Genomic DNA, 227,121 nt, shown 5'->3' with positions numbered 1-227,121 from the left:
CGGATGCCGCCGGAGGTGACGTCAATGACCGTAACGCTGATGTCCTCGCTGTCGGTGCTGGCGTTCGGCATTGCCACCTCTGCCGCGGTGGAGTGGCAGCCGATGGGCGCGGGTGAGCTTCTGATCCTGGGCGGTGCGGCCCTGTTCATCTTTGCGGGCTACCTGTGCTCGGTGATGACCATGCGGGTGGGGGAGATCACGGTGATTGCGCCCCTGCGTTACAGCGGATTGCTGTGGGCGCTGCTGCTGGGGTGGCTGGTGTTCGGCGAATGGCCGGATGCGGTGACCCTGCTGGGCGCAGCCATCGTAGCCGGGGCCGGGGTCTTCACCTTCTACCGGGAGCGCCAGGCCGCCCGCAAACGCCGCCCGGTCATGCGCTGAACGCCGCACGCACGCGGTCGGCCCTGATGCCGAACACGCTTGCAAATTCGCGTTCCTGCTTCGGTGTCAGCGGCGTTACTTCAACCGGCTTGGCCCGGTCCTGGCGGGAATCGTTGAACCGGTTGTGGCTGCGCACCCACATCGGCACATCGGTCACGGTCACCGTGGGCATGTGGTGGTGGATGCGGTTATGGGCGAAGTTCATGATCGTCTTGCGGCAGCCGCCCGCCGCATACATCGCCAGCGCCGCGGTGAAATAGGGCCGCACGGCGGGTTCCGAGGCGGCGATCCCATCGGCGCTGAATTCGGCGATAAAGCCGCGGTTGAAATCAATCGCGGCGGTGTCCGTCTTGGCCAGCAGCGGCGCGCAGTCCGCCGCGGTTTCCCGCAGCCGCTCGATGAATTCACCCGCCACCGCGTCGTCGTCGTCGAAACGGAACTGCAGGCAGGGCTGGTCCGGATCCTTGCGGGCGCGGTTCAGCAACTCCTTCATCACCTCGCGATGGCGGCGCGGCGGCTCCGCCGTGATCCGCACCTGCGGCATGTCTGCGGTCAGGTCCCGCAGCCGGTCGCGGTGCTGCCGGGGCAGGCTGTCGCCGGTCATCAGCAGCAGGTCGAATTCCTGGTCCGTCTGCTGGCGCAGAGAGGGCAGGGCGACGGTTTCAAACAGCCGGAACCGCTCCTCCATCCGCGCGTCAGAGTAGAGATAGGCGATCCGCTCCGCCATTGTCTCATGCTCGACCTGGAACCCGCCGATGGCCGGGTAGGAGAACCGGCACAGCCCGATGACCTGCATAGTGAAATCCGTGTGTTGCAAACGCCTGCGCCGGCGACTATGGCGGCCGGGCAGCCCGCTGGCAACCGCCGCGCCGGTGCCGCCCGGCCCGCATCGCCCGGCTGCTGTTGACAACCCCCGCGACTCCCCATATACGCGCGCCTATCCGGCACCCGGAGTGTATGCTTCGAAAGCCGAATTCAAAATTGCAGTGGCTCAAGGTCCGGGCACTTTTATCACCCGGATCCTCTGTAAACACACCGCGTCGTCTCACCTCGGAATGGGAGCGATTGCGGTTTTTGCGCTTGTGGACGCACAGGTGCAGCGAAATCACCCGCACGCGCCGGCGTGCATGACAAGTTGCTAAACGGGGAATACCTGAATGCCAACGATCCAGCAGCTGATCCGCAAGCCGCGTCAGCCGAAGCGTAAAGTTTCGAAGTCCCAGCACCTCGAGCAGTGCCCGCAAAAGCGCGGCGTCTGCACCCGCGTGTACACCACCACTCCGAAGAAACCGAACTCCGCTATGCGGAAAGTTGCGAAGGTCCGCCTGACCAACGGTTACGAAGTGATCTCCTACATCCCCGGTGAAAGCCACAACCTTCAGGAACACTCCGTGGTTCTGATCCGCGGCGGCCGGGTGAAAGACCTTCCGGGTGTCCGTTACCACATCCTGCGCGGTGTTCTGGATACCCAGGGCGTCAAAGACCGTAAGCAGCGCCGCTCGAAGTACGGCGCGAAGCGTCCTAAGTAAGAAGGAGAGAGCGAGATGTCCCGTCGTCACGCCGCAGAGAAGCGCGAAGTCCTGCCCGACGCCAAGTTCGGCGACCGCGTTCTGACCAAATTCATGAACAACCTGATGATCGACGGCAAGAAGTCGGTCGCAGAGCGCATCGTCTACAACGCCTTCGACCGCGTTGAGACCAAGATCAAGCGCGCTCCGGTTGAAGTCTTCCACGAAGCGCTGGACAACATCAAACCGTCCGTCGAGGTCCGCTCCCGCCGTGTTGGCGGCGCGACCTATCAGGTTCCGGTTGAAGTCCGCCCCGAGCGCCGCGAAGCGCTGGCCATCCGCTGGCTGATCGCTGCTGCCCGCAACCGCAACGAAAACACCATGGAAGAGCGCCTTGCAGGCGAGCTGCTGGACGCCGTCCAGTCCCGTGGCACCGCGGTCAAGAAGCGCGAAGACACCCACAAGATGGCAGAGGCCAACAAAGCCTTCTCCCATTATCGCTGGTAAGCTAGAGGACATAGACCTATGGCACGCGAATATCCCCTCGAACTGTACCGTAACTTCGGTATCATGGCGCACATCGATGCAGGTAAAACCACCTGCTCCGAGCGCATCCTGTATTACACCGGCAAATCCCACAACATCGGTGAGGTGCACGACGGTGCAGCCACCATGGACTGGATGGAGCAGGAGCAGGAACGCGGCATCACCATCACCTCGGCTGCGACCACCACCTTCTGGGAACGCACCGAAGACGGCAAAACCGCTGACTCTCCGAAGCACCGCCTGAACATCATCGACACCCCCGGCCACGTTGACTTCACCATCGAAGTTGAGCGTTCGCTGGCGGTTCTCGACGGTGCTGTCTGTGTTCTGGACGCCAACGCCGGCGTTGAGCCGCAGACCGAAACCGTGTGGCGTCAGGCTGACCGCTACAAGGTTCCGCGCATGGTGTTCGTCAACAAGATGGACAAGATCGGCGCTGACTTCTTTAACTGCGTCAACATGATCGAAGACCGTACCGGCGCCCGCGCGGTTCCGGTTGGTGTGCCGATCGGCGCCGAGAACGAGCTGGAAGGCCTGGTTGACCTGGTCAACATGGAAGAATGGCTGTGGCAGGGCGAAGACCTGGGCGCATCCTGGGTCAAGGCACCGATCCGCGAAAGCCTTCAGGACATGGCTGAAGAATGGCGCGGCAAAATGATCGAAGCGGCCGTCGAAATGGACGACGACGCGATGGAAGCCTACCTGGAAGGCGAAGAGCCCGACGTTCCGACCCTGCGCAAACTGCTGCGCAAGGGCACCCTGGAACTGGCCTTCGTTCCGGTCCTTGGCGGCTCCGCGTTCAAGAACAAAGGCGTTCAGCCGCTGCTCAACGCTGTGATCGACTACCTGCCCAGCCCGCTGGACGTTGTTGATTACATGGGCTTCAAACCCGGCGACGAGACTGAAACCCGTGACATCGCCCGCCGCGCGGACGACGACATGGCGTTCTCCGGCCTGGCGTTCAAGATCATGAACGACCCGTTCGTCGGTTCCCTGACCTTCACCCGGATCTACTCCGGCGTGCTGAACAAGGGCGACACCCTGCTGAACTCGACCAAAGGCAAGAAAGAGCGCGTTGGCCGGATGATGATGATGCACTCGAACAACCGTGAGGAAATCACGGAAGCGTTCGCGGGCGACATCATCGCGCTGGCAGGCCTGAAGGACACCACCACCGGTGACACCCTCTGCGCCGTCAACGATCCCGTCGTTCTGGAAACCATGACCTTCCCCGACCCGGTGATCGAGATCGCGGTTGAGCCGAAAACCAAGGCCGACCAGGAGAAGATGTCCCAGGGTCTGGCCCGTCTGGCCGCCGAAGACCCGTCCTTCCGCGTCGAGACCGACATCGAGTCCGGTCAGACCATCATGAAGGGCATGGGCGAACTTCATCTGGACATCCTGGTGGACCGTCTCAAGCGCGAGTTCAAGGTCGAGGCGAACATCGGTGCGCCGCAGGTGGCCTACCGCGAGACCATCTCCAAAGAGGTCGAGCACTCCTACACCCACAAGAAACAGTCGGGTGGTTCGGGCCAGTTCGCCGAGGTGAAACTGATCATCTCGCCGACAGAAGCAGGCGAAGGCTACTCCTTCGAATCCCGTATCGTCGGCGGTGCGGTTCCGAAGGAATACATCCCGGGCGTCGAAAAAGGCATCCAGTCCGTCATGGACAGCGGCCCGCTGGCTGGCTTCCCCGTGATCGACTTCAAGGTTGCCCTGATCGACGGTAAGTTCCACGACGTGGACTCCTCGGTTCTGGCCTTTGAAATCGCCGCCCGCATGGGCATGCGTGAAGGCATGCGCAAAGCTGGTGCGAAACTGCTCGAGCCGGTGATGAAGGTTGAGGTGATCACCCCGGAAGAATACACCGGCGGCATCATCGGCGACCTGACCTCCCGCCGCGGCCAGGTGTCCGGCCAGGAGAACCGCGGCAACGCAATCGCGATCGACGCGTTTGTGCCGCTGGCGAACATGTTCGGCTACATCAACACCCTGCGTTCGATGAGCTCGGGCCGCGCCCAGTTCACCATGCAGTTCGATCACTACGAGCCGGTTCCGCAGAACATCTCGGAAGAGATCCAGGCGAAATACGCGTAAGCGTCAGAAAATACGGGGGCTCGCAGGCATTGCGGGCCTCCCTCGAAGCAAAAGGAGGCCATCATGGCTAAGGAAAAGTTTGAACGTAATAAACCGCACGTCAACATCGGCACCATCGGCCACGTTGACCACGGCAAGACCACTCTGACCGCGGCTATCACCAAATACTTCGGTGACTTCAAAGCCTACGACCAGATCGACGGCGCCCCGGAAGAAAAAGCCCGCGGCATCACCATCTCGACCGCGCACGTCGAGTATGAGACCGAGAACCGCCACTACGCGCACGTCGACTGCCCCGGCCACGCCGACTACGTCAAGAACATGATCACCGGCGCGGCCCAGATGGACGGCGCGATCCTGGTTGTGAACGCAGCTGACGGCCCGATGCCGCAGACCCGCGAGCACATCCTGCTGGGCCGCCAGGTTGGCATCCCGAAGATGGTCGTGTTCATGAACAAGGTTGACCAGGTCGACGACGAAGAGCTGCTGGAGCTCGTCGAAATGGAAATCCGCGAGCTGCTGTCCTCCTACGACTACCCGGGCGACGATATCCCGATCGTTGCAGGCTCCGCTCTGGCGGCGATGGAAGGCAACAAGCCGGAAATCGGCGAAGAGAAGATCAAAGAGCTGATGGCGGCCGTGGACGAGTACATCGACACCCCGGCGCGTGCGGTTGACCAGCCGTTCCTGATGCCGATCGAAGACGTGTTCTCGATCTCCGGCCGCGGCACCGTTGTGACCGGCCGTGTCGAGCGCGGCGTGATCAACGTCGGCGACTCGATCGAAATCGTCGGCATCCGCGACACCACCACCACCACCTGCACCGGTGTGGAAATGTTCCGCAAGCTGCTGGACCGCGGTGAAGCCGGCGACAACATCGGCGCCCTGCTGCGCGGTGTGGACCGTGACGGTGTTGAGCGCGGCCAGGTGCTGTGCAAGCCGGGTTCCGTGACCCCGCACACCAAGTTCGAAGCCGAAGCCTACATCCTGACCAAGGAAGAAGGCGGCCGCCACACCCCGTTCTTCGCGAACTACCGTCCGCAGTTCTACTTCCGCACCACCGACGTGACCGGCACCGTGACCCTGCCGGAAGGCACCGAGATGGTGATGCCGGGCGACAACCTGAAGTTCGGCGTTGAGCTGATCGCGCCGATCGCGATGGAAGACGGCCTGCGCTTCGCCATCCGCGAAGGCGGCCGCACCGTCGGCGCCGGCGTCGTGTCGAAGATCGTCGAGTAATCAGGTCTCCTGATTGATCTAAGAGAGGGCCTCCTTCGGGAGGCCCTTTTCTGTTGCGCCGTACGCCCCCGTAGGGTAGGCAATCTGCCCACCATTCCGGAACACCGGACGCCCCCAACCTCCGCATTTTTTAAAGCCGGCCTCCGAACAGGGCAGGGACCGGCCTGGGGCCGAAGGCCGTCTTGCAAAAGCTCCGGTGGAGCTTTTGAGGCCGCAGGGAGCGCCAGCTCCGGGGGCGATGTAAATCGCGCCCGCCCTCCGGGCAGGCCGGGCGCGGCCCGAACGCGGGGCGCCCGGGCGGGGATGAACAGCAATTATATGCGAGAAAGGTTATGCTCTGGCTGATAGGCGAGCTTCAGCTTGGCTTGGCTTTTTTCCCGGTTAACGACTCGATTAGTCTCTTGGAGTGGGAGGCTATCTGGCTGCTGTTGCGTGCAGCATACTCGTTGACTTCTCGGATATGGGAAGGCGCCTCAACCACCCGGTCTGGAATTCGATTGGCTTTGTCGCGAGTAAGTACCATCGAGATTTTTGGAGAAATCGGCAGCCAAATCTCCATGTTGGGATTGATTAACCCATTTGGGCCACCGTTTCCTATGTGGTATGCCATCATACTTGACAGGATAAAGGAGTGGTGAGTTTCGCTCACTGCCCATCGAACCTTGAAATCCTTCAACGCCTCTGCTGTCTTTTCAGATCGTTTGACAGTGGCTCTGACACGCACGTCGCGCCCATACTGCCTGAGTAGCGCAGGGTCGTTAAGTATTTCGAGGTAGTGAGAACGTTTCTCGAAATCGGTTTCATCCTCAAGCCCTGCCAAAACGCTCTCCACTAGCGATTGCCCGATTTCTTGGTCGCTTTCGTACTGCTTGACGAACTCTGGAGTCCGCTTGGCCATTTCCATTGCTACAGTTCGCGCGCTTTCCAGAGGGGTTTCTGACAGCCGTGGAACTTTGCCGGCGTCAAATATCCCCAAGACCTCTGGTAGGAAGTCGCCTAGAAAGTTGTCTATTTCTCCATAGAAAAGACGTTCAATCGCATCAGATGGTTGCCCATTCTCGAGGACAGTGTAGTAGTTTCTAATTCGAAAGGTCTTTTCAATGTTTCGAAGTTCAGGCTGAGAGAAACGCCCGTCAGTCCCGCGCTCGGAATACCAGATGCGATTGTCTTCGGTTCGAAATCTCTTCTGAAGGACTTTCGGGACAAAGTGGTGGTTCTTAATCCTTTTAGACACAGCGCCCTCTAGCTTCGTTCCTCTTAGGGTTGTTGTAGGGGCGGGTAGTTGTCCTGACAACCCACCGACCTTAACCTCCCCTAACAAACCCCAAACGCACCGTGCGCCGCAAACGCAACCGTTTCGCGGCGAAACCCCTTGCCACATGGGGCCATAGGGCGTATAGGGCGCGAGTTCGCCGAGTGCGAATAGGGGCGGGATGATTCCCGCCTTTTGGGTTCGATGAGGGGTTGCGGTGGTCGCAGGCCCTCCTCTCAACCCCAACGCCTGAATAAAAGGCTGTACGATGCAAAGCCAAAACATCCGTATCCGGCTGAAGGCATTTGACTATCGCGTGCTGGATGCGTCCACGCAAGAGATCGTCAACACTGCCAAGCGGACCGGCGCGCAAGTGCGCGGCCCGATCCCGATGCCGAACAAAATCGAGAAATTCACTGTTCTGCGTGGCCCCCACGTGGACAAGAAATCCCGCGACCAGTTCGAGATCCGCACCCACAAGCGCCTTCTCGACATCGTCGACCCGACCCCGCAGACCGTGGACGCGCTGATGAAGCTCGACCTGGCTGCCGGCGTTGACGTCGAAATCAAGCTGCAGTCGTAAGTTCGGAGGGTATAGATTATGCGTTCCGGAATTATCGCTAAGAAAGTGGGCATGACCCGCCTGTTCATGGAAGACGGCAAGCAGATCCCTGTGACCGTTCTGTCCCTGGACGGCCTGCAGGTCGTTGCTCAGCGCACCGAGGAAAAAGACGGCTACACCGCCGTTCAGCTGGGTGCAGGCTCCGCCAAGGCAAAGCGCACCTCGCAAGCCATGCGCGGCGTGTTTGCAGCTGCCAAGGTTGAACCCAAGCGCAAGCTGGTCGAATTCCGCGTTCCCGCGGACGGCCTGATCGAAGTCGGCGCCGAGATCTCGGCCGAACACTTCCTGGCTGGCCAGAAAGTGGACGTCACCGGCACCTCGATCGGTAAAGGTTTCGCCGGTGCCATGAAGCGGCACAACTTCGGCGGCCTGCGCGCCTCGCACGGTGTGTCGATCTCGCACCGTTCGCACGGTTCGACCGGTCAGTGTCAGGACCCGGGCAAGGTCTTCAAAGGCAAGAAAATGGCCGGCCACATGGGCGCAGCCCGCGTGACCACCCAGAACCTGGAAGTGGTGAAAACCGACGCCGAGCGCGGCCTGGTCTTCATCAAGGGCGCCGTACCGGGCCCGAAATCCGGCTGGGTTACCGTCAAGGACGCCGTGAAGAAGAAAGCCCCCGAGGGTCTGCCTTTCCCGGCCGCTCTGAAAACTGCGGAAGCATCCGCGGAAGGTGGTGAAGCATGAAACTTGACGTGATCAAACTGGACGGCGGCAAAGCGGGCGACATCGAACTGTCCGAAGACCTGTTCGGCCTGGAGCCGCGTGCGGACATCCTGCACCGCGTGGTCCGCTGGCAGCGCAACAACGCGCAGGCCGGCACCCACAAGGTGAAGACCCGCTCCGAGACCTCCTACTCGACCAAGAAGATCTACCGCCAGAAGGGCACCGGCGGCGCACGCCACGGTGACCGCAACGCGCCGATCTTCCGCAAGGGTGGTATCTACAAGGGTCCGACCCCGCGTTCGCACGGCCACGAGCTGACCAAGAAGTTCCGCAAGCTGGGCCTGCGCCATGCGCTGTCCGCAAAGGCGAAAGCGGGCGAGCTGGTCATCATCGAGGACGCTGCTTCCGAAGGCAAGACCGCAGCTCTGGCCAAGCAGGTGAAAAACCTGGGCTGGAAGCGCGCGCTGATCATCGACGGCGCAGCGGTCAACGAAGGCTTCCTGCAAGCGTCGCGCAACATCGAAGGTCTGGACATCCTGCCGACCATCGGTGCCAACGTCTATGACATCCTGAAGCGTGACACCCTGGTGATCACCAAAGCGGGTGTCGAAGCACTGGAGGCTCGTCTGAAATGAGCGTGAAGGCAGAACACTACGACGTGATCCGCAAGCCGATCATCACCGAGAAATCCACCATGGCGTCCGAGAACGGCGCAGTGGTGTTCGAAGTGGCAATCGACTCCAACAAGCCGATGATCAAAGAAGCCGTCGAGGCGCTCTTTGGCGTCAAGGTGAAAGCGGTCAACACCACCGTCACCAAGGGTAAGGTCAAGCGTTTCCGCGGCCAGCTGGGCAAGCGTAAAGACGTGAAAAAAGCCTATGTGACCCTGGAAGAAGGCAACACCATCGACGTGTCCACCGGACTTTGAGATTTGCCTCTCTGACACTTTGGAAGGCCCTCGCGCAAGCGGGGGCCTTTTTCGTTGGGACGGCGCGCCCATTCCCGATTGGAATGGTGTTCCCCACACAGTTTCATTTTCGCGGCCGCACCTGGCTGCATATTCTGGGCGCAAAGGTAATTTGAACCAGGATGCATGATGAATTCCCACGCTGATCTCTTTGAAGCCGTGCAGATGTATTTCGACGGGCTGTTTTACTGCGACAAGGAAAAGCTGGACGCGGTGTTCCACCCGGCAGCAAGCTTGTTTGATGCCGAAAAGGGCGCGATTTTTGCCGAGCCAGTGGCGAGCTTCAATGAAGATGTAGGCGGCAATGCGGCCAACTCGCCCCATGCGCTGGGGCAGCAGATGGACGCCGAGATTCTGATGGTGGACCGCATGTCGCCGGTAAGCGCGCTGGTGAAGATCCGGTTCCGGGCGCGCAGGAACGTGTATCAGGACCACCTGTCGATGCTGAAAGGCGAGAACGGCTGGCAGATCGTGGCCAAGGTCTGGTGCCTGGAAAAGGTCGTGGATCAGATTTGAACCGGTTTTGCCGGGGCTGCGAAAGGTTTTGACTTTGGTCAGCGGAGGCTGGCATGGCGGGGTCCTTTTCGAAGGTCTCCGTTAAGGTATAGCTGCTGGCGGTTAAGATCCGGGAAGCGGGGCGTACGGTGGGGGCGCAACGGGCTAGCAGGTAGTAGTAGCACCCTGGAAACGTGGTAACGCACTGTGAAAGAAATTAACTTGCGGGTTGAAAAAATTAACCCGCGAGGTTGACAAATGGTGCCCATTTGGTAAATGTGGTTAACAACCCGTGAGGAGTCCATGCAATGACGACAGAACTCGGAAAGGAGCTGCGTAAACTTCGGATTGATCAAGATGAACGACTTTTTGATATGTCGAAAAGACTCGAAAAGTCATCTGCGTTCATCTCCGCTGTTGAGCGAGGTTCAAAGAAGCCGCCGGCAGGATTTGAGGAGCTAGTTATTGCTTCCTACAAGCTTGCCGGAGCCGCGGCAGACTTAATCCGTCAGGCAGCTGACAGGTCGCGAGAAGCTTTCACAATTGAGGCGAAGACGCCTTTAGAAAGGGACATAGCTGGTCTTATGGCGCGAAGAATGAGCTCTAAAATGGAGGCTCTCCCGCCTGAAGACCTTGAAAAGATCCTTGCAATTTTGAGGAAAGGAGACAGTGAGTAATGGGTGATGTCTACGACTTTAGGGCCGCTGGCATGAGTTGGGCGCAAGTGGATGCATCGGCAGACAGCTTGCGCGCTAGCTTGAAGCTGTCAGAGGTACCCTATTTTCCTATTGTGGAGGTCGTGGAAAAGCTATTGGGCAACGTCCTTGGTGCTATAGACTTTATGGTACTTTCACCGCGTGAAATGGGTGATGCGGAAGGGTTAACGTGTCCGAGAGGGGAGTTTATCAGTATTCGTGAAGACGTGTATGACCAAGCGTGCAGCGGTGGCGCAAGAGCGCGGTTTACATTCGCGCACGAGCTAGGGCACCTCCTTCTGCACGCAGACCCAGATAAACCCTTGGCGCGTGCCACACCTAGTGATCGGTTGCGCCCTTTTGAGTCCGCTGAGAAGCAAGCCAACAGGTACGCCAGCGCACTGCTTATGCCCGAGCAGCACATTACATACTGGGACGAAGAGAGCGATTTGGTCCAGAGATTTGGAGTTTCAAGCTCTGCTGCCAAATACCGCTTGAAAGACATAAAAAAGAGGAAAGGTTTCTACTAAAGGACGAAGGCTCAGGAAAAACCTGAGCCCCCATTCGAATTCTGTATCGTGCTCACCGGGGCTAGACGATGCAGAGCCGCCAGACGCTTGATACCAGTTCCGTAGCAAGACTGGATGTTAGAGCAGTTTGGTTCTTAAGGCAAGATACGCCCCGACGTTGGATGCTCGAATGACCAAGAGATCATTCACTCCACCGCCCGGCTATCGGTATGTGTTTCGCCCTTGGCGCACATGCCCGAGTACTGGGCAGCGGCTCTACGCGAAGGCGTTTGGGTTGCGGGCTTGGCCAATTCTGGTTCCAGAATGAGCCAACTTAAAAAATGAAAGGGCACACAAGTGCCCTTTCTAATAACTCTAGTCAATAAGGAATAGCCAAATGGCTCGTAAAACAATCAAGATCGGCCGTAGCGCCAAAACAGGTCGCTTTACTACTGTGAAAGTGGCCAAAACCAAGAAGTCGACGCACGTAGTGGAAACTATCCGGCGGAAGTGAGCATTGACCTGGTGTCATGGGTTAGGGGGCAATGAACCCGCTAACCTTCTCAAGGCTAATACTTAATGTCCTCCGTTCCAAAGGCCCCGGATCACCTCCGGGGCCTTAGCCTTTGTCAGGACAGCTTCCGCCTCAATTCAGCGCGCACCCCTCCCGCAGATCCTCCGGCAGCAGGGCGGCGGGGATGTTCTGGTAGCAGACCGGGCGCAGGAAGCGGCGGATGGACAATGTGCCCACCGACGTCGCGCCGAAGTTGGTGGAGGCCGGGTAGGGGCCGCCGTGGACCATGGTGCCGGAGACCTCAACCCCGGTGGGGAAGCCGTTGGCCAGCACCCGGCCCGCCTTGCGCTCCAGCACCGGCAGCAGGGTCTGGCCCTGGGCGGTGTCATCCTCATCCAGATGCAGGGTGCAGGTCAGCTGGCCCTGCAGCGCGCGGGCGATCTCCAGCATCTCGGCGTCGCTCTCAGCGGTGATCACCAGACCCAGCGGGCCAAAGACCTCCTCGGCCAGGATCTCGTTATCGAGCCAGGTGCGGACCTCCGTCACATAGAGGTAGGGCGCGGCGGTGCGGGTGTTGCAGCTGGTGGTCAGCAGCTCGCGCACGCCGGCGGTGGCGGCGACGCGGCGCTGGCCGTCCTGGTAGGCGCTGGCGATGCCCTCGGTCAGCATGGTCTGGGGGGCGACCGCTGACAGGGCGGCGGTGGCGGTGTCGATGAAACGCTCGGCCTCGGGGCCTGCGCGCAGCACGGCGATGCCGGGGTTGGTGCAGAACTGGCCCGCGCCCATGGTCAGCGAGGCGGCCCAGCCGGTGGCGATTTCCGTGCCGCGATTGGCGAGGGCGGCGGTGAGGATGAACATCGGGTTCACGGACCCCAGCTCGCCGAAGAAGGGGATCGGCTCGGGGCGCGCAGCGCAGAGGTCAAAGAGTGCGCGGCCGCCGGCAAGGGAGCCGGTGAAGCCCACGGCCTTGATCAGCGGGTGCTGCACCAGCGCCGCGCCGACCGCGCGGTTGCCGCCCTGGATCAGGCTGAAGACGCCGGGGTGGAGGTCGCATTTGGTGATCGCGGCAAGGACGGCTTCGGCGACGATCTCGCCGGTACCGGGGTGGGCGCTGTGGCCCTTGACCACCACCGGGCAGCCGGCCGCCAGAGCTGCGGCGGTGTCGCCGCCGGCGGTGGAGAAGGCGAGCGGGAAGTTGGAGGCGCCGAAGACCGCAATCGGCCCCAGCGGGCGCTGCATCATGCGCATATCGGGCCGGGGCAGGGGCGCGCGGTCCGGCAGCGCGGCGTCATAGCGGCGGTCGAGGTAGTCGCCCTTCAGGATATGCTCGGCAAAGGTGCGCAGCTGGCCCGTGGTGCGGCCGCGCTCGCCCTGCAGGCGGGCCTCCGGCAGGCCGGTTTCCCGGGTGCCGATGGCGGTGATGTCCTCGGCGCGGGCTTCGATCTCGTCAGCGATGGCGTTGAGGAAGGCGACGCGCTCCGCCCGGCTGGTGGCGCTGTAGCTGGCAAATGCATCCTCCGCCGCCTCTGCCGCAGCTGTCACGTCGCTGACGCGGCCTACGGAGAACTGATGGCTGGGGCCGGTGGCGGGGGCGGAGGGGAAGCGGGTGTCGCCGGCGGTCCAGGCGCCTGCGATCAGGTGGTTTCCGTGCGGTGTGAACATGGGCGGGCCTCTGTCTGGTGCTGCCGGGCAGCGGATGAATCTTGATACAGGATAATGGATACAAAATGCGAGTCGTGCAAGGTGCCGGCCGGAAAAATCCGGATGTCAGCAGCCAGGTGAGCGGGAAAGGCGGCGGCTCAGCCGTCCGTGGCGGCGCGGTGCTCTGCGACCAGCGACAGCAGTTCTTCCTTGGTGCGGGAGATGTGATGGGTCAGCGCGGCGCAGGCGCCCTCCACATCGCGGGCCTGGGCCAGGTCCAGGAGGTCGTGGTGCTCCTTCTTGGCCGGTTCGCGCTGTTTCATCACGCTGAGGTGCATCCGGATGAAGCGGTCGCAATGCAGGCTGATGCCCTGCAGTACCTCGTTGGTCAGCTTGCGGTCGGCGGCGGCATAGAGGGCCGAGTGGTATTTGTGGTTGAGCGCGCCCCATTTGGCCACGTCATTGGCATCATAAGACGCATCCATGTCATCGAGGATCTGGGTGCAGCGGGTGAAATCCTCGGTGGTCATGGCAGGGATCGCGCGGCGGAACAGGTCCACCTCCAGCAGGGTGCGCAGGTCGAAGATCTCGGCGATTTCACGCAGGGAATGCTTGGTGACAGAGGCGCCACGGTTGTTGGTGAATTGCACCAGCCCTTCGGCGTCCAGCCGCTTCAGCGCCTCGCGGATCGGCATGCGGGAGACGGCGTATTCCTCTGCCAGCGCCTCTTGCCGGATGGTTTCTCCTTCTGCCAGCTCACCGCTGAGGATACGCTCGCGCAGGTCGTCGGCAATCACTTCCGGGAGGGAGTTGCGGGTAACGGCGCGTTTGCCTGCCATGGGGGCCTCGTCGGGTCTGCTGTTCGTATTTTGGATACGCTAGTGGGTCCGTCCCGTTTCTTCAAGCAATTGGCCCGGTTTTACACCGGCGGCGGGCGCTGCGACCCCGCAGCCGGTTTTTTGTATCCAAAAGCCGGACCCGTCAGGCGCCCCAGGTGTCGCTGAGACGGTAGCCGCCGGGCCAAGGGTCGTCCGGGTCCAGCATGTGCTGGTGAATGCCGGTGATCCAGCCGCGGCCGCTGAGTTCGGGGACGATGGCCGGACGGGTGCCCACCGTGGTCTGCTCCACGATGCGCCCGGTGAAACACGAGCCGATGATCGATACGGCCTCAAAGGTCTGCCCCAGTTCAATCTGCCCCTTGGCCAGCATCAGCGCCATGCGGGCAGAGACCGCGGTACCGGTGGGGGAACGGTCCACCTTGCCCGGCTGGATGGCCACGGCCGAGCGGCTGCTCAGGCCGGTTTCCGTCTGTTCCAGCGGGCCGCAGAAGGCGCAGAAGGAGATGTGGTTCCAGTCCGGGTTCTCCGGGTGGGTGAAGCCGAGCTGCGCGTTGGCGGCCCCGAGGATGCGGGTGCCCAGCTGGGCGATCTGCTTGGCGTTTGCCTCTGTGATCTCCACGCCCAGATCGGCGGCCTGCACCACCACGAAACTGTCGCCGCCATAGGCGGTGTCCACGGTCAGCGTGCCGACACCCGGCACATCGAGGGAGGCGTCCAGCTCACCGGCAAAGCTCGGCACGTTCTGCACGAAGATCCGCTCTGCCTTGCCGTTCCGGCATTCGGCGCGCACCCGAACCAGCCCGCCGGGGGCCTCCAGCACCAGGTGGGTTTCCGGCTCCTGCATCGGCAGGATGCCCCCGTCCAAGAGCACGGTGGAGACGCAGATGGAATTGGAGCCGGACATTGGCGGGGTGTATTCCGGCTCCATGATGATGAAGCCCATGTCGGCCTCCGGGTGCTTGGGCGGCACCAGCAGGTTCACATGGCGGAACACGCCGCCGCGGGGCTCGTTCAGGACGAAATTCCGCAGGGTCTGGTCGCGGTCGATGAAGGCGCGCTGGTCCCACAGGGTTTCGCCCGGCGGCGGTGCGACGCCACCGACAATCACGTCGCCCACCTCGCCCTCCGCATGGGCGGAGATCACATGGATGGTCTTACTGCTGCGCATCCGCAGGCCTCCTCAGGAATAGCGGGCAACCGGTTCGCCCAGGGCATCGAAGATCGGAGTGATCCCCAGGCCGGGCGTATCCGGGGCGGTCATCCGCCCGTTCACACGCTTGGGCGCGCCGCGGGCAATGTCAACGGTGCCATAGCTGTTGAAGTCGGTGGCGGAGAAGGTGAACTCCGCCGGGGTGGAGCGGGCCAGATGGGCGATGGCGGCGGTGGTGATGTCGCCGCCCCAGGTGTCTTCGATGGTCATCGGGATGCCGTGCGCCACACAGAGATCGCGCATTTGCCGCGCCCGGGTCAGCCCGCCGACCTTGGAGATCTTGAGGTTGATCACGTCCATCGCGTCCTCGGCAATGCCGCGCACCAGCGTGTTCGGGGTGTCGATCACCTCGTCCATCACAAAGGGCAGTGCGGTGCGGCGGCGGATTGAGACGCTTTCCTCATAGGTCAGGCAGGGCTGCTCCACATAGACGTCGAGGCCCGCGATGGCACCAACCACCCGCGCCGCCTCGTGCCGGGTCCAGCCGGTGTTGGCGTCGGCCACCAGCAGGTCGGATTTCTTCAGCACCGCGCGGGTGGCATGAATGCGGTCGATGTCGTCGTTGGCCTCGCCGCCGACCTTGAGCTGGAACTTGGTGTAGCCCTCGGCGGCATAGCCCTCGATCTTGCGGGCCATGGTGTCCGGGTCCTCCTGGCTGATGGCGCGGTAGAGCACAACATCCTCCTGCGCGGCGCCGCCCAGCAGGGTATAGACCGGCTGGCCGGTGGCCTTGCCCAGAAGGTCCCAGCAGGCGATGTCGACCGGTGCCTTGGCATAGGGGTGGCCGCGCAGAGCCGCGTCCATGGTGCGGTTGATCTGGCCGATGTTCAGCGGATCCTGCCCAATGAGATGCGGCGCCAGTTCCGCCAGCCCGGCGCGCACGCCGCGTGCGAAGGAGGGCAGGTAGGCGGAGCCCAGCGGGCAGCACTCGGCATAGCCGGTCAGCCCCTCATCGGTGGTGATTTCCAGAACGGTGCTGTCGAAGACATCGACATAATTGCCGTTCGACCAGCTGTAACGGCCTTCCTTCAGCGGCAGGTCGACCTGATAGACGGTGAGCTGGGTAATCTTCATGGTGCGGCTCCTTTCAGGGGCAGGTCAAAAACGGGTGGCGGAATAGGGCTGCATCGGCACCGGCGGTTCGGTGTTTGCGGCGAGCGCCGCAACCAGCTCGGCGGTGCCGGCAGCCTGGGTCAGGCCCAGGTGGCCGTGGCCGAAGGCATAGATCACCCCCGGCGCGCGGGCGGAACGGCTGATCACCGGCAGGCTGTCGGGCATCGAGGGGCGGAAGCCCATCCACTGGCTGCCGCCGGAGGTGTCGAGGTCCGGCAGGAAGCGTTTCGCCTTCTGCAAGAGGATCTCGGCACGGCGGTAATTCGGCGGCAGTTTCAGCCCACCCAGCTCGACCGCGCCGCCCACCCGCACGCCGCCGCTGATTTTGGTGACGACAAAGCCATGCGCCGGGAAGGTCAGATGGGTATTCAGGCCAAAGGCACCGGGGGGCAGGGTGGTGTTGTAGCCGCGCTCGGTCTCCAGCGGGATGTTTTCGCCCAGGGTGCGGGCCAGGTGATGCGACCAGGCCCCGCAGGCCACCACGATTTGGGCGGCAGGGACAGGGCCGTCTTTGGTTTGGGCCACAGATTGCCGGCCTTCGCTGCGCAGCGCTGTCACCTCGGCGGTTCCGATGCTGCCGCCGCGGGCCAAAAAAGCCTGCGCCAGATGTTCGGCCCAGGTCTTGGGGTTCACCGTGTTCATCCAGTCGGGGGTGAAGGCAGCATGGGTAAAGCGCGGCGCCAGGCCGGGCTGAACCTCGGCAATCGCCGCGGGGCTGCGCAGCAACTCGAAGCGGATGCCATGTTCACGCCGCAGCTGCCAGTCGGGCAGGGCGGCGCGGAAGGCACTCTCGCCCTCGTAGAGCTGCAGCTGCCCCTCGCGCTGCATCAGCGGCTCGCCCTCCACATCCGCGATCTGTCGCTCCAGCGCGGCGCGGGAATGCGCCATCAGCTGCACCTGCGCCGCCAGCGCCGCCTGGTAGCGGCTGCGCCAGCTGGCGCGCCAGAACCGCAGCATCCAGGGGGCGATCCGCAGCGCATAGGCGGGCGGCACCGACAGCGGCCCCAAAGGGTCCAGCAGCCACTTGGGGGCCTTGCGCATGATGCCCGGCGTGGCGAGCGGCACGATGTCGGTGAAGGCAAAGGCGCCGGCGCTGGCCGCCGAGGCCTCCGCCGCCACGCCGGTGCGGTCGAGCACGCGCACCTGATGCCCCTGTTTCTGCAGCTCCAGCGCGGCGCTGAGGCCGATGATGCCGGCGCCGATGACGAGGATGCCGTGTGCCTGTTCTTTGGTCATCTCAGATCCTTCACAAGCCGACCAGGATGGAGGGCAGCCAGGTTGCCAGTTCCGGCACCGCCAGCAGCGCCGCCAGCACCAGGCCTTGTGCGGCCACAAAGGGCAGAACCCCGCGGTACATATGGCCGTAGGTCATGTCCTTGGGCGCGATGGAGCGCAGGTAGAAGATCGAGGGGGCCATCGGCGGCGTCAGATAGGAGGTCTGGATCACCACCAGCACCAGCATCGCGAACCAGATCGGGTCGATGCCGGCACTGCGCACCAGCGGCGCGAAGATTGGCACGAAGATCAGCACGATCGACACCCAGTCCAGCACGAAGCCGGCAAAGAACACCACCAGCAGCAGGAAGGTGATCAGCCCTGCGTTGCCGTAGCCGATCACCTCCACCGTGTCGCGCACCAGCCCGCCGCCGCCGGTGACGGCAAAGATCGAGGTGAACATGGTGCCGCCCGCCACGATCAGCATGATCATCGCGGTGATCCGCAGGGTGACACCCAGGGCCGCGCGCAGCATGGAGTAGCTGAGCTCGCGGAACATGCAGGTCAGCACCAGCGTGCCGGCAGCCCCCACGGCGGCGGCTTCTGTGGCAGAGGCGGCCCCAGCCAGCAGCGAACCCAGCACCATGGCAATCAGCAGCAAGGGCGGCACCAGCGCGGTCACGGTGATTTTCAGCTTCTGCCCCACCGGCATGGCGCGGCCCTCAGGCGGCAATACCGGCGCGTCCTCAGGGCGGCGCAGGCTGCGCAGCAGAACATAGCCCACGAAGAACATCACCATCAGCACGCCGGGCAGGATGGAGGCGGCAAACAGCTGGCCGATCGACAGCTGCGCAATGGAGGCATAGACCACCACGATCACGGAGGGCGGAATGATGGTGCCGAGCGAGCCGCCCGCACAGATGGTGCCTGCAATCAGGTCGTTCTTGTAGCCCGCCGCGCGCATTGCGGGGATCGCCATCAGGCCCACCACGATCTCCACCGCGCCGACAACGCCGGAGGCGGCGGCAAAGATCGCGCACATGGCAATGGTCGACAGTGCCAGCCCGCCGGGCAGACCGCCGAGCCAGATCTGCAGCGCATAGAACAGCCGCTTGGCAATGCCGGAGCGTTCCAGCACCGCGCCCATGAAAATGAACAGCGGGATTGCCGCCAGAACGAAGTTGGAGGCTGTGTGCAGGAGCGGGCCGTAGAGCTGCAAAAACAGCATGTCGCCAAAGACGGAATAGCCAAAGGCGACGGCCACGATCATCATCGAAAACGCCACCGGAATGCCGGCAAAGACCAGCGCGAAAAGCGCCGCAAACATCAGAAGGGGGATCATAAATCAGCTCTCCGGCGCAGCGTGCGGGTCATCGGGGGTCTGCCCCGGTGTCTTCTCGCCGCGTAAGTAAAGGAGCGCCTCCAGCAGGAACTGCAGGCAGAAGGCAAAGAGGCCGAGCGCAATCACCGAATAAAAGGGCCACATCAAGGGCGCCCAGGGGCTGACGGTCTCCACCTCGCCGGTCTGAAACGCCTTCAGCGCCTTGGAGGCGGCCACCCAAGTCAGCGCGCCGGTGATCGGCGCCATCAAGAGCGAATAGACCGCCGCGTTCAGCAGCTGCTGGACGCGCAGCGGGAATTTCTGCGACAGGAAGTCGATCCGCACATGCGCTTCTTTGCGCAGCGAATAGGCGGCGCCCAGGAACACGATGGAGCCGTTCAGCATATAGGAAATGTCAAAGGCCCAGAGTGTTGGGGCGCCAAAGACGTAGCGGGCGGCGACCTCGTAAAGCATGGCCGCAATCATGGCGAGGATGGTCAGCTGGCCAACCGCGCCCAAGAGGGCTGACAGCCCTTCAACGCCGGTTCTGAAAAAATGCATGGAAACCTCGGGGCAGGGAGGGCGCGGGCCGGAGATCCCGGCCCGCGCAAAGGGTCATTCAGCAGCGTCACGCACCAGGTAGACGGAGTTTTCGGCCCAGCTGGACTGGTAGGAGAGGTAGCTGTCCAGAACCTCCTGCATCCGGGCATTGCCGCCCTCGGACAGTTCCGCAGCACGGGCGCGCGCCCAGTTGCGGCCGGCCTCGCGCAGCTTCTCGGACTCGGCGTGCTCCATCTGGACCATCTGCACCTTGGTCTTGCGGTAATCGGCCATCGCCTTGATGTCAGCATCGCCAAAGCGGGTGTAGCCCTCATAGGTCGACAGGCGCGCAGACGCCTCAATCAGCCCCTGCAGGTCTGCGGGCAGCGCGTCCCAGGTCTCAGCCTTGACGAAAACCTCCCACAGGAAGGAGGGCTGATGCACGCCGGGCATGATCATGTAGGGCGCAACCTCGTGGAAGCCTTCGGAGAAGTTGGCGCCGGGGGTTGACCATTCGATGGCATCAACGCCCTTGCGCTGAAGCAGGGTGTAGATCTCGTTGCCCGGCACCACGGTGGGCACGCCGCCGAAGTCGTCCTTCATGACCGCGGCAAAGGCGCCGGAGGTGCGGTATTTCACGCCCTTCAGGTCCTCGACGGTTTTGATCTCGACATTGGAATGGGCCATGACTTCTGAGGTGCCGATGCCGACGACCAGGCTGTGCAGCCCCATCTCCTCGCGGCGGAAGTCCTGCAGCATTTTCTCGCCGCCGCCTTCGTAGATCCAGTGCAGGGTGGCCTCGGGCGACATGCCGCCGGGGAAGGAGGCAAAGATCGCGTTGGTCGGGTCCTGGTTGACCAGGTAGGAGGGGGTGGAGTGGCCGGCCTCGACGATGCCTTCCTGCACCGCTTCATGCGCCTTGAAGGCAGGTACCAGAACACCGGCGCCAAACGGCTGGATCTCCACCCGGCCTTGGGTAAGGGTTTCGACGTTGCCGGCAAAGCGTTCCATGAAGTTCTGGTAGAGGAAGGAGCCTTCGCCGACGGCGGCGGTCATCTTCCATTCGACCTCTGCCGCGGTGGCGGCAGACGCCAGGGCCAGGCTGAAGCCTGCGGCGATTGCGGATGTGAATTTCATAGTATGGACCTCTCTTCTGCTGGAATGCGGCCCGGGTTATCGTCCCGGGCCTTGGTTGAAATGGTTCAGGCGGCGGCCTCCCCGCTGCTGGAAATGCCGCCGCGGAAGGGATCATCGGGGCTGAAGAACAGCTTGCCCTCGCCCATCACAAAGGCCTGCCCGCTGAGGGTGGGGATCACCCCGCCACCCGGCCCCGGCTGGTAGGACAGCCGGTAGGGGGAGCCGATGATGCTTTCCTGGATAATCTCCTCGCCCGGCTGCAGCCGCCCCGCTGCCGCCAGGCACGCCAGGCGGGCAGAGCTGCCGGTGCCGCAGGGGGAGCGGTCATAGGTGTCGTCCGGGCACAGCACGAAGTTGCGGCTGTGGATGCCCGCGCGGGGGGAGGGGCCTTGGAAGATCACATGGTCGATCGGCTCACCCTTCTCGCCGCCAATCCCTTGGGCATTGGCGGCGGTGCGGATGGAGATGGCGTGATCGGTGAGGGCGCGGATGTTCTCTGTCCGCAAGGGCAGCGGGCTGGGTTCGACGATGAAGAACCAGTTGCCGCCATAGGCGATATCGCCGGTCACTGTGCTGCCATCGGGCAGGGTGACATTGGCCGCAGCGGTGACGCGGCGGCTTTCGATGTTGGTGACGGTCACCGTGTTGGCATCCTCCAGCAGCACCGTCACCACGCCAACGGGAGTTTCGATGCGGTGGCTGCCGGGGGTGATCAGGCCCAGATGGGCCAGCGTCACCGCCAGCCCGATGGTGCCGTGGCCGCACATGCCCAGCACCGCATCGGCGTCAAAATAGATGACGCCGGCGGCGCAGCTGGGATCGGTGGGCTGCACCAGCAGCGTGCCGACCATGGCGGGCTGGCCGCGCGGCTCGCGCATGACCGCGTGGCAGAAACCCATGTGATCCTCTGCCAGCCGCCGCGCGCGTTCCGCCAGCGGGCCGGTCCCCAGATCGGGACCGCCCTCCAGGATCACCCGCGTCGGCTCGCCGCCGGTATGGCTGTCGACTACATGCATTCGGCGATGATCCCGCCCTGCGCCGACCAGTCCGCAAACCAGGTGCGGAACAGTTTGTACTGCTGTTCGCAATAGTTGCGCTGCGTGTCCGACAGCTCGTCGGTCTCGTTGAAATGCAGGCGGTAGTCGTCCTCGCCGTTCAGCACCAGGAGGTGCTTGTAATAGAGGATCAGGTCCGGGCCTTCGTCGAAGGTGGACAGGACGTGGATCGCGTCGGTCAGCTCCTGCGCGCGCAGGCGGGCTTCGGCGCTGCCCTCAGCCGCCAGTTTGGACAGGCGCGCCAGCAGCAGCGCCTCCTTGGGCAACGCACAGCCGATGCCGGTGATTGAGCCGGTGGCGCCGCAGTTCACGAAGCCGTGGTAGACCTCGGTGTCGACGCCGACCATCAGCGTCACCTGATCGTCCTGGCTGGTGATATGCTCCGCCGCATAGCGCAGGTCGTCCTTGCCGCCGAACTCCTTGAAGCCGATCAGGTTCTTGTGCTCGGCGCGCAGGGCAAAGAACAGCTCGGCGCGGGTGGCAAAGCCGTAGTAGGGGCTGTTGTAGATGATCGCGGGCACGTCCGGTGCCGCATCCAGAATGGCCTTGAAGTGGTTCTTCTGCGCCGCGGGCGATGTGCCGCGGGACAGCACGCGCGGGATCACCATCAGGCCGGCCGCGCCGACCTCTTGCGCATGGCGGGCGTGATCGACGGCGGATTTGGTGTTGATCGCACCGGTGCCGACGACGACCGGCAGACTGGCGGCGGCGAGGCGGGCGACGCCTTCCATCCGCTGTTCATCTGTCAGCAGCGGCCAGTCGCCCATCGAGCCGCAGTAGACCACCGCCGACATGCCCGCGGCGATCATCTCCTCGCCTTTTTTCACCAGCGCGTCGAAGTTCGGCGTGCGGTCCGGGTTGCAGGGGGTCATCAGGGCCGGCATGGTGCCGGTGAAGACGTTTGTAGACATTATCCAATTTCTCCAGGTAGGGGCAGGCCGCCGCTGGGAGGCACGGCAGCCTGCGGGGGAAGGGGTCAGCGCACGTTGGCGAGGAACTTGCGGGTGTGTTCGGACTGGGCGTCGCCGAAGATCTGCGCGGGCGGGCCGATCTCCTCCATCACGCCCTGATGGAAGAAGGCCACCCGGTCGGAGACATCGCGGGCAAAACCCATCTCGTGAGTGACGCAGATCATCGTCATGCCCTCGTCGGCCAGCAGGCGCATGGTATCCAGCACCTCGCCCACCAGTTCGGGGTCGAGCGCTGAGGTTGCCTCGTCAAACAGCATGTATTCGGGCTCCATCGCCAGGGCGCGGGCAATCGCAAGCCGCTGCTGCTGGCCGCCCGACAAGGCGCTGGGGTAGACGTTCAGCTTCTCGCCCAGCCCCACATGCTGCAGCTGATTGGCAGCAATTTCGCGGGCCTCAGCCTTGGACTTGTCTTTGACGATGCGGGGCGCCAGCGCCACGTTTTCCAGCGCCGTCAGATGCGGGAAGGAATTCCACTGCTGGAAAACCATGCCGAGCTTCTGGCGCAGCTTGTTGATGTCGGTACCCTTGGCATGCACATCGGTGCCGTCGACGGTGACAGCGCCGTCCTGGATCGCTTCCAGCCCGTTGATGCAGTAGAGCAGCGTTGATTTGCCGGAGCCGGAGGCGCCGATGACAGAGAGCACCTCGCCCTTCTGCACATCCAGGTCGATGCCTTTCAGAACGTGCAGAGCGCCGAAATACTTGTGAAGGTCGCGGATGGAAATCATTGGGCCCACCTGTTTTCGAGATGTGTGGCGTAGCGGGAAACCGGATAGGACAGCGCGAAATAGAAGGCGCCGGCCAGGGCAAGGATAAGGAACGGCTCCTGGGTGCGGGTGATCAGGATCTGACTGGCTTTCAAGAGCTCGACATAGCCAAGGACTGAGACCAGCGCGCTGTCCTTCATCACCCCCAGCGCAACGCCGACCCAGGATGGGAACACCGCCCGCCCGCCGATCGGCAGCACCACATGGCGCAGATCCTGCCAGTAGCTAAGCCCAAGGCTGCGCGCGGCGCGGCGCATCGGGGCGCCCACCGCCTCGATCCCGCCGCGGGCCACATTGGCCACCAGCGCCGCGGTGTAAACGGTCAGGATCACGGTGCCGGAGGCAAAGGGATCCAGGTTCAGCCCCACGATCGGGGCAAAGTTGTAAAACAGCACCAGCTGGATGATCAGCGGCACCGAGCGGAACACGTCCAGCACCGGCGCCAATGTCAGGGTGGCGGCGCGCCGGCCCTCGTACAGCATCCAGCCGAACAGGGTGCCCAGCACCGTGCCAAGCGAGATCGACAGGACGGAAATCCACAGCGTGCGCAGCGCCGCCTCGCCCATGAACCACAGGTCATTGGGGGCAAAGCCGCTGAAAAACTTGAGTGTCGGTTCCATCGGTTCCCCCTCAGTACCGGAACAGCCGGGCGGCCATCAGCCGCGAGCTGAGCAGGATCACCTTGACGATGGCGTAGTAGATCACCGCCGTGACCGCGAAATATTCAAAGATGCGGAAGGTGCGGGAGGCGAAGAACTGGGTCTCGCCCGACAGTTCGCGGAAGCCCACCAGCATCCCCAGCGAGGACATCAGAACCGCCCAGACCATCTGATTGGTGATCGGGTGGTAGACAATGCGGAACACCTGCGGGATCACCACGCGGCTGTAGGCCTGCCAGGGTGTCATCCCAAGGCTGCGGGAGGCACGGATTTGGGTCTCCGGCACCGCCTTGAAGCCGCCGCGGAAGTTTTCCGCCAGATAGCCCGCGCAGTTGAACGTGAGCCCCGCCAGCACGATCAGATAGGGCGACAGATGCAGGCCGAATGCGCCGAGGCCGAAGCCGAAGAAGAACAGCTGGAACAGAGCGGGCGTGTTGCGGGCCAGCTCCACCCAGGCGGTGGCAAACCAGTAGACCAGCCCCCGAAGGTGCAGCCGCGCCAGCGCCAGACAGAGACCGATCACGATGCCAAGCACCATCGCCAGAACCGCGACCTGCAGCGTCAGGGAGGCCGCCTCCAGCAGGTCGGGCAGGCTTTTCATCACCGGCCGCCAGTGAAAATTATAGTCGAACATGTGGGGTTATGCTCCCTAGCTCCTGCCAGCCGCCGGGAGAGCGCGGCAGGCAGGGGCGGGTTTCACCGTTGGATCAGTACAGCACGCCGGGGATGCGCAGCTCGGGCGCGTCGCCGCCGACGTATTTGCCCCACAGCTCGGCATAACGGCCCGAGCGCACCTGATGGGTAACAAACAGGTTCAGGAAGTTGATCCAGGTGACATCCTCGCGCTTCCCTACGACCGAGGTGTAATCGGTGGTCCAGGGCATCCGCGGGCCGGCTGCCAGGGTCTCATACTGCTGGGTTACCGGCAGCACCGCGGTATTGGTGGTCAGGCCGATGTCCGCCTTGCCCTGCGCCACCGCCAGGAACACCTCGTTCTCGGACTGATAGCCTTGATAGTTGCCTTCTTCGCCCCATTCGGCGGCAATCTTCAGCCATTCCTGCTCCGGCACGGTGCCGATGGCGCCGGCTACCCGCTTGCCCTTGATGTCCTCAAAGCTCTCGATGCCGCTTTCTGTGTTGATCACCCCTTGGGCGAAATAGATCGCATAGGGAATGGTGAAGCCGACGGTGCGCGCCCGCGCCAGGCTGTCGGAGGTGGCACCAAAGACCACATCGGCGCGGCCTGTCACGATGGCCGGCAGGCGCTCGGCCCAGGTGACCGGCAGGATCTCGGCCTCAACCTCCAGCGCCGCCGCCAGATCGTTACAGTAATCGACGTCAAAGCCCGCCGGTTCGTTGTTGGCGTCGCGGTAGCCGATCGGCGGGAAATCCAGCACCACGCCGCAGCGCAGGGTGCCGCGGTCCACCACATCATCGAGCGTATCCGCAAGGGCAGGTGCCAAGGGCACGAGGGCAAGCGCCGCAGCCGCGGCCAGCGATTTGAACATGAGATCCTCCTGTCGGTTCGTTGTTGTGGAGAATCAGATACAGGATAATGGATACAAAATCCACACGTATATGAAGACGCCGATTCTGCGGCGCGGTTCCCTGCGCATCTGTTGCGGCAGGCAAAGCTCGAACTGCGGGCCTTTGCGGCCGAACCAGCAGGGCGCAAAGCGGCCCGGAGGCGCCGCAAACCGATTAGGCTGCGGCATTTTGCGCGCAGGCTGCGCAGCCGTAGCGGTCATTTAACACGTTGATATTATTCAAGTGTACCTGAAGTCCCGTTGTGGGCTCTGCTTCCCTGCTGCATCTGGGCGGCTGCAATCGCTTCCGGGCTAGGAAATTCTTAGGAGCAGGTCTCTAGGGAGGAAGGCTTAGGCCTGTAACTAAGGGACCAAATCACTATGCCTGCTTTTCTCTACCGTCTGCCTGTCCGGATCTACGCTCTGGCTGCCCTGGCGATTCTCCTGTTTGCGATGCTGACCGTCTTCCTGCTGGTCCGCTCGAATAACGATGAATACGCCAGCCGCGAACGCGAGCTGCATCAGATCACCGATCTGGCTTTCAGCCAGCTGGATGCGCTGCAAAGCCAGGTCGAGGCCGGACAGCTGGACGAGGCCGCGGCCCGCCAGATGGGGCGCACGGCGCTGGAGACCTTCAGGTTCGGCACCGCCGGCGATTTCCACGCCTTTGATTTCGATCTGGTGATTACCGCGAATGCCTTCCTGCCGGAGTGGGTCGGCACCCGCCAGCCCGGCCTGACGGATGAAAACGGGGTCAAGATCTACCAGGAGATGCTCAAGATCGCCAAGGCCGACGGCCAGGGCTCGCTGATCTACCATTTCACAAACGCCGGCTCCGGCGTGATTGAGGCCAAGATGGGCTATATCCGGGTTTACGAACCCTGGGGCTGGATCATCGGCACCGGTGCCTATGTGTCCGATATCCAGGCTAAGGTGCAGCAGAACATCATCACAACCGTGACCGGGCTGCTTGTGACCCTGGCGGTCCTGATGATTGGCGCAACCCTGATCACCCGCAGTGTCACCGGTCCGGTCAGCGCCCTGCGCGGGCGGATGCAGTCGATGGCGGACGGCGACACCGCTAGCGCCATTCCGGCCACCGCCAACAAAAGCGAAATCGGCGACATGGCCCGCACCCTGGACGTGTTCCGCCAAGCGCTGATCCGCCAGCAGGAGCTGGAGGACGCCGAGCACGCGCTGAACGAGAAGCGCAGCAGGGTTGTGGCCGCGCTCAGCGCCAAGCTGGCTGACCTGTCGCAGGGCGACCTGACCGCGCAGATCACCGAGGTGTTCCCGGAGGACTACGAGCAGCTGCGCCGGGATTTCAACACCACCGCACAGAACCTCAGCGGCACGGTGGAGCAGGTGATCGCCGCGGCGAACAGCATCCGCAACGGCGCCGCCGAGATCAGCCAGGCCTCCGACGACCTGTCGCACCGCACCGAAAGCCAGGCGGCGACGCTGGAGCAGACCGCCGCGGCGCTGGATGAGCTGACCGCCAGCGTCAAATCCGCCGCCGACGGCGCCCGCAGCGTCGAGGCCACCATGGACGAGGCCAAGGAAGAGGCCCGCAACAGCGGCGAAGTGGTGCAGAGCGCGGTGTCGGCGATGACCGAGATCGAGGAAAGCTCCAACAAGATCAGCCAGATCATCAGCGTCATCGACGACATCGCCTTCCAGACCAACCTCCTGGCGCTGAATGCCGGCGTCGAGGCCGCGCGGGCTGGCGAGGCGGGCCGCGGCTTTGCGGTGGTGGCGTCCGAGGTGCGGGCGCTGGCGCAGCGCTCTTCGGATGCAGCGATGGAGATCAAGACGCTGATCTCCGACAGCTCCGGCCAGGTGGCGCGCGGCGTCGATCTGGTGGGCAAAGCCGGCGATGCGCTGCAAAGCATCGTCAGCCAGGTCACCCATATCTCGCAGCTGGTCTCCGGCATTGCCGAGGGCGCGGCGGAGCAGGCGACCGGCCTCAACGAGATCAACACCGGCGTGACGCAGCTGGATCAGGTGACCCAGCAGAACGCGGCGATGGTGGAGGAGGCTACCGCGGCGGGCCACATGCTGAAGACCGACGCCTCCAAGCTGAGCGACCTGGTGGCCCACTTCAGGATCGCAGGCGGCAGCCAGCTGGCCGCCCCGGCGAAACCGGTCGCCGCCCCGGCCGCGGCGCCGGCCCCGACCGCCCATGGCAGCGATGACTGGGACATGCAGCCCGCGCCGCAGCCCGCCGCGGTGGCGACCACCAGCGGCAACGCCGCCCGCGATCTGTGGCAGGATTTCTGATCCAAGGGAAACGCTTGCGGAGAAAACGCCCGGGAAATCCCTCGGGCGTTTTCTGTCTTTGCATAGGATTTCAAAGCATTGGGCGCAGGGTTTTGCGGCATTCCAATCAAAATGCGGCAAAAACCTGACGGGATGCGGCGCGTATGCTTTGGCGGCGCCTTGCGGAGTAGGGTTTTGTTAGACACTGCGGCCTAAACAGACAGGCAATAGACCTGTCATGAAGGCTCTGAATTTATGTCCACAATACCCGCTTTTCTCTACCGTCTGCCCGTCCGGATCTACGCACTGGGCGCCCTTGCGCTGTCGCTGATGGCGGTGCTGACTTTCCTGCTGCTCTCGCAATCCGTCAAAAACGCTTATGAGATGCGCTATACGGAGCTGCACAACGTGACCGACACGGCGGTCAGCCTGCTGCGCGACCTGGAGGAAGGCGTCCAATCCGGCCGCTTCACGGTGGAGGAAGCCCGCGATATCGGCCGTGAAAGGCTGACCGCGCTGCGGTTCGGAGACTCGGGCTATGTCTTTGTCTTCGACCATGACCTGGTGGTGCAGGCGCACCCCATTGTGCCGGACTGGGTCGGCACCAATCAGGGTGCCTTTGAGGATGTGACCGGCATCAAGGTGTTCCAGGAACTGGAGAAGATCGCCGCCGCCAAGAGCGCGGGGGAGCTGACCTATTATTTCAAGAAACCCGATTCGGAGGTGATGGAGGCCAAGATCGGCTATGTGCAGGCCTATGAGCCCTGGGGCTGGATCATCGGCACCGGCGCTTATGTGTCCGATATTGAGGCCGATGTTGCGATGATGCGCAACGAGGCGCTGATCGTGCTGGGCATCAGCCTGGTGGCGCTGATGGTTGCCGCCTATTTCATCACCCGCAGCGTGACCGGCCCGCTGAACGGTTTGAAAAACCGGATGCAGACAATGGCGGATGGCGACACCAGCAGCGAAATCCCTTCGGCAAATGCGCGCAGCGAACTGGGGGAAATCGCCCAAAGCGTCGATGTCTTCCGCCAGGCGCTGATCCGGCAGCAGGAGCTGGAGGACGCCGAACATGCGCTGAACGAGAAGCGCAGCAAGGTTGTGGCGGCGCTCAGCAGCAAGCTGTCGGCACTGTCGCAGGGCGACCTGACGGCGCAGATCACCGAGACCTTCCCGCAGGATTACGAACAGCTGCGCCAGGACTTCAACACCACCGCGCGGAACCTCAGCTCCACCGTGGAGCAGGTGATTGCCGCCGCCGCCAGCATCCGCAACGGTGCCACCGAGATCAGCCAGGCCTCTGACGACCTGTCGCACCGCACCGAAAGCCAGGCTGCGACGCTGGAGCAGACCGCCGCGGCGCTGGATGAGCTGACCGCCAGCGTCAAATCCGCCGCCGACGGCGCCCGCAGCGTCGAGGCGACGATGGACGAGGCCAAGGAAGAGGCCCGCACCAGCGGCGAGGTGGTGCAGAGCGCGGTCTCGGCAATGACCGAGATCGAGGAAAGCTCCAACAAAATCAGCCAGATCATCTCCGTGATCGACGACATCGCCTTCCAGACCAACCTTCTGGCACTGAACGCGGGCGTCGAGGCCGCGCGGGCCGGCGAGGCGGGCCGCGGCTTTGCGGTGGTTGCGTCCGAGGTGCGGGCGCTGGCGCAGCGCTCCTCCGATGCGGCGATGGAGATCAAGACGCTGATTTCCGACAGCTCCGGCCAGGTGGCCCGCGGGGTGGACCTGGTGGGCAAGGCGGGTGACGCGCTGCAAAGCATCGTCAGCCAGGTCACCCATATCTCGCAGCTGGTCTCCGGTATCGCCGAGGGCGCGGCGGAGCAGTCGACCGGCCTCAATGAGATCAACACCGGCGTGACGCAGCTGGATCAGGTGACCCAGCAGAACGCGGCGATGGTCGAGGAGGCCACCGCAGCGGGCCACATGCTGAAGACCGATGCTGGCAAGCTGGCCGATCTGGTGGCCCACTTCAAGATCGCGGGCGGCAGCCGGCTGGCCGCCCCGGCCAAGGCCCCCAGCGCCCCGGCAGCAGCGCCGGCGCCAACCGCCCATGGCGGCGATGACTGGGACATGCAGCCCGCGCCCCAGCCCGCCGCGGTGGCCGCTAGCGGCAACGCCGCCCGCGATCTGTGGCAGGATTTCTGATCCGCCGGACGGAACCCGCGCGGTCCTGAGAATCTGAGGCGCCCGGGCTGCAAACCCGGGCGCTGTTCATTCAGGCGGGGCGGACGCCAGCAGGCGGTTCCAGGCGCGGTCCGCGAAGTCCGGTTTTTGCGGCTCCAGCATGTGCAGCCCCAGGAACCAGTAGAAATAGCGCTCGAACGGAAACCCGCCAAAGGCATCCGCCGCCCGCTTCAGGTTTTCCTGCAGCTCCGCCCCAGTGCGGCAGACCAGCGTTCCGTGATGATAGTCGGTTGCCGCGCAGGTCAGCACGGGCTTGCGGTGCATCAGCGCCTCAAACCCGACCGCGGAGTTCTGCGACACAACCGCGGCTGAGGCCTCGAGCAGGTCATGCACGCTGGCGCTGCTCAGCTCGGCATTGGCGATCCCGGCACACAGCTCTTCCAGCCCGCGCAGCGCGGCGGCATCCTGCAGCGGGTGCGGCTTGACATAGACCCTGCCGGGCACCGCCGCGCAGGTGGCCGTGATGATCTCTGCAGTGGTGAGGTAATGCACCGGGTCGCGGTATTTCTCGATGTCCTGCACGAAAATGGCGGCATCCGCCGGCGCCAGCCCGCCGGGCGCGCGGTCGCTTTGCGCCCTTTTGGAGACATTGCGCCGCAGCGCATGGCCGCGCACCCCGTTGAAGAAATGCTCTGCCGCGGCGCCATCCACCCTCTCAGGGTCAAAGCTCTGCCCGGCGAGGCTGGAGTTCCAGTAATAGCCCTGCGGGTCAAGATACCAGAAGCCGCGCACATAGCTGGGCTGGGCATGGAAGATACGCGGTCCCTGCGTGCGCTTCGGGCCGATGACGATTTGCAGATGCTCTGACCCCAGCAGCCCGAAGGACAGCACATCCTCGGTGTGGATCAGCAGCGGCTTGCAGCCCTGCGCGTGGGCGCTGGCGCCGATCTTCTCGAAGAACTCGCAGCCGCCCTCCAGGATGTGCCGGAACCAGGCATCCTCCGCATGAACGATCAGCGGCTGCTTGCGGCTGTCCAGCTGGCGCAAGTGATTGAGCTTCTTGAAGCTGCCCCGTTTTTGCATGGGATGTGAATTCTCTGCCTGCTTGCCTGCCTGTGCCGCGGTGTCGGGCCGCAGGCTCAATTTCTGGGCAGTGCAGGCGGTCCGGTCAAGCCGGCCGGCTGCGGCAGGAAAAAGAAAATGCCCGGGGCTTGCCCCGGGCATCTGTGTTTTGCAATCCGCCGGGATCAGCCGATGATGGCGTTCAGCGTTGCGCTGGGGCGCATCACCTTGGCCTTCAGCTCGACGCTCGGGCGGAAGTAGCCGCCAATGTCGGCAGGCGCGCCCTGGGCCGCGGCCAGCTCGCTGATGATCTGCTCTTCCTTGGCGCCCAGCTCCTCGGCGATGGGGGCGAAATGCGCCGCCAGGGCTGCATCCTCGGTCTGCGCCGCCAGTGCCTCGGCCCAATAGCGGGCGAACCAGTAGTGGCTGTCGCGGTTGTCGGGCTGGCCGACCTTGCGCGAGGGGGAGCGGTTGTGGTCCAGGATGCCTTGGGTCGCGTCCTCAGCCGCGCGGCCCAGCACGCCGGCCTTGGCGTTGCCTTTGACGTCGGCCAGGAAGTTCAGCGACTCGCCGAGGGCGCAGAATTCACCCATCGAATCCCAGCGCAGGTGGTTTTCCTCGACCAGCTGCTGCACGTGTTTGGGAGCAGAGCCGCCAGCGCCGGTTTCAAACAACCCGCCGCCCTGCATCAGCTTGACGATCGACAGCATCTTGGCCGAGGTGCCCAGCTCCAAGATCGGGAACAGGTCGGTCAGGTAGTCGCGCAGCACGTTGCCGGTGATGGCGATGCTGTCCCTGCCTGCGGTGATGGTTTCCAGCGACTGGCGGGTCGCTTCGCGCGGCGCCATGATCTGGAACTTGTCCGCAACACCTGCCTTTTCCAGCGCGGGCTGAACGTATTTGATCAGCTCGGCGTCATGGGCACGGTTTGCGTCCAGCCAGAAGATCGCCTCGGAGCCGGTCAGGCGCTGGCGGTCCATCGCCAGCAGGATCCAGTTCTCGATCGGCGCCTGCTTGACGGTGCAGGCGCGCCAGATGTCGCCGGTTTCCACGTCGTGCGAATGCAGCGTGTCGCCATTGGCCAGCACGATGCGGATGGTGCCGTCGGCGGGGGCCTCGAAGGTGGTCGGGTGGGAGCCGTATTCCTCAGCCTTCTGCGCCATCAGGCCGACGTTGGCGACCGCGCCCGCGGTGGTCACGTCCAGCGCGCCGTTGGCTTTGAAGAAATTGATGGTCTCGTCATAGACGGAGGCATAGCAGCGGTCGGGAATCACGCAGTTGGTGTCGCCCTTGTTGCCGTCCTGGTCCCAGCCCTTGCCGCCGGCGCGGATCACCGCGGGCATGGAGGCGTCGATGATCACGTCAGAGGGCACATGCAGGTTGGTGATGCCCTTGTCGCTGTCCACCATGTACATGTCGGGGCGCTCCGCGCGTACTGCTTCGATGGCGGCGGTGATTTCGGCGTTGCCCTTGACGCGTTCCAGCAGGTCGCCCATGCCGGAGTTCGGATTCACACCCAGCGCGTCCAGCTCGGCGCCGTATTTCTCGAACACCGGCGCCAGCCAGGCTTTGACGGCGTGGCCGAAGATGATCGGGTCGGAGACCTTCATCATGGTGGCCTTCATGTGCAGCGAGAACATGGTGCCGTCAGCCTTGGTGCCGGCAATCGCTTCGCCCAGGAAGGACGACAGCGCCTTGACCGACATGAAGGTGGCGTCGGCCACGGTGCCTTCTTCCAGCGGCCAGCCGTCTTTCAGCACGGTGACGGCGCCGTCCTTGGCCACGAACTCTATCTTTGCGTTACCTGCCTGCGCGGCGGTGATGGTGGCGGATTTCTCGTTGGCATAGAAATCGTTGCCGGGCATCGAGGACACTTTGGTCTTGCTGTCAGCGGACCATGCACCCATCGAATGCGGGTTCTTCTGGGCGAAGTTCTTCACCGCCTTGGCGGCGCGGCGGTCGGAGTTGCCTTCGCGCAGGACCGGGTTCACTGCCGAGCCCTTGATGGCGTCATAGCGGGCGCGCGCCTCTTTTTCGGCGTCTGTCTGCGGCTCTTCGGGATAGTCCGGGAGAGCATAGCCCTGGGCCTGCAGTTCCTTGATGGCGGCGGTCAGCTGCGGCACCGAAGCGGAGATGTTCGGCAACTTGATCACGTTGGCGTCCGGGGTCTTCACCAGCTGGCCCAGCTCCGCCAGGTCATCGCTCTGGCGCTGCGCCTCGGTCAGGTTCTCCGGGAAGGTGGCGATGATGCGGCCGGCCAGCGAAATGTCCTTGGTGCCGACGGTGACACCGGCGGCAGACGCGAACTTGCGGATGATCGGCAGGAAGGATGCCGAGGCCAGTTCGGGCGCTTCGTCTACAATGGTATACAATATGTCCGGGGTTTGATTTTCTGCCATGTTCCACAACCTTTCAGCGATCTCGGAGGCTTATAGGGCATCAGCGCGGTCGGGCCGCGCCGGTTTCGGGTAGTCCGGTGCTGCTGCGGCGGCGCCCGGATATCGGGCGGGTCCGGCCGGAACAGCCATGTGTGTGGCCCCCATGTAGAACACGATTGCTGCGGGTGCAATGGTTTGGCGCCTCCGCGCCCCCGCGCGGATTGCCGCGGCAGGCGTGAGGGGCGCTGCCCCTCTTGGCCTGGCGGCCAATTCACCCCGGAGTATTTGCCGCAAAGAAGAAAGGGCGGGGAGGAGGTTACTCGCGCAGCTCGTCCGGAGCGACGCCCCAGAGCTTTTTCTTCGGCGCCCAGCCGCTGTAGCCGCCGGCTGATATCTCGCACCAGTCGCTAGCGCATTCGCCAAGCCGCGCGACCACGCCCAGTTCAAAGGCGGCAGTCACGGGCGCGCGGGTATCCGGGCGGGCGTGCACGGTCAGCATGTCCTCCTCCACCAGCACGGTGCGCACGCCGGACAAGAGCGCGTAATGCACCCAGCCGCCGGCGCCGTCGCGGTCCTGCACCCGGCGCCAGTGGCCGTATTCGGCGGTGATCTCCAGCGGCATGCCGCGGCGCTTGAACACCCAGTCGATCTTATGCGTCAGCGAGGGGCCGCGGCGCACATTGCCGGTGGCGGCTTTCATCGAGACATAGCGGGGCAGGGGCAGGTTGGTGACCGGGCCGCGGGACTCGGCCGCACAAACCGTAGCGGTCAGCACTGTCATTGCTGCTGCCGCTGCCAGATGGCGGAGTGCCTTTGCCGCGTTTCTCACTGCCTGCTCGCCTCTTCGTTGCCCAGCCGGGTTGTGCCCAGCCTCTTGTTCCGGTCTTCTGCCCGTCTTGTTATGCCCCCGCCGCGCCCGGGAAAATTCCGGTCTCGCGGGCAGGGAATGCGGTTGGGTTCTTGTGCCTCTGCGCATCCTGCGCCACGATGCCATGGAGGCGTGCGGATTGAAAAGCCCAAGGGAGAGCACAAGTGCCAAGAGACCGACTGAGTGTTGTCGTTACGCGACGGTTGCCGGAACCTGTGGAAACCCGGCTGAGAGAGCTGTTCAATGTGCGCCTGCGCGAGGACGACACGCCGATGACCCGCAGCGAGCTGGCCGCGGCGCTGAAGGATGCCGATGTGCTGGTGCCGACCGTCACCGATACCATTGATGCGGGCCTGCTGGGCCAGGCCGGCGAGCGGCTGAAGCTGATCGCCAACTATGGCGCCGGCGTGGACCACATCGACGTCGCCACCGCCCGCCAGCGCGGCATTCTGGTGTCCAACACGCCCGGCGTGCTGACCGATGATACTGCGGATATGACCATGGCGCTGATCATGGCCGTGGTACGCCGGATGCCCGAGGGCCTGGCTGTGATGCAGAAGGGCGACTGGCAGGGCTGGGCGCCGACCGCGTTCCTCGGCGGGCGCATCGCCGGGCGGCGTCTGGGGATCCTCGGCATGGGCCGGATCGGCCAGGCGGTGGCCAAGCGCGCCGCCGCTTTCGGGATGCAGATCCATTACCATAACCGCCGCCGCCTGCGCCCGGAGGTCGAGGAAAAGCTGGAGGCCACCTATTGGGAGAGCCTCGACCAGATGGTGGCGCGGATGGATGTGATTTCGGTCAACTGCCCCTCGACGCCTTCCACCTTCCACCTGATGAACGCGCGGCGGCTGAAGCTGATGAAACCCTCCGCGGTGATCGTCAACACCTCGCGCGGCGAGGTGATCGACGAGCATGCGCTGACCCGGATGCTGCGGTCGGATGAGATCGCGGGCGCCGGCCTCGATGTCTATGAGCACGGCACCGACATCAACCCGCGCCTGCGCGAGCTGCCCAATGTGGTGCTGCTGCCGCATATGGGATCCGCCACCATCGAGGGCCGCATCGAAATGGGCGAGAAGGTGCTTTTAAATATCAAGACCTTCGAAGACGGTCACCGCCCGCCGGATCAGGTGGTGCCGTCAATGCTGTAAGCGCACGGGCTGCGTGGCCGGAGTTTTTAGGGAGGACTTTTCATGAAGTATCTGATTCTGGCCGGTGCCGCGCTCGCTGCAGGTCCTGCCGTTGCGCAGGAGGCCGCAGATGCGGTGGCCCCCGAGGCCGCAACCACCGGCGCCTTTGAGGCGATTTCCCCCGAAGTGGCCGCCGCGCTGGAGGCCAAGGCAAGCGGCGAAGCGGTTGAAGCCGATAACTGGATGGTCGCCGCCGCCAACCCACATGCGGTGGAGGCCGGCGCTGCGGTCTTGCGCGCAGGCGGCAGTGCGGCGGATGCGATGGTGGCGGTGCAGACCGTGCTGGGGCTGGTGGAGCCGCAGTCCTCGGGTCTCGGCGGCGGCGCCTTTCTGGTCTGGTATGACGCCGCAACGGGCGATCTGATCACGCTGGACGGGCGCGAAACCGCGCCGCTGGCTGCCACGCCGACCCTGTTTCAGGATGAAAACGGCGAGCCGCTGAAGTTCTTCGACGCGGTGGTTGGCGGCCGTTCCGTCGGCACGCCCGGCACGCCCGCACTGCTGGAGGCGGCGCACCGCCGCTGGGGCCGCGCCAACTGGCCGTCTCTGTTTGAACCGGCGATCAAGCTGGCAGAGGAGGGGTTTGCCGTCTCGCCGCGTCTGGCCGCGCTGGTGGAGGCCGATGCCGAGCGGCTGGCGCGCGCGCCCGCGACAGCCGCCTATTTCCTGCCGGAGGGCGAGCCGATTGCCGAGGGCGCAACGCTGCTGAACCCCGGCTATGCCGCCACTCTGCACGCGCTGGCAGAGGGCGGGGCGGGGGCGTTCTATTCCGGCCCCATCGCAGCAGAGATCGTGCGCGCCGTGACTGGCGCCGAGGGCAACCCCGGTGTGCTGTCCGCCACCGATCTTGCGCTCTATCAGGTCAAGGAACGCCCGGCGGTCTGCGCCGCCTACCGCGATTTCGAGGCCTGCGGCATGGGGCCGCCGTCCTCCGGCGCGCTGACCGTGGGGCAGATCCTTGGGATGCTGGGCAACTACGATCTGGCGGCGCTGGGGGCGGAAAGCGCAGAGGCCTGGCGGCTGATCGGCGACGCCTCCCGCCTCGCCTTTGCCGACCGGGGCCGCTACATGGCCGACAGTGACTATGTGCCGGTGCCCAGCAGCGGGCTGGTGGCGGCGGATTACCTGGCTGCGCGGGCAGAGCTCTTGCAGGGGGACGACGCGCTGCCCGAGGTGGCGCCGGGTGCGCCCGAGTTCGACCATGCGCTGATGCTGGCGGATGACGAGTCGATCGAGCTACCCTCGACCTCCCACATCTCCATCGTCGACCAGTACGGCAACGTGCTGTCGATGACCACGACCATCGAGAACGCCTTTGGCTCGCGGCTGATGGCGGGCGGGTTCCTGTTGAATAATGAGCTGACGGATTTCTCCTTCCGCACCCATGCGGACGGCGTGCCGATTGCCAACCGGCTGGAGCCGGGCAAGCGGCCGCGGTCCTCTATGGCGCCGACCATTGTGCTGAAGGACGGCAAGCCGGTGCTGGCCATCGGCTCCCCCGGCGGCAGCCGCATCATCGGTTATGTGGCGAAGTCGATCATCGCCTGGGCCGACTGGGGGATGGATATCCAAGCGGCGCTGGCGATGCCGCATCTGGTGAACCGCTTTGGCACCTATGATGTGGAAGCAGGCAGCAGCGCAGAGGACCTGTCGGAGGCGCTGACGGAGATGGGCTATGAGGTGGAGGCCCGCGACCTGACCTCCGGCCTGCATGCGATTGAGATCGGCGAAGGGCTGAAGGGGGCCGCCGACCCGAGGCGCGAGGGGATTGCGCTGGGCGGCTAAGGGTTCCGCCCGGTCTGCCGGCCGGGCGCTGCCCGCAGTGCAATGCGGGAGAGCTACGGGGTTCTGGGTATTGCTTGCCCTCGAGCCACGCGCGTAGGTTAACAGGTGAATTGTCCAGGGGCCGGCGCCCCGCTGCCAGGGGAGGCCGCCATGGTCCAAGCCACATCACTGCCGCGCAACGAGGCCGGGATTGCCGCCGCCATCGAGGCGCTGTCCGGGCAGTTCGGCGACCGGCTGCAAACCGGCCAGGCGATCTGCGAGCAGCACGGCCACACCACCACCTGGATCACCAACCAGGCCCCGGACGCGGTGGTGTTCCCGACCTCCACCGAAGAGGTGGCGGAGATCGTCAAGGTCTGCGCCGAACACGGCGTGCCGGTCATTCCCTTCGGCACCGGCACCTCGCTGGAGGGGCATGTGAACGCGCCCGCCGGCGGCATCTGCGTCGACATGATGCGGATGGACAAGATCCTGGCGGTCCATGCCGAGGACCTCGACGTGGTGGTGCAGCCCGGCGTTACCCGCGAGCAGCTGAACACCTATCTGCGCGACCAGGGCCTGTTCTTCCCCATCGATCCCGGCGCCAACGCCTCGCTCGGCGGCATGGCTGCGACCCGCGCCTCGGGCACCAACGCAGTGCGGTACGGCACCATGAAGGACAATGTGCTGGGTTTGGAGGCGGTGATGGCCGACGGCGCCGTGATCCGCACCGCGCAAAGGGCCAAGAAGTCCTCCGCCGGATACGATCTCACACGCCTGCTGGTCGGCAGCGAGGGGACGCTGGGCCTGATCACCGAACTCACCCTCAAATTGCAGGGCATCCCGGAGGCGATCCGCTCCGCCCGCTGTTCCTTCCGCAGCGTGGATGACGCCTGCCGCGCGGTGATGATGACCATCCAGTACGGCATCCCTGTCGCCCGGATCGAGCTGCTGGATGCGCTCAGCGTGCGAGCCGCCAATGCCTATTCCGGGCTCGACCTGCCGGAAACGCCGCTCTTGCTGCTGGAATTCCACGGCTCCGACGCGGGCGTGGTGGAGCAATCGGACATGTTCGCCTCCATCGCCGGGGAATTCGGCGGTTTCGACATCGCCGCCACCTCGACGCCCGAGGAGCGCAGCAAGCTCTGGCAGGCGCGCCATGACATGTACTGGGCCTGCCTGCAGCTGCGCCCAAGCGCCAAGGGGATCTCCACCGATGTCTGCGTGCCGATCTCCAAGCTGGCGGAATGCGTTGCCGCTGCACGGGAAAAGGCCGAAAACATGGGGCTGCTGGCGCCGATGGTCGGCCATGTGGGCGACGGCAACTTCCACGCGCTGCTGCTCATCGACATGGAGAGCGGCGCGGAACGCCAGAAGGCGGACGAGTACATCGGCTGGCTGAACGAGATGGCGATCGGGATGGACGGCACCTGCACCGGTGAGCACGGCATCGGCCAGGGCAAGCGCCCCTACCTGCAGCAGGAACTGGGCGAGGCCACCCGTTACATGGCGGCGATCAAGGCGGCGCTGGATCCGGAGAACATCATGAACCCCGGGAAGATCGTCGAGATGTAGGCAACCTGCCCGCCGCGGCTGCAAAACAGCAAGAATTGTGTGTTCTGATTGCGCTCTGCAATGCCTAGATCAAGGTCAGGCACAACAAGGGGGCAGGCCTTCATGACCATCGGGCATTTCATCTGGACGGATCTTTCCACCTTCGACATGGCGCTGGCGCGCAAGACCTATGCGGATCTGTTCGGCTGGTCTTTCGGCGGCGATGGCGGCTACGACTTCGCCCGGGACAAGGCGCAGGCTGCCGCGGCGGTGTTTCCGATGCCGGAGTATCTGGCCAGGATAAACATGCCCTCCTTCTGGATGTCCTATGTGCATGTCGAGGATCTGGACGCCAGGGTCGAAGCCGCCCGCCGCCACGAGGGCGCGATCATCGAGATCGAGCCGCAGCCGTTTGACGAACACAGCCGCATCGCGCTGGTGCGCGATCCCTCCGGCGCCGGTTTCACCATGGTGGAGGGCAGCAGCCTTGCGCCGCCTCAAGGGCCGCCGCAGCCCGGCCATGTGCTCCGCCGCTGCCACCACCTGCCGGACGTGGGGCTGATCGAGGGGTTCTATAAAGACCTGTTCGGCTGGACCTTCCATAAGACCGCGGAGGCGCCCTGGCCGGTCTACGATATCCGCCACCCGGACGGCAGCCTGGTGGCCATCGCCGAGGAGGTGCCGGAAGAAATCCGCGGCAAGTTCCGCTACTGGATGCCCTGTTTTGCCGTCCGCTCGCTGGATGAGGCAAGGCAGACGCTGTCCGCGCTGGGCGGCGAGGTCACGGTGGAGCTGCCGGACGGCCGCCTGATGGGGGCCGATCCGCAGGGCGCGGCTTTCATGATCCGGGCGCCGGAGGCTGAAGACGGCACCGGTGCCAAGGCCCGGCAGGGCGCCAGGTTGCCGTGGAAGGCCACGCTGGGCCTGCTGTGCATCTGGCTGGCGGTGGTGCTGGATATCCCGCTGTTCTGGGGCGTGCTCTTCCTGCTCTGGAGCTGGCCCGCGCTGCGCACGGGGCGCGCCGATTTCATTGAACCCGTCCGCCGCAGCACCCATCCGCTGCTGTTCTGGGGGCTGACCGGCACTTGGATCGGGCTGAGCCTCTGGGTGATTGCCGGGGCGCTGGCCGCGTTGTAGCCCGCGCCCGCAGCAGCGGGCGGGAATTTGAGTATTTGGGCAAAGAAGAAGCCCAGCCCCGTCTCTTCTTCTTTGCAGAAATAATCCCTGCGGCACAGCCGCCGCAAAGACAACGGCCCAAGGTGTTGCGCACCTGGCGTACGCTGGCCTCACCTGATCTTAAGTTGCCAATGTCACACTCTCCCCTGATCGCGATCATTGCCGGGCCTGACACCCCCGGCACCCAGGAACAGGGCCCTTTGGCAAGGGCGCGCAGAGACAACGTTCAGCGTGCGGGAGGAACCTCCCGTCCCGCCTCCGCCGCTTGGCGGCGCCGCCACTCCTAACCGCTGGCCACAGTATATGAGGCACAGACCAGACAGCAGCAGGCAGCAACCGGCAGGGCAGGGCCCCTGGCCGGGTAGTCGCAATTGCACCGGCTTTTCCCCGAAATGCCGGAATACTGCCGCAATTCTGCGCCAGGTTCGAACCTGAGGTGAACAGCAAGGCACATGCGGACCCGGAGGGCAGAGATGGGACTGAAGAAAGCGATGGGCATTCTGGTGTTCAGCATCCAGGGCGTGGTCGGCTATGACTACTATATCCAGACCCGCGATGCCGGCCTCAGTTGGGGCGATCTCAGCGCCACTGATTACGGCACCATCGTGCAGGAGCGCATCGCCCGCACCCGTGCCGCCAGGGACCGCGCCGGCCTTGACGGCCAGGATGACGGCCAGTCGGTCTGGAGCGAGGCCGCCAGCTATGGCAAGAGCCTGCTTGGCGACGGCGAGCAGGTGGCACAGGCCGGGGCGGAGGAGGCCGTGCAGCCCGTCTGCATCCGGCGCGGAAATGTTGCCGACTGCTGAACCGGCCAAGACAGCCTGAAACCGAACAGCAGGGGGCCGCGGCCCCCTTTTGCTTGCGCAGAAAAACGCCATTCCCGGCAAAACCGGCGCCAGAATCCGGTATGCTGTGGCGCGCAAGGTCGGTTTTGGGTGTTTTTGCGTCGGCCTGATTTTGCGCGGATTTCAATGCGCGGGCATAACCACTGCCAAGAATCTCATTAAGCTGGAGAGCGGGAGAATGAAAACCCAAGTCAAAGCACTTGTTGTTGGCGGCGGCGCCGTCGGCACCTCGATTGCCTATCACCTGGCCAAAGCCGGCTGGGAAGACGTCATGCTGATCGAGCGTGACGAGCTGACCTCCGGCTCGACCTGGCACGCGGCCGGCCTGCTGCCGCTGTTCAACATGTCCTATGCGACCACCCACATCCACAAGTACTCGGTCGATTTCTACAAGACCCTGGAAGAGGAAACCGGCCTGAACGCAGGTTTCGCCGTGGTGGGCAACCTGCGCATGGCGCAGACCCAGGAGCGCATGGACGAATACATGCTCTATGCCTCCACCGCAGAGACCTGCGACGTGGATTATGAGTGGCTGACCCCGGATCAGATCAAGGAGCGCTGGCCGCTGATCGAGACCGGCGACCTGAAAGGTGCGATCTACCACACCGAGGACGGCTACATTAACCCCGCCGACGTGACCCAGGCGATGGCCAAGGGCGCCCGTCAGCGCGGCGTCGATATCGTCCGCAAGATGCAGGCCGATGCTTTCCATTGGAATGGCACCCACTGGGAAGTCACCTGCACCAAGATGGTCGAGAAGGGCGGCAACCTGGTCCCCTCCGATGAGCAGGTGGTGATCACCGCCGAGCACGTCGTGACCGCATCCGGCAACCACGCGCAGCGCACCGCCAAGATGCTGGGCATCAAGATGCCGGCGATCCCGGTCGAGCACACCTTCATCGTCATGGACAAGGACCCCGAGCTGGTCAAATGGCGTGAAGCGGGCAACCCCGAGCACCCCGTTGTGCGCGACGCCGACAACGAATCCTATGCCCGCGAAGAGCGCGGCGGCTGGATCCTGGGCATCTACGAGCGCGGCGCACCGGCACAGTTCGAGCACGGCGTGCCGGACAGCTTCCGCGCTGACCTGTTCCCGCTGGACCTGGACCGGATCGCCGAGCAGTACATGGCGATGGCAGAGCGCGTTCCGTCCTGTGCCGAAAGCGGCCTCAAGGACGACTTCAACGGCCCGATCTGCTACACCCCCGACGGCAACCCGCTGGTCGGCCCGGCGCCGGGCCTGCGCAACATGTGGCTGGCAGAGGGCTTCTCCTTCGGCATCACCGCCGCAGGCGGCACCGGCTACTACCTGGCGCAGATGATGGTGAACGGCGAGGCCGAGATCGACATGGCGTCGCTCGACCCGAAACGCTACTCCTCCAACTGGATGACCACCGAGTTCGCGGCCCGCAAGAACGAAGAGTGCTATGAGCACGTCTACATCCTGCACCACCCGGACGAAGAGCGCGAAGCCTGCCGTCCGCTGCGCACCGCACCGGCCTACGACCGCCAGAAGGCCCGCGGCGCACAGTTCGGCTGGGTCAACGGCTGGGAACGCCCGAACTACTTCGGCCCCGTCGATGCGCCTGACAACTACGACCACGACGCCCGCTCCTTCCGCCGCGGCGGCTGGTGGCAGCATGCCGTGGACGAAGCCAAAGCCGTGCGTGAAGGCGTTGGCCTGATCGACGCGACCGCCTTCACCAAGCATGTCGTCAAGGGCCCCGGTGCCACCCAGTTCCTGGACTGGTTCACCTGCAACAAGCTGCCGAAGGTCGGCCGCATCAACCTGACCTACGCGCTGACCGCATTCGGCACCACCCGGACCGAATACACCATCGTGCGCAACGGCGAGAACAACTACTACCTGGTCTCCGCCGGTGCCTGGTCCGAGTATGACGCCGACTTCCTGCGCAAGGCGGCCGAGGACAAGATGGAGGAGTTCGGCTACATCGAGATCCAGGACGTGACCACCCAGTGGGGCGTGTTCGCCATTGCAGGCCCCAAGTCCCGCGATGTGCTGAAAGAGGTGATCGTCGACGCAGATCCGGAAACCGCGCTGTCGAACAAGCGCTTCCCCTGGCTGTCGGCCAAGCAGATCGAACTGGGCATGTGCCCGGTCAACGCGATCCGCGTTGCCTACACCGGTGAACTGGGCTGGGAACTGCATCACCCGATCGAGATGCAGAACTACCTGTTCGACCTGCTGGAGAAGGCTGGCGAGAAGCACGGCATGAAGCTGGTCGGCGCCCGCGCCCAGAACTGGCTGCGCCAGGAGAAATCCTACCGCGCCTTCGGCAACGAACTGGGCCGCGACGCGACCCCGCTGGAAGCCGACCTGCCGCGCTTTGTCGACCTGGAGAAGGACTTCCACGGCAAGGACAAACTGGTCGAGACCGGCGTCCGCGTGAAGTGCTGCACCCTGCTGATCGACGGCCCGGCGGACGCCGATCCCTGGGGCCGCGAGGCGCTTTATGCCGAAGACGGCACCCGTGTGGGCCGCCTGACCTCCGGCGGCTACTCGGTGGCCTTCGAGAAATCCATCGGCATGGGCTACGTGAAGCCCGACTACGCGGTGGAAGGCACCAAGCTGCAGGTCAAGATCCAGGACAAGCTGTGGGATGCGGTCGTTACCTGCGACAGCCCCTACGATCCGAAGAACGAGACCATCCGTCAGAACGGCTAAGGTCTGACGGATTAGATGAGAAAGCCCCGGCCGGAGTGCCGGGGCTTTTTTTGTTGGGTATGGCTAGGCGAACGTAGGGAAAAGGGCGGTTTAGAGACTATTCACCTGTCTAGCGCGCCCCGGTGGATGGCATTTTCTACCCGCCCTATCCGTCGCGCCCCGGCTCGTTCGGATCGCTGGAGAGCAGCGCGATCTTGTTGCCCTGCGGGTCGCGCAGGTAGCCGGCATAGAAGCGAGGCCCGTAAGAGGCGCGGAAGCCCGGCCGGCCTTCGTCCGATCCGCCTGCGGCAAGCGCGGCGGCGTGCAGGTCGCGCACCTGCTGTTGATTGCGGGCCTGGAAAGCGACCATCGACCCGTTTCCAGCCGAGGCCGGGCTGCCGTCGAAGGCTGGTTTGACATAGAAATCCGGCAGAACCGGTGACTGGCCCGGCGCAACGGGCAGCGTGAAACTCAATCCATCAGGCCCTTCCTCCAGCGCGTAACCAAGCGCGGGCGGGAGCGCGGAATAGAACCGTTTTGCCTGTGCAATATCATTCGCGCCGACCGTGACATAAGCAATCATGCTGCGGCTCCTTTCCGGAAGTCCGGGCGTTGCGGCAACATTACCGCATTCGGGCGGCCCGGCAACCGCTCACATCTTCTGCCGCCGCGCGTTCGAAAGCGTCAGCCCGGCGGGGCAAGCAGGCGCGCTCCCGGCGGTTTTGTCTCGATTCCAGGTGAAACTGGCGCGGCTCCCCAGCCCCTGTTGACGACGCCCGCGTACCGCTTCACTGTCCCGGGTCTGAGACACCGAAACAGGGCACGCAGGCAGATGAGCGACGACTGGAACGATTACGCGGACGGATGGGACGGCAACAGCGATGTCCGCCATTATGCCACCCGGGCCTTTGCCGCGCTCGACGCCTTGGCCGGCATCACCGGCGGCGGCTGGCACGACAAGCGGGTGCTGGACTTCGGCTGTGGCACCGGGCTGTTGAGCGGGAAACTGGCGCCGCATGTGCAGGAGGTGGTGGCCACCGACACCTCGGAGCGGATGATTGCGGTGCTGGAGGAGAAGGCGCTGCCCAATGTGCGGGCGCTGCATACGGACATTCTCGACGGCAGCGCCGCCGCAGACGGGTTAACCGGCTTTGACCTGATCTGCGCCTCCTCCGTCTGCAGCTTCCTGCCGGACTACGCGGGCGCCGTGGCGGCGCTGGCGGGCCTTTTGAACCGCGGCGGGATGTTCGTGCAGTGGGACTGGCTGGCCCGGGAGGAAGGCTCCTCCGGGCTGACCGTGCAGCAGGTGCGGGAGGCGCTCCGCGATGCCGGCCTTGGTGCGATCCGCGTGGAGCAGGCCTTCGGGATGGAGAGCGGCGGCCAGGCAATGCCGGTGCTGATGGGATCGGGCGTCCGCCAGAACGGCTGACAGGCAGCCGAAGGGCGCAGGCCCCCGTGGCGCCGCGCTGCACGCGGCGCAACCATTCCGGCTGCGGGTGCTGGTGCGTCCCGGCACGGGCGCGTGCCCCGCAAGCGGAGTGTAATGTTGAACAGTGTTTCGGGAGGGGGTTGATTGAGGCGGATTTTACCACAATCAAAGAATTCCGCCAGTGGGAAATTCCGGTCAGTTTCCCTGCGAAAACATGCATCTAACCATTCGCAATCCGGAATGCCTCTGGCTAAGATCATGTGATGGGCAAGAATGGCTTCAGACCGCGGAAACAGGGCCCCGCCGCTGCGGGGCAGGTGTTGCGCCGGCCGCCCGGCAGCCCTTCAGCACCGCAGGCGCAGGGCCTAGTCCCGGCGCGCATCCTGCGGCGGGTAGCTGTCCAAGGCGATCCCGATCCAGCGCAGGGCCGCGGCCAGGGCCGCTTCGGCGGTGTCGCGCGCGGCAGGGTCCGCGCCGGCCGCGAAATAGACCTCCTTGAGACGGGTGAGGTCGGCGGCGGCTTTGTCGAAATCTGCGGGGACGAACTGGCGCATTCTGCAACTGCCATTGACAGGGAAAGGAAATAACGACGGCTAGCGGGTGAGCGCGGAGACAGCTTCCTTTGTGCGGCAATACAAGGAAAGAAGCCATCTCCGGCCACTCATCAACAGACAACCTGATAACGGAGGGGCTGATAGGTTTGGGGACGATCAAGGACAATCTCCAAAGCCGCGAAATGCAGCTTTTTGACATGTTCGGTGAGCCGCCGCAGTTCACGGTACATGAAATGACGCTGGTTTTACGCAGCGGAGTGTTTCTGAAATACGCCGCGGCAGTGGCCGTTCTGCTGACGGCGTTCGACACGCATGGCTACCGGGAGGCAGGGATGCCGCTGGCCGCCAACATGCTGCTTTGGGCGGTCTGCGTCGTGGCATTCATTTCGGTCTATGTGGCGGTGGTGCTGGCCTGGTTCGCGCTGGCACCGGGCGGGCGGCAGCTGCGGATGCTGCGGCTGGTGCCCAATGCGACCGCCATGGCGCTGGTCTCGGTGCTGGTTCTGGCCATGGCGTCGCGCCTTACAGATCTGGAGTTCGGCAGGCGGGTCTTGCTGCAGCATCTGCCCTACAACATTATCCTGAGCTATATCTTCGAAACCCTGATGTTTGTGTTCATCCTGCCGCAGGCCGACGCGGCGCTGGGGCTGGACCTGTACCGGCAGCAGGCCGCAAGCAGCGCGGCGCCCGCGGAAAGGCCGCCCGGGCAAGAGCCGGCGGAGCAGCAGGCCGGCGATGCTGCGGCCGGGTTCAATGGCGCTGCGGTCGTGGTGCTGGGCGGGCAGTCCTTCCGGCTGGATCAGCTGCGCTATGTGAAGTCGGAGGAGCACTATCTGCGGATCTCTGCCGGGGGCAGCGAGCTGACGCTGCGCGGGCGGCTGGCCGATCTTTTGGCGCAGGTGCCGCAGGAGGCGGGTCTGCAGCCGCACCGCTCCTGGTGGGTGGCCCGTGATGCGGTGGCGGGGCTGAAGCGGGGCGGGCAGAGCGATCTGCTGCTGCTGGCGGACGGCAGCGAGGTTCCGGTGGCCCGCGGGCGGCGCATGCATGTGCGGGAGACCGTGCAGGCCTGGCTGGCTGAAGAGAGGTAGGCGGGTGCGCCTGCAGCCCTGACCAGGTACCGGGGATCCTACAGGCGCGAAAGGAAAGCCCCTCCGGCCGGGGGAGCCGGGAGGGGCGCAGCCTGGCTCATGCCAGGGAAAGGGACGCGGAGAGAGGGCGTCCCGAAGTGTCAGTCCTCAGCGGTTTCCGCCAGCTCCATGTGGCCCCAGCCGCGCGACAGCACCTTGCGCAGGATCGGCTCGAAGAATTCCAGCGGCTTGGTCGGATACTCCGGGTCAAAGGCGCATTGGTCGTATTTCTCGCAGAAATACCGGCAGTCCTCCCAATAGGGGCTGTCGCGATACTTGTCGCGCGCGTTGCGGTCGCCGCCGAAGTGGTGGTTGTAGTAGAAGCCCTGGAACACGCAGTGATGCTTGAGGATCCAATGGGTTTTCTCGCTGACATAGGGCTTCATCATCGCCGCCGACAGCTCGCCGTGGTTATAGGGCGACAGGATGTCGCCGACGTCATGCACCAGCGCCGCCACGATGATCTCGTCATCGGCGCCGTCCTCATAGGCGCGGGTCGCGGCCTGCAGGCTGTGCTGGTACCGGTTCACCGGGTAGGGGGTCCAGTCCTCGTCCAGCGAGCGGATGGCGTCGAGGATCCGCTCCGGCAGGGCGGCGTTGTATTCTTCCTCGTATTTCTCCACCGCGGCCCAGTCCTCGGGGGTGGCTTCGGTGAAACTGGTCCAGGTTGGCTTGTGGCTTTTGTCCAGCATCGGCGCGAGTCCTTTGGTTGATCTGCGGACAGCGTAGCGCCTTCGGGCTGGTTAGGGATAACGAATTGATTTGCTCGGACTGATCGGAAAAATAGTTCGCTGTTCAGATCGGCGCCGATGCACCCTTTCCGGCGGTTGAGGCCGCCGGCAGTTTTCACCGCGGGGCGCTGATTTTCGCCCCGGACCGCCGTCAGCGACCGGACCGGGGCGCGGCAGAGCAGCGCGCCGCAGCCGGTGCTTCAGGCTGTCAGTTCGTCAAATCGGTCCATCGCCCGGGCGGCCCCCATCATGGCAAGCGGCCCGGCGGCATCGATGGATTTCTGCAGCGCTTCGCAAAACGCGGCGCGGGGTGTTCCGCTGTTCACCAGAACGTCTGTCTGGATGCTGATGCAGCCGGGGCAGCCCAGGGCGACGGCCAGCTCCAGCACCGCCAGTTCTGCCTTTCTGGAGGCCGCGCTGCCATCCGGGACCGGGTCCGGCTCAGCCCCGGCGGGGAGAGGCGGGCTGGCCAGCGGCGCCTCGGGATCACCATGCAACATCACTTTCAGGTCCTGCTTTACGTAAGGTCAGCAGGAGCTGTAGCGGAGCCGGGCGCAGCCGCCTTGATCCAGGTCAGGCAGCTGGAAATTCCGCAACCGGCGCCGCTTGAGAGCGGCGGCTGATCAGCGGGTCAGCTGGTCGTAGCACTCCATCGCCTTGGCGGCGTACATCATCGCCGGGCCGCCGCCCATCTGGATCGACATCGCCAGCACGTCGCCGACCTCGGCGCGGCTGGCGCCGGATTTGACCAGCGCCTCGACATGCAGGCCGATGCAATCATTGCAGCGCAGCGCCACCGCGATCCCCAGGGCGACGAATTCCTTCTGCTTGAACTCCAGCACGCCGCCCTGCTTCACCGCCTTGCCAAGAGCACCGAAGGCCTGCGCGGTTTCCGGGATCGCGCCGTTCAGATTGCGCAGGCCCTTGCGGGTTTCACCGAGTTTCTCGTGCCAGTCCATGTGCTGTTCCCTCAATAATATATTCGGTTTACTGAAGGTGTATGAGCGGAAATTCTGTGCGGCCTTGATCCAGGTCAGGCGGGTGGTTTTTCCGCAACGAGGGCCAGGTTGCTGGCGGGCATCTCCACCGCTTGCAGCAGCTTCAGCCCGGCGCCGTGCAGCCAATCGATCACGTCGAAGTCATCCTTGTAACCGGTCTCCGGGTCGTGGGCGGTGAGGGCGGCATGGAAGGCGCGGTCGCCGTCGCTGATGAGCTCACCGCCGCGCATGAAGGGGCCGTAGATCACGAAGCGCCCGCCGGGGGCGAGGGCGGCGGCGGCCTCCTGGATCAGGGTGCGGGCTTCCTCTTCGCTGATCAGATGCAGCAGGTTCACCAGCACGATCAGGTTCTGACCCGTATGATCCGCACCCCAGCCGGGCGCGGTGGCGTCCAGGGCTAAGGGCGGAGCGATATTGGTCAGGCCGGCCTCATCTGCATAGGCCTGAATGCTGGCGCGGCGGGCGGCGTCCACTTCCGTCGGCTGCCACATCAGGCCGGGCAGGCGGGCGGCATAGGCTGCCGCATGCTGGCCGGTGCCGCTGGCGATTTCCAGGGCGCGGCCCTGCGGCGGGGCCACTTGCTCCAGCAGATCGCAGATGGCGCCGCTGTTGCGTGCGGCGGAGGGGGCAAACAGCTTGCCGTCCTGCGGTGCCGCGACCGAGGCCATGCCGGGAACCGAGCGTACCGGCATCAGCGCAGCCGTGCAGGCGACAGGGAAGCGACCGTGGCAGTATCCAGTACCGGTGCGCGGCCTGCTACCAGATCGGCAATCAGCTGCGAGGCGGCGGGCGCCGTCATGATGCCATAGCCGCCCTGGCCCGCGCACCAGATGAAATCCGGCTGGTCCGGGTCCGGGCCCAGCACCAGGGTGCCGTCGCGGACAAAGCTGCGCAGCCCGGCAAAGTTGCTTTCGACGCGGGTGACCGGCTCTGTCACCATTTCCTCGTAGCGCGCCAGCCCCTCGGCCAGCACCATGTCGTCGGCATAGGCGTCATGCGGCTCCACTGGGTCGGCATCGGCGGGGGAGACCAGCAGCTTCCCGGCATCGGGCTTGGCGTACCAGGTCTCGCCCACGCCCAGCAGCATCGGCCAGCCGCTGACGTCATGGCCGCCGGGCGCAGGCAGCCGCGCCATCGATCGGCGCTTGGGCTGCAGGCCGATGGCGGCAACCCCGGCGAGTGCCGCGATATGATCGGCCCAGGCGCCACCCGCGTTGACCAGATTGCGGGCCTCGTAGGTTTCACCGCCCGCGGTGACCTGCCAGCCGCCGCTGATGCGGCTGATGGCGGTCACCGGCGCCTTGGTCACGATATGGCCGCCCGCGGCGCGCAAGGATTTGGCGAAGTCCTGCAGCATCCGGTCGGTGTCGATATCCTCAGCCGCGCCGCTGATGGCGGTATAGCCCACGGTCTCCGGGTTCAGGATCGGCACCATGGCGCGGGCCTCGTCCAGCTCCAGCGTGGCCATGCCCAGCTCATCCACGTCGCGGGCAAAGCCGTCGGCGTCACCCTTGGCCCCTACCAGCATCAGCCCGCGCGGCGACAGGTAGCCGTTGCCGCGCAGGTGCGCGGCGCTGGCGCGGTTCAGGTCGATGGTGGGGCCGTGGCCGTAGTTTTCCTCAAACAGCGCGGCGGAGCGGCCGGAGGAATGGTAGCCGAGCGCGTCCTCCATCTCGAGCAGGGTGACGCTGCCGAGGGCGGCCAGCCGGGCGGCGGCGCTGGTGCCGGCCATGCCGCCGCCGATGACGATGAAATCCTGCATGGGTCTAGTCCTTTTGGTCTTCTTGTTCTTCCAGCCGGTCTGTGGCCGGTGCGGGCCGCGGGCTGAGCGCCTCGATCGCGCGGTAGAGGTCTGCGTCCATCGGGAAATCCAGCGCTGCCAGCGAGGGCTGCAGCTGCTCTGCGTTGCGGGCAGAGATGATCGGCACCGGCGCGGACGCGTGGGCAGCGGCCCAGGCCACGGCAAGGGTGGCGGGATGGGTGCCGCGCCGGGCAGCCAGCTCAGTCAGCGCGGCGGCAGTCTGATGCATCGCGGCGGGGCTGTAGCGGATGCCATAGCCCTCGTCCTCGGTGATGCGGCCGCTGCCGCCGGCGGCGTATTTGCCGGTGAGAAGGCCGCCGCCAAGGGGGGAGTAGGGCACCGCGGTGATGCCCTGGTCGGCGCACATCGGCAGGATCTCCACCTCTGCCTGGCGCTTTACCAGCGAATACATCGGTTGCAGCACGTCCACGGAAATGTTTGAGGCAAGACCCGCCATCTGCGCCTTCATCACCTGCCAGGCGGCAAAGTTCGACAGCGCCGCATAGCGGATGACGCCTTCCGCCTTCAGTGCCGCGAAACAGTCCATGGTTTCGCGCAGGTCGGTGTCCGGATCGAAGCGGTGCAGGTAGAAGACATCGACCATGTCCAGATCCAGCCGGCGGCGGCTTTCGTCCAGCTGGGCGCGCAGGTTGGCGGCCCCGGCGCCGCCCTCGTAGCCGGCCTTGGTGGCGATCAGCAGCCGGTCGCGCTCATCCCTGATCAGGCGGCCGAGGATCTGTTCCGAGCGGCCATCGGTATAGACCCAGGCGGTGTCGAAATGGGTGATGCCGGCGGCGCGGCAGGCGGTGTACATCTCTGCCGATTGCGCCTCTGAGGCGCGGCCGCCGAACTGCATGCAGCCAAAGGCAAAGCGGCTGGCGGGGGTACCGTCGGGGCTGGTGAGGGGCGTGCGCGGGGTCTGTGTCATGGCGGCAGAGTGGCACGCAAGGCCGGGCAGGCAAAGGGCAATTCCGGCGCCAGCCTGACAAAAAGCTTGGTCAAATGGCGGTACAGTGCAACTATCGGATGCAGTTAATAAGTTCACTGATGACGGGGGAAAGACAATGTCGGCATCCAACGCCCATCCGATGGCTTCCGGGCATGTGCCCGCCTATCTGCCGGGGCCCGACGGCAGCGACCCGCTGTTCACCTTCATGGCGGTGACCACAATCCTGCTGATCCTCGGCATCGGCGCACTGTATCTGACGCTGCACGCCATTCCCGAGAAGATGGCGCATACCGACAACCACACGCAGTTCCAGGTGATCGGCATCCTGGCTCTGCTGGCGCTGTTCACCCACAACAACCTGTTCTGGGTCGCGGCGCTGCTGCTGGCGGCCTTCCGGGTGCCGGATTTCCTGACACCGATACAGTCGATCGCGGCGTCGCTGGAAGAGCTGAAGCAGCGCGACCGGGAGGAGTGATCCATGCTGGAACTGATGATCTGCTCCCTGCTGACGGTGCTGCCGGATTTCCTGTTCCGCCGGTACGTCCAGGGCAAGCGCCTTGGCAAGGAAATCAACTTTTTCTCGGTCTGGTACGAATTGCGCTGGGGCATCACCGCCTGCGCGGTGCTGACCATCTCGCTGATCACGGCGATTTTCTACTATCATCCGGCCACCACCAGCGTGGCCTCTTACTTCCGCACCGTGACGATCCTGCCCGAGACCGGCGGGCGGGTGTCGGAGGTGCTCGTCGAGAACAACCAGAAAGTGGAGACCGGCGACGTTCTGTTCCGTCTGGATGACTCCAGCCAGCAGGCCGCGGTGGAGACCGCGAGGAAGCGCATTGCCGAAATCGAAGCGTCTCTGGCGGTTGCCGGCGCGGAGCTGGCGGCAGCCGAAGCGGGCATCGAACAGGCGGCCGCAGCCCTGGCCCAGGCGCAGGATGACCTGGACCGCAATCTGGAACTGCGCGACCGCGGATCAACCGCCGTGCGCGAGGCGGAGATCGAGCGGCTGCAGAACCTGGTTGCCCGCCGCGAGGGGGAGCTGGATGCAGCCGAGGCCGGCAAGACGTCGGTGGAGGAGAATATCGGCGTTCTGATCCCGGCCCAGCGGGCCAGCGCGCAGGCGGCACTGGAGCAGGCGGAGGTCGAACTGGCCAAGACCGTTGTGTTTGCCGGTGTCACCGGGCGAGTTGAGCAATTCGCCCTGCAGCCCGGGGATTACGTGAATCCGATTCTGCGCCCGGCCGGCATTCTGGTGCCGTCGGAGTTTGTCGAGCGCGACCGCTTTGCCGCCGGGTTCGGGCAGCTGACTGCGGGGGTGATCAAGCCCGGCATGTTTGCCGAAATGGGCTGCCTGTCGAAGCCTTTCACCGTCATACCGATGGTTATCGTGGAAGTGCAGGACGTGATCCCCTCGGGCCAGGTGCGGCCCAGCGATAACCTGCGCGACCCGCAGGACAACCGGCGCCCCGGCACGCTGACGGTCTTCATGGAGCCGCTCTATGAAGGGCAGACGGATGATATCCCGCCGGGCAGCAATTGCATCGCCAACGCCTATACCAGCAATCACGACATTCTGGATGATCCCGGGCTTGGCTTTGGCAGATGGCTGTTCCTGCATGCGGTGGATACAGTCGGGCTGGTGCACGCCCTGCTGCTGCGCATTCAGATGCTGCTGCTGCCGGTGCAGACGCTGGTGTTCTCAGGCGGCCATTAACGGGATGCCGGATCTCAGCAAACGGGGCGGCAGAGGCCATATTGCCGCCCCGTTTGCTTGCTATCAGGCTCTCAAGCGGATTGGAGGTTTATGGTGAGACAGTTTCTGATGATCGGGGTCGCGGCCCTGCTGGCGGCCTGCGCGGCACCGGAAAAACCGGATTACTGGACAGCGACACGGACGGGCTACGGCACCCAGCCCGCTGCGGCGGCAGCTGCTTCAGGCGGGCCGGATTACCGGACCGCGGCGCTGGCCGAAGCCGGGCAGTACACCAGCGTCATGCGGCCCGGTCTGCACAAGACCCGCACCGGCGCGCCCTGGCTGGTGTTTCACTCCTCCAGCTACCGCAGCAGCGGCACGCCCGAGTCCGCGCCTACCGCCGCCCGGTCGGCGATGGCCTACATGAGTTCGAAATGGAAGGCGCCCTATGCGGCGCAGGCGCGTCAGGGAGATGCAAATGCCCGGTTCCGCATCGTGACCGTGGATGGCCGCAGTTTTGCAGTGCTGAACCGGATCCGGCTGCCGCTGAAGCATCTCTTCGTGTCCGACCGGGAGGCCCTGAAACAGCTGTACGGGCATGCGGCGCAGCTGTCCGGCTGCACGGTGACCGGCCCGGCGCTGATCCGGCGCGTTGACGGCGCCGCCCAGAAGCTTGCGGCACCGGTGGTCTGCTCCTGAACTGACGGGGCCGGGCGGCGGCACTAGCCGCCGCTGCCTTTCAGTCCGCAAAGCAAAGCTTGTTTCCGTCCGGATCCCGCACATAGGCCGAAAACCGCGGTCCGCGCTGGCCCGGCCCGCCCTCGCAAGTGCCGCCCAGCTCAATCGCCTTCGTGTGCAGCCTGGTGACTTCGGCTGCGGAGCCAAAGCTGAACCCCACCATGGTTCCGTTCCCATTGGTGGCCGGTGCGCCGTCAAAGGGGAGGGCTGCGGCAAAGGCAAAATCGTCCCGCAGCCAATAGGTCATTCGTTCGCTTGGCCGGACTTGTGACAGCCCCAGGTTCTCAAAAAGGGCGTCATAGAATTCGACCGATGCGTCCATGTCGTTGGTTCCAACAACGAAGTAATTCATCTTCAAAGGCAATCTCCAATGTGCTTTGGGGTTTCCCGGGCAGTGCCCCGCCGGTGCAAAAGCCGGGCCAGAGATACCGCCTGCCGGCTTGTGGAGCGGGGTGTACATCAGGGCAGTGACAGGGCGTGTCAGCAGGCTTCGGGAAAATCAGGGGCCTGCCCGCAAATGAACCCGCAAAAGAAAAGGCCCGCCGGATGGCGGGCCTTTGGTTTGTCCGGAAGGGGCCGCTTACTGCGGGATGTCGCCTTCGATGCCTTCGACATAGAAGTTCATGCCGGCCAGGGTGCCGTCATCGGCGACCTCGCCCTCGGCCAGCCAGGCGGAGCCGTCCTGCTTGTTCAGCGGGCCGGTGAAGGCGTGGTAGGTGCCGTTGGCCTGGGCGTCCTTGATGGCCAGTGCTGCGGCTTTGACGTCCGCCGGCACCACATCCGAGATTTCGCCGATGCCAACCATGCCGGCGCCGATGCCGTCCCAGGTGTCAACCGACTCCCAGGTGCCGTCGATCACGGCTTTGGTGCGGGCGATGTAGTAGGGGGCCCAGTCGTCGATGATCGAGGAGACGCGCGGTTTCGGCGCGTATTCAGACATGTCCGACGCCTGGCCGAAGGTGATCACGTTGCCGGCCGCTTGTGCTGCTGCCTGCGGCGCGGTGGAGTCGGTGTGCTGCAGGATCACGTCGGCACCCTGTTCGATCAGCACCTTGGCGGCGTCAGCCTCTTTCGCGGGATCGAACCAGGTGAAGGCCCAGACGATCTTGAACTGGACGTCGGGGTTCACCTTCTTGGCGTGGATGTAGGCGGAGTTGATGCCGCGGATCACTTCCGGGATCGGGTAGGAGCCGATGTAGCCGATGATGTTGCTCTCGGTCATGTGGCCCGCGATGGTGCCCTGCACCGCGCGGCCCTCGTAGAAGCGGGCGGAATAGGTCGAGACGTTCTCGGCGCGCTTGTAGCCGGTGGCGTGCTCGAACTTCACGTTCGGGAATTTCTTGGCGACGTTGATGGTCGGGTCCATGTAGCCGAAGGAGGTGGTGAAGATCAGATCAGCACCCTCCAGCGCCATCTGGGTCATCACGCGCTCGGCGTCCGGGCCTTCGGCGACGTTTTCCACATAGACGGTTTCGACCTGATCGCCGAATTCAGCCTCAACCGCCTTGCGGCCTTGGTCGTGCTCATAGGTCCAGCCGCCGTCGCCGACGGGGCCGACATAGACAAAGCCCACTTTGGTTTTGTCTTCGGCCCAGGCCGCGCCTGCGGCCAGGCCAAGCGCCACGGCGGCGCTGGTCAGAAGATTGGTCAGTTTCATCAGGTTCTCCCCAGTTTGATCTATTGGCCCCGGCAGGTGGGGCAGTGAAAAGCCCCCCGTCTAACGGGAGGCGTGGAAGTTGCGGCCAAGCGAGGCAGGTGCGCTGCTTTTGTCTGCAGAAAGGATAACAAGCACAAGGATCGTAATCAGATAGGGCGACATTGCCAGATACTCGACCGGGATGGCAACGCCTGCCGCCTGCAGATTGAGCTGCACCACGGTGACGCCGCCGAACAGATAGGCACCCAGCAATGCGCGCCAGGGCTTCCAGCTGGCGAACACCACCAGGGCGAGCGCAATCCAGCCGATGCCGGCGGTCATGCCCTCGGTCCACTGCGGCACCCGGATCAGGCTGATGTAGGCGCCGCCGAGGCCGGCGCAGGCGCCGCCGAACATGATCGCCATCAGGCGGATCTTCAGCACCTTGTATCCCAGCGCGTGGGCGGCGTCGTGGTTTTCGCCCACCGCCCGCAGCACCAGGCCGATGCGGGAATACTTCAGCACCCACCAGACCGCGGCGGTCAGCGCGATGCCGAAATAGAGGATGATGTCATGGCCGAACAGGATCGGGCCGACAACGGGCAGGTCGCTCAGGATCGGGATGTGGATGTCGCCCATCTGCGGCGGCTTGATGCCGACATAAGACTGCCCCATCAGCGCCGACAGGCCCAGCCCGAACAGCGTCAGCGACAGGCCGGAGGCGACCTGGTTTGCCTGGGCAAACTGGGTGAGGATCGCGAACAGGATCGACAGCGCCGCGCCTGCAATGGCGGCGGCGATGAAGCCGAGGAAGGGCGAGCCGCTTTCCACCGCGGTGGCAAAGCCCGCGATGGCGCCGACGATCATCATCCCCTCGACCCCGAGGTTCAGCACGCCCGCCTTTTCGACCACCAGCTCGCCGATGGCGGCCAGCAGGAGCGGGGTTGCCGCCACCATCAGCGAGGCGATGAGCAGGACCGGGTTGATTGCAGAAAGATCCATGTTACGCCACCTCCGGCTTGCCGATTGCGATGCGGAAATTGGTGAGCAGGTCGAAGGCCAAGAGGAAGAACAGCAGCATCCCCTGGAAGACCTGGATCGCTGCGGCCGGCAGCTGCAGGTTCGACTGGGCGATGTCGCCGCCGATGTAGGTCAGCGCCATCAGCCCGCCTGCCAGCAGGATGCCGACCGGGTGCAGGCGGCCCAGGAAGGCGACGATGATCGCGGTGAAGCCATAGCCCACGTTGAAGTCGATGGAGATCTGGCCGGAGGGGCCGGAGACCTCGAACAGGCCGGCAAGCCCGGCCAAAGCACCGGAGGTGCCTAGGCAGAACAGCACCAGGCGGGTGGGGTTCACGCCGGCGAATTTCGCGGCGCGCGGCGCCTCGCCGGTGAGGCGGATGTGGTAGCCGGTCATGTGGCGGTTCAACAGCACATAGGCAAAGATCACCGCAATCAGCGCCGCCACCACGCCCCAGTGCATGCCGGTGCCTGCGATCAGCTCAGCATTATGGGCGGCGTCCCAGGACTGCAGGTTGCGGGAGCCGGGGAAGCCGAAGCCCTCCGGGTTCTTCAGCAGGCCCAGCGAGACCGAGGCGAGGAACTGTTCGGCCACATAGACCAGCATCAGCGAGACCAGGATTTCGTTGGTGCCGAAGCGGGTTTTCAGCACCGCCGGGATCATTGCCCAGATCCAGCCGCCGAATGCGCCGGCGATGACCATGAAGGGGAAGATCAGGAAGGATTCGGAGGGGTAGAAGGCAAGGCCGGCCCCGGCGCCGAAGATGGCGCCCATGATGTACTGGCCCTCGGCGCCGATGTTCCAGATGCCCGCGCGGAAGCCGAGGCTGAGGCCGATGGCGATCAGCACCAGCGGCGCGCCTTTGACCAGCAGCTGCGGACGGTAGTAGAAGGCAAACTCGCCGAACAGCGGCTCCCAGAAAATGGTGCGGATCGCCTCAACCGGCGGTTTGCCAAGCGCGGCAAACAGCAGGCCGCCGACGATCATGGTGGCAATCACCGCCACCAGCGGCGTGGCCATCGACCAGGCGCGCGACGGCTGCGGTCTTTTCTCAAGCCGGATCATTCAGACGGCTCCCTGTTTCAAAATATTTGTTTCTTCAGTTTTCAGACTGTGCAGAATGGAGTCCCCTGCCTGGCCGTAGGCCGGGCTGCGCCCGTTGCGCCCCCCACGCGGCGGGCGCCTCGCTTCCACCCCGCCGGGCCGGGTGCTGCCCTTGGCGTGAGCCGGCGGGTTAGACATGCGCCACCTCCATGCCGTGGGCGCCGCCCATCATCAGGCCGATCTCGTCCACCGTCAGGCCCGCGGCCTCGCGCGGAGCGCTGAGGCGGCCTTCGTTCAGGGCGGCAAAGCTGTCGGAGATTTCCATCAGCTCATCCAGGTCCTGGCTGATGCAGATCACCGCGGCGCCCTTGGCGGCCAGGTCCAGCAGCGATTGGCGGATGGCGGCGGCGGCGGCGGCATCGACGCCCCAGGTCGGCTGGTTCACCACCAGCACGTCGGGGTCCTGCAGCACTTCCCGCCCGATCACGAATTTCTGCAGGTTGCCGCCGGACAGCGACCGCGCTGCATTGCCGGGCCCGGGGGTGCGGACGTCAAACGCCTTGATGATGCGCTCGGCAAAGTCCTTGGTGGCGCCCCAATCCAGAAAACCGTTCTTCTCCAGCCCCTCGCGCACCGAGCCGGTGAGCATGGCGTTTTCGGTCAGGCTCATGTCCGGGGCGGCGGCGTGGCCGAGGCGTTCTTCCGGCGCGGCCAGCACGCCGAGCTTGCGCCGCGCGGTGGGGCCCAGCTTGCCGATTGGCTCGCCGTGCAGCTTCACCGCGTCGGCCTCGGTCAGGGTTTCGCCCGACAGCACACCAAGCAGTTCGTCCTGGCCGTTGCCGGCAACGCCGCCGATGCCGAGGATCTCGCCCTTGCGCACGGTCAGATGCACGTTCTTGAGCGCGGTGCCAAAGGCCGAGGGCGCCGGCACCGACAGGCCGGAGATGTCCATCGCCACGGCGCCGAACTCGCGGCTGCCGCGTTCGGGGGTCTGCAGGGTGCTGCCGACCATCATCTCCGCCATGTCGCGGGCGGAGGTATCGGCGGGGGTGCATTCGCCGACGTTCTTGCCCAGGCGCAGGATAGTGGCGTGGTCGCACAGCGTGCGGATTTCCTCCAGCTTGTGGGAGATATAGAGGATCGAGGTGCCCTCGGACTGCAGTTTCTGCAGGGTCTTGAACAGGATCTCCACCTCCTGCGGGGTGAGGACCGAGGTCGGCTCATCCATGATCAGCAGTTTCGGGTCCTGCAGCAGGCAGCGGATGATCTCGACCCGCTGGCGCTCCCCTGCTGACAGGTCGCCGACGGTGCGGAACGGATCCAGCGGCAGGCCGTAAGTTTCCGACACCTCGCGGATGCGGGCGGCGAGATCGCGCATTTCCGGCGGGTTTTCCATGCCGAGCGCGATGTTTTCGGCCACGTTGAGCGCGTCGAACAGCGAGAAATGCTGGAACACCATGGCGATGCCGTCGGCGCGCGCCTGGCGCGGCTCGGCGGGTTCAAAGGGCTGTCCGCGCAACAGCATCTTGCCGCTGTCGGGCTTCACCAGCCCGTAGATCATCTTGACCAGTGTCGACTTGCCGGCGCCGTTTTCGCCCAGCAGGGCATGCACCTCGCCCTCGCCGATGTCAAAGGAGACGGAGTCGTTTGCCACCACTCCGGGGTAGGCCTTGGTCAGGCCCTGCAGGCTCAACAGTGGTACAGTCACGCGCGTGCGCCCTCTCTCTGTTCGTCTTCTTTTCCGTGCCGCAGCAGCTGCGCCGCCACGCCGACCGCAATCATCTGCGGATGTTTTCCAAGGTCCGGATCGCCGATCGGGCAGGTGATCCGGGAGATCTGTTCCGGGCTGTGGCCCAGGGCCGCCAGGCGCGATCGGAACCGCGCCCATTTGGTTCTTGAGCCGATCAGCCCGGCGAAGGCAAAGCCGCGGCCCAACAAAGCGTGGCATAGCGCCAGATCCAGCGCGTGGGAATAGGTCAGCACCAAATGCGCAGCGTTTTCAGGTGCATGCGGCACAAGGAGCGCAACGTCAGCTGCCGGAACCGCGGTGACGCCTGCCGGGATGTCTGCCGGGAACCGCTCTGGCGCGGTGTCGGCCCAGGTGATCTGCAGGTCCGGGAGCGGCGCCAGCACGTTCACCAGCGCGCGGCCGACATGGCCCGCGCCCCAGATCCAGACCGGGCGGTCGGGGCGGTGGACCGGTTCGATCATCCAGCCGTCCACCAGCTGCGGCTCGGGGGGGACGCCCTGGCTGCGGGCGGTGGCGAGAATGCGTTTCACCGCCATCGGCACCGGCGCGGGGGAGGCCGGGCGGGCGATGACTTCGCTGTCCAATCCGTCCAGGTCCGCGGCCTCGTAAACTTCGCTCAGCAGGGTGACGGCACCGCCGCAGCACTGGCCCAGGTCCGGCCCCAGCGCGTGGGTGCTGAAGTGCTTGGGCACCATCTGCTCCCGCGCGGCTTCTGCGGCCTCATATTCCAATGTGCCGCCGCCGATGGTGCCGCTCTGGCCGTCCTGCCAGACCAGCATGGCGGCGCCGGGTTCGCGCGGGGAGGAGCCGCGGACGGCGGCGATCACCACCCGGGTTACGCGGCCGTGCGCGGCGACCGCCTCGCGCAATGCCTGAACGTCAAATCCCATCGCGCACCCTCCGGATCGCGCGCCAGATTTCCTCTGCCGTGGCGGGGGCGTTCAGCGCCGGGTAGGCATCGCCAAAGGCGGAGACCGCATCGCTGAGCGCCAGCCAGGCGGAGATGCCCAGCATGAAGGGCGGTTCGCCCACCGCCTTGGAGCGGTAGATGGTGTCCTCGCGGTTCTGCCCGTCCCAGAGTTTCACGTTGAACACGTCGGGCCGGTCTGAGCAGGCGGGGATTTTGTAAGTGGAGGGCGCGTGGGTGCGCAGGCGGCCGGCGTCGTCCCAGACCAGCTCCTCGGTGGTCAGCCAGCCGGCGCCCTGGACATAGCCGCCCTCGATCTGGCCCACGTCCAGCGCAGGGTTCAGCGAGGCGCCGGCGTCATGCAGGATATCGCAGCGCAGGATGCGGTTCTCGCCGGTCAGGGCATCCACCGCCACTTCTGTCACTGCGGCGCCATAGGCGAAGTAGTAGAACGGGCGGCCCTGGCCCCTGATCCGGTCCCATTCCACCTTGGGCGTCTTGTAGAAACCGGTGGCGGACAGGCTGACGCGGCCCTGGTAGCAGAGCGCGGCGGCCTGATCGAAGGTCATCTCATCCTGGCCGATGCGGACCTGGCCGTTTTCGAACACCACGTCGCCGGGGCGGGCCTGGTGGTGCAGCGCCAGATGCTCGGCCATGCGGTCGCGGACGGTGTCGCAGGCGGCCTTCACCGCCATGCCGTTGAGGTCGGAGCCGGACGAGGCGGCGGTGGCGGAGGTGTTGGGCACCTTGCCGGTGTCGGTGGCGGTGATCTGGACCTTCTCCAGCGGGATGCCGAAGCGGCTGGCGGCGACCTGCGCCACCTTCTGGAACAGGCCCTGGCCCATCTCGGTGCCGCCGTGGTTCAGATGCACCGAGCCGTCCTGGTAGACATGCACCAGTGCGCCGGCCTGGTTGAGGTGGGTGAGGGTGAAGGAAATGCCGAATTTCACCGGCGAGAACGCGATGCCGCGCTTCAGGTGGGTCCGGGTCTTGTTCCATTCGGCAATCTCCGCCTTGCGGGCGGCGTAGCCGGAGGAGCGCAGCAGATCCGCGGTCATCCCGTGCAGCTCGAAATCCGTGACTTCCATGCCGTAGGGTGTGGTGTTGTCCGCCTTCGCCTCTGCCGGTGCCGCATAGTAGTTCCGCTGCCGCAACTCTGCCGGGTCGATTCCGAGGTCATGGGCGATGTGGTCCATCACCCGCTCGATCCCGACCATGCCCTGCGGGCCGCCGAAGCCGCGGTAGGCGGTGGCGCTTTGCCGGTTGGTGCGCAGGCGGTGGCTTTCGATGCGGATATTGGGGACCAGATAGGCGTTGTCGCTGTGCAGCATGGCGCGGTCGGCCACCGGCAGCGACAGGTCCTGGGCCCAGCCGCAATCGGCCAGATGCAGGAACTCGATGCCCTGCAGTTTGCCGTCGCTGTCGAACCCGGCGCGGTAGGAAATGCGGAAGGCGTGGCGCTTGCCGGTGATGACCATGTCGTCGTCGCGGTCATAGCGCATCTTGCAGGGCTTGCCGGTCAGCCGCGCGGCGACGGCGCAGGCCACTGCCAAAGCGTTGCCCTGGCTTTCCTTGCCGCCGAAGCCGCCGCCCATGCGGCGGGTCTCGACCCGGATGGCGTGCATCGGCAGGCCGATGGCATCGGCCACCTTGTGCTGGATCTCGGTCGGGTGCTGGGTGGAGGAGAAGACAAGCATGCCGCCGTCTTCCTGCGGCCAGGCCATGGCCGCCTGGCCTTCGAGGTAAAAATGCTCCTGGCCGCCGAGCTCAAACGTGCCTTCGACGGTGCGCGGGGCGGCGCCGATTGCAGCGGCGGCATCGCCTTTCTGATAGATGCGCGGGCCTTCCTCGAACCGGCTGTCGGCGGCCAGGGCCGCGTCGAGGGTCAGGAGAGCGGGTTCTTCCTTGTAGTCGACCTTGCCCTTGCGGGCGGCAATGCGGGCGTTGCGGTGGCTGTCGGCCACCACCAGGAACACCGGCTGGCCGACGTAGTTGACGGTGCCTGCCGCCAGCAGCGGCTCGTCATGGATCGACGGGGAGACGTCATTGGAGAACGGCAGCCCCTTAGCGGTCATCACCGCCGCCACGCCGGGGCTGTGCTGCACATCGGTCAGGTGCATGCCGGTGATGTGGCCGCGGGCGATGGGGGAGGTGCCGAAGGCCAGATGCAGGGTGCCGGCGGGGGAGGGGATGTCATCGACGTAGCGGGCGGCACCGGTCACATGCAGTTCGGCGGCGTCGTGGGGGAGGGGTTTGGAGACGCTCATGATCTCACCTCCAGAACCGAGATCGGGGTGCCGTTCAGCTCGTCGAAGTAGCGCAGCAGCAGGTTCTTGGCGGTCACCATCCGGTATTCGGCAGAGGCGCGCATGTCATCCATCGGGGTGAAGTCGCGCTCAAATGCGGCGCAGGCGGCGGAGACAGTGGCCCGGGTCCAGGGGCGGCCGGTCAGGGCAGCCTCCACATGGGCGGCGCGTTTCGGGATGCCGGCCATACCGCCGAACGCTATGCGGGCGGCGGTGACGGTGCCGTCCACCACGGTCACGTTGAAGGCGCCGAGCACGGCGGAGATGTCCTGGTCGAACCGCTTGGAGAGCTTGTAGACCTTGAGCGTGTCGGGGTGGCGCGGGAAGCTGACGGCCTCGACGAACTCACCCGGCTGGCGGTCCTGCTTGCCGTAGTCGAGGAAGAAGTCCTCCAGCGGCAGTTCGCGGCGGCTGTTGCCCTTGCGCAGGTGCAGGGTGGCATCCAGCGCGATCAGGGCGGGCGGGGTGTCGCCGATGGGGGAGCCGTTGGCGATATTGCCGCCGACGGTGGCCGCAGCCCGCACCTGCTGGGAGGCAAAGCGGCGCAGCATCCCGGCAAAGGAGGGGTGCAGCGGTTCAACCGCCATGCGCAGCCGGTTCAGGTCCGCCATGGCACCGATGCGGACGGTGCTGTCCGTGACTTCGATGTCTTTCAGGTCCGTGCAGCCGTCAAGGAAGATCATCTGCGGCAGGTGGCGCAGCTGCTTGGTGACCCAGAGGCCGACGTCGGTGGCGCCGGCAATCAGCGTTGCGTCCGGGTTGGCGGCGTAAAGCTCTGCCAGTTCATCCGCTGATTGCGGCATCAGCGGCAGCGGGCCGGGCCCATCCGGGCGGTCGCCGCTGATCCAGTCCGGCACCGGGGCGTCTGCGGCGGCCTGCGCTGCGCGGATGATCGGGGCGTAACCGGTGCAGCGGCAGAGGTTGCCGGCCAGCTGGTCGTCGAAATCCGTGGCGCCGTTGGTATGGGCGGTCACCATCGACATGATGAAACCCGGGGTGCAGAAGCCGCATTGGCTGCCGTGATGGTCCACCATCGCCTGCTGGACGGGATGCAGGGTTCCGCCGGGGCCTGCGGCGCCCTCGACGGTGCGGACGGATTTGCCGTTGAGCTGCGGCAGGAACAGGATGCAGGCGTTCAGCGCCTTGGCGCCGCGCTCGTCGGTGACCATGACTGTGCAGGCGCCGCAATCGCCCTCGTTGCAGCCTTCCTTGGTGCCGGTAAGCCCTTTTTCCTCCCGCAGCCAGTCCAGCAATGTTGCCGACGGGTCTGCGTCCGGAATGCGGACTTCTTCACCATTCAGACGAAAGGTGAGTGCCATCTTCCCGATACCGCCGCTTTACCCTGTTGACCCGATGTGCCGCCCCCTCGATGCGGCGCAGAGGGGGAAGCGGGCTGTTTTTTTGCTTGCTGACAACAGCCTAGGGAGCAGGCCGTTGTCAAAGCAAGGAAAACCCGTGCTGCGGTGCAGTATTCTGCGGAGCAAGAATATTGCGGGCGATGCGGGTAGGGCATTAATATTTATGCGTTTTATCCGCATCTTTGTGCTGGCTTTACGCGCCTGCGGCGAAAGAGTTTCAACAAAATGGATAAAATGCGGGGTTCACCGCACCGGTTTTGGCGGGTGTTCGGCGCGCAGATCGCCCTTTCACCCCTGCGTGTCAATAAGATAGCGTGGCGGCATGACAAGCTCTCCCCGATTCATTCACCTGCGCACCCATACCGAATACTCGCTGCTGGAAGGCGCCGTGCGGCTGAAGAAGCTGCCGGACCTGTGCAAGAAGCACGAGATGCCCGCGATTGCGGTGACGGACACCAACAACCTGTTCTCGGCGCTGGAGTTTTCGGTGTCCGCAAGCGGCGCCGGGGTGCAGCCGATCATCGGCTGCCAGGTGGATCTGCGGTTCACCGAGCCGGCGCCGGGGGAACGGCCCAAGCCGCCCGCGCCGCTGGTGCTGCTGGCGCAGAGCGAGGCGGGCTATGAGCATCTGATGAAGCTGAACTCCTGCCTGTATCTGCGGCAGGGGGGCGAGCTGCCGCATGTGACGCTGGAAGAACTGGAAGAGAACGCGGGCGATGTGATCTGCCTGAGCGGCGGGCCGGACGGGCCGGTGGGGCGGCTCTTGCGGATGGGACAGCGGCCCGCAGCGGAAGCGCTGATGCAGCGGCTGAAAGAGATCTTCCCGGACCGCCTGTATGTGGAGCTGCAGCGCCATCCGGGCGAGCACGGCCAGCCGGAGGCGGAGAAGCAGACCGAGCGCGGCCATGTGGAGATGGCCTATGCCATGGACCTGCCGCTGGTCGCCACCAATGACATCTATTTCCCCAGCACGGAAATGTTCGAGGCCCATGACGCGATGATCTGTATCGCCGAAGGCGCCTATGTCGACCAGGTGGAGCCGCGCCGGCGGCTGACCGCGCAGCATTACTTCAAGAGCCAGGAGGAGATGGTTGCGCTGTTTGCCGACCTGCCCGAGGCGATTGAAAACACCGTTGAGATCGCCAGGCGCTGCGCCTTCATGGCGTACCGGCGCGACCCGATCCTGCCGAAATTCGCCGATGACGAGGTGGCCGAACTGCGCCGCATCGCCAACGAGGGCCTGCAGCAGCGTCTGGCGGTGATCCCGCATGCGGTGAGCGTCGAGGAATACCAGGAACGGCTCGATTTCGAGCTGGGCATCATCGAGGGGATGGGGTTCCCCGGCTACTTCCTGATCGTTGCCGACTTTATCCAATGGGCCAAGGACCACGACATCCCGGTGGGGCCGGGGCGGGGCTCCGGTGCGGGCTCGCTGGTGGCCTATGCGCTGACGATTACCGACCTCGATCCGCTGCGCTACAGCCTGCTGTTCGAACGCTTCCTGAACCCGGAACGGGTGTCGATGCCTGACTTCGACATCGACTTCTGCATGGACCGCCGGGAAGAGGTGATCAAATACGTGCAGGAGAAGTATGGCCGCGACAAGGTGGGGCAGATCATCACCTTCGGCGCGCTTCTGTCCAAGGCGGCGGTGCGCGACATGGGGCGGGTGCTGCAGATGCCCTATGGCCAGGTGGACCGGCTGTCCAAGCTGATCCCGGTCGAGGGCGTGAAGCCGATGTCGATCGCCGACGCGCTGAAGGAAGAGCCGCGCCTGAGCGAGGAGGCCCGCAACGAGCCGGTGGTGGACCGGCTTTTGACCTATGGCCAGCAGGTGGAGGGGCTGTTGCGCTCCGCGGGCACCCACGCGGCGGGCGTGGTGATCGGCGACCGGCCGCTGGATGCGCTGGTGCCGCTCTACCGCGATCCGCGCTCTGATATGCCCGCAACCCAGTTCAATATGAAATGGGTGGAACAGGCAGGACTGGTGAAGTTCGACTTCCTCGGCCTGAAGACGCTGACCGTCATCCAGAACGCGATGGACCTGATCTTCCAGTCGGGCCGCGACCTGCATATCGCCGAGGACGGCACCCAGCTTTATGAGCCGCCGGAGGGGGCGGAGAACCAGATCAACGCCATTCCGCTGGACGACAAGGTCACTTACGACCTCTACTCCCGGGCCAAGACGGTGGCGGTGTTCCAGGTGGAATCCACCGGCATGATGGATGCGCTGAAGCGCATGAAACCCACCTGCATCGAGGACATCGTGGCGCTGGTGGCGCTGTACCGCCCCGGCCCGATGGAGAACATCCCGGTCTATTGCGAGGTGAAGAACGGCCAGCGCGAGATCACCTCTGTCCACCCGCTGATCGACCATATCCTGGAGGAAACCCAGGGCATCATCGTCTATCAGGAGCAGGTGATGCAGATCGCCCAGGTGATGGCGAACTACACGCTGGGCGGTGCTGACCTGCTGCGCCGGGCGATGGGTAAGAAGATCAAGGAGGCGATGGACGCCGAACGCCCGAAGTTCGAGAAGGGCGCGGCGGAGAACGGCGTCGACAAGAAGAAGGCCTCCGAGGTTTTCGACCTTCTGGAGAAATTCGCCAACTATGGCTTCAACAAATCGCACGCGGCAGCCTATGCGGTGGTGTCGTACCAGACCGGCTGGCTGAAGGCGAACCACCCGGTGGAGTTCATGGCCGGCGTCATGAACTGCGATATTCACCTCACCGACAAACTGGCGATCTACTTCGAGGAGGTGAAGAAGGGGCTGGGGCTGAAATACGTGCCGCCCTGCATCAACCGCTCGCTGGCGACTTTCAACGTGGTGAACGGGGAGCTGGTTTATGCGCTGGGTGCGCTGAAAAACGTCGGCCTGGACGTGATGCGGCTGGTGGCAGAGGCGCGGAAGGAGGGCGAGTACGAGAAGCCCTTTGTCAATGTCTACGACTTTGCCCGCCGGGTGAATCTGAAGAAGGTCGGCAAGCGTCCCTTGGAAATGCTGGCCCGCGCCGGCGCCTTTGACCAGCTGGACAGCAACCGCCGCCGGGTGTTCGAGAGCCTGGGCGCGCTGGTGGATTACTCCGCCGCCGTGCATGACCAGAGGAATTCCAGCCAGGTGTCGCTGTTCGGCGAGGCGGGCGAGGACCTGCCGGAGCCGCGGCTGCCCAATGTGCCGGACTGGCTGCCGGCGGAACGGTTGAGCGAGGAATTCAAGGCGATCGGGTTCTACCTGTCGGGCCACCCGTTGGACGACTACATGCCCGCGCTGAAGCGCAAGGAGGTGATGACGCTGGACGAGGTGACGGCGAAGGCCGAGCGCGGGCCGTTCATGGCCAAGATGGCCGGTGTCGTCGCCGGGCGGCAGGAGCGCAAGTCGGCGCGCGGCAACCGCTTTGCCTTTGCCCAGCTGTCGGATCCTTCGGGCGCCTTCGAGGTGACGCTGTTCTCCGAGGTGCTGGAGAAGTCCCGCGAGTTCCTGGAGACCGGCGCCAAGGTCGTGATCACCGCCGAGGCCACGATGGAGAGCGACCAGCTGAAGCTGCTGGTGCGCTCGGTCGGGCCGGTGGACAGCGCCATTGCCGATGCCGGGCGCAGCAGCTTGCGGGTCTACCTGAGCGATGCGGCCGCTGTGGGCACCGTGGCGCAGGTGCTGGAGGACGCCAAGGCGGCGGCCCGCAATGCGTCGCGCGGCGAGGTGTTCATGTATCTGCAGGATCCCGGCCTGCCCGGCGACGTGGAGATGGACCTGGGCCAGCCCTTCCCGATCAACCCGCAGATCAAGGGCGCGCTGAAGTCGCTCGACGGGGTGATGGATGTGGAGGAGATTTGAGGAGGCTCACTTCTGATTGAAGCCAGACGGCCCGGAACAACGGCGCGGAGCGCCCAGGGCCTGCGGCAGCCCGTTCGGGCGGGCTGGCGCAATGGTGAGGTTATGCGCTCCGCTGGAGAGGTCGTACGGATGTGGCCGGGATAAACTGCCCCGCACCACCGTTGAGACGCCATCCCACGGGCCGCCGCAGGCCCGTTCGCAACTGGCCTCAGTAATGCGGCGGGCGTTCGTCGGCGAAGACCACGCCGCCGGTGCCTTCCTGCTCGCGGGTGGCTTCGCGCTGCATCAGCATGGCGACGCGGCGGGTCAGCACGTCGATCTCCTGCTGCTGGCGGGCGATCACGTCGCTCATCTCCTCCACGCTGCGGGTCAGATGGGCGATTTGCTCTTCCAGATGCTGCATGGTTCAGGCCTTTGATTGCGGATGTGCCTAGATAGGCGCTTTGGCGCGGCGCGTCCATCATCAAGCCGCACGCATATTGAACTTGAGAATTTCGGGCAAAAGGAAGCAGGCGCCAGGCCCTGCGCAGCCTTGCCGCGCGGGGCGGCATCCGTTAGACCGCCGGGCGAGTGAAACCGCTACCCGTGAGGAGGCCGCAGATGGCCAAAGTGAAGAAACAGCCCCGCCCCAAGGCGCAGACGCCGAAGGGGTTCCGTGACTATTTCGGTGCGGAGGTGACCCAGCGCAGCGAGATGCTGCGGGCCATCGCGGGTGTGTATCATCATTACGGGTTCGAGGCGCTGGAGTCCTCGGCGGTGGAAACCGTTGAGGCGCTGGGCAAATTCCTGCCCGACGTGGACCGGCCGAACGAGGGCGTGTTTGCCTGGCAGGAGACCGAGGACGACGGCAACGGCGACTGGATGGCGCTGCGCTATGACCTGACGGCGCCGCTGGCGCGGGTCTATGCGCAGCACCGCAACGACCTGCCGACCCCCTACCGCCGCTATGCGATGGGGCCGGTCTGGCGCAACGAGAAGCCGGGGCCGGGCCGCTTCCGCCAGTTCTACCAGTGCGATGCGGACACCGTGGGCACCGCCTCGATGGCGGCGGACGCGGAAATCTGCGCGATGCTGTCCGACACGCTGGAGACCGTCGGCATTCCGCGCGGCGACTATCTGGTGCGGGTGAACAACCGCAAGGTTCTGAACGGTGTGCTGGAGGCCATGGGCCTCGGCGCGGAAGACAGCAAGCGCGACGACGTGCTGCGCACCATCGACAAGTTCGATAAGGTGGGCGAGGCCGGCGTGCGCGAGCTGCTGACCAAGGGGCGGCTGGATGCCTCCGGTGCTTTCATCGACGGGGTTGGCCTGTCGGACGATCAGGCCGCGCCGGTGCTGGCGTTCCTGACCTCCAAGGCGGCGGAGGCTGCGGGCACCATCGCCAACTTGCGTGCCGCGGTGGGCGACAGCAAGGTCGGCCAGGACGGTATCGCCGAGCTGGAGCAGATCGGCGAGCTGCTGGCTGCGGGCGGTTACGGCAAGGACCGGATCGAGATCGACCCCTCGGTGGTGCGCGGCCTCGGCTACTACACCGGGCCGGTGTTCGAGGCGGAGCTGACTTTTGAAATCCTCGACGAGAAGGGCCGCAAGCGGCAGTTCGGCTCGGTCTCGGGCGGCGGGCGTTATGACGGGCTGGTCAAGCGGTTCACCGGGCAGGAAGTGCCTGCAGTGGGCGTTTCGGTAGGTGTTGACCGGCTGCTGGCGGCGCTGCATGCCAAAGGGCGGCTGTCGGCGGAGGCCACAGGACCTGTGGTGGTCACCGTGATGGACCGCGACCGGATGGCGGATTACCAGGCGATGGTGGCGGAGCTGCGCAACGCGGGCATCCGGGCCGAGGTCTATCTGGGCAATCCCAAGAACTTCGGCAACCAGCTGAAATACGCGGACAAGCGGAACTCGCCTGTCGCCGTTATCGAAGGCGGCGACGAGAAGGCCAATGGCGTGGTGCAGATCAAGGACCTGATCCTGGGCGCCAAGATCGCCGAAAGCGCCACCTTGGAAGAGTGGAAGGAACGCCCGAGCCAGTTTGAGGTGCCGCGCACTGAGCTGGTCGCCAAGGTGCGTGAAATCCTGGACGGGCAGGGCTGATCATGACGCTCCGTTCTGACATTCAGGCCCGCGCCGCGCAGCTGCGGGTCCGCTTCGAGGCCGCTGGCGCGCAGGTGGTGGACACTCCGCTGCTGCAGCCTGCGGGCACCTTGCTGGATCTTTACGGCGAAGACGTCCGCGCCCGCGCCTATGTGACCTCGGACGCCCTGCGCGGCGAGCAGATGCTGCGCCCGGACTTCACCGTGCCGGTGGTGGAGGCGCATATGCGCCACGGCGCCGAGCCTGCGCGCTATACCTATTCCGGCGAGGTGTTCCGGCGCCAGGAGATCGACCCGGACCGGCCCAACGAATACCTGCAGGTCGGCTATGAGGTGTTCGAGCGCGATGATGCCGCGGCGGCGGATGCGGAGGTGTTCTCGCTGTTCGCGCTGCAGGTGCGCGGGCTGCCCTTGCGGGCAGCGACCGGTGACATCGGCATTCTGATGGCCGCGGTGCAGGGGCTGAACACCACCGGCAAACGCAAGGCGGCGCTGATGCGCCACATCTGGCGGCCGCGCCGGTTCCGCTCCTTGCTGGACCGGTTTGCGGGGCGCACCCCGGTGCCGGAGAGCCGCAAGAAGCTGCTGTCGACCGAGGGCGACCTGAGCGGCTCTGCGGTGGAGATCGGCAAGCGCCGCGCGGCAGAGGTGCAGGTGCGGGTGGAGGCACTGCGGGAAGACGCCAAGGAACCGCCGGTTTCCGAAAACGAATTGCTGGCGCTGGAGGCGCTGATGGCAGTGCGGGAAACCGTGCCGTTTGCCACCGAGCAGATGCGCGACATCGCGGTGGACCTGCCGCAGATCATTCCGGCGCTGGACCGGCTGGATGCGCGCACCGCGGCGATGAAGGCGCGCGGCGTGGATGTGGAGAACCTCGACTTCGAAGCCTCCTACGGGCGCACTTCGATGGAGTATTACGACGGGTTTGTCTTTGGCTTCTACGCCGAGGCGCGGCCCGATCTGCCGCCGGTCGCCAGCGGCGGGCGCTATGACGCGCTGACCCGGCAGCTGGGCGAGGGCGAGGAGATCCCGGCCGTGGGCGGCGTCATCCGCCCCGACCTGATGCTGCAGCTTGAGGAGACCCGCAAATGACCCTGAAGCTGGGTGTGCCGTCCAAGGGGCGGCTGATGGAAAAGACCTTTGACTGGTTTGCCAAGCGCGGCGTGACGCTGTCGCGCACCGGGTCGGACCGGGAATATGCCGGTGCTGTCGAGGGCGTGTCGAACATGGAGCTGGTGCTGCTGTCGGCGGGCGAGATCCCGCGCGAGCTGGCGGCGGGGCGCATCCACCTGGGCGTCACCGGCACCGATCTGGTGCATGAGAAGCTGCCGCGGTTCGAGCAGCAGGTCGAGGAACTGGCGGAGCTGGGGTTCGGCCATGCCGATCTGGTGCTGGCGGTGCCGCAGTTCTGGATAGACGTGGACACTCTGGATGACCTGGATGCGGCGGCCTCGGCGTTCCGCGCAGTGCACGGCCACCGGCTGCGGATCGCCACCAAATACCACCGGCTGGTGCGCGAGTTCCTGACCGACGCCGGGGTGGCGGATTACCAGCTGGTCGACAGCCAGGGCGCCACCGAAGGCACGGTGAAGAACGAGACCGCCGAGATGGTGGCCGACATAACCTCCACCGGCGAGACGCTGCGCGCCAACCACCTGAAGCTCTTGAGCGACGGGCTGGTGCTGAAATCGCAGGCGACCCTGTGGCGCAGCCGGGTGGCGAAATACGGCACTGACGAGAAGGCGGCGCTGAACACGCTGCTGGATCTGCTGGAACACCGCAAATAGCCGCGGCGGCTGGCACCTGCCGCATCCGGTGATTTTGAGTATTTGAGCAAAGAAGAAGTACAGGTTCTGTGCTTTCTTCTTTGTCACAAATACTCACTGCGCTGCGTTCGCCCCAAAGCAGCAGGCGAGGGGCCACGCAACTTCTGCAGGCAATTCCCGGCGTTTCTTGAATGCCGCGTGGGGGCTCCCGCCCTAAGCAGGAAGCATCACAGATACTTCCGCTCCGGTTGGGCCGGGCGCCGGGCTGATGCCCGGCGCTGGCGAAGCATGCCGTGGGGGGAGTGCGGACAGCCTCAGATAACGCCGATTTCCGCCAGTGCCTGTGACAGTTCCGGCGGCAGCGGCTCCTCCTGTTTTTTGCCTTGGGGCAGGTCAGCGGGCGATTCCTCCGGTTTGAGGTAGCGCCAGCCCTGGAACGGGCGTTTCGGCGCCGTGTGGGTGCGGTGCAGTTCCGGGTCCAGGATGATGGCGCAGCGGCGGATGCCGTCCTCGCCCGTGACCTCATCCAGCCGCAGCACGCGCTGGCGGCATTGGATCAGCCCCTTGATCACCCAGTAGATCGAGCCGCCGTTCAGGATCTCCGCCTCGCGCTTGGGCCACATGCGGGTGACGTGGCGGGGCAGGCCCTCCGGCAGTTCCCGGTGGCGCATCTCCTGCCAGGCCATCAGGCTTTCGACGCTTTCGGTGCCCACCGAGAGCTTTACGAGATTCACGCGCTTATCCACAGGTTCCCCACAGAGTCGTCCAGAGCTTTGACAGTATATAGTAGTTTACGGGCTGCCGACTTCAAGGTATTGTGTTCCCCCACGCTTTTGCTGCAAGAAAGCATTCACAATTCGCGGATTCGCTGCCGGGGTCATTTCCGGTGCCGGTGCCGCTTTTCCGACGCTAAGACGCCACACGACTCAAAGGACCGACACATGAGCCGCTTTGCCGCCCCCATCGCCGAGCAGATCTGGGATATGAAATACCGTTTCAAGCAGGCCGATGGCGCGCCGATCGACGTGACCGTCGAGGATACCTGGCGGCGCATCGCGCGCGACCTGGCGCGGGCGGAAAAGAAACCGGAAGTGTGGGAAGAGAAGTTCTTTGGCGCGCTGGAGGATTTCAAATACCTGCCCGCGGGCCGGATCACCGCAGGCGCCGGCACCGCGCGCCAGGTGACCCTGTTCAACTGCTTTGTGATGGGCACGGTGCCGGACAGCATGTCGGGAATCTTCGATATGCTGAAAGAGGCGGCGCTGACCATGCAGCAGGGCGGCGGCATCGGTTATGACTTCTCCACCATCCGGCCGCGCGGCGCCGATGTGAAGGGCGTGGCGGCGGATGCCTCCGGCCCGCTGTCGTTCATGGATGTGTGGGACGCGATGTGCCGCACCATCATGTCGGCCGGTTCGCGCCGCGGCGCGATGATGGCGACCATGCGCTGCGACCACCCGGATATCGAAGCCTTCATCACCGCCAAGTCCGACCCGGCCCGCCTGCGCATGTTCAACATGTCGGTGCTGGTCACTGACGACTTCATGGAAGCGGTCAAAGCCGACGGCTCCTGGGAGCTGCAGTTCGACAGCAAGGTCTATCACACCGTCGAGGCGCGCGACCTGTGGAACAAGATCATGCAGGCGACCTATGATTATGCCGAGCCGGGCGTGATCTTCATCGACCGCATCAACAAGGCCAACAACCTCAGCTATATCGAGAACATCTGCGCCACCAACCCCTGCGGCGAGCAGCCGCTGCCGCCCTACGGCGCCTGCCTGCTGGGTTCGATCAACATGGCGCGGCTGGTGGCCAGCCCGTTCGAGAAAGACGCGCATCTGGATCAGGCGGCGATGCAGGAACTGGTCGCCACCGCGGTCCGCATGATGGACAACGTGGTCGACGTCTCCAAATTCCCGCTGGAAGCACAGGCGCAGGAAGCGAAGAACAAGCGCCGGATCGGCCTGGGCGTCACCGGCCTGGCGGATGCGCTGCTGATGCTGGGGCTGGAATACGGCTCCGACGAGGCGGCGCGTCAGACCGATGAATGGTTGCACGCGATCGCCCGCGCCGCCTATCTGGCGTCGGTGGACCTAGCCAAGGAAAAGGGCGCCTTCCCGCTGTTTGACGCCGAGGCGTACCTGAATTCCGGCAACATGCTGAACATGGACGACGATGTGCGCGACGCCATCCGCGAGCACGGCATCCGCAACGCGCTGCTGACCTCCATCGCGCCGACCGGCACCATCTCGCTTTATGCAGGCAACGTGTCCTCGGGCATCGAACCGGTGTTTGCCTACGCCTATACCCGCAAGGTGCTGCAGAAGGACGGCTCCCGCACCGAGGAGGAAGTGGTCGATTACGCGGTGCAGATGTACCGCGAGAAATTTGGCGCCGACGCCAAGCTGCCGGAGTACTTCGTCAACGCCCAGACGCTGAGCCCCGCAGCCCACGTCAAAATGCAGGCGGCGGCGCAGAAGTGGATCGACAGCTCGATCTCCAAGACCATCAACTGCCCGGAAGACATCTCCTTTGATGACTTCAAGGACGTCTACATGCAGGCCTGGGACCAGGGCTGCAAGGGCTGCACCACCTACCGCCCGAATGACGTGACCGGCTCGGTCCTGTCGGTGAGCGAGAGCGCTGACACGGCGCCGGGCGAGACCGCGCAGGCGCCGCATGAAAGCGACAGCGCGGAAGTGGTCTACATGTCGGAGCCGCTGGACCGCCCGCAGTCGCTGGAGGGCCATACCTACAAGCTGAAGTGGCCGGACAGCGAGCACGCGATCTACCTGACCATCAACGACATCATCATCAACGGCCACCGCCGCCCGTTCGAGGTGTTCATCAACTCCAAGAACATGGAGCATTACGCCTGGACGCTAGCGCTGACCCGGATGATCTCGGCCGTGTTCCGCCGCGGCGGCGACGTGTCCTTTGTCGTCGAGGAGCTGAAAGCGGTGTTCGACCCGCGCGGCGGCGCCTGGGTGCAGGGCAAGTACATCCCTTCGATCCTGGCGGCGATCGGCGGCGTGATCGAAACGCATATGGTCAAGACCGGTTTCCTGGAGGGCGAGGGCATGGGGCTGAAATCCGACCCGCAGGCGCAGGTGGTGAACCTGAACCAGCCGCGCGGCAAGGCCTGCCCCAGCTGCGGCCAGTTCGACATGCAGATGGTCGAAGGCTGCATGACCTGCCGGAGCTGCGGCCATTCCAAATGCGGGTGATTGGGGCAGTGTAACTTGTTCGGATGTGTAATTGGCGTTAGATCGCTGCCAAAACGCCCTAATCGGCTGCCAATTGTAGGCCCTCAAATTTCCACCGGTCCAGAAATGGGCCGGTTTTTATTTTATTTCAATGCCTTGGGCGGGCCGCGGTTTCGGCTATCTGTTTCGTGATGACACACTCGCTCCGACTAGTTCGCTCAGTTGACTTAAGCGTCCTTGTTCAGCAGGACTGAAGCACAAACCTGGCCAGGTTCTTTCCTTCAATTCCCCGAACGCAAGATGTGCAATCGGGAGCCAAACGGCGCGGCGCGCCGGGAAAGGACCAGTTATGTCCAAGATCAAGTTCATCGAAGCAGAGTTCCACAATGCCGACAAAGACCGGCGTGCAATACGGCAGCGCCTGGAACGTTTCCTGAAAACGCGCCGCGCCCTCGAGCGCGGCATTGTGCCTCCGGACCCGGAGGATCCTGAGGACCGCCTTCGGTGGGAAACCGAATTGATGCAGGTTGGTTTCGGGCGCGAAGGCCAGGACCGCGTAGACCGCCGGGTGGGCAGGCTGGCGGAGCGGCGGGCAGCGGCCGCAGGTCTCTCCCATCTCAAACTCGACGACCGGAGAGCCTTGGAGGTCCTGCGTAACGGTGTGGAACTGATCCGGATCCGGACAGAGCATCAGGCGGATGAAATCGCCGCCGGGATTCATGCCGGCATGCCCTGGATGGCGCCCGCGACAGATCTTCTTTGGAAATCCATGCGGCGCTCGGTCCGCAATGGGGATGCGGGCTTCCGCCTGCCTCCGGTTCTTCTCGACGGACCGCCGGGGATCGGCAAAAGTATGTGGGCCCGCCAGCTAAGCACCGCCCTTGGTGTACCCCGGTGTGGCGTGGACCCGGATGCAGATGAAGCAGCACTGCGCGCCGTCAAAAGATTGCACGGGGCCCGGAGCCTCCATGATCTTTCGACCGAAATCGGCATGCAGAGCCGAGGGTACCGTGCTTTGCTCCGGTTTCTGCGCCGAGATATTTTTCGGCTTTTGTCACACGAGGGGATCACGCCAGGCTCATTTGTTGCTTTGGCTTCGGTAAAGGCGTGACCTGCTCGGCTCGCGGGTAGGGTAACGGAAGCTGCATCAAATGGATTGGTCGACGTGATCGAAGCCGCGGAGAGATCACGGTGGCCGGTAGTCGATATCGTCAATGGGGTCTTGGGGGGACACTTTTCCGCTGTTGAGATCGTTGATTCCACGCTGAAATTTAAGGCTGTCCTTGTTCATCCTTTGGAAGTTAGGGCGGTGTTGTCCAAACAGGCCTCTACCGGAAGCATCAGTATTGAGGAGGCGAGCACTCGGCTTGGAATGAAAACCTTCGCAGTAAGCGCTTTGACGAAGATCTTGAACGTGAACGATGAGCCGTTGCTGCCGCAATCTTATGTGTCGAACTCCAAAGGGAAAAAGGTTCGCGTGTTCGATCCCGGTCACGTAGCGGAATTTTCTAAACGATACGTTTCACTTGCGGAGCACTGCCGTATGATCCGGCTCATCCCAAAAATCGCGAAGGGAAGGCTGGATGGGTATGGAATCTTACCGATTGCCCCCCGGCAGGCGCTCAACGGTTTCTACTATCGAAGGGATCAGTTGGCTGGCCTGAGGTTAAAAGGCGACTAGTGAAAGCAGCTTCAGGAAATGTAGCCGCCCTTTCTGGGCGGCTTTTTTAGTTTTGAGGAAGATTTTGTGGCAACGAAAGGGCCGACAGAATGGCAGCGCTCCTCGCCGAAGGTTTGAAAAAAGTGAATAAAAACAGTATGGGTGGATGGCGGTGTGGCAGAGAATTGGCGCCTTTTACAGGATGGCCATAAATAACCCATATGGGCGAATTTTTCGCCCATATGACAGTTGATTAATGCCCGTAATTGGGTAAGGCTATGAATTTAAATAAAAAATTTCACGCTCTCAGGCGGTGTGTGCTTGGCGCGTGAAAAGTGGTACCTGACCTTAGCGTTCTACCTCCTATACAGCGGTCAGCACTATGGGCTGCGGGGTGCAGATAGCCAGCTTTGCAAAGTTGTGGTGTGAGCGACGGGTCAGCTAGCATATGCGGCAGGCCGGAGGTCCGCCTCGGGCTTGCTGCCGTCATGTCAGGGGTAACCAAGATCCGCTCTGGTCTTCCAGGGTGGTTGCCTGGTCGCCGCGACGCCGCAAGGCGGCAGTGAGCCCACAGCCGACCTTGTCCTAGCCGGTTGTTCTCGCCACCGCAGCACGTCGTTCACAGCCCATTGCTGCCGTCGCCGCCTGGCTTGGACGCGGCAGGCGCATCTGACTGCTCGCAGTTTAAAGCGGGCGTCGGGAAGGAAAGTTGGGTAAACCGCTCAATATAGGACTCTTTGCCGTTCTCTCCTTATTGCAGCAGGCGGCAGCGCTTCAGGCTGCTTTCACTGCCGGGTTTGCGGTTTGGGGGCCGCGACGCAGAAAACGAGATTTGTTGCCAGCTCGCGCTCTTCGATATCCGGGATTGTGTTACGGACCCGGCTGAGGATTTCTGGTGTCAGGCGCTGCAGCGTGGAGGGGGAAGATCCGATCTCCTCCCAGGTTTCGATGTCGAAGTACCTTTCGGTGATGGCGCGGATATCGTTGAGCCGGACCCGGTTCAGATGGGTTTTGACGTAGTTGTCCTCGGGGGCGCTGGCGGCAAATTCGATATGGTTCCAGTCGTACAGCCGCAGATGCTCCGGGTTGCTGGTGTCAAGTTGCTCCGGCCAGGCCGGGTTTCCATGATGCCCGTTCCAGCAATAGTAATTGTGGTGGGTGTAGATGAGCCTGGCCCCTTCTTTGCACAGAAGGGCCAGCTCGCTGAAGACCTGCTCAAGCTGCATTAGGTGTTCGGTCACATTGTGCAGGGAAATGGCGTCGAACGTGTTGTCAATGGTCAGGTCTTCCAGTTTGCCCTGGATCAGGTTGATCGCCGGGAGGGAGGTGCTGATTTCGCGCGGTGTCACCCCAAGGTCTGCAATGCTCCGGGTGCGTTTGTTACGTGTGCGGGTGCTGTCGAGCTGCATCACGGGATCCAGGCCGGTATAGGACTTGGCGCCGGCAATCAGAAACCCCATGCCATAGCCGCCGAAGCCGCAGCCGACATCGAGCACCGCTCCGCCGCGGATGTGAGCCTGAATACGTTTGGGCCAGGTGATGTAGTCGAATTCAACCGACGCGCTGATCAGATGCGGATCGTAGCTCCGCAGCGCAGCCGGCAGGTCGTTTGCATGGTTGAAATATGCGATTGCCGCTGCTGCTGGATCGTCGTTCCAGCGGCCGCCGGGGGGGAGGCCTGCCAGTGTCTCCGCTGCGGCAAGCAGACTGTCGTCCGGACCGATTTTCCGCGCTTCGAGATATCCGGAGTTCAAAGTCTCCAGCGCCAGAGCAGCCGCCTTTGCGTTTAAGGCGCCGTCGACCTGGGCCCGCACGCGCAAGGCGCCCTCATGCTCCGCGTCGTTGGCAAGCGCCTTGTCCACAAGCGTTGCCGCCTTCCCGGTATCACCGCTAAGCAAGGCGAGCCGCGCCTTCAGCGCCAGGGCGCCAGGGTGAAAGGGGCAGGCTTCCATGAACGCTTCCAGGTGGGTTTCTGCCGCAGCGGTATCGCCGGTTTCCAGTTCGATCCGGGCCAGATGAAACGAGGCGACGCTCCTTGGCTTGCCGGCGGCAAGCGGTGCCAGGATGCAACGTGCCGCTTCCCAGTCACGGCGCTGCATGGCTTTCTTTGCCTCGGCCATATCCACGGATGGGGCGTCCTTGTGGCCTGCTGTCTGGGCATTTTCTAGTTGCATTGGTTATCGGCCTCTTCAACGAAAATGTTGCGAACGGCCTGCCGGAATAGCGGAGGCCGCCTCTTTTTGCTGGATCAAGAACGTCCTGTGCCTGCCGGTCGCAGCCGGAGCTGCTGCTCATGCAATTTCACCAGACAGGTCATCCCGTTCGCCCGTCGTCGCTTCCCAGAGCTTGCAGCATCCGTCGTGCGCGGGTCATCCAGGGGCGGCTCTCCGCAGTCTGGGCTTTGGAACCGCCGGCGGGTTGCAGGTCGCCTTTGACCGGCACAAGTGCGCGTGATGCCGTGCCGCCCGGGGCAAGCTGCCCGTTGCGGACAAGGTCCCCCGTTTCCAGAATTCGCAGCGATACACCTCCGTTGCCGGAAGACAGAAATGCGGGCAGCACGGGGATGCGGAACGCATGCCGTTCGAGCCCGGGTGTGCGGTGGTCCAAGGACGGGTCCCGGTAATCTGCCGGGCAGGCATATACGGGTTCGGTGTCGCGCATGACGACTATATGAAGCGTTTTTTCCGGGCGTGCCCGGTCCCAGGCCCAGCCTTGCAGCCAATCGTTCTCCTGCCAGCAGCCGCTGGGGGGCAGGGCAAGGAACGAACGCGCATCGCTCAGAAGCTGGGAAGGCCTTTCGTCCAGATGCAGCGGTGCCGCTTCTGCCAGTAGCAATTCACTGCGGGTCTGCATGGCGAGGCGTTCCAGTTCAGGCCGGCCGGTTTCCTGGGCAAGCCGCATCAGTTCGTCAACAGACTGCGCAGAGGCTTCGCCGGCGGCGCCCGGTGCCGCTGTGTGCAAGTACTGCTGAGCTTCGTATGGCAGGCTGTGCGCCATGCTCTCCGGCACGCCGTCGCGTTGCTGGATATGACCGGGCCCGGCATTGCTATCCAGCCTGGCTGCAGCAGAAGCGCCTTCGGTCTGCCGCTGGAAAACCTGGCACAGGGCCTCCTTTGTCAGGACCGGCTTTCGCGAGGAAAGCGCGTAGGTGTTTTCAGCCAGCTTGCTTATGCGCAGAAACTGATTGCCTGCCTTCTCTTCCCCGTCAAAAAGGCACCAGTTCAAAGCATAGGTCGAGCCGGCTTCCCAGCTGTCCGGGATCCTGTAGCAGGACAGGGTAACGAGGTCGCCAGCGTCAGAACCCTGGTGTTCTTCCACAAGGTCTGCCTGTTGGGCGGAATCCCGGGCCAGCAGACGCCGGTTGCCTGCGCCGCGCGCAAAGAGCCAAAGCGTGTTCGTCTCCTCGTCAAGTCCGGCAACCAGCTTGCGTTTCAGCGCGCCGCTGATGTCGGCCCGGTTCCAATCGGCCGGTGTCAGCCACAGCGGGACCTCCAGCGGCCGTCCGCCGTCGCGTAGGGACTTGCTGCCTATGGCCCGGTTGCTGCCGTTCACCAGATGCAGTGCGCTCAGCAGAATTTTCCGCTGGGCCAGCCCGGACCCGTCAATGAGCGGTTTCGCCTTGAGGTAGGCGTATACGGTGTCGTCGGTGATCGCTTGCGTTTCTTCCTGCGCCCGGGGCCAGTCCAGCAACGGTTCGGGGCAAACCATCAGATCTTCATTGAACGCGACAGCGGCCCGGGTGACGAACTCGTGAAGGATCCCCCTCTGAACATCATAGGGCTCGAACGGCCCGATCTTTTCATAGGTCGCGTGGCGTATGGCGAACAGCTCCGGGCCATAGGCGCGCGGCGACAGGAACTGCGAGGCAACATCACTGCCTGCGGGCATTCCCTGCACCGATTCACTGGCGCTGAAGAAGCTGGTGAACAAGCAGTCCGGGCGCTGCTCCAGCGCGGTTCGGGCTGCTGCAAAGAAGCCCGGAGCCGGCTGCACCGAGGTGCCGTGTGCGATCACGATGGCATCCGCCCCCGGCAAATCCGCCAGCGCGTTGAGCGTGCTGCCGGCCGCTTGGCCGATACAGGCAAGCTCTGTCACGTCCAGCCCTGCCTCCAGCAGCAAGGCCTTGGCTTCGGCCGCAGCGTCTTGCAGGTTCGCATCATTGTAGGCGAGGGCAACGCTGTCGGGACGGTCGTGCAGCAAGGCCTGGGTCAGCGCCTCCACGTCATCACCGCTGCGCAGCAGCACGGCATAGCGGAGCGCCTTAACCGGGAGGCCGGGTTTGTCGACGTCTTCTGTAATGGCAGCAATGGCTTGCCGGGCACCGAGCTGCTCGATCAGTTCCCCGAGGTAGGCATGGAAGCCATACCACACCTGCAGGTTCTCCTCATTGGAGAACCCCGGCCGCGCGATCCGCTGCCCGTGTTCGAGCACCGTCTCCAGCCGGTCGGCGAGCGCTGTGGAAGTCGGTTCGACTAGGCAGTCTCGGTGATCCCTCTGGTCAATCAGTTCGGCAGTGCCGCCGACATCTGTGGCAATGAACGGAATATTGCATTCCAGTGTTTCATAGACTGCCATGGTTGAGTTTTCGATCAGCGACGGCATCACCGCGATCATGTCGCGCGAACACATGTGGCTCAATGCTTCCGGCTGGTTCTTGTCGGTGATGAAGCGCACCGGGAAATCCCAGCCGCGGGCCTTTTCCTCGATGTAATCCTGCACCTTCCTGCCGCCTTGTGTGGCAAGCGCCCCTCCCCATTTGCCCATGAAGGTCACGCTGGACGGGGCGACCCGGCGTTCGCGCAGAATATCGAGCGCGTTGCACATCAGTTCGACACCCTTGCGGCCTTCCAGGCGGCCAAAGAAGATCAGTTCACGTGTCTTAACAACATCGCCCGGCTGGCGCGGCGGGCGCTGATCGGTCACCGGCACCTTGGAAAAATCCACGATGTTGGGCTGCACAAAGACATTGGCATCCGGTACTTTGTAGCCGATTTGCTCCATGAAGGTGATCAGATGGGCGGAACCGCCGATAACCGCATCCGCCAGTTCCACGCATTTCTGTTCGGCGTAGGCGGCCAGAACCAGGTCGCGCCGCTCGATCGGCTGCATCTGGTAGTGGCGGTTCCAGATATGCGGGGAAGACGTCTTGACCAGGAAAAGCGTGTCCTGAAAGCCTAGCCCGAGGCGTTTGGCCATCAGCGCATAGAACATGCCGCCGCGCCATTCTGACGTGTGTACGACGTCAAACCGCTCCTGCTCCCGCAGCCATTGGTAGGCGGCGCTGTAGCGGGACTGCCAATTCAGGGCGCTGCCCCAGCCGGTGCTGCCGGGAATGTCGAGATAGTGCAGCGTGACCCCGAAGGCCGCGAAATGCTCCACCCAGTGCTCAGGGGTTTCATCCTGAACCACAGGCCCCTTCAGGAACAGAACATGCACATCATGCCCGTGTGCGGCCAGCCCTTTGGACAGATGGTAATATGTCGAGGCGATGCCGCCGTTGCGGACGGGGCCGATAATTTCCTCGGTGACAATACAAACCCTGAGCCTGTGGTTTGAACTGCTGAGGCCGAGGGACGAAATAGCAGGGAAATTCTTTACATTGAAATTGTCGATCTGCATGAAATCTCCGTGTGTTTCGATGCCTGTCCGGGCGGCCGCTGCCGTCTCCTCAGGAGCGCCCGCCCGAACAGGCGTGGTACAGTTTCAGCATTGGAATTTTCAGAATTGGAATGTGCTCTGCGGTTTTGCGGCCGGCCTGGACCAGCAAGGGCCACAACGAACGCTTGCGGCGGCGGCTGCTTCCCGACATGCCGCTTACAACCTCGCCGTAGAACGGCGTGCGGATCAGCGCCTGCCAATAGTGCTGCGCCTCGGGAACTGCATGGCCCAGCCAGGGTTTGAAGTCCCGGTCGGCATAGTGAATGATCCAGGGGTCGCGGCGGGCCGCCAACGCTTCCCGGCGGTTGTTCCGCGGCACCCGGCCATAGGCCTGCACAGGTGCATTGAAGGCATTCCATCGCGCGTCCAGAAGACAAACGCTGTTCTTGAAGTGGACGTTCAGGATGTCCTGATCCCGAAAAAAGTACCGCCGCTCACCAGCCATACGGCGCAGCGTGCGGCCGGTTGCTTCGGGATCTTTCATTGCGGCGAAGTTGAACAGCAGCACCCCGGCGTTGAAGTAGCGCCCGATTTCACCCTCTGAAAGACCGAGCGTCTCGCGCTGGTATCTGGCCAGATCCGGCACTTCGGGATCAATTGTTCTGGTGGGGCCGGCCAGGGTGCGCGTCATGATCCAGTCGGGCACCGCACCGATTTCCGCGGCGCCAAGGTCTGAATCATACAGTTTGCCGATGTCGGCTCTGACGATGACGTCGGCATCCAGGTAAAGCATGCGGTCCAGCGCGGGAAACAGGGATGGCAGCAGGAACCGGTTGTAGGTGGCGTTGGAAGGAGCGCGTGATGCCGATCGGTAGCAGCCGTTAAAAATCCCATTGGCATTGATCGGATGAAAACTGTCATCCGGCCGCTCTCCCATCATGTCTTGCAGGAGTGCCAGATCCGGTTCATCGATATCTGAGTGCAGGAAAAAGAAATTCAGCGGCCGGGCGGGATCAGCGTGATCGAGCACGGAGCGCAGCATGGCGGCCGCATGAGGGAGAAATTTACGGTCGCTGGAGCAGGCAAAATTGATCGCGCCGCGCTCCGGGCGGTCTGCGGCTGCGAGGTATGGGGACACCGCTGCGCGGCTGAGATTCAGGATCGGCACTTCCTTGATGCGCAGTGACGGGTTTGTCCGGCTTTCGTGATGCACAAAGACGGTCAGCAGCCGCTCCGACAGAAACCCCGGATAACGCGCCTGGTAGTCGCTGTAGGTGTCGCGATTGAGTGGCGCCTGTTCGACCTTGAACAGAATGTCGAACAGCCAGCGGCAATACCGGTCGAAGACAGGTTTTGCCATGATCGCGAGATTGCCCAGCCGCACCTCGTACCCGGATGCCACGGTGTCCAGGCTGGCGGCATATTCCGGGTGGTCGCGCCGGATGATGCTGCACATCGCTTCCCAGTCTTGTGCCTGGTGGCCGGACCGGTAGTTCTCCTCGACTGTTCTGCCCATGCGGTGCAGCCGCGGCAGCACGATGTCCCAGTCCGCGCCTTCCCGTTCCAGCCACTGTTCAGCTTCGCGGCACCAGGTGCGGGTGTCGAACTCTGCTGGAAAAATCTCTGCCGGGCCGGACAGGGCACGGCCGGAGAGATCCAGCAGCCGACGGTAGTGCATAAGCCCGGTCAGATCATTTGCTGATCCATTTTTCCAGGCCCAATACAGTACGGTCAGCTCGCACCAGGTTTCGTTTTTCTCCGAGATGTTCACGCCAGTATCGTCGCCGCTCATCTGCTGAACCGGAGTCCGGGCGAGCGCCCGGCCTGCCTGGACAGGAAACACGCTGGTGCTCTGAAGGCGCGGCGCAGATTTATGGTACGCGACGTAGAGGGCAGTGTTCATAACACCCCTTCACCAGCATTCCGGCTTGCATAGTACGCTTGTGTGTTTCGTATTCCCTCTTCCAGCGAGGTAAGCTCGCCGCCAAGCAGAACCTCTGCATCCTCGCGGGAGGCAATCACATCGCGAGGTTCGGTTCTGAGCAGATCTTCTGCTGGGATTTTAGTATAGCGCAGCACCTTGCCGGTCGCCGCTTCAACCGCGCGGACCACATCCAGCAATGAGCTCGAAACACCTGCGCCCAGTGTATTCACACGGGCCGTTTCTGGACCGTTTTGTACTCGCAGTGCCTGGGTGGCGATGCCACGGCCAACATCCCCCGCGTAGATGAAATCGCGCCGCTGCAAGCCATCGCCGTTGATGAAGACTTCCACCCCTTCCAGGGCTGCGCGCGTAAAGGCGTGAATAGCGCTTTTCTTGTTTTCGGAATAGCGGCCATACACGTTTGTCATGCGGATGACTGAGAATGTGCCGCCGCGCATTTCTACCAGCTTTTCCAGAATCATTTCTTCTGCTGCCTTAGTCGCGCCGTAGAAGTTCTTCGGGCAGTAGGCTGAGGTGTTACGGACCTCGAAGGTTCCGTCAAACAGCGCACCGGCCGTTGAAATCAGAATGAAATGATCCCCAGGCCGTACCGTTGCCAAGACAAAGCTGGAAGGCTGGCTGATGTTTGCCTCAATGAAATCAAGGGGTCTGTCCTTGGACTCGGCTACCCGGGTCTCGCCGGCCAGAAATACGAAAATGCGGCTGCCGAATTCATGGCTATCCAGTTCATTCAGAAATTCCTGCGCGCCTGGCTCTTCGTAGCCGCCGCAGTAGGCGGGAACGTCAAGAGCTTCATGACCGGGTGCTGCGTTGGACAGGTTGTCGATCACTGCCGGAGATAGCCCGGCGAAAGCGGAGTTGTTCTGAACTGTTTCAAGGATGTTGCGGCCTACGAAACCATAGCCGCCGATGAGGATGAAGGCGGAGCAGTTCTTCATAAAAATTCCTTTCATCTATGGGTTGCGTACCTCTAATTTGCGCGTGATAAAAGCGAAAAAATCGCAATGGTTTGCTTCTACCGGCGGATGCGGCTGAAAGGCTGTTGCGCCCATGAGCAACCGTTTCAGTTGATTCGCGCAGGGTGAGGCGGGGCAGTGCCGGGCTTAAGCTATGACTTGTCTGTTATTCTCACAGCGCACGATGAATCGCTGGTATGCGGGCCAACGATCAGGGCTGCCGACGATGCTATCCGTGCAGCGGAGGCAAAGGGATACACTGTTGAGCGCCTAGTTGCACTGGACAGTGCCACCAAAGAGACACAGGAGTGGTTCTCGCAGCCACGGCTGGAGAACTGGCGGACAGTCAGCTTTAGCGAGCGCGATCTAGGCCGGGCACGAAACGCTGCCCTGCGTTTGGCCAAGGGGCGCTGCATAGCCTTCCTGGATGCCGATGATCTGTTTTCGGAAAACTGGCTCAGCGCCGGGATGGACCGCTTGCGGCAAGCCGAGCAGGCGGGACAGCGTGTGATTGTGCACCCTGAGCTCAACTGGCTCTTTGACGGGACGCATTCGGTCTTCTTGAAGCCGGATCAGACGGATCCCTTGTTTTCGCCCTATCACTTCTATTGCATGAACTACTACGACAGCCTGTGCCTGGCCCCGCGCGAGGCACATATGGAGCACCCCTACTCGACGCGCAACATTCCGGCGGGCCTGTCGTTTCAGGACTGGCAGTTTTCCATCGAAACGATGGCGGGGGGCTGGTTGCACCTGAACGCTCCGGACACAATCATCTTTAAGCGCCGGCGCGGAGCTTCGCTGGTCACGGAAAGCCGCGCACGAAAGGCCGTTGTGCGGCAACTGGAGCCGATGGCCGTGGATCGGATTGCAGAGCTTGGCGCATGCAGCCAAGCTGTAACTCGGCCGGAAAGTCCACAGGCGCTCCTTCCACCGCAACCTGACCAAGTTCCGCACTACGGGAATGTATTTGCTGCGCGGGTGGAGCGCGCCCGGGCGCGCAAGGGGAGAGTCGCTTGGCGCGACCGGCGGGCGTGCAAGGTCATACGGCCCGAGTTCGACCATGCATTTTACCTTGCTTCATACCCGGACATTGCCGCTCTCGAGAACTTTGACCCGGTGGCGCACTATGTGCGGGCGGGCTGGAAAGAAGGCCGTAACCCGGCACCCTGGTTTTCCACCAAGGCCTATTTGAAAACCTATCCGGATGTGGCCAGCAGCGGGGTGAACCCCTTTTTTCACTGGCTGGAGAGGGGCCGAGCCGCGGGGTACGTGCCCCGCCCGGTGGCTGAGTTCGACACTATGGCCAAAATGCTCGGTTGTTCTGCTGGTGATGCATTCACATTATGGAAATCCCGGTATGATGGCCTGAGACAGCGGCTGGAGCGGGGAGAACTCGGTGCTCAGGTGGCGCGTGCCGCCCGGCACGAGCCGTTGGTAGAGCAAGGGTGGATGCAAGCTCTGCAGGTCAAGATCCCGCCGTTCAACTCAGACGCCGTCTCAGAGCGCACAGCGGCGATTTGGCGCCTGAATGGTGCTACCGGGAACCGGCGCGCACGCTATGTGATCTGCGTGAACCGGCCCCGTTTCGGTACCGCACCGCGGTTTGAAGGTCATATCGCTCGGGCTCTGGCGGGTGAAAAGGCGAGCGAAGTACTGGTCGTTCTGACGGATCAGTCCGGAGCCATGCCGGAAGGCAAGCTGCCGAAGGATGTTCGCGTGGTGGACTTTGCTGCGCTGACCGCCTGTCTGAAGAAGGATGCCCGCCTGCGGCTCCTGGCAGAATTCTTGCGTGCTTTGCATCCAGAATGTGTCTTCAACGTGAATTCCCGTCTGCTGTGGGACGCGATGACACCTTACGGAACTGCGCTTGCGTCGTCGGCGCAAATCTTTGCCTGCCTGTTTTGCAACGAGCAAACCTCGCATGGCTATTGGACCGGTTACCCGCTTCGCCGTGTCTATCCGCATTTCCAGCAACTTGCGGGAATTCTCACGGACAGCCAGTTCCTTGCGGACGAGCTATGTGAACGCCATATGCTGCCGCGCCGGCTGGCGGAGCGGGTGCACGTCCTGCCGAGTCCTGCAGACAGCACGATCCCGGCCGCACCAACACCGCAAGCTGGTGTGGCCCGCCGGCCCCAGATCTTTTGGGGCGGACGGATGGATCCACAGAAGCGGGCCGGATTGGTCTATGAGATTGCCCGCAGCCTGCCGGAAGCGGACTTCCGGATGTGGGGAGCCAGCGTGCTGGAAGGAGGGCCGCCTCTTCCGGACCGCCCCGGCAATGTATGCTTGGAAGGCGAGTATGAGCACTTTGCCAGCCTGCCGCTGGGGGAGGCCGACGTTTGGCTATACACCTCAGCTTGGGACGGGGTGCCTGTGCAGTTGCTGGAGGCTGGCATGACGGGGATTCCGCTCGTGGGGGCGGACGCTGGCGGGACGCGGGAAGTGCTGCGTCCTGGGCTGGCTCATTGCCTGCCCGCGGATGCGCCCGCCGATCAATGGGCCGCTGTCATCCGCATGGTCCTGGCTGATCCCGCTACGGCGCGCGCAAAAGCACTGGAATTGCGCGAGACTCTTTTGCGGGAACGCACAGAAGCGTTGCACGCCTCGGCACTTGCCAAAGCGATGTCAGCGCCGCTTTCAGCTGCGCACGGGGTGACGGCTGCAGCTGATTTGAAGGAACAGGGCGGCAAAGCGGCCGCATTACTGAGGAGTGCATCCAGCCGCTTGCAGCAGTGAAGCATGCTCCAGTTTCACGGGCGTTTTTCTACTTGCGAAAGCAATCTTTGCGGTATTAATCTTTACTAAAAGCAATCAAAAGGCGAATTTTTAATGAAAATTCTCATTCTTGGAGGGGACGGGTTCTGCGGATGGCCGACGAGTCTCTACCTTTCCAATCGCGGGCATGACGTTGTTATTGTGGATAATCTCTCCCGCCGGAAAATCGACGTGGAGCTTGAGGTTGAAAGCCTCACGCCAATACGGCCCATCGGGGAGCGGCTGCGTGTCTGGAAGGAGCTGACCGGTAACGCAATCCGCTTTGAAAATCTCACGGTGGGACAAGACTATGAGCGTCTGCTCACTCTGATCCGTGAGGAGCGGCCCGATGCAATCGTCCATTTTGCGGAACAGCGGGCCGCGCCTTACTCTATGAAAAGCGCTGCGCACAAGCGCTACACGGTTTCAAACAATCTCAATGCGACCAATGATGTGCTGGCGGCAATTGTCGACTCCGGTTTGGACACGCACCTGATCCATCTCGGAACCATGGGAGTCTATGGATACGGGACTGCCGGGATCGAAATTCCAGAGGGCTATTTGAATGTAAAAATCCCAACACCATCGGGTGACGTTGAGCAGGACATCCTGTACCCGCCGAACCCGGGATCGATCTATCATATGACCAAATGCCAGGATCAGCTCCTGTTTGCCTTCTATAATAAGAACGACGGTGTCAGGGTCACGGATTTGCATCAGGGCATCGTGTGGGGCACGCAGACGCCGGAAACCAAGCTGGACGAAAGGCTGATCAACCGTTTCGACTACGACGGCGACTATGGCACGGTTCTGAACCGCTTTATCATGCAGGCGGCGGTCAATTACCCTGTCACCGTGCATGGCACAGGCGGCCAGACGCGGGCTTTCATCCATATTCAAGACACCTGCCGCTGTATTGAAATGGTGCTGCAAAACCCGCCGCAAGACGGCGACCGGGTCCGCATTCTGAACCAGATGACGGAGACACACCGGATCCGCGACTTGGCTCAAATGCTTCACACGATGATGGGTGCCGAGATCTCCTATCTCGACAACCCGCGGAACGAAATGGCCGAGAATGAACTGAAGGTGAACAACGAAGGGTTCATGTACCTCGGTCTTGAGCCAGTCAGACTGAAGGCAATCCTGATGGAAGAAGTTCGGGAAATTGCTCAGAAGTACGCTGCACGCTGCGACACCTCCAAGATCCCCTGTGTATCGCTTTGGAAATAGCGCGAAAGGAGCGGCGGGAATGCGTATCCCTGGAATTGTGCGCTGCCTAAAACCCGCCGCCTGATACCTCACCGACATTTTTTTTCGCTGGGCAGGTTGCTGCGCCCGGCTTTCAGGCGGTGCTCCGCGCCGCAAACCGCTCTCTGCACCCGTTAGGACAGGAAAAGGCCTCACATCATGTACTTTGAAATCGCCAGAGGCGCCGTCGGCAGCCCGTTTATCGAAAGCCTTAACCTTCCCGGATTAGTGCTTACTCAGCGTCAGAGCGGCGCTCCCGGGATGCTCTCCTATATGGAACGGGCGATGCTAGCCGCGCTTGCCAGCAAATATTATCGCGGTGATGGTGCCATCATCGACGGCGGCAGCTTTTTTGGCTCCTCCCTGGTGGCCAGCGCTTCAGGAATCCAGGCCAACCCGAACTTGGCCAGCATGGATTTCTCGGGTTTTCCCGATGCCAGGCCTCTTCACGGTTACGAACTGGGGTTCCTGCCTGCGCCTGCCAGCGATAAGATCGACAGAAACAGGGTCTTCCATGGCACACCCTATGTTCTGGGTGAGAGCTTCGTTCCCATTCTGGAAAAGAACGTAGCCCCCTACAGAGACCTGATCTCGCTTCACATTGGTGACTTGAACGAAGAAGTATGGGAGGGCGCTCCTATTGAGATAGCGTTTATCGATGTTTGCAAAACCATGCGCTTGAACGCCCACGTGTCGAAGCAGTTTTACCCCTCGATGATCGGTGGGAACTCTGTATTGATCAATCAGGACTTCTTCTTTGACCGGCTGCCCTGGATCAAGGTCACAATGGGCTATCTCAAGGACTATTTCCGCTGGGAGGGCCAGGTTTTCACTTCCTCGATCTATACCAGCATCAAGGACGTGCCGCAGGACGTGGCGGATTATGATCCCTTCACCCAGGGCAGCTACGAAGAATGCCTAGCCTATCACGACGCTATCGCCTTCCCCGGTATCGACCGCAAATATGAGTATTTCCTGGAATTGTCGCGCGGCTACCTGATGGCGCTCAAGGACCGTCAGAACGACGCCCTGGAGCATCTGCGTGCGGTGGCCGACCGCTATCAGGATCTGATGGCGGATGAACACACCGACCGCGGCAACCAGTTCCGCATGGAGCGAGCGGTGCGCCAGATTACCAATGGCAACATCTTTAAGGTGTCCTGACGGCTGCCGCGAAGCCTGATCAAGCTGATAGGCTGCTTTCCAGGTAGCGGACGTGCATATGCCGCCTCCAAGCGGCTTGCCGTGCGTGCACGGCGATAGATTTCAACTGATCCTGCAAACGCCTTGTGCCGCTAGAGCCCGATCTGAAGCAGCCGCCAGCGGCGGTCGAGGGCCCGTTTTTCCTCACCACCGCGGGGTTTGACGAAATAGAGCCTGCTGCGGATCTCTTGCGGCAGAGACAGCGCGGGAATTTCGTATCTGGGATCGCGGATCTCTGCACGGGAGGCCGGCACGCTACTGGTGGCATTGTTGGAAAGTGTCGCCCGTGCCATCTCTGCAGGTTGCAGTACATGGTTTACTAGCTGGTTCGACGCCTCCAGATTGCCGGCGTCGTTTGGGATCACAAAAAGGTCTGCCCACAAATTGGTGCCTTCCTTCGGTATCACATACTGATACCGGTCGCTTTGTTTTTCCAGCAGCGGCGCCAGCCCTTCGGTGCTCCAAGCGACGGCCAGGCAAACTTCGCCGTCCATCAGTGCATCATACTGGTAAGAGTCAAACGACCGGACATAAGGCGCGATCGCCGACAGCACGCCAAAAGCGGCCTCCAGATTCTGCTCCGATTGTGATTGCGGGTCCATGCCAAGATAGGCAAGCGCGGCGGCTACGAGTTCCTCGACGGAGTTGACAATTGTTATGCCGCAGTCCTCTAGCTTGCTGGCATTTTCAGGGTCGAACACAAGCGCCCAGCTGTCGAGCGGCGCATCCGGCAGGCGCTCCTGTATCGCAATGCGGTCATAGGCGATGCCGGTTGTCCCCCAGAGGTACGGTAAAGCGTAGCCTTCGGCCGAAGGCATGGATGCCAGGAAAGCCTGCATCAGTTGAGAGTCTAACCCCACCGCGTTCGGAATATCTGACAAGCGGAATTTTCGGATCGCTCCGGCCGCTGCCAGGCGACCGACCGTCTCAGACGCCACGATTGCCAGGTCATAGCCTGTGCCGCGGGCAATCAGCCGCGCTTCGGCTTCATCAGAATCGCCATAGGTGTCCAGAACAACTTCATTGCCCGTAGCGTCCTGGTAGTTCTGTAGAGTATCCTGGTCGATGTAGCCGCTCCAGTTGTACAGCCACACCTGGCCAGGCTCAGCCGTGGTCGGCCCCGCCAGCGCGGCTACAGCTGCAAGGGCTGTGGCAATTGTGGCTCTCAGGCGCATATCGTACCCCCTTCGCTGGCTTTGCCAGCTTCCTCTGGCCACAGGCGGGTTAATGCAGCGGCAAGCGCTGCCTTGTTGACGGGCTTTGCGATGTAGTCGTTCATTCCCGCGGACAGACCTTCGGAGCGCTGCTCGTTCATCGCATTGGCGGAGAGACCGATAACCGGCACCGGGTTCAGGCCCAGCTCTTGCTCTCTCGCGCGGATTGCCTGGGTGGCGCCGAGCCCGTCCAGTTCCGGCATCCGGACGTCCATCAGCACTAGATCGGGCTGCCAGCTGTGCGCCAGCTCAACTGCCTCGAACCCGTTGCCTGCCGTGATGACGGTGCATCCCAACCGCTCCAGCATCTTGCCCGCGACCATCTGGTTGACCCTGTTGTCATCAACAACAAGCACCTTCTTGCGGAAAGAGGCATTGACCGGTTCAGGCTCGGCAACCGCAGCAGGGTGCGGGACATGTCCGGCCGGGAATTCAATTGTGAACTCTGCACCTTTGCCTACCGCGCTTTGCAGCGAAACCCTGCCGCCGATCGCCTGGGTGAGGTTTTTTACGATCGCAAGGCCCAGCCCTGTTCCGCCAAACCGTGTGGTTGTGGTTGCATCGGCCTGCGCGAATTGCTCAAAGATCCGTTCCTGCGCTTCTGGCGGTATACCGATCCCGGTGTCGCGCACGGCAATTCGGATCATCCGTGCCCCACCCGTGGTAGACTCCAGCTCCTGCAGCTTCACTCCGACGGATCCCTTCTCGGTGAATTTCAATGCATTGCTGATCAGGTTGACGACAATCTGGCGGATCGCGGTGCTGTATCCCAGCACGTGCCAGTTGCTGACCTTCGGACACACGCTCAGATGCAGACCGATCTTGGCGCTTTGGGCCCGCGCGGAAAATAGGTCGATGACCTCCAGGCAGGTCGCGCGGACGTTAAACGCCTCGGCTTCCATCTCCAGCTTTCCGGCTTCGGCCTTGGACAAGTCCAAGACATCGTTGATGATGCTGAGCAGAGAATTGCCGCTGATGATCATCATGCGGATCATGTGCCGCTGGTTGTCATCAAGCTTAGTATCGTTCAGCAGCTCTGCCAGACCCAGAACACCATTCAGCGGGGTCCGGATTTCGTGGCTCATAGTTGCCAGAAACACCGATTTCGCTTCCGACGCGGCCTCTGCCTTGCGCTGACTCGCCTCGATCTCGGACTGTGCGCTGATGATGAAGCGCTCCATTGGAAGATGCACAAACCGGGCAGCGACAAAAATACCGATGGCGCCGATGATCACAGCCGCCGCCGCATACAGAAGCTGGGTTTCCGCAGCAATGCGGCCGGTCTGGGCCTCGGCCTCTTTTGCCCGCATGAATACCGGCAGCAGCCGCCTCGACAGGTCCGATGCTAGTGCCGCAGCTTTTACATCAGCGACGGCTTTCCGGCTTGTAACGGGATCGGTTAGAACTCCGCTCAGCAACAGGATGTCCTCAAGTTCGGAGACCGGGTTCAATGTTGGCTGGGTCAGGATTTCCTGCGCTTGCGGTGAAAAGGCGGCAAGTGCGCTGTCGCCGGTGAGCTCCGCAATGGAATCTGCCACGGTTCTTGCGCTGCGCCGGATGCGCCCGCGCGCAATCAGTGCCTTCTGGCTGCCCGGATCGTTCTTCAATTCTTCAAATGCCAGTGACAGTTCCGCCAAGGAGACCAGAATCTGGTCAAGCACCATGGTGTTTCCCGCCCGCCGCGCGACGCTCCTTTGGCCAGACAGGGTGACACAGAAAGCGGCCACAGCGGCGGCCAGCAAGATCGCCAAGGCGATACCGCTGCGAAACCTGAGATATTTTCGAGTGACACGCTGCTTCGTCATTTAGCGCCTGGAGTTTTGTTGTTTTGGTAAGTTATTGCGGCGGTTCACGGCAGACTAGAACTGAAATTCTATTCTGAAAAGCAGGCATCTAGAATCAATGAATCGTCTTAAATGAAAAGTTTAACCCGCACTCATCTTGCAATTGCTAGGGGCCGCCTCTGAACAGGCCCGTGCCGGGGCGGCTGTATCCAATTATCAATTTGAAAAATAACGGCACGAAGAAGCCGAGACTCAAGCCCATGGAAAGATAAGACCGCGGAGGCAGCTTGCTCTTCTCTGGGGACTTAAATAAGGGCCTGAATACCGGGCAGCGCAGGGCTGGTCGGCTGATGCGGCAACATGGAATATCCGCGGTCAAAACCTGCAAGCACGAGGCTGCACCCGGGAGAGGTCGCAGGTTTTTTCAACGCAACTATCCGGCAAAAAGGCTCAGTGAAGGATACCTCGACCGGGCCAAGGTGAAGTTCGCGTTGGCCTTCGACGGCAACTCGCTTTAGGCAAAGGCCTTCCCTTCGGGAGTGGGGGCCAGCAGATAGCATTTGGCGTCCGGGTGATCGTGGAAACGAAATGGCGTGAACAGCACATTGCCCGCCACCCGGCCGTCCCGGCTGGCGCTGATTGAGATGGTGTCCGGCAGGGCGAGCAGACCTTCCGCAAGTTCTGCGATTTCAGGCCCTTCCTCGGCGCCGAATGCCAGGCGGTGAATGTTTTTTATGGTTTCTATTTCCTTAGGGTCCATTTCAGGTCTCCTCGTGATGAATTGCTTTGGCCGCACCGGGCAAGGGGCTTGCCCTGGCCGGCGCGGCATCGGGTGCCCGCCCCCCTTGCTGAGGGGCGGTCCGGGCGGAAAGAGCCTGCCATTGGCATGGCCGTTCCTACCGCTGGTTCATTTGCGCGCGCACCGATCTGATCCCCAGCGGCGATGCGCGGTAGGGGCCGCCGTTGCGCGAACGGATGAAGCGCCGTTTCAGAAGGCGCTGGAACACGGCCAGGGTGCAGTCGGACAGCACATGGCCTTCGCGCGTGTAGCAGGTGACGCCGTGGATCTTGCCGTTTGCAAGCCGCTCATGGCGGATGGATCCGCCAAGGGCGAGTTCAAGCAAAACACGCTGCTCGTGCTTTGAGATATTCAAGGGAGTGTCTCGATTTATGAAAGTGCAAGAATAGGGTCACTCAGCGTCACGCGTGAGTGGTCCTGTTGTTGCGGGTGTTCCCGAAGGTTTCGCCGGGAACGGGCGTCAGGCCCGGGTCTCTTTCATAAAATCTCCATCACGAGAGGAGTCATGCCTCAGGCAAACCGCGTAGGGAGCCGTGTATCCGGGAAAGGTTAAGTCGGGCGGGGAAGATGTCCGGGCACTATGAGCGCGCAAACGGGTCAGGAGTGCTGAATGTGATGACCAACAGGCCGCATTAGCTGCCTGGTAGTACCACCCCCCCGGCAGCGTCCTTTGCCGCCTGGATACCTTTGGCAAAGTCCATGAAGGCGCGGATCACCCGGACGTCGCGGCGCTGGGTGAGGTAGATGATGCTTTCGCTCATCGTGAGCTCTGCATCGCGCAAGCTGTATCTGACCAGGCGGTCGTCGTGGCCAAACTCGGCCTCGGAGACGAAGCCGATGCCCGCGCCGGAGGCAACAAGCTCGCGCACGGCCTCCCGGCCCTCGGCGACAATCGCGGGCTTCAGCCGGATGCCCTGCTCGCGGGCGGCCGTCTCCACCTTCTCGCGGGTCTTGGAGCCTTCCTCGCGGAACACCAGCGGCAGCTGTGACAGTTCCCGGAACGACAGAGTCTTCTGAGAGGCCATCAGCAACCCGCGCGCGGCGAAGGCAACAATGCCGGTGGCGCCGAGGTTCAGCACGCTCATGTCCTTGCCGGGAGACAAGCTGCCCGCCACGCCGATTTCGGCGTTATAGTCGCGCAGCTCATCGATGATTTCGCCGGTGTTTCCCGCGCGCAGCGAGATGACGACATTCGGATAGCGTTTCTGGAACGGCCCCAGGAAACCGGTCATGTGCTGGGCCGAATCCGCGATGATGCGCAATTCGCCCTCAATCGCGGCGCGGGTTGCCGACAGGAAGTCCCCGATCTGGGTTTCCACCTCGAAATACTGCTTGGTCAGATGCAGCAGTTCCTCACCCGCCTCTGTCAGGAACACCCGTTTCTTCTCCCGCCGGAACAGCAGCACGTCGTGGTCCTGCTCCAGTTTGCGCACCTGCTCGGAGATCGCGGGCTGGGTCAGATGCAGGGCTTCTGCGGCGCGGGAAAAGCCGCCCAGAAGAGCCACATGGTGAAAGGCCTTAAGCTGCGAATGGCGCATGATCAGTCCCCCGCGGATTTGTATAGGTCTGACCTATCATTGAATTGTTTTTTGCAATTTTACATATGATTGAGGCTGGCGCAATCATGCTCTCGAACCATGCTTTGGAGACAGGCAATGACCGCTTCCGCACCGCAGATTGACCCGCCTTTTCTAGGCGAACCTTACCTCCTTACCCCTGGGCCGCTGACCACATCCTATGAGGTGAAACAAGCCATGCTGCGGGACTGGGGCAGCTGGGACGATGACTTCCGCGCCATGACACGCGACATGCGCAGCCGCCTTCTGGCGCTCTTGGGTGAGGGGGCTGGCGAATATGACTGCGTGCCGATGCAGGGCTCCGGCAGCTTTGCGGTGGAGGCGATGCTGGCGTCCTTTGTGCCGCGGGACGGTAAGGCGTTGGTGCTGGCCAATGGCGCCTACGGCCTGCGCTCGGCGCAGACGCTGCAATACCTGGGCCGCGACTATCAGCTGCTGGACAAGGGCGATTACCTGCCGCCGCGCGGGGATGAGGTGGCGCAGATCCTGGCAAATGATCCGTCGATCACCCATGTGGTGGCGATCCACTGCGAAACCTCTTCGGGCATTCTAAACCCGGTGGAGGAGATTTCCGAGGCTGTTTACGCCGCGGGTCGCAAGCTGCTGATCGACTCGATGTCGGCCTTTGGCGCGATCGAATTGAAGCCCTCGCAGATTCGCTATGAAGCGATGGTGTCCTCGGCCAATAAATGCATCGAGGGCGTGCCAGGTTTTGGCTTTGTCATCGCCCGCAAGGATGAGCTGGAGGCAGCCAAAGGCAACAGCCATTCTCTGTCCTTGGATGTGCATGCGCAGTGGGCGCATATGGAAAAGACCGGCCAGTGGCGGTTCACGCCGCCGACCCATGTGGTGGCGGCCTTTCTGGAAGCGCTGAAGGCGCATGAGGCCGAAGGTGGCGTCGAGGGGCGCGGCGGCCGCTACACCCGCAACCGCGACGTGATGGTTGCAGGCATGCGCGATCTGGGGTTCGAGACCCTGCTGCAGAACCGCTGGCTGTCACCCATCATCGTCACATTCTTTTGCCCTGCGGATGCGAATTTCGTCTTCGATCGCTTCTACGATTTGATGAAGGAAAAGGGCTTTATCATCTACCCGGGCAAACTGACGGTTGTGGACAGTTTTCGCGTCGGCTGCATCGGGCAGATGGATGAACATGTGATGCGGCAGGTCGTGACTGCCGCCAAGGAAACGCTTGCCGAAATGGGCGTCGCCAGCGCGGCCCCGCCCGCCGCGGCGCTGGAAGAACGCGCCAAACTGGCTGCCTGAGACACAAAGGACTTCGACATATGACCATTCAATCCCCCGTCGTGGCAAACGGCCGCGCCTATGATGTGCCCAAGACCTGCGCGATTGCCATCTGCCTGGACGGCTGCGAGCCGGAGTATCTGGATAAGGCAATTGCCGACGGTCTGATGCCCACGCTCAAGCGGATGCGCGCGGAAGGCACCGACCGGCTGGCGCATTCGGTGGTGCCCTCCTTCACCAATCCCAACAACCTGTCGATTGCGACAGGCCGTCCGCCGGTGGTGCACGGGATCTGCGGCAACTACCTGATCGACCCGGATACCGGCGAAGAGGTGATGATGAATGACGTGCGCTTCCTGCGCGCGCCGACGGTGTTCAAGGCGTTCTATGACGCTGGCGCGCGGGTGGCGGTGGTCACTGCCAAGGACAAGCTGCGGGCGCTTCTGGGTGCAGGTCTGGCATTCGATGAGGACCGTGCCAAATGCTTCTCGGCGGAGAAATCCGACAGCTCCACCGCGGCTGAGCATGGTCAGGAGAAGGCATCCGAGTGGCTGGGCATGGCGCAGCCCGAGGTCTACTCGGCTGAACTCAGCGAGTTTGTCTTTGCCGCCGGGGTGAAGCTGCTGAAGGAATGGGCGCCGGATGTGATGTATCTGACCACCACCGACTATGTGCAGCACAAGTACAGCCCTGACCAGGCGGAGGCCAAGGCCTTCTATGAGATGTTCGACAAGTACCTGACGGAGCTGGACGCGCTGGGCGCCGCCATCGTGGTGACCGCCGACCACGGCATGAAGCCCAAGCATCACGCCGACGGCTCCCCCAGCGTGATCTATGTGCAGGACCTGATGGATGACTGGCTGGGCGAGGGTCAGGCGCGGGTGATCCTGCCGATCACAGACCCCTATGTGGTCCATCACGGCGCGCTCGGCTCCTTTGCCACCTGCTACTTGCCTGAGGGCGCGGACCGGGCGGAGATCATGGAGCGGCTCGCGGGTTATGACGCGATTACCGATGTGCTGACCCGCGAGGAGGCGGTGGCCCGGTTCGAACTGCCCGCCGACCGGATTGGCGATATCATCCTGGTTTCGGGCGAGAACATTTGCATCGGCACGTCTGAGCACCGTCACGATCTGGCGGCGCTTAATGAGCCGCTGCGCAGCCATGGCGGGCTGACCGAACAGGAGGTACCCTTCATTTGCAACCGCGTCCTGCCGCTGCCGGAGCGCCCGGTGCTGCGCAACTTTGATGCGTTTTTCTATGCCGCGCAGGCGGCGGCGTTGTAACCATGAAGGATCAGGCGATGAGCGATACCGAAATCCGCAACGAGGGCATGCGCATCGGCGGCGAGGTGGTCTTTACCGAAGAAACCGTGCCGGTTCTCTACCCCTATTCCAACGAGGTGGTTGGCCATGTGCCGGCAGGTCAGGCCGAGCACGCCCGCAAGGCGTTTGAGATTGCCGCGAACTACACGCCCAAGCTGACCCGCTACGAGCGCAGTCAGATCCTGCAGCGGGCAGGGGAACTGATCGGCGAGAAGCGCGAGTGGCTGGCCAAATGGCTGACGCTGGAGCTGGGCATCTGCCACCAGCACGCGATCTATGAAACCAAGCGCGCCCAGGACGTCTATCAGTTTGCCGCTGCCGAGGCGCTGAAGGACGATGGCGAGATCTTCTCTTGCGATCTGACGCACAACGGCAAGGCGCGCAAGATCTTCACCAAGCGCGAGCCGGTCAAGGCGATCTCGGCGATCACCCCGTTCAACCATCCTTTGAACATGGTCAGCCACAAGATCGCGCCCGCGATTGCCACCAACAACTGCATGGTCTGCAAACCGACCGAGCTGACACCGCTGACCTGCATCGCGCTGGCCGATATCCTGTACGAAGCGGGCCTGCCGCCGGAGATGTTCCAGGTGGTCACCGGCTGGCCCAAGGACATTGGCGACGAGATGATCACCAATGAAAACATCGACATCATCACCTTCACTGGCGGCGTACCAGTGGGCAAGATGATTGCCGAGAAGGGCGTCTACAAGCGGCAGGCGCTGGAGCTGGGCGGCAACGACCCGCTGATCGTGCTGAATGATCTCTCCGACGCCGATCTTGAGAAGGCGGCAACCATCGCCGTAGCCGGCGCCACCGGCAACTCCGGTCAGCGCTGCACTGCGATCAAGCGCATCCTGGTGCAGGAAAGCGTCGCGGACAAATTCGTGCCGCTGGTTCTGGCGAAGGCTCGAGCGATCAAATTCGGCGACCCGCAGGACCCGGAAACCGAGCTGGGCTGCGTGATCCACGACAAGGCGGCGGAGCTGTTCGAAAACCGCGTCTATATGGCTGAGGCCGAGGGTGCCGAGATCCTGTATCACCCTGGCCGTCAGGGGGCACTGCTGCCACCCATCGTGGTCGACAAGGTGCCACACAACAGCGAGTTGGTGATGGAGGAGACCTTTGGCCCGATCGTGCCCATCGTCCGGGTGCCGGATGATGATGCCGAAGTAATGCGGATCTCCAACTCGACCGAGTTCGGCCTGTCCTCGGGTGTCTGCACCAACGACCTGAACCGCGCGATTGCCTATATCAACGGGCTGGACGTGGGCACCTGCAACATCTGGGAACAGCCCGGCTACCGGATCGAGATGTCCCCCTTCGGCGGCATCAAGGACTCGGGCAACGGCGTCAAGGAAGGCGTTATTGAGGCGATGAAATTCTTCACCAACGTGAAGACCTATTCACTCCCCTGGCCGGAATAACTCCGGCCCGCCGGGGCTGGCTCCACCCGGCCCCGGCCTTTTTCAGCTTTCTCTTTTGACCCCCTCGAACGGAGGCAGCACATGCTCGTCCATACGGAAGGTGAATCCAACACCTCTGAGGCCCGCAAGGCCTGGCTGAAGACATCCATCGGCCCCAATTCCGCACCGCTGCTGGAACGGGACGCGGATGCCTTCCTGCACCAGAGCTTGTCCAGCCCCTGCGTCAGCACCATCGCCAAGGCAGAAGGCATTTGGGTCGAGGACATGGACGGCCGCCGCTACATGGATTTCCACGGCAACTCGGTGCATCACCTGGGCTATGGCCATCCCAAACTGGTCGCCGCGATCAAGCAGCAGCTGGACGACCTGCCGTTTGCACCGCGCCGCTTCACCAATGAACCCGCGGTGGAACTTGCAGAGAAACTGGCGGCAATCACCCCCGGCGATCTGGGCAAGACCCTGTTCACCACTGGCGGCTCCGACGCCAACGAGGTGGCGCTGAAGATCGCCCGCGCCGCCACCGGGCGGTTCAAGACCCTCAGCTTCTGGGATGCGTTTCACGGCGCCGGTTTCGGCGCCGCCTCGGTCGGGGGCGAGGCCACCTTCCGCAGCCATATCGCCGGGCCGCTGCTGCCGGGAACGGAGCATGTGGCACCCTTCAGCCCCTCGAATTGCGCCTACGGCCACAAGTCTCTGGAGGCCAGCGCCGAGGCCTGCGCGCGGATGATCGATTATGTGCTGGGCCGCGACGGCGACTATTGCGCCTTCATTGCGGAAGCGATGCGCGCAGTCCCCAACGTGCCGCCGCCGGGGTTCTGGAAATCGGTTCGTGAGATCTGCGACCGCCACGGCGTGCTGCTGATCCTGGATGAGATCCCCACCGGGCTGGGCAAGACCGGGCAGATGTTCTCCTTCCAGCATGACGGGATCGTGCCTGACATCGTGACACTGGGCAAATCGCTGGGTGGCGGCATCCTGCCCATCGCCGCCTGCGTGGCGCGGCACGATCTGGATGTCTGCGGCGATTTTGCCATCGGCCATTACACGCATGAGAAAAACCCGGTCACCGCCCGCGCTGCCCTGACCACGCTGCAGATCATTGAAGAGGAAGGGCTGGTTGAGCGTTCTGCGGAATTGGGCCGCCACGCGCTGGAACGGCTGCGCGACGCTCTGGGCCAGGTGTCCATCGTCGGTGACATCCGCGGCCGCGGGCTGATGTTCGGGGTGGAGATTGTCGAGGACCGCCAGACAATGGCGCCCGGCATCGCCAGGGCTGAGCAGATCTACTACGCCTGCCTTGAGGGTGGCCTCAGCTACAAGATCAGCCAGGGCAGCGTGCTGACCCTGTCGCCGCCGCTGACGATCTCCCGCGAAGACCTGGACCGGGCGCTGGATATCGTGATTGCTGCGGTCAAGGCCGCTGCCTGATCCGGCACTCCAGCGCACATGAAAAGCCCCGCCGCTGGCGGGGCTTTCCTTTGAAAATGTATACCGGCGATCAGTCCAGGAAACGCTTGGCGGCGGGCAGGTGCTGCATCAGCAGGTAGTAGGACAGACCAGCGGGCAGCAGGCTGGCGTACCAGGAGATGCCGGAGAAGATCAGCGCTGCTGCAACCCCGATGCCCATGGCAATCACCGCGGCCCAGTTCACGCCCTGATAGGGGCCGGTCTCGTCATAGAGTTTGCCCAGATCCAGCTCCTGCTTGCGCAGAATAAAGTAGTCCACCACCAGGATCGCGAAGATCGGGCCCAGAAAGGCGGAGTAGGTCTGGATGAACAGGCTGAGGCCGGCAGCGGATTCATCCTTGACCAGCTCCCACGGGAAGGTGGCGAAGGCCAGCAGGCCAACGATGACAGCCGAGGTCTTGAACTTGATCTTGAAGATATCCATCAGCGCATAGGCCGGCGGCACCACGTTGTTCAGGATGTTGGTGGTGACCTGCGCGAATGCGATGAACAGCAGGGTGATAACCAGCAGCGGCTTGTTGTCGACAGCGCTGGAGAACACCTTGATCGGGTCGACCTCGCCGGTGGCGCCGGAGACCATCAGACCGATCAGACCCATGAACAGCGTCGCAGGCAGGATCGAGTTGGCATAGATCGCCACCTGGCGGAACGGGCCGACGTTGCGGCGCAGCTCGCGCGAGTAGTCGGAGACGTTCAGCATCATGGTGCTGTAGATGCCCAAGAACAGCATGGTGGCTCCCCAGAAGGGCGCGCCCCAAGTGCCTTCGACATTGACCAGATTGGCGGAGATCTCGTCGCCGTATTTGCTGATCACGCTGAAGAACATGTAGATCAGCGAGCCGATGATGAAGACGGAGCCGATGTTCTCCAGCCATTTGATGCCGTGGAAGCCTAGAACCGACAGGCCGATCTGCAAGAGCTGGAAGCCGATGAAGAACGCCACCATGTTGTCATAGCCGAACAGGGTGTCGGAGACGAGGTTCAGCGCCCCGGCGCCGATCCAGCTCTGGAAGCCGAACCAGACGATGGCCGGGACTGAGCGCACCAGCGCAGGCAGACGGGTGCCGGCAAAGCCGAAGGCGGAACGCGCCTGCACCATGAAGGGGATGCCGTATTTGTGGCCGGCCTGGCCGTTGATCATCAGCGCGATGCCGATCACGGTGCAGCCGATGGCGATGGCGACAAAGGTCTGCAGCAGGTTCAGCGTGCCCACCAGGCCGGAGCCGATAGTGAAGGTGCCGATCGACACACAGCCGCCCAGCCAGGCAAACAGGTAGGACCACGGGTCCATGATCCGGGTTTCCTGCGGTGCAAGGCTCTCCTCCCCGATCCCCTTGCTGCTGTGGTCCTCTATGCCGCCGCCTTCGACGACGGCTTCCAGTTCTGCGTTCATGGTCATGTCTTCCTCCCTGACGATACCACTATTTCCGGTTGGGGTGCGCATAGGCGTTGATCTTGCTGGTCTTCAGGCCGCAGCCCGCCAGCGCCTCGATCATCCGCGTTGCCGCACTGACCCCGTCGATGACGGGAATGCCTGTCTCCTTGCTCAGCCATGCTGTGAGGTCGGCCATACCGGCACAGCCCAGCACCATTGCTTCGCACTGGTCTTCCTCGATGGCGCGCAGGATCTCAGCGCGGATCTTCTGGTGCGCATCCGATCCTTCCTCTTCCAGCGCCAGCACCGGAATCGCGGCAGAGCGCACCCGGCGGCACTGGTGGCTGAGGCCGTAGCCATGGACCAGGTGCTCGATCACCGGCACTGCGCGGGGCAGGGTGGTGACCACGGTGAAGGAGGTAGCCAGCATGCTGGCGGCTTTCACCGCCGCTTCGCAAATGCCCAGCACCGGTCCGGACGCCAGCTCTCGGCAGGCGCCGATGCCGGGATCGTCGAAACAGGCGACAACGATGCCGTCCACGCCCTGCTCCTCGCCCGCCGCCACCTGGGCCAGCAGACCGGGCAGCGACATCGCCTCGTCGAAATGGCCTTCGATGCTGGCGGGCGCGCCTGCCGCGGTGGCTCCCAAAATGGTGACACCGGGGCTGGCAGCGGCCTCCGCGGCCGCGACGATCTTCCGCGTCATCGACTCGGTCGAGTTGGGATTGACGACCAGGATTTTCATATGCTCCTCCTTTGTTGTCATTTATTGTTAACAATATTTGGTAACACGTCAAGCCGGCCGCGCCTCGGCGCCATTGCCAAGCGTCCTGACGGCCCTTAAGTTGCGGCGGCGCAGGAAAACTTTTTTGAGGCTTCATGAAGGATTCTCCCGAAGATCAGATCGTGAATGCGATTCTCGACGCGATTGCCGAACAGCGGCTGCCCGCGGGCACCAAGCTGGGCGAGCAGGCGCTGAGCGATCTGTTTTCCTGTAACCGCGCCAATGTGCGCCGGGCCCTGGCCTCGCTGGCGGCGCAGCAGGTGGTGGAGCTGCGCCCGAACCGCGGCGCCTTTGTGATGACGCCTTCGCCCAAGGAGGCGCGCGACATTTTCCAGGCCCGCCGAGCGATCGAGCGGACCATTGCGCGCCACGCCTCCGGTCGGGCCTCGGCGGACGACATTGCCTTTCTGCGGGGCAACATCCTGGAGGAAGCCACGGCGCGTAAAGCGGGCGACAAACCGGCAGAGCTGCGCGCCTCGCGCCAGTTCCACATGCGGATTGCGCAGATTGCCGGCAATCTGGTGCTGGAGCGGTTCCTGTCGGAGCTGACCATGCGCAGCACGCTGATCCTGGGGCTTTATTCGCCTACCGGCAGTTCCTCCTGCGCCGAGGATGAGCATGACCGGATCGTCGATGTGCTGGAGTCCGGCGACACTGACGAGCTGGTCCGGCTGGCGGACGAGCACTTGCGCCATCTGGAGGCGGGGTTGAATTTCGACGAGCCGCCTGCCGCGCCGATGAGCCTGAAGGAACAGCTGATGGCACCACGCAGCAGGCCTCAGGCCAAGTAAGGCAGGCGCTGCAGCACGCCAAACGGCCTCCTCCTCCCTGACCTAACCTTTGTAGCCCGTTCGCGGGAATAAACACATCCCTGACGTGTGTTTCTGGCCTTTCGGGCCGATGCGCCGCGCATCCGGCACCCGGTAGAGTCAATGCAGGCCGGTGCCATTCGGCGCCGCGTCCGCATGACCCGCCGGGGTGCCGGCGTTTAACTGATGGGAGACTGAAATGACTGCATATCTGAAAATGATGCTGTCCACGCTGCGCCGCGACGAGCGCGGGGTGACGCTGGTGGAATACGGTATAGCCATTGCCCTGGCTGTGGGTGTTGGCACAGCTGCGCTGACTGCTCTGGGCGGGGATATCACAACCGCCATGGGGCTGGCGGGCGATGCGATGCCAGACTGAACTTTGGATGGGCCGTTTAAAGGGCCCGCGGCACAGGCTTTTGCAATGGGGGAGCGGAGCCTGTGCCGCCTGAAAGCCGCACCAGTCCATGGCGGCAGCAAGCATGGCAGGAAGCAGAAGCCTGCGGACTCTTCAGTCAACGAAAAGCCGGGACCGTCCTTCTGCTGCGCACGCCAGCGACGAAAGGAGACCTGGCATGAATATCTCATCACTTCTCAGCATGATTTTCGGGCTGGCCCTGGCCGGCGGCTCCGCCTATGTCGCCAAGGATTACATCGACGGGCAGGCCAACGCGGGCAATTCCGAGGGCCCAGCTCTGGTCGAGGTTGTGGTCGCCGCGCAGGATATCGCTTTCGGGACGGCGCTGACGGCGCAATCCCTGACCACCATAACCTGGCCGGCCGACGCGCAGCCTGCAGGCACATTCACCAGCTATGACGTGCTGCTGCCGGAGCCCGGCAAGCCGCCGCGCCGCGCCCGCCGCGCGATTGCGCAGGGGGAGCCGATCCGCGCCTCGAAGATTTCCAACTTTGGCGAGAAGGTGACCATCATGCAGACGCTCAGCCCGGATCACCGGGCGATGGCCATCAAGGTCAGCGCAGAGACTGCAGTGGGCGGATTCGTGACACCCGGCGACAGCGTTGATGTCCTGCTGACCCAGGGCCGCGATGCCAGCCTGAAAACCGTGACCATTCTGCAGAACGCCCGCGTGATCGGGGTGGATCAGGATGCCAACCAGGAAACCGACACGCCGGGGGTGGCCCGCACCGTGACGGTGGAAGTGACACCGGAAGAAGGCCAGCGCCTGGCGCTGGCGCAACGGGCGGGCACGCTGAGCCTGACCTTGCGCAACGTGGACACACCCGAAGAAGAGGTGCCGCTGAACTCGATCAGCCTGAACGACGTGCTGCGCAATCTGCAGCCGCAGCAGGAGGAGACCGTGCAGCGGGTCCGGAAGACCGTCCTGATCCGCCGCGGCACCGAAGTGTCGGAAACTGAAATCCGCTGACCGCATCTGCCCCGGGGAGATTAGACAGCTATGCGCCTGACCGCCTGCATAAGACAGTTCGCACAAGAGGACCGCGGCACCATGCTGGTCACCTGGGGGCTGACTTTCGTGGTGCTGCTGGGGATTGCAGCGATGTCCTTTGACCTGGGCCGCACCGGCATCACCCGCAGCGAGCTGCAGGCGTTTACCGACAATGTGGCGCTGGCAGCCGCAGGGGAACTGGACGGCAAGGATGATGCCATCACCCGCGCCCGCGCCGCAGCGGCCAATCTGATCAGCGACCGCAAGACCTTCGGCACCGGCGGAAGCCTGCTGAGCGGTGATACAGATTACACGCTGACTTTCTTTTCCGAACTGCCCGATGACGACACCGCTTCCCTGACCGCCGTCACCGCAGACCCGGCAGAGGCGGTTTTTGTCCGTGCCGAGGCGGCGCCCAGCACGGTCGGGGCCACCTATGGTGCCGCTTTTGCCGCACTGACCGGGAATGCCCGCCCGAATGAACTGGCGCGGGCGTCTTCGGTGGCCGGCTTCACCCAGTATGCCTGCGACATCACCCCGCTGATGTTCTGCATCCCTCCCGGTTTTTCGGCAGATGCCAGCATCGGCGAGATGATCCTTCTGCGCTCCGGCGGCAATGGGGCCGCCTGGGGGCCGGGGGATTTCGGCTTTCTCGATCCGGGTAAGGCGCTGGTCGATGCGGACGGTCCCTGTGCCGGATTGAACGGCGCGCAGCTGGATGCCTGCCTGCTGGGTGCTGAGGGCAGCATCACCCAGTGCTTCAATCAGCGCGGCGTCGATATCGAGCCGGGCCAGAAGGTCGGTATCCGCGACGCGGTCTTCAACGTGCGCTTTGACATCTACAAGGCGATCATGAACGGCAAGCGCAACAACCCCGACTACCCGCCCGCGCCCAATGTCATCAAGGGCATCGTGCCAAAGGGCAAAGGCAAAGGGAAAGGGAAGGGCGGCGGCAGCTGCATCGGCAACTCCGAGGAGCAGTCCCAAGACACTGTGGGCCTGCCGCGCGACGACTGTTTCGTCAGCGGCAGCTGCGGCCGTTTCGGCGACGGCGACTGGAGCGCCGGGCGGGCCACCTATGTCGAGACCAACTACGGCGGTGTGGATCCGCATCCGGGTGCCACGACCCGGTTCGAATACTACATAGCGGAAATCAATGCGGCAGGCGGCCCGGGCGGCAATGGCGACATTCTGTCCGGCCTGTCGGAGACCGGCCGTCCGGTCTGCTCACCCAATCAGAGCGTTGACGTGAACCGGCGCGTTGTGATCGCTGCCGGCATCGATTGCACAGTAAATCCGGTGCAGGGCTCGGCTACAGATGTGCCGGTCGAGGAGTTCGTCAGGGTGTTCCTGACCGAGCCGGTGGGTGACGACGGCACTTCCCCGCCAACCCTGGACATCTGGGGCGAGGTGGTCGGCAGCGCCGGCGGCGGCGCCGGGGGCACTGGCGATGCGGGTATCTTCCGCGACGTTGTGCAGCTGTACAGGTGAGCGGGATGGCTGAAAGGGCACATACCGCAGACGGTTGGGCTGCCTTCCGCAGGGGGGAAGAGGGCGCGGTACTGGTGGAATTCGCCCTGATGCTGCCGCTGATGCTGCTGGTCTTTGCGGTGATCATCGAGGGCGGGCGGATGATGTGGTCTTATCAGGCCGCAATCTCCGGCGTGCGCGATGCGGCCCGCTATCTGGCGCGGGTGGCACCGCAGGACATCTGTTCTTCCGGCGGCTCGGTCATCGCGCATCAGCCGCAGCTGCTGGATATCGTGCGCGAAAGCATTGATGGCGACGCGCTGTTTCCGGCGAGCCTGAACGTGACCTCGGTCACCCCCAGCCTGAGCTGCCATGCGGGCAGCTACCGGATTTCGCCGGCGCCGGTGGTGCAGGTGCAGGCCAATCTGACCATGACCTTCCCGTTTGCCGGTGTCTTTGCGCTGAACGGTGGCAGCCTTGGTACCATCAGTACCATCGTCACCGATCAAAGCCGGGTGTTCGGGACATGACGGGGCTGTGGCGGGCATATGCAGCCCTGCGCCGGTTCCGCCGGACCCAGGATGGCGCTGCGCTGGTGGAGCTGGGCCTTACCATCCCGCTGTTCCTGCTGCTGTTCATGGGGATCATCGATTTCGGCCGCATGGCGTTTCACTATGTGGTGGCGGAACGGGCAATGAATGTGGCCGCTCGGGTTGCCGCGGTGCGCCCGCCGGCCTGTGCCGGGGTGCCGGAGATCCACCGGCGCGACCCCTCGGCCAGCGGCCCGCCGCCCGGTTATGGCACGTCCTGCCGGGCCGGGCCGGACATCTGCGTGAATGCGGGCACCGTGACCTGCGCGGGTTCCGCCGCCAACGCAACCGCCAATGAAATCTGGGCCCTGGTGCGCGGCTCCATGCCACCCGATGCCACCATCGCAGCACTATCGTTCAGCTACAGCTACGACGGCAGCCTCGGCTTTCTGGGCGGGCCTTATGTGCCCGTGGTCACGGTGGAGCTGCGGAACCAGACGTTTGAATTCGTATCGCCGCTGGGGCGGCTGGCGGCACTGGCCGGCGCTGCGGGGGGATCAGCCCTGGGGGCCGCGGTGCCGTTCCCGCCGATGAGCGTCTCATTGCCGGGCGAGGACCTGGCGCTGGGCCAGAGCGGCTGAAGCGATAGTGAAAGGAGAGGCCGATGCAGGCTGAAACACAATCCATCGTGGTAATCTCCAAGGATCCGGCTGTCAGCGCGCTGGTCGCCAGCGTGGCACAGTTCCAGCCCGGCACCGGGGTGCAAAAATGCGCTTCTGCGCTGGGGGAAATCAACGGCGCTGCGCTGCAACTGGCCAAGGAAAATGATCTTGTGATTTTCCGTACCGAAGGGGAAACAGAGCGCGACGCCGCCGCGGTGCGGGAAATCCTGCGCGACACCGGCGGTGCGGCGCGGATCCTGGCTCTGGCGGATACCAGCATGCCCTTTGCCGAGTTGCGGCTTTTGACAGAGGCAGGGGTGCAGGATGTGCTGCCCGACACCGCCTCCGCCGATGAGCTGTCGGCGGCGATCCGCAACTGCCTGAAAACAAAGGAGCCGCAGCAAGGCGCGGCCGGCGCCCGCGGCAGCCGCGAGGGGATGGTGATTGCGGTCAGCCAGTCCTGCGGCGGCGCCGGGGCGACGACGCTGGCGGTGAACCTGGCCGATTGCCTGACCTGCCGCCGCGGCCTGCGGCGGCAGGAGGCGGAGTTCCGGGTCGCGCTCCTGGACCTTGACCTGCAGCTCGGGGCCATCGGCAGCTTTCTCGACATGCCGCCGAACCGCTGCCTCTATGAGCTGGCAAGCGAGGGGTTTGTGCCTGACCATGTGTTTGCCGAACAATCGCTGAGCGAGGCCGCGCCCGGCCTGTGGGTGCTGGCCGCCCCGGCCGAGATCGCACCGCTGCATGCGCTGAAACCGGAACAGGTGCAGGCGCTGATCGCGCATCTGCGTCTGCAGTTCGACTTCGTGGTGATCGGCCTGCCGCGGGCCCTGGCCGAGTGGCTGACACCGGTTCTGGAGGCCAGCGAGCGGCTGCTGATGGTGACCGGCAGTTCGGTGCCTGCGATCTGCCAGGCGCGGCGGCTGCTGGATTTCTATGCCGAGACCAGCATGAGCCTGCAGACTGACATCGTGATCAGCCGCGAACGCAAGCCGCTGATCGCTGCCGGCCATTACAAGGAGGCCGCCAAGCTGCTGCAGAGACCGTTCAAATACTGGCTGCCCAATGACCCTTCAGCGGCGGCAGCCGCCGCGGACCAGGGGGTGCCGCTGTCGGCGGCGGCCGGGCGCTCAGGCCTGGCCAAGGCAATCCGGCGGCTGTCTGGTGATCTGATCGAAACAAGAAATGCCCGCGCCGTCGCGGCGCAGCCTCAGCACGGAAAGGCGGTTTGAGATGTTCAGGAATTTTGGCAAGCGAACAGAAAACGCGGCCGCCGCGGACACGGTCGTGCCGATGTGGCCGGAGGCCGGTGGCGATGCCCCCAGGGCAGAGCCGGACATCAGTGAGGAAACCCGCAAGCTGACGGCCTTTCTGGAGCTGAAAAGCCGGATGCATGAGGCGGTGATCGACCGTCTGAACCTGGCGGTGATCGACAAGGTCGAACCGGAGGAGCTGCGCCGCGAGGTGGCGGCGCTGGTCAGCGATGTGCTGGCCGAGGAGAACAACCCGCTGCGCGCCGATGAATTCCGCCGCCTGGTGGATGAGCTGATCGACGAGGTGCTGGGGCTTGGCCCGCTAGAGCCGCTGCTGGCCGATCCCGGCATCAACGACATTCTCGTGAACGGCCACAAGACGGTTTTTGTCGAACGCAGCGGTGTGCTGGAGCAGACTGGCGTGCGGTTCCGCGACGAAAAGCACCTGTTGCGGATCATCGACAAGGTGGTCTCGCGCGTCGGCCGCCGGGTGGATGAGAGCAACCCCTGGGTGGATGCGCGGCTGGAGGACGGCAGCCGGGTCAACGCGATTATCCGGCCCTGCGCTATCGACGGCCCGTCATTGTCGATCCGCAAGTTTGCCCGCGATGCGCTGACGCTGGAGAAGCTGGTGGCGGGCAATGCGCTGAACGGCCGCGCCGCCGCCTTCCTGCAGGCGCTGGTCGAGGCGCGGATGAACATCCTGATCTCCGGCGGCACCGGCTCCGGCAAGACCACAATGCTGAACGCGATTTCCGCCAGCATCGACCCGCGCGCGCGGATCGTCACCATCGAGGATGCGGCGGAGCTTCAGCTGCAGCAGGCCCATGTGGTGCGGCTGGAAACCCGGCCGCCCAACCCCTCCGGCGGCGGCGCCGTCAGCCAGCGCGACCTGGTGCGCAACGCCCTGCGGATGCGCCCGGACCGGATCATCGTCGGCGAGGTGCGCGGTGCCGAGACCTTTGACATGCTGCAGGCGATGAACACCGGCCACGACGGCTCGATGACCACGGTGCACGCCAATTCCGCCCGCGACGCGCTGGGCCGGATTGAGCAGATGGTCTCGATGATGGGGATGGAGCTGCCCTTGCAGGCAATCCGGGCGCAGATCGCCTCGGGCCTGCAGATCATCGTGCAACTGGCCCGCCTGTCGGACGGGCAGCGGCGGGTGATCAGCATTTCGGAACTCACTGGCCTGGAGGGCGAGGTGATCACCATGCAGGACATCTTCGTGTTCCGCCGGATGGGCAAGACCGCCGATGGCGGCATCGCCGGCGAATTCATCCCGACCGGCATCCGGCCGCAATGCGCCGCCCTGCTGGAAGCGGCGGGCGTGGGGTTCGACCAGGGCCTGTTCCAGCCGGAGGGCGCGTGATGCTGGATGATCTGCTGAAGGAACTGCATGGCTGGAACGGCCAGCTGGGCGGATATGCGGTGTACTGCGGCCTTGCGGTCGGCGTGCTGCTGCTGCTGTCCGGTGTGCGGCAGCTGACCAGCCGCAAGAGCCGCTCCGCGGTTTTCCGCAGCCGCCGGATGCGGATGATCAGCAAGGGGCGCAGCGGCAGCGAACGGCTTGCTATCCTGAAACCGCCGCCGCGCCGCACCGGCTGGCAGCGCATTCCCGTGGCCGGCGCGCTGCCGCAGACCCTGCGCCGCGCGGATGTGCCGCTGAGCGCGGGCATGTTCTGGACCGGCTGCTGCGCGCTGGCCGCGCTGATCTTCATTGCCGCGGCGGGATTTGCGGGGGTGTCGCAGGCCGCTGTATTCGGACTCCTGGGCGGCTTTGGCTTGCCAATCGTCCTGCTGCTTGGCCGCCAGCGCAAACAGATGGACAAGCTGGTGCAGCAGCTGCCGGATGCGCTGGAAATGCTGGCCCGCGGCCTCAAGGTGGGCCATCCTCTGATCAACTCCCTCGACATCGCGGCGCGTGAGATACCGGACCCGGCGGGCACCCAATTGGGCATCATCTGTGATCAGGTGACCTATGGCGACGATCTGCCGGATGCCGTGCAGGAATTCGCGGACAGGACCGGCCTGGAAGACGCGCAGTATCTGGCCGCCAGCATCAGCATCCAGCATGGCACCGGCAGCGACCTGTCGGTGATGCTGGAAACCCTGGCGCGGGTCATTCGCAACCGGATATCCATGCGCCGCAAAGTGCACGCGCTGGCCTCCGAAGGGCGGCTGACCGCCTGGCTGCTGTCAGCGCTGCCGCTGGTGATCTTTGCCACCGTGTCGGTTCTGACGCCGAGTTACTACGCCGGGGTGGCGGATGATCCGATGTTCCGGCCGATGATGGGCGCGATCATCCTGCTCACGGTGCTGAATGCGCTGACGCTGCGCAAGCTTGTCAATTTCCGGATCTGATCAGGGAGCTTCGCCATGGAAGAGATCGTCACCCGCCTCCTGACCCAAACCGGGCTGCCGCCCGGTGCATTGGCCGCTGCAGGCGCTGCTGCCGCCGTGCTGCTCATTTACTTCGGCGCTGCCGCTAGCCTTATGCGGAAATCGCCCGCCGCGGCGCGGCTGTCGTCGCTGGGAGAGGCCCGCCGCCGCCAGTCCAGCGACCTGGCGCTGCTGAAGGCGCCCGCGGCCCAGCCCGGCGGGCTGATGAAGGCCTTTGTGCCGGCCAGCCTGACGGAGCGCTCGGAGCTGGAGAACAAGCTGTCCCAGGCAGGGTTTTCCCAAGCCGGGGCGCTGCGCAGCTTCACCCTGATCCGGGTGTTCCTGGGGCTGTTGGTGCCGGGGCTGCTGCTGCTGGTCATTGCCGCCGCCAAAACACCGGGTCTGTTGCCGCCCAATCCGTTTGCGGCGCAGGTGGCAGGCTGGACCAATCTGCAGGTCTTTCAGGCCCTGAGCGGGCTGGTGGGGGCGGGTTTCTTCGGCCCGGTCTATGTGCTGAACGCCCGCGCCGCTGCCCGCCGCCGCCGGATCGAGGAGGCCTTTCCCAACGCACTGGACCTGATGCGTATTTCCGTCGACTCCGGGCTGGGGTTTGACGCCGCGATGACCCGCGTCGGCAATGAGCTGGCACAGGTCTCGCCGGATTTGGCCTTTGAATTGCTCAGCGTGCAGCGGCAAATCCAGGCCGGGCGCGCCCGCGGCGATGCGCTGCAGGACATGGCCGGGCGCACAGGTGTGGAGACCGTCGGGTCCTTTGCCAATGTCGCTCTGCAGTCGATGCAATTCGGCACCAGCATGGCCTCGGCGCTGGCCACCTATTCCGAGGATCTGCGCAGCCAGCGGGAAATGCGGGCGCAGGAAATGGCCAGCAAGCTGCCGGTCAAGATGTCGGCGGTTCTGGCCTCGCTGATGCTGCCTGCATTGATCATGATTACCATCGGCCCGGTGGTAATCCGCTACATACGCTTTATCGCAAGCTGATTCGAAATCCGCTTGGACAATTACTGCAATCGGCGGCAATTGGTTCGGTGGAACAGTGCCGGAACACTGAAAAAATCGCCCTGTGATTGTAAATTTGCGCGGCTGCCTGCATTTTTCGTCAAATTCTTGACGCAATTGAATGAACCGGCCAGCATGGGGAGACGCAATAGGGAGTTGATTGGTATGGGCGCTTGCTAAGTTACTAAAAGCGCTATGTTAAAAGTTAATACTGCTGTGGGGGGACGCGCGTTATGGGGACCAATGCGCTTTTTGACACCCACACCATTCGGGCTGCTGAAGCCGGAATGATTGCGCCAATTGCGCGCTGGTGTGAGTGTTTGCACGGCTGTGCGCCTTTCAGGGACGCGTTGAGCGGACTGGCGGCGGCCATTAAGGGGGAAGCAGCTGCAATTTGCAGAGTATCGGCTGGCAAGGGCCGGGCTTCAGGATCAGTTATCTTTGACAGGGGTGCGGGCAGCGGAAACAGCCCGCCGTTGGAACGCTCCTTTGCCCGCTCGGTGCTGGGCAGCTATCTGGACAAGGCCAAGCCGGGGGCGATCTGGTATAAATCCATGAGCGGAGGGGCGGCGGATCCGGCATTGGACCGGTTCCACAGCGATCGCAAACTGGTGGAGCTGGCGGTGATCCCGCTGTGCTCGGGCAAGCAGCACACAGATTTCCTGGAGGTTCATTTTGCAACCCGGCCCGGTGCTGTTCAGCAGGCGCTTTTGAACATCATTTCCGGCACCCTGGTGCGGACCTGGACCAACCGCTCTCCCGGGCTTTACGCCGAGGCTTGCCTGAAGGACCGGCGCGCGGCGCGTGACGACGGGGTGCAGGCGCATCTGCTGAGCATGGAAAACCCGGCCCAGCTGAGCCGCGCCGAATACCGGGTCTGCGTGCTCTTGAGCAAGGGGCAGCCTGCCAAGCGGGTGCAGTCGGACCTGGGAATCTCGAAATCGACGCTGCGCACTCATCTGCGCAACATCTACGCCAAGACACACACCCGCAACATGAGCGAGCTGGTCTATCAGCTGGTCTCGGTTGACACCTTCGCCGGGCAGACGCCGCGGCGGAATTCAGCCGCATGACGGGTGTCGCGGATCTGCTGCCGCTGGCTGCGGCCAGTCCGCTGCTGATCTATGCCGGGCTGGGCGACCTGCGGCACCTGCGGCTGTCCAACAGGACAATGCTGGGGCTGGCGGCAGTCTTCCTGCTGACCGCGACGCTGCTGCCGCTGGTGGAAACCGGGCTGCGGCTGCTGGCGGCTGGCATCGTCTTCGCGCTGTGCTTTGCGCTGTTCTGCGGGCGGGTGCTGGCAGGCGGAGACGTCAAGATGATGGCGCTGGCCATGCTGTTTGTGCCGTCCTCTGCGCTGGCTTCATTCGGCTGGAGCTTCAGCGCCGCAATGCTCACCGTGCCCGTAGCATTGACGCTGCTGGGCCGGACAGAGGCCGCCGCCGGCTGGCGGCATTGGGCCTCGCTTCAGACGCCGGGGAGAATGCCGATGGGGGCGGCAATTTCCCTGGCGCTGATGCTCTTGCTGATTGTCCAGACTGTCAGGGCCTGATTCTGAAAGGCGGCCGGCAACTTAGCGGGCAGGCGGAAACACCGCCGTCCGCTTGACCGTTCCATAGACAAAACTGGTGTCGATGGAAGCAATGCCGCCGACCGGGTGGATGCGGGTGCGGATGAACTCTTCATAGGCTTCCAGATCCGGCACCAGCACCCGCAGCTGATAATCCATCGCGCCGGTCAGGACGTGGCACTCCAGCACCTCGTCGATCAACTGCATCTTGCGCTCGAAATTCTTTACATCCGCCTCGCCGTGCCGCTCCAGCTTAATGCGGACGAAAACGGTGATCGGCAGCCCGTAGGATTTGGCATCAACCACCGCGCTGTAACCCTGGATAACGCCTTGGGCCTCCAGATTGCGCACCCGCCGGAGGCAGGGAGAGGGGGAGAGACTCACTGCCTCCGCCAGGTCCTGGTTGGTCATCCGGCCGTCCCGCTGCAGGGCGCGAATGATCTGGCGGTCCTTGCTGTCCATTTTGAGGTCCTGTTTGGCAGAATCTGCCAATATCTATATCTGATCGGAAATAATTTGCAATCCATTGCCGCTGAAGCAGGCGGATGATGCCTGTAACAACAGACAGGAGTATCCCATGAAAACCTCCGGCGGCTTTGCCACCCGTGCCATCCACCACGCCTATGATCCGCAACAGAACGATGGCGCACTGACGCCGCCGCTCCACCTGACCTCCACCTTCACCTTTGAGACCGCAGAGGCCGGCGGCGAGATGTTCGCAGGCGAGCGGCAGGGCCATATCTACAGCCGCATTTCCAACCCGACCTGTGACCTGCTGGAGCAGCGGATCGCCACGCTGGAAGGCGCCGAGGCCGGCCTCGCGCTCAGCAGCGGCATGGGCGCCATCACCGCGGTTCTGTGGACCCTGCTGTCGCCCGGTGATGAGGTGATCGTGGACAAGACGCTTTATGGCTGCACTTTTGCCTTCATGCGCCACGGGCTGGCGAAATGGGGCGTTACTATCACCCATGTGGACATGACCGACATGGAGAACCTGCGCGCGGCTGTCTCGGACAAGACCCGCGTGGTCTATTTCGAGACCCCGGCCAACCCGAACATGCGGCTGGTGGACATCGCCGCGGCCGCCGAAATCGCCCATGCCGCAGGCGCGCAGGTGGTGGTCGACAACACCTATGCCACCCCCTACCTGACCCGCCCGATCGAGCTGGGCGCCGACATCGTGCTGCATTCCGCCACCAAATACCTGGGCGGCCACGGCGATGTGGTGGCGGGCCTGGTCGTGGGCACCGCCGAGCAGATCGGTGAAATCCGTCTGGTCGGTATGAAGGACATGACTGGCGCTGTGATGGCGCCCTTCAACGCCATGCTGATCCTGCGCGGCCTCAAGACTCTGGCGCTGCGGATGGACCGCCACTGCGCCTCCGCCGTCACCGTGGCCGATTATCTGGCTGCCCACCCGGCGGTGAAATCGGTGTCCTTCCCGGGGCACGAGAGTTTTGCCCAGGCATATGTCGCCAAGCGCCAGATGGCGCAGCCCGGCGCTATGATCGCCTTTGAGGTCGAGGGTGGGCTGCAGGGCGGCATCGCCTTCATGAACGGGTTGCAGATGATCCGGCGGGCGGTGTCGCTGGGCGATGCGGAAACCCTGATCCAGCATCCGGCTTCGATGACGCATTCGACCTATACTCCGGAAGAGCGCGCCGAACACGGCATCAGCGACGGGCTGATCCGCCTGTCAGTGGGGCTGGAGGAGGTGGAGGATATCCTCGCCGACCTGGGGCAGGCGCTGCCGCGCGCGGACACCTCGGAAGCGGCCTGATGCCTCCGGGCCGCGCCCTGTCAGTACAGGCGCGCGGCCTGATCCTTGACCCGGCGGATCGGGATCGAGGATTCCAGCGACGCCACGCCGGGGATCTTGGTCAGGCGACCGGTCAGTAAGTGCTCGAATTCGTGCAAATCCCGCACCACAACCCGCAGCAGGTAGTCGAAGTTACCGGTCATCAGCCAGCAGTCCACCACCTCAGGGCAGAGCTTCACCTGGCTTTCGAAAGTGACCAGCCTGTCGTCGACCTGCTGGTCCAGCCGCACCGAGACAAAGACGCTGAAAGTGAAACCCAGTTTGGCCTCGTCGATGCGGGCGCTGTAGCCGGTGATGAAACCCTCAGCCTCAAGCTTTCTGATGCGGCGGGCGCAGGGGGATGGCGACAGGCCGACACGCTCGCTCAATTCCTGATGCGACAGGCGGCCGTCGGCCTGAAGCGCGGCAAGGATGCGGCGGTCGGTTTCATCAAGGGTATCGCTCATTTGAGGTGGAATCCTTCATTGATCGTAAGGTTTGCGCTGGATATCGGCGCAGATAACGCAAATTCGCAGAGAGTTTAGCGCCTTTTGCTGCAGATGGCAGCTTATTCTCGCGCAAACGGAGAGTGACATGACTGCAAACCTTCAGCACCTCAAGACCATCGAACAGCGGCTCCTGTGGCTGTCGCATTGGATGATCCACAACGCGAACCACATCCGCCCCAAGGCGGACGGGATCAAGATCGGGGGGCATCAGGCCTCTTCGGCGTCGATGGTGTCGATCATGACGGCGCTGTATTTTTCTGCACTGAAGCCCGGCGACCGGGTGGCGGTGAAACCGCATGCCTCACCGGTGTTCCACGCGATGCAGTACCTGATGGGCAATCAGACGCGCGAGAAGATGGAGAACTTCCGCGGTTTCGGCGGGGTGCAGAGCTACCCCAGCCGCACCAAGGATGTAGATGATGTGGATTTCTCCACCGGCTCTGTCGGCCTTGGCGTCGGGATCACCGCGCTGGCCTCCTTGGTGCAGGATTTCATCACCGCCAAGGACTGGGGCAAGGACGCCCGAACCGGCCGCATGGTGGCGCTGGCAGGCGACGCCGAACTGGACGAGGGCAACATCTACGAGGTGCTGCAGGAAGGCTGGAAGAACGATCTGCGCAACACCTGGTGGATCATCGACTACAACCGCCAGTCGCTGGACGGCATCGTCCGGGAGGGGCTGTTCGAGCGGATCGAGAAGATCTTTGACGCCTTCGGCTGGGACGTGGTGCGGGTAAAATACGGCGCCCTGCAGAGGGCCGCATTTGAGGAGCCGGGCGGTGAAGCCCTGCGCGCCTGGATCGACGCCTGCCCGAACCAGGAGTATTCCGCGCTCACCTACATGGGCGGCGCGGTCTGGCGGCAGCGGCTGATGGACGACGTCGGCGACCAGGGCGAGGTCAGCGCGCTGATTGAGAAGCGCAGCGATGAAGAACTGGCCCAGTTGATGGAAAACCTCGGCGGCAACTGCGTCGAGACGATGGCAGACGTGTTTGCCGCCATCGACCACGACCGCCCGGTCTGCTTCCTGGCCTATACGGTCAAGGGCTGGGGCACCCCGATTGCCGGCCACAAGGACAACCACGGCGGCCTGATGACCAAGGCGCAGATGGCGGAGTGGCAGGCCAATATGGGCGTCGCGGAAGGCGAGGAGTGGGAGCCCTTCGCCACCGTCTACGACCCCGCCGCACTGCAGGGTTTCCTGCGTCAGGTGCCGTTTTTTGCCGAAGGCCCGCGCCGCCATTTCGACGCGCCGCTGCCGGTGCCGGCGATTGCCATCGGCACTTCCCGCGAAATCTCCACCCAGATGGCGTTTGGCAAGATCCTCGATGATCTCTCCAAGGGGGACAGCGAACTGGCGGCGCGGATCCTGACCACCTCGCCCGATGTGACCGGCACCACCGGCCTGGGGCCCTGGGTCAACCGGCGCAAGCTGTTTGCCCGCGAGGTGCAGCAGGATGCCTTCATCGAGCACCGCATCCCGTCGACTGCGAAATGGAACTTCGTCCCCGAGGGCCAGCACCTGGAGCTGGGCATCGCCGAGATGAACCTGTTCCTGCTCTTGGGCGCTGCGGGCCTGTCGCATTCGCTGTTCGGCAAGCGGGTGATCCCCATCGGGACCGTCTACGATCCCTTTGTTTGCCGCGGTCTCGATGCGCTGAACTACGCCTGCTATCAGGACGCGCGCTTCATGATCGTCGGCACGCCCTCCGGGGTGACGTTGGCGCCTGAGGGCGGCGCGCATCAGTCCATCGGCACGCCGCTCATCGGCATGTCGCAGGACGGGCTGGCAGCCTTTGAGCCGGCCTTTGCCGATGAGCTGGCGGTGATCATGGAATGGGCCTTCGACTACCTCCAGCGCGACGGCGAGGGCAACCCGGATGAGCGCACCTGGCTGCGCGACGAGACCGGCGGCTCGGTCTATTTGCGCCTGACCACCAGCCCGATGGAGCAACCCGGCAAGCGCGCCGATGAGGACTTCCGCCAGGGGGCCATCGACGGCGGCTACTGGCTGCGCAAACCGGGGCCAAACTGCGATGTGGTGATCGCCTATCAGGGCGCAGTGGCGCCGGAGGCGATCAAGGCCGCGGGCATCATCGGTGAAAGCCGCCGCGACGTGGGGGTGCTAGCGGTGACCTCCGCTGACCGGCTGAACGCGGGCTGGACCGCGGCGCAGCGGGCGCGCTCGCGCGGCAATGCCGCAGCCAGGTCCCACATCGAGACGCTGATGGGCGGCTTGCCGCCCCATTGCAAGGTGATCACCGTGATCGACGGCCACCCTGCGACGCTTGCCTGGCTGGGCGGGGTTGCGGGCCACCAGACCATTCCGCTGGGGGTGGAGCATTTCGGCCAGACCGGCACCATCGGCGATCTCTACCGCCACCACGGTCTGGACGCTGCCACCATTGTGGCCAAGGTGAACGGGCTGACTGCTGGCAAACGGGTCAGCAACGCGGTGCCGGCCAGGTAATCACCCGGCAGAGCTTGCAAGATCTGATTGAAGTACAGAGGCGGCCGCGCGGACACGCGGCCGCCCTTCCTGAGTCACTCCGCCACGCAATCCGCGAAGTAATGGGTCAACCCATCAGGGCCGGTCTCCTGGACCAGCCCGTGAATGTCGGTCTCAAACCCCGGGCATTCCCGCCCGAAGGCGCGGTTGAACTTCAGGTATTCCACGATCTTCTTGTTGAACACCTCGCCGGGGATCAGCAGCGGAATGCCGGGCGGGTAGGGGGTCACCAGGCTGGTGGTGATGCGCCCCTCCAGCTCGTCGATCGGCACCCGCTGGGTGGTGCGCCGGGCAATATGGCTGAAGGCATCGCTCGGCTTCATCGCCGGGGTCAGGTCGCTCAGGTACATCTCTGTCGACAGCCGCGCCACGTTGTTCTTGGCATAAAGCGCATGCACATGTTCGCACAGGTCGCGCAGCCCCATCTGTTCATAGCGCGGCTGGCTGGCGCAGAACTCCGGCATCGCGCGCGGCACGGCCAAGTTGCGGGCAAAGTCGTCCTTGAACTGCTGCAGCGCGCTCAGCAGCGAGTTCCAGCGGCCCTTGGTGATGCCGATAGTGAACATGATGAAGAAGGAATAGAGCCCGGTCTTCTCCACCACCACGCCATGCTCGGCCAGGTATTTGGTCACGATCGAGGCCGGGATGCCCCAGTCCTCGAACCTGCCGTCGAGGTTGAGGCCCGGGGTGATGATGGTGGCCTTGATCGGGTCCAGCATGTTGAAGCCGGGCGCCATGTCGCCAAATCCGTGCCAGCTGTCCTCGCCGCCTGCCTGCACGCCGTCGGCATCGGTTTTCCTCAGCACCCAATCCTTGGTGCTGCCGATGCCGTCCTCGGCCAGATCCTCCGGCCCCCAGACCTGGAACCACCAGTCATCGGCGCCGTATTCCTCGTCGACCTTGCGCATGGCGCGGCGGAAATCCAGCGCCTCCATGATGCTTTCCTCGACCAGCGCGGTGCCGCCCGGCGGCTCCATCATCGCCGCCGCCACATCGCAGCTGGCGATGATCGAATACTGCGGGCTGGTGGAGGTGTGCATCAGGTAGGCTTCGTTGAACAGATGCCGGTCCAGCTTGGTCTCCTCGCTGTCCTGCACCAGCACATGGCTGGCCTGACTGATGCCTGCCAGCAGCTTGTGGATCGACTGGGTGGCATAGGTCACCGAATGCTTGGTGCGCGCCCTTTTGCGGCCCATCGCGTGGTAGCTGCCGTAGAACGGGTGGAAGGCCGCGTGCGGCAGCCAGGCTTCGTCGAAATGCAGGTTCTCCGTATAGCCGTCCAGCTGCCCCTTGATCACTTCGGTGTTGTAGAGCACCCCGTCATAGGTCGACTGGGTCAGCGTCAGGATCCGCGGTTTCACCGCATCGGCATCCACATCCTCCAGCAGCGGATTGGCGCGGATCTTGGCCTTGATGCTGTCGATTTCGAACTCCGAATGCGGGATCGGCCCGATGATGCCCCAGTGGTTGCGGGTCGGTTTCAGGAACACCGGGATGGCGCCGGTCATGATGATCGAATGCAGGATCGACTTGTGGCAGTTGCGGTCCACCACCACCACATCGCCCGGCGCCACCGTGTGATGCCAGACCATCTTGTTGGAGGTCGAGGTGCCATTTGTCACGAAATAGCAGTGATCGGCGTTGAAAATCCGCGCCGCATTGCGCTCTGACGCGCCGATGGCGCCGTTGTGGTCCAGAAGCTGCCCCAGCTCCTCCACCGCGTTGCAGACATCGGCGCGCAGCATGTTCTCACCGTAGAACTGGTGGTACATCTGCCCGACCGGGCTTTTCAGGAACGCCACACCGCCGGAATGCCCCGGGCAATGCCAGGAGTAGGAGCCGTCCTCGGCATAATCCAACAGCTTCCTGAAGAACGGCGGCTGGATGCTTTCCAGGTAACTCTTCGCCTCGCGGATGATGTGTCGGGCGACAAATTCCGGCGTGTCCTCGAACATATGGATGAAGCCGTGCAGCTCGCGCAGGATGTCATTGGGCAGGTGGCGGCTGGTCTTGGTTTCGCCGTAGATATAAATCGGCACATCGGCGTTCTTCCAGCGCACCTCCTCTATAAACGTGCGCAGGGCGACCACCGCGGGGTCCAGATCCGGGCCGGGGGTGAACTCCTCGTCGTCGATCGACAGCACAAAGGCGCTGGCGCGGGACTGCTGCTGCGCATATTGCGAAAGATCGCCATAGCCGGTGACGCCCTGCACTTCGAATCCTTCGTCTTCGATGGCCTGGGCCAGCGCCCGGATACCGGAGCCTGAGGAGTTCTCGGAGCGGAAATCTTCGTCAATGATGACAATGGGAAAGCGGAATTTCATGCTGTTCTCCTAGCGGGTGTCCAGCCCTGTTTTCGAGGATACAGGCTGCCCGCATTGATGCAACGCCCGCGGCAGGGCGCAGTTCGCGTTACGCCTATCCGTAAAGGCCGCCAAGAGGGCATGTGCAGAATCTGCTGGCTTTTGCGGGGCATATAGTTGACATTGTCAATTATCGTGACTCAGCACCGCTTCAACCTGCACCAATCCCTTGGCTATCAGATCACCATGCTGGCGCGCGTGAACGAGCGCCGCTTTGAACAGCGCATCGCCAAATACGGGCTGAGCCGCGTCACCTGGTGCGTGCTGCTGGCGGCGGGGGAGGAAGGTCTGGCGACCCCGTCGGAGATCGCGGACTTCATCGGCATCGACCGCACCGCCATCTCCCGCGCCCTGCGGCAGATGGAGGCACGCGGCCTGATCACCCGCAGCAGCGGCAGCGGCGACGGCCGTTCGATCCGGGTCGAACTGGCCGCACCGGGGCAGGCGGCGCTGCAGGCAGTGCTGCCCATCGCGAAAGAAAACGCCGCCTATTTTGAGGCCAAGCTGACCGGCGAAGAACTGGTAGAGTTGCGCCGGTCCATCGCCAAGCTGCTTCAGGGCGAGCCGCGCATCGTCGCCAAGCTGTAAATCACCGGGGGCCATACTTCATGGGCAAACTGTTTTCCTACCGCAACCGGCCTGTGCATCTGGGGCCGTATCCGATGGAGACGCTGGCGCGGCAGGCAGAGCCGGACAGGATGGCCGCGCTGCCGCCGTTGGCGAAGGTCAGTTTCCGGCGCCCCGACGCGCCGCTCTCCATCGTCAACGCGATGCGAGAGTATCAAGCGATGCTGGATGCCACCCGCGAGGGGCTGGTGAAGAAGGAACGCGCCGAGATCCCCGCCAGCCCGCAGGAGCGTACGGATCACCTGAAGGCCTTCGGCTACTTCTGCGACGCCTCGCTGGCGGGCGCCTGCGCGGTGCCCTCCGGCGCCTGGCTGGATGCGCCGCTGGTGAACCCGGATGTGGCGGCGCTGGCGGACACCCTGCGCAGCAAGCAGACCAAGACCTTTGCCTCCGGTATCGACGTGGTGATGGCAAACTTGCGCGAGGCGATGCAGGCCCCGCCCGCGGACTGCCGCCACCACACGCACGCGCTGGTCTATGTCTACGAATTCCCCCGCGACCCCGAAGCCGGGGAAAGTGGCACCGATTGGCTTTCGGACGCCCAGGACCAGCGCGCCTGCCTGCGGGCAGCGGAAACCGTGGTGACGCTGGCCAACTACATCCGTCTTCTGGGCTGGGAGGCTCGCGCCCACACCGGCGCCGCCACGGATGCGCACTTGGGCAAGCTGGCGGTGCAGGCAGGGCTTGCCACCTATGAGGACGGCGTGCTGACAAACCCCTTTCTTGGCGCCCGCTTCGGCATCGCCGCCGTCACCACCACGCTGGAACTGGCACCTGATTTGTCGCTGGTGCCGGGGCAGGCGCCTGGCCTCAAGTACCGGCTGGGCCTGGGCGCCCACGCCAAAAGCGCCGCCACCCGCGACCCCTACGCCAAGCGCCGCTTCATGGACGGCCCGCACCCGTTTGAGACCCTGAAACGGGTTGACGATCCGACAACCTATATCGACGAAAGGAACGTCGCCCGGGTACCGAAACGCGCCGACATGTTCGCGCGCGCCCTGTTCGGTGACCTCGGCAAAGGCCCGCAGGAGGCGGCAAAGAACGGCAACTACGTCCGCAAATCCTCCTCCGCCTTTGCCTTCCGCTCCTCCCTCGCGGCCTTCGTGCTGCTGCAGGACGGCGAAGCCACGCCACAGGTGGACCCCAGCGCCGCAGACGCCGCCCGCAACGCCGCGGATATCAAGGCCGCAGCCTATTTCCTCGGCTGCGATGCGGTGGGAATTTCACGTTGCCCGGACTGGGCCTATTACTCCCACGATGCCGCGGGCGAACCCTTGGCGCCCTACCACGAAAACGCCATCAGCATCATCATCGACCAGGGCCACGAAACCATGGAGGGCGCCTCCGGTGATGACTGGATCGCCTGCGCCCAGTCGATGCGGGCTTATCTGCGGTTCTCTCTGCTGGGCGGGGTGATCGCGCAGCAGATCCGCAACCTCGGCTATACTGCCCGGTGCATTCGGTGATGGACGGCGAGGTGCTGCAGCCGCCGCTCTTGCTGCTGTCCGGCCTCGGCGAGGTCTCCCGCATCGGCGAGGTGATTCTGAACCCCTTCCTCGGCCCCCGCCTGAAATCCGGCGCGGTGACCACCAACCTGCCGATGACACACGACAAACCGGTCGACTTTGGCCTGCAGCGGTTCTGCGAGGCCTGCAACAAATGCGCCCGCGAATGCCCCTCCGGCGCCATCACTGCAGGCCCGAAGCTGATGTTCAACGGCTACGAGATCTGGAAGTCCGACAGCCAGAAATGCACCACCTACCGGGTCACCGTGCCCGGCGGCGCCATGTGCGGCCGCTGCATGAAGACCTGCCCCTGGAACCTGGAGGGGCTGTTTGGCGAGGCACCGTTCCGCTGGGCTGCGATGAACCTGCCGGGCAGCGCGCCGCTGCTTGCAAAACTCGACGACGCGCTGGGCAATGGCGAGGTGAACGGCACTAAAAAATGGTGGTGGGACCTGGAGATGGTGGCGGAGGGGCCGTATGCTCTCTCCCAGCATCCTGTGAACGCCCGCAAGCTGTCCAAGGACCTGGACCTGAAGTTCGAAGACCAGACCCTGGCGGTCTACCCGGCGCCACTGGCACCGCCGCCCTATGCCTGGCCTGCGCCGATGGACCGCGAGGCCGGGATTGCCGCCTATCAGGCCATGATCCCGGCGACGGAGCACAAGCGCCGCCGCGCCGCGAGCCTGCCGCCGGAGCATGTCTATTCAGCCGGTCAGGGCGACGCTCCGGTGATGCGGGTGCGTCTGTCGAAGGTTGAGCACATGACGGACGCGGTCTCCAAGTACGAGTTCTCCCTGCCGGATGGTGCTCCGCTGCCCCCGGCCTCTGCAGGCGCCCATATCGACGTGGTGGTGGCCCCGGAGTTTTTCCGCCAATACTCGCTGTCCGGCGACCCGGCAGACCGCTCGAAATACCAGATCGCGGTGCTGCGCGAGGACGAGGGCCGCGGCGGTTCCAAGCTGATGCACCGCATCTTCGAAGAGGGGCGCATGGTCTTCATCTCCAAGCCCATCAACCACTTCCCTCTGGTCGAGGATGCTGCCAAATCCTACTTGATGGGCGGCGGCATCGGGGTGACGCCGATGATTGCCATGGCCCACCGTCTGCACGCGCTGGGCCGGGACTTTGAGTTCCGCTACTCTTGCTCGAAACAGGCAAATGCGGGTTTCCTGCAAGACCTGCAGAACGTCCCTTGGTCAGACAAAGTGCACCTGCATTTTTCCGACCAGGGCACCCGCGCAGACCTGGACGAAGTGCTGCAATACGCGCCGGGCAGCCATGTCTACACCTGCGGGCCGGAGATCTACATGCAGGCGGTTTTGGATGCGGCCGAAACCAATGGCTTCCCCGAAGAAGCGCGGCATATGGAATATTTCTCAGTACCGGAGCAGCCAGAGTATGAGGACCATCCCTTCACCCTGAAGCTGGCTAAAACGGGCGGCGAGATCCGGGTGCCAGCAGAGCAGACCGCTACAGAGGCTTTGGCCGAAAGCGGCATCCATGTGGACGTCAAGTGCTCCGACGGCATCTGCGGCGTCTGCAAATGCGGGCTGCTCTCGGGCGCGGCGGAGCACCGCGATTTCGTGCTCTCCAACAAGCAGCGCGAAGGGGCGATCATACTTTGCCAGTCCCGTGCGCTGGAGCCGGGCGGGGTGCTGGAAATCGATTTGTAAGCGGCAGGCGGTGCAATTTTCTTAGATAAGAAAATTGCCAAAAGTTTTGAAAAAACTTTTGCGCGCGAGGCGGCGGCAGCTCAGAACGGCTGCCGCTCGCCCAGCAGATAGCGCGCCGCATCCGCGTAATCGAATACCAGCGAGACCACGATCACCGCGCACACCGTCAGAATGATCCGCCGCGGCCAGATGGGCATATCCGGGCGCGCCTGCTGGCGCCACAGCCAGAAAATCAGCGGTGTCCAGAAAAGGATATGCGGCAGCCCAAGCAGCCGCACATAGCCGAGCTGCCCGTAGATCCAGTAGACCCCGCCTGCCGCCAGCACACTGACCGCCACTGTTACCAGTCCCGCGATCCGGCTGGTCCTCCAGATCAGCAGCGCCAGCGGCAGCACAAAGGCGCCCAGAAACAGGATGTTGACCCAGACCTGCACCCACAGCGGTTGGGTTGCAATTGCCTCTTCCAATGTCATGGCACGGCCCTCCCGCCCGCGACCCTAGGCAAGGGCAGGGCGGGCGGCAAGAGCTACAACGGAGAGCCCTCGCGCATCTTGTCCTGCTCGTCCGGCGTCGGCGTGTGGTTGAACACGTAAGCCGTGCGGCAGGCCTCCTCGCCGCCCAGTTCCGCAATCCTGCGGCGCTGATCGGCAAAAGCGCGGGCGTTCACTTCTTCGGGATCGCAGATCGCCCGCAGCCGCCGCTCGCCCTCCGCCAGGGCTGCTTTGATCTGCGGGTCTTTCCCTCCGTCCATTGCCCGGTCCGCCTGCTCATGCGGATCACCCTCCAGGTCGAACAGCTGCGGCGGCATTCCGGCGTAGTGGACATATTTCCACTTGCCCCAGCGCACCATGAAAGCGCCGGTTCTGGAGCCGCCGTCGTGGTATTCGCTGAACCCGGTGCGGCTCTCGTCATAGGGAGCATTGGCAATCGCGCGCAGCGACACGCCCGGTAGCTCCGCATCCTCCGCCAAGCCGCAAACCTCGTGCGCGGTGGCGGCGATGTCGGTCAGGCTGGTGCAGGTCGCCACCTTTTGCCCCGCCGCAATCCCCGGCCCGGCGGCGATCATCGGCACCCCGGCGGATTGCTCATACATGACCTGCTTGGTCCAGAACCCCTGATCCCCCATCATGTCGCCATGATCCGACACATAGAGGATCACCGTGTTCTCCAGCTGGCCGCTGGCCTCCAGCGCCCGGATCACCCGGCCCGCGCAATGGTCCATGAAGGACGTCAGCCCGTAATAGGCGGCCTTGGCCTCGCGCATCTTCTGTTCGTCGAAGTAATCATCGTAGTTGAAGAAACCCGCGATGTTGCGCAGCTCCTCATGCTCCGGCAGCCCTTTGCCATAGCCCACCGGCAGGTCCATCTCTGCCGGGTCGTACAGGCTGTACCATTCCTCGGGGCAGGTGAGGGGGTAGTGCGGGCTGACCAAGGACACAAAGGCCGCCCAGGGCTGCTGCTGCCGCTTGGGATCCGCCAGCCAGGCTTCTGCCGCTTCGGTGATGGCCAAATCATAGTCGGTATAGGTGCTGGACCCGGTGCCGACATCACCCGCCAGTTCCGCTGCCGAGTCATAGGGCGGCGGGTTTTCCCGCAGCAGGCCAATCGCCCAGCCGACGCCTCCGACCACATGCATCGGCAGGATTTCTCCGGAAAAGCCGTTGTCGTCCTCGGCAGACCGGAAATGCAGCTTGCCGATCGAGACCACCTCGCGCCCCGCCTCCCTCAGCTGATGCATCCAGCTGCGCGGGGTTCCGGCGTAGGGCGTCGCGCTGTCCCAATGCCCGGTCCTGTGCACCCAGTCTCCGGTGGCCAGCGCCGCCCGGGTCGGCACGCACATGGGGGAGGGCGTATAGGCCGCAGTGAACATCGTGCCGCGCGCCGCCAATGCATCCAGGTTCGGGGTCTTCACGATGGGATGGCCCGCGCAGCCCATCGCATCCTTGCGGTGCTCATCCGAGATGATGACCAGGAAATTCGGCGGTTGGGTCATGCTGTCCTCCCCTTTTGGATTGGCCCCAGACTGGCGGCAAAACACAGCGCCTGAATGCCCGTTTGCGGCATCCGGGCGGCAGAATGCCCCTTTGCGCTCCGGCTGCTCTGCTGCTTCCAGGGTTGCGGGCTGCGGAACAGGCTGCTATTTCCGCTCCGGTGATTGTTATGATATAACATAAAGGAAACGCGCATGACAGACAGCAGGCTGCCGGTAACCGTGCTCTCGGGCTTCCTCGGAGCGGGTAAGACCACGCTTTTGAACCACGTCCTGAACAACCGCGCGGGCCGCCGGGTTGCGGTGATCGTCAACGACATGAGCGAAGTGAACATCGACGCCGATCTGGTGCGCGGTGAAACGGAACTGTCGCGCCAGGATGAAAAGCTGGTGGAAATGACCAACGGCTGCATCTGCTGCACCCTGCGCGACGACCTGCTGCAGGAGGTGCGCCGTCTCGCGGGCGAAGGGCGGTTCGATTACCTGCTGATTGAAAGCACCGGCATTGCCGAGCCGCTGCCGGTGGCCGCAACCTTCGATTTCCGTGATGCCGAAGGGCAGAGCCTCTCGGACGTGGCGCGCCTCGACACCATGGTGACCGTGGTCGATGCGGTGAACCTGCTGAAGGACTTTTCCAGCCATGATTTCCTCAGCGACCGCGGCGAAAGCCTGGGCGAGGAGGACGACCGCACCCTGGTCAATCTGCTGACCGACCAGATCGAATTTTCCAACGTCATCATTCTGAACAAGGTGACTGAGGCGGGCCCGGCCCAGACCGAAGCGGCGATGCTGGTGATCAAGGCGCTGAACCCGGATGCCGAGGTGATCCAGACCGACTTCTCCGAAGTTGACGGAGACCGCATCTTCGACACCGGCCGCTTCGACTTTGACAAGGCCCACGAGCACCCCCTCTGGGCCAAGGAGCTCTATGGGTTTGAGCACCATGTGCCGGAAACCGAGGAATACGGCATCTCCTCCTTTGTCTACCGCGCCAAACGCCCCTTTGATCCTGCCAAGATCCATGCGCTGCTGAATGGCGACCTGCCCGGCGTGATCCGCGCCAAGGGTCATTTCTGGCTGGCCACCCGCCCGGAATGGGCCGCTGAATTCTCGCTGGCCGGCGCCATCTCCTCGGTCCGCCCGCTGGGCCTGTGGTGGGCGGCGGTGCCAACGGAACGCTGGCCCACGCATCCTGAGGCCCGGCGCGAATTCCTGCAGAACTGGGATGAGACCTGGGGCGACCGGCGCCAGGAACTGGTCTTCATCGGTGCAGGCCTCGACAAGGAAGCCACCACCGCGCGGCTCGACGCCTGCCTGATGCCGGAAACGGCAAATGGATTCGATCCGGCCTGGGCCTCCCTGGAGGACCCCTTCCCAAGCTGGCGCCGCAATGGCTGACCGCAGGGCGTGCCGCAACCTGAACTCCCGCCTGAAACGGCGGCGCAGGGCAGGGGATCCGATGCAGGCCTATGACGCGCTGCCGCCGGGGCTGCGGCAGTGGCTGGCCTCGGCCTGCCTGCCCTGGAGCCCGGCCTCGGCGCTCAGGATCTGGACCAGGGCGGGCGGCAGCCGTGATCCCGCTGCTGCGGCCGCCCGGCTGGACGCCGCTGAACAGGCGATGCTGAAACGGGACGCGCGCGTCTGGGCGTTCCGGGACTAGCTGCCGCGGCCCGCTGTGTCAGGCGGTTTTCTTCTCCGCCTCCGCGGCGGCATCATATTCCGCCCGCGCCGCATCAATCACCGGCAGATGCTCCAGCGCCCACAGCCCCAGCGCCTTGACCGGTTCGCGGAACGATTCCCCCAGCGGCGTCAGCGCGTATTCCACCTTGGGCGGGATTGTCGGGTGATAGGTGCGGCTCACCAGCCCGTCACGCTCCAGCTCGCGCAGGGTAAGGCTCAGCATCCGCTGGGAAATCCCCAGATGCCGCTTCAGCTCATTGAACCGCAGCACGCCGTATTGCGCCAATGAGATCACGATCAGCACGCTCCAGCGGTCGCCGACCCGCGACAGCACCTCATTGATGCGCCCGCATTCCGGGCATTGCGCCTCTGCCATGGTGGTTCCTTCCGTGTAACCGGGGCTCAGAAATGTGCCTTCTTGTGCCCTTTCCGGTACCACTTATATAGCCGGTTACAAATTTATACCACCTGTCACACAAGGCCGCGAAAGGACCGGACACATGAGCAAGAGCTCCCTGATCGAGAAGCTGAACTGGCGCTACGCCACCAAGAAGATGGACCCCTCCAAGGCGGTCCCGCAGGAAAAGGTCGACCAGATCATCGAGGCGATCCGCATGGCGCCGACCTCCTCCGGCACCCAGCCGTTTGAGGTCTTCGTGATCACCAGCCCGGAAATCCGCGCGCAGATCCGTCCGCACGCCTGGGATCAGGCCCAGATCACCGACGGCTCGCATCTCATCGTCTTTGCCGCCTGGGACAATTACTCCGAGGACCGGATCGACGCGGTGACCCGCCAGATGACCGAGGAGCGCGGTGAGATCCCGATGCTGAACCAGTATTACGACAATCTCAAGGCGACCTACCTGCCGCGCGAGGAGCGCACCAACCACGACCACGCCGCCCGCCAGGCCTACATCGCGCTGGGCTTTGCGCTGGCTGCCGCGGCTGAGCTGGAAGTGGACAGCACCCCGATGGAGGGCTTCACGCCCGAAAAGATCGATGAAATTCTTGGCCTCAAGGACAAGGGCCTGCGCTCCGTCGTCCTGCTGCCGCTCGGCTACCGCGCTGAAGAGGGCGACTGGCTGCTGCCGATGAAGAAAGTGCGCAAATCCCGCGACAGCATCGTGACCGAAATCGCCTGATATTTCCGACCCCGGCGGCAGGCGGCCCGTTCCGCGGCCTGCCGCCGACTTTCTGTTTGCCGGCAGAAAATTCCCCGGCGGAAACCTTTAATACACTGTTTTCGCGCTACATTGGAAAGGCAGCACTGTTTTTTGCCGGGCAGATGCAGTCTGGTGCCAGTGCCGCTCGCTGTGATTGTGCCACGGGGAGGGTGTTGTTTATATGTTTACTGCCGACTTCTCCGTGGGTGAGCTGGATCCGGCGCTGAAATCCCTTTTCTTTCTGTGGAAAAGCGCGTCCGAGGCGGATGCGTTCCCGCGGCTTTCCAAATTGGGCCTGCCCTATCCAGCCACGATGCCGAATATCCTGTCGGTCTTTGAAATCGAACGGACCCAGGCCGGGGAGGCCTGCGATTTCAAGGCTCTCTATGTGCGCAACAAGATCATCAACACGCTGAGCAGCAAGTTCGCGGGCACCCGGCTTACGGAACATCCCGGCTTCGGCCCCGGCTCCATGATGTGGAGCTGCTTTGCCGAACTGGCCGCCAACCCCCGCCCGCTGCTGATCTCGCTGCCCTATGTCGGCCCGCTGCCGGAGTACCGGAGCACCACCGAAGTTTACCTGCCGCTGCGCGGGGAGGGCACGACGGCCGACTATGTCCTGGTGGGTGTCGTCCTGCTGGAACAGGAGTACCGCTCCAAGGCACCCTGACCCTGGCAGGGCAGGCGCAGCGGGCTGGCCGCCAGGGCAAACCGGCATGGGCAGCCGCCCAAATGCGTCTTCCCCTTGCCCCGCAGGGCTTTTCCCTTGCGCGCACCCGGGAATCCGCCTATATCGCGCGCTGTCAGAACATGGGCGGCGAACGTCCGGGCGGCATATCTGAGCAGGGCTGAGGAACACCTCGGCCCTTTGTGTTTGTTTGATCAGATATGCGCCGGGCCACGATCTGGACTGGCTTAACCAAGACCGGCGGAGACAACCGCATGGCCAGAAACACTTAGTAAAGGAAACCTGAGACCTCATGGCTCAAAACGCATCGATGGAGGAATTCGAAGCCCTCCTGAACGAAAGCTTCGAAATGGACACCCCGGACGAAGGTTCGGTTGTCAAAGGCAAGGTGCTGGCGATCGAAGCCGGCCAGGCCATCATCGACGTCGGCTACAAGATGGAAGGCCGCGTTGATCTGAAAGAATTCGCAAACCCCGGCGAAGCGGCTGAAATCGCAGTTGGCGACGAAGTCGAAGTGTTCCTGCGCGCCGCAGAGAACGCCCGTGGCGAAGCCGTCATCTCCCGCGAGATGGCCCGCCGCGAGGAAGCCTGGGACCGCCTGGAAAAAGCCTACGCAGACGATCAGCGTGTCGAAGGCGCGATCTTCGGCCGCGTCAAGGGCGGCTTCACCGTCGACCTCGGCGGCGCCGTGGCCTTCCTGCCCGGCTCCCAGGTTGACGTGCGCCCCGTGCGCGACGCAGGCCCGCTGATGGGTCTGAAGCAGCCGTTCCAGATCCTGAAGATGGACCGCCGCCGCGGCAACATCGTTGTCTCCCGCCGTGCGATCCTCGAAGAGTCCCGCGCCGAGCAGCGCGCCGAAGTTATCGGCAACCTGTCCGAAGGCCAGGCAGTCGACGGTGTCGTCAAGAACATCACCGAATACGGTGCGTTTGTTGACCTGGGCGGCGTTGACGGCCTGCTGCACGTCACCGACATGGCATGGCGCCGTGTGAACCACCCCTCCGAGATCCTGTCGATCGGCGAAACCGTCAAGGTTCAGGTCATCAAGATCAACAAAGAGACCCACCGCATCTCCCTGGGCATGAAGCAGCTGCAGGAAGACCCGTGGGATCTGGTTGGCGCCAAGTACCCGCTGTCCTCCGTGCATAAGGGCCGCGTCACCAACATCACCGATTACGGTGCATTTGTTGAGCTGGAGCCGGGCGTCGAAGGTCTGGTTCACGTCTCCGAAATGTCCTGGACCAAGAAAAACGTCCACCCGGGCAAAATCGTCTCCACTTCCCAGGAAGTCGACGTCATGGTTCTGGAAATCGACGGTGCCAAGCGCCGCGTGTCCCTGGGCCTCAAGCAGACCATGCGCAACCCGTGGGAAGTCTTCGCTGAGACCCACCCGGAAGGCACCCAGGTCGAAGGCGAAGTCAAGAACATCACCGAATTCGGTCTGTTCATCGGCCTCGACGGCGACATCGACGGCATGGTTCACCTGTCCGACCTGTCCTGGGACGAGCGCGGCGAAGATGCGATCCAGAACTACCGCAAAGGCGACGTGGTTCAGGCCGTTGTCTCCGAAGTGGACGTCGACAAAGAGCGTATCTCGCTGTCGATCAAAGCCCTGGGCGGCGACAAGTTCGCTGAAGCCGTGGGCGGCGTGAAGCGCGGTTCCGTGATCACCGTTGAAGTGACCGCGATCGAAGACGGCGGCATCGAAGTGGAATACGAAGGCATGAAGTCCTTCATCCGCCGCTCCGACCTGTCCCGCGACCGTGCCGACCAGCGCCCCGAGCGTTTCTCGGTTGGCGACAAGGTCGACGTGCGCGTCACCAACGTCGACTCCAAGACCCGCCGCCTGGGCCTGTCCATCAAGGCGCGCGAGATCGCGGAAGAGAAAGAAGCAGTGGAACAGTATGGCTCCTCGGACTCCGGCGCATCGCTGGGCGACATCCTGGGCGCCGCACTGAAGTCGGGCGACTGATAAGTCCCCGGCCTCACGGCTCGAAAACGGAAAGCCCCGCAGGCAACTGCGGGGCTTTTTGTGTGCGGAAAGGGCGCTACGCCCCGTTTGACCCGGCGCCCCCGCAGCGCTAAGCATCATCCGGTCGGCGGCACAGGTGTCTTGTCTTGCAACATGCAGGTTCCAAACGGAAATCAGAGGCGGTGACCATGCGGTCCCGGCCGGATTTCTATGGAATTGAAACCCTCTCCGCGCGTTACCGGAAACAGACCTTCAAACCCCACGCCCATGACGAATACCTCCTCGGCGTGATCGACGGCGGTGTCCACGCCGTCTGGTGCCGCGGGGGCATGAACCAGGTGCCGCAAGGGTCGGTGGTCACGATGCGGCCCGGCGATGTCCACCACGGCGGTGCCGGGCATGAGGCTGGCTGGCGGCAGCGGATGATCTACATTCCCGAGGCCGGAATGCGGTCGCTTCTGGAAGATATCACCGGCCGCGCGCCTGCCGGAACACTGGATTTCGGCGCCGCCTTCCATGCGCGCCCCGGCCTGGCCCGGCGGTTCGCCGCCCTGCACGAGGTTCTGCACGCATCGGACCAGACGCTTGCGCGGGACGTGGCGCTCGATGCGCTGCTGGGCGGCCTGCTGCGCGAACTGATGCCACAGGAATCCCGGCCGCAGCCGCACGCCACCGGGCGCATCGCCGACGCCATCGACTACCTGCACAGCCGGGTCGAGGAGGACGTGCCGCTGGGCGATCTCTGCCGCATCACCGGGCTGCGGCGGCGGCAGACGATCGACGCCTTCCGGCGCGCCACCGGCCTGCCGCCCCATGCCTGGCATCTGCAGCGCAAGGTCCAGCACGTGAAGCGCCTGCTGCGCGCGGGCCTCTCCCCGGCGGAGGCCGCCGCCCAGGCGGGTTTCGCGGACCAGAGCCACATGGGCCGCCACTTCCGGGCCATCACCGGCATCACCCCCGCAGCCTACGCCAGGGGCTGACACCGCGTTTTCGTTCTATATCGCCTGGCTCCCGGCGGCCTATCCCGCTCCTGACGTTTTACGCAACGGGGGCAAATATGGCTGTATCCGAGAATTTCATGGCCCGGCGGCCCGCACTCTGGGCCGATCTGGCGGTGCTGGGGGTGGCACTGGTCTGGGGCGCAAGCTACCCGGTGGCAAAGGGCGCGCTGGAGCATATGCCGGTGCTGCTTCTGATCTTCTGCCGCTTTGCGCTGACCGCGCTTGTGATGACCGCCGTGGCTTGCCGCGACCTGCGCGCGGCCTGCCGGCGGGATATTCTGTCCGGAGCTCTGCTCGGAAGCATCCTGCGCGCCATTTTCCTGGCCGAAACCTGGGGCGTTTCGATGACCACGGCCACGAACACCGCGCTGATCATCTCGCTCTGCACAATTTTCACCCCGTTCCTTGAATTCGGCCTGCAGCGGAGCCTGCCGCCTGCCGGGGTGATCGCCGGGGCGGCCGTGGCGGTGGCGGGTGTTATGGTGCTGTCGGGCGGCATGGGGGCCTTCGGCGCCGGCGATCTGCTGGTTCTCTTTGCTGCGGTCCTGCGTGCGGTGATGGTGGTTTCGACCAAACGCCTGATGGAGGGCAGCGGGCTGTCCTCAGCAGCACTGACAGCGGTGCAGGCTGTCACTGTTGCGGGGCTGGTTCTGGCGATCATACTGGCCCAGTCGGGTCCGGCCGGGCTGCTGGCCAGCGCCGGGACAGCGGGGTGGGTGGCCGTGGCCTTCCTGTCGCTGTTCTGCACCGTCGGCGCCTTCTACGTCCAGAACGCGGCGGTCCGGCGCACCAGCCCTACGCGGGTCAGCTTCCTGATGGGAACAGAGCCGCTGTTCGGCTTTGCGCTGGCCTGGGCGCTGCTGTCCGAACCAGCCAGCGCAACCACGCTGATCGGGGCCGGGCTGATTGTCGGCGGCACCTTCTTTGGCCTCGCGGCAGAGGGGCGGCGCTGACGCCCGTGCGCCAGCCTCGCCCTTTGGCACCCGTCAGTTCGGCCGCACGGCCACCAGCACGACGCCCAGTTCCGCCTCAAGCTCCTGCAGCTTCTTCAGCTGATCCTCGGGCAGGGCGGCGGTATCCGCTTCGACACCGGCCAGTGCCACCACCGGGCTGCCGATGTCCTTTTCGAGGCTCTTGATCGCGTCCAGTTTATCAGCCTCAAGGGTGGCAAGCGGGTACAGCATGGTCGTCTCCTCTATGTTGATGAGATCAACTATAGCCGATTCTCGGGATTTCAGGCCTGCGGACACGAAAAAAGGCCCCGGCGGTTGCCGGGGCCTTTCGCATCATGTGCGGGATCAGGCGGCGTGCTGGGTGCTGTCCGCGTGGGTGACAACATCCGGCTCCAGGTCCCAGTTCTTGCCGTCCAGCCCGTCGATCTGGTCGTCCTCGGAGACCTTCAGGCCAACCGTCCGCTCCAGGATGAAGGCCAGGATCAGTGCCGTGACTACCCCGGCGCCGATGCAGACGGCAGTGCCCACCAGCTGCATCACCAGCGAGATTTCACCGTGCTGGAACGCATAGGCGCCTTCCTCGATCCCGAAGTAGCCGCCGCGCGGGGTGCCGGCCTTGAACAGGCCCAGCAGCACCATGCCCAGGGTGCCGCAGCCCAGGAACAGCGGGAACAGCTTGTGCTCGTCGATGCCGCGCTTCAGGGTGAACTCATAGACAGCATAGGCCGCAAACGGCGCCACCAGGCCGACGATGAAGGCCTGCCAGGGCAGGTAGACATCAAAGCCGGATGCGCCTGCGACATAGCCCGCCAGCGGCCCCAGCAGGGTATAGGCGTATTTGCCGGTGGCATAGGCGATCAGCAGCCCGGTGATGGCGCCGCCGGCCCAGACCATGGCGTAGTTGTTGATGGCGATGCCGACGCTGGTGTCGGCCATGGTGACGCTGACCGCCAGCGCCTCGGGGTCAAAGAAGAACAGGCAGGACAGGATCACCATCGGCAGGCCGGCAAAGATCAGCAGCAGGCCCGGCGCGCACAGCCCGATGCTCGGCGCCAGATAGGCCGAGATCCGCGGATGCGGCGCCATCATGCCGGGGCGGGCGCCCAGCTTGGGGGTGAACACCAGCGCCATGCCGGCCGGGAACAGGTAGACAAAGCCGACGCCGAAGAAGTCGTGGAAGCCCGCATTGGTCAGCGGCCCGACCGAGCCCCAGGTCGCCCAGCTGAGCGCCGAGGACACCACCGCGGCCACGACGCAGGTGATGAAATAGGCCGAGGCCTTCATCCGCTCCGACACCGCGAAATGCAGCAGAATGTTGATGATGCCCGCAAACACCGCCAGGAAGAAGATGAAGATCTGGAAGGTGTTCAGCCCCGGGAAGGTCGCCGGGTCGGTGTGATGCGCCAGCGCATTGGTCATGGCGCCGCCCAGCCACCAGTCCTTGATCGAATCCATCATGGTCGCGCCTTCCATGATGTAATACTGCCCGGCCCACAGGCCGAAACCGATGACGTAATAGGTGGCAAAGCCGAGGAAGAACCCCAGCGTCTTCTCGATGGTCGAGTTGAACAGGTTCCGCCGCCGCGCGGTGCCCGCGTCGATCAGCAGCAGGCCGACGACGACCAGGATGGCCCCGACGATACCCGATGCATACAGGATGTTCTGCACCAGGGAATTCAGGGTGACTTGCTGTACATGTATCGTGCTCATGTCCAATGGCATTATTAGTTCTCTCCAAGTTGGTTTGCCGTCCTGCCGGTTGTTTGCCACCAGCTTTGACAGGCCGGCGCCCGTTGCCGCCAAAGAGCGGGCGCGCCGGTTCGATTGGGACCAGACCCGGTCAGCTCTTCTGACGCGGCTGGTTATGGAAAGGATGAGCGATGCGGGGCGCTTTACAATAAAAAAGTTTTACTTTGCGGAAATATAGTTTCATATGCGGCATCTGCCCGCCCGGCATGCCGCATCCGGCGCGCCCGGCCTCGTGAGGTGCCGGTTTCAGGGCACTGAAGGCGGCAGGCCGCGGCCGCCGCGAATCAAGCGGGCCTTGGCCGGCGCACCGGCGCCGATGCCGCGCTGCGGCGGCGCCTTGCCGCCCTGGATTGGGCCCTTGCAGCCTGAAAAGGTGGTGAAGAGCCGCCGATTTGGCCGTCAAACCTGCGGCATTTTGTTCCCCCGCGCGCGAATTTTTCCTATACTCTCAGAATAATAGCCAGAACATACCGGCATCCTGGGAGGAAAAAGAACATGATCCGCTCTGAGTTGATTCAGAAGATTGCAGACGAAAACCCGCACCTGTATCAGCGGGATGTAGAGAGGATCGTGAACACGGTGTTCGAGGAAGTGACCGATGCCATGGCGCGCGGCGACCGGGTCGAACTGCGCGGCTTCGGCGCCTTTTCGGTCAAGAAGCGGGACGCGCGCGTCGGCCGCAATCCCCGCACCGGCGAGACGGTCAATGTCGAGGAAAAACATGTGCCGTTCTTCAAGACGGGTAAACTCTTGAGGGACCGCCTGAACGGGAAAGCCTGATGCGTTACATTCGCTACGCGGTTCTTGGGGCACTGGCCGTTGTGCTGGTGTCCGTCTGTCTGGCCAACAGCACGGTGGTCGAGCTGAAACTGATGCCTGCGGCATTGGCGGAGCTGTTCGGCTTCAACTACAGCATCGCGCTGCCGCTCTTTGTGGTGGTGCTGGGCGGGGTTGGTGCCGGGCTGGTGATCGGCTTCCTTTGGGAATGGCTGCGCGAGCACAAGCACCGCAGCGAGGCCGCCCAGAAGGCCCGCGAGGCGCGCAAGCTGAACCGCGAGGTGACCCGCCTCAAGAAGCAGAAGAACGAAGGCAAGGACGAGGTCCTGGCGCTTCTCGAAGACGCGAACTGAGCCAGCCATGAGTGACATCCGGGTCAAGATCTGCGGGCTCAGCACGCCGCAGGATGTGGCAGCCGTGGCCGCGGCCGGGGCGGCCTATGCGGGTTTTGTGTTCTTCCCGAAATCGCCGCGCAACGTCTCTATCGCCCAGGCCGCCGCGCTGGCGGTCGAGGCGCCCATCGGGCTGTGCAAGGTGGCGCTGACGGTGAATGCCTCCGACGATGATCTGGACGCCATCACCGGCGCGGTGCCGCTCGACATGCTGCAGCTCCATGGCAAGGAAAGCCCGGAACGCGTGGCCGAGGTGCGCGCCCGCTACGGCCTGCCGGTGATGAAGGCGGTGGGCATTGCCGATGCCGCCGACATTCCCCAGATCGCGCTTTATGAACAGGTGGCCGACCAGCTCTTGATCGACGCCAAGCCGCCCAAGGAGGCAGAACTGCCCGGCGGCAACGGCCTCGCCTTCGACTGGCGGCTGCTGGCGGGGCGCAAATACTGGCAAAAGCCTTGGATGCTGGCTGGCGGGCTGACGCCGGAAAACGTGGGTGAGGCCATCCGCATGACCGGCGCCCGGCAGGTCGATGTGTCTTCCGGCGTCGAAAGCGCGCCGGGCGAAAAAGATGCGGGCCTGGTCGACGCCTTCACCAAGGCGGCCCACGCCGCCCGCGGCTGACGGCTCGCACCGCCGCCCCCTTCAGCCTGACTTGCACAGTGCAGGGTTTGAGTATTTGGACAAAGAAGAAGCGGCATCCTGTTTCTTCTTCTTTGCATAAATACTCACTGCGCAGCTGCTGCTCCAAGGCGCACCGGCCGGGGTGTTGCGTTCCCTGCGTACGCCCCTGTCACCGCATCTTAAACCGCATATGCCATGCTCTCTCCTGATCGCGGTCATTGCCGGGCCTGACATCCCCGGCACCCAGGAACAGGGCCCTTTGGCAAGGGCGCGCAGAGACAACGTTCAGCGTGCGGGAGGAACCTCCCGTCCCGCCTCCGCCCCTTGGCGGCGCCGCCAATCTGCACCTTCCAGCCTGAAGGACAGGCAGCAGACCATAGCAAGACAGGAACACACCGGCAGGGCAGGGGCCTTGGCCGGATCAAACCGGTTGCGCAATCTCCCTTTACCATAGCGCTGCCGCGCTATAGTCATGGCGGGCGCTGCGAAAGTGAGGGAAGAACCATGGCCGACGATCTTTTCAACAGCTTCATGAACGGTCCGGACGAAAACGGCCGTTTCGGCATCTTCGGCGGGCGTTTCGTGTCCGAAACCCTGATGCCGCTGATCCTGAGCCTTGAGGAAGAATACAACAAGGCCAAGGACGACCCCTCCTTCTGGGCCGAAATGGACGCCCTGTGGAAACACTATGTCGGCCGCCCCAGCCCGCTCTATTTTGCGGAGCGCCTCACCGAGGAACTGGGCGGCGCCAAGATCTACATGAAGCGCGACGAGCTGAACCACACTGGCGCGCACAAGGTGAACAACGTGCTGGGCCAGATCCTGCTGGCGCGCCGCATGGGCAAGACCCGCATCATCGCCGAAACCGGTGCCGGCCAGCATGGCGTTGCGACAGCAACTGTCTGCGCCAAGTTCGGCCTCAAGTGCATCGTCTACATGGGTGCCCACGACGTGAAGCGGCAGGCGCCGAACGTGTTCCGCATGCGTCTGCTGGGCGCCGAGGTGATCCCGGTCACTTCCGGCCGCGGCACCCTGAAGGACGCGATGAACGATGCGCTGCGCGACTGGGTCACCAACGTGCGCGACACCTTCTACTGCATCGGCACCGCCGCGGGCCCGCACCCGTACCCGGCAATGGTGCGTGATTTCCAGTCGATCATCGGCAAGGAAGTCCGGTGGCAGCTGGCCGAGCAGGAAGGCGAAGGCCGCCTGCCGGACACCGTGATTGCCGCGATCGGCGGCGGCTCCAACGCCATCGGCCTGTTCTACCCGTTCCTCGACGACCCTTCGGTCAACATCATCGGCGTCGAGGCAGGCGGTAAGGGCGTGGATGACCGGATGCAGCACTGCGCATCCCTCACCGGCGGCCGCCCCGGCGTGCTGCACGGCAACCGCACCTACCTGCTACAGGACGAGGACGGCCAGATCCAGGAAGGCTTCTCAATCTCCGCGGGCCTCGACTACCCGGGCATCGGGCCGGAGCATTCCTGGCTGCATGACACGGGGCGTGCGCAGTATGTCTCGATCACCGACAAGGAAGCGCTGGAGGCCTTCCAGGTCAGCTGCCGCACCGAGGGCATCATCCCGGCGCTGGAACCCAGCCACGCGCTGGCTCATGTGATGAAGATCGCGCCGGAGCTGCCCAAGGACCACATCATCGTGATGAACATGTGCGGCCGCGGCGACAAGGACGTGTTCACTGTCGCCAAGCACCTGGGCTTCGACATGTCCGACACCGAGGAAGGCCGCACCTTCGAGGAGTGAGCGGACACACGCAGGACAAACGAACAGGCGCCCCGCGGGGGCGCCTTTTTGTTGCAGCCCTTCTGCGGGCGGCCTCAGGCCGGGTCGGCGGCGTAGCTTTGCAGCACGCTCAGCGGCACGATGTCGAGCGCGCGCATGTGGGTGGCCTCCAGCAGGACCTTGGGCGCGCAGCCCTCGTCCGCGGCCTGCAGGAAGCGGGCGGCGCACAGGCACCAGCGGTCGCCGGGCTGCAGGCCCGTAAAGCTGAACTCGGGGCGCGGCGTCGACAGGTCGTTGCCGACATATTTGGAAAACGCCAGAAACTCCGCCGTGGTCACCACGCAGACCGTATGGCTGCCCTGATCCTCGGCGCAGGTGTTGCAATGGCCATCGCGGAAGAACCCGGTCACCGGCGCGTTGGAGCAGGGCGCAAGCGGGCCGCCCAGTACGTTGATGCTGTCGTCTTTGTTCATGGGGTGCCCCGTCCCTGATACGGTTGAGTGTAATGATAGGGCGAAACTGCCGCCCGTCCCGGTATTTCCGGCAGCGGGGACGGGGCTGTCAAACGCAAACCGCCCGCCAGCGGGGCTGACAGGCGGCAGAAAACTATCCGGGATAAGCGGATCAGGTGTTGAACAGGAAGTGCAGCACGTCGCCGTCCTTGACGACATAGCTCTTGCCCTCGGCCCGCATCTTGCCGGCTTCCTTGGCGCCCTGTTCGCCGTTGCAGGCGATGAAATCGTCATAGGCGATGGTTTCGGCCCGGATGAAGCCCTTCTCGAAATCGCCGTGGATGACGCCTGCCGCCTGCGGCGCCGCGGTGCCGGTGCGGATGGTCCAGGCGCGGGCCTCCTTGGGGCCGACGGTGAAGTACGTCTCCAGGTGCAAGAGCTCGTAGCCGGCGCGGATCAGCCGGTCGAGGCCCGCCTCTTCCAGGCCCATTTCCTCCAGGAACATCTGGGCCTCTTCCGGGTCCAGCTGGCTGATCTCTTCCTCGATCTGGGCCGAGATGATCACATGGGAGTTGCCCTGCGCCGCGGCCATTTCCGCGACCTTGGCGGAATGTTCGTTGCCCTCGACCGATTCCGACTCACCCACGTTGCAGACATAAAGCACCGGCTTGGTTGTCAGCAGCTGCAGCATTTTCCAGGCCTTGGCGTCCTCGGCGTCGACCTCGACCAGGCGGGCGGGCTTGCCGTCTTCCAGCATCGCCTGCGCGGCGGCCAGCAGCCGGTCCTGCTGCTGGGCTTCCTTGTCGTTGCCCTTCAGCTTGCGCACCAGGTTGGCGCGGCGCTTCTCGATGCTCTCGAGGTCGGCCAGCATCAGCTCGGTCTCGATCACCTCGGCATCGGCCACCGGGTCGACACGGCCGTCCACATGGGTCACGTCGCCGTCTTCAAAGCAGCGCAGCACATGGGCAATCGCATCGGTTTCGCGGATGTTGGCCAGGAACTGGTTGCCCAGGCCTTCGCCCTTGGAGGCGCCCTTCACCAGGCCCGCGATGTCGACGAAGGTCATCCGGGTCGGGATGATCTGCTTGGACTTCGCAATTGCCGCCAGCTTGTCCAGCCGCGCGTCCGGCACGCCGACCTCACCCACGTTGGGTTCGATGGTGCAGAACGGAAAGTTGGCCGCCTGCGCCGAGGCGGTTTTGGTCAGCGCGTTGAACAGCGTCGATTTGCCCACGTTGGGCAGGCCGACGATTCCCATTTTAAAGCCCATTGCGGCCTCCTGATGCCATTTGGGAGCTGCTTCTAGGCAGCATTGGGGTCCCGTGCAAGCCATGTGTGGATGGCAGAACTGCCACAGTTGCAATCTGTGTGCCGCTTCACAGACAGTATGCACACTGATTTTCCATAACGCCCTTGGCAAAGATTCAGGGAGTTTTAGAAGAGAGCTGAAAAAGCTTGGCCAAAAGTCATTATTTTTTCGAGGGGCGAAAAATGAAGAAGACAGTAATTCTGGCGGCCGCGGTTTCGGCAGCCATGGCACTGCCTGCTGCGTCGCAGGAACTGGCGCTGGGTCTGGGCTATTCCGACTACCACCGCGAGACCGCCGACGACGGGGCGATTTTCTCGGTGGACTACCTGCATGCGCCGTTTCATGAGCGCGGCCGGCTGTCGGCGCGGTTCGGCGCCACGCTGGAGGTGCAGGACGCGGGCGACATTTTTGCCGGTGTCGGCATCAGCGGCGTGATCGACCTGAACAACGACTGGTTCATCGAGACCAGCGTGATGCCGGGGGCCTATCACGAGAGCTCGCGGGAGAATGATCTGGGCTCCGCATTCGAGATCCGCAGCCTGCTGGCGGTGGGCAAACGGTTCCACAACGGCAAGGCGGTGTCGCTGGCGTTCAGCCACAAGTCCAACGCCTCCACCGCGGATGAGAACCCGGGCGTGAACTCGCTGACCCTGCGCTGGCATATTCCGCTGGGCGGCTGAGCCGGGCCGCAAAACTGCGCGGGATTGATTTCCCGCGCAACATTCGGCACACCGGGGCGGACAGATTTCAAAAGGCCCGCCCATGACCCGTATCGATGCCAAATTCGCCGAACTGAACGCCGCCGGCAAGAAAGCCTTTGTCACCTATGTGATGGCGGGCGACCCAGACTACGAGACCTCGCTGGAGGTGGTGAAGGGGCTGCCGGCCGCCGGTGTCGACATCATCGAGCTGGGCCTGCCGTTCACCGATCCGATGGCCGACGGCCCGACCATCCAGCTGGCCGGCCAGCGCGCGCTGGACGGCGGCATGACCCTGGAAAAGACGCTGCAACTGGCTGCAGATTTCCGCAAGGGCGACGACACCACCCCGATCGTGCTGATGGGCTACTACAACCCGATCTACAACCGCGGTGTGGACAAGTTCCTGGAAGACGCCAAGGCCGCGGGCATCGACGGGCTGATCGTGGTCGACCTGCCGCCTGAGGAAGACGACGAGCTGTGCATCCCGGCGCAGAAGGCGGGGTTGAATTTCATCCGCCTGGCCACCCCCACCACCGACGACGCGCGCCTGCCCAAGGTGCTGCAGAACACCTCCGGCTTTGTCTATTACGTGTCGATCACCGGCATCACCGGCGCCGCCGAGGCCGAGGCCGGCGACGTCGGCCCCGAGGTTGCCCGGATCAAGGCGGCCACCGATCTGCCGGTCATCGTGGGCTTTGGCATCAACACGCCGGAGAAGGCGCAGAACATCGCGTCTATTTCGGACGGCGCGGTGGTGGGCAGTGCCATCGTCAGCCAGATCGGTGCCGGCAAATCCCCGGCCGAGGTGCTGGCGTTTGTGAAATCCCTCGCGGACGGCGCCCACAAGGGCTGACGCCCTTACACAGTCAGGATTGAAAAGCCGCGCCTCCGGGCGCGGTTTTTGCGTTTCCAGGGGTGCGGCAAACGGGGCGTTGCTTTTGCTGTTTTGAATTGGTAAAGAAACTTTACCAAATTAAAGCGGGAGAGAGTCCGGTGCCGGTGATTACCAATATCAACGACCTGAAGCGCATCTATGAACGCCGTGTGCCCCGGATGTTCTATGATTATGCCGAAAGCGGCAGCTGGACCGAACAGACCTTCCGCGAGAATACCTCGGACTTCGAGCAGATCCGCCTGCGCCAGCGGGTGGCGGTGGACATGACCGGGCGCACCACGGCGACCCGGATGATCGGCCAGGACGTGGCGATGCCGGTGGCGCTGGCGCCGGTGGGGCTGACCGGGATGCAGCACGCCGACGGCGAGATCAAGGCGGCCCGCGCGGCGGAGGAATTCGGCGTGCCCTTCACACTGTCCACCATGTCGATCAACTCGATCGAGGAAGTGGCGGAGGCGACCGGTAAGCCGTTCTGGTTCCAGCTCTATACGATGAAGGACGAGGATTACATCCGCCGCCTGATCCAGCGGGCCAAGGATGCCAAATGCTCGGCGCTGGTGATCACGCTGGACCTGCAGATCCTGGGCCAGCGCCACAAGGACCTGAAAAACGGGTTGTCCGCCCCGCCCAAGCTGACACCGGCCACCATTGCCAACCTGATGACAAAATGGACCTGGGGCCTGCAGATGCTGGGGGCCAAGCGGCGCAATTTCGGCAATATCGTCGGCCACGTGCAGGGGGTCTCCGACACCTCGCAGCTGGGCGTCTGGACGGCAGAGCAGTTCGACCCGGCGCTGGACTGGGGCAAGGTTGAAAAGCTGATGGAGATGTGGGGCGGCAAGGTGATCCTGAAGGGGATCCTGGACGCCGAGGATGCCAAAATGGCCGCCAAGCTGGGCGCCGATGCCATCGTGGTGTCGAACCACGGCGGGCGGCAGCTGGATGGGGCGCTGAGTTCAATCCGGATGCTGCCGGAAATCATGGATGCGGTGGGCAGCGATGTGGAGGTGCATCTGGACAGCGGCATCCGCTCCGGCCAGGACGTGCTGAAGGCGCTGGCGCTGGGAGCCAAGGGCACCATGATCGGCCGCGCCTTTGTTTATGGCCTCGGTGCCATGGGGCAGCAGGGCGTCACCGCGGCGCTGGAGGTGATCCGCAAGGAACTGGACACCACCATGGCGCTGTGCGGCGAGCGCTCGGTCGAGGGCCTGGGGCGCCATAACCTGCTGATCCCGGAGGATTTCGGCGGCCGCTGGCAAGCGTGAAGCCAGCGAAATAAAGACAAACGAACGGAGTTTTTACTGTCCAAGCCTCCCGTATGCGCGCAACCTTTGGTTGTGAAATTTGGTATCGGGAGGATTTGATGAGGACGTTCCTGGCAACCTGCGCGATCGGCGCGGCAGCGATGGCGGCGCCGGCGGCGGCGCAGACGGTTTATGTCAACCAGGGCAGCGACTGGACGCCCGGCCTGCGCCAGCAGTTCTATACCCAGGACCAGGGCGCCCGCATCATGCCCATCAGCTGGATGCGGGCGCTGACCCTGCCGGAAGGCGAGGCGTTCCTGCATGATGCGCTGGCGCGCTACGGCTACCTGCCGATGGCCGGGCGGCAGGACGTGGACCTGCCCGCGGGCTTCACCACCAATGGCAGCGGCGCGGATATGGCGGTGGGGATGACCTGTTCCGCCTGCCACACCCGCCAGATCGAGGTCAGCGGCACCGCCTACCGGATCGACGGCGGCCCCGGCATCGTCGACTTCCAAAGCTTCCTGAAGGATCTGGACGACGCGGTGCTGGCGGTGCTGGCGGATGCAGGCGCCTTTGACGCTTTTGCGGACAAGGTGCTGGGCAGCGGCGGCTCTGTCTCTGAACGCAACGCGCTGAAGGAGCAGGTCGAGGTCTGGAGCAACCGCTTCCACACCCTGATTGACCGCTCGCTGCCGGACCCGGCCTGGGGACCTGCGCGGCTGGATGCGGTGTCGATGATCTTCAACCGCCTGGCGGGGCTGGATATCGGCGAGGCCTCGGATGACTACCTGATCCCGGAAAACATTGCGGTGGCCGATGCGCCGACCCGCTACCCGTTCCTGTGGAACGCGGCGCGGCAGGATTTCACCCAATGGCCGGGGTTCTCCGCCAACGGCAATGACCTGCTGGGACTGTCGCGCAATCTGGGCGAGGTTTATGGCGTCTTTGCCGATTTCCGCCCGCAGCCGCAGTCCGGGCTGCTGTTTAACCGCGACTACATCTCGCAGAACTCGGCCAACTGGGACGGGCTGAAAGAGCTGGAGCAATGGATCTGGGACATCGGCGCGCCGCAGTGGCCGTGGGAGCTGGATCATGATCTGGCGGCGGCAGGCGAGGCGGTGTTCAATCGCACCGCAGCCGAGGGCGGCTGCGTGTCCTGCCACGGCAAGAAGAAGGGCAAGTTCCGCTCGATCTTCCACACTACCTGGGAAACGCCGATCCTGGATGCGGGCACCGACACGCGGGAATGCGGGGTGCTGACCCGCATGGTGAAAACCGGGGTACTGGACGGCGCGTCGATCCCGCTGACCGGCACCACGCTGGGCGCGGAGGCCAAGGCGTTCGACGTGCTGGCGGTGTCGGTCGTCGGCGCCATCGTGCAGCACTCGCTGGGCGCCTTCGGCGAGGATTTCGTCAAGACAGCCAAGGCGGCGGAGGCGACGCCGGGCAACGCCGACGACCGCCAGGCGCTGCCGCAGTTCGAGGATCTGCGCAAGGCCTTCCCCACCGGCGACAATGCAGGGATGCTGAAGTCCGCGGCGGAACCGGGCTGCAAGTACGAGGCGCGGGTGCTGGACGGCATCTGGGCTGCGGCGCCTTATCTGCACAACGGATCGGTGCCGACGCTGCGCGACCTGCTGACCGCGCCCGAAGACCGCCCGGCGGCGTTCAAGCCCGGCCCGAACTACGATATCGAGGCCGTGGGCATGGCGGCGGATCAGACCGCCTTTGACCACGTGATCGAGACCACCGGCTGCGATCAGCTTGATTCGGGCAACAGCCGCTGCGGCCATGATTACGGCACCAGCCTGCCTGAGGCGGACAAAAAGGCGCTGCTGGAGTACCTGAAGTCGATCTGAGCACCATGAAATGCGGCCGCAGCCCTGTCTGCAAGGGCTGCGGCGGCACGAAACCCCTTTCCAAACAGGCTGAACGGGTCTATAGGCACGGCTTCAAGCGGGGTGACAGCCTTGGAGGCACCCCGGCAGTCATATTGGAGAATTAAGATGGCAAAAGAGATTCCTGATCTCGTAGCCCAGGAACGTGCGGGGACGGGCAAGGGCGCCGCTCGCGCTGCGCGCCGCGCAGGCATGGTTCCGGGTGTGGTTTATGGCGGCGACGTGGATCCGGTCGCGATCCAGATCCCGTTCAACGAACTGCTGAAAAAGCTGAAAGCCGGTCAGTTCAAGTCCACCTTGTGGAACCTGAAAGTGGAAGGCCACGACGACGTGCGCGTGATCTGCCGCGACGTTCAGCGCGATGTGGTGAAGGACCTGCCGACCCACCTCGACCTGATGCGCCTGCGCCGCACCTCGAAGATCAACCTGTTCATCCCGGTTGAGTTCATCAACGAAGACCAGGCCCCCGGCATCAAGAAGGGCGGCATGCTGAACGTGACCCGCCCCGAGGTTGAGCTGGTTGTGACCGCCGGCGACATCCCCGAGAAGCTGGTTGTCGACATGGCTGGTCTGAACATCGGCGACGTTGTCACCATCTCGTCGATCGAGCTGCCGAAAGGCACCAAGCCGACCATCGACCGCGACTTCGTGATTGCAAACATCGCGTCGCCCGGCGGCCTGTCCTCTTCCGATGATGAAGAAGGTGAAGGCGAAGAAGGCGAAGCAGTGGAAGCAGCTGCTGAAGAATAAGACCCGCGCCCATGGGGCAACGGTTTCACGGGCTCCCATCCGGGGGCCCGTTTTCTTTTGTTCGGCAGGCCGTTTGCCGGTGATTGACTTTTGCCTGCCCCGCTGTCCCAGTTCCGCCTGAGGATTGGGAGGAACGGGCGTGGCGGATTACGATATTGCCATTGCAGGCGCAGGGGCCGTAGGGATGAGCTGCGCGCTGTGGGCGCAGATGCGCGGCCACAGGGTGCTGCTGATCGACCCGGAGGACCCGGGATCAGGCACCAGTTACGGCAACGCCTGCACCCTGGCGACCTATGCCTGCCTGCCGGTGAATGACCCCTCGGTGCTGGCATCCTTGCCCAGCCTGATGTTTTCCGAGGACAGCCCGTTGTCGCTGTCCTACACCCATGCGCTGCGCAATCCGGGCTGGATGCTGTCTTTCCTGGCCAACTGCCGTCCTGCGGCCTCTCGCCGGATCGCGGGTCATCTGGCTGATCTGCTCTCCCACGCCGACGCCGGGATCAATCCGCTGATCGTGGCCGCAGGCGCGCAGGATCTGGTGGTCGAGCGCGGCCAGCTGTCGGTCTGGTCAACACAGAAGGCAGCCAAGGCCGCCAGCGCCGGGCTGGAGCGCCGCTGCGCCCTGGGCGTGCCCTGGCGGGAAGTGGATCCTGACGAAGCGCTGGAGATGGAGCCGGGGCTGCATCTGCCCGTCAGGCGCGCGGTGCATTTTCACGCCGCCCGGCATTTGCGCGATCCGCTGGAATTCATCACCCGGATGCACCGCGCCTATACCGAATTGGGCGGCACCACCCTGCGCGCCAGAGCCGACGCGGTGAGGGTTTCAGGCACGGGTGTGGAAGTGCAGGCCGGCGGCCAAAGCCTCACCGCGGGCCATGCAGTGATTGCCAGCGGTGCATTCTCCAAGCAGATCGCGGGGGCAGGGGCGGATCGTCAGCCCCTGGGCACCGAGCGAGGCTACCACGTGATGTATGAAGGCGAGGCGCACCGGGTGACGCGGCCCGTGGGCTGGGGCGAGGCCGGGTTTTACGCGGTGCCGCATGCAAAGGGTTTGCGGCTGACCGGCACGGTGGAGATCGCGGCGCTGGATGCGCCGATGAACAGGCGCCGGCTGGCCTACATCGCGCGCAAGGGGGCGGAGATGCTGGGGGACCTGCCCGCACCCGGCAGCGAATGGCTGGGCTACCGCCCGACGATGCCGGACTCGCTGCCGGTCATTGGCCGCAGCCCGCAGTCGGAGCGGGTGCTTTATGCCTTCGGGCACCAGCATATCGGGCTAACCCTGGGCGGCATCACCGGGCGCTTGATCGCGGATCTGGCGGAGGGCCGCCAGCCGAATGTCGATCTGGCACCCTATGCAGCCGGCCGCAGCTATGTCTGAAGCCGCGCGGCTCTGGATTCCGGGCGCCAAATAGGGCATCACTCGGTTTCCTTGAAACGCAGATTGAGCTCCGTCCATGAAACTCTTTGTCGGCCTTGGCAATCCCGGCTCGAAATATGAGCGCAACCGCCATAACATCGGCTTCATGGCGCTGGACCAGATTGCCGGCGATCACGGGTTCAGCCCCTGGAAGTCCAAGTTCCAGGCGCTGATCTGCGAGGGGGTCCTGGGCGGCGAGAAGGTGCTGCTGCTGAAGCCGCAGACCTTCATGAACCTGTCCGGCCAGTCGGTGGGGGAGGCGATGCGGTTCTACAAGCTGACGCCGGCCGATGTGGTGGTGCTGCATGACGAGCTGGATCTGGCGCCGGGCAAGGCGCGGATGAAGCAGGGCGGCGGCCATGCCGGCCACAACGGGCTGCGCTCGATCCATTCCCATATCGGCGCCGACTACGCGCGGGTGCGGCTTGGGATCGGCCATCCGGGCCATAAGGACGCGGTGGCGGGCTATGTGCTGCGCGACTTCCCCAAGGCGGACGAGGGCTGGCTGGACGACCTGATGCGCGGCATCTCCGACGGTGCGGCGGAACTGGCCAGGGGCGACGGCGGCAAGTTCATGAATGCGGTGGCCCTTCGGGTGGCGCCGCCGCGCAGCTCCACCACCAAGCCCAAGGCGGAGGCCAAGGCAGACAAAGCTGCCGAGGAGGAGGAGGCGCCGGACACCCGTTCGCCGCTGGAAAAACTGATGGACAAGTTCAAGTAAGCCGGGAGACAGGCAGATGGTGAAACTGATTATCGACACCGATCCGGGCATCGACGATGCAATGGCGATCTTCTATGCCGCCGCGGCCCCGGACATCGACCTCTTGGGGCTGACCACGATCTTCGGCAATGTGACCACGGCAACCGCCACCCGCAACGCGCTGCGCCTGCTGGAAGCGGCGGATCTGGACGTGCCGGTGGCGGCTGGTGCCACCACTCCCCTGGTGCTGCCGCCGTTCAAGCCTTCGGCCTATGTGCATGGCGAGGAAGGCTTTGGCGACATCCCGGCGGCAGAGCCCGAGGGCAAGGCGCTGGAGGAGGACGCCGCAGATTTCCTCTGCCGCATGGCGCGCGAGCACAGGGGCGAGCTGGTGGTCTGCCCGATCGGCCCGCTGACCAATATCGCGCTGGCGATGCAGCGCGATCCGGAGTTTATCAGCAATGTGAAATCCATTGTGGTGATGGGCGGCTCGCTGGAGGAGGGCGGCAATATCACGCCGCACGCGGAGGCAAACATCTATCACGACCCGCACGCGGCGGACGTGGTCTGCCAGGGCGGGCAAAAGGTGGTGTTTGTCGGTCTGGACGTCACCCACCGCATTCTCTGCCTGGCCGAGGACTTCGAGGCGATCGCTTCCAAGTCGCCGGAGCTGGGCGGCATGCTGCAGGAGATGTCGTATTTCTACCTCAAGTTCTATCTGGAGGTCGCGGGCAAGAACGGCTGCTCGCTGCATGACCCGGCGGCGGTGATCGCCTGCACCAACCCGGAGCTGTTCGGGATGCGCGATGTGGAGCTTGAGGTATCCTGCGAGGGTGAAACCTCCGGCGCCACCCTGGCCGCGCCGGACAGCGGGCGCGACCCGGTCAAGGTCTGCATGACGGTGGATGCGGAGGCGGTGAAGGCGCTGTTCCTCAAGCGGCTGGCGCTGCTGCCGTAACCCCGCTGCCCTGAACCTGCATGGCGGCCTGCGGGCCGTCACGCATACCGCTTGGCCCCGGCGACGCAGAGCACCACAAAGGCGGTGGCGCCCAGCATGGCGGGGGCCACCGGCTCTGACAGCAGCACCGCAGCGAGGATCAGGCCGAAGAACGGCTGCAGCAGCTGCAGCTGCCCGACCCCGGCGGTGCCGCCGAGTGCCAGGCCGCGGTACCAGAACACGAAGCCGATCAGCATCGAGAACATCGAGACGTAGCCCAGGCTGATCCAGACCGGCAGGGTCAGACCGGCCAAGGTAGCGGGCCGGAAGGCAAGCGCGGCTGCGGCCATCACCGGCAGCGCCAGCGCCAGCGCCCAGGAGATCACCTGCCAGCCGCCGAGCCGCCGCGACAGCCGCGCGCCCTCGGCGTAGCCCAGCCCGCACAAGATTACGGCGGCCAGCATCAGCGCATCCCCGGTCAGCGACACATCCGCGCTCTGCGACAGGGCAAAGCCCGCCACCGCCAGGCTGCCGAGGATCGAAAACAGCCAGAACAGCGGACCGGGCCGCTCGCCGCCGCGCAGCACGCCGAAGACGGCGGTTGCCAGCGGCAGCAGGCCGATGAAGACCGTCGAATGCGCCGCGGTGATGTGCTGCAGCGCCATCGCGGACAGCAGCGGAAAGCCGATCACAACCCCCGCTGCGGTCACCGCGATCGAGGGCAGGTCCTGCCGGCGCGGCAGGGGCTGGCGCAGCAGCAGCAGCAGCGCGGCGCCGAGCAGGGCGGCAATGGAAGCGCGGGCCGAAGTCAGGAACAGCGGGTCCAGCATGCCGACTGCAACGCGGGTTGCGGGCAGCGAGCCGCTGAAGATCACAACCCCCAGCAGCCCGCTGCCCCAGCCTGAAAACGACGTCTGCATGGTCTCTCTCCTGTGCTTTTGGGGGTTTCTAGGGGCGCGGTGATGCAATAGACAGATACAAAGCCATACAGTTTTGACAAACTGTACTGGTGTATGGAGCAGTACAGCGAGGTCCCCCATGGCGCAGCCTTCCCGCCGTATGATGGTCATCAATGACATCCGGCGGCGCATCACCTCGCGGGCGCTGGTGGCGGGGGACAAGCTGCCGTCGGTCCGGGGCTGCGCGGCCAAGCTGGGCGTGTCGCCGTCGACCGTGGCCGAGGCCTATGATGTGCTGGCCGCCGAAGGCGTGATCCAGGCCCGGCGGGGCGCGGGGTTCTATGTGGCCGCCAAGCCGCAGCCCTTTGCGGTGTCGGAGACCGGGCCGCAGCTGGCGCGGGAGGTGGACCCGTTGTGGGTGGCGCGGCAGTCGCTTGATTCCGGCACCGGCGCGGCGAAGCCCGGCTGCGGCTGGCTGCCGGAGGACTGGATGCCGGTTGCCGCCCTGCGCCGGGCGATGCGGGCGCTGGCGGCGGCGCCGGAGGCGGTGCTGACCGAATACGGCAGTTCCAAGGGCGCCGCCGGGCTGCGGCGCCATATCAGCCGCCAGCTGTTCGACCAGGGGCTGGCCTGCCCGCCGGACCAGGTGCTGCTGACCGGCTCCGGCTCGCAGGCGCTGGATCTGGTCTGCCGGATGCTGCTGCGTCCGGGCGACACCGTGCTGGTCGATGATCCCTGCTATTTCAATTTCCAGGCGCTGCTGCGGGCGCATCAGATCCGCATCATCGGGGTGCCCTACACACCGGACGGTCCGGATCTCGACCGTTTCGAAGCCGCCCTGGGCGAACACCATCCGCGGCTCTACCTGACCAACTCGGCGCTGCACAACCCGACCGGCGCGACGATTTCGGCGCCGGTTGCGCACCGGGTTCTGGCGCTGGCCGCACAGCATGACCTGATCATTGTCGAAGACGATATCTTTGCAGGCTTCGAGCCGGACCTGTCGCCGCGGCTGGCAACGCTGGACGGGCTGGAGCGGGTGGTGCGGACCGGCAGCTTTTCCAAGACCCTGTCGGCCTCGCTGCGCTGCGGTTACATTGTGGCCCGCGGCAGCTGGATCGAGGCGCTGACCGATCTGCAGGTTGCGGTGAACTTCAGCGGCCCCAGCCCGATGGTGGCGGAGCTGCTGCATGCGGTGCTGACGGACGGCAGCTGCCGCAAGCACCTGGAGGCCCTGCGCCACCGGCTGGGCCGCTGCCGGGCACAGGCGCAGGCACAGCTTGCGGACCTCGGGATCCGGCCCTGGGTGCAGCCGCGTGGCGGTTTCTACCTGTGGTGCGAGCTGCCGGGCGGGGCGGATGCGGCGGCCATCGCCCGCGCCGCGCTGCAGGAGGGCCTGGTGCTGGCGCCGGGCAACGTATTCAGCGTATCGCAAAGCATGACGCCGTTCATGCGGTTCAATGTGAGCCAGATGCAGGATGCCGCCTGCTGCCGGACCCTTGCGCGGCTGCTGGAAACCAGGCCGGGCGCGGGTTAGGCGCCTGTATGCCTCTTGACCTGGAGATGAGGCACCCGATCTAGGTTGCGACCATGCTGCGGGACAGCGGAATGGCGGCGCGGATGCTGTGGAATCCCAGTTTCTCAAGCGCTTGGCGCTGCTGCCTCATGCCGCTGGCGACAAGAACACCCGGGGCCGTACCTAGGCGCTGCAATGGCAAGAATTTTCTGTGGATAAGGCATTTTGCCCTTGTTCTTGGCTCCCAAGCGCTGATAGACGGGTCAGCGGAGACGTGGCCGAGTGGTCGAAGGCGCTCCCCTGCTAAGGGAGTAGGCGGGAAACCGTCTCGTGGGTTCGAATCCCATCGTCTCCGCCATCACACACCATCAAAGAGAGTTTGTAGCACGTGCCCGGTGCGGTGCAGATCCGCTGCGCTGTCAGGGAAGGTTTGTGTCCTTGGGACGGCTGGCAACGGGGCGGCTGTAGGCAAGGAAATGAGGCTTCCAGGCGGCGCGGATGGTGTCTAAGCCTTTGGTCGGATAGGGATATTCCAATAGTGCATGGCTCCGATGTGCTTCCTGCATACCCTATGCGATATCGGCATTTCACAGTTCGCGCACCGCAGGCTAGCGTTTGCGGCATAATCACAGGGGAGTATGCCTAATGACGAAATTTGTCAGAAGCCTGGCGGCTGCTGCAGTGGTGGCGATGGCACCGGTTGCCTATGCCGAAACCACCGTGCGGGTTGCCTATGACGCCGACCCGGTGTCGCTGGATCCGCATGAACAGCTGTCCGGCGGCACGCTGCAGCTGTCGCACATGGTCTTTGACCCGCTGGTGCGCTGGACCAAGGACCTGCAGTTCGAACCGCGCCTGGCAGAAAGCTGGGAACAGATCGACGACACCACCATGCGCTTCAAGCTGCGCAGCGGCGTCACATTCCACAGCGGCAACGCGCTGACTGCCAAGGATGTCGACTGGACCTTTGACCGTCTGAAGGCAAGCGATGACTTCAAGGCGATCTTCGCACCGTTCACCGATGTCGAAGTCGTTGACGACATGACCTTCGATCTCAAGACCGCGGAGCCCTATCCGCTGGTCCTGCACACCGCGACATACATCTTCCCGATGGACAGCGCATTCTACACTGGCACCACCGAGGACGGCAAAGACAAGTCCGAGATCGTCAAGCACGGTGACAGCTTTGCCTCGCGCAACATTTCCGGCACCGGCCCGTTTGTGGTTTCCGAGCGTGAGCAGGGCGTGCGCGTCGTGTTCGACCGTTTCGACGGCTACTGGGACGCCGATGCGGGCAATGTCGACAAGATCGTTCTGACCCCGATCAAGGAAGACCCGACCCGCGTGGCGGCCCTGCTGTCCGGCGATGTGGACTTCATCGCGCCGGTTCCGCCGACCGACCTGAAGCGCGTGGAAGAGGCCGAGGGCGTTGATCTGATCACCATGCCCGGCACCCGTATCATCACCTTCCAGATGAACCAGAACCGCGTCGAAGCCTTCAAGGACGCCCGTGTCCGCCAGGCAATCGACTATGCTGTCAACAACGCAGGCATCGTTGACCGCATCATGCGCGGCTTCGGCACCGTGGGCGCACAGGCCAGCCCGGCCGGCTACCTGGGTTACGACGAAGCCCTGGCTCCGCGCTTCGACCTGGAGAAAGCCAAGGCGCTGATGGCTGAGGCAGGCTATGCCGACGGCTTCTCGATCACCATGATGGCGCCGAACAACCGCTATGTGAACGACGACAAGATCGCCCAGGCGGTGGCTTCGATGTTGGCGCAGATCAATATCAAGGTCGACCTGCAGACCATGCCCAAGGCGCAGTACTGGCCGACCTTCGACGAGCGCGCAGCGGACATGATGATGATCGGCTGGCATGCGGACACCGAGGACTCCGCCAACTTCCACCAGTTCCTGACCGCCTGCCCGGATGAAGCAACCGGCAACGGCCAGTATAACTCGGGCAACTACTGCAACGAGGAAGCCGACGCGCTGATGAACCAGGCCAACGCGGAAACCGATCCGGCCAAACGTGCGGAAATGCTGCAGAAGCTGGAAGGCATCCTCTATGATGAAGCGGCCTTTATCCCGCTGCACTGGCAGAACCTGGCATGGGGTTCCAAGTCCGGCATGAACTCGGCGGACATCGTGAACGCGCTGAACTTCCCCTACTTCGGTGACCTGGTTGTCGAGACCGGCAGCTAAGCACTGAAAAACCCGGGCCGGTCTCCCCCGGCCGGCCCGGACCTTTTGAACAACAAGCGGCCGCCAAGGCTGCACCTGCAGGATCCGCGCCCCCGCCAGGACGCACAAGCCTGCGCTGTCATTAAACTCTACAAAGGTCAGGACGATGTTTGCCTATCTCGCGAAGCGAGTCATTCAGGCGATTGCCGTGATGTTCGTCATCTCGCTGATTGCCTTTGCCATCCAGGGCAACCTGGGCGACCCGCTGCGCGAGCTGGTCGGGCAGTCGGTCTCGGAAGAAGTGCGCCAGCAACTGCGCAACGAAATGGGGCTGAACGACAGCTTCGTGACGCAATATCTGAGGTTTGCAGGCAATGCGCTGCAGGGCGACCTGGGCACCTCCTATTTCTTCAAGGAGCCGGCGCTGGACGTGATCCTGAAGAAGCTGCCCGCGACGCTGGAGCTGGTGTTCGGCGCCACGCTGATCATCGTCGGCTTCTCGGTGCCGCTGGGTGTCTATACCGCGATCAAGCCGGACAGCATCCTGAGCCGCGTCATCATGGGCCTGTCGATTGTCGGCATCTCGATCCCGGTTTTCCTGACCGCCATTCTGATGATCTTTGTGTTCTCGGTGGAATACGGCTGGTTCCCCTCCTACGGGCGCGGCGACACCGTGCATGTCTGGGGCTACTGGGAGACCAACTTTGCCACTGCGGACGGCTGGCTGCACATCATCCTGCCTTCGATTGCGCTGGCCTCCATCATGCTGCCGCTGTTCGTCCGCCTGATCCGGGCCGAAATGATGGAAGTGCTGCAATCTGAATACGTGAAATACGCCAAGGCCAAGGGCATCAATCCCTGGCGCATCTACTTTGTGCACGCGCTGAAGAACACGCTCCTGCCGGTGATCACCGTGGGCGGTGTGCAGATCGGCACCATGGTCGCCTATACCATCCTGACCGAGACGGTGTTCCAGTGGCCGGGCATGGGCTTTATGTTCCTTGAGGCGGTGAACCGCGTCGATACCCCGCTGATCGTGGCCTATCTGATTGTTGTCGGCTTCATCTTCGTGGTCACCAATACCATCGTCGACCTGATATATGGCCTGGTGAACCCGACCGTGAACATTGCGAGGATGGGCGCATGAGCACCGAAACGCTGAACCCGAAATCCGAACCCTCGCGCTGGTCCAAGATCTGGAACTCCAACATGGGCTACAGCTTCCGCCGCAATCCGGTGGCGGTGGTGAGCATGATCGTGTTCCTGCTGATCGCCATTGCGTCCTTCCTGGCGCCGGTGATCGCGCCCTATGACCCTTATGATCCGGCGCAGATCGACATCATGAACTCGGAATACCCGCCTGCCTGGGTCAGCGGCTCGCTGCCGGAGTTTGTGCTGGGCACCGACGACCAGGGCCGCGACCTGTGGTCCACTATCCTCTACGGGACCCGCCTGTCGCTGCTGATCGGCATCTGCGCAGTCGCGCTGCAAGCCTTCCTGGGCATCTCCATCGGTCTGATCGCTGGTTACGTGGGCGGCCGCCTGGACAGCCTGCTGATGCGGCTTGCTGATATCCAGCTGTCGTTCTCGACCCTGATGGTGGCGATCATCTTCCTGGCGGTGACGCAGGCGATGTTCGGAACCGACACCTTCAACAAATATGCGGTGGTTTTCCTGATCGCAGTGATCGGGGTGGCGGAGTGGCCGCAATACGCCCGCACTGTCCGCGCCACTGTGCTGGCCGAAAAGAAGAAGGAATATGTCGACAGCGCCCGGGTGCTGGGTTTCGGCCCCATGCGGATCATGGTGCGGCACATCCTGCCGAACTCGCTTTCGCCGATTTTCGTGATCTCCACCGTGCAGGTCGCCAATGCGATCATCTCCGAGGCCTCGCTCAGCTTCCTGGGTCTGGGCATGCCGCCGAGCCAGCCGTCGCTGGGCTCGCTGATCTCCTCCGGCTTCGACTACATCTTCTCGGGCAGCTGGTGGATCACCGCCATTCCCGGCGTGGTGCTGGTGGTGCTGGTTCTTGTCATCAACCTGCTGGGCGACTGGATGCGCGACGTCCTGAACCCGAAACTCTACAAGGGGTAACGCGATGAGCCTTCTTTCCGTTCGCGACCTCACCGTCAAATTCGCCATGCGCGATCAGACGGTCACTGCCCTCAACGGCATCTCCTTCGACCTGGCCAAGGGCGAGCGCCTTGGCATCGTCGGCGAAAGCGGTGCCGGCAAGTCGATCACCGGGTTTTCGCTGATGAACCTGCTCAGCCGGCCCGGTTACATCGACAGCGGCAAGATCCTGTTCGACGGCGAGGATGTCGTTCAGATGAACGACAAGCGCTTGCGCAACCTGCGCGGCAACCGGATGGCGATGATTTTCCAGGATCCGATGGTGACGCTGAACCCGGTTCTGACCATCGGCCAGCAAATGATCGAGACCCTGATGGCGCACCGCAAGCTGAGCCATGAGGAAGCGCGCCAGATCGCCATCGTCAAGCTGCGCGAGGTCTATATTCCCTCGCCGGAGGAGCGGTTGGAGCAGTATCCGCACGAGCTCTCGGGCGGCATGCGCCAGCGGATCATCATTGCGATTGCTCTGTTGCTGGATCCGCAGTTGATCATCGCGGATGAGCCGACCACCGCGCTGGACGTGACCATCCAGGCGGACATCATGGAGCTGATGCTGGAGCTGTGCCAGTCCAACCAGGTGGGGCTGATCCTGATCACCCACGACCTGGGCGTGGTCAGCCAGATGACTGAGCGCACGCTGGTGATGTACGCCGGCCGCATCATCGAAGCGGGCCGTACCCGTGAGATCATCAACGACCCGCAGCACCCCTACACCCAGGGCCTGATCAACGCGCTGCCGCAGCAGACGGTGCCGGGTCAGCGGCTGAAGCAGATCCCGGGCAATATGCCTGGCCTGGCCAGCATACCCGCTGGCTGCGCCTTCAACCCGCGCTGCAAATACGCCACCGACCTGTGCCGCAGCCGGGTGCCGGAAATCGTGCAATACGGCGAGGTCGCGGTGGCCTGCCACGAGGTGCAGCGCCTGCACAGCGATGAAGACCGTCAGGAGGCACGGGCATGAGCGACGCAAAGACAGACCGCCCGCTTCTGGAGATCCGGAATCTGGAAAAACGGTTCGATCTCGACCACGGTTTTCTGGAAACCCTGAAGTTCAGGAAGGGCAAGATCGTACGCGAGAGCCGCTCGGTCCATGCGGTGAACAACATCTCGCTGGAGGCCCGCAAGGGCGAGGCGCTGTGCGTGGTGGGCGAGTCGGGCTGCGGCAAGTCCACCGTGGCGCGCCTGGTGGCCGGCCTGCTGACCCCCACCGCAGGCGAAATCCACTACGGCGGCCAACGCATCGACAACCTGTCGCGCGGCGGCATGCAGCCGCTGCGCAAGAAGATCCAGATGATCTTCCAGAACCCCTATGCCTCGCTCAACCCTCGCATGACCATCCGGCAGGCGCTGGAGGAGCCGGTGCGCCACCACTATCCCAGCGCCTCGGCGGCGGAGGTGCGCGACAAGGTGACCGAGGTGATGCTGTCGGTGGGCGTCGATCCCAGCTGGGCCAAACGCTACCCGCATGAGTTTTCCGGCGGCCAGCGCCAGCGGATTGCCATCGCCCGCGCTCTGACGGTGGATCCGGAGTTCATCATTGCTGATGAGCCGATCAGCGCGCTGGACGTGTCGATCCAGGCGCAGGTGCTGAACCTGATGCTGGAAGCCAAGGAAAGCCGCGGCCTCACCTATCTGTTCATCACCCACGATCTGAGCGTGGTGGAGCATTTCGGCACCCGCGTTGCGGTTCTTTACCTTGGGTCGGTTTGCGAGGTTGCGGACACCGCGACATTGTTCTCCAACCCCAAACACCCTTATACTCGGGCCTTGCTGTCCGCGGTGCCGCAGCTGAAGGACGACCGGCCGAACCACATCCGCCTTAAGGGCGAGATCCCGACGCCGATTAACCTGCCGAAAGGCTGCCCGTTCCAAAGCCGCTGCGCCTTTGCGGACGCACGATGCAAGAGTGAAAAGCCCAAGGCCATTCACCAGCCCGACGGCAGCATGGTTGCGTGCCATGCCGTCGAAGAAGACAGGCTGGATGCGGTGGCCGCCGGTTAAGACGGGACGCCCAGTTGGATATCATCTGGCTCAAGGACTTCGAGGCTTTGGTCGCGTGCAAGAACTTCTCGCGCGCGGCCGAAGAGCGCAATGTCAGCCAGCCGGCCTTTTCGCGCCGGATCCGGGCGCTAGAGAATGAGATCGGCGTGCGGCTGATCAACCGCGAGACGCTGCCGCTGACTCTGACGCCGGCCGGGGAAGTGTTCCTGTCGCAGTCGCGCATCATGCTGCGCACCTACGAGGAGACCATCGAACGCTGCCAGACCATCGACGCGGCGGGCGAGAATGTGATCCGCTTTGCCGCCTCGCAGTCGCTCTACATGACCCACTACAAGGCTTTGATTGCGCCGCTCGCCAGCGAGGGCGGGGTCGACACTGACCTCAATTCAACCTCCTGGGCTGCCGACCAGTTCGTCAGCGCGCTCCAGCAGGGCTATTGCGATGTGATCCTGACCTACTGGCACCCGTCGATGGATTTCCTGGGGCCGCTGGAGGTTGCCAATTTCGAATACCTGACGCTGTCCACCGACCGCTATGTGCCGGTCTCCCGCACCACCCCGGACGGCGCGGCGGAGTTTGCCTTCAAGACCGGCAGCAAGGACGCGGTGCCGCTGCTGTCTTATGGCGCAGTGTCGGCGCTGCGCTCGGTGCAGGAATTTGCCCTTACCCAGCTGCTGCCCGGGCAGAAGGTGTTTGTCGTCAACCAGAATGCGCTGGCCAACAGCGTCAAGGCGATGATCCAAGAGGGGTTCGGCATCGGCTGGCTGCCCCTCAGCCTGTGCCGTGAGGAAATCGCCTCCGGCCGGTTTGCTATTGTGGATGAACGGCTGGGTACCGATCTGGAAATCCGCCTTTACCGCGACCCGCGCAGTACTAAGCAGACGCTGGATGTGCTGTGGAAGCAGCTGAAACGCTCAGCGATGAAAGCGGCGTGAGGCGGGCCGTACCGCCGGCCACTCGCCTGCTGATTGAACTGGAAAGCGACCGGTGAATCTGCCATTGCTTAGGGTGGCGCGTCATGGCGCTGCAGGGCTTCATGGCCGGAAGGGCAGGCGGAAATGCATTACCTCAAACGCGAGCTGTACGATCTGGTCAAAAGTGATGACGCCATTTTTGACTTCCTGCAGATCGGGTCGCTTGATGGGCTTTGGTACTGGGATCTGGAAAACCCTGAACACGAATGGATGAGTCCGGAATTCTGGCGCCTGTTCGGACTGGATCCGGAGACAAAGCAGCATTTTGCTTCCGAATGGCAGGACCTGATTCATCCAGACGACCTGGCTCTGGCGCTGGATAACTTCCACAAGCACCTGGAGGACCCGGGCCACCCCTATGACCAGATTGTGCGCTACCGGCATGCTGATGGTCATATGGTGACCGTTCGCTGCCGCGGTCTGGCGATCCGGGACGCGGCGGGCAAGCCGGTGCGCATGCTGGGGGCGCACAATGACCTCACCGCGCTGAAGGCCCGGGAAGCGGAGCTTGCGGCGGCGATTACCGGGCTGGCCGCAGAGGTGACACGCGCGAACACTGCCGTCGAGGCCCGCACGGCCTTTCTTGCAACCATGAGCCACGAGATCCGCACGCCGCTGAATGTGATCCTCGGCTTGCTGCACCTGATCAAGACTGATGAAACGGCTTCTGAGAAAACCCGGGAACGGGCGGATGTCGGACACCGGGCCGCCGAAATGCTGATGTCTCAGCTGGTCAATGTGCTGGAAACGGCGCGCATCGACTCTGACGCGATGGAGTATACCCCTAGACCTGAGGAGAGCGCGGATCTGGTGGCGCAATGGCGGGAGGCGCTGCAAGCCTCTGCCATCCGCTATGGCAAGCCCCTGCGGACCTGGGTGTCCTCGGCGGATGATCTGCCGGACCAGCTGGTGCTTGATCTGCCGAAAGTCACCCAGGTGGTGAACAACCTGATCGACAATGCGGTGAAGTTTTCCTCCGGGGGCAGCGTCTGCATCTCGCTGGAACAGGATGCGGCGGCGGATTTGCCTGTCAGCATCACCGTTCTGGACACTGGCCCTGGCATCGCCGCAGAAGACCGCGGCCGGGTGTTCGAGAGGTTCACTCAGCTCGATAGTGCCGTGTCCCAGCACGCGGGCGGTTCCGGCCTGGGGTTGTCGATCTGTTACGAGCTGGCGGATCTGATGGGGGGCAGGCTGTCTATTCTGGACAAACCGCCGGAAGGTTTCAGCCTGGGCATCCGGCTGCATCTGCCGGAAGGCAAGAGCGGTCCAGCACCGGGATGATCGTGATGGCCCGGAACCCGGCCTGTGCCGTGTAATGCCCCGGCGGCGGGCACCATGGCCCAGACAACAAAAAAGGCGCCCTGAGGCGCCTTGTTTTATTGGTCGGAGTGAGAGGATTCGAACCTCCGACCCCTGCCTCCCGAAGACAGTGCTCTACCAGGCTGAGCTACACTCCGACCGTGGAGGGCGAAATAGCTCAGGGCGCGGGGTTTGACAAGGGCGATTCCACAGAAAGATGCGGTTTTCGGGAAATCTTTTTCGCGTCTTTGGCCGGGTTCAGAAATCCACAAAAAAGCCCCGCGCCGGAGACCGGGCGGGGCTTTGGTTTGCCGCGGATTAGCGGCTGAAAATCAGAGGCTTGCGTCCAGCGCGGCAATCACTGCGTCGCCCATCTGGCTGGTGGAGACCGGCTCCACGCCTTCGCTGGCCAGCAGGTCCGCGGTGCGCACGCCGTCGGCCAGAACCTTCTCGACCGCGGCTTCCAGCCGGTCGGCTTCAGCACCCTGGTCAAAGCTGTAGCGCAGCGCCATGGCAAAGCTCAGGATGCAGGCGATCGGGTTGGCCTTGCCCTGGCTCGCAATGTCCGGCGCAGAGCCGTGCACGGGTTCATACAGCGCCTTGGGACGGCCGTTTTCCATCGGTGCACCGAGAGACGCGGAGGGCAGCATGCCCAGCGAGCCGGTCAGCATCGCGGCGCAGTCGGACAGGATGTCGCCGAACAGGTTGTCGGTCAGGATCACGTCGAACTGCTTGGGCGCACGCACCAGCTGCATTGCACCGTTGTCGGCGTACATGTGGGACAGCTCGACCTCGGGGTAATCCGCTGCCACGCGGGTCACAACCTCGCGCCACAGGATGCCGGATTCCATCACGTTGGCCTTCTCCATCGAGCAGACCTTCTTGTTGCGGCGCATCGCTAGTTCGAACGCGGAACGGGCTGCACGCTCTATCTCGCTCTCGGTGTAGCGCTGGGTGTTGATGCCGACGCGCTCATTGCCTTCCTCGAAGATGCCGCGCGGCTCGCCGAAGTAGACACCGGAGGTCAGTTCGCGCACAATCATGATATCCAGACCGGCAACGATGTCCTTCTTCAGCGAGGAGAAATCCGCCAGCGCGTCAAAGCACTGCGCCGGGCGCAGGTTGGAGTAAAGGTCCATCTCCTTGCGCAGGCGCAGCAGGCCGCGCTCGGGCTTTACGGAGAAGTCCAGATCGTCATAGGCCGGGCCGCCCACCGCGCCGAGCAGCACTGCGTCGACGTCCTGCGCCTTGGCCATGGTCTCATCCGCCAGCGGCTTGCCGTGCTTGTCATAAGCCGCGCCGCCGACCAGATCCTCGCTCACATCGAACTGCAGGCCGCGCTTGTCTCCGAACCAGGAGATGATCTTGCGCACTTCGGCCATGACCTCTGGGCCGATGCCGTCGCCGGGCAGAATCAGAATCGATGGGTTGGGCATGGGGATCCTCCAAAATAACAGCTGGCAAGGGCGTAGCGGGACAGCGGGGCAGGGTCAATAACGGCCCTTGGAAATAAAGGGGAAAGAAGGGGATTCGCCCGCGCAATGATGTTGTGGCGATGCGGTCAGTCCAGCAGCAAATCCACCCAGACCAGCCGGTGGCGGCTGGCGGTTGCTGCGGGGGCATCCGGGCCGTCCGGCCAGACCACGCCGCGGCCGGTTATGGTCAGCCCGGCAGAGGGCAGCACATAGTCCACCCGCATGCGGCCCGCGCTTTGCCATTCCACCGTTGCGGTGCCTGCTTCGGGGCTCTGCGGCAGAGGATCCTGCAGTCGCGGATCCGCCAGCAGGCTGCGGATCGCCTCTCTACGCCCTTCGCCGCGCTCCGGGTCGAGATTGGCGTCGCCCGCAATGACAAAGGGTGGTTCGGGTGCCGCGCCAATTGCGCCGTCCAGCAGAAGCTGCCAGAGGCGGATTTCGTCGTGATTGCGCCTGCCGTTGCGGTCTTCCGGCCCGTCGAACAGCGGCGGCGCGGCGTGGAAGGTCAGGATATTCAGGCGGCTGTTATCCGGCAGTTCCAGCGGCACCAGCCAATGGGCGGTTGCAGACAAACGCTGCACCGACCGCGCTTCGGGGGAAGGGAAGGGGCTGCCATCCGGGTGCTGGGGCAGCAAGGCGCCAGGCAGGTCCTTCCACAGCAGAGAAGAAAAGTCGCGGATGCCGTCATGATCTACCGGCAGCCAGGACAGCAGCGCAATGCCGCCCTGGCCGCGGAACCGGCCGTACCCCTGGTTGTCGCGCGGCTCACCGGCTTTGCCATTGCCATCCATGTCCAGCGGGGCTGGGGGCGGCAGGCCCGAGTTCGGCTGCAGCGCAACGCGGTAAGGGTAGTCCAGCCCCTGATCCGCCAGCCGTGCGGCCAGCGCCGCTAGCGCCCGGCCCTCGAAGTCCCAGTCGAACGCTTGCAGCGCCAGCACATCCGGCCGCGCGGCGGCGATCACCTCCACCACCGCAGCAACCTGCGGATCGCTGCCGCGGGTGATATCGCGCAGCAACAGGCCCGGCCCGTCACGCGACAGTTCCGTGTTGAAGGTGGCAATGCGCAGAGTCTCAGCCCAGCCCGCTCCGGCGGCAAGGATCAGGAGGAGACCCGCCGCCAGCCGCCTCATGCGGTCTGCAGGGCCTCGTCAGGATCAACACAGGCGGCACGGCGTTTCTGTGCGATCAGCCCGGCGATCCGCAGCATTGCCATGCCTCGCATAATCATCGAGGCAGGCACCAGCGCCCAGGCGCTGATCACCCAGATCAGCATGTGCGGCGCGGCCAGCATGCCGGGGTCGACCAGACCGGAGGCCAGCTTGACCGCGGCAGGCAGGGCAAAGGGCAGCAGTACGCCGCCGATGATGTTGACGCGGCCGTCGCGCTGCAGCCGCTGCACCACGTCGCCGCCGGTGGTGGGATCAAACAGCGGCAGGTTGACCCAGACGTTGAAGGCGCCGCTGCCCACCGGCCAGTGGCCGACCCGGATGACGAGCGCAAAGACGACAATTGCGATTGCCGCAACCGCACTGGCGAGCCCGGCAGCATCCCGCACCATCAGCACCACAGTTTCCGGCACCTGCGGCGGCATCATCAGCACTGTCAGCTGCACCGGAGAGTAGGCAAAATCGAGCTGGCCGCCCAGCCAGCTTCCCAGCCGCTGCACCAGGGCCGTCAGCCCGGTCGGGGCCTGCGGATGCGCCGCCAGCAGGCTGAGCGCGCCAACGGTGGCTGCTGCCGCTGCAAAACGCATCCGGTTGATGGGCGGGGCATTGCGGAATTCGATGAAGCTGGGGAAATGGGAGGCGTATTCGCTGAAGGCCAAGGCCGAGCCCAGGAGCGCGAAAAACAGGATGATCTCTGGCGAATCGGTGGCGGATGCCGGCAGAATCAGCGTTGGCATTGCAAACAGCATGGCCACCAGTATGCCGCGGAACGCCGCGCCTGTGATGCGTGCAAACACGTTATTCATTCCCTTCAAACCGGCACGGGCGTTTTGCCTCTTGGGTCCGGATTTGAAGCCCCCCGCAAAGTGCTCCGGGGTGCTCTGCCTCATTTTTGCCCCATTGTGGCAGGCAGGCAGCTTTCCGCTCAAGAGGCCGCAGCGTGTGCGGGGCCACTTTCGCAACTGCACTGATGCCGGATTGCATCAGGGTTTTGGTGGAAATTGAGGGCCTTGGCGCGCGCTACCAGATGCTGTGTGTCCACGGGCAGGGCGCACAAGCGGGTCAACAACAGGCGATTGCGGCGGAAATGCGGCAGGCAATTGCGGCGGAAATGCGGCACGAATCTGGCGGGCAATAGAAAACCGCCCCGGGCAGGGCGGTTTTCAGGTGTTTCAGCCGAGGCCGGGATCAGACCCAGGGGCGTTCCTGCGCGGCCTTGTCCTCGAAAGATTTGATCGAGTCGGCCTTTTCCATGGTCAGGCCGATGTCATCGAGACCGTTCAGCAGGCAGTGCTTCTTGAACGCGTCCACTTCGAACGGGATCACTTCGCCATCGGAGGTGGTGATCTCCTGCGCTTCCAGGTCGACGGTCATGCGGGCGTTTTCGCCTTTCTCCGCGTCGGCCATCAGGATGTCGACTTGCTCCTGCGGCAGCACGATCGGCAGGATGCCGTTCTTGAAGCTGTTGTTGAAGAAAATGTCGGCAAAAGAGGTCGACACGATGCACTTAATGCCGAAATCGGCAATCGCCCAGGGCGCGTGCTCACGGCTAGAGCCGCAGCCGAAGTTGTCACCCGCCACCAGGATCTCGGCGTTGCGGTACTGCGGTTTGTTCAGCACGAAATCCTCGATCTCGGTGCCGTCGCGGTTAAAACGCATTTCGTCGAACAGGTTCTTGCCGAAGCCGGTGCGCTGGATGGATTTCAGGAACACCTTGGGGATGATCATGTCGGTGTCGATGTTCACCAGCGGCATCGGGGCGGCGATACCCTGCAGTTTCTGGAACTTTTCCATTACTCGTTTCCTTGTTTCTGGTGCTTCAAACCGCTGAGATCGAAGCCGATCTCCTGCGCGTGGCGTGCGATGAAGCTGTGTTTTTCGGGCCGGTGCGCCTTGTGGTAGCGGCGCACCATGGATGCGTAGAGATGAACGGCCAGCGTGTTTTCGGTCAGCCAGCCGTCTGCCTGGCAGCTGCCGCTGAACAGCACGTCGGTCAGAACGCCGCGGATCGGATAGAACACGTCCGGCTCGCGGACGTGCTCAACCTCGCCGGTCAGGTGCAGCGTGTAGTCCAGCGCCCGGGGGCCAAGCGACGGGCGCTGCAGCTCAAAGGCTGTCAGCAGCCGCCTGCCGGGCGGTGCGGCTTCCACGTCCTTGCGGACCTTGCGGCCCAGCCAGGGCGGCACGAATTCGGGGTCCTCGAACCAGTCCAGCAGATGGTTCAGCGTTGCCGAGCCTTTCGGCAGCCGCAGCACCGCGCCATTGATCGAGCGTGTCGGCTCAAAACCGACGTGATAGTCCGCGTCCGGCAACGGCCGGCAACAGAGCATATCGGTGTCGATCCAGATCATGTCCGTCTGTTTCATCAGATAAAGACGGAACAGATCCGACAGCATTGAGGCCGGCGCCTCCCCGTGCCCTGCTTTGACAGGGTCCCAGATCTCCGCCGCCGGGCAGGTGCGGACACCTGCCGGAACCGGCGGCGCCGCAGGCCCGGTGTGGAACAGCACAACCTCGTGGCCGCGCTGCACGAAACTGGCCAAGGACAGTTCGTGCAGCCAGTTCAGGCTGTCACCGATCCACAGGCTTGCGACCGCGGGAAGGGAAGGGCTGGACGGCATCGTTGGCCCCTCAGGCTCAGATCAGCTCACGCACATCCGTCAGCCGGCCGGTCAGTGCTGCGGCAGCGGCCATCGCAGGCGACACCAGATGCGTGCGGCCCTTGTAGCCCTGGCGGCCTTCGAAGTTCCGGTTCGAGGTTGCGGCGCAACGCTCTTCCGGGGCCAGCTGGTCGGGGTTCATTGCCAGGCACATGGAGCAGCCCGCAAGGCGCCACTCGAACCCGGCGGCCTCAAAGATCTCGGCCAGGCCTTCTTCCTCGGCCTGCGCCCGTACCAGGCCGGAACCCGGAACGATCATCGCGCGCATGCCGTCCTTGATCTTCTTGCCCTTCACCACCTCGGCCACGGCGCGCAGGTCCTCGATGCGGCCGTTGGTGCAGGAGCCGATGAACACGGTGTCGATCTCAATGTCCGTCAGCTTCTGACCGGGAGTCAGCCCCATGTACTCGATCGAGCGGCGGGCCGCCTCGACCTTGCCGCCGGAGAAATCCTCGGGGTTCGGCACCACACCGGTGATCGGCAGCACGTCCTCGGGCGAGGTGCCCCAGGTCACAACCGGCTCGATCTCCTCGCCCTTCAGGGTGACGACCTTGTCGAAATGCGCGCCTTCGTCGGTGAAGAGGGTCTTCCACCAGTTCAGCGCGGCTTCCCACTGGGCGCCTTTCGGAGCGTGCGGGCGGCCTTTGACATACTCATAGGTGGTTTCATCCGGCGCGATCAGGCCGGCGCGGGCGCCGCCTTCGATCGCCATGTTGCAGACGGTCATGCGGCCTTCCATCGACAGATCGCGGATCGCTTCACCGCAGTATTCGATGACATAGCCGGTGCCGCCGGCGGTGCCGGTCTCGCCGATCACGGCCAGGGTGATGTCCTTGGCGGTGACGCCCGGCTTCAGCTTGCCGGTGATCTCCACCTTCATGTTTTTGGACTTCTTCTGGATCAGCGTCTGGGTGGCCAGCACGTGCTCCACCTCGGAGGTGCCGATGCCATGCGCCAGCGCGCCGAAGGCACCGTGGGTGGCGGTGTGGCTGTCACCGCAGACCACGGTCATGCCGGGCAGGGTCCAGCCCTGTTCCGGGCCGACGATGTGCACGATGCCCTGGCGGATGTCATCCACCGGGTAGTAATGCACGCCGAATTCCTTGGCGTTCTTGTCGAGCGCCTCGACCTGGATGCGGCTTTCCTCGTTTTCGATGCCCTTGGCGCGGTCGAGCGTGGTCGGCACGTTGTGATCCGGCACCGCGATTGTCTTTTCGGGCGCGTGCACCTTGCGGCCGGCCATGCGCAGGCCCTCGAAGGCCTGCGGGCTGGTCACTTCGTGGACCAGGTGGCGGTCGATATAGAGCAGGCTGGTGCCGTCCTCTGCTTCATGCGCAACATGCGCATCCCAGATCTTGTCATAGAGTGTCTTGGGGGACATGGGTCCTCTCCCGTGATGTATTGGGTATGCTGGCTTTGGGCTGGGCAAGCACCTTATAGGCGCGCCAGGACCGTGCGGGCGGCGCCAAAGAACCGTTCGCGCAGCCGTGCGCGGTCTTGCAGTTCGATCTTTTGCGCCAATACGAGGGTCATGGCTGTCAGATACATCCCGGCGGGCCGGCAATCAAGATTCGTTCTATGGGCGGAAAGGAATGCGCCAACCCGCCCAGCCAGCGCGACACAGGGCGTGCACCCCCTGTGCATCCCCTGTACACCGGCTAACGCCCGTTCCAGCCGGTAGGGCGGCCCTGCAGGCGGGCTCTTTCCTTGATCCGGACGCCGCCCGGCGGCAGACTGAGAAAAAAGAGGGGCGCGCGATGGAGCCTGAAGAGCAGACACCACCCAGAGACGCGATTGCCGAAAGCACCGCTGAAGCACTGGAGCTTGGCCAGCAGTTGTGGGAACTGGCAGCGGAGGGCATTGAGCTGCTGCTAAGGCCCTGGAACGCCTATCAGGCGGGAATCGTGCTAGCTGTTTTTGTGCTTGCCACCCTGATTGGCCGGCCTCTGAAGAGCGCTTTTCATGACTGGCTGCGTGCGCGGGAGGGCTGGCCGCGCTGGCGGATCCGCGCCGGGCTGGTGGTCCACAAGCGGATCCGCGGCATCCTGTTTGTGCTGCTGATCTGGATGGTTGTCCTGATCATGCAGGAGATGACCTGGCCCAGCCGTTCGCGGCTTCTGACGGTTATCGCCAACCTGTCGCTGGCCTGGCTGATCGTATCCTTTGCCACCAGGCTGGTCGGCAACCCGCTGCTGCGCAACCTGGTGAAATACGGCGCCTGGATCTGGATCACCCTGCGTATTCTCGGCATCACCGAAGAAGCGGTGCATTTGATGGACGGGGTCGCCATCAGTTTCGGAGATCTGAGGATCTCGCTGTTCCTGGTGGTGCAGGCGGTGGTGATCCTTGGCGTGATGCTGACGCTGGCGCGGGTGATCTCCTCGGTGGCGGCGAACCGGATCCGCGCCAATTCCGACATCTCCCCCTCGATGCAGGTGCTGGCGGCCAAGCTGGCGCAAATCCTGCTGTTCGGCGGTGCCTTCTTCATCGGGCTGAAGGCTATCGGCATCGACCTGACCGGTCTGGCGGTGCTGTCCGGTGCCATTGGCGTGGGCCTTGGTTTCGGCTTGCAGAAGGTGGTGTCGAACCTGGTGTCGGGGCTGATCATCCTGTTGGACAAGTCGATCAAGCCGGGGGATGTGATTTCGCTGGGGGACACATTCGGCTGGATCAATTCGCTGGGCGCCCGCTATGTCTCGGTTGTCACCCGCGACGGGCGGGAATACCTGATCCCGAACGAGGATCTGATCACCACACAGGTGGTGAACTGGTCGCATTCCGACAAATACGTCCGTCTCGACCTTACCTTTGGCACCGGCTATGACGATGACCCGCACAAGGTCCGCAGGATCGCGATTGAGGCGGCCTGCGGAGTCAAGCGGGTGCTGCATTACGGCAGCAAGAAGCCGGTCTGCCACATCACCGGCTTCGGCGACAGCAGTGTCGACTACGTGCTGCGGTTCTGGATCGACGACCCCACCGGCGGCCTCACCAACATCCGCGGCAATGTCTATCTGGCGCTGTGGGATGCGTTCCAGGCACAGGGCATTTCGATCCCGTTCCCGCAGCGCGAGGTGCGGATGCTGAACGACCCGCTGCCGGTGAGGGTTGCACCTTCCGGCAATGACGGATAAAGCACAGGGCTTGCATCGCCGGGGTGGGGTTTCATTGAAAGTTCACCATCCGGTTGCTACATTATTAACAGGCCCGGCGCCGGGGCTAGGCGGCGCGTTGCAAGGAGGACTATGTCCTGTCACCCGTACCTCAAGCGGCGGATGCCGCTGTTAATGGGGCAGCCGTGATGGCCGCCCAGTCCCAGCCCACCAGCGAACAGCTGCTGGAGCGGATTCTCTCCTCACTCAGCGATGACAAAGCCGAAGATGTTGTGCAGATCGACCTGCGCGGCAAGACCTCGATCGGCGATTACATGGTGCTGGCCTCGGGCCGCTCCACCCGTCAGGTCGCTGCAATGGCGGAAAAGCTGACCGACCGGCTCAAGCAGGAGTACCGGATCACCTGCAAGGTCGAAGGCAAGGATGCCGGCGACTGGGTGCTGATCGACTCCGGTGATGTGATCGTCCATATTTTCCGCCCGGAAGTGCGCGAGTTCTACCAGCTCGAAAAGATGTGGATGCCTGCAGGCACCGCGGCGGCTCCGGCAGCCGAAGGCTGAATCAAAGGCTGATTTGATGCAGGCCCGCGCGATGGGTGCGGGCCGGATTGTTTCAGGAAATTCATGCGTCTGCATATCTGTGCGGTCGGCCGGTTGCGGGCTGGCCCGGAAAAATCCCTCATCGACGATTATCTCACCCGGTTCGACCGGACCGGCCGTGCGCTGGGCCTGGGGCCTGCACGGGTGGTGGAGATCGAGGACAAGAAGAACGCAGGCATGGCCGCCGAGGCAGCACTCTTGCGCAAGGCGCTGCCCAAGGGCGCGGTGATCTGCACCCTGGACGAGCGTGGCAAGGTCCTGTCCTCCCCTGATTTTGCAGACAAGCTGGCCGGCTGGCGCGACAGCGGACGTCAGGACCTGGCGCTGATCATCGGCGGCGCGGACGGGATTGATCCTTCGTTGCGGGCGGAGGCCGATTTCTCCATTTCTTTCGGCAAGATGGTCTGGCCTCATATGCTGGTGCGGGTGATGCTGGCCGAGCAGGTCTATCGCGCTGCGACCATTCTGGCGGGCAGCCCCTATCACCGGGTTTGAATGCGCCTTGCGGCGTATGCCTGCGGCGCGAGTATTTTCAGAAAGATGAAGTCACGGCAGAGTAAGCACGTGAGTGTCTTGGCCCCAGCCGTTCACCAGGCAGCGGGCCTGGATCTGTACCTGGGTTGTACCCTCCGGGATCTGCACACCGCTGAGGGATCGCGTGAAGGGCTGCTCGTGCTCATGCGGATGTGCAAGCACCCGCAGGCCAAGTTCGTTGCCCGCCATATCCAGCACCCGCCAGCCGTCTGCGTAATGCTCCCACCCGGTGTCCGGATGGGACAGGGTCACACTGAATGTCCAACTGCCGCCATCGGCACGGGCGGTTGCGGCTTCGATCACCGGTTCCTCGGCAAGAGCAGGCAGGGCAGCGGCGCTGAGCGCAAAGGACAGAAGCAAATGTCTCATGCCCGCACCATAGCTTTTGAGGCGGAGCGACGGTTTCACGAAACCGTGTCTCCTTTGCTTTCCGGCGGGATGCGCAGCAGGATCCGGCGGGAGTGCGAGACGAATTCCCGCCGGTACAGCACCGCCACGGTGATCAGCGCCGCCGCGCCCAGCGGCAGGGAACCTGCCAGCCAGGCCACCGCGGCCAGGGCGAAATAGGTCGACCGCATACCGCGATTGAAACTGCGCGCGGCGGTGATGCTGATCTCAGCCGCCTGCGCGGCGCGGGGATAGGCGAGGTCATGAGTGGGGGCATTCGGCACTGCCGCCATCAGCACCGCGCAATAACCGAACAGGCGGTGCGCCCACACGAATTTCAGAAACGCATTGGACAACAGCAGCAGCACTACCAGAATCTTGACCTCCCAGACAAAGGCGGGGGCGCTGTCCTGGATCAGATCTTCGGCCACCCCCGCCAGCTGCTCGGTATTGCCGATCAGTGCCAGTCCGCCGCCGATGGCAATCATCGCGGCAGAGGCAAAGAAAGCGGTCGCCTGACGCAGATTGCCCGCCAGCTGCGCGTCGAAGATCCGCGGGTCGCGCTCCACCATCCGCTTCATCCAGTCGCGCCTGAAATCCTCCATCAGAAGGGAGACTGAGAGCCGTCCGGCGGGTGGGTTCTCGATCCGCCAGCCGATCCACAGCCAGCCTGCGATCAGCAGGGTTAGTGCGGCGAGGTCAAGGAGGGAAAACTGCTGAAGGCGGGTGGTCCAGATCATGGGCTGACCCTAGCGCGGCAATCCATCCCTTGCCAGATGTGTAAAATTGGTAATATTATCTTACCAAAGAGGAGGCCCAAATGGAAATGCCATCCCCGAACCCCGCCATTCTTGCCTGCAAGGGGCGGCTTGCTGAGCGGCTCTTGGCTGTGCTGCCTGCGGATGCAGTGATTCAGGACGACGCGGAAACCCGCGCCTATGAGTGCGATGCGCTGACCGCCTACAAGTGCCCGCCTTTGATGGCAGTGCTGCCACGCACCACGCAGGAGGTTTCGGATATTCTGCGTATCTGCCACGAGGAAGGCGTGCCGGTGGTGCCGCGCGGGGCGGGCACCTCGCTCGCGGGCGGGGCGCTGCCGACCGCGGATTGCGTGATCCTGGGCGTGGCCCGAATGAACGAGGTGCTGGAGACCGATTACGAGAACCGCATCATCCGGGTGCAGACCGGCCGCACCAACCTGAGCGTTTCCGGCGCGGTGGAGGAGGAGGAGTTCTTTTACGCGCCTGACCCGTCCTCGCAGCTGGCCTGTGCCATTGCCGGCAATATCGCGATGAACTCCGGCGGGGCGCATTGCCTGAAATACGGTGTCACCACCAACAACCTGCTTGGCGTGACCATGGTGATGATGGACGGCACGGTAGTGGAGATCGGCGGCGCCCACCTGGATTCCGGCGGGCTGGACCTGCTGGGCGTGATCTGCGGCAGCGAGGGTCAGCTCGGCGTGGTGACCGAAGCCACCCTGCGCATCCTGCGCAAGCCGGAGGGCGCCCGGCCGGTGCTGATCGGCTATGACAGCAACGAGGTGGCCGGCGCCTGTGTCTCCGACATCATCAAGGCGGGCGTGCTGCCAGTGGCCATCGAGTTCATGGACCGCCCCTGCATCGAGGCCTGCGAAGCCTTTGCCAAGGCAGGCTACCCGATGTGCGAGGCGCTTTTGATCATCGAGGTCGAGGGCAGCCCTGCGGAAATCGATCACCAGCTGGGGCTGATCATAGAGATCGCCAAATCCCACAACCCGGTGGAACTGCGCGAGGCCGACGACGCGGATGAGGCCGCCCGCATCTGGCTGGGCCGCAAGTCGGCCTTTGGTGCGATGGGGCAGATCAACGACTACATGTGCCTGGACGGCACCATCCCGGTGTCCTCGCTGCCCTTTGTGCTTCGCCGCATCGGCGAGATGAGCAAGGAGTTCGGTCTGGATGTGGCCAATGTGTTCCACGCGGGCGACGGCAACATGCATCCGCTGATCCTGTTTGACGCCAACAAGCCGGGCGACCTGGAAACCTGCGAGGCCTTTGGCGCCGAAATCCTGAAGCTGTGTGTCGAGGCTGGCGGCTGCTTGACCGGCGAGCATGGCGTGGGGATCGAGAAGCGCGATCTGATGCTGCATCAGTACACTGAGGCAGATCTGGAGGCGCAGTTGAAGGTCAAGGATGTGTTTGACCCCAAGTGGCTGCTCAATCCGGCCAAGGTGTTTCCGCTGTCGGTGACCGAGGGCCGCCGGGCCGTGGCGCTGGCTGCCGAGTGATGGGGGCTTTGCCCCCAAACCCCCAGAGTATTTGGACAAAGAAGATGATGATGACACCAGGGAGCGAGGCGGAACTGGCCGAAGCCATTGCTGGCGCAAGCGGGCCATTCAGCATTCAGGGCGGCGGCACCCGCGGGCTGGAGGTGGAAGGCGAGGTCCTGAGCAGCCGCGGACTGTCCGGGGTTGAGCTTTATGAGCCCGGTGCGCTGACGCTGGTGGTAAAGGCGGGCACGCCGGTTGCCGAGGTGGAGGCGCTGCTGGCCGCGCAAAACCAGCGGCTGGCGTTTGAGCCGATGGACCACCGCGGGCTGCTGGGAACGGTTGGCGAGCCGACCATCGGCGGGGTGATTGCCGCCAATGTCGCCGGCCCCCGGCGCATTCAGGCCGGTGCCGCACGGGATCACCTGCTGGGGGTGCGGTTCGTGGACGGCTCCGGCCAGGTAGTGAAAAACGGCGGCCGGGTGATGAAGAACGTGACCGGCTATGATCTGGTCAAACTGATGTGCGGCGCCCATGGCACCCTGGGGGTGCTGACGGAAGTCTCGCTGAAGGTGCTGCCGCAGGCCGAGGCCACTGCCACCGTGACCGTAACCGGGGTGGATCTGCCCGGTGCAGTGCGGATGATGTCGGCGGCCTTGGGCTCCCCTTATGATGTCACCGGCGCGGCCTATGATGCGGACACATATCAGGCGCACATCCGGGTGGAGGGGTTTCAGGACTCCGCTGTCTACCGAAGCGCCAAGCTGGCGGAGCTGCTGTCACCCTTTGGGCTGGCGGAAGTGCAGGAGGATGCCGGTCGGCTGTGGCGTGGCATCCGCGATGTGTCTGCCTTCCACGAGCGGGCGGGGGATGTCTGGCGGATTTCGGTGAAGCCTGGCGACGCGGTGGAACTGGCCCCGCGGCTGGAAGCAGAAGCCTTGCAATTCGATTGGGGCGGCGGACTGATCTGGGCGCTGGTGCCGGGGGGCACCGATCTGCGCGCCCGCATCAACGTGCCAGGCCATGCCACTGTGGTCCGTGCTTCGCAGGATACCCGTGCGCGGCTCGGTGTGTTCCAGCCGCAGCCCGCACCGCTGGCGGCAATATCCGAAGGCCTGCGGCGGCAGTTCGATCTGCGCGACATCCTCAATCCAGGCCTGATGGGGTAAGACATGCAGACCACTTTCACCGAAGAGCAGCTGCAGGACCCCGGCACCAAACGCGCCAACGAAATCCTGCGCACCTGCGTGCATTGCGGCTTTTGCACCGCGACCTGCCCGACCTATCAGGTGCTGGGCGACGAGCTCGATTCCCCGCGCGGCCGCATCTATCTGATCAAGGACATGCTGGAGAACGAGCGGGTGCCGGATGCCAAGACTGTCAAGCACATCGACCGCTGCCTCAGCTGCCTGGCCTGCATGACGACCTGCCCCTCGGGCGTGCATTACATGCACTTGGTGGATCATGCGCGCGCCTATATCGAGAAACACTATGACCGCCCCTGGAGCGACCGCGCCTTGCGCTGGCTGCTGGCGCGGATCCTGCCCTATCCGGGCCGGTTCCGGCTGGCGCTGCTGGGAGCCAAGCTGGCGAAGCCGTTCACGGGGCTGCTGCCGGATGCACGGCTGCGCGCGATGCTGGACATGGCGCCCGCCACCATCCCGCCGGTCAGCCGCAATGACGACCCGCAGAGTTTTGCGCCGAAGGCGCCACGCAAGAAGCGCGTGGCGCTGATGACCGGCTGCGCGCAAAAGGCGCTGAACACCGATATCAATGACGCCACCATCCGCCTGCTCACCCGGCTTGGCTGCGAAGTGGTGGTGGCCAAGGGGGCGGGCTGCTGCGGCGCGCTGACCCATCACATGGGGCGCGAGGCGGAAAGCCACACCACCGCGGCGAAGAATATCCGAGCCTGGGCGGCGGAATTGGACGGGCAGGGGCTGGACGCCATAGTCATCAACACCTCGGGCTGCGGCACCACGGTCAAGGATTACGGCCACATGTTCCGCAATGAGCCGCTGGCGGCGGATGCGGTCCGGGTCTCGGCCATCGCAATGGATGTCTCAGAGCTGCTGATGCAGCTTGAGCTGCCCGAGGGCGAGGAGAAGGGGTTGACCGTGGCCTACCACGCCGCTTGCTCGCTGCAGCACGGCCAGCAGATCAAGACCCATCCGAAGACACTGCTGAAACGGGCTGGCTTCACCGTGGTGGAGCCAGCCGACAGCCACCTGTGCTGCGGGTCGGCGGGCACTTACAACCTGATGCAGCCGGAAATCTCTGCAGAGCTGAAGGCGCGCAAGGTGAAGACGCTGGAGGCAAAGCAGCCCGACCTGATCGCCGCCGGCAATATCGGCTGCATGATGCAGATCGGCTCCGGCACCGAACTGCCGATCGTGCACACGGTTGAGCTGCTGGATTGGGCCACCGGCGGCCCGCAGCCGCCTGCGATGACGGCACCAGGCAAGCGCGCACCGGAGGTGCCCGTCCTGCGTTGACCTCTTCGCAAAAGAATCGGGCTGCATTCACCGCGGGCTTGCCGTAATTTTGCCTGAACAGACAGATAATCTCCCAGCGGTGGATAAGAGGAGACGCATGTGAGGCAGTGGATTCTTGCGGTTGCAGCGCTCTTGCTGCCAGCCGCCGCCTTGGCGCAAGACAGCCGTTTGCAGCGGATGGATACCCTTGATGCAGGCCGAAAATGGGAAGCGGTCGGGCGCTTGGATGTGAATGGCAAGGGCTTCTGCACCGGCGCCCTGATCGCCCCGGACCTGGTGCTGACCGCTGCCCATTGCCTTTATGACAGCCGCACCAAGGCACCGATCGACCCTGCCACCATCGAATTCCTGGCCGGCTGGCGCAACGGGCGCGCCTCGGCCTACCGCAGCGTGCGGCGGGCGGTGCAGCATCCCTCCTATGTCTATGGCGGCGAGCTGTCGACGGACCGGGTGCGCAACGACATTGCCCTGCTGCAATTGCAGCGCCCGATCCGCAACACCACCGTAACGCCGTTTGAGACAGAGGAACGCCCGCGTAAGGGGGCCAAGATCGGTGTGGTGTCCTATGCCCATGACCGCTCCGAGGCGCCGTCCTTGCAGGAGGTCTGCGCAGTGATGGCGCGGCAGCAGGGGGTGCTGGTGATGTCCTGCGATGTGGATTTCGGCTCCTCCGGCGCGCCGGTGTTCTCCTTTGAGGACGGCACTCCGCGGATCGTCTCGGTGGTCTCTGCCAAGGCGGAGGTGAGCGGCAAGCGGGTGTCGCTGGGATCTGCCCTGGCCGAGGAACTGACCCTGTTGCAGACGCAGCTGACCGGAGTTGCCACCGGCGGGCAGCTGCCGCCCGGCGTGGGCCGGGTGAAGGTGGGGGAGCGGGCCAGTTCCTCCGGCGCAAAGTTCATCAAGCAATGATCTGGCGGGCGCTGATACTGGGTGTTGCCATGCTGGCGGAGGCCGGGGGCGCAATGGCCCAGAGCAGCGGCCTGCGCCGCCTGACCGACCGCGATGACCTGTTCGGCTGGGAGGCCGTCGAGCGGCTGGAGCTGAACGGGCAGGGGTTCTGCACCGGAACGCTGATCGCGCCGGAGCTGGTCCTCACTGCAGCCCATTGCGTCTATGACCGAAACGGGGACATGCGCCCGGTGGAGCAAGTCAGTTTCCGTGCAGGCCTGCAGGACGGGGTGGCGATTGCCGAACGCCAGGCGCTGCAGATCGCGGCGCATCCCGGCTACAACCCGCGCTCGCGCCTGAATATGGAAAACATCCGCCATGACGTGGCGTTGATCCGACTGGCAGAGCCGATCCTCAGCGGCCAGGCGGATGCCTTTGCGCTGCATTCGGGCCAGGATTATGGCAGTGAAATCTCAGTGACATCCTATGGCCTGGGCCGGGCCGACGCGCTGTCGCGCCAGCGCGCATGCAACCTGATGGGGGAGCATAAGGATGTGCTGATGATCGACTGCAACGTGACCTTCGGCTCCTCAGGGGCGCCGGTGTTCTCGCAGGTCGGCGGGCGCGGACGGATTCTGGCGCTGGTCTCCGGCGGCGGCAAATACGAGGGCAGGCAGGTGGCGTTCGGCATGAAGCTGCCAGAGCGGGTGGCCGAGCTGAAGGCGCAGCTGCGCCGCAATCCGGCGGCCGCGCCGGACCGGCGGATCAAACGGATCCGGGTCTGCGGCGGCGGATCCGCGGGCGGCGCGAAATTTGTCAGCGTCGGCGACTGACCCGCCTCTTGAAGCCGTATTTTCCCTTCCTATCTCAGAATTATCCGGGCAGCCGCTGATTGGGGCCCGGAGTTAAAATCAGCCTGTCCCCGCGGGGAGGGCATCCTGAAATCGCTCATGAATGAGGATGGAAAATGCGTACTTTTGATTTTGCACCGCTGCACCGTGCCACTATCGGCTTTGACCAGATCGCCAGCCTGATGGACCGCGCTCTGAGCGCCGATGCCGCCCAGTCCAGCTACCCGCCCTACAACATCGAGAAGACCGACGCCGACAGCTACCGCATCTCAATCGCTGTGGCCGGTTTTTCCGACGAAGACCTGAACGTCGAAGTGAAGGAAAACGCGCTGGTCGTGTCCGCCAAGAGGGCAGAGGACGGCGCAGGCCGCACTTTCCTGCACCGCGGTATCGCCACCCGCGCATTCGAACGCCGTTTCACCCTGGCCGACCACGTGCATGTGACCGGCGCCAGCCATGAGAACGGCATGCTGCATATCGATCTGCACCGAGAGGTGCCGGAGGCGCTGAAGCCGCGCCGGATCGAAATCTCCTCCTCCCGCCCGAACCGCCCGGAGATCGAGGCCAAAGCGGTCAACTGATCCTTCGGTTCCCGGTTCGCGCACAAGAAGCCCCCTGGCCCTGCCAGGGGGCTTTTTCCGGTTTCGCGGGGTTGTTCCCGCGGAGGCAGGAACGGGCCAGGGTTGCAAGACGCAACCGATTGTTAGGAATTTGGCGGCACACTGGGGCGGTGAATGGTCGTCGCACTGGTGTTTGACCGCCCGCCGGTGCTGTCAATGCGCGGTCCGGGTGAACTGCATGGGACCACAGCAGATACAGCATGTTCAGCAGAGCTTTGCCGGCATATTCGCCCGTAAGGCGGATCTGGCGGAGCGGTTCTATGTGCATCTGTTCACAATGCTGCCTGAGGTGCGTGCAATGTTCCGCGGCAATTTCGTGAAGCAGAAAATGATGCTGACAACGATGATCGCGTTCTGTGTGCGCAATCTGGATGATCCGCGCACGCTGGAAGATATCGGCACCCAGCTGGCTCAGGAGCACGCCCATCTGGAGCTCGACCCGCGTGAGACGGAGGCGGCAAAGCGGGCGCTGATCGCCGCTTTGCGCGATGTTCTGGGGGCGGAGCTGGACCCGGAGACCGAGTCCGCCTGGGCCAGTGCCATCAGCCGGGTGGCCGGGACGATGACCCGGCACTGACCCGGCTGTGCCGGTCCGCGGGACGGATCAAACCGCCATGCAGATGTATTTCATCTCCAGGTAATCCTCGATGCCGTGGTGGCTGCCTTCGCGGCCCAGGCCGGACTGTTTGACGCCCCCGAACGGGGCCACCTCGGTGGAGATGATGCCGGTGTTGACCCCGACGATCCCGTATTCCAGCGCCTCGGCCACCTTGTACACGCGGGAGAGGTCCTTGGCATAGAAATAGGACGCGAGGCCGAAAATGGTGTCATTGGCCATCGCGATCACCTCGTCCTCGTCCTCGAACTTGAACAGCGGCGCCAGCGGGCCAAATGTCTCGTTGGTGGCAAAGGCCATGTCCTGGGTTGCGCCCTTGACGATGGTCGGCTGGAAGAAGCTGCCGCCCAGTTCCGACGGGTTGCCGCCCAGGATCACTTCGCCGCCCTTGGCGGTGGCATCGGCGATATGCTCCTGCACCTTCTCGACCGCTTCCTTGTTGATCAGCGGGCCGAAGTGGATGCCGTCCTTGAGGCCGTCGCCGACGTTCATCTTCTCGACTGCGGCTTTCAGCTTCTCCGCAAAGGCATCGTAAACGCCGGCCTGCACATAGATCCGGTTGGCGCAGACGCAGGTCTGGCCGTTGTTGCGGAACTTGCACATGATGGCGCCTTCGACGGCGGCATCCAGGTCGGCGTCGTCAAACACGATGAACGGCGCGTTGCCGCCCAGCTCCATCGAGCATTTCATCACCGTGTCCGCGGCCTGGCGCAACAGGATGCGGCCCACTTCGGTTGAGCCGGTGAAGGTCAGCTTGCGCACCGCGTCGTTCTCGCAGAACTCCTTGCCGATGTCGGAGGCGCGCGATGACGGCACCACGCTGAACACACCTGCCGGGATGCCCGCGCGGTCTGCCAGCACGGCCAGCACGATGGCCGACAGCGGGGTTTCCGCCGCCGGGCGGGCGACAAAGGAACAGCCTGCGGCCAGCGCCGGGCCGGCCTTGCGGGTGATCATCGCGTTGGGAAAGTTCCAGGGGGTGATCGAGGCAGCAACCCCGATCGGCTGCTTCAACACGGTTATGCGCTTGTCGCGCTGGTGGCCGGGGATGGTCTCGCCGTAAATCCGCTTGGCCTCTTCCGCGAAGAACTCGATGAAGGAGGCGCCATAGGCGATCTCGCCGCGGGATTCCGCCAGCGGTTTGCCCATCTCGGCGGTCAGGATCACCGCCAGGTCCTCCTGGTTCTCCATCATCAGGTCGAACCACTTGCGCATCGCATTGGCGCGCTCCTTGCCGGTCCATTTGGCCCAGTCCTTTTGCGCCGCATCGGCCTGGGCAATGGCGCCCGCCACCTGGGCGCGGCTGGTGTCGGCGACCTGGGCGATCACGTCGCCGCGGGCCGGGTTGGTCACGTCAAAGGTGCCTTCGCCATCGGCAAACTTGCCGCCGATATAGGCGCGGGTTTCCAGCAGGCTGGGGTCTTTGAGCAGGGATTTCAGATCAGTGGTTGCGTCAAGCATTGCGGGCCTCCCGGGTGTTCTGTTGCTGGAATGCAAAGCAGTTGCGCATTGATATGTCCAGAAGGATTGATGAGTCCAGAATTTGATCAAATTTCCGGCGAAGATTTTTGGGGCAAGCAATTTGACATGTGCTGTGCCAGACTGTCTGGTAGCCGCAAAGAATAAGAACAGGGGAGACTGGGCATGGAATTGGATGATGCCTATGCCAACGGGGCCTATATCGAGAACGCAGACCAATACCCGCCGCGCTGGGCGGCCTCGGCGGAGGACTTCCGCAACAGCCTGCATGAGCGTGCCCGGCTCGACATTCCCTATGGCGAGGGGGAGCGGCAGCGGTTCGACCTGTTTCTGCCGGAGGGCACGCCCAAGGGATTGTTTGTCTTTGTCCATGGCGGCTATTGGCTGGCCTTCGACAAGAGCTCCTGGTCACACTTGGCGCGCGGCGCCATGTCGCACGGCTGGGCGGTGGCGATGCCGTCCTACGACCTGTGCCCGGACGTGCGGATCGCAGATATCACCCGGCAGATTTCAGCGGCCGTGACGCGTGTTGCGGAGGAAGTGGACGGCCCGATTGCCCTGGCGGGCCATTCTGCGGGCGGCCATCTGGTGGCGCGGATGCTGGACAGGGCGCTGCTGCCGCCTGAGGTGGGCGAGCGGATCAAGACGGTGATCCCGATCTCGCCGCTGGCGGATCTGCTGCCCCTTCTGCGCACCTCAATGAACCAGAAGTTCAAGATGGATTCCGCTGCCGCCGTGGCGGAAAGCCCGGTGGAGATGCAGGACCGTTTTCCGGCGGAGGTCACCGTCTGGGTCGGCGGCGAGGAGCGCCCGGCGTTCCTGGATCAGGCGGTCTGGCTGGTGGAAGCCTGGAGCGCGGATCACGTGATTGCCTTCGGCAAGCATCATTTCAACGTGATCGATCCGCTTGCGGATCCGGACAGCGATCTGGTGGCGCTGATTGTGAATTGAGCACGGCGGCGGTGGGCGGAATCGCCCACCCTATGGGGTATAAAAAACTTCTTGCCAGAATCCGCATTCCGCCGCATCTTCCGGCTTAGGGGCCAGGCGATGGCGTCGCCGCATGGAATACATGCCAGCCCCCACATTCCAAAACTGTCCTGAACGCCGGGACCTTTCTTGTAAGAAGGAAGGGTCTGATATGACTGCACGTCCTGAAATGTACCGTTTTCACAACGGTGAGAAGGCGCCGCTGCAATTTGCCGTCTCTGAGTATGAGGCGCGGATAGCGGGCCTGCGCAAGATCATGGCCGAGACCGGGGTGAGCGCCGCGGTCTTCACCTCGATGCACAACATCTCCTACTACTCGGGCTTCACCTACTGCGCCTTCGGGCGTCCCTATGGCCTGGTGGTGACCGCAAGCGAAGCCGTGACCATCTCGGCCGGCATCGATGCGGGCCAGCCCTGGCGCCGCTCGTTCTGCGACAACATCACCTACACCGACTGGCAGCGCGACAATTTCTGGCGTGCAATCAAGTCGGTAAGCGGCGAGGGCGCGGTTGTCGGCTATGAGAGCGATCACCTGACCCTGCTGCAAAAGGCCAAGCTGGAAGGCTTCCTGAAGCCGTCGCAGCTGGTTGATCTTTATGAGCCGACCATGCGCCAGCGGATGGGCAAATCCGCGGCTGAGCTGGACATGATCCGGGCCGGTGCGGCGGTGGCCGATGTCGGCGGCTTTGCGATCCGGGATGCTGTCAAGGAAGGCGCGCGGGAGATCGACGTGGCGATGGCCGGCCGCGATGCGATGGAGCTGGAAATCGCCAAACGCTTCCCGGATGCGGAATACCGCGACACCTGGGTGTGGTTCCAGTCCGGCATCAACACCGACGGCGCCCACAACCCGGTGACAGGCCGACGCTTGGAGCGCGGCGACATCCTGTCTTTGAATACTTTCCCAATGATTTCAGGGTACTACACGGCTCTGGAGCGCACCATGTTCGTGAAGGAAGTGGATGCCGAGTCCCTGCGCATCTGGGAGGCCAATGTGGCGGCCCATGAGCTGGGTATCTCGCTGCTGAAACCGGGCGCGAGCTGTGCGGAAATCACCCACAAGATCAATGCCTTCTTTGAAGAGCGGGATCTGCTGCAGTACCGCACTTTCGGCTATGGCCATTCGTTCGGCGTCTTGTCGCACTACTATGGCCGCGAGGCGGGCCTTGAGCTGCGCGAGGACATCGACACGGTGCTGGAGCCGGGCATGGTGATCTCGATGGAGCCGATGCTGACCATCGCCGACGGCCAGCCGGGGGCCGGCGGCTACCGCGAGCATGACATCCTGATCATCCACGAGGACGGCAACGAGAACATCACCAAATACCCCTACGGGCCGGAGTTCAACGTCGTCGGCTGAGGCGGACTAAATTTGAAAATGCAGGGGGTGCCATCCGTGCACTCCCTGTACACCCCCAGTGCACCGGGCGGGTGCACTGGAAGCCGATTTGCGCTCGGTGCCGCAGCCGCGCTGCCGGGCGCGGGTGAGCCGGGCCGGCTGTTCTAGTGATAGGAACGCCCCTGGCTTTCGATGCCGGCGGCTGCAGACGACGGGCGCGCCAATGCTGCCGGAAGAGGTGCGCTGCCGGTGTCCCGAACCGGGCGGTTTGCATTCCAGGCCGGGGACATCCACAGGGCGGCGGAAGGCGCGTCTTCGGTGCAGGGAAGCGGGGCGTGCACCGACAGGCTGAGCTGGGACGCGTCATGCTGCGCGGTCACCGTCAGGCGGTCCCCGGCCGTTGCCGGTTCCGGGCTGTCCAGCAGGAAGGCTGTCCGCCCCCAGTGGCCGCCGGAGTGCAGCCCGTTCGCCACGTGTATGCCGGGGGCCAGATCCATTTCGAAGGTAACAAGCACCGCATGGACTGTCCCCGCGCGGGCGCAGGCGAGTTCCGCTGTGGTGCGCGCCGGATTGATGTCCGGCCGGGTGAAGTCAAACGCGAACAATTCTGTTGCCGGACCCAGGGGGCGCAGTTCGCAGGCTTCGAAATCGTTTGGGGTAAGCTGCGCGACGCGCGCAAGGCGGTGAAAGGCGCTGAGGTTGAAGCCCTCAGCCTGTTGCGGGCGCCAGAGGTCCAGCAGCTGGCGGCTTTCCACTGGCTGGGCTAACAGCGTTCCCCGTTCCGGGATCGCGCGCGCGTTTGGCTTGGCAAGCGCGGCCATGGCATGGGTGAGTGTGGCAAGCGCGCCTTCGCCGAGGAGAACGGTGTCGACGATTTCCGAGATCACCACATCTGCCTGCTCCGGAATATCCTCGCCCACTACAATGTCATGCGACCACTTCGGGATCACCGTGATGCGGTCGCTCAGGCCGTTGTCCGCGATCACTTGCGTCGCGGCCTGGGCGATCAGCGGCTGCTGCTCGCAGGTGTAGACATGTTTTGCACCGGCGCGCGCCGCCAGCATGGCCGTCAAACCGGCGCCGCAGCCGATGTCCAGAACCACGTCACCGGGCTTCACCTTGGCCTCGATGGCCCTGGCGTAGGCGCTGTTGCGCGCCTTGTCCGCGAGCATCGGAAAATGCCAGCGCGGGACAAATGTCTGGTGGAGCCGTTCCTGCAAGACCTGCGCTTCGTGGTGGCAGGGATCGATGCTGAGAGCTTCGGAGAGGAGCTGTGAGGTCCGGATGCCGCCATCGGTCAGGGGTTCGGACTTTGCGGACTGGACGAGTCTTTCCGCGTCCCGGGATCTATGATGGCAGAATTCTTGAGCCGGATCAGGTGTTTGTCGTTCAAGCAACTTTTATTTTTCCTCATTTGAAGCAAATGCCGCTGAATGGCATAATCGCTATGGGCATCTAACAAATCGTGAAGGACGGGCGTGGTTTGTGCGAATGTCCTGTCATCGCGTCCGGCAGGTGCCGCTGCCCCAGCGGCTGGCGGTTTCCGGACGGCTTTTCACCAGACGGAACGAGGGCTGATCCCGCACGGCAGGCACGACCGTTGCGCCGCGGCGGGTCTTGGGGCATATGTGCGCCACGGCATAGCCTGCCCGGATGTTACCCTCTTGCCGAGGCACACACACGCCCCGCGAGGAAGAAAGAGCCACCGCCATGTATGACGCCCCGGAAAAGAAGAAATCGGAATTTGCGCTGATCCAGCTGACGCCGAACCTGATGACGATCGGCGCGATCTGCGCCGGGCTGTCGGCGATCCGCTTTGCCATCTCCGGCAACTTCAAGCTGGCGGTGATGCTGATCCTGCTGGCGGCGGTGCTGGACGGGCTGGACGGGCGTCTGGCGCGGGCGCTGCGCAGCGTCAGCAAGATGGGGGCGGAGCTGGATTCGCTGGCCGATTTCCTGAACTTCGGCGTGGCGACGCCGCTGGTGATTTACCTGTGGGCGCTGCAAGACATGCGCGGCATCGGCTGGATCTCGGTGCTGGTGTTCTCGGTCTGCTGCGTGGTGCGGCTGGCGCGGTTCAATGTCAGCAGCAAGTCGGAAGAAGACGCGCCGAAACTGCGCAAGGGGTTTTTCGAGGGCATTCCCTCGCCTGCCGGGGCGCTGCTGGCACTGCTGCCGATGTTCGCTTCCTTTGCCTATGGCAGCCGCGAACCGGTGCTGCATGACCTGCTGATCTGTCTCAACATGGTGCTGGTGGGGCTGGCAATGATCAGCCACATCCCGACCTGGTCGCCGAAAGCAGTTAAAATTTCACGTGAGAATGTTAAGTACTTGCTTGTGGGCTTTGCCTTCATGGCTGCGGCATTACTGACCTATGCATGGACGGTGCTGGTTGTGCTATGCCTCGGCTACGTTGCGATGGTGATTTGGGGGCTGGTTTCCAAGCCAAAGGGCTAGCCCAATACGTCCGGGGAGGGACGAATTGGATATCAAAGCAGTTGAAGAATCCTATGCGCGCTGGGCGCCGGTTTATGACAGGACATTCGGTGCGGTGACGCGCTCGGGCCGCCGCAGGGCGACCCGATACATCAATTCCCGCGAGGGCAAGGTGCTGGAGGTTGGGGTCGGCACCGGGCTGTCGCTGCAGCATTACGCGCCGCATCTGCAGGTGACCGGCATCGATTTCAGCCACGACATGCTGAAGAAGGCGCGGGGCAAGGTTCAGGAGCAGGGGCTGAAACAGGTCGAGGCGCTGCGGCAGATGGATGCCCGGCAGCTGGGCTTCCCGGACAATTCCTTCGACACGGTGGCGGCGATGCATGTGCTGTCGGTGGTGCCGGACCCGGAGAAGGTGATGCATGAGATCGCGCGGGTGCTGAAACCCGGTGGCAAGCTGGTGGTCACCAATCATTTCAAGAGCGGCAAGGGGGTGCGGGCGTCGCTCGAGAAGCTGTCGGCGCCCCTGGCCAATGTGATCGGCTGGCATTCGGACTTCGCGCTGGAAACGGTGCTGCAGGAGGACCGGCTGCAGGTCGAGGTGCAGGAAAGCATTCCGCCCTTCGGGATGATGACATTCCTGGTGCTGGGCAAGCAGCAGACCATGTGAAACGCCCTGTTTCCGTGATGCGGCCCCGGGGGGATCCTCCGGGGCTTTTCTTTGTGCGGCCTGTCTGCAACAGTGCATTTGAAACGGGCGGAATTGCACCGCCCCAGGGGATGTAAAGTCTATTTACATACCCATATCAGGATCAGGTATTTGACAGGGAAGGAGCGGATGCGATGAGTGTGTCCCAATTTGAAAAAATGGTGTCGGACAGCCAGGAGAAGGTGCGCGAGTCGCAGTCCAGGATCGAGGCGCTGACCTCGCGCATCGAAGCTGCGCGCAGCAAGATCGAGGCGGGCGAGGATGCCAGTATCGACATTGAAAACGCCACCCTGGAAGACGTGCACGCGCATACCGAGGTGATGAACGCCAATATCGCCGAGCTGATCATGGGGCTGGATGATGTGACTGCGGCGTTCTCCAAGGATTTCGACGAGATGCGCAACAAGACCGGCTGGGAGAGCTTTGTCGGTTTCTTCAGCCGCGGCAAGTCGGACTCGATGCGCCAGGAGCGGATGCGGACCGCCAATATCGACGACAAGCTGCAGGATCTGATCGCCAAGTCGGATGTGATCGTGAAGCTGCTGGAAGGCCAGCTGTCCACGCTGGAAGAGCAGCGCGAGAAGGTGCAGGTGAACCTCTCGGCGACCCTGGACGACCGCGAGTTCACGGTGCAGGAGCTGGAGGGCGTGCGCGCGCAGATCGTGGCGCTGGACCCGCAGATCATCGAGCTGGAGAACAAGATCTCGGTCGAGCAGGACGCCGTGGCACGCACCAAGCTGGAGACCGAGCTGGCCGACATCAACGCCAAGTACAACGCGCTGGTGCAGGAGGAGCAGGTGAAGCTTGCCAAGTCCCAGACGCTGGAGCGTTATATCGAGAAGGGCAAGACCTGGGTCGACAGCCTGCAGAACCAGGCGGCGACGCAGATGGTGCTGATCAACAAGCTGCAGACGGACACCCAGCAGCGGGTGGTGCTGTATGACGCTCTGACCAAATCGCTGAAGACCGCGCAGCAGCAGGATGTGGCGCATAGGATCAACGAGATCGGCGTGCAGACCGACAAGGAAGCCCAGACCGCGATGGCGGCGATCGGCACAGCGACCAACCAGAAGATGGCCGACATGCTGGAAGCGCATGAGGGCAACATGGTGTTTGCCCGCGACGTGCTGGAGAAGAAGGCCAAGGCCGATGAACGCTTTGCCCGCCGGTTTGCCGCGATTGTCGAGAAGCACGACAAGAACCTTTATGGGGGGTAACCTTATGACCCCGTTTGCGGCTGATAGCAGCGTCCGGCCCGGCGGGGAGGGCGTGAAGCGCCCGCCCCGTGGGGGGCGGGACGGGCGCTGGCCGGCGCACAGCGCCGGCTGGGTAAAGCTGCAAACACTGGTGCGAGCATGACAAAGTTCGAAAAACGGATGTTCAGAAATGGGGTTGGCACAGGGCTGGCTGGTTTCACGCTGTGCAGCGCAATGGCCTATCTCCTCAGTGCTCCGGCCTTTGCGATGGTGGCAAGTGTCTTTGCCTTTATCGGCATTGTGATTGCCTTTCTTTGGTTCATTCAGGCCTGTGCGGACTCTTTCCGCGACTATGGCCTAGGGGAAGGCACGGCAAACCTGTACGGAGAAGACCATGCCAAGCGCATATTTGGCGAAAACTACAAGAAGCCTAAGCCATGACCGATCCCTCCCACGATCACACGGGCCTCAGTGATACCTTCGCCTCGCGCCGGTACTTCAAGAAGTTCGAGACCATCATCCGGCACCACACGCGGGTGGCGGCGGCGATGCAGGCGGAGGGGCGGCTGTCGAAATCCGATGTGAAGGTGCTGACCGCTTATCTGATGCGGCTCAATTTCACCTTCCGCGCGCTCTCCATGAAATACCTGATGGCAGGGCGCGACACGGGCCGCTTCTTTGGCAGCCTAGCGATGGACAAGCGCGACAGCGGCTTTCCGGTGGCGGCTGAGCTGATGACCATGGCCAATGACGCCCAGCAGGCGGAGCGGCATCTGGCCAATATGGCCAGCGAGGCGCAGCTGAAGGACGATATGGTGCGGACCATCATCTCCGACCGGGCGGTGCCTGCGAAGCTGCAGTTCGCCCTGTCGCAGCGGCTGTACTATCAGGAGCTCTTGAAGGGGCAGCTGTTCTGGGTCCAGAACGATCCGGAGTGCGAATGGCTGGAAAACATCGGCGAGCGGCGGCGGCGCTTCCTGCTGCACTGGGCGGCTTATGACAGCCAGGTGAACCTGCCGGTGATCTACCTGATGGAACTAGAGGACAGCGGCAAGGTGGCGCTGCCGAAGGACGAACGCCGCTGGCCTGAGGTTCAGGCGCATCTGATGGCGCAGGCCTTGGCGGGGCTGAAGCTGGTGACCATTGCCAAGGGGGTTGACGAGGATTTCGGCGACCTGCACCCCAAGCAGCTGCGCCGCTATCACGTGGGGCCGATGTATTCCTCGGCCTATACCGAGCAGACCGGGCCGCTGCGCCGGGTGCTGGAGCAGGCGGAGGCGCCCGCGGGCCAGGACTGGGCCCTGGCCTGGACGCTGGAGGAGCTGAAAAGCGAAGACGTGCGCGAGGAGCGCGCAGGCTGGTTCGGCACCGTGGAGCGGGAAGTGTTTGCGCTCGACCCCTTTGGCGGCCGCGGCGCGGACACCGGGGCGACCCGCACCCAGCGCGCCATCATCCTGCCGCAGCGCCCCTTTCAGGTGCTGGCGGAACTGGATCCGCCGGGGTTTGCGGATGTTCAGAAGTTCGTGGTGAGCGAGGCCGGGCAGGTGCTGCGGTATTGACGCCTGCGCTTTTGGCTGGGTGCGGGAGCCCCCTCTCGGCGGCAAAGCCGCCTGCCGGGCAGCGGGTCGGGAGTATTTTTGGAAAGATGAAAGCGGGTGGGATTTTAGGCCCGCAGGCTACGGATTGAGAGGGTGAGATGAGCATTTCAGGCAATCAGATGGAACTGCGGGAAGAGGACATCCGCAAGCATTACGCGGCTGCGGCGGCGATGCTGGAGGGGTTTGACCACACACCGCGCATTGCCAAGCCGCAGGCGGAGGGCAAGGCGCCGGAGCGCTCGCCAGGGATTGCCCGCACGCGGCGCTTCCGCTCGACCACGCCGGGGCTGGTCACACGCTCCACCGCGCGCCCCGAGGGGGTGCATCTGATTGCCCGGATCGAGGCGGCGGATGAGGATGATCCGCTGACCTCGCCCCTTCAGGCGACCTTGCAGCACGCCTTGCGGCGGGCGCTGGCGGTCTCCCTGGCGATGGGGGAGGCTTATGCGGATGTCTCTGGCCTCGCGGATCTGAAACGGGCCAATCTGGCCGGGTCTCTGGATGCGGCGCGCAAGGGGGAGTTCACCGAACTGCTGGCCGCCGAGGCGCTAATTGCAGCGCATGTGTTTGCCAATGCCGCGGCCTATCTGCTGGCGCCGCATGGAAGCGAGGCGCAGGCTGAGGTGGGCGAGGCGGAGGAGCTTTTGACCGACAACGCGCCGCTGGCCCTGCACGGGGCGTTGTGGGAGTTGGACCAGAAGCTGGCGCTGCACGCGCCCGGCGATGCGCATCTGATTGCGGCCACGGCGGCCTATGCTGAGCAGTTGATGGAGAAGGCAGCCCTTCGGGCGCAGAATGCTCCAAGGCTGGAAGCGTTCACTGCTGCCGCCTGGCGGGTGGAGGCGGATGATCTGACCATCAGCGGCTTTGAACCGGCGGCCAAGGCGAAGTCCACCACCCTGACGATGGCTTTCAAGAAACCGCATGAGGTGGTGGGCAACCATATCGCCAAATACCAGGCCTTGAGACTGTCCAAGATGCTGATGGCCTATGATTTCGACCGCCGCCTGAACCCCTTTGCCGAGATGGGCGGCTTCATCTTCACCTTTATGGGCGATGGCAAGCCGGGGACCGGTAAGACCACCCTGATCCAGATGATGGCGGGGCTGATCCATGATTATTGCCAGAACACGGGCTATGCCTTCCGCTACCAGAATTTCGGCATCGACAATATCGACAGCTATCAGGGCAAGTCCGGGCAGAACGCCAAATCCTTCATCCAGAACGTGATTGATCCGGGTGTCATCGGCTTTGGCACCATCGACGACATCGACCAGATCGCGGGCAAGCGCGGCGACCGGCAGTCCAGCGCGGGCCAGCAGGAGGTGACGGCGGTGTTCATGGAGGCCTTTGCCGGTGCCAACACCTTGGTGCGCGGGAACTGCACCTTTGGCATGTTCTCCAACTACCCGGAGAATGTGGATGACGCCCTGCGCCAGCGGGCCGGCGCGCGGTTCCTGGTGGACGGGCCGCAGACGCGAGAGGATTACATCGACATCCTGACCCTGCTGATGGGCAAGAACCACAGCATTCCGCTGGGTGAACATGACCTCTATGGCGCGCAGGAGATCAAGAAGGCCGTCGCGCGCTCGTTCGAGGCGCACAACCGGCCGCAGGAGCCGGGGCTGGCGGAGGTCTTTGGCCGGGTGCATGACCAGATTGGCGCGCTGGATGATCTGGCCAAGTTGGGCACCTATCTGAAGGCGATTCAGGCCGCGGATGAGCGGTTTACCGGCCGTGCCATCAAGAACATCACCGATGCGGTCAAGGTCCGGGCGATGGATTTTGAGCTGCCGGATGAATGGATGGAGAACCCGGAGCTGTTCCTGTTCAAGGATTACGAGACCAAATCCGCGATGATTGCGGAGCTGCGGGTGCCGATCACGGTCGACATGGTGGTGCAGGAGATCAACCGCTACGCCGACTCTGAGTTCCGCTATGCCGACAAGTCGGATGAGGTGGCGATTGAAAACATGGTGCGTGACTTCGGGCGGCAGGAAGAGGCCAAGCGGCGGTATCTGGAGGGGCAGGGGTGAAGCTGTATAGAATTCTGCCGCGTTAGATCTTATGTTTTAGGTGAATGCTGCTTGATGAAGTGGAGGGCGCCTAAATGTCGAAAAAAGGTCAACATGTAGTTCCCAGAGAAGGGAAGTGGGGAGTACGCAAAGCTGGTTCGGATAAGGTGACCCGTACCTTCAAGACCCAGAGAGAGGCAATTGAAGAAGCCCGCAAAATTGCAAAGAACCAAAACACTGAGCTTTACATCCATGGGCGCGATGGCCGGATTCGTTCACGGGACTCGTATGGGAAAGACCCATTTCCTCCGAAAGGATAGACATGGCAGCTGGTGATTTTCAGAATAATGCGTTTATCAACTGCCCATTTGATGCCGAATACGAAGGAGTTCTCCAAGCGATATTGTTCTGTTTGATCAGATTTGGTCTGAATCCACGGATTGCCACGGAGCGGATTGATAGTGGAGAAGCGCGGTTAGCAAAAATTGAAGAACTCATAGAGGCGTCGAAGTACTCGATCCACGACTTGAGCCGCTGCCAATCAAAAGTGGAAGGTGAATACTACCGGCTGAACATGCCGTTCGAACTTGGGATGGACTATGGCTGCCGTAAGTACAAGGGCGCCCCTTACAACGAAAAGCGCATTCTGATTCTAGAAGAAAAAAGTTACAGATATCAAGCGGCTATCTCAGACCTGGCTGGCCGTGATATTCAGAACCGAGAAGGCGATTACGCTAAAGCGATCAGAATCGTAAGGAATTGGCTTGTAAGCACAGGTGAGTTTGGACGAGCCCCGGCAAGCAAAGTTGTAAGCGAGTACGAGGACTTTCAGGAGTGGTTCCTCGAAAAGCGCCTATCAGAGGGTTTCACGGAGGAAGATCTCTTGTCCATGCCTACACCAGAGCTGTTGGAAGGCATGAAAGAGTGGGCAGAATCTGGACGGCCCAGAAGTTAGGAGGACACATGAAACGCCTCATCCAGCATGGCCTGATGTTCGGCAATCTCTTCCATGTGGCCTCGCCCGCGCTGGTGGAGCGCTATAACCGCGCGCTGAAGCATCTGACCGGCAAGACCACGGCTCTCACCGATTTCCACGTTGATATCTCGGGCTTTTCTCCGGAGATCGGGGATGAGCTGGGGGATGATCACTATCTGAACCATGCGGGCGTGAACCGGCAGTTCATTCTGCTCAGCACCGAGCAGAAACGCTGCCCGCTCTTGCATGTGAAATTCTCCACCAGCCGGGACATTCTGCGGCGGTTCATCGAGGTCAATGAACGCCAGCTGTTTGCGCTGACCGCGACCGATGCCGTTGCCGGCGAGCTGGTGAACTCGGTGTTTGAGGTGTCCTCGCCCGCGCGCCTGTTCGACATCCGCCAGGTGCGGATCGAGGCGGATACCACCCGCGGCACGCTGCGCCATGCGGACCGTCTGGCGGAGCTGGTTGAGCAGTTCAAGACGGGGGAGGATGCCTGGTTTGATGATGCGCTGATTGCTGAGATGATCGCGACGGCGGAGCAGACCGGCGATGTGACCCGCAATCCGGTGCATCTGGAGCATGAGGTCTTTGAACAGGGCAATTTCTGGACCGCGCATTTCGGCGGGCTTTACCTGTTTCAGGACGTGGAGCATCCGGCGGTGATTGCCAGCGGGGCCAAACCCGAGGGGGTGCCGCTGGATCGCGTCTTTGACCTGACCCAGCGCAATGCAATTGCCAAGTTCCTGGAGCTGAACGGGCTGGCAGAGCCGGTAATCCGCGCGCGCGGCGTCGATGGCGCGGCGATCCTGCGGCAGAAGATGGGGTTCCTGGCGGTTTCGGTACTGACGGAAAAGGGCCGGGACCTGACCGGCCTGTCGCGGTCAGACCTGCGGCGGCTGGCGGCGCGGCATGCGGAGGAACTGCCGGAGGAGTTCGAGGGGCTGGCGGCGCTGGTGCGCTGGGCCGAGGGCGGCGGCAAGTGGCCGCGGATCACCTCGGACCATCCGGCCTACTTCTATTCCCTGCGGGCCTCGGACACGGCCTGCCGCGATCTGGTCAACATGCTGCTGGCGGAGCTGTGCCCGCATGATTTCCGCCAGATGTTCATCTGCCACAAGGAAGAGTTCTACCGCCAGTACCGGGGCTGGCCGGAGACCAAGAAGGCCTATGCGGCGGAGTTCCTGGCGCGGGAATATGCGGTGGACAAGGCCGGCGCGCGCGAGGCTTTGTTCGGGCACGAGCCGGATATGGAGGGGCGGATGCCCAGGCTGCCGCGGAACCGGCGCAAGGGGATTGTCGACCGGGTCGGCCCCTGGGGGGCTGTGAACCGGGTGAGGGGGCGTTGAGATGAAAAGCTGTGGCTTGCTGCTGACCTTCCCCGGACCGCTTGCGGTCCGGTTCACGCCCGTCCCCGCCCCCGTCACGCCGGAGGCGTGCTTTCAGCACGACGGCGGGCGTGAAACGCCCACCCTCGGTGCCGGACGTGAACCTCTGTTGGGAAGCACTTGCCGGGGGAAGATGTAATGTTCGGTTTTATCCGCCTTGTCCTGATCCTGCTGGTGGTCCTGACCGTGGTCTATGCCGCGGTGTCCCTCTACTCGCGCGAGATGCGGCGGCTGAAGCTCAAACGGCGCTGGAAAGAGAAGGGGTTGACCGGCGACCGCGCGGCCTTCATCCAGCGGGGGCTGAAACAATATGACCGTTCGTTCCGGCGCAAGCTGATCCTGTTGGTCTATATCATCCCGCTGGGGGCGCTGGCGCTCCTGATCTACGTCATTAACTTCATGTGAGGTCCACCCCAATGCGTTTCATCAAATGGGCTTTCCTGATTTCCTTCTGGGTGCTGTTCGGCGCCTTCCTGCATTACACGCTGCCGCAGTACGACGTGGTGCGGATCGTCAACACCTATGAGGAACGGCAGGAGCTGAACGACTGGACCCGCATCTTCTGGTCCAAGCCGGATGACCAGTCGGCTGAGCTGATCAACCGCGATGTGCAGTTCATCCAGGCGGTGCGCGGCAACGGCCGCAACATGGTCTACCGCAACGAGGACACCGGCTGGAACTGGCCGCCCTATTTCAAGTTCGACACCGCGAACCTGTACACGGACGCCAATGACAGCATCTCCACCAAGGCGAACCCGGAATGGGTGGCGGTGATGCATTACGGCTGGCGCAACGAGTTCCTGTCGATCTTTCCCAATGCGGTGACGATCAAGCCGGTGGCGGGGCCGGAGGACAAGCCCACCAACTGGTTCTCGATCATTTTCCTGGTGCTGCTGGCGGCGCTGCTGTGGGCGATTTATGTGCGCTGGCGCCGGTTCCGGCAGGCGCGGATCGACCCGATGATCGAAAGCGCCGAGGACAGCCTCTATGCGGCGGGAGACGCCATTGCCGAACGCAAGGGCCGGTTCCGGCGCTGGCTGGACACCTGGAAATCGAAGTAAGCAAAGGCCGCCGGTTGGGCGGCCTTTTTCATGGGCGCCCGGCGGCATCGGCGAATCGATTCGGGCGCGTGAATCCTGCGTAACTGCGTGAAAGTTAAGCGCTTGCCGCAAACAGACCGGCGGATGCCGGTTTGGGATTCCGGCATGTGATTCCGCTGCCAGTACAGAAAACCTGCATGTCTTTTTCCGGTTTTGGCGGGTCGGATTTGTCTTCGCCGTTGCGCCGGGATTAGGGCAGTTTCCGCCTCAGCAAGGTGCCGCCCTTCGGGGCGGAGAATTGGGAAGCTGGTGAAACTCCGGCGCTGCCCCCGCAACGGTGACCCCGGGCAAGGCATGGCAATGACCACTGAAGGAGATCCTTCGGGAAGGTGCCAGGCCCCGCCGCCTAACGGCCCCGGGACAGTCCGGAAACCAGCCTTGCCAGGAAAACGTCAACCGCGGGTGGCGGCGGGGCGGTTGCAGGCGCGTGGCCTGCAATCTCTCTCCCCATGCCCGCACCCAAGCCAACCTGCCGCGGGGTTGCGGCAAAGGAGAGAAGCAGATGCTTCACGACAGCGAAATTCTGGCCAAACTGGTGGCCCGTCAGAAAAACTATTCCCTGGAGCAGGCGTTTTACACCGATCCGGGCGTGCTGGATCTGGACATGCGCCAGATCTTCTACCGCGAGTGGCTGTTTGCCATTCCCGCCTGCGAGATCCCGAAGGCGGGCAATTTCGTGACCCATCAGGTCGGCGCCTACAACGTCATCATCGTGCGTGGCACCGATGGTGAGGTGCGTGCGTTCCACAACGCCTGCCGCCACCGCGGTTCGGTTGTCTGCAAGGCCAAGAAGGGCAACTCGCCAAAGCTGGTCTGCCCCTACCACCAGTGGACCTATGAGCTGGACGGCTCGCTGCTGTGGGCGCGTGACATGGGGCCGGACTTCGATGCCTCCAAACACGGGCTGAAGCCGGTGCATTGCCGCGACCTGGCGGGCCTGATCTACATCTGCCTGGCGGATGAGGCGCCGGATTTCGACGCCTTTGCTGATGTGGCCCGTCCCTATCTGGAGCCGCATGATCTGGGCAATGCCAAGGTCGCCTATGAAAGCTCGATTATCGAGAACGGCAACTGGAAGCTGGTTTGGGAGAACAACCGCGAGTGCTATCACTGCGGCGGCAACCATCCGTCTCTGTGCCGGACCTTCCCCGAGGATCCGTCCGTCACCGGTATCGAGGGCGGCGAGACCCCGGCGCATCTGCGGAAGCACTTCGACAGGATCGAGGCGGCGGGCATCCCGTCGGCCTTCACTATCGATGGGCGCGGCCAACATCGGCTGGCACGGATGCCGCTGAACGAGGGCGCTGAGAGCTATACCCTGGACGGCAAGGCGGCTGTCGCCAAGAAGCTGGGCCGGGTGCCATTTGCAGATGCGGGCACGCTGTTGAAATTCCACTACCCGACCACCTGGAACCACTTCCTGCCGGATCACTCCATCGTGTTCCGGGTGACCCCGATCAGCCCGACCGAGACCGAAGTCACCACCAAATGGCTGGTGCACAAGGATGCGGTCGAGGGCCAGGATTACGACCTGAAGCGCCTGACCGAGGTGTGGGTTGCCACCAACGACGAGGACCGCATCGTGGTGGAGGACAATCAGCAGGGCATCAACTCGCCCGCTTACGAGCCCGGCCCGTACTCGGAAGTGCAGGAAAGCGGCGTGATCCAGTTCTCCAACTGGTATGCCGAGCACCTGACCCGCGCGCTGACCGGCCGCCACCTGATCGCGGCGGAGTAAGCGGATGGGACTGCAGGCCAACTTCGAGACGCTGGACGAAACCCTGGCGTGGAAGGACGACGAGATGCTGGAATGCGTCTCTGTCGTGCCGGAAGCGCCGAACACCGCCACCTTCAGCTTCCGCGCGCCGTCCGGCGCGTGGTTCAAATACCAGCCGGGCCAGTTCATGACCCTGGAGCTGCCGGTGCCGGGCGGGACTGTCTGGCGGACCTACACCATCAGCTCCTCGCCGTCGCGGCCGTTGTCGATTTCGGTCACGGTGAAGGCTCAGGCCGACAGCATCGGCACCCGCTGGATGCTGGACAACCTGCGCCCCGGAATGTTCCTCAAGGCGTCCGGCCCGGCGGGCGTGTTCACCCTGCCCAAGCGCCCGAACGGCAAGTTCCTGTTCATCTCCGCAGGCTCCGGCATCACGCCGAGCCTGTCGATGACCCAGTACCTGTTCGACCGCGGCCAGTCGCCCGATGTCTGTTTCGTCAATTGCGCCAAACGGCCCAGCGAGATCATCGCGCGCCAGCAGCTGGAAAGCATGGCCTCGCGGGTGCCGGGCATTAAGCTGAACTTCGTGGTGGAAGAGGACGATCCCTATCAGGTCTGGACCGGCTACCGCGGCCAGCTGAACCAGATCATGCTGGGTCTGATCGCCGGCGATTACCTGGAGCGGGAGGTCTACTGCTGCGGGCCGGAGCCGTTCATGCAGGCCGTGCGCGACATGCTGAACGGCCTCGGCTTCGACATGGAGAACTACAACCAGGAAAGCTTTGGCGCACCGGTGGAAACCGAGGCAGACGCGCCGGAGCTGGACGATGTGGTTCCGGAAGAGACCGCTGCCGCGGAGATCACCTTTGCCGCGTCGGGCGTGACCGCAAACTGCACCGAGACCGATACGGTGCTGGCGGTGGCCAAGGCGTCGGGCCTCAACATCCCGTCGGGCTGCACCTTCGGCATCTGCGGCACCTGCAAGGTCAAGAAGACCGCGGGCGACGTGCATATGGTCCACAACGGCGGCATCTCGGAGGAGGATATCGAGGCAGGGTATATCCTGGCCTGCTGCTCCAACCCGATCGGCCGCGTCGAAGTGGAAATCTGATCCATTGGAGGGCCTGTTTCAGGCCCTCCGTTTCCTGCCGGTCCGGGCGTGCGGCAACAAAGTGATTGACGCCGCCCCCGTCCCTTGGTCAACACGGGGCCAAGCCTCTTATCCCCCGTTGCGACACAGGACCACGAGACCATGACTGCCAGCAAACGCATTGCCCTTTCCAGCGACCACGCCGCCATTGAACTGCGCAAGGCCGTTGCCGCCCATATCGAAGCGCAGGGCTGGGAGGTCGAGGATATCGGCCCGCAGACCCCGGAAAGCACCCACTACCCTAAGCACGGCGCCGCCGCGGCGCAGCTGGTGGCCTCCGGCGATTGCGCGCTGGGCATCGTCCTGTGCGGTACCGGCCAGGGCATCATGATGGCAGCAAACAAGGTGAAGGGCATCCGCTGCGGCGTCTGCTCCGACACCTTCTCGGCCAAGATGATCCGCGCCCACAACAACGCCAACATGTTGTCGATCGGCGCCCGTGTGGTCGGCGAAGGGCTGGCGCTGGAAATCGTTGATGCCTTCCTGGGCACGGAGTTCGAAGGTGGCCGTCACGGCACCCGCGTAGACATGATCAACGCGCTGGAAGACTAAGATTTACTGTTCGGGGGTATTTCCCCCGTTCAATCCGCAAACAGATAATGGGTCCCGGCAATCTGCCGGGTCTTGTCACCGGGCAGATTCAGGAAACCGCTGAGCTGGTCTGCATTCTCCTCCAGGCTGCTGCTTTCCCGCATTTGATAGAGCTGGCTGAAGCCGGCATCGCGGATGCGGTCGCTCTCATGCAGGATATCGTTGCGGATCGTCGGCAGCAGCCGCTCCAGCGTCAGCTTCGGCGTGCGCTCGCCTGCCAGCCCGACCCGGTGAGCGTGGCCGATCAGGTAATCGTCGCTGAAATCGCATTCGATGTGCAGGAACCGGGTCGATGAGCGGTCGGAGTGGAAATCGTTCATCAGGTCGATGGCCTCGGGATCCAGGCAGATGATCAGCTTGTCGGATTCGTAATACTCAAACAGCATCCGCATCAGGGCGCGGCGGTGGCGGGTGCGCTTCATCAGTGCCGCCTGGATGCCGCCGAGGTCGGGCAGGGGCGTGTCTTCCTCGTTGAACAGGTATTCGATTGCCGGGATGTTGGTGACCTGGCGGATCTGCTCCAGCAGGCGTTTGGCGACATGCCATTTCTTGCAGACCACGATCAGCAGCTCGCGCTCGCGGCCCAGGCTGCTTTCGGTCTCCCAGAACCGCGGCGCAAAGCGGCGCCCGTCACGGCCGCGACGGGCCAGGAAGTTGTAGAGGCTTCTGCCCTCGTTGGAGATCCGGAACTCCACGCCCTGCGCCGCGTAAAGCCGCCCCAGCCGGGATTTCAGCTCCTTGGCTTCGGCGCTGATCTTGCGGGCAAACAGAAAGTCCTGGCTGAGCAGGAGGTCATAGTGGTCGTTGTAGAAATTCACCGGCATCCCGTAGTCGGTGAACATCAGGAAGGTGAGGGTGCGGGGTTCGATCTCCGCCTCCGGAATCAGGTGGCGCACCAGGGTCTGAAAGAAGGTCTCATCCGGGATCCAGGTGGTGCGGAAAAAACGCATCACATCGCGGCGCTTGCGGATGAAATCAAGGATCCATTCAACGGTGCGGCGGCGCAGGCACCACCATTGGCTGCCGATCTGCACCTGGATATCAGCCGGGATCTCCCGCTGCAGCCCCAGCCGTTTCTGCAGGCCGTGGCTCCAGTAGAACAGCTGCTTGTGCTTGCGCTCATTGAAAAAATGCCGGTAGATCAGCCGGTCGTCTTTCATGCCGGTCTTGATCCAGTCGCTTTCGAAGAAATCGAAGCTTTCGATGAAATCCTTGTCGTGCTCGTCCAGGAACCGGTGGGCGTATTCCGCCGTCTTCACGGCCATGCAGTCGCCCGACAGCATGTAAAAATGGGTGGCGCGCGGAAACTCCTCCACCGCGCTGTGCAGCGCATGCAGCGTCGCCTTGACCAGCGACCACTCGCCCCAGCCGCATTTGATCCGCTTTCTGGCAAAGGACACATTGGGGTTGTCCGCCAGCTCTGAGCGGATCCGCTGGTAATCCTCCGGCGCCGCCCGCCCGTCGAAGTGGATCGCCATGCAGTCGCCCGCCGCCGTCAGCCGCTCAGCCTGCTGGATGATCGCTTCGGGGTCTTTATGGCACAGCAGAATATATGCGATTTTTGCCATTGGGGGGACGGACTGCCTTGTTCTGCCTGATTGTTTACCTTGATAAGCGCGCTGTACGCACGAATAAACCAGATAGTTCCCGTTTCGGTAAACATATGCGATTACTGCTGGGAACAGGCAAAGACGGACAAGAGGGCAGCAGATGGGGTTTCCCGGCACCTGGATGACGGAAAGTGAGAGTGTGGTCTACCGGGTGGTGCCGAAATGCGCCTGCTCGACGATCGGGCAGATCCTTTATTACTCCGATCATGGGACATTCTTTGACGGCGACATTCATGACGCCAAGGACGGCCTGCACAAATGGGCGCTGGAGCATAGCCAGGGGCCGATCACCCGCAACGTGCAGGGGCAGCGGTCCTACGCCTTCACCTGCGTGCGCAATCCCTACACCCGCATCCTGTCGTCGTTCTTTGACAAGATCTGCGGCATCCAGCGCAACGGCCGCCGCTACCGCGGCAACCTGGTGCCCAAGCTCGCCTATGAATACGGGATCGAGGTCGGCGGCGACGACGGCAAGCAGGAGTTCGACCAGATCGCCAGCTTCCGCCGCTTCCTGCTGTTTGCGCGCGATACCATCCGCTGGCGCCGCCCGATGGACCCGGACATCCACTGGTCGGCGATGTCGGGGCATGTGTCGACATTCATCCTGAACGGCGGGCGCTACAACCAGATTTTCTGGACCGAGGCGTTCAACGACGGGATGCAAGGGGTGCTGAACGCGATCGAGACGCCGCATGCCGTGGACCTGGCCGCGATCCCGCGATTCAACGAAAGCGAGGGCCACGGCCCCAAGCGCGCCCATCCGGTCGAAGATTATTTCGACGACCTGTCGATGCATCTGGTCTACGAGATCTACAAACGCGATTTCGAGCTGTTCAAATACGATTTCGAGAACCCGGCCAACAAGATGCCGATGGGCGAGATCGACCTGGACGAGGTGCATGCCAAGCTGGGGGAGTAGGCGGACCGGGGTGCGAGGAGGAGCTCCCGCGCCTGTGCCGCAGCATCAAAGATGCAGCTCAAAGCCTTGGGCCGGGCGCCGCTGGCGCGGCGCGGGCGGGTGCCTCATCTGGAAGAGCAGCTTCTTCTTTGCCGAAATACTCCCGCCGGAGGCGCGCCGTGCGCCAGCACGGCGCCACGCCCAACGCCGCGTGGCGTGCTGGCGTCAGCCAGCGGGCCAAAGCGGGGCGGGAGGGCTTGGCTGATGCAGGACGTTAACTGAGAAGCGGTCTCAGGAGCGGGACGCAAAAGAAAACCCGCCGCGTTTGAGCGGCGGGTTTTGTGTGTTTAGTGACCGGATGGCCTCAATCTTCGTCCGGCAGCGCGCGCACGGCGCCCTTTGCCGCCGAAGTGGCCAGCAGCGCATAGGCCTTCAGCGCCTTGGAGACCTTGCGCTTGCGCGGCTCGGCCGGTTTCCAGCCCTTGGCGTCTTGCTCCTCGCGCCGCACCGCCAGCTCCTCGTCGGAGACCGCCAGGTGGATGGTGCGGTTGGGGATGTCGATCTCGATGGTGTCGCCCGGGCGCACCAGGCCGATGGTGCCGCCCTCGGCTGCCTCAGGCGAGACATGGCCGATCGACAGGCCGGAGGTGCCGCCGGAAAAGCGGCCGTCGGTCAGGAGCGCGCAGGCTTTGCCGAGGCCCTTCGACTTCAGGTAGGAGGTCGGGTAGAGCATTTCCTGCATGCCGGGGCCGCCGCGCGGGCCTTCGTAGCGGATCACCACCACATCGCCTTCCTTAACCTTGCCGGTGAGGATGTCGTTGACCGCCTGGTCCTGGCTTTCGCAGACATAGGCGGAGCCGGTGAACTTCAGGATGTGCTCATCAACGCCTGCGGTCTTCACGATGCAGCCGTCGCGCGCGATATTGCCGAACAGCACGGCAAGGCCGCCATCCTGGCTGAAGGCGTGTTCCTTGGCGCGGATCACGCCGCCTTCGCGGTCGGTGTCCAGCTCCTTGTAGCGGTTGGCCTGGGAGAAGGCCTGGGTGGTGCGCACGCCGCCGGGGGCGGCCTTGAACAGCTGTTCGGCCTCCGGGTTGTTGGCGACCTTGATGTCCCACTTGGCAATCGCCTCGCCCATGGTGGCGGTATGCACGGTGTGGCAGTCCTCGTGCAGCAGCCCGGCGCGGCTGAGTTCGCCCAGGATCGAGAAGATGCCGCCGGCGCGGTGCACGTCCTCCATGTGGACGTTGTGGATGTTCGGCGCGACCTTGCAGAGGCAGGGCACCCGGCGGCTGAGCCGGTCCATGTCGGACATGGTGAAATCGACCTTGCCCTCGTTGGCAATCGCCAAGAGGTGCAGAACGGTGTTGGTGGAGCCGCCCATGGCGATGTCCAGGCTCATGGCGTTCTCGAACGCCTCAAAGGTGGCGATCTCGCGCGGCAGCAGGCCCTTTTCCTCGTCCTGGTAGTGGCGCTTGGTGATCTCGACGATCTTGCGGCCGGCTTCCAGGAACAGCTCCTTGCGGTCGGCGTGGGTCGCCAGCGTCGAGCCGTTGCCCGGCAGCGCCAGTCCCAGCGCCTCGGCCAGGCAGTTCATCGAGTTGGCGGTGAACATGCCCGAACAGGAGCCGCAGGTGGGGCAGGCGTTTTCCTCGATGTGCTTCACCTGCTCGTCGGTGAATTTGTCATCGGCGGCGGCGACCATGGCGTCAACCAGGTCGATCTTCTTCATGTCCAGATCGGCGATGTCGATCTTGCCCGCTTCCATCGGGCCGCCGGAGACGAAGATCGCCGGGATGTTCAGGCGCATGGCGGCCATCAGCATGCCCGGAGTGATCTTGTCGCAGTTGGAGATGCAGACCATCGCATCGGCGCAATGTGCGTTGACCATGTATTCGACGCTGTCGGCGATCACCTCGCGCGAGGGCAGCGAGTAGAGCATGCCGTCATGGCCCATGGCGATGCCGTCATCCACCGCGATGGTGTTGAACTCCTTGGCGACGCCGCCGGCCGCCTCGACCTCGCGGGCGACCATCTGGCCCAGGTCCTTGAGGTGCACGTGGCCGGGCACGAACTGGGTGAAGGAGTTGACGATGGCGATGATCGGCTTGCCGAAATCATCGTCCTTCATGCCGGTGGCGCGCCACAATCCGCGCGCGCCCGCCATGTTGCGGCCATGGGTGGAGGTTCTGGATCGGTACTTTGGCATCAGGCTGGTTCCCTTAGTCTTTGCCCTCAGGGACACGATTTGCGCAATAAAGGCAACCGGGCGGGGCTCTCTTCGGTAATATTGGCGCAGATTGCGCCGGATTTAAGTGGCGAAATGTCTCTGGCGGTGGTTCTCAGGCGCGTACCGGGGCGGGTTCGGGGGCTTTTAGCCAGTGATTCACCGCAAGCCCCAGCACCAGCGCCCAGAACGGCGCCCCGATTCCCAGGAAACTGATGCCGGAGACCGTGGTCATGAAGGTGATCAGCGCCGCCTCGCGCCCCTGCGGTTCAGCCAGTGCGGCGGACAGGCTGTTGCCGATGGTCGCCAGCAGCGCCAGCCCCGCAACGGCGGCGACCAGCGCCTTGGGTGCGATCAGGAACAGGCTGATGACGGTGGCGCCGCCGAGCCCCACCAGGATGTAAACGAGGCCGGTCATTGCGCCTGCCAGATAGCGGGTGTGCGGGTTCTCATCCGCCTCGGGGCCAGCGCAGATCGCGGCAGTGATGGCGGCGAGGTTGAAGGCAAAGCCGCCGAAGGGCGCCAGGATCAGCGAGGCCAGGCCGGTGACAGTCAGGCTGGCCGACACCGGCGGTTCATAGCCGCAGGCCCTCAGCGCCACCACGCCGGGCATGTTCTGCGAGGACATGGTGACGATGTAGAGCGGCAGGCCGATGCCGATCAGCACCGGCAGCGAGAAGGCGGGCATGACGAATTCGGGGCGGGCCAGGGTCAGGTCCAGCGCCTCCAGGCTGCCAAAAGCGCCGGTGCCTGCGCACCAGGCCACGCCCGCGGCCAGCACCCCAGGGATACAGTAGCGGGGGAACAGCTTGCGGCCCGCGAGGAAAGTGAGGCCCATCACCGCCACCAGCGCGGTGTCGGTCTGCAGCGATGTGAAGGCGGAGAGGCCGAACTGGAACAGGATGCCCGCCAGCATGGCGCTGGCCAGGCTGTCGGGGATCAGGCGGGAGAGGGCGGCGAACCAGCCGGTGACGCCGGTGAGGGTCAGCAGCACTGCGCAGAGCAGGAAGGCGCCGACCGCCTCCGCCAGCGGCACGCCGTTGAGGCTGACTGCGAGCAGCGCCGCGCCGGGCGTCGACCAGGCAGTCAGGACCGGCATCCGGTAGATCAGCGACAGGATCAGGCAGGTGAGGCCCATGCCAAGGCCCAGCACCAGCATCCAGCTGTTGGCCTGGGCCTGGGTGGCGCCCACGGCCTCGATCGCCTGAAAGATGATGGCGACCGAACCGGTGTAGCCGACCAGAACGGCAACCGCGCCGGAGACAAGATGCGAGAGCTTCAGATCCTTGAGCATGCGGGTTTTCCTGTGGCGCCGGATAGGATAGGGGTTTCGTGCGTTATAGCGCACACTACATTCCGTGCGTTATAGCGCACAAGACTTTTTTGACGGGCAGCGACAATGAGCGATGACGGCATCATCCTGAACCTGCGGGAAATCCGGGCAGCGGCTGGGCTTAGCCTCAGCAAGGCGGCAGAGGCCACCGGGGTCAGCAAGGCGATGCTGGGGCAGATCGAGCGCGGCGAATCAAGCCCGACGATTGCCACGCTGTGGAAGATCGCCAAGGGGTTCCACCTGCCGCTGACCGCGCTGATCGGCGAAGCAACCCGGCCGGTGGGGGAGGCCGCCGGGGTTTATGAGACGGTGCAGTTTCCCGGCAGCATCGGGGTCAAGATCGTGTTCCCCTTTGACCCGCTGCTGGGGGCCGAGACCTTTCAGGTCACGCTGAAGCCGGGCCAGAGCCACCAGTCGCAGCCGCATGACACCGGGGTGACCGAGGAGGTCTTTGTGCTGCATGGCTCGATGGAGGTGCTGAAGGACGGGGAATGGGTGCCGCTGGAAGCAGGCCAGGGCCTGCGCTTTGCCGCTGACCAGCCGCATGGCTACCGCAGCCTGGAAACCGGTGCGGCCTTTCTCAACATGCACCATTACCGGCAGGCAGGTCTGACGCAGCGGGATTGATGTGCTTCACTTGTGTATTTTCTCCAGGCTGCCTACCACTTGCGCAAGTGATTGAGTTTCAGGGATTTGAGGAGCACCGGAATGGACACGCTGCGCGGAAGCCTCCTGATGGTGCTGGCCATGGCGGCTTTTGCGCTGGAGGACATGTTCATCAAATCCGCCGCCGCCAGCCTGCCGGTGGGGCAGATCCTGATCCTCTTCGGCCTTGGCGGCATGGCTGTCTTTGCAGGCCTGGCGCGTGCGCAGGGTCACGCTCCCTGGCACCCGGGCTTTGGCACGCGCCCGATGCTGTGGCGTTCCTTGGCGGAGGTCGTGGGGCGGCTCTGTTTCACCCTGGCGATTGCGCTGACGCCCTTGTCCTCTGCCTCGGCCATCCTGCAGGCGACGCCTTTGGTGGTGGCCGCAGGGGCGGTTGTGTTTTTTGGCGAGACCGTCGGCTGGCGGCGCTGGTTGGCGATCGGGCTGGGGTTTGCCGGTGTGCTGCTGATCCTGCGGCCGGGGCTGAGCGGATTTGAACCGGCCTCGCTGTTTGCGGTGGCAGGCACGCTGGGGTTCGCGGGCCGCGATCTGGCCACCCGCGCAGCGCCGAAGGACATGAGCAACCATCAGCTGGGGTTCCTGGGATTCGCCATGCTGGTGGTGGCAGGCGTCATTGCCTTGGGCTGGACCGGCGGTGCGGCCTGGCCTGAAGCGCGCAACTGGCTGGATATCGCGGCGGCCACGGTGATCGGGGTGATAGCCTATAACGCTTTGTCGGGGGCGATGCGGGCGGGGGAGATCTCTGTCATCGCGCCGTTCCGCTACACAAGGCTGGTCTTTGCCATGGTGCTGGGGGTGCTGGTTTTTGGCGAACGACCCGATGCGATGACCCTGATAGGCAGCGCGGTGATCGTCGGCAGTGGTGTTTTCACGCTGCTGCGCAGCCGCAAGGCGTAAGCGCCATCTTGCGCCCGCCGCGGCGCGGCCTTACATCTGCCGCCCATGGCCAAGAAGAAGCAGACATCAGACCCGAACTACAAGGTGATCGCCGAAAACCGGCGGGCGCGCTTCGATTACGCAATCGAGGATGACATCGAATGCGGCATCGTGCTGGAGGGGTCCGAGGTCAAGGCGCTGCGCGGCAATGGCACCAATATCGCGGACAGCTACGCCGCGGTGGAAGAGGGCGAGCTGTGGTTGGTGAATTCCTACATCCCGCCTTATGCCCAGGCCAAGGTGTTCAAGCATGAGGAACGCCGCCGCCGCAAGCTCTTGGTGTCGCGCAAGGAACTGTCGGACCTGTGGAACCTGACCCAGCGCAAGGGCATGACCCTGGTGCCGCTGGTGATCTATTTCAACCACAAGGGCCGCGCCAAGATCAAGCTGGGCATCGCCAAGGGCAAGAAGCTGCATGACAAGCGCGAAACCCAGGCCAAACGCGACTGGGGCCGCCAGAAGCAGCGGCTGCTGAAGGACGCGCGCTGATCCTAGGGCGCCCTGGTGATGTATCTGGCAATCTGATCTTTTCCCAGAAGCCTCCTTTGCGACCGGCTGTCCGGACCGGCATAGAGGATCCGGAGGTTCTCGGTCTGCAGCAGCGGGAGGAGGATCTCTTGAGGCAGGCCAATGGTGCGCAGGATGGACAGCTTTTTCAGGCCTTTGAGCGGTTCCAGGTCCCGGATGCCCGTCCGGGAAATGCCAAGTTCCTTGAGCTCCTGCATGTGCCGGACCGGTGCCAGATTGGTCACGGCAGTGTCAGCGGCAGAAAGTTCCTGCAAGCCTATCCCTGCAAGCGGCTCAAGGCTGGCGACTGCGCTTCCGTCCAATACCAGTCTGCGAAGCAACTTGAGCTCTGACAGGGGAGCAAGGTCCCGGACTTGCGTGTCTGCCAGGTCCAATTCCACCAGGCTGCTTGCTCCTGTCAGGGGGGTCAGGTCGGCCACGCGGCTGCCTGTCAGGATCACTGTGTGAAGGGCAGGCTTGTTCTGCAGCCCCTCCAGGCTTTGCAGGCGGCTTCCGTCAGCACGCAGCATTTCCAATCCGCTGGAGGCAGCCAGCGGCGCCAAGCTTTCGACCGGGCATCCGGAGATCCAAATCACGCGCAGGTTCACGGCAGAGAGCGGTGCCAGATCCGAAATCCCAGTGTTGAAAGCCAGAAGAATCTCCAGCGTTTCAATCTCTTCCAAAGGTGCCAGGTCCCTCACGCCGGAATCGGCGATATTCAGGCTTTGCAAGCGCGTATATCTGCGCAGGAAAGAGAGATCGGTCACCTCGCTTATGCCCCAGACGGACAGGTGCTCGAGTCCGGTCATGCGCGACAGCGGAGTGAAGTCGCGGGCTCGGACAGAATCAAGGCTCAGCCGCCTGAGTTCCGGCAGCCGGGTCACAGGTGCCAGGTCGGATACCGTGAGTCCCACCAGTGCCAGCTTCTTCAGATTGGGAAGTTGAGCTAAAGGAGACAAGTCTACCTGGGCCTCAAATCCCGGCTCTGCCATCAGCGACAGATCGGTCAAATGCTGAAACCGTATCAGCGCCTGCAAGTCTGGCGTGCCTGTGCCTATCCGGACATTTGCCTTTAAATCACTGTCTTTTATGCATGTGCTTCCGAATGCTGTACAGCTGGCATGCACGGGAAGCGGTGCGGACAGCCAGGTGGACAACAAGAAAAATGCAAGAAAGCTGCGCAAGCCGGGCATTCGAATACCTTTTCTGAAACTGCAGCAATAATGCAGGTAACTTGTTGCTGCTCCGTAAAACACGCGCAAGATGCTTGCATTGGCAGGTGAGGGGACAGGATAGCTTGCACCGCCCAGCTACGGGATGTACCCATGGCGCTATATGCAGATAGGGAGACGCTTTGATGCAGGACGATCCGAAGACGCTGGTTTCCACGGACTGGCTTGCCGCCCATCTGAAGGACCCGGATCTGCGGGTTCTGGACGCGTCTTGGTATCTGCCGCAGCAGGGCCGGGATGCCAAGGCGGAGTATGATGCTGCCCACATCCCCGGCGCACGGTTTTTTGATATCGACGAGATTTCCGACAACCGCTCGGACCTGCCGCACATGGTGCCGCCGGTCGAGAAGTTCATGTCCAAGCTGCGCGCCATGGGTGTGGGCGACGGCCACCAGGTGGTGGTCTATGACGGTGCCGGCCTGTTTTCGGCGGCCCGCGTCTGGTGGCTGTTCCGGCTGATGGGGCAGACCAATGTTGCGGTGCTGGATGGCGGTTTTCCGAAATGGCAGTCCGAGGGGCACCCGGTCGAGGACCTGCCGCCGGTGATCCGCGACCGCCATATGACCGTGCGGGTGCAGAACCACATGGTGCGCGATGTGACCCAGGTCTCTGCCGCCGCCAAGCTGGGCGACCACGAAATCATCGACGCCCGCTCCGCCGAGCGGTTCCGCGGCGACGCGCCGGAGCCGCGCGAGGGGCTGCGCGCGGGCCACATTCCCGGCTCCCGCAATGTGCCGTTCGGCCAGGTGCTGAATGAAGACGGCACCATGAAGGACGCCGAGGGCATCCGCGCTGCCTTTGAAAGTGCCGGTGCCGATCTGACCAAACCTGCAATTACTTCCTGCGGATCGGGCGTTACCGCCGCCATCCTCAGCCTCGCCATGGAGCGCATCGGCAAGACCGATCATTCGCTTTATGACGGGTCCTGGGTGGAATGGGGTGCCTTCCCGACCCTTCCCGTTGCTACCGGAGAGAACTGATGTTCGAGACCCTGAAACCCCAGCCAGCCGACAAGATTCTGGCGCTGATGCAGATGTACCGTGACGATCCGCGCGCGGACAAGATCGACCTTGGCGTCGGCGTCTACAAGAACGCCGAGGGCGTCACCCCGGTGATGCGCGCCATCAAGGCGGCGGAGCACAAGCTGTGGGAAGAGCAGACCAGCAAGTCCTATGTCGGCCTGGCCGGCGATCCGGCCTATTCGGACGCGATGATCAAGCTGATCCTGAGCGATGCGGTTGCGCGCGAGAACATTGCGGCCGCAGCCACCCCCGGCGGCACCGGCGCGGTGCGCCAGGCGTTTGAGCTGATCAAGATGGCCAACCCCAAAGCGCGCGTCTTCGTGTCGGATCCGACTTGGCCGAACCACGTGTCGATCCTGAACTACGTTGGGATCGAAACCGTCGTCTACCGTTACTTCGACCGTGACACCCGCGGTGTGAACTTCGACGGCATGATGGAAGACCTTAAGGGCGCCCAGAAGGGTGACGTGGTTCTGCTGCACGGCTGCTGCCACAACCCGACCGGCGCCAACCTCAACGAGGTGCAGTGGAAAGAGGTCATTGCGCTGCTGAACGAGCGCGGCCTGATCCCGATGATCGACATCGCCTACCAGGGCTTTGGCGACGGTCTGGAAGAAGACGCGCTGGGCGTGCGCCTGGTCGCCTCCAGCTGCCCCGAGACACTGATCGCGGCCAGCTGCTCCAAGAACTTCGGCATCTACCGCGAGCGCACCGGCCTGCTGATGGCGGTCTCCAACGATGCCTCCGCGCAGGCGCTGAACCAAGGCACCCTGGCCTTCCTGAACCGGCAGAACTACTCCTTCCCGCCGGATCATGGCGCCCGTCTGGTGACCATGATCCTGAACGACGACGCCCTGCGCGCCGATTGGGCCGCGGAGCTGGAAGAGGTGCGCCTGGGTATGCTGGGTCTGCGTCAGAGCCTTGCGGACGAACTGCAGCGGCTGACCGGGTCGGACCGGTTCGGATTCATCGCCCAGCACCGCGGCATGTTCTCGCTCCTTGGCACCACGCCGGAGCTGGTTGAGAAGATGCGGGTCGACAACGGCATCTACATGGTGGGCGACAGCCGCCTGAACATTGCGGGTCTCAATGCGCAGACCGTGCCTGTGCTGGCCAAGGCGATTGTTGACGCTGGCGTCTGAGCCTGAGGCACTTTGAAATTCAGGAACGCGCCCTTTCCGGGGCGCGTTTTCTCTTGGGGCGGCGCCTAAGACTTTTCTGAAAAGTCTTAGGCAAAAGTTTTCAGAAAACTTTTGCTCGCAAGAGCGGTGATCTGCGGTTCCGTAAGGGCAGGTTTCCCGCGCCTGGCAGCGTGCCCTGGCTGCGCCAAGCCCCTTGCAGGCTTGGGTGTGGCACCGCTGGCGCGGGGCAGGCTGATGCTTGACGCAAGGTAATCCCGGGGGCGGCGACGGAAGCGGCAGCGGCCCGCGTTTGTGTTTGCGGAAGTCACGCGCAACACTGCCTAGGAGACCTGAAATGACCCTCGCAAAATCTTTCCTCGCCCTGATCCTGTCCGCCGCCGTTGCCCTGCCGCTGGCTGCCCCGGCCTTTGCGGCCAACGGTGAAGTTATCGACCGGGTGGAAAACCGCGCCGACCGCCGCGAGAACCGCCGCGATGAAGCCGTGGACACCGGCGTCTGGGACGTGGTGGAGGATCATCTGGACCGGGCCGAAGACCGCCGCGATTACCGCGACCAGAAGGCGCCCAAGGTGATTGTCGTCCCCCAGGGCTGAGGCCGCGGCCTGCGCCCCGGCAGCGGCGCCTGGCCCCAGGGGGGATCACCTGTGATGATATGATCCTGCAGCTGGCGGGAGCCCCCCGCGGCAACGGAAAAGCGGCGCCTGAAACAGGCGCCGCGCAATTTTTACCGGGGTCGGACTTAGCTCGGCGAGAACTCCGGGTAGGCTTCCATGCCCAGTTCCGCCATGTCGAGGCCATTGACCTCATCCTCTTCCTCCACCCGGATGCCCAGGGTGGCGCGCAGGATGGTCCAGACCACGGCAGAGGCGGCGACGGTGAAGACACCCACCACGGCGATGCCGGTCAGCTGGGTCAGCAGGCTGGCTTCGGGGTTCGACAGGACCACGGCCACGGTGCCCCAGATGCCGCAGATCAGGTGAACCGGGATGGCGCCGACCACGTCGTCGATCTGCAGCTTGTCCAGGAACGGCACCGCAAAGACCACGATCACCCCGCCGATGGCACCGATCAGGGTCGCGAGGCCCAGGCCCGGGGTCAGCGGTTCGGCAGTAATCGCCACCAGACCCGCCAGCGCGCCGTTCAGGATCATGGTCAGATCCGGCTTTTTGAACAGGAGCTGGGTCAGCACTAGTGCGGCCACCGCACCGCCAGCCGCAGCGGCGTTGGTGTTGGAGAAGATGCGGCTGATGTCAGCCACGTCGCCGATCGAGCCCATCGCCAGCTGCGAGCCGCCGTTGAAGCCGAACCAGCCCATCCACAGAATGAAGCAGCCCAGGGTCGCCAGCGCCAGGTTCGAGCCGGGCATCGGAATGGTCTTGCCGTCCTTGTACTTGCCGATGCGCGGGCCGAGGATCAGCGCGCCGGTCAGGGCCGCCCAGCCGCCCACCGAATGCACCACGGTGGAGCCCGCGAAGTCCAGGAAGCCCATCTGATCCAGGAAGCCGCCGCCCCATTTCCAGCTGGCCTGGAACGGGTAGATCACAGCGGTCAGGATGATGGTGAAGATCAGGAAGGGCCACAGCTTGATCCGCTCCGCCAGGGTGCCCGACACGATCGAGGCGGTGGCCGCGCAGAACATCAGTTGAAAGAAGAAATCCGAGCCGGTGGCGGCATAGGAGTAATCATCGGCGCCTTCTGCGGTGATCCCCACCGCCTCCAGCACGCCGGGGCCGAAGACGCCGGACAGCACGCCGTCGACGGCCCAGTTGCCCAGCGGATACATCAGGTTATAGCCGATCAGCCAGTAGAACACGGCGGCCAATGAGAACAGCGCCATGTTCTTGGTCAGCTGCATGGTCACGTTCTTGGACCGCACCAGGCCGGCCTCCAGCATGGCAAAGCCTGCTGCCATCCAGAACACCAGGCAGCCGCCGATCAGGAACAGCAGCGAGTTCAGGATGAACACGGTATCTGTCGCCGGATTCACACCCGGGGCAGGGCCGTCCTGGGCCAGCGCCAGGCCCGGCAGCGCGCTCAGCGCCAGGGCCGCAAGGGGGAGTTTCAGGGTCTTCATCAGTCTTTCCTCCATGCCGGGCGCGCTTACAGCGCCTCGAGGTTGGTTTCGCCGGTGCGCACCCGCACGGCCTGTTCCACATCCAGAACAAAAATCTTGCCGTCACCGATCTTGCCGGTGCGGGCGGTTTCGGCGATGGCGCTGACGGCCTGTTCGGCCTGGTCGGCGGGCACCACCAGCTCCAGCTTCAGTTTCGGCACGAAATTCACTTCGTATTCGGCGCCGCGGTAGATTTCGGTGTGACCGGCCTGGGCGCCAAAGCCCTTGATTTCGGTGACCATCAGCCCGCTCACGCCAAGACCGGTCAGCGCCTCGCGGACCTCGTCCAGCTTGAAGGGCTTGATGGCGGCTATGATCAATTTCATCTCTGCATCCCTTAGGTTTCGCGCTGCCCCGGCCCCATGCCGATGCATTGTGCACATGCAGCAAAACCGCAGCTCCGAGTCGTGCAAAGCCCAAGGGCAGCAAGATTCCGCGCGTCTTTCTGCGAGCGCACAATAATTTTGCGCCTTTTGCCCGCTTCGCTTAAAAACCGGCCATCTGGCAAAGGGGAAAGGTCCGGATTCTGCCCCCTCTACAATCCGGCGCGGGCAGGGTATTGTCGCCGGATAACGGGCAAACCGGGCAGGAACAGACGATGGCACAAGGATCCGGGCGCAAGCCTCTGGTGGCAGAAAAACGCTATTCGACAGGCGGCAAGGGCAAACCTGGCGCCAAGAAACCTGCGCGCAGGAAACCCGCGCCCAAGGCCAAGAAGCCGGGGCTGCTGGCGCGGTTGTTCGGCCGCAAGAAGACCCGCGCAAGGCCGGTGCGCAAGAAACGCGGTGTAATCGGCTGGCTGCTGGCGCCGTTTGCCTTCGCCTTCCGGCTGATCTGGGGCTTTACCTGGCGTGTCGGCATGGTGGTCTGCGGGCTGGTCGGGCTCGCGGTGGCCTTTCAGTATGCGCGCCTGCCCGAGGTTTCCGCCTATCTGGACGGCCGCGCCCGCGGGTCCGTCACCATTCTGGACCGCGAGGGCGAGGTTTTTGCCTGGCGAGGCGATCAGTTCGGCGGTGTGGTGACGGCGGATACAGTCTCGCCGCATCTGAAGAACGCGATCGTCGCGACTGAGGACAAGCGGTTCTACCGCCACCTCGGCCTTTCGCCGCGCGGCATTGCCAGCGCTGTGCGCATCAACCTGAGCGAAGGCCGCGGGCCGCTGTCGGGCCATGGCGGCTCCACCATCACCCAGCAGGCTGCGAAACTCCTGTGCCTCGGCAAGGTCTATGATCCGGCTGAATGGAAGAGCGAAAGCGCTTATGAGGCCGACTGCCGCAAAGGCTCGCTGTGGCGCAAGGGGACAGAGGCGATCTTTGCGCTGGCGATGGAAGCCAAATACACCAAGGACGAGATCCTCTCGATCTACATGAACCGCGCCTACATGGGCGGCGGCACATACGGGGCGGAGGCCGCCGCGCAGCGCTATTTCGGCAAATCGGCAAACCAGCTGAACCCGGCCGAAGGCGCGATGCTGGCGGGTCTGCTGACCGCGCCCTCGACGCTGGCGCCGACCAACAACCTGCAGCGCTCGCAGGACAGGGCCGCCACCGTGCTGCGGCTGATGCAGGAGCAGGGCTACCTGACCACGGCGGAGATGCAGAAGTACCAGGACAACGCGGCAGAGCTGAGCGAAGCCGCGGCGGCGCGGGCAGGCGGCTATTTTGCCGACTGGGTGATGGACAGCATTCCGGAGTTCCTGGGCGACCAGACCACCGAGGATGTTGTAGTCCGCTCCACCATGGACCAGCGCCTGCAGGCCGCTGCAGAAGAGGCGCTGAAATACGTTTTCGAGAACAAAGTCCGCGAGGGCTCCAAGGCGCAGGCGGCGATTGTGGTGATGAGCGCCGATGGCGCGGTGCGCGCCATGGTGGGCGGGCGCAAGACCCGCGTGTCGGGTGTGTTCAACCGGGCCACCCAGGCGAAGCGGCAGACCGGGTCTGCTTTCAAGCCCTTTGTCTATGCCACCGCGCTTGAGCTTGGCTATTCGCCATATGACCGGGTGCTGGATGCAAAATACTGCCTGAACATTCCCGGCTCCGGCCAGTGGTGCCCCGACAACTACACCCGCAAGTTCTATGGTGAGGTGACACTGGCGCGGGCGCTCCGCGACTCGTTGAACGTGCCGGCAGTGAAGATTTCGGAGGCGGTGGGCCGCGACAAGGTGAGCCGGGTGGCCAAGGACTTCGGAATCGACAGCGACCTGGCCGCCGGGCCATCGCTGGCGCTGGGGGCGTCCGAAAGCTCGCTCTTGGAAATGACCGGGGCCTATGCAGGCATCCTTAACGGCGGCTCCTCGGTGACGCCTTATGGCATGACAGAGCTGAAGCTTGTCGAGGACAATGAGGCGCTGATGGGGGCCAGCGGCGGCATTGGCGAACGGGTGATCCGCCCCGAGGCAGCGCAGCAGCTGGTCTGGATGATGGAGAAGGTGATTGCCGGCGGCACCGGCCAGCGGGCGCAGATCCCGGGCTGGCAGGCTGCGGGCAAATCCGGCACCACTTCGGCCGCCAAGGACGCCTGGTTCATCGGCTTCACCGCCGATTATGTGGCCGGTGTCTGGATGGGCTATGACGACAACACGCCACTGTCGGGGGTGACCGGCGGCGGCCTGCCGGCCGAGATCTGGCGCGAGACCATGGTGCGGGTGCATGAGGGACTGGAGCCGAAACCGCTGCCGATGCTGGAGCCCGCCCCGATCGCACCGCCGCCGCAGGAGACCCGCCGCGAGCGCCGCCGCCGCCAGGGGCCGAACCTTGGCCAGGAGCTGGGCCGCGCGGTCGACAATATCCTGCGCGACATTCTGGGCAACTGACGGGATCACCGGCTCGGGCGCTCCTGCCTGGCTCAGGCCCCCCTCGCGGGGGGATCGCCAGTTGGACCCGGCGCCGCACCTGGGTGCGGCGTGCGCCCGGCCCGCCGGGCCGGGTGCCAGACACAACATGAGCAAGGCATCTTTAATGCCGCAGCGAAGGGCGGGAGTGCCGCGCAGCACCTGGAGCAGCAGGCACACTGTCCAAAAGAAAAGGCCCCCCGGAGGGAGCCTGTCGCAATGTCTGGAATGGTGCCGGTTCAGCTCAGGCGCTGCAGTTCGGCGATCAGCGCGTCGATGTCGCCCTTCTTGCTGTCCAGGATCGCGCCGATCTCGGTGCGTTCGGTCAGCAGCAGGTTCACACCCTCGATGAACATGTTGAAGAACAGGTCGCGGCCGGAGCGGTCCGACACCAGGAAGGTCACTTCAAAAGGTGACTGGCCTTTAAGGTAGGCAATGGTGCTCACCTCATACCATTTCTTCACCTTCTTGACACCCTTCACCTCCAGCTTGCCGCCGATGAACTCGCGGAAGCGCTTGCCGTATTTGCGCGAGATGTAGCCCTGGAACGCCTTGGAGAAGGCCTTCTTCTGGGCTGAGGTTGCCCGGCGCCCGTCCACCCCCAGCGCGTAGGCCGCAATATAGGAGGTGTCGCTGTAGCGCTGGAAGATCCGCTCGAAGTCGCGGAACATGGCGTTTTCGCCCTTGCCGGAGTCGATCACCCGGTTGATGTCGGTAACCAGGCTGTTGATCAGCTTGCTGGCGCTGTTCTCGGTCAGCGCCCACAGGGCCTGCGGAGCTGCAACCAGGGCTGTGGCGCCGGCGCCGAGGCCAGTCAGGAATTTGCGGCGGTCCATATTCAAAATCCTTCAGTGTTCAGTTCGAACGGGTCGATTTCCTGGATCTCCTCGCCATCCCCCAGCTCGAACCGGCGGTTCTGCAGGTAGATCAGGCGTGACTGCGCGTAGCTGTCGGCACTCTCGTAAAGAATCGAGTCGATCGTGTCGGAATAGTTGCCACGATCGCCCATGCGGCGCACGATCTCGGCGTAGATGGTGATATTGTCGGCAGTATTCTGCTCGGCATAGCCCAGCGGATTGGTGAAGAAGTCGACGGCAACCCCCACTGCATCGCGGCTGGTGGACGGGCCGAGCAGCGGCAGCTCCACATAGGCGCCTTCGCCAACGCCCCATTTGTGCAGGGTCTCGCCGAAATCGGTATCCACCTGCGGTACCTTGAATTCGGTGGCCGGGTCGGCGAGGCCCGCGAAACCGACGGTCGAGTTGATGACAAAGCGCGAGAAGGCGTTGCCGGCAGTCCTCAAATCGCCCTGCAGCAGCGCGTTGACCATCTGCCCCGGCATCGACAGGTTCTCGGCAAAATACGAGAAGCTGGTCACCATCGGCGCCGGCACGATCGCCACATAGCCCTTGGAAGCAGGGCGGAAGGCCAGCCGGTCGACGCCGCGGTTGAAGGCGTGAATGGTGCGGTTGGTCCGCTCATAGGGGTCGAACACTTCGCCGGAGGCGCGCGCGACCGGGTCCTGAGTGGCGCAGCCAGCAGCAAAAGCGGCCAAAATCAGCGCAGATACAAATTTAATCGGTCGCAACATCAAGGGCATTCGGATAAGTGTCCAATTGGTACTGGAATAGGCGCGTCGGGGGGCAGATAAGGGTTCTCTTGCCGTTTTCCAGTCTGATTACATTTTTTCACCGGCTTGTGCCACAACTGGTACAATTCCAGTCCGGACCTGAAGCCAACGAACCACTATTGCAGTCTGAGTATGAATAAAAGCCTTTACAAAAACGGGTATGATGAACTGCGCCAGGTGCGGCGGCAGAGCCGCGGCCTGTACTGGTTCACCGGGATTTTCAGTTTCTTCGTGAATCTTCTGATGCTGACCGGTCCGCTTTACATGATGCAGGTTTATGACCGGGTGCTGGGCAGCCGGTCGGAGGCGACGCTGCTGGCGCTTTCGCTTCTGGTAGTGTTCCTTTACGGCATGATGGGGCTCTTGGACTATGCCCGCGGCCGGATCATGGCGCGGGTGGGTGCGCGGTTCCAGGCGGCGCTGGACAAGCGGGTGTTCGACGCGATGATCCGCCGCTCGGCGGTGGCGCAGGACCCGGTGGCGCAGACCGGCCTCAGCGATCTGGAATCGGTGCAGCGGCTGATCGCCTCGCCGGTGCTGACCGCGGCATTCGACCTCCCCTGGACGCCGGTATTCCTCGCGGGCATTGCGCTGTTCCACCCCTGGCTGGGCCTGCTGGCGCTGTCGGGCGGGGCGGTGCTGGTGGTGATTGCGCTGTTGAACCAGATGTTCACCCGGCTGCCGCAGCAGAAGGCGAGCATGACCGGCCACAAGGCCAATCTGATGTCCGAGGAGATCCGCAACGAGGCGGAGATGATCCAGTCGATGGGCATGCGCGGCGCATCGTTCGAGCGCTGGAAACAGGCCCGCGATGCGGCGCTGACCGACAGTGTGACGGCCAATGACACCGGCGGCGGCTTTACCACGCTGACCAAGACGCTGCGCCTGTTCCTGCAGTCGGCGATGCTGGGTCTGGGCGCCTATCTGGTGCTGCAGAACGAGGTGACGCCGGGCGCGATGATCGCGGGCTCCATCCTGATGGGCCGGGCGCTGGCGCCGATTGAGCTGGGGCTGGGCCAATGGGTGCTGGTGCAGCGGGCGCTGAAGGGCTGGCACAATCTTGCGGAGCTGCTGGACAAGGTGCCGGAGGAAGACGCGCGCACTGCGCTGCCCAAGCCGAAGGCCCTGCTGGAAGTGCAGGGGCTGGCGGTGGTGCCGCCCGGCAGCAATACGCCGCTGCTGCGCAACGTTAATTTCCGGGTGCAGCCGGGCCAGGCAATCGGGGTGATCGGGCCGTCGGGGTCGGGGAAGTCGACACTGGCCCGCGCCTTGACCGGTGTGTGGCGGCCCGCAGCCGGTTCTGTCCGGCTGGACGGCGCTTCGCTGGACCAGTATGCGCCGGATGTGCTGGGCGGCCATATCGGCTACCTGCCGCAGCGGGTGCAGGTGTTTGACGGCACCATCGCCCAGAATATCGCCCGCCTCAATCAGCAGCCCGACGCCGAGAAAGTAGTGGAAGCCGCCCGCAAGGCCGCCGCGCATGAGATGATCCTGAAACTTCCCGAAGGTTATGACACCCGCGTCAACGCCACCGGCGGGCGGCTGTCGGGCGGGCAGATGCAGCGGGTCGGGCTGGCCCGGGCGCTGTTCGACGACCCGGTGATCGTGATCCTGGACGAGCCGAACTCCAACCTCGACAACGAGGGTTCGATTGCATTGAACCAGGCGATCAAGCAGATCAAGGCTGAGGGGCGGTCGGTGCTGATCATGGCGCACCGCCCGGCGGCGATCCAGGAATGCGATATGCTGCTGGTGATCGATAAGGGCACCCAGACCGCCTTTGGCCCCAAGGACAAGGTGCTGCAGGAAATGGTCGCCAACCATCAGAACATCCGCCAGGCCACTGGCACGGGAGGGGTGCGATGAGCGTGGAGAACAACTGGCCCGCGCGGCGCCCGCTGGTCATCGGCCTGATTGCGCTTCTGGTGCTGGTGGGCGGTTTCGGCTCCTGGTCGGTGCTGTCGTCGATTTCCGGCGCAGTGGTGGCCTCCGGCCGCATCGAGGTCGACCGCAACCGCCAGGTGGTGCAGCATCTGGACGGCGGCATCGTTGCCGAGATCCTGGTGGACGAGGGCGACACCGTGGCTGAGGGCGAAACGCTGATCCGGCTGGACGCCAATGAGCTGACCTCTCAGCTGGTGATTACAGAAGGCCAGCTGTTCGAGCTGATGGCGCGGCGCGGCCGGCTGGAGGCGGAACGCGATGAAGCTGACGAGATCACCTTTGATCCGGAAGTGCTGAAGGCGGCCGAAACCCAGCCGCAAGTCGAGGACCTGGTGGAAGGCCAGCGGCGTCTGTTCCAGGCCCGCAGGGACACCACCGCGCGCGAGATCGAGCAGCTGGAGAAGCGCCGGTCGCAGATCGAGGAGCAGATCCGCGGTATCAAGGCGCAACAGACCTCGCTGAAGGTGCAGCTGGACCTGATCGGCGAGGAACTGGGCAACCAGCAATCGCTGTTGGACCGCGGCCTGGCACAGGCGGCGACGGTGCTGAACCTGCGCCGCACCCAGGCCAGCCTGGACGGGCAGCTGGGCGAGCTGGTGGCCGCGGAGGCGCAGGCCGAGGGGCGGATAACAGAGATCGACATCGAAATCCTGAAACTGGGCAGCGGCCAGCGCGAGGAAGCGATCACCCGTCTGCGCGACCTGCGCTATCAGGAGCTGGAGCTGGCCGAGACCCGCCGCTCGCTGCAGCAGCGGCTGGCGCGGCTGGACATTACCGCCCCGGTCTCGGGCGTTGTCTACGGGCTGCAGGTGCAGACCCCGCGCTCGGTGATCCGGCCAGCCGATCCGGTGCTCTACCTGGTGCCGCAGGACCGGCCGCTGGTGATCGCGGCACAGGTGGCACCGACCGATATCGACCAGCTGTTCACCGGGCAGGAGGTGACCCTGCGCTTCTCGGCCCTGGATCAGCGCTCGACGCCGGAACTGTTCGGTCATGTAACCCAGGTCTCCGCGGACGCGTTTGAGGATCAGGGCAGCGGCATTTCCTATTACCGGGCCGAGATTGAGCTCAACCCCGGAGAGCAAGGCCGCCTGCCTGCGGGCACGGTGCTGATTCCGGGTATGCCGGTGGAAAGCTACATCCGCACCGCCGACCGCTCGCCGCTGGCCTATCTGGTCAAGCCGCTGGCGGATTATTTCAATAAGGCCTTCCGCGAAAGCTGACCGCAAAGCTGGAATTCGGTGCGAAACTTGGCCATGACAATCGATTTTTCATGGTTGTTTCCCTCGCAGGGAAACAGTTTGGCGCGAGCTGTTGCTCTCAGAGGCGGAAAGCCTCGGCCGGGCTTCGCATTTTCCCTTTCCGAAATCCGTGGCTGCGGGTAGCGTCCCGGCCAGCAAAGACTCGGAAGGAATGCGCCATGAGCATCGAAGCAAAACTGAAAGAGCTGGGGGTGACCCTGCCTGACGCGCCGGCACCGGCGGCCAACTATGTGCCCTATGTGGTTGCAGGCGACATGGTCTATATCTCCGGCCAGATTTCGGCGGATGAAAACGGGCTGATCACCGGCACCCTGGGTGCGGACATGGATGTCAACGCAGGCCAGGCGGCGGCCAAACGCTGCGCCATTGCGCTGCTGGCACAGCTGAAGGCGGCTTGCGGCGGCGACCTGGAGCGTCTGGTCCGCGTCGTGAAACTGGGCGCATTTGTCAATTCGACGGCGGATTTCACCCAGCAGCCGCAGGTGGTGAACGGCGCCTCCGACTTCCTGGTCGAAGCGCTGGGCGACATCGGCCGCCACGCGCGCTCCGCCGTCAGCTCCCCCTCACTGCCGCTGGGCGTTGCGGTGGAAATCGACGGCGTGTTCCAGATCAAATGACGCCGCCCCTGCCTGCCGCCTTCCTGACTGTCCCGCTGGCCCACCGTGCGCTGCATGATGCTGCGGACGGGCGCCCGGAAAACAGCCGTGCTGCGATCCGCGCAGCACTCGCGGCAGGCTATGGGATCGAGATCGATTTGCAGTTGTCCCGCGACGGCTGCGCCATGGTCTTTCATGACTATGATCTGGACCGGCTGGCCGAGGGCACCGGTCCGGTCAGAGCCTGCAGCCGCGACGAACTGCGCGCCATCCCGCTGAAGGGCGGCGATGGTGAGGGCATCCCGGATCTTGCGGAGGTGCTGGAGCTGGTTGCAGGCCGGGTGCCGCTGCTGATCGAGCTGAAGGACCAGCATGGCGAAATGGGGATCACCGATGGCGTGCTTGAGCAGGCCGCGGCTGAAGCGTTGCAAGGATACGCAGGCCTAGTGGCGCTGATGTCCTTCAACCCCAGTTCCGTGGCGGAGCTGGCCAGGCTGGCACCGGACACAGCCCGCGGCATCACCACCAGCGCCTATGATCCGGCAGACTGGCAGGAACTGCCGAAAGCGGTCTGCGATGACCTGCGCGGCATTCCTGATTTTGACCGCAGCGGGTCCAGCTTCATCAGCCACGAGGCAAGCGACCTGGCCCGGCCGCGGGTGCAGGCGCTGCGCAACAGCGGGGTGCCGGTGCTGTGCTGGACCGTCAGATCGCCCGCCGAGGAAGCCGCGGCGCGGGCCTTTGCCGACAATGTGACATTTGAGCAGTACCTTTCACCGCTAACATCTTGATCGCGCTGGGCCGCACCCCACATCTTTGAAACGGTGCGGAGGAAATGCATGTCTCAGGCGCAGATCGAAATCCGGGTGCTGGCGTCGCTGTCGCAGATCGCGGCAGAGGACTGGGACGCCTGCGCCTGTCCGGAGGCGGCGGGCGGCGGGCGGCCGCTGGACCCCTTCACCACCTACAGGTTCCTTAGCGCGCTGGAAGAGAGCGGTTCGGTCGGTCCAGGCACCGGCTGGCAGCCGCAGTATCTGACCGCCTATCAGGAGGGCCGCCTGATCGCCTGCGCGCCGCTTTATGCCAAGGGGCACAGCCAGGGCGAATATATCTTCGACCACAACTGGGCGCATGCCTATGAGCAGGCCGGCGGCCACTATTACCCCAAGCTGCAGATCGCGGTGCCCTTTACCCCGGCCACCGGGCGGCGGTTCCTGGTGCGCCCGGGTTTTGACGGCATCGGCCATTCGGCGCTGTTGCAGGGGGCGGTGCAACTGGCGGCGGACAACAACCTGTCATCGCTGCATGTGACCTTCTGCACCCAGGACGAGGCTCGGCTGGGCGAGGAGATGGGGCTGATGCTGCGGACCACGCAGCAGTTCCACTGGCAGAACGATGGTTACGCCGATTTTGAGGCGTTCATGCGGGCGCTGTCCTCCCGCAAGCGCAAGAACATCCGCAAGGAGCGGATGCAGGCACAGTGCTTTGGCGGCGATATCCGCGTCTATCAGGGCGCCGGTCTGCGCCCCGAACACTGGGACGCCTTCTGGGAGTTTTACCAGGACACCGGCGCGCGCAAATGGGGTTCGCCCTATCTGACCCGGCAGTTTTTTGACATTGCGCACCGCACGATGGCGGATGATATCGCTCTGATTCTGGCCGAACGCAGCGGGCGCTATGTGGCGGGCGCGCTGAATTTCTTAGGCCGCAAAACGCTTTACGGCCGCTACTGGGGCTGCGTCGAACAGCACCCCTGCCTGCATTTCGAGCTGTGCTATTATCAGGCCATAGAGCTGGCGATTGCCTTGGGCCTTGACCGGGCAGAAGCCGGCGCACAGGGTGAACACAAGCTTGCGCGCGGCTACATGCCGTGCCAGACACACAGCTTGCACTGGATCGGCGATCCCGGGTTTGCCGGGGCCGTCGGACGCTACCTCGAGGCTGAGCGGGCCGCCACCGAGGAAGAAATTGAAATCTTGACCGACTACGGCCCGTTCCGCAAAGCCCATGTGGAGGAGCAAGAATGACGGAAAAACTGTCCGAGGCCACCCGCGGCCCGCTGCTGGAGCCGCTGTTCGCCACCGGTTGGGAGATGGTGGAAGGCCGCGATGCCATCACCAAGACCTTCAAATTCAACAATTTCGCTGACGCCTTCGGCTGGATGACCCGTGCCGCGATCTGGGCCGAGAAGTGGAACCATCACCCGGAATGGAGCAATGTCTACAACCGGGTGACGGTGGTGCTGACCACCCATGACGTGGACGGGATCAGCGCCCAGGACGCAAAGCTGGCGCGCAAGATGGACGGGCTGTTCGGCGAGCCGCAGGAGTGATCCGGGCGGCCTGAAAACAGGTCAGCTTTCCTGTCCAAATGTTTCGCGCGCGAAACATTCCGGCAGCAGTGCTGACCTTGTTTTTCACGAAATATTAAGGGTTTGTGGAGGTGGCCGCTTGAATAGGCGGCCACTGTATCTTCAGGCTCAGCCCATGGCTTCCAGCAGGCCTTCGCCGGCCGAGAGCTCGCACTGGCCGGGGTTTTCTTCCTTGTTGAGGATCTTCACCTCGCCGTCCTCCACCAGCATTGCATAGCGAAGTGAGCGGCCGATCAGCCCGGCGGAGGGCACATCCAGGCGCATCTCGATCGCTTCAGTAAAGGTGCATTCGGCATCCGAAAGCATGGTGATGCCGGCTTCGGTGGCACCGGTGTTGTCGCCCCAGATCGACATCACGAAAGGGTCGTTGCCGGCCAGGCAGATGATTTCATCGACGCCTTTGGCGGCGAACTGGTCCTTGGTGCGGATAAAGCTGGGCACATGGGCGGAATGGCAGGTGCTGGTAAAGGCGCCCGGAACCGCGAAGATCACGACTTTGCGCCCCTTCAGCTTGCTCGACAGCTGAACCTGCTCCGGCCCGTCGTCCCCGATCCGCGTCAGCACGGCGTCCGGCAGTTGGTCTCCAACAGAAATCATCGCACGTTCCTCTTTCTCCTGATTGCGTTTTGGGGCCCCGCGTATATAGGGTCCGTTGAAAGCGTGACGGGAACTATTGCGGGAGGCAAGGGAATATGTCCCACATCGTCGTGATTGGAGCGGGGCAGGCGGGGTCCTCGCTGGTGGCAAAACTGCGCAAGGACGGGTTCGAGGGGGAGATCACCCTGATCGGCGCGGAGGAGGCGCTGCCCTATCAGCGGCCGCCTCTGTCCAAGGCGTATCTGCTGGGCGAGATGGAAGTGGAACGGCTGTTCCTGCGGCCGGAGAGCTTCTATGCCGAGAACAACATCACCCTGAAGCTGGGCCAGCGCGTCACCGGGATCGATCCGGCGGCCAAGACGGTGTCGCTGGGCGATGAGGTGATCTCCTACGACCAGCTGGCGCTGACCACCGGGTCCGATCCGCGCCGCCTGCCGGCCGCGATTGGCGGCGGTCTGGACGGTGTTTATGTGGTGCGCGGGCTGACCGACGTGGACGCGATGGCGCCCAGCGTGACCGAAGGCAAGCGCGCGCTGATCGTCGGCGGCGGTTACATCGGCCTGGAGGCGGCAGCCGTCTGCGCCAAGCGCGGCGTGCATGTCACCCTGGTGGAAATGGCAGACCGGATCCTGCAGCGTGTTGCGGCGCCGGAGACCTCTGACTTCTTCCGGAATCTGCATTCCAGCCATGGTGTGGACATCCGCGAGGGCGTCGGCCTGGAGCGGCTGGACGGCGAGGACGGCAAGGTCACCCGCGCCATTCTGAGCGGCGGTGAAGTTCTGGATGTGGATTTTGTCGTGGTTGGCGTCGGCATCACGCCCTCGTCGCAGCTGGCGGAGATGGCCGGTCTGGAACTGGAAAACGGTATCAAGGTGGACGCCAAGGGCTGCACCTCCGATCCGTCTATCTGGGCGGCGGGAGATTGCGCCTCCTTCCCGTTCCAGGGCAACCGGATCCGGCTGGAAAGCGTGCCCAATGCCATCGATCAAGCGGAAGTCGTGGCGCAGAACATGCTGGGCGCGGACAAGGACTATATCGCAACGCCCTGGTTCTGGTCGGATCAATACGATGTCAAATTGCAGATTGCGGGCCTGAACACCGGTTACGACAATGTGGTCACCCGTCAGGGCGAGGGGAGCCAGGTTTCTTTCTGGTACTACAAGGGCGACCAGCTGGTGGCAGTGGACGCGATGAACGACCCGCGCGCCTATATGGTGGCCAAACGGCTGATCGATGCGGGCAAGACCGCTGACAAGGCGGTTGCCGGCGATCCTGCCGCGGATCTGAAACCGCTGCTTAAGGCGTGAGGATCATTGCAGGAGACTACCGCGGCCGGGCCTTGGCCGCGGTGGGCAAGGGGGACGCGGGCGCCCATCTGCGCCCCACCACCGACCGGGTGCGCGAAAGCCTGTTCAATGTGCTGATGCACACCGGCGCCATTCCCGGCGCCCGGGTGCTGGACCTGTTTGCAGGCACCGGCGCGCTGGGGCTGGAAGCGCTGTCGCGCGGCGCGGCGGAAGTTCTGTTCGTCGATGACGGGCGTGTGTCCGGCGGCCTGATCCGCAAGAACATCGCCATCTGCCGGGCGGAAGACCGCTGCACACTCGCGCGCCGTGATGCGCTGAAGCTGGGGGCGAACCCTGATGCGCCGTATGATCTGATCTTCCTCGATCCGCCTTATGGCAAGGGGCTGGGGGAGAAGGCGCTGGCGGCTGCGGTGGTCGGCGGCTGGGTTGCGGAGGATGCCCTGGTGGTCTGGGAGGAAAGCGCGCCGATGGCCGCGCCGGACGGGTTTGAGCTGCAAGACAGCCGCAAGTACGGCGATACCCATATCACCCTGATGTGGCGGGATGTTTCCAGCTGAAACAGACCAGGCAAGGGATTCCTCGTTGCCGGTTTGCCGCACTGCCGGTGCTGTTCTAAACAAGGCCAAACCGCTCGCCTGCGCGGCGCAGGCGCTGAGTTTTCCGAGATGGAGAGGGATTTATGCCCAAAACGTTCCCGACCCCGAAACTGGTGATCTTCGACTGTGACGGCGTGCTGGTGGACAGTGAGCCGGTTTCGAACCAGGCGATGGCGGAAAACCTGACCCGCCGCGGACTGCCGCTGACTGCGGAGCAATCGATGGCGCATTTTGTTGGCTGCACAATGGCCGGCGTGATGCAGCAGGCCCGCTCCATGGGCGCCGATCTGCCGGACAGTTGGATCGAAGAAATCTACGCCGAAGTTTTTGCGAGGCTGAGACAAGGGGTTCCTCTGATTCCGGGCATTCCCGCGTTGCTGGCGCGGCTGGATACCCATGGCATCCCGGTTTGCGTGGCGTCCAATGGCAGCGAGGAGAAGATGCGGATCACCCTAGGCCAGAACGGCCTTTGGGAGCGCTTTCACCCGCATGCAATGTTCTCGGCCCATGCGCTGGGGGTGGCCAAGCCGGAGCCGGGACTGTTTTTGGCCGCTGCCAGCCATTTCGGGGTACAGGCGCGCGATTGCCTTGTGATCGAGGACAGCGGCAGCGGTGTCACCGCCGCCGTGCGTGCCGGAATGCGCTGCCTTGGTTATGCGCCGAAAGGCGGCGGCAGGGCACTTGCCGCGCTGGGAGCGGAAGTGTTCAGCGACATGGCAGAAGTGCCGGCGCTTTTGTCGATCTGAGGGCTCTGTGCTATCTTTCAAGGCATGGAACAGACATTGCGCAGCCCGTTCCTGCCGCCTGTGACCAAGGCCGAAGCCGGGACAAAACCCAAGCCGAAACCAGCCCGGATACCGCTATTCATTCAGGATGCGGTGACACCGTGGGGGGGCGGCACCCTGCTTCTGGCCTTGTGGCGCATACAGGAAGCTGAGCGGCAGGACGGCACCGGCTCCTGACAGGATCGGTCCTTTATCCGGCTGAAAGCACCCCTGGGCTGTGAGTTGGGGCGACAAAGGCTCATGCCCAGATGGTGGCGGGCTGCCCCGGCTTCAGCCTTGGGGATTTACCCGTAGGTCGGGTGGAATTTTCCGGCCGGGGACAGGGTGAAAATGTCGGCCCCGTCTGCGGTTACCCCGATCGAATGCTCGAACTGCGCTGACAGGGACTTGTCGCGGGTGACCGCGGTCCACTCATCGGCCAGGATCTTGGTTTCCGGGCGGCCCAGGTTGATCATCGGCTCGATGGTAAAGAACATGCCTTCCTCCAGCACCGGGCCGGTGCCGGGGCGCCCGTAGTGCAGCACGTTCGGCGGCGCGTGGAACACGGTGCCCAGGCCGTGGCCGCAGAAGTCGCGCACGACGCTCATCCGCTGGGCTTCGGCATAGGTCTGGATGGCATGGCCGATGTCGCCGAAGGTGTTGCCGGGCTTCACCGCCTCGATCCCCTTCATCAGCGAATCATGGGTGACCTGGATCAGCCGCTCCGCCTTGCGGCTGAGCTTGCCCGCCACAAACATCCGCGAGGTATCGCCGAACCAGCCGTCGACGATCACTGTCACGTCAATATTGAGGATATCGCCGTCCTTGAGCTTCTTGTCGCCGGGAATGCCGTGGCAGACCACATGGTTCACCGAGATGCAACTGGCGTGCTGATAGCCCTTGTAGCCGATGGTGGCGGATTTTGCGCCCGCGTCTTCGACCATTTGGGTGATGATGCGGTCGATCTCGCCGGTGGACTGACCGGGGAACACATGGGCTGCGATATCGTCCAGAATGCGCGCGGCAAGCGCACCCGCCTTGTGCATGCCGGCATAGTCGCCGGCTTCATGAATGCGGATGCCGTCCTTGGTAGTGCGGCCGTCTTTCGATCTCATCACGCAGAGCTCCATCACGTTCTTTGCGTAGCTATGTAAGGGGTTCCGCCGAAAAGGGCCAGAGCGGGGTTGCGGGAACTTTTCCCGCTCCGGCGCGTTTCCCTGTCAGCAGAATTGAATTGGCAGCAAGGGGATCACAGCGGCATGGAAAGCTTCAACAGCCTGATGCAATCCGAAATCTACGACGGAAGATCGCTGGCGGATCTGGTCACGCTGGAATTCCTGGCGCAGGCGTTGGGCAGTGTGCTGGCCGCGGTGGTCATTTTGCTGGCGGGCTTCATCGTTGCAGGCTGGGTCAAGCGGCGGATCGTGCAGCTGGGTGACACCAATGCCAGGCTGGATGTGACCCTGTTTCATTTCCTCGGCAACCTGGCCCGCTATGTCATCCTCGCCTTTGCGGCCTTGTTTGTGCTCAACACTTTTGGCGTCAAGACCACCTCCATCGTGGCAGCGATCGGTGCGGCCGGCCTGGCAATCGGCCTAGCGATGCAGGGGGCGCTGTCGAATGTGGCGGCAGGCGTGATGATCATCCTGTTCCGCCCGTTCAAGCTGGGCGACTTCATCGAAGTGAATGATGAGATGGGCACGGTGCATGAAATCACCCTGAACAACACGGTGATTGCCAGCCTTTCGAACCTGAAGGTGATCATCCCGAACTCTGAGGTCTGGGGCAATACGATCAAAAACTACTCTTCCTTCGATACACGCCGGGCCGAGTGGACCTTTGGTGTCGGCTATGGTGCCAACCTGGCGACCGCCGAGCAGGTGATCCGCGATACGATCATGGGCGACAGCCGGTCGCACAACGACCCGGAGCCGTTCATCCAGGTCAATGAGCTGAACAGCAGCTCTGTCGATTTCCTGGTGCGTGTCTGGGTCGATGCGGGGGAGTACTTCCAGTATCAGGCCGACATGAAGCGCAAGGTGAAGGAAGCGCTGGATGAGGCTGGAGTCGATATTCCGTTCCCGACCCGCACGCTGATCCAGGCCAAACCGGAGCACGAGGAGGGGGCCTCGGAGAAACAGGTGGATCAGGCGGCCTGAGCAGCTGCCTGGCCCGGGCTGTTACTCTGGCTTGAGCGGCCCGGCGACCTCAACACCCTGCGGGGTGATCCGCGTGCCCAGCACCAGTTTCTCCACCCCGGCGGCCTGGGCGCTGGCAAAGGCATCTGCGTAGGCCGGGTCGATATCGGAGGCCAGCTGGAAGCGGTCGCAGTCGGTGCGCTGAACCAGGTAGAGCATGACTGCGCGGTGGCCTTG

At 63.7% G+C, this 227,121-nt stretch carries 207 protein-coding genes, 2 tRNA genes, 1 pseudogene and 1 riboswitch (2 of these 211 cut by a window edge); of the genes and pseudogenes, 128 read left to right on the top strand and 82 right to left on the bottom strand.

Features of this window, described 5'->3' with window-relative positions; all coding sequences use genetic code 11:
• Window positions 1–381, top strand: partial view of a DMT family transporter gene (locus AC58NV_RS12745; RefSeq protein ID WP_497227470.1) — the 3' end only. The gene continues 504 nt to the left of window position 1, outside the view; 381 of the gene's 885 nt are visible here — the last part of the coding sequence; its start codon lies beyond the left edge, outside the window; its stop codon occupies window positions 379–381.
• Here the strand turns inward: AC58NV_RS12745 and AC58NV_RS12740 are convergent.
• On the bottom strand, window positions 371–1,177 hold the full coding sequence (locus AC58NV_RS12740) for a putative rhamnosyl transferase (protein ID WP_497227469.1): 807 nt from the start codon (window positions 1,175–1,177) through the stop codon (window positions 371–373). The genes AC58NV_RS12745 and AC58NV_RS12740 overlap by 11 nt on opposite strands.
• 361 nt (window positions 1,178–1,538) lie before the next feature.
• On the opposite strand from AC58NV_RS12740, the gene rpsL reads away from it, so the two are divergent.
• From rpsL to tuf, 4 genes are all read left to right on the top strand, one after another.
• Window positions 1,539–1,910 carry a 30S ribosomal protein S12 gene (gene rpsL, locus AC58NV_RS12735; RefSeq protein WP_019298617.1) on the top strand — a complete coding sequence of 124 codons (372 nt, stop codon included), beginning with the start codon at window positions 1,539–1,541 and terminating at the stop codon, window positions 1,908–1,910.
• A 15-nt stretch (window positions 1,911–1,925) separates the two neighbouring features.
• Window positions 1,926–2,396, top strand: a complete 471-nt coding sequence (gene rpsG, locus AC58NV_RS12730) for a 30S ribosomal protein S7 (RefSeq protein WP_027236237.1) — start codon at window positions 1,926–1,928, stop codon at window positions 2,394–2,396.
• An 18-nt stretch (window positions 2,397–2,414) separates the two neighbouring features.
• Window positions 2,415–4,532, top strand: coding sequence for an elongation factor G (gene fusA, locus AC58NV_RS12725; RefSeq protein WP_497227468.1), 2,118 nt, complete (start codon window positions 2,415–2,417; stop codon window positions 4,530–4,532).
• Between the two features lie 63 nt (window positions 4,533–4,595).
• Window positions 4,596–5,771, top strand: a complete 1,176-nt coding sequence (gene tuf / locus AC58NV_RS12720; RefSeq protein WP_497227467.1) for an elongation factor Tu — start codon at window positions 4,596–4,598, stop codon at window positions 5,769–5,771.
• 355 nt (window positions 5,772–6,126) lie between these two features.
• Here the strand turns inward: tuf and AC58NV_RS12715 are convergent, their stop codons facing one another.
• Window positions 6,127–7,005, bottom strand: coding sequence for a DUF4238 domain-containing protein (locus AC58NV_RS12715; RefSeq protein WP_497227466.1), 879 nt, complete (start codon window positions 7,003–7,005; stop codon window positions 6,127–6,129).
• 286 nt (window positions 7,006–7,291) lie between these two features.
• On the opposite strand from AC58NV_RS12715, the gene rpsJ reads away from it, so the two are divergent.
• From rpsJ to AC58NV_RS12680, 7 genes are all read left to right on the top strand, one after another.
• Window positions 7,292–7,606 (top strand): 30S ribosomal protein S10, encoded by a 315-nt coding sequence (gene rpsJ, locus AC58NV_RS12710; protein ID WP_019298501.1) that lies wholly within the window; start codon window positions 7,292–7,294, stop codon window positions 7,604–7,606.
• Between the two features lie 18 nt (window positions 7,607–7,624).
• Window positions 7,625–8,329, top strand: a complete 705-nt coding sequence (gene rplC, locus AC58NV_RS12705; protein WP_027235548.1) for a 50S ribosomal protein L3 — start codon at window positions 7,625–7,627, stop codon at window positions 8,327–8,329.
• Window positions 8,326–8,943, top strand: coding sequence for a 50S ribosomal protein L4 (gene rplD, locus AC58NV_RS12700; RefSeq protein WP_019298499.1), 618 nt, complete (start codon window positions 8,326–8,328; stop codon window positions 8,941–8,943). The genes rplC and rplD overlap by 4 nt, the downstream gene beginning before the upstream one ends.
• Window positions 8,940–9,236 carry a 50S ribosomal protein L23 gene (locus tag AC58NV_RS12695; RefSeq protein WP_019298498.1) on the top strand — a complete coding sequence of 99 codons (297 nt, stop codon included), beginning with the start codon at window positions 8,940–8,942 and terminating at the stop codon, window positions 9,234–9,236. Before rplD ends, AC58NV_RS12695 begins: the two co-directional genes overlap by 4 nt.
• Before the next feature lie 165 nt (window positions 9,237–9,401).
• Window positions 9,402–9,791 (top strand): nuclear transport factor 2 family protein, encoded by a 390-nt coding sequence (locus tag AC58NV_RS12690; RefSeq protein ID WP_497227465.1) that lies wholly within the window; start codon window positions 9,402–9,404, stop codon window positions 9,789–9,791.
• 287 nt (window positions 9,792–10,078) lie between these two features.
• Window positions 10,079–10,447 (top strand): hypothetical protein, encoded by a 369-nt coding sequence (locus tag AC58NV_RS12685; RefSeq protein WP_497227464.1) that lies wholly within the window; start codon window positions 10,079–10,081, stop codon window positions 10,445–10,447.
• Window positions 10,447–10,995 (top strand): ImmA/IrrE family metallo-endopeptidase, encoded by a 549-nt coding sequence (locus tag AC58NV_RS12680; protein WP_497227463.1) that lies wholly within the window; start codon window positions 10,447–10,449, stop codon window positions 10,993–10,995. The genes AC58NV_RS12685 and AC58NV_RS12680 overlap by 1 nt, the downstream gene beginning before the upstream one ends.
• Window positions 10,996–11,620: 625 nt before the next feature.
• Here the strand turns inward: AC58NV_RS12680 and AC58NV_RS12675 are convergent.
• The 14 genes from AC58NV_RS12675 to AC58NV_RS12610 all read right to left on the bottom strand — a co-directional run bounded on the left by AC58NV_RS12675 (window position 11,621) and on the right by AC58NV_RS12610 (window position 25,464).
• A complete protein-coding gene (locus AC58NV_RS12675) occupies window positions 11,621–13,150 on the bottom strand; it encodes an aldehyde dehydrogenase (NADP(+)) (protein ID WP_497227462.1) in 1,530 nt (509 codons plus the stop codon).
• Between the two features lie 137 nt (window positions 13,151–13,287).
• Complete coding sequence (locus AC58NV_RS12670; protein ID WP_497227461.1) at window positions 13,288–13,968, bottom strand: GntR family transcriptional regulator; 681 nt, start codon at window positions 13,966–13,968, stop codon at window positions 13,288–13,290.
• Window positions 13,969–14,110: 142 nt separating this feature from the next.
• On the bottom strand, window positions 14,111–15,136 hold the full coding sequence (locus tag AC58NV_RS12665) for a trans-3-hydroxy-L-proline dehydratase (protein ID WP_497227460.1): 1,026 nt from the start codon (window positions 15,134–15,136) through the stop codon (window positions 14,111–14,113).
• Between the two features lie 12 nt (window positions 15,137–15,148).
• A complete protein-coding gene (locus AC58NV_RS12660; protein WP_497227459.1) occupies window positions 15,149–16,252 on the bottom strand; it encodes a cis-3-hydroxy-L-proline dehydratase in 1,104 nt (367 codons plus the stop codon).
• 24 nt (window positions 16,253–16,276) lie between these two features.
• Window positions 16,277–17,527 (bottom strand): NAD(P)/FAD-dependent oxidoreductase, encoded by a 1,251-nt coding sequence (locus AC58NV_RS12655; protein WP_497227458.1) that lies wholly within the window; start codon window positions 17,525–17,527, stop codon window positions 16,277–16,279.
• A gap of 10 nt (window positions 17,528–17,537) precedes the next feature.
• On the bottom strand, window positions 17,538–18,848 hold the full coding sequence (locus AC58NV_RS12650) for a TRAP transporter large permease (RefSeq protein WP_497227457.1): 1,311 nt from the start codon (window positions 18,846–18,848) through the stop codon (window positions 17,538–17,540).
• 3 nt (window positions 18,849–18,851) lie between these two features.
• Window positions 18,852–19,388, bottom strand: coding sequence for a TRAP transporter small permease subunit (locus AC58NV_RS12645; protein WP_497227456.1), 537 nt, complete (start codon window positions 19,386–19,388; stop codon window positions 18,852–18,854).
• A gap of 54 nt (window positions 19,389–19,442) precedes the next feature.
• Window positions 19,443–20,504, bottom strand: a complete 1,062-nt coding sequence (gene dctP, locus AC58NV_RS12640) for a TRAP transporter substrate-binding protein DctP (RefSeq protein ID WP_497227455.1) — start codon at window positions 20,502–20,504, stop codon at window positions 19,443–19,445.
• Window positions 20,505–20,569: 65 nt separating this feature from the next.
• The gene (locus tag AC58NV_RS12635) at window positions 20,570–21,520 is read right to left on the bottom strand and encodes a 4-hydroxyproline epimerase (RefSeq protein ID WP_497227454.1); all 951 of its coding nucleotides are present in this window, start codon (window positions 21,518–21,520) and stop codon (window positions 20,570–20,572) included.
• Window positions 21,511–22,470: a dihydrodipicolinate synthase family protein gene (locus tag AC58NV_RS12630; protein WP_497227453.1), complete on the bottom strand. Its 960-nt coding sequence runs from the start codon at window positions 22,468–22,470 to the stop codon at window positions 21,511–21,513. Before AC58NV_RS12630 ends, AC58NV_RS12635 begins: the two co-directional genes overlap by 10 nt.
• 65 nt (window positions 22,471–22,535) lie before the next feature.
• Window positions 22,536–23,258: an amino acid ABC transporter ATP-binding protein gene (locus AC58NV_RS12625; protein WP_497227452.1), complete on the bottom strand. Its 723-nt coding sequence runs from the start codon at window positions 23,256–23,258 to the stop codon at window positions 22,536–22,538.
• On the bottom strand, window positions 23,255–23,917 hold the full coding sequence (locus tag AC58NV_RS12620) for an amino acid ABC transporter permease (protein WP_019298488.1): 663 nt from the start codon (window positions 23,915–23,917) through the stop codon (window positions 23,255–23,257). The genes AC58NV_RS12625 and AC58NV_RS12620 overlap by 4 nt, the downstream gene beginning before the upstream one ends.
• 10 nt (window positions 23,918–23,927) lie before the next feature.
• Window positions 23,928–24,590 (bottom strand): amino acid ABC transporter permease, encoded by a 663-nt coding sequence (locus AC58NV_RS12615; protein ID WP_497227451.1) that lies wholly within the window; start codon window positions 24,588–24,590, stop codon window positions 23,928–23,930.
• A gap of 73 nt (window positions 24,591–24,663) precedes the next feature.
• Entirely contained in the window at window positions 24,664–25,464 is an 801-nt protein-coding gene (locus AC58NV_RS12610; RefSeq protein ID WP_497227450.1) for a transporter substrate-binding domain-containing protein, read from the bottom strand.
• Between the two features lie 399 nt (window positions 25,465–25,863).
• Between AC58NV_RS12610 and AC58NV_RS12605 the strand changes: the two genes are divergently transcribed.
• Window positions 25,864–27,762 carry a methyl-accepting chemotaxis protein gene (locus tag AC58NV_RS12605; protein ID WP_497227449.1) on the top strand — a complete coding sequence of 633 codons (1,899 nt, stop codon included), beginning with the start codon at window positions 25,864–25,866 and terminating at the stop codon, window positions 27,760–27,762.
• 234 nt (window positions 27,763–27,996) lie between these two features.
• Entirely contained in the window at window positions 27,997–29,901 is a 1,905-nt protein-coding gene (locus tag AC58NV_RS12600; RefSeq protein WP_497227448.1) for a methyl-accepting chemotaxis protein, read from the top strand.
• A gap of 66 nt (window positions 29,902–29,967) precedes the next feature.
• Here AC58NV_RS12600 and AC58NV_RS12595 read toward each other — a convergent pair whose 3' ends face one another.
• The 3 genes from AC58NV_RS12595 to AC58NV_RS12585 form a co-directional block, all read right to left on the bottom strand.
• Entirely contained in the window at window positions 29,968–30,963 is a 996-nt protein-coding gene (locus AC58NV_RS12595; RefSeq protein ID WP_497227447.1) for a capsular polysaccharide export protein, LipB/KpsS family, read from the bottom strand.
• A 164-nt stretch (window positions 30,964–31,127) separates the two neighbouring features.
• A complete protein-coding gene (locus AC58NV_RS12590) occupies window positions 31,128–33,341 on the bottom strand; it encodes an NADP-dependent isocitrate dehydrogenase (protein WP_497227446.1) in 2,214 nt (737 codons plus the stop codon).
• A 295-nt stretch (window positions 33,342–33,636) separates the two neighbouring features.
• The gene (locus AC58NV_RS12585) at window positions 33,637–34,101 is read right to left on the bottom strand and encodes an SH3 domain-containing protein (protein WP_241477463.1); all 465 of its coding nucleotides are present in this window, start codon (window positions 34,099–34,101) and stop codon (window positions 33,637–33,639) included.
• Between the two features lie 251 nt (window positions 34,102–34,352).
• Here AC58NV_RS12585 and AC58NV_RS12580 point away from each other — a divergent pair, with 251 nt between their 5' ends.
• From AC58NV_RS12580 to AC58NV_RS12555, 6 genes are all read left to right on the top strand, one after another.
• A complete protein-coding gene (locus AC58NV_RS12580; protein WP_497227445.1) occupies window positions 34,353–35,339 on the top strand; it encodes a 2-hydroxyacid dehydrogenase in 987 nt (328 codons plus the stop codon).
• A gap of 42 nt (window positions 35,340–35,381) precedes the next feature.
• Entirely contained in the window at window positions 35,382–37,163 is a 1,782-nt protein-coding gene (gene ggt, locus AC58NV_RS12575) for a gamma-glutamyltransferase (protein ID WP_497227444.1), read from the top strand.
• A gap of 150 nt (window positions 37,164–37,313) precedes the next feature.
• A complete protein-coding gene (locus AC58NV_RS12570) occupies window positions 37,314–38,717 on the top strand; it encodes an FAD-binding oxidoreductase (RefSeq protein ID WP_497227443.1) in 1,404 nt (467 codons plus the stop codon).
• Window positions 38,718–38,819: 102 nt separating this feature from the next.
• The gene (locus AC58NV_RS12565; RefSeq protein ID WP_497227442.1) at window positions 38,820–39,833 is read left to right on the top strand and encodes a VOC family protein; all 1,014 of its coding nucleotides are present in this window, start codon (window positions 38,820–38,822) and stop codon (window positions 39,831–39,833) included.
• Window positions 39,834–40,345: 512 nt separating this feature from the next.
• Window positions 40,346–40,678: a hypothetical protein gene (locus AC58NV_RS12560; RefSeq protein ID WP_497227441.1), complete on the top strand. Its 333-nt coding sequence runs from the start codon at window positions 40,346–40,348 to the stop codon at window positions 40,676–40,678.
• 217 nt (window positions 40,679–40,895) lie between these two features.
• Window positions 40,896–43,403 carry a GcvT family protein gene (locus AC58NV_RS12555; protein ID WP_497227440.1) on the top strand — a complete coding sequence of 836 codons (2,508 nt, stop codon included), beginning with the start codon at window positions 40,896–40,898 and terminating at the stop codon, window positions 43,401–43,403.
• 145 nt (window positions 43,404–43,548) lie between these two features.
• Here the strand turns inward: AC58NV_RS12555 and AC58NV_RS12550 are convergent, their stop codons facing one another.
• Window positions 43,549–43,965, bottom strand: coding sequence for a VOC family protein (locus tag AC58NV_RS12550; protein WP_497227439.1), 417 nt, complete (start codon window positions 43,963–43,965; stop codon window positions 43,549–43,551).
• 249 nt (window positions 43,966–44,214) lie between these two features.
• On the opposite strand from AC58NV_RS12550, the gene AC58NV_RS12545 reads away from it, so the two are divergent.
• The gene (locus AC58NV_RS12545; protein WP_497227438.1) at window positions 44,215–44,811 is read left to right on the top strand and encodes a class I SAM-dependent DNA methyltransferase; all 597 of its coding nucleotides are present in this window, start codon (window positions 44,215–44,217) and stop codon (window positions 44,809–44,811) included.
• Between the two features lie 365 nt (window positions 44,812–45,176).
• Here AC58NV_RS12545 and AC58NV_RS12540 read toward each other — a convergent pair whose 3' ends face one another.
• Window positions 45,177–45,365: a hypothetical protein gene (locus tag AC58NV_RS12540; RefSeq protein ID WP_366660809.1), complete on the bottom strand. Its 189-nt coding sequence runs from the start codon at window positions 45,363–45,365 to the stop codon at window positions 45,177–45,179.
• 182 nt (window positions 45,366–45,547) lie between these two features.
• Between AC58NV_RS12540 and AC58NV_RS12535 the strand changes: the two genes are divergently transcribed.
• Window positions 45,548–46,453, top strand: coding sequence for a LytTR family DNA-binding domain-containing protein (locus AC58NV_RS12535; RefSeq protein WP_497227437.1), 906 nt, complete (start codon window positions 45,548–45,550; stop codon window positions 46,451–46,453).
• A gap of 140 nt (window positions 46,454–46,593) precedes the next feature.
• Here the strand turns inward: AC58NV_RS12535 and AC58NV_RS12530 are convergent, their stop codons facing one another.
• From AC58NV_RS12530 to AC58NV_RS12505, 6 genes are all read right to left on the bottom strand, one after another.
• Entirely contained in the window at window positions 46,594–47,184 is a 591-nt protein-coding gene (locus AC58NV_RS12530; protein ID WP_497227436.1) for an HD domain-containing protein, read from the bottom strand.
• Window positions 47,185–47,423: 239 nt separating this feature from the next.
• Window positions 47,424–47,723: a hypothetical protein gene (locus AC58NV_RS12525; RefSeq protein WP_497227435.1), complete on the bottom strand. Its 300-nt coding sequence runs from the start codon at window positions 47,721–47,723 to the stop codon at window positions 47,424–47,426.
• Window positions 47,724–47,846: 123 nt separating this feature from the next.
• A complete protein-coding gene (locus AC58NV_RS12520) occupies window positions 47,847–48,182 on the bottom strand; it encodes a carboxymuconolactone decarboxylase family protein (RefSeq protein ID WP_497227434.1) in 336 nt (111 codons plus the stop codon).
• A 74-nt stretch (window positions 48,183–48,256) separates the two neighbouring features.
• Window positions 48,257–48,913: a DUF938 domain-containing protein gene (locus AC58NV_RS12515; RefSeq protein WP_497227433.1), complete on the bottom strand. Its 657-nt coding sequence runs from the start codon at window positions 48,911–48,913 to the stop codon at window positions 48,257–48,259.
• Window positions 48,913–49,983: an NAD(P)/FAD-dependent oxidoreductase gene (locus AC58NV_RS12510; RefSeq protein ID WP_497227432.1), complete on the bottom strand. Its 1,071-nt coding sequence runs from the start codon at window positions 49,981–49,983 to the stop codon at window positions 48,913–48,915. Before AC58NV_RS12510 ends, AC58NV_RS12515 begins: the two co-directional genes overlap by 1 nt.
• 4 nt (window positions 49,984–49,987) lie before the next feature.
• Complete coding sequence (locus AC58NV_RS12505; protein ID WP_497227431.1) at window positions 49,988–50,950, bottom strand: aldo/keto reductase; 963 nt, start codon at window positions 50,948–50,950, stop codon at window positions 49,988–49,990.
• 136 nt (window positions 50,951–51,086) lie between these two features.
• Here AC58NV_RS12505 and AC58NV_RS12500 point away from each other — a divergent pair, with 136 nt between their 5' ends.
• The 3 genes from AC58NV_RS12500 (at window position 51,087) to AC58NV_RS12490 (ending at window position 53,366) form a co-directional block, all read left to right on the top strand.
• On the top strand, window positions 51,087–51,446 hold the full coding sequence (locus AC58NV_RS12500) for a hypothetical protein (protein ID WP_497227430.1): 360 nt from the start codon (window positions 51,087–51,089) through the stop codon (window positions 51,444–51,446).
• A 3-nt stretch (window positions 51,447–51,449) separates the two neighbouring features.
• Complete coding sequence (locus AC58NV_RS12495; protein ID WP_497227429.1) at window positions 51,450–52,688, top strand: HlyD family secretion protein; 1,239 nt, start codon at window positions 51,450–51,452, stop codon at window positions 52,686–52,688.
• 93 nt (window positions 52,689–52,781) lie between these two features.
• A complete protein-coding gene (locus AC58NV_RS12490; RefSeq protein ID WP_497227428.1) occupies window positions 52,782–53,366 on the top strand; it encodes a hypothetical protein in 585 nt (194 codons plus the stop codon).
• Window positions 53,367–53,406: 40 nt separating this feature from the next.
• Here the strand turns inward: AC58NV_RS12490 and AC58NV_RS12485 are convergent, their stop codons facing one another.
• The 8 genes from AC58NV_RS12485 to AC58NV_RS12450 form a co-directional block, all read right to left on the bottom strand.
• Window positions 53,407–53,757 (bottom strand): VOC family protein, encoded by a 351-nt coding sequence (locus tag AC58NV_RS12485; protein ID WP_497227427.1) that lies wholly within the window; start codon window positions 53,755–53,757, stop codon window positions 53,407–53,409.
• Window positions 53,758–53,985: 228 nt separating this feature from the next.
• Window positions 53,986–55,062: a BMP family ABC transporter substrate-binding protein gene (locus AC58NV_RS12480; RefSeq protein ID WP_497227426.1), complete on the bottom strand. Its 1,077-nt coding sequence runs from the start codon at window positions 55,060–55,062 to the stop codon at window positions 53,986–53,988.
• Between the two features lie 60 nt (window positions 55,063–55,122).
• A complete protein-coding gene (locus tag AC58NV_RS12475) occupies window positions 55,123–56,043 on the bottom strand; it encodes an ABC transporter permease (RefSeq protein WP_497227425.1) in 921 nt (306 codons plus the stop codon).
• Between the two features lies 1 nt (window position 56,044).
• Complete coding sequence (locus AC58NV_RS12470) at window positions 56,045–57,127, bottom strand: ABC transporter permease (protein ID WP_065268200.1); 1,083 nt, start codon at window positions 57,125–57,127, stop codon at window positions 56,045–56,047.
• Window positions 57,128–57,296: 169 nt separating this feature from the next.
• The gene (locus AC58NV_RS12465) at window positions 57,297–58,814 is read right to left on the bottom strand and encodes an ABC transporter ATP-binding protein (protein WP_497227424.1); all 1,518 of its coding nucleotides are present in this window, start codon (window positions 58,812–58,814) and stop codon (window positions 57,297–57,299) included.
• Window positions 58,811–59,746, bottom strand: coding sequence for a xanthine dehydrogenase accessory protein XdhC (gene xdhC, locus AC58NV_RS12460; RefSeq protein ID WP_497227423.1), 936 nt, complete (start codon window positions 59,744–59,746; stop codon window positions 58,811–58,813). The genes AC58NV_RS12465 and xdhC overlap by 4 nt, the downstream gene beginning before the upstream one ends.
• A complete protein-coding gene (gene xdhB / locus AC58NV_RS12455) occupies window positions 59,736–62,030 on the bottom strand; it encodes a xanthine dehydrogenase molybdopterin binding subunit (RefSeq protein WP_497227422.1) in 2,295 nt (764 codons plus the stop codon). The genes xdhC and xdhB overlap by 11 nt, the downstream gene beginning before the upstream one ends.
• Entirely contained in the window at window positions 62,027–63,388 is a 1,362-nt protein-coding gene (locus tag AC58NV_RS12450; RefSeq protein WP_497227421.1) for a xanthine dehydrogenase small subunit, read from the bottom strand. Before AC58NV_RS12450 ends, xdhB begins: the two co-directional genes overlap by 4 nt.
• 361 nt (window positions 63,389–63,749) lie before the next feature.
• Here AC58NV_RS12450 and dnaE point away from each other — a divergent pair, with 361 nt between their 5' ends.
• Entirely contained in the window at window positions 63,750–67,262 is a 3,513-nt protein-coding gene (dnaE, locus tag AC58NV_RS12445; RefSeq protein ID WP_497227420.1) for a DNA polymerase III subunit alpha, read from the top strand.
• Between the two features lie 208 nt (window positions 67,263–67,470).
• Here dnaE and AC58NV_RS12440 read toward each other — a convergent pair whose 3' ends face one another.
• Window positions 67,471–67,665 carry a SlyX family protein gene (locus AC58NV_RS12440; protein ID WP_366660787.1) on the bottom strand — a complete coding sequence of 65 codons (195 nt, stop codon included), beginning with the start codon at window positions 67,663–67,665 and terminating at the stop codon, window positions 67,471–67,473.
• Between the two features lie 197 nt (window positions 67,666–67,862).
• On the opposite strand from AC58NV_RS12440, the gene hisS reads away from it, so the two are divergent.
• From hisS to hisG, 3 genes are read left to right on the top strand one after another with little or no spacing between them, the layout of a single operon-like run.
• Entirely contained in the window at window positions 67,863–69,350 is a 1,488-nt protein-coding gene (gene hisS, locus AC58NV_RS12435; protein WP_497227419.1) for a histidine--tRNA ligase, read from the top strand.
• Between the two features lie 2 nt (window positions 69,351–69,352).
• The gene (locus AC58NV_RS12430) at window positions 69,353–70,441 is read left to right on the top strand and encodes an ATP phosphoribosyltransferase regulatory subunit (protein ID WP_497227418.1); all 1,089 of its coding nucleotides are present in this window, start codon (window positions 69,353–69,355) and stop codon (window positions 70,439–70,441) included.
• Window positions 70,438–71,136, top strand: coding sequence for an ATP phosphoribosyltransferase (hisG, locus tag AC58NV_RS12425; protein ID WP_366660784.1), 699 nt, complete (start codon window positions 70,438–70,440; stop codon window positions 71,134–71,136). Before AC58NV_RS12430 ends, hisG begins: the two co-directional genes overlap by 4 nt.
• A gap of 293 nt (window positions 71,137–71,429) precedes the next feature.
• Here hisG and AC58NV_RS12420 read toward each other — a convergent pair whose 3' ends face one another.
• Entirely contained in the window at window positions 71,430–71,861 is a 432-nt protein-coding gene (locus tag AC58NV_RS12420) for a DUF1489 family protein (RefSeq protein ID WP_497227417.1), read from the bottom strand.
• 195 nt (window positions 71,862–72,056) lie between these two features.
• Between AC58NV_RS12420 and AC58NV_RS12415 the strand changes: the two genes are divergently transcribed.
• From AC58NV_RS12415 to AC58NV_RS12405, 3 genes are all read left to right on the top strand, one after another.
• A complete protein-coding gene (locus tag AC58NV_RS12415; protein ID WP_497227416.1) occupies window positions 72,057–74,342 on the top strand; it encodes an adenosylcobalamin-dependent ribonucleoside-diphosphate reductase in 2,286 nt (761 codons plus the stop codon).
• A gap of 328 nt (window positions 74,343–74,670) precedes the next feature.
• Window positions 74,671–75,432: a hypothetical protein gene (locus AC58NV_RS12410; RefSeq protein ID WP_497227415.1), complete on the top strand. Its 762-nt coding sequence runs from the start codon at window positions 74,671–74,673 to the stop codon at window positions 75,430–75,432.
• 54 nt (window positions 75,433–75,486) lie between these two features.
• Window positions 75,487–76,002, top strand: coding sequence for a hypothetical protein (locus AC58NV_RS12405; protein ID WP_497227414.1), 516 nt, complete (start codon window positions 75,487–75,489; stop codon window positions 76,000–76,002).
• Between the two features lie 764 nt (window positions 76,003–76,766).
• Here AC58NV_RS12405 and AC58NV_RS12400 read toward each other — a convergent pair.
• The 4 genes from AC58NV_RS12400 to AC58NV_RS12385 all read right to left on the bottom strand — a co-directional run bounded on the left by AC58NV_RS12400 (window position 76,767) and on the right by AC58NV_RS12385 (window position 84,477).
• Window positions 76,767–78,155, bottom strand: a complete 1,389-nt coding sequence (locus tag AC58NV_RS12400) for a methyltransferase domain-containing protein (protein ID WP_497227413.1) — start codon at window positions 78,153–78,155, stop codon at window positions 76,767–76,769.
• 139 nt (window positions 78,156–78,294) lie between these two features.
• A complete protein-coding gene (locus AC58NV_RS12395; protein ID WP_497227412.1) occupies window positions 78,295–81,600 on the bottom strand; it encodes a glycosyltransferase family 4 protein in 3,306 nt (1,101 codons plus the stop codon).
• Window positions 81,601–81,649: 49 nt separating this feature from the next.
• Window positions 81,650–83,482: a DUF4422 domain-containing protein gene (locus AC58NV_RS12390; protein ID WP_497227411.1), complete on the bottom strand. Its 1,833-nt coding sequence runs from the start codon at window positions 83,480–83,482 to the stop codon at window positions 81,650–81,652.
• Complete coding sequence (locus AC58NV_RS12385; protein ID WP_497227410.1) at window positions 83,479–84,477, bottom strand: NAD-dependent epimerase/dehydratase family protein; 999 nt, start codon at window positions 84,475–84,477, stop codon at window positions 83,479–83,481. The genes AC58NV_RS12390 and AC58NV_RS12385 overlap by 4 nt, the downstream gene beginning before the upstream one ends.
• 162 nt (window positions 84,478–84,639) lie before the next feature.
• Here AC58NV_RS12385 and AC58NV_RS12380 point away from each other — a divergent pair, with 162 nt between their 5' ends.
• From AC58NV_RS12380 to AC58NV_RS12370, 3 genes are all read left to right on the top strand, one after another.
• Window positions 84,640–87,222, top strand: coding sequence for a glycosyltransferase (locus AC58NV_RS12380; RefSeq protein ID WP_497227409.1), 2,583 nt, complete (start codon window positions 84,640–84,642; stop codon window positions 87,220–87,222).
• 93 nt (window positions 87,223–87,315) lie between these two features.
• Window positions 87,316–88,473 (top strand): NAD-dependent epimerase/dehydratase family protein, encoded by a 1,158-nt coding sequence (locus AC58NV_RS12375; protein WP_497227408.1) that lies wholly within the window; start codon window positions 87,316–87,318, stop codon window positions 88,471–88,473.
• A 177-nt stretch (window positions 88,474–88,650) separates the two neighbouring features.
• Window positions 88,651–89,655, top strand: a complete 1,005-nt coding sequence (locus AC58NV_RS12370; RefSeq protein ID WP_497227407.1) for a hypothetical protein — start codon at window positions 88,651–88,653, stop codon at window positions 89,653–89,655.
• A gap of 131 nt (window positions 89,656–89,786) precedes the next feature.
• Here the strand turns inward: AC58NV_RS12370 and AC58NV_RS12365 are convergent, their stop codons facing one another.
• The 5 genes from AC58NV_RS12365 to AC58NV_RS12345 all read right to left on the bottom strand — a co-directional run bounded on the left by AC58NV_RS12365 (window position 89,787) and on the right by AC58NV_RS12345 (window position 95,029).
• Window positions 89,787–90,869 (bottom strand): extracellular solute-binding protein, encoded by a 1,083-nt coding sequence (locus AC58NV_RS12365; RefSeq protein ID WP_497227406.1) that lies wholly within the window; start codon window positions 90,867–90,869, stop codon window positions 89,787–89,789.
• Entirely contained in the window at window positions 90,860–92,572 is a 1,713-nt protein-coding gene (locus AC58NV_RS12360; RefSeq protein WP_497227405.1) for an ATP-binding protein, read from the bottom strand. Before AC58NV_RS12360 ends, AC58NV_RS12365 begins: the two co-directional genes overlap by 10 nt.
• Before the next feature lie 634 nt (window positions 92,573–93,206).
• The gene (locus AC58NV_RS12355; RefSeq protein WP_497227404.1) at window positions 93,207–93,452 is read right to left on the bottom strand and encodes a GNAT family N-acetyltransferase; all 246 of its coding nucleotides are present in this window, start codon (window positions 93,450–93,452) and stop codon (window positions 93,207–93,209) included.
• Between the two features lie 136 nt (window positions 93,453–93,588).
• The gene (locus AC58NV_RS12350) at window positions 93,589–93,846 is read right to left on the bottom strand and encodes a YjhX family toxin (protein WP_497227403.1); all 258 of its coding nucleotides are present in this window, start codon (window positions 93,844–93,846) and stop codon (window positions 93,589–93,591) included.
• Between the two features lie 277 nt (window positions 93,847–94,123).
• Window positions 94,124–95,029: a LysR substrate-binding domain-containing protein gene (locus tag AC58NV_RS12345; RefSeq protein WP_497227402.1), complete on the bottom strand. Its 906-nt coding sequence runs from the start codon at window positions 95,027–95,029 to the stop codon at window positions 94,124–94,126.
• Between the two features lie 117 nt (window positions 95,030–95,146).
• Between AC58NV_RS12345 and AC58NV_RS12340 the strand changes: the two genes are divergently transcribed.
• The 4 genes from AC58NV_RS12340 (at window position 95,147) to pbfA (ending at window position 100,493) form a co-directional block, all read left to right on the top strand.
• A complete protein-coding gene (locus AC58NV_RS12340; RefSeq protein WP_497227401.1) occupies window positions 95,147–96,334 on the top strand; it encodes a 2-aminoethylphosphonate--pyruvate transaminase in 1,188 nt (395 codons plus the stop codon).
• Between the two features lie 20 nt (window positions 96,335–96,354).
• Window positions 96,355–97,599, top strand: a complete 1,245-nt coding sequence (gene phnA, locus AC58NV_RS12335; RefSeq protein ID WP_497227400.1) for a phosphonoacetate hydrolase — start codon at window positions 96,355–96,357, stop codon at window positions 97,597–97,599.
• A 17-nt stretch (window positions 97,600–97,616) separates the two neighbouring features.
• Entirely contained in the window at window positions 97,617–99,065 is a 1,449-nt protein-coding gene (gene phnY / locus AC58NV_RS12330; protein ID WP_497227399.1) for a phosphonoacetaldehyde dehydrogenase, read from the top strand.
• A gap of 81 nt (window positions 99,066–99,146) precedes the next feature.
• Window positions 99,147–100,493 (top strand): (R)-1-hydroxy-2-aminoethylphosphonate ammonia-lyase, encoded by a 1,347-nt coding sequence (gene pbfA / locus AC58NV_RS12325; RefSeq protein ID WP_497227398.1) that lies wholly within the window; start codon window positions 99,147–99,149, stop codon window positions 100,491–100,493.
• 70 nt (window positions 100,494–100,563) lie between these two features.
• Here the strand turns inward: pbfA and AC58NV_RS12320 are convergent, their stop codons facing one another.
• Both AC58NV_RS12320 and AC58NV_RS12315 read right to left on the bottom strand, forming a co-directional pair.
• On the bottom strand, window positions 100,564–101,931 hold the full coding sequence (locus AC58NV_RS12320; RefSeq protein WP_497227397.1) for an NCS1 family transporter: 1,368 nt from the start codon (window positions 101,929–101,931) through the stop codon (window positions 100,564–100,566).
• Between the two features lie 22 nt (window positions 101,932–101,953).
• Window positions 101,954–102,652 carry an aspartate/glutamate racemase family protein gene (locus tag AC58NV_RS12315; protein ID WP_497227396.1) on the bottom strand — a complete coding sequence of 233 codons (699 nt, stop codon included), beginning with the start codon at window positions 102,650–102,652 and terminating at the stop codon, window positions 101,954–101,956.
• 134 nt (window positions 102,653–102,786) lie between these two features.
• Here AC58NV_RS12315 and AC58NV_RS12310 point away from each other — a divergent pair, with 134 nt between their 5' ends.
• From AC58NV_RS12310 to AC58NV_RS12255, 12 genes are all read left to right on the top strand, one after another.
• Complete coding sequence (locus AC58NV_RS12310; protein WP_497227395.1) at window positions 102,787–103,482, top strand: GntR family transcriptional regulator; 696 nt, start codon at window positions 102,787–102,789, stop codon at window positions 103,480–103,482.
• Between the two features lie 217 nt (window positions 103,483–103,699).
• A complete protein-coding gene (locus AC58NV_RS12305; protein ID WP_497227394.1) occupies window positions 103,700–103,879 on the top strand; it encodes a Flp family type IVb pilin in 180 nt (59 codons plus the stop codon).
• A 196-nt stretch (window positions 103,880–104,075) separates the two neighbouring features.
• Window positions 104,076–104,888 carry a Flp pilus assembly protein CpaB gene (gene cpaB, locus AC58NV_RS12300; RefSeq protein WP_497227393.1) on the top strand — a complete coding sequence of 271 codons (813 nt, stop codon included), beginning with the start codon at window positions 104,076–104,078 and terminating at the stop codon, window positions 104,886–104,888.
• 30 nt (window positions 104,889–104,918) lie between these two features.
• Entirely contained in the window at window positions 104,919–106,400 is a 1,482-nt protein-coding gene (locus tag AC58NV_RS12295; RefSeq protein ID WP_497227392.1) for a TadE/TadG family type IV pilus assembly protein, read from the top strand.
• 5 nt (window positions 106,401–106,405) lie between these two features.
• On the top strand, window positions 106,406–106,909 hold the full coding sequence (locus AC58NV_RS12290) for a TadE/TadG family type IV pilus assembly protein (protein ID WP_497227391.1): 504 nt from the start codon (window positions 106,406–106,408) through the stop codon (window positions 106,907–106,909).
• Window positions 106,906–107,550: a TadE/TadG family type IV pilus assembly protein gene (locus tag AC58NV_RS12285; RefSeq protein WP_497227390.1), complete on the top strand. Its 645-nt coding sequence runs from the start codon at window positions 106,906–106,908 to the stop codon at window positions 107,548–107,550. Before AC58NV_RS12290 ends, AC58NV_RS12285 begins: the two co-directional genes overlap by 4 nt.
• A 23-nt stretch (window positions 107,551–107,573) precedes the next feature.
• Window positions 107,574–108,803, top strand: a complete 1,230-nt coding sequence (locus AC58NV_RS12280) for a CpaE/TadZ family protein (RefSeq protein ID WP_497227389.1) — start codon at window positions 107,574–107,576, stop codon at window positions 108,801–108,803.
• Between the two features lies 1 nt (window position 108,804).
• Window positions 108,805–110,199 carry a TadA family conjugal transfer-associated ATPase gene (locus tag AC58NV_RS12275; protein WP_497227388.1) on the top strand — a complete coding sequence of 465 codons (1,395 nt, stop codon included), beginning with the start codon at window positions 108,805–108,807 and terminating at the stop codon, window positions 110,197–110,199.
• Window positions 110,199–111,191, top strand: a complete 993-nt coding sequence (locus AC58NV_RS12270; protein ID WP_497227387.1) for a type II secretion system F family protein — start codon at window positions 110,199–110,201, stop codon at window positions 111,189–111,191. Before AC58NV_RS12275 ends, AC58NV_RS12270 begins: the two co-directional genes overlap by 1 nt.
• 15 nt (window positions 111,192–111,206) lie before the next feature.
• Window positions 111,207–112,208 (top strand): type II secretion system F family protein, encoded by a 1,002-nt coding sequence (locus tag AC58NV_RS12265; RefSeq protein ID WP_497227386.1) that lies wholly within the window; start codon window positions 111,207–111,209, stop codon window positions 112,206–112,208.
• A 494-nt stretch (window positions 112,209–112,702) separates the two neighbouring features.
• Window positions 112,703–113,299 carry a helix-turn-helix transcriptional regulator gene (locus AC58NV_RS12260; protein ID WP_497227385.1) on the top strand — a complete coding sequence of 199 codons (597 nt, stop codon included), beginning with the start codon at window positions 112,703–112,705 and terminating at the stop codon, window positions 113,297–113,299.
• Window positions 113,296–113,778 (top strand): prepilin peptidase, encoded by a 483-nt coding sequence (locus tag AC58NV_RS12255; protein WP_497227384.1) that lies wholly within the window; start codon window positions 113,296–113,298, stop codon window positions 113,776–113,778. The genes AC58NV_RS12260 and AC58NV_RS12255 overlap by 4 nt, the downstream gene beginning before the upstream one ends.
• Before the next feature lie 21 nt (window positions 113,779–113,799).
• Here AC58NV_RS12255 and AC58NV_RS12250 read toward each other — a convergent pair whose 3' ends face one another.
• Complete coding sequence (locus AC58NV_RS12250; RefSeq protein ID WP_029205017.1) at window positions 113,800–114,258, bottom strand: Lrp/AsnC family transcriptional regulator; 459 nt, start codon at window positions 114,256–114,258, stop codon at window positions 113,800–113,802.
• A 115-nt stretch (window positions 114,259–114,373) separates the two neighbouring features.
• On the opposite strand from AC58NV_RS12250, the gene AC58NV_RS12245 reads away from it, so the two are divergent.
• On the top strand, window positions 114,374–115,576 hold the full coding sequence (locus AC58NV_RS12245; protein ID WP_497227383.1) for a methionine gamma-lyase: 1,203 nt from the start codon (window positions 114,374–114,376) through the stop codon (window positions 115,574–115,576).
• 20 nt (window positions 115,577–115,596) lie between these two features.
• On the opposite strand, the gene AC58NV_RS12240 is transcribed toward AC58NV_RS12245, so the two are convergent.
• Entirely contained in the window at window positions 115,597–116,061 is a 465-nt protein-coding gene (locus AC58NV_RS12240; RefSeq protein WP_497227382.1) for an Lrp/AsnC family transcriptional regulator, read from the bottom strand.
• A 127-nt stretch (window positions 116,062–116,188) separates the two neighbouring features.
• Between AC58NV_RS12240 and AC58NV_RS12235 the strand changes: the two genes are divergently transcribed.
• The gene (locus AC58NV_RS12235; RefSeq protein WP_497227381.1) at window positions 116,189–118,573 is read left to right on the top strand and encodes a thiamine pyrophosphate-binding protein; all 2,385 of its coding nucleotides are present in this window, start codon (window positions 116,189–116,191) and stop codon (window positions 118,571–118,573) included.
• Between the two features lie 74 nt (window positions 118,574–118,647).
• Here AC58NV_RS12235 and AC58NV_RS12230 read toward each other — a convergent pair whose 3' ends face one another.
• A complete protein-coding gene (locus AC58NV_RS12230; protein ID WP_497227380.1) occupies window positions 118,648–120,936 on the bottom strand; it encodes an Orn/Lys/Arg family decarboxylase in 2,289 nt (762 codons plus the stop codon).
• A 156-nt stretch (window positions 120,937–121,092) separates the two neighbouring features.
• Here AC58NV_RS12230 and AC58NV_RS12225 point away from each other — a divergent pair, with 156 nt between their 5' ends.
• Entirely contained in the window at window positions 121,093–121,563 is a 471-nt protein-coding gene (locus AC58NV_RS12225) for a MarR family winged helix-turn-helix transcriptional regulator (RefSeq protein ID WP_497227379.1), read from the top strand.
• Window positions 121,564–121,583: 20 nt separating this feature from the next.
• A pseudogene (locus AC58NV_RS12220) lies at window positions 121,584–124,780 on the top strand (2Fe-2S iron-sulfur cluster-binding protein).
• Window positions 124,781–124,860: 80 nt separating this feature from the next.
• On the opposite strand, the gene AC58NV_RS12215 reads toward AC58NV_RS12220, so the two are convergent.
• Together AC58NV_RS12215 and AC58NV_RS12210 are read right to left on the bottom strand one after the other, a co-directional pair.
• Window positions 124,861–125,253 (bottom strand): hypothetical protein, encoded by a 393-nt coding sequence (locus AC58NV_RS12215; RefSeq protein ID WP_497227378.1) that lies wholly within the window; start codon window positions 125,251–125,253, stop codon window positions 124,861–124,863.
• A 53-nt stretch (window positions 125,254–125,306) separates the two neighbouring features.
• Window positions 125,307–126,773 carry a sulfatase family protein gene (locus tag AC58NV_RS12210; RefSeq protein WP_497227377.1) on the bottom strand — a complete coding sequence of 489 codons (1,467 nt, stop codon included), beginning with the start codon at window positions 126,771–126,773 and terminating at the stop codon, window positions 125,307–125,309.
• Between the two features lie 192 nt (window positions 126,774–126,965).
• Between AC58NV_RS12210 and AC58NV_RS12205 the strand changes: the two genes are divergently transcribed.
• Window positions 126,966–128,168, top strand: a complete 1,203-nt coding sequence (locus tag AC58NV_RS12205) for a GTP-binding protein (protein WP_497227376.1) — start codon at window positions 126,966–126,968, stop codon at window positions 128,166–128,168.
• A complete protein-coding gene (locus tag AC58NV_RS12200) occupies window positions 128,161–128,430 on the top strand; it encodes a DUF6525 family protein (RefSeq protein ID WP_497227375.1) in 270 nt (89 codons plus the stop codon). The genes AC58NV_RS12205 and AC58NV_RS12200 overlap by 8 nt, the downstream gene beginning before the upstream one ends.
• 18 nt (window positions 128,431–128,448) lie before the next feature.
• On the opposite strand, the gene AC58NV_RS12195 is transcribed toward AC58NV_RS12200, so the two are convergent.
• The gene (locus tag AC58NV_RS12195) at window positions 128,449–128,826 is read right to left on the bottom strand and encodes a winged helix-turn-helix transcriptional regulator (protein ID WP_366662214.1); all 378 of its coding nucleotides are present in this window, start codon (window positions 128,824–128,826) and stop codon (window positions 128,449–128,451) included.
• Between the two features lie 124 nt (window positions 128,827–128,950).
• Between AC58NV_RS12195 and AC58NV_RS12190 the strand changes: the two genes are divergently transcribed.
• The 5 genes from AC58NV_RS12190 (at window position 128,951) to AC58NV_RS12170 (ending at window position 134,227) form a co-directional block, all read left to right on the top strand.
• Window positions 128,951–129,592 (top strand): NAD(P)H-dependent oxidoreductase, encoded by a 642-nt coding sequence (locus AC58NV_RS12190; protein WP_497227374.1) that lies wholly within the window; start codon window positions 128,951–128,953, stop codon window positions 129,590–129,592.
• Between the two features lie 202 nt (window positions 129,593–129,794).
• Window positions 129,795–130,283 carry a hypothetical protein gene (locus AC58NV_RS12185; RefSeq protein WP_497227373.1) on the top strand — a complete coding sequence of 163 codons (489 nt, stop codon included), beginning with the start codon at window positions 129,795–129,797 and terminating at the stop codon, window positions 130,281–130,283.
• Between the two features lie 310 nt (window positions 130,284–130,593).
• Window positions 130,594–132,273 carry a 30S ribosomal protein S1 gene (rpsA, locus tag AC58NV_RS12180; RefSeq protein ID WP_497227372.1) on the top strand — a complete coding sequence of 560 codons (1,680 nt, stop codon included), beginning with the start codon at window positions 130,594–130,596 and terminating at the stop codon, window positions 132,271–132,273.
• A 188-nt stretch (window positions 132,274–132,461) separates the two neighbouring features.
• A complete protein-coding gene (locus tag AC58NV_RS12175; RefSeq protein WP_497227371.1) occupies window positions 132,462–133,253 on the top strand; it encodes an AraC family ligand binding domain-containing protein in 792 nt (263 codons plus the stop codon).
• Window positions 133,254–133,330: 77 nt separating this feature from the next.
• Window positions 133,331–134,227, top strand: coding sequence for a DMT family transporter (locus AC58NV_RS12170; protein ID WP_497227370.1), 897 nt, complete (start codon window positions 133,331–133,333; stop codon window positions 134,225–134,227).
• Window positions 134,228–134,260: 33 nt separating this feature from the next.
• Here the strand turns inward: AC58NV_RS12170 and AC58NV_RS12165 are convergent, their stop codons facing one another.
• The gene (locus tag AC58NV_RS12165) at window positions 134,261–134,458 is read right to left on the bottom strand and encodes a hypothetical protein (protein ID WP_497227369.1); all 198 of its coding nucleotides are present in this window, start codon (window positions 134,456–134,458) and stop codon (window positions 134,261–134,263) included.
• A 114-nt stretch (window positions 134,459–134,572) separates the two neighbouring features.
• Complete coding sequence (locus AC58NV_RS12160; RefSeq protein WP_497227368.1) at window positions 134,573–135,937, bottom strand: ammonium transporter; 1,365 nt, start codon at window positions 135,935–135,937, stop codon at window positions 134,573–134,575.
• Between the two features lie 495 nt (window positions 135,938–136,432).
• Here AC58NV_RS12160 and ihfB point away from each other — a divergent pair, with 495 nt between their 5' ends.
• The 4 genes from ihfB to trpB all read left to right on the top strand — a co-directional run bounded on the left by ihfB (window position 136,433) and on the right by trpB (window position 139,531).
• Entirely contained in the window at window positions 136,433–136,756 is a 324-nt protein-coding gene (gene ihfB / locus AC58NV_RS12155) for an integration host factor subunit beta (protein WP_366662245.1), read from the top strand.
• The gene (locus AC58NV_RS12150) at window positions 136,756–137,106 is read left to right on the top strand and encodes a lipopolysaccharide assembly protein LapA domain-containing protein (RefSeq protein WP_497227367.1); all 351 of its coding nucleotides are present in this window, start codon (window positions 136,756–136,758) and stop codon (window positions 137,104–137,106) included. The genes ihfB and AC58NV_RS12150 overlap by 1 nt, the downstream gene beginning before the upstream one ends.
• Before the next feature lie 7 nt (window positions 137,107–137,113).
• Window positions 137,114–137,767, top strand: a complete 654-nt coding sequence (locus AC58NV_RS12145) for a phosphoribosylanthranilate isomerase (RefSeq protein WP_497227366.1) — start codon at window positions 137,114–137,116, stop codon at window positions 137,765–137,767.
• A 504-nt stretch (window positions 137,768–138,271) separates the two neighbouring features.
• Window positions 138,272–139,531 (top strand): tryptophan synthase subunit beta, encoded by a 1,260-nt coding sequence (trpB, locus tag AC58NV_RS12140; RefSeq protein ID WP_497227365.1) that lies wholly within the window; start codon window positions 138,272–138,274, stop codon window positions 139,529–139,531.
• Window positions 139,532–139,605: 74 nt separating this feature from the next.
• Here the strand turns inward: trpB and AC58NV_RS12135 are convergent, their stop codons facing one another.
• A complete protein-coding gene (locus AC58NV_RS12135; RefSeq protein WP_497227364.1) occupies window positions 139,606–139,983 on the bottom strand; it encodes a DUF2237 family protein in 378 nt (125 codons plus the stop codon).
• A gap of 151 nt (window positions 139,984–140,134) precedes the next feature.
• Complete coding sequence (gene ychF / locus AC58NV_RS12130; RefSeq protein WP_497227363.1) at window positions 140,135–141,232, bottom strand: redox-regulated ATPase YchF; 1,098 nt, start codon at window positions 141,230–141,232, stop codon at window positions 140,135–140,137.
• A 221-nt stretch (window positions 141,233–141,453) separates the two neighbouring features.
• Here ychF and AC58NV_RS12125 point away from each other — a divergent pair, with 221 nt between their 5' ends.
• The 8 genes from AC58NV_RS12125 to AC58NV_RS12090 all read left to right on the top strand — a co-directional run bounded on the left by AC58NV_RS12125 (window position 141,454) and on the right by AC58NV_RS12090 (window position 149,840).
• Window positions 141,454–141,951 (top strand): acyloxyacyl hydrolase, encoded by a 498-nt coding sequence (locus AC58NV_RS12125; protein WP_366662225.1) that lies wholly within the window; start codon window positions 141,454–141,456, stop codon window positions 141,949–141,951.
• A gap of 82 nt (window positions 141,952–142,033) precedes the next feature.
• Window positions 142,034–142,825, top strand: a complete 792-nt coding sequence (gene trpA, locus AC58NV_RS12120; RefSeq protein ID WP_366662226.1) for a tryptophan synthase subunit alpha — start codon at window positions 142,034–142,036, stop codon at window positions 142,823–142,825.
• A gap of 140 nt (window positions 142,826–142,965) precedes the next feature.
• Complete coding sequence (locus AC58NV_RS12115; RefSeq protein WP_497227362.1) at window positions 142,966–144,132, top strand: alpha-hydroxy acid oxidase; 1,167 nt, start codon at window positions 142,966–142,968, stop codon at window positions 144,130–144,132.
• A 98-nt stretch (window positions 144,133–144,230) separates the two neighbouring features.
• A complete protein-coding gene (locus AC58NV_RS12110; protein WP_497227361.1) occupies window positions 144,231–145,973 on the top strand; it encodes a di-heme-cytochrome C peroxidase in 1,743 nt (580 codons plus the stop codon).
• Window positions 145,974–146,120: 147 nt separating this feature from the next.
• Entirely contained in the window at window positions 146,121–146,762 is a 642-nt protein-coding gene (locus AC58NV_RS12105) for a 50S ribosomal protein L25/general stress protein Ctc (protein ID WP_366662229.1), read from the top strand.
• A 139-nt stretch (window positions 146,763–146,901) separates the two neighbouring features.
• Window positions 146,902–148,143 (top strand): NAD(P)/FAD-dependent oxidoreductase, encoded by a 1,242-nt coding sequence (locus AC58NV_RS12100; protein WP_497227360.1) that lies wholly within the window; start codon window positions 146,902–146,904, stop codon window positions 148,141–148,143.
• Window positions 148,144–148,219: 76 nt separating this feature from the next.
• The gene (gene pth, locus AC58NV_RS12095) at window positions 148,220–148,903 is read left to right on the top strand and encodes an aminoacyl-tRNA hydrolase (protein ID WP_497227359.1); all 684 of its coding nucleotides are present in this window, start codon (window positions 148,220–148,222) and stop codon (window positions 148,901–148,903) included.
• 16 nt (window positions 148,904–148,919) lie between these two features.
• Window positions 148,920–149,840 carry a nucleoside hydrolase gene (locus AC58NV_RS12090; RefSeq protein WP_497227358.1) on the top strand — a complete coding sequence of 307 codons (921 nt, stop codon included), beginning with the start codon at window positions 148,920–148,922 and terminating at the stop codon, window positions 149,838–149,840.
• Between the two features lie 38 nt (window positions 149,841–149,878).
• On the opposite strand, the gene AC58NV_RS12085 is transcribed toward AC58NV_RS12090, so the two are convergent.
• The gene (locus AC58NV_RS12085) at window positions 149,879–150,739 is read right to left on the bottom strand and encodes a DMT family transporter (protein WP_497227357.1); all 861 of its coding nucleotides are present in this window, start codon (window positions 150,737–150,739) and stop codon (window positions 149,879–149,881) included.
• Between the two features lie 118 nt (window positions 150,740–150,857).
• Here AC58NV_RS12085 and AC58NV_RS12080 point away from each other — a divergent pair, with 118 nt between their 5' ends.
• The 9 genes from AC58NV_RS12080 to AC58NV_RS12040 all read left to right on the top strand — a co-directional run bounded on the left by AC58NV_RS12080 (window position 150,858) and on the right by AC58NV_RS12040 (window position 160,810).
• A complete protein-coding gene (locus AC58NV_RS12080; protein ID WP_497227356.1) occupies window positions 150,858–152,255 on the top strand; it encodes an aminotransferase-like domain-containing protein in 1,398 nt (465 codons plus the stop codon).
• A gap of 247 nt (window positions 152,256–152,502) precedes the next feature.
• Window positions 152,503–152,592, top strand: a tRNA-Ser gene (locus AC58NV_RS12075).
• A 287-nt stretch (window positions 152,593–152,879) separates the two neighbouring features.
• A complete protein-coding gene (locus AC58NV_RS12070; protein ID WP_497227355.1) occupies window positions 152,880–154,439 on the top strand; it encodes an ABC transporter substrate-binding protein in 1,560 nt (519 codons plus the stop codon).
• A 145-nt stretch (window positions 154,440–154,584) separates the two neighbouring features.
• Window positions 154,585–155,565: an ABC transporter permease gene (locus tag AC58NV_RS12065; RefSeq protein ID WP_497227354.1), complete on the top strand. Its 981-nt coding sequence runs from the start codon at window positions 154,585–154,587 to the stop codon at window positions 155,563–155,565.
• On the top strand, window positions 155,562–156,512 hold the full coding sequence (locus AC58NV_RS12060; protein ID WP_019297368.1) for an ABC transporter permease: 951 nt from the start codon (window positions 155,562–155,564) through the stop codon (window positions 156,510–156,512). Before AC58NV_RS12065 ends, AC58NV_RS12060 begins: the two co-directional genes overlap by 4 nt.
• Window positions 156,513–156,516: 4 nt before the next feature.
• Window positions 156,517–157,512 (top strand): ABC transporter ATP-binding protein, encoded by a 996-nt coding sequence (locus AC58NV_RS12055; protein WP_497227353.1) that lies wholly within the window; start codon window positions 156,517–156,519, stop codon window positions 157,510–157,512.
• A complete protein-coding gene (locus tag AC58NV_RS12050) occupies window positions 157,509–158,552 on the top strand; it encodes an ABC transporter ATP-binding protein (RefSeq protein ID WP_497227352.1) in 1,044 nt (347 codons plus the stop codon). The genes AC58NV_RS12055 and AC58NV_RS12050 overlap by 4 nt, the downstream gene beginning before the upstream one ends.
• A gap of 14 nt (window positions 158,553–158,566) precedes the next feature.
• The gene (locus AC58NV_RS12045) at window positions 158,567–159,487 is read left to right on the top strand and encodes a LysR family transcriptional regulator (RefSeq protein ID WP_497227351.1); all 921 of its coding nucleotides are present in this window, start codon (window positions 158,567–158,569) and stop codon (window positions 159,485–159,487) included.
• A 123-nt stretch (window positions 159,488–159,610) separates the two neighbouring features.
• Entirely contained in the window at window positions 159,611–160,810 is a 1,200-nt protein-coding gene (locus AC58NV_RS12040; protein ID WP_497227350.1) for a PAS domain-containing sensor histidine kinase, read from the top strand.
• Window positions 160,811–160,909: 99 nt separating this feature from the next.
• Here AC58NV_RS12040 and AC58NV_RS12035 read toward each other — a convergent pair.
• From AC58NV_RS12035 to AC58NV_RS12000, 8 genes are all read right to left on the bottom strand, one after another.
• Window positions 160,910–160,986, bottom strand: a tRNA-Pro gene (locus tag AC58NV_RS12035).
• 174 nt (window positions 160,987–161,160) lie between these two features.
• Entirely contained in the window at window positions 161,161–162,264 is a 1,104-nt protein-coding gene (leuB, locus tag AC58NV_RS12030; protein ID WP_497227349.1) for a 3-isopropylmalate dehydrogenase, read from the bottom strand.
• Between the two features lie 125 nt (window positions 162,265–162,389).
• A complete protein-coding gene (locus AC58NV_RS12025; protein WP_497227348.1) occupies window positions 162,390–163,433 on the bottom strand; it encodes an endonuclease/exonuclease/phosphatase family protein in 1,044 nt (347 codons plus the stop codon).
• The gene (locus AC58NV_RS12020) at window positions 163,430–164,266 is read right to left on the bottom strand and encodes a hypothetical protein (RefSeq protein ID WP_497227347.1); all 837 of its coding nucleotides are present in this window, start codon (window positions 164,264–164,266) and stop codon (window positions 163,430–163,432) included. The genes AC58NV_RS12025 and AC58NV_RS12020 overlap by 4 nt, the downstream gene beginning before the upstream one ends.
• Before the next feature lie 391 nt (window positions 164,267–164,657).
• On the bottom strand, window positions 164,658–165,263 hold the full coding sequence (gene leuD / locus AC58NV_RS12015) for a 3-isopropylmalate dehydratase small subunit (protein WP_497227346.1): 606 nt from the start codon (window positions 165,261–165,263) through the stop codon (window positions 164,658–164,660).
• Complete coding sequence (locus AC58NV_RS12010; protein ID WP_497227345.1) at window positions 165,263–166,090, bottom strand: glycosyltransferase family 32 protein; 828 nt, start codon at window positions 166,088–166,090, stop codon at window positions 165,263–165,265. The genes leuD and AC58NV_RS12010 overlap by 1 nt, the downstream gene beginning before the upstream one ends.
• A gap of 16 nt (window positions 166,091–166,106) precedes the next feature.
• Entirely contained in the window at window positions 166,107–167,510 is a 1,404-nt protein-coding gene (gene leuC / locus AC58NV_RS12005; RefSeq protein ID WP_497227344.1) for a 3-isopropylmalate dehydratase large subunit, read from the bottom strand.
• A gap of 53 nt (window positions 167,511–167,563) precedes the next feature.
• A complete protein-coding gene (locus AC58NV_RS12000) occupies window positions 167,564–167,662 on the bottom strand; it encodes an isopropylmalate isomerase (RefSeq protein WP_226429013.1) in 99 nt (32 codons plus the stop codon).
• A 224-nt stretch (window positions 167,663–167,886) separates the two neighbouring features.
• Here AC58NV_RS12000 and AC58NV_RS11995 point away from each other — a divergent pair, with 224 nt between their 5' ends.
• From AC58NV_RS11995 to rlmH, 3 genes are all read left to right on the top strand, one after another.
• Window positions 167,887–169,263: a mechanosensitive ion channel family protein gene (locus AC58NV_RS11995; RefSeq protein WP_497227343.1), complete on the top strand. Its 1,377-nt coding sequence runs from the start codon at window positions 167,887–167,889 to the stop codon at window positions 169,261–169,263.
• 167 nt (window positions 169,264–169,430) lie between these two features.
• Complete coding sequence (gene rsfS, locus AC58NV_RS11990; protein ID WP_039191469.1) at window positions 169,431–169,802, top strand: ribosome silencing factor; 372 nt, start codon at window positions 169,431–169,433, stop codon at window positions 169,800–169,802.
• Window positions 169,803–169,865: 63 nt separating this feature from the next.
• On the top strand, window positions 169,866–170,336 hold the full coding sequence (rlmH, locus tag AC58NV_RS11985) for a 23S rRNA (pseudouridine(1915)-N(3))-methyltransferase RlmH (protein ID WP_497227342.1): 471 nt from the start codon (window positions 169,866–169,868) through the stop codon (window positions 170,334–170,336).
• 51 nt (window positions 170,337–170,387) lie between these two features.
• Here rlmH and AC58NV_RS11980 read toward each other — a convergent pair whose 3' ends face one another.
• Both AC58NV_RS11980 and AC58NV_RS11975 read right to left on the bottom strand, forming a co-directional pair.
• Window positions 170,388–170,744: a hypothetical protein gene (locus AC58NV_RS11980; protein ID WP_497227341.1), complete on the bottom strand. Its 357-nt coding sequence runs from the start codon at window positions 170,742–170,744 to the stop codon at window positions 170,388–170,390.
• A 35-nt stretch (window positions 170,745–170,779) separates the two neighbouring features.
• Window positions 170,780–171,502 (bottom strand): DUF599 domain-containing protein, encoded by a 723-nt coding sequence (locus AC58NV_RS11975; RefSeq protein ID WP_497227340.1) that lies wholly within the window; start codon window positions 171,500–171,502, stop codon window positions 170,780–170,782.
• 80 nt (window positions 171,503–171,582) lie between these two features.
• Between AC58NV_RS11975 and AC58NV_RS11970 the strand changes: the two genes are divergently transcribed.
• The 7 genes from AC58NV_RS11970 (at window position 171,583) to AC58NV_RS11940 (ending at window position 178,441) form a co-directional block, all read left to right on the top strand.
• Window positions 171,583–173,031 carry an FAD-linked oxidase C-terminal domain-containing protein gene (locus tag AC58NV_RS11970; RefSeq protein WP_497227339.1) on the top strand — a complete coding sequence of 483 codons (1,449 nt, stop codon included), beginning with the start codon at window positions 171,583–171,585 and terminating at the stop codon, window positions 173,029–173,031.
• Window positions 173,032–173,081: 50 nt separating this feature from the next.
• Window positions 173,082–174,179, top strand: a complete 1,098-nt coding sequence (locus tag AC58NV_RS11965) for an FAD-binding protein (RefSeq protein ID WP_497227653.1) — start codon at window positions 173,082–173,084, stop codon at window positions 174,177–174,179.
• A 3-nt stretch (window positions 174,180–174,182) separates the two neighbouring features.
• A complete protein-coding gene (gene glcF, locus AC58NV_RS11960) occupies window positions 174,183–175,505 on the top strand; it encodes a glycolate oxidase subunit GlcF (RefSeq protein ID WP_497227338.1) in 1,323 nt (440 codons plus the stop codon).
• Window positions 175,506–175,604: 99 nt separating this feature from the next.
• On the top strand, window positions 175,605–176,414 hold the full coding sequence (locus AC58NV_RS11955) for a trypsin-like serine peptidase (protein WP_497227337.1): 810 nt from the start codon (window positions 175,605–175,607) through the stop codon (window positions 176,412–176,414).
• Complete coding sequence (locus tag AC58NV_RS11950) at window positions 176,411–177,226, top strand: trypsin-like serine peptidase (protein ID WP_497227336.1); 816 nt, start codon at window positions 176,411–176,413, stop codon at window positions 177,224–177,226. The genes AC58NV_RS11955 and AC58NV_RS11950 overlap by 4 nt, the downstream gene beginning before the upstream one ends.
• Window positions 177,227–177,360: 134 nt before the next feature.
• Complete coding sequence (locus tag AC58NV_RS11945) at window positions 177,361–177,825, top strand: Hsp20 family protein (protein WP_497227335.1); 465 nt, start codon at window positions 177,361–177,363, stop codon at window positions 177,823–177,825.
• Window positions 177,826–178,042: 217 nt separating this feature from the next.
• Entirely contained in the window at window positions 178,043–178,441 is a 399-nt protein-coding gene (locus tag AC58NV_RS11940; protein WP_497227334.1) for a globin domain-containing protein, read from the top strand.
• 27 nt (window positions 178,442–178,468) lie between these two features.
• On the opposite strand, the gene AC58NV_RS11935 is transcribed toward AC58NV_RS11940, so the two are convergent.
• Entirely contained in the window at window positions 178,469–179,941 is a 1,473-nt protein-coding gene (locus AC58NV_RS11935; RefSeq protein WP_497227333.1) for an NAD-dependent succinate-semialdehyde dehydrogenase, read from the bottom strand.
• Window positions 179,942–180,124: 183 nt separating this feature from the next.
• Between AC58NV_RS11935 and AC58NV_RS11930 the strand changes: the two genes are divergently transcribed.
• Window positions 180,125–180,910 (top strand): hormone-sensitive lipase, encoded by a 786-nt coding sequence (locus AC58NV_RS11930; RefSeq protein ID WP_366660634.1) that lies wholly within the window; start codon window positions 180,125–180,127, stop codon window positions 180,908–180,910.
• Window positions 180,911–181,100: 190 nt separating this feature from the next.
• A complete protein-coding gene (locus AC58NV_RS11925) occupies window positions 181,101–182,309 on the top strand; it encodes an aminopeptidase P family protein (protein WP_497227332.1) in 1,209 nt (402 codons plus the stop codon).
• Window positions 182,310–182,452: 143 nt separating this feature from the next.
• Here the strand turns inward: AC58NV_RS11925 and AC58NV_RS11920 are convergent, their stop codons facing one another.
• Window positions 182,453–183,460 (bottom strand): class I SAM-dependent methyltransferase, encoded by a 1,008-nt coding sequence (locus AC58NV_RS11920; RefSeq protein ID WP_497227331.1) that lies wholly within the window; start codon window positions 183,458–183,460, stop codon window positions 182,453–182,455.
• A gap of 538 nt (window positions 183,461–183,998) precedes the next feature.
• Here AC58NV_RS11920 and pssA point away from each other — a divergent pair.
• The 14 genes from pssA (at window position 183,999) to rpiB (ending at window position 197,125) form a co-directional block, all read left to right on the top strand.
• Complete coding sequence (pssA, locus tag AC58NV_RS11915) at window positions 183,999–184,745, top strand: CDP-diacylglycerol--serine O-phosphatidyltransferase (protein ID WP_497227330.1); 747 nt, start codon at window positions 183,999–184,001, stop codon at window positions 184,743–184,745.
• Window positions 184,746–184,770: 25 nt separating this feature from the next.
• Complete coding sequence (locus AC58NV_RS11910; protein WP_497227329.1) at window positions 184,771–185,394, top strand: class I SAM-dependent methyltransferase; 624 nt, start codon at window positions 184,771–184,773, stop codon at window positions 185,392–185,394.
• Window positions 185,395–185,567: 173 nt separating this feature from the next.
• The gene (locus AC58NV_RS11905; RefSeq protein ID WP_497227328.1) at window positions 185,568–186,650 is read left to right on the top strand and encodes a hypothetical protein; all 1,083 of its coding nucleotides are present in this window, start codon (window positions 185,568–185,570) and stop codon (window positions 186,648–186,650) included.
• A gap of 138 nt (window positions 186,651–186,788) precedes the next feature.
• Window positions 186,789–187,070 (top strand): hypothetical protein, encoded by a 282-nt coding sequence (locus AC58NV_RS11900; protein WP_497227327.1) that lies wholly within the window; start codon window positions 186,789–186,791, stop codon window positions 187,068–187,070.
• Complete coding sequence (locus tag AC58NV_RS11895; protein ID WP_497227326.1) at window positions 187,067–188,188, top strand: hypothetical protein; 1,122 nt, start codon at window positions 187,067–187,069, stop codon at window positions 188,186–188,188. Before AC58NV_RS11900 ends, AC58NV_RS11895 begins: the two co-directional genes overlap by 4 nt.
• A 137-nt stretch (window positions 188,189–188,325) precedes the next feature.
• Entirely contained in the window at window positions 188,326–190,263 is a 1,938-nt protein-coding gene (locus AC58NV_RS11890; protein WP_497227325.1) for an AAA family ATPase, read from the top strand.
• Window positions 190,264–190,337: 74 nt separating this feature from the next.
• On the top strand, window positions 190,338–190,562 hold the full coding sequence (locus tag AC58NV_RS11885; RefSeq protein ID WP_497227324.1) for a DUF2188 domain-containing protein: 225 nt from the start codon (window positions 190,338–190,340) through the stop codon (window positions 190,560–190,562).
• A gap of 2 nt (window positions 190,563–190,564) precedes the next feature.
• Window positions 190,565–191,197 (top strand): hypothetical protein, encoded by a 633-nt coding sequence (locus AC58NV_RS11880; RefSeq protein ID WP_497227323.1) that lies wholly within the window; start codon window positions 190,565–190,567, stop codon window positions 191,195–191,197.
• Between the two features lie 8 nt (window positions 191,198–191,205).
• Entirely contained in the window at window positions 191,206–192,567 is a 1,362-nt protein-coding gene (locus AC58NV_RS11875) for a DUF6638 family protein (protein ID WP_497227322.1), read from the top strand.
• Between the two features lie 177 nt (window positions 192,568–192,744).
• Window positions 192,745–193,011, top strand: a complete 267-nt coding sequence (locus AC58NV_RS11870) for a hypothetical protein (RefSeq protein WP_497227321.1) — start codon at window positions 192,745–192,747, stop codon at window positions 193,009–193,011.
• Window positions 193,012–193,022: 11 nt separating this feature from the next.
• The gene (locus AC58NV_RS11865; protein WP_497227320.1) at window positions 193,023–193,667 is read left to right on the top strand and encodes a DUF1523 family protein; all 645 of its coding nucleotides are present in this window, start codon (window positions 193,023–193,025) and stop codon (window positions 193,665–193,667) included.
• A 235-nt stretch (window positions 193,668–193,902) separates the two neighbouring features.
• Window positions 193,903–194,101: riboswitch (cobalamin riboswitch) on the top strand.
• 107 nt (window positions 194,102–194,208) lie between these two features.
• Window positions 194,209–195,444, top strand: a complete 1,236-nt coding sequence (locus tag AC58NV_RS11860) for an aromatic ring-hydroxylating oxygenase subunit alpha (protein WP_497227319.1) — start codon at window positions 194,209–194,211, stop codon at window positions 195,442–195,444.
• A 4-nt stretch (window positions 195,445–195,448) separates the two neighbouring features.
• Window positions 195,449–196,534, top strand: coding sequence for an FAD-binding oxidoreductase (locus tag AC58NV_RS11855; RefSeq protein WP_497227318.1), 1,086 nt, complete (start codon window positions 195,449–195,451; stop codon window positions 196,532–196,534).
• Between the two features lie 141 nt (window positions 196,535–196,675).
• On the top strand, window positions 196,676–197,125 hold the full coding sequence (gene rpiB, locus AC58NV_RS11850) for a ribose 5-phosphate isomerase B (RefSeq protein WP_497227317.1): 450 nt from the start codon (window positions 196,676–196,678) through the stop codon (window positions 197,123–197,125).
• 29 nt (window positions 197,126–197,154) lie between these two features.
• On the opposite strand, the gene AC58NV_RS11845 is transcribed toward rpiB, so the two are convergent.
• Window positions 197,155–198,732, bottom strand: a complete 1,578-nt coding sequence (locus AC58NV_RS11845; RefSeq protein ID WP_497227316.1) for a DUF5928 domain-containing protein — start codon at window positions 198,730–198,732, stop codon at window positions 197,155–197,157.
• A gap of 142 nt (window positions 198,733–198,874) precedes the next feature.
• On the opposite strand from AC58NV_RS11845, the gene AC58NV_RS11840 reads away from it, so the two are divergent.
• On the top strand, window positions 198,875–199,693 hold the full coding sequence (locus AC58NV_RS11840; protein ID WP_497227315.1) for a sulfotransferase family protein: 819 nt from the start codon (window positions 198,875–198,877) through the stop codon (window positions 199,691–199,693).
• A gap of 343 nt (window positions 199,694–200,036) precedes the next feature.
• Here AC58NV_RS11840 and ilvD read toward each other — a convergent pair whose 3' ends face one another.
• A complete protein-coding gene (ilvD, locus tag AC58NV_RS11835; protein WP_497227314.1) occupies window positions 200,037–201,881 on the bottom strand; it encodes a dihydroxy-acid dehydratase in 1,845 nt (614 codons plus the stop codon).
• 133 nt (window positions 201,882–202,014) lie between these two features.
• The gene (locus AC58NV_RS11830) at window positions 202,015–203,193 is read right to left on the bottom strand and encodes a benzoate/H(+) symporter BenE family transporter (protein ID WP_497227313.1); all 1,179 of its coding nucleotides are present in this window, start codon (window positions 203,191–203,193) and stop codon (window positions 202,015–202,017) included.
• A 105-nt stretch (window positions 203,194–203,298) separates the two neighbouring features.
• Between AC58NV_RS11830 and AC58NV_RS11825 the strand changes: the two genes are divergently transcribed.
• From AC58NV_RS11825 to smpB, 3 genes are all read left to right on the top strand, one after another.
• Window positions 203,299–203,859: a helix-turn-helix domain-containing protein gene (locus tag AC58NV_RS11825; protein WP_497227312.1), complete on the top strand. Its 561-nt coding sequence runs from the start codon at window positions 203,299–203,301 to the stop codon at window positions 203,857–203,859.
• An 81-nt stretch (window positions 203,860–203,940) separates the two neighbouring features.
• Entirely contained in the window at window positions 203,941–204,795 is an 855-nt protein-coding gene (locus tag AC58NV_RS11820) for a DMT family transporter (RefSeq protein ID WP_497227311.1), read from the top strand.
• A gap of 45 nt (window positions 204,796–204,840) precedes the next feature.
• Complete coding sequence (gene smpB, locus AC58NV_RS11815) at window positions 204,841–205,323, top strand: SsrA-binding protein SmpB (RefSeq protein ID WP_019297314.1); 483 nt, start codon at window positions 204,841–204,843, stop codon at window positions 205,321–205,323.
• Between the two features lie 2 nt (window positions 205,324–205,325).
• On the opposite strand, the gene AC58NV_RS11810 is transcribed toward smpB, so the two are convergent.
• On the bottom strand, window positions 205,326–206,597 hold the full coding sequence (locus AC58NV_RS11810; RefSeq protein ID WP_497227310.1) for a leucine-rich repeat domain-containing protein: 1,272 nt from the start codon (window positions 206,595–206,597) through the stop codon (window positions 205,326–205,328).
• Window positions 206,598–206,698: 101 nt separating this feature from the next.
• Here AC58NV_RS11810 and sseA point away from each other — a divergent pair, with 101 nt between their 5' ends.
• The 3 genes from sseA to AC58NV_RS11795 all read left to right on the top strand — a co-directional run bounded on the left by sseA (window position 206,699) and on the right by AC58NV_RS11795 (window position 209,329).
• A complete protein-coding gene (sseA, locus tag AC58NV_RS11805) occupies window positions 206,699–207,553 on the top strand; it encodes a 3-mercaptopyruvate sulfurtransferase (RefSeq protein ID WP_497227309.1) in 855 nt (284 codons plus the stop codon).
• Window positions 207,553–208,737, top strand: a complete 1,185-nt coding sequence (locus AC58NV_RS11800) for an amino acid aminotransferase (protein ID WP_497227308.1) — start codon at window positions 207,553–207,555, stop codon at window positions 208,735–208,737. The genes sseA and AC58NV_RS11800 overlap by 1 nt, the downstream gene beginning before the upstream one ends.
• Window positions 208,738–209,071: 334 nt before the next feature.
• Complete coding sequence (locus tag AC58NV_RS11795; protein ID WP_497227307.1) at window positions 209,072–209,329, top strand: hypothetical protein; 258 nt, start codon at window positions 209,072–209,074, stop codon at window positions 209,327–209,329.
• A gap of 146 nt (window positions 209,330–209,475) precedes the next feature.
• Here AC58NV_RS11795 and AC58NV_RS11790 read toward each other — a convergent pair whose 3' ends face one another.
• Window positions 209,476–210,810 carry an ammonium transporter gene (locus AC58NV_RS11790; protein ID WP_497227306.1) on the bottom strand — a complete coding sequence of 445 codons (1,335 nt, stop codon included), beginning with the start codon at window positions 210,808–210,810 and terminating at the stop codon, window positions 209,476–209,478.
• A 26-nt stretch (window positions 210,811–210,836) separates the two neighbouring features.
• A complete protein-coding gene (locus tag AC58NV_RS11785; RefSeq protein WP_497227305.1) occupies window positions 210,837–211,175 on the bottom strand; it encodes a P-II family nitrogen regulator in 339 nt (112 codons plus the stop codon).
• Between the two features lie 272 nt (window positions 211,176–211,447).
• Between AC58NV_RS11785 and AC58NV_RS11780 the strand changes: the two genes are divergently transcribed.
• On the top strand, window positions 211,448–213,661 hold the full coding sequence (locus AC58NV_RS11780; protein ID WP_497227304.1) for a transglycosylase domain-containing protein: 2,214 nt from the start codon (window positions 211,448–211,450) through the stop codon (window positions 213,659–213,661).
• Between the two features lie 257 nt (window positions 213,662–213,918).
• Here AC58NV_RS11780 and AC58NV_RS11775 read toward each other — a convergent pair whose 3' ends face one another.
• The gene (locus tag AC58NV_RS11775; RefSeq protein ID WP_366660606.1) at window positions 213,919–214,515 is read right to left on the bottom strand and encodes an MlaC/ttg2D family ABC transporter substrate-binding protein; all 597 of its coding nucleotides are present in this window, start codon (window positions 214,513–214,515) and stop codon (window positions 213,919–213,921) included.
• 2 nt (window positions 214,516–214,517) lie between these two features.
• Window positions 214,518–215,270 carry an MlaA family lipoprotein gene (locus tag AC58NV_RS11770; RefSeq protein ID WP_497227303.1) on the bottom strand — a complete coding sequence of 251 codons (753 nt, stop codon included), beginning with the start codon at window positions 215,268–215,270 and terminating at the stop codon, window positions 214,518–214,520.
• Window positions 215,271–215,441: 171 nt separating this feature from the next.
• Between AC58NV_RS11770 and AC58NV_RS11765 the strand changes: the two genes are divergently transcribed.
• The 6 genes from AC58NV_RS11765 (at window position 215,442) to AC58NV_RS11740 (ending at window position 221,443) form a co-directional block, all read left to right on the top strand.
• Entirely contained in the window at window positions 215,442–217,175 is a 1,734-nt protein-coding gene (locus AC58NV_RS11765) for a type I secretion system permease/ATPase (protein WP_497227302.1), read from the top strand.
• Complete coding sequence (locus AC58NV_RS11760; RefSeq protein WP_497227301.1) at window positions 217,172–218,476, top strand: HlyD family type I secretion periplasmic adaptor subunit; 1,305 nt, start codon at window positions 217,172–217,174, stop codon at window positions 218,474–218,476. The genes AC58NV_RS11765 and AC58NV_RS11760 overlap by 4 nt, the downstream gene beginning before the upstream one ends.
• A 197-nt stretch (window positions 218,477–218,673) precedes the next feature.
• Window positions 218,674–219,132 (top strand): RidA family protein, encoded by a 459-nt coding sequence (locus tag AC58NV_RS11755; RefSeq protein ID WP_497227300.1) that lies wholly within the window; start codon window positions 218,674–218,676, stop codon window positions 219,130–219,132.
• Entirely contained in the window at window positions 219,129–219,902 is a 774-nt protein-coding gene (locus AC58NV_RS11750) for a glycerophosphodiester phosphodiesterase family protein (RefSeq protein ID WP_497227299.1), read from the top strand. Before AC58NV_RS11755 ends, AC58NV_RS11750 begins: the two co-directional genes overlap by 4 nt.
• A gap of 48 nt (window positions 219,903–219,950) precedes the next feature.
• A complete protein-coding gene (locus tag AC58NV_RS11745; protein ID WP_497227298.1) occupies window positions 219,951–221,138 on the top strand; it encodes a GNAT family N-acetyltransferase in 1,188 nt (395 codons plus the stop codon).
• Complete coding sequence (locus AC58NV_RS11740) at window positions 221,135–221,443, top strand: 4a-hydroxytetrahydrobiopterin dehydratase (RefSeq protein ID WP_497227297.1); 309 nt, start codon at window positions 221,135–221,137, stop codon at window positions 221,441–221,443. The genes AC58NV_RS11745 and AC58NV_RS11740 overlap by 4 nt, the downstream gene beginning before the upstream one ends.
• A gap of 147 nt (window positions 221,444–221,590) precedes the next feature.
• On the opposite strand, the gene AC58NV_RS11735 is transcribed toward AC58NV_RS11740, so the two are convergent.
• A complete protein-coding gene (locus tag AC58NV_RS11735; RefSeq protein ID WP_497227296.1) occupies window positions 221,591–222,079 on the bottom strand; it encodes a peroxiredoxin in 489 nt (162 codons plus the stop codon).
• A 95-nt stretch (window positions 222,080–222,174) separates the two neighbouring features.
• Here AC58NV_RS11735 and AC58NV_RS11730 point away from each other — a divergent pair, with 95 nt between their 5' ends.
• From AC58NV_RS11730 to AC58NV_RS11715, 4 genes are all read left to right on the top strand, one after another.
• A complete protein-coding gene (locus tag AC58NV_RS11730; protein ID WP_497227295.1) occupies window positions 222,175–223,386 on the top strand; it encodes an NAD(P)/FAD-dependent oxidoreductase in 1,212 nt (403 codons plus the stop codon).
• Window positions 223,383–223,943, top strand: a complete 561-nt coding sequence (gene rsmD, locus AC58NV_RS11725; RefSeq protein WP_497227294.1) for a 16S rRNA (guanine(966)-N(2))-methyltransferase RsmD — start codon at window positions 223,383–223,385, stop codon at window positions 223,941–223,943. The genes AC58NV_RS11730 and rsmD overlap by 4 nt, the downstream gene beginning before the upstream one ends.
• A gap of 122 nt (window positions 223,944–224,065) precedes the next feature.
• The gene (locus AC58NV_RS11720; protein ID WP_497227293.1) at window positions 224,066–224,728 is read left to right on the top strand and encodes an HAD family hydrolase; all 663 of its coding nucleotides are present in this window, start codon (window positions 224,066–224,068) and stop codon (window positions 224,726–224,728) included.
• 24 nt (window positions 224,729–224,752) lie between these two features.
• Window positions 224,753–224,944, top strand: coding sequence for a hypothetical protein (locus AC58NV_RS11715; RefSeq protein WP_497227292.1), 192 nt, complete (start codon window positions 224,753–224,755; stop codon window positions 224,942–224,944).
• A 107-nt stretch (window positions 224,945–225,051) separates the two neighbouring features.
• Here the strand turns inward: AC58NV_RS11715 and map are convergent, their stop codons facing one another.
• The gene (map, locus tag AC58NV_RS11710; RefSeq protein ID WP_366660594.1) at window positions 225,052–225,861 is read right to left on the bottom strand and encodes a type I methionyl aminopeptidase; all 810 of its coding nucleotides are present in this window, start codon (window positions 225,859–225,861) and stop codon (window positions 225,052–225,054) included.
• Window positions 225,862–226,005: 144 nt separating this feature from the next.
• On the opposite strand from map, the gene AC58NV_RS11705 reads away from it, so the two are divergent.
• A complete protein-coding gene (locus AC58NV_RS11705) occupies window positions 226,006–226,905 on the top strand; it encodes a mechanosensitive ion channel family protein (RefSeq protein ID WP_497227291.1) in 900 nt (299 codons plus the stop codon).
• Between the two features lie 21 nt (window positions 226,906–226,926).
• Here AC58NV_RS11705 and sfsA read toward each other — a convergent pair whose 3' ends face one another.
• A protein-coding gene (sfsA, locus tag AC58NV_RS11700) for a DNA/RNA nuclease SfsA (RefSeq protein ID WP_497227290.1) crosses the window boundary here: on the bottom strand, window positions 226,927–227,121 show its end. 507 nt of this gene lie beyond the right edge of the window; only the last 195 of its 702 coding nucleotides appear in the window; its start codon lies beyond the right edge, outside the window — the gene reads right to left on this strand; its stop codon occupies window positions 226,927–226,929.

The organism is Leisingera sp. ANG49 (assembly GCF_059694505.1).
This window is presented reverse-complemented; position numbering and strand designations above follow the sequence as displayed.

Coding starts and splice junctions, on each gene's coding strand:
- rpsL (WP_019298617.1), top strand. CDS start 1,539: ATGCCAACGATCCAGCAGCTGATCCGCAAGCCGCGTCAGCCGAAGCGT.
- AC58NV_RS12630 (WP_497227453.1), bottom strand. CDS start 22,470: ATGTCTACAAACGTCTTCACCGGCACCATGCCGGCCCTGATGACCCCC.
- trpA (WP_366662226.1), top strand. CDS start 142,034: ATGACCCGTATCGATGCCAAATTCGCCGAACTGAACGCCGCCGGCAAG.
- AC58NV_RS12515 (WP_497227433.1), bottom strand. CDS start 48,913: ATGCCGGTACGCTCGGTTCCCGGCATGGCCTCGGTCGCGGCACCGCAG.
- AC58NV_RS12555 (WP_497227440.1), top strand. CDS start 40,896: ATGAAAACCCAAGTCAAAGCACTTGTTGTTGGCGGCGGCGCCGTCGGC.
- AC58NV_RS12485 (WP_497227427.1), bottom strand. CDS start 53,757: ATGAATTACTTCGTTGTTGGAACCAACGACATGGACGCATCGGTCGAA.
- AC58NV_RS12400 (WP_497227413.1), bottom strand. CDS start 78,155: ATGCAACTAGAAAATGCCCAGACAGCAGGCCACAAGGACGCCCCATCC.
- AC58NV_RS11825 (WP_497227312.1), top strand. CDS start 203,299: ATGAGCGATGACGGCATCATCCTGAACCTGCGGGAAATCCGGGCAGCG.
- AC58NV_RS12675 (WP_497227462.1), bottom strand. CDS start 13,150: ATGTTCACACCGCACGGAAACCACCTGATCGCAGGCGCCTGGACCGCC.
- AC58NV_RS12370 (WP_497227407.1), top strand. CDS start 88,651: ATGTACTTTGAAATCGCCAGAGGCGCCGTCGGCAGCCCGTTTATCGAA.
- AC58NV_RS12090 (WP_497227358.1), top strand. CDS start 148,920: ATGGTGAAACTGATTATCGACACCGATCCGGGCATCGACGATGCAATG.
- pth (WP_497227359.1), top strand. CDS start 148,220: ATGAAACTCTTTGTCGGCCTTGGCAATCCCGGCTCGAAATATGAGCGC.
- AC58NV_RS11770 (WP_497227303.1), bottom strand. CDS start 215,270: ATGTTGCGACCGATTAAATTTGTATCTGCGCTGATTTTGGCCGCTTTT.
- AC58NV_RS12010 (WP_497227345.1), bottom strand. CDS start 166,090: ATGCCGTCCAGCCCTTCCCTTCCCGCGGTCGCAAGCCTGTGGATCGGT.
- AC58NV_RS11865 (WP_497227320.1), top strand. CDS start 193,023: ATGCGTTTCATCAAATGGGCTTTCCTGATTTCCTTCTGGGTGCTGTTC.
- AC58NV_RS12345 (WP_497227402.1), bottom strand. CDS start 95,029: ATGCGCCATTCGCAGCTTAAGGCCTTTCACCATGTGGCTCTTCTGGGC.
- sseA (WP_497227309.1), top strand. CDS start 206,699: ATGCAGGACGATCCGAAGACGCTGGTTTCCACGGACTGGCTTGCCGCC.
- AC58NV_RS12665 (WP_497227460.1), bottom strand. CDS start 15,136: ATGCGCAGCAGTAAGACCATCCATGTGATCTCCGCCCATGCGGAGGGC.
- smpB (WP_019297314.1), top strand. CDS start 204,841: ATGGCCAAGAAGAAGCAGACATCAGACCCGAACTACAAGGTGATCGCC.
- AC58NV_RS12430 (WP_497227418.1), top strand. CDS start 69,353: ATGACGCTCCGTTCTGACATTCAGGCCCGCGCCGCGCAGCTGCGGGTC.
- AC58NV_RS12200 (WP_497227375.1), top strand. CDS start 128,161: ATGGCTGACCGCAGGGCGTGCCGCAACCTGAACTCCCGCCTGAAACGG.
- AC58NV_RS12600 (WP_497227448.1), top strand. CDS start 27,997: ATGTCCACAATACCCGCTTTTCTCTACCGTCTGCCCGTCCGGATCTAC.
- AC58NV_RS12570 (WP_497227443.1), top strand. CDS start 37,314: ATGGTCCAAGCCACATCACTGCCGCGCAACGAGGCCGGGATTGCCGCC.
- AC58NV_RS12060 (WP_019297368.1), top strand. CDS start 155,562: ATGAGCACCGAAACGCTGAACCCGAAATCCGAACCCTCGCGCTGGTCC.
- phnA (WP_497227400.1), top strand. CDS start 96,355: ATGACCATTCAATCCCCCGTCGTGGCAAACGGCCGCGCCTATGATGTG.
- AC58NV_RS11995 (WP_497227343.1), top strand. CDS start 167,887: ATGGAGCCTGAAGAGCAGACACCACCCAGAGACGCGATTGCCGAAAGC.
- AC58NV_RS11785 (WP_497227305.1), bottom strand. CDS start 211,175: ATGAAATTGATCATAGCCGCCATCAAGCCCTTCAAGCTGGACGAGGTC.
- AC58NV_RS12280 (WP_497227389.1), top strand. CDS start 107,574: ATGCAGGCTGAAACACAATCCATCGTGGTAATCTCCAAGGATCCGGCT.
- AC58NV_RS11950 (WP_497227336.1), top strand. CDS start 176,411: ATGATCTGGCGGGCGCTGATACTGGGTGTTGCCATGCTGGCGGAGGCC.
- AC58NV_RS12245 (WP_497227383.1), top strand. CDS start 114,374: ATGAAAACCTCCGGCGGCTTTGCCACCCGTGCCATCCACCACGCCTAT.
- AC58NV_RS12250 (WP_029205017.1), bottom strand. CDS start 114,258: ATGGACAGCAAGGACCGCCAGATCATTCGCGCCCTGCAGCGGGACGGC.
- AC58NV_RS12165 (WP_497227369.1), bottom strand. CDS start 134,458: ATGCTGTACCCGCTTGCCACCCTTGAGGCTGATAAACTGGACGCGATC.
- AC58NV_RS11720 (WP_497227293.1), top strand. CDS start 224,066: ATGCCCAAAACGTTCCCGACCCCGAAACTGGTGATCTTCGACTGTGAC.
- tuf (WP_497227467.1), top strand. CDS start 4,596: ATGGCTAAGGAAAAGTTTGAACGTAATAAACCGCACGTCAACATCGGC.
- rplD (WP_019298499.1), top strand. CDS start 8,326: ATGAAACTTGACGTGATCAAACTGGACGGCGGCAAAGCGGGCGACATC.
- AC58NV_RS12690 (WP_497227465.1), top strand. CDS start 9,402: ATGATGAATTCCCACGCTGATCTCTTTGAAGCCGTGCAGATGTATTTC.
- AC58NV_RS11740 (WP_497227297.1), top strand. CDS start 221,135: ATGACGGAAAAACTGTCCGAGGCCACCCGCGGCCCGCTGCTGGAGCCG.
- AC58NV_RS11920 (WP_497227331.1), bottom strand. CDS start 183,460: ATGCTCGCGGACAAGGCGCGCAACAGCGCCTACGCCAGGGCCATCGAG.
- hisG (WP_366660784.1), top strand. CDS start 70,438: ATGACCCTGAAGCTGGGTGTGCCGTCCAAGGGGCGGCTGATGGAAAAG.
- AC58NV_RS12195 (WP_366662214.1), bottom strand. CDS start 128,826: ATGGCAGAGGCGCAATGCCCGGAATGCGGGCGCATCAATGAGGTGCTG.
- AC58NV_RS12190 (WP_497227374.1), top strand. CDS start 128,951: ATGAGCAAGAGCTCCCTGATCGAGAAGCTGAACTGGCGCTACGCCACC.
- AC58NV_RS11745 (WP_497227298.1), top strand. CDS start 219,951: ATGTCTCAGGCGCAGATCGAAATCCGGGTGCTGGCGTCGCTGTCGCAG.
- AC58NV_RS12205 (WP_497227376.1), top strand. CDS start 126,966: ATGACAGACAGCAGGCTGCCGGTAACCGTGCTCTCGGGCTTCCTCGGA.
- AC58NV_RS11980 (WP_497227341.1), bottom strand. CDS start 170,744: ATGAGACATTTGCTTCTGTCCTTTGCGCTCAGCGCCGCTGCCCTGCCT.
- AC58NV_RS12375 (WP_497227408.1), top strand. CDS start 87,316: ATGAAAATTCTCATTCTTGGAGGGGACGGGTTCTGCGGATGGCCGACG.
- AC58NV_RS12070 (WP_497227355.1), top strand. CDS start 152,880: ATGACGAAATTTGTCAGAAGCCTGGCGGCTGCTGCAGTGGTGGCGATG.
- AC58NV_RS11855 (WP_497227318.1), top strand. CDS start 195,449: ATGGGACTGCAGGCCAACTTCGAGACGCTGGACGAAACCCTGGCGTGG.
- AC58NV_RS12385 (WP_497227410.1), bottom strand. CDS start 84,477: ATGAAAGGAATTTTTATGAAGAACTGCTCCGCCTTCATCCTCATCGGC.
- AC58NV_RS12685 (WP_497227464.1), top strand. CDS start 10,079: ATGACGACAGAACTCGGAAAGGAGCTGCGTAAACTTCGGATTGATCAA.
- AC58NV_RS12065 (WP_497227354.1), top strand. CDS start 154,585: ATGTTTGCCTATCTCGCGAAGCGAGTCATTCAGGCGATTGCCGTGATG.
- AC58NV_RS11790 (WP_497227306.1), bottom strand. CDS start 210,810: ATGAAGACCCTGAAACTCCCCCTTGCGGCCCTGGCGCTGAGCGCGCTG.
- AC58NV_RS12150 (WP_497227367.1), top strand. CDS start 136,756: ATGCGTTACATTCGCTACGCGGTTCTTGGGGCACTGGCCGTTGTGCTG.
- AC58NV_RS11735 (WP_497227296.1), bottom strand. CDS start 222,079: ATGATTTCTGTTGGAGACCAACTGCCGGACGCCGTGCTGACGCGGATC.
- AC58NV_RS11755 (WP_497227300.1), top strand. CDS start 218,674: ATGAGCATCGAAGCAAAACTGAAAGAGCTGGGGGTGACCCTGCCTGAC.
- AC58NV_RS12615 (WP_497227451.1), bottom strand. CDS start 24,590: ATGTTCGACTATAATTTTCACTGGCGGCCGGTGATGAAAAGCCTGCCC.
- AC58NV_RS12655 (WP_497227458.1), bottom strand. CDS start 17,527: ATGACCAAAGAACAGGCACACGGCATCCTCGTCATCGGCGCCGGCATC.
- AC58NV_RS12360 (WP_497227405.1), bottom strand. CDS start 92,572: ATGGTGCTTGACCAGATTCTGGTCTCCTTGGCGGAACTGTCACTGGCA.
- AC58NV_RS12620 (WP_019298488.1), bottom strand. CDS start 23,917: ATGGAACCGACACTCAAGTTTTTCAGCGGCTTTGCCCCCAATGACCTG.
- rpsJ (WP_019298501.1), top strand. CDS start 7,292: ATGCAAAGCCAAAACATCCGTATCCGGCTGAAGGCATTTGACTATCGC.
- AC58NV_RS12590 (WP_497227446.1), bottom strand. CDS start 33,341: ATGGCAGAAAATCAAACCCCGGACATATTGTATACCATTGTAGACGAA.
- AC58NV_RS12235 (WP_497227381.1), top strand. CDS start 116,189: ATGACTGCAAACCTTCAGCACCTCAAGACCATCGAACAGCGGCTCCTG.
- AC58NV_RS12000 (WP_226429013.1), bottom strand. CDS start 167,662: ATGACCCTCGTATTGGCGCAAAAGATCGAACTGCAAGACCGCGCACGG.
- ychF (WP_497227363.1), bottom strand. CDS start 141,232: ATGGGCTTTAAAATGGGAATCGTCGGCCTGCCCAACGTGGGCAAATCG.
- AC58NV_RS12305 (WP_497227394.1), top strand. CDS start 103,700: ATGACTGCATATCTGAAAATGATGCTGTCCACGCTGCGCCGCGACGAG.
- AC58NV_RS12415 (WP_497227416.1), top strand. CDS start 72,057: ATGAGCCGCTTTGCCGCCCCCATCGCCGAGCAGATCTGGGATATGAAA.
- AC58NV_RS11715 (WP_497227292.1), top strand. CDS start 224,753: ATGGAACAGACATTGCGCAGCCCGTTCCTGCCGCCTGTGACCAAGGCC.
- AC58NV_RS12605 (WP_497227449.1), top strand. CDS start 25,864: ATGCCTGCTTTTCTCTACCGTCTGCCTGTCCGGATCTACGCTCTGGCT.
- AC58NV_RS12265 (WP_497227386.1), top strand. CDS start 111,207: ATGGAAGAGATCGTCACCCGCCTCCTGACCCAAACCGGGCTGCCGCCC.
- AC58NV_RS11780 (WP_497227304.1), top strand. CDS start 211,448: ATGGCACAAGGATCCGGGCGCAAGCCTCTGGTGGCAGAAAAACGCTAT.
- AC58NV_RS11880 (WP_497227323.1), top strand. CDS start 190,565: ATGGCAGCTGGTGATTTTCAGAATAATGCGTTTATCAACTGCCCATTT.
- AC58NV_RS12215 (WP_497227378.1), bottom strand. CDS start 125,253: ATGACATTGGAAGAGGCAATTGCAACCCAACCGCTGTGGGTGCAGGTC.
- AC58NV_RS12635 (WP_497227454.1), bottom strand. CDS start 21,520: ATGCATGTAGTCGACAGCCATACCGGCGGCGAGCCGACGCGGGTGATC.
- leuB (WP_497227349.1), bottom strand. CDS start 162,264: ATGCCCAACCCATCGATTCTGATTCTGCCCGGCGACGGCATCGGCCCA.
- AC58NV_RS12025 (WP_497227348.1), bottom strand. CDS start 163,433: ATGAGGCGGCTGGCGGCGGGTCTCCTCCTGATCCTTGCCGCCGGAGCG.
- AC58NV_RS12145 (WP_497227366.1), top strand. CDS start 137,114: ATGAGTGACATCCGGGTCAAGATCTGCGGGCTCAGCACGCCGCAGGAT.
- AC58NV_RS11860 (WP_497227319.1), top strand. CDS start 194,209: ATGCTTCACGACAGCGAAATTCTGGCCAAACTGGTGGCCCGTCAGAAA.
- AC58NV_RS12565 (WP_497227442.1), top strand. CDS start 38,820: ATGACCATCGGGCATTTCATCTGGACGGATCTTTCCACCTTCGACATG.
- AC58NV_RS11940 (WP_497227334.1), top strand. CDS start 178,043: ATGGGACCACAGCAGATACAGCATGTTCAGCAGAGCTTTGCCGGCATA.
- AC58NV_RS11970 (WP_497227339.1), top strand. CDS start 171,583: ATGGAAATGCCATCCCCGAACCCCGCCATTCTTGCCTGCAAGGGGCGG.
- rplC (WP_027235548.1), top strand. CDS start 7,625: ATGCGTTCCGGAATTATCGCTAAGAAAGTGGGCATGACCCGCCTGTTC.
- AC58NV_RS12495 (WP_497227429.1), top strand. CDS start 51,450: ATGCTGGAACTGATGATCTGCTCCCTGCTGACGGTGCTGCCGGATTTC.
- leuC (WP_497227344.1), bottom strand. CDS start 167,510: ATGTCCCCCAAGACACTCTATGACAAGATCTGGGATGCGCATGTTGCG.
- AC58NV_RS12055 (WP_497227353.1), top strand. CDS start 156,517: ATGAGCCTTCTTTCCGTTCGCGACCTCACCGTCAAATTCGCCATGCGC.
- AC58NV_RS12210 (WP_497227377.1), bottom strand. CDS start 126,773: ATGACCCAACCGCCGAATTTCCTGGTCATCATCTCGGATGAGCACCGC.
- AC58NV_RS11840 (WP_497227315.1), top strand. CDS start 198,875: ATGGGGTTTCCCGGCACCTGGATGACGGAAAGTGAGAGTGTGGTCTAC.
- AC58NV_RS12255 (WP_497227384.1), top strand. CDS start 113,296: ATGACGGGTGTCGCGGATCTGCTGCCGCTGGCTGCGGCCAGTCCGCTG.
- pssA (WP_497227330.1), top strand. CDS start 183,999: ATGTATGACGCCCCGGAAAAGAAGAAATCGGAATTTGCGCTGATCCAG.
- AC58NV_RS12450 (WP_497227421.1), bottom strand. CDS start 63,388: ATGGCACTCACCTTTCGTCTGAATGGTGAAGAAGTCCGCATTCCGGAC.
- AC58NV_RS11945 (WP_497227335.1), top strand. CDS start 177,361: ATGCGTACTTTTGATTTTGCACCGCTGCACCGTGCCACTATCGGCTTT.
- phnY (WP_497227399.1), top strand. CDS start 97,617: ATGAGCGATACCGAAATCCGCAACGAGGGCATGCGCATCGGCGGCGAG.
- AC58NV_RS12290 (WP_497227391.1), top strand. CDS start 106,406: ATGGCTGAAAGGGCACATACCGCAGACGGTTGGGCTGCCTTCCGCAGG.
- AC58NV_RS12560 (WP_497227441.1), top strand. CDS start 40,346: ATGGGACTGAAGAAAGCGATGGGCATTCTGGTGTTCAGCATCCAGGGC.
- AC58NV_RS12525 (WP_497227435.1), bottom strand. CDS start 47,723: ATGTTGCATGGTGATCCCGAGGCGCCGCTGGCCAGCCCGCCTCTCCCC.
- AC58NV_RS11775 (WP_366660606.1), bottom strand. CDS start 214,515: ATGGACCGCCGCAAATTCCTGACTGGCCTCGGCGCCGGCGCCACAGCC.
- rpsA (WP_497227372.1), top strand. CDS start 130,594: ATGGCTCAAAACGCATCGATGGAGGAATTCGAAGCCCTCCTGAACGAA.
- AC58NV_RS12160 (WP_497227368.1), bottom strand. CDS start 135,937: ATGAGCACGATACATGTACAGCAAGTCACCCTGAATTCCCTGGTGCAG.
- AC58NV_RS12185 (WP_497227373.1), top strand. CDS start 129,795: ATGTTTACTGCCGACTTCTCCGTGGGTGAGCTGGATCCGGCGCTGAAA.
- map (WP_366660594.1), bottom strand. CDS start 225,861: ATGAGATCGAAAGACGGCCGCACTACCAAGGACGGCATCCGCATTCAT.
- AC58NV_RS12660 (WP_497227459.1), bottom strand. CDS start 16,252: ATGAAGATTACCCAGCTCACCGTCTATCAGGTCGACCTGCCGCTGAAG.
- AC58NV_RS12395 (WP_497227412.1), bottom strand. CDS start 81,600: ATGCAGATCGACAATTTCAATGTAAAGAATTTCCCTGCTATTTCGTCC.
- AC58NV_RS12550 (WP_497227439.1), bottom strand. CDS start 43,965: ATGATTGCTTATGTCACGGTCGGCGCGAATGATATTGCACAGGCAAAA.
- pbfA (WP_497227398.1), top strand. CDS start 99,147: ATGCTCGTCCATACGGAAGGTGAATCCAACACCTCTGAGGCCCGCAAG.
- AC58NV_RS12410 (WP_497227415.1), top strand. CDS start 74,671: ATGTCCAAGATCAAGTTCATCGAAGCAGAGTTCCACAATGCCGACAAA.
- AC58NV_RS11875 (WP_497227322.1), top strand. CDS start 191,206: ATGAAACGCCTCATCCAGCATGGCCTGATGTTCGGCAATCTCTTCCAT.
- AC58NV_RS12125 (WP_366662225.1), top strand. CDS start 141,454: ATGAAGAAGACAGTAATTCTGGCGGCCGCGGTTTCGGCAGCCATGGCA.
- leuD (WP_497227346.1), bottom strand. CDS start 165,263: ATGGAAAAGTTCCAGAAACTGCAGGGTATCGCCGCCCCGATGCCGCTG.
- AC58NV_RS11820 (WP_497227311.1), top strand. CDS start 203,941: ATGGACACGCTGCGCGGAAGCCTCCTGATGGTGCTGGCCATGGCGGCT.
- AC58NV_RS11705 (WP_497227291.1), top strand. CDS start 226,006: ATGGAAAGCTTCAACAGCCTGATGCAATCCGAAATCTACGACGGAAGA.
- AC58NV_RS11975 (WP_497227340.1), bottom strand. CDS start 171,502: ATGATCTGGACCACCCGCCTTCAGCAGTTTTCCCTCCTTGACCTCGCC.
- rlmH (WP_497227342.1), top strand. CDS start 169,866: ATGCGTCTGCATATCTGTGCGGTCGGCCGGTTGCGGGCTGGCCCGGAA.
- xdhB (WP_497227422.1), bottom strand. CDS start 62,030: ATGAGCGTCTCCAAACCCCTCCCCCACGACGCCGCCGAACTGCATGTG.
- AC58NV_RS11760 (WP_497227301.1), top strand. CDS start 217,172: ATGAGCGTGGAGAACAACTGGCCCGCGCGGCGCCCGCTGGTCATCGGC.
- AC58NV_RS12295 (WP_497227392.1), top strand. CDS start 104,919: ATGCGCCTGACCGCCTGCATAAGACAGTTCGCACAAGAGGACCGCGGC.
- AC58NV_RS11765 (WP_497227302.1), top strand. CDS start 215,442: ATGAATAAAAGCCTTTACAAAAACGGGTATGATGAACTGCGCCAGGTG.
- AC58NV_RS11845 (WP_497227316.1), bottom strand. CDS start 198,732: ATGGCAAAAATCGCATATATTCTGCTGTGCCATAAAGACCCCGAAGCG.
- hisS (WP_497227419.1), top strand. CDS start 67,863: ATGGCCAAAGTGAAGAAACAGCCCCGCCCCAAGGCGCAGACGCCGAAG.
- AC58NV_RS12285 (WP_497227390.1), top strand. CDS start 106,906: ATGACGGGGCTGTGGCGGGCATATGCAGCCCTGCGCCGGTTCCGCCGG.
- AC58NV_RS12545 (WP_497227438.1), top strand. CDS start 44,215: ATGAGCGACGACTGGAACGATTACGCGGACGGATGGGACGGCAACAGC.
- AC58NV_RS12595 (WP_497227447.1), bottom strand. CDS start 30,963: ATGCAAAAACGGGGCAGCTTCAAGAAGCTCAATCACTTGCGCCAGCTG.
- ggt (WP_497227444.1), top strand. CDS start 35,382: ATGAAGTATCTGATTCTGGCCGGTGCCGCGCTCGCTGCAGGTCCTGCC.
- AC58NV_RS12105 (WP_366662229.1), top strand. CDS start 146,121: ATGGCAAAAGAGATTCCTGATCTCGTAGCCCAGGAACGTGCGGGGACG.
- AC58NV_RS12320 (WP_497227397.1), bottom strand. CDS start 101,931: ATGACCATGAACGCAGAACTGGAAGCCGTCGTCGAAGGCGGCGGCATA.
- AC58NV_RS12365 (WP_497227406.1), bottom strand. CDS start 90,869: ATGCGCCTGAGAGCCACAATTGCCACAGCCCTTGCAGCTGTAGCCGCG.
- AC58NV_RS12610 (WP_497227450.1), bottom strand. CDS start 25,464: ATGTTCAAATCGCTGGCCGCGGCTGCGGCGCTTGCCCTCGTGCCCTTG.
- AC58NV_RS12175 (WP_497227371.1), top strand. CDS start 132,462: ATGCGGTCCCGGCCGGATTTCTATGGAATTGAAACCCTCTCCGCGCGT.
- AC58NV_RS12170 (WP_497227370.1), top strand. CDS start 133,331: ATGGCTGTATCCGAGAATTTCATGGCCCGGCGGCCCGCACTCTGGGCC.
- dctP (WP_497227455.1), bottom strand. CDS start 20,504: ATGAAATTCACATCCGCAATCGCCGCAGGCTTCAGCCTGGCCCTGGCG.
- AC58NV_RS12585 (WP_241477463.1), bottom strand. CDS start 34,101: ATGACAGTGCTGACCGCTACGGTTTGTGCGGCCGAGTCCCGCGGCCCG.
- AC58NV_RS12475 (WP_497227425.1), bottom strand. CDS start 56,043: ATGGATCTTTCTGCAATCAACCCGGTCCTGCTCATCGCCTCGCTGATG.
- AC58NV_RS12135 (WP_497227364.1), bottom strand. CDS start 139,983: ATGAACAAAGACGACAGCATCAACGTACTGGGCGGCCCGCTTGCGCCC.
- AC58NV_RS12650 (WP_497227457.1), bottom strand. CDS start 18,848: ATGATCCCCCTTCTGATGTTTGCGGCGCTTTTCGCGCTGGTCTTTGCC.
- rpiB (WP_497227317.1), top strand. CDS start 196,676: ATGACTGCCAGCAAACGCATTGCCCTTTCCAGCGACCACGCCGCCATT.
- AC58NV_RS11935 (WP_497227333.1), bottom strand. CDS start 179,941: ATGCTTGACGCAACCACTGATCTGAAATCCCTGCTCAAAGACCCCAGC.
- glcF (WP_497227338.1), top strand. CDS start 174,183: ATGCAGACCACTTTCACCGAAGAGCAGCTGCAGGACCCCGGCACCAAA.
- AC58NV_RS11800 (WP_497227308.1), top strand. CDS start 207,553: ATGTTCGAGACCCTGAAACCCCAGCCAGCCGACAAGATTCTGGCGCTG.
- rsfS (WP_039191469.1), top strand. CDS start 169,431: ATGGCCGCCCAGTCCCAGCCCACCAGCGAACAGCTGCTGGAGCGGATT.
- AC58NV_RS11795 (WP_497227307.1), top strand. CDS start 209,072: ATGACCCTCGCAAAATCTTTCCTCGCCCTGATCCTGTCCGCCGCCGTT.
- trpB (WP_497227365.1), top strand. CDS start 138,272: ATGGCCGACGATCTTTTCAACAGCTTCATGAACGGTCCGGACGAAAAC.
- AC58NV_RS11750 (WP_497227299.1), top strand. CDS start 219,129: ATGACGCCGCCCCTGCCTGCCGCCTTCCTGACTGTCCCGCTGGCCCAC.
- AC58NV_RS11890 (WP_497227325.1), top strand. CDS start 188,326: ATGAGCATTTCAGGCAATCAGATGGAACTGCGGGAAGAGGACATCCGC.
- AC58NV_RS12645 (WP_497227456.1), bottom strand. CDS start 19,388: ATGCATTTTTTCAGAACCGGCGTTGAAGGGCTGTCAGCCCTCTTGGGC.
- AC58NV_RS12740 (WP_497227469.1), bottom strand. CDS start 1,177: ATGCAGGTCATCGGGCTGTGCCGGTTCTCCTACCCGGCCATCGGCGGG.
- AC58NV_RS11885 (WP_497227324.1), top strand. CDS start 190,338: ATGTCGAAAAAAGGTCAACATGTAGTTCCCAGAGAAGGGAAGTGGGGA.
- AC58NV_RS12050 (WP_497227352.1), top strand. CDS start 157,509: ATGAGCGACGCAAAGACAGACCGCCCGCTTCTGGAGATCCGGAATCTG.
- AC58NV_RS12270 (WP_497227387.1), top strand. CDS start 110,199: ATGCTGGATGATCTGCTGAAGGAACTGCATGGCTGGAACGGCCAGCTG.
- AC58NV_RS12625 (WP_497227452.1), bottom strand. CDS start 23,258: ATGATTTCCATCCGCGACCTTCACAAGTATTTCGGCGCTCTGCACGTT.
- AC58NV_RS12535 (WP_497227437.1), top strand. CDS start 45,548: ATGCAGCTTTTTGACATGTTCGGTGAGCCGCCGCAGTTCACGGTACAT.
- AC58NV_RS11830 (WP_497227313.1), bottom strand. CDS start 203,193: ATGCTCAAGGATCTGAAGCTCTCGCATCTTGTCTCCGGCGCGGTTGCC.
- AC58NV_RS12510 (WP_497227432.1), bottom strand. CDS start 49,983: ATGCAGGATTTCATCGTCATCGGCGGCGGCATGGCCGGCACCAGCGCC.
- AC58NV_RS12500 (WP_497227430.1), top strand. CDS start 51,087: ATGTCGGCATCCAACGCCCATCCGATGGCTTCCGGGCATGTGCCCGCC.
- AC58NV_RS12540 (WP_366660809.1), bottom strand. CDS start 45,365: ATGCGCCAGTTCGTCCCCGCAGATTTCGACAAAGCCGCCGCCGACCTC.
- AC58NV_RS12310 (WP_497227395.1), top strand. CDS start 102,787: ATGAAGGATTCTCCCGAAGATCAGATCGTGAATGCGATTCTCGACGCG.
- AC58NV_RS12240 (WP_497227382.1), bottom strand. CDS start 116,061: ATGAGCGATACCCTTGATGAAACCGACCGCCGCATCCTTGCCGCGCTT.
- AC58NV_RS12680 (WP_497227463.1), top strand. CDS start 10,447: ATGGGTGATGTCTACGACTTTAGGGCCGCTGGCATGAGTTGGGCGCAA.
- AC58NV_RS12520 (WP_497227434.1), bottom strand. CDS start 48,182: ATGGACTGGCACGAGAAACTCGGTGAAACCCGCAAGGGCCTGCGCAAT.
- AC58NV_RS12040 (WP_497227350.1), top strand. CDS start 159,611: ATGCATTACCTCAAACGCGAGCTGTACGATCTGGTCAAAAGTGATGAC.
- AC58NV_RS12110 (WP_497227361.1), top strand. CDS start 144,231: ATGAGGACGTTCCTGGCAACCTGCGCGATCGGCGCGGCAGCGATGGCG.
- AC58NV_RS12390 (WP_497227411.1), bottom strand. CDS start 83,482: ATGAACACTGCCCTCTACGTCGCGTACCATAAATCTGCGCCGCGCCTT.
- AC58NV_RS12480 (WP_497227426.1), bottom strand. CDS start 55,062: ATGAAACTGACCAATCTTCTGACCAGCGCCGCCGTGGCGCTTGGCCTG.
- AC58NV_RS11895 (WP_497227326.1), top strand. CDS start 187,067: ATGACCGATCCCTCCCACGATCACACGGGCCTCAGTGATACCTTCGCC.
- rpsG (WP_027236237.1), top strand. CDS start 1,926: ATGTCCCGTCGTCACGCCGCAGAGAAGCGCGAAGTCCTGCCCGACGCC.
- xdhC (WP_497227423.1), bottom strand. CDS start 59,746: ATGGGATTTGACGTTCAGGCATTGCGCGAGGCGGTCGCCGCGCACGGC.
- AC58NV_RS11730 (WP_497227295.1), top strand. CDS start 222,175: ATGTCCCACATCGTCGTGATTGGAGCGGGGCAGGCGGGGTCCTCGCTG.
- AC58NV_RS11905 (WP_497227328.1), top strand. CDS start 185,568: ATGAGTGTGTCCCAATTTGAAAAAATGGTGTCGGACAGCCAGGAGAAG.
- AC58NV_RS12085 (WP_497227357.1), bottom strand. CDS start 150,739: ATGCAGACGTCGTTTTCAGGCTGGGGCAGCGGGCTGCTGGGGGTTGTG.
- AC58NV_RS11925 (WP_497227332.1), top strand. CDS start 181,101: ATGACTGCACGTCCTGAAATGTACCGTTTTCACAACGGTGAGAAGGCG.
- AC58NV_RS12315 (WP_497227396.1), bottom strand. CDS start 102,652: ATGAAAATCCTGGTCGTCAATCCCAACTCGACCGAGTCGATGACGCGG.
- ilvD (WP_497227314.1), bottom strand. CDS start 201,881: ATGCCAAAGTACCGATCCAGAACCTCCACCCATGGCCGCAACATGGCG.
- AC58NV_RS12440 (WP_366660787.1), bottom strand. CDS start 67,665: ATGCAGCATCTGGAAGAGCAAATCGCCCATCTGACCCGCAGCGTGGAG.
- AC58NV_RS12355 (WP_497227404.1), bottom strand. CDS start 93,452: ATGGACCCTAAGGAAATAGAAACCATAAAAAACATTCACCGCCTGGCA.
- AC58NV_RS12695 (WP_019298498.1), top strand. CDS start 8,940: ATGAGCGTGAAGGCAGAACACTACGACGTGATCCGCAAGCCGATCATC.
- AC58NV_RS12530 (WP_497227436.1), bottom strand. CDS start 47,184: ATGCTGGACAAAAGCCACAAGCCAACCTGGACCAGTTTCACCGAAGCC.
- AC58NV_RS12275 (WP_497227388.1), top strand. CDS start 108,805: ATGTTCAGGAATTTTGGCAAGCGAACAGAAAACGCGGCCGCCGCGGAC.
- AC58NV_RS12340 (WP_497227401.1), top strand. CDS start 95,147: ATGACCGCTTCCGCACCGCAGATTGACCCGCCTTTTCTAGGCGAACCT.
- AC58NV_RS12080 (WP_497227356.1), top strand. CDS start 150,858: ATGGCGCAGCCTTCCCGCCGTATGATGGTCATCAATGACATCCGGCGG.
- AC58NV_RS11900 (WP_497227327.1), top strand. CDS start 186,789: ATGACAAAGTTCGAAAAACGGATGTTCAGAAATGGGGTTGGCACAGGG.
- AC58NV_RS12670 (WP_497227461.1), bottom strand. CDS start 13,968: ATGGCAGGCAAACGCGCCGTTACCCGCAACTCCCTCCCGGAAGTGATT.
- AC58NV_RS12230 (WP_497227380.1), bottom strand. CDS start 120,936: ATGAAATTCCGCTTTCCCATTGTCATCATTGACGAAGATTTCCGCTCC.
- AC58NV_RS12505 (WP_497227431.1), bottom strand. CDS start 50,950: ATGACACAGACCCCGCGCACGCCCCTCACCAGCCCCGACGGTACCCCC.
- AC58NV_RS12470 (WP_065268200.1), bottom strand. CDS start 57,127: ATGATCCGGCTTGAGAAAAGACCGCAGCCGTCGCGCGCCTGGTCGATG.
- AC58NV_RS11930 (WP_366660634.1), top strand. CDS start 180,125: ATGGAATTGGATGATGCCTATGCCAACGGGGCCTATATCGAGAACGCA.
- cpaB (WP_497227393.1), top strand. CDS start 104,076: ATGAATATCTCATCACTTCTCAGCATGATTTTCGGGCTGGCCCTGGCC.
- AC58NV_RS11965 (WP_497227653.1), top strand. CDS start 173,082: ATGACACCAGGGAGCGAGGCGGAACTGGCCGAAGCCATTGCTGGCGCA.
- dnaE (WP_497227420.1), top strand. CDS start 63,750: ATGACAAGCTCTCCCCGATTCATTCACCTGCGCACCCATACCGAATAC.
- AC58NV_RS11870 (WP_497227321.1), top strand. CDS start 192,745: ATGTTCGGTTTTATCCGCCTTGTCCTGATCCTGCTGGTGGTCCTGACC.
- fusA (WP_497227468.1), top strand. CDS start 2,415: ATGGCACGCGAATATCCCCTCGAACTGTACCGTAACTTCGGTATCATG.